Source organism: Streptococcus sp. KHUD_013 (genome assembly GCF_052588545.1).
This window is the reverse complement of sequence record NZ_CP186264.1, coordinates 1,491,981-1,722,666: the sequence shown is the minus strand read 5'-3', so window position 1 is coordinate 1,722,666 and position 230,686 is coordinate 1,491,981. Positions and strand designations below refer to the sequence as shown.

Sequence of the window (230,686 nt, the reverse complement as noted above, 5' to 3'; positions counted from 1 at the left end):
GGTGTTCTTGAAGAAGATGCTTATGATTACAGTGCAATTGGTTGTGTAGAAACAGCTGTTCCAGGTAAATGGGGATATCGCTGTACAGGTATGAGTTATATGAACTTCCCTAAAGTTTTGCTCATTACGATGAATGACGGAATCGATCCTGCTTCTGGCAAGCGCTTTGCACCAAGCTTTGGTCATTTTAAAGACATGAAGAGCTTCGATGAATTGCAAACTGCTTGGGACAAGACTTTGCGCCACTTAACCCGCATGAGTGTGATCGTAGAAAACTCTATCGACCTATCTCTTGAAAGAGAAGTGCCAGATATCCTCTGTTCAGCTTTGACAGATGACTGTATTGGACGTGGAAAACACCTAAAAGAAGGTGGAGCTGTCTACGATTATATTTCTGGTTTACAAGTGGGTATTGCAAACTTATCCGATTCACTTGCAGCAATCAAGAAACTGGTATTCGAAGAAGGACGCTTAACGCCACAAGAGCTATGGCATGCTCTGGAAACCGATTACGAGGGCGAACGTGGAAAAGAAATCCAAGAGATGCTTATCCATGATGCACCGAAGTATGGAAACGATGATGACTATGCGGACAGCTTAGTTCGAGAAGCATACGATATTTATGTGGATGAAATTGCTAAATATCCAAATACTCGATATGGACGTGGGCCAATCGGAGGAATTCGTTACTCAGGTACATCTTCTATTTCAGCCAATGTAGGACAAGGTCGTGGAACATTAGCCACTCCGGACGGTCGTAATGCCGGGACTCCACTTGCAGAAGGATGCTCTCCATCCCATAATATGGACCAACATGGCCCAACATCTGTTCTGAAATCTGTCTCTAAATTGCCAACAGATGAAATTGTTGGTGGTGTTTTACTGAACCAAAAAGTAAACCCACAAACTTTATCCAAAGAAGAAGATAAATTAAAACTTATTGCTTTACTCCGTACGTTCTTTAATCGTCTACATGGATACCATATTCAATACAATGTGGTTTCTAGAGAAACGTTGTTAGATGCTCAAAAACATCCGGAAAAACACCGTGACTTAATTGTACGTGTTGCTGGCTACTCAGCCTTCTTCAATGTACTATCAAGAGCAACACAAGATGATATTATTGGACGGACAGAGCATACTCTATAGTAAAGAGGTATGTATATGGAATTTATGCTTGATACTTTAAATTTAGATGAGATAAAAAAATGGGCACGAGTGTTACCCCTTGCTGGGGTAACTTCGAACCCAACAATTGCTAAAAAAGAAGGGAACATTGATTTTTTTGATCGTATCCATAAGGTGCGGGAAATCATCGGAGGATCTCCTTCCATCCATGTTCAAGTTGTCGCAAAAGATTATGAAGGAATTTTAAAAGATGCGGCCGAAATTCGAGAACAATGCGATGAAAATACCTATATTAAAGTTCCAGTAACACCTGAAGGACTTGCTGCAATTAAAGTGTTAAAAGCAGAGGGTTACAAAATTACTGCAACAGCAATCTATACTGTTTTTCAAGGACTGTTAGCTATTGAAGCAGGAGCCGACTATTTAGCACCTTATTACAATCGTATGGAAAACTTAAACATTGATTCAGCTCAGGTTATTTCTCAGTTAGCGAGTGCCATAGAGCGTAATCATTCATCAAGCAAAATTCTAGCAGCTTCCTTTAAAAATGTGGCTCAAGTTAATCGAGCATTTAAAGAAGGAACACAAGCAATTACGGCAGGGGCAGATGTCTTTGAAGCAGCTTTTGGAATGCCTTCTATTCCAAAAGCAGTAGATGACTTCGAGGCAGATTGGTCAGCTGTTCATCATAAGAATACAATTTGATAAAGGAGGAGTGTATGAGAAATTTTGCCAGCCCATCCCGTTACATTCAAGGTGAAAATGCTTTATTTGAAAATGCAAAACCTATTTTAGAACTGGGGAGTCATCCCGTTTTACTCTGTGATTCAGTAGTCTATGATATCGTAGGGGAACGTTTTGAAAAGTATCTCCTTCGGTATGGCTTTACAGTCTTGCCAGTGTTCTTCAACGGTGAAGCTTCTGATAATGAAATCAATCGTGTGGTCAGTCTGGCAGAAGAAAATGGCTGTGACTTAGTCATCGGACTTGGTGGAGGAAAGACCATCGACAGTGCAAAAGCCATTGCTGATCTTTTAAAATCACCAGTTGTCATTGCTCCGACTATTGCATCTACAGATGCTCCGGTTTCAGCCTTGTCTGTTATTTATACGGATGAAGGTGCCTTTGCTCGCTATATCTTCTATTCTAAAAACCCAGAATTGGTCTTGGTAGATAGTAAAGTCATCTCTCAAGCACCAAAACGTTTGCTTGCTTCTGGTATCGCAGATGGACTAGCTACTTGGGTCGAAGCGCGTGCGGTAATGCAAGCCAACGGAAAAACCATGCTAGGCAAACACCAAACTCTAGCTGGTGTGGCGATTGCGCAACGTTGTGAAGAAATCTTATTTGCTGATGGTCTCCAAGCCGTGGCTGCTTGTGAAGCTAAAGTGGTGACGCCTGCATTAGAAAACATCATCGAAGCCAATACCCTTCTCAGTGGGATTGGGTTTGAAAGTGGTGGCTTGGCAGCAGCTCATGCCATCCATAATGGCTTTACGGCCCTTACTGGGGATATCCACCATTTGACTCACGGTGAAAAAGTAGCCTATGGAACCTTGGTTCAATTGTTCTTGGAAAACCGTCCAAAAGAAGAATTGAACAAATACATTCATTTCTATCAACAAATTGGCATGCCAACGACTCTGAAAGAAATGCATCTTGAAAATGCAAGCTACGAAGATCTTCTCAAGGTTGGCCAACAAGCAACCATTGAAGGAGAAACCATTCACCAAATGCCATTCAAGGTACAAGCATCTGATATTGCTCAAGCGATTGTAGCAGTAGATGCTTATGTCAAGTCCTTAGGCTAATCAAAGAAATACAGAAACCATCGCCTGTTGGCGATGGTTTTTTTGATGGTTGTTCGTTTTCGTTTAATTTGGAGATGTATACTTCTGAATTAAGAGATTCTCCACCCACATAGCTGAAAAATGCAACCATATAGAAAAAAGAAAAGGCAAAGGCTCCAATCTTTGATAGACTCAGGAGGTAGCGTTACAAATACAAATTGGAGGAAATGAAATGACAGAATGTAGTCAAAAAGAATTGGCACAGATTGTAGGAGGAGGAGGTTCTCGCCCAAATGTGGTTCAAGGTCAGTCAGATAAGATTGAGATTGGACGTCCTGGATTTGTGAAGCGACCACCGCTCGCTCGTATTTAAGACATGATAGAGTTCTAGGATGAAGTGTTCTGAGAGTTAGATCTTAAGGCAGATTGGAACTCGGTAGAAAGGATTAAATGAAAGGGTAAATGCAATGAGTAAGACAGACAGATTGTTTCAACTAGCGACAATTGGAATTCTCTGCATCAATTTTGCGCTTTTTAACGTGGGACTCCCAACGGATTTAGTGGGCCACCTATCGGATGATTCTTATTATGGCTTGCTCCTCTTGTTGATAGGATTGATTGGGGGGGTAGCCGTTACACTCTTGGTAAAGAGTCGTCGCTGGGACTTGTACGGGAAATTCACCTTTAAAGCTTCCTATTTGGCGGTGTTTGTGCTTGTTTTTCTTGCTCACTTTTTATGGGATATGTTTTCTGCAGCGGTATTTCCGCCCACTAAGAATTCCATAGCCCTTGCAGAAATATCTAGTGATTTGTCAGGCTGGGCCTTGGTGTTGATACGCTATGTCTATGCCTGCTTGCTGGCTCCCATTGTGGAAGAGCTAGTTTTTCGTGATTTGGTCATGACGGCTTTGGCACCTTATCAGAAGTATAAGCTGGATATGCTTGTTTCGGCCTCCTTGTTCAGCCTCTCGCATGTCTGGCAGCATGGCTGGGATTTGCCAAGCTTTATCGTCTACTTGGTACCGGGCCTGCTATTTTGTGCGGTCTTGCGTTATACCAAATCGATTTACTGGGCTATCCTTCAGCATGCCTCTTGGAATAGCTTCCTTACCCTCGTATCCCTCCTGCTCAGTGGGATTTAAGCAAGGGGAGCTAGTGGCAGAGAGCTTTATCCATCATTAAAGAGAGAGTGGGACAGAAATCGGTCATTCGTTAGAATTCGATTTCGTCGTCCCACCTCCGCACAGTTGAGTAGGGCTGTTAAAGCTGATGAAATCAGCGTATTGGAGCCCACTCAACCACTGCGTCTTGCTCGACAATCCAAAGACAATTGAGAGACTAGGACTTTTGTCCCAGCCTTTTTTGCATGCAGTCAAAACAACTATTTTTTCTAACTTTTGAAATATTATACAGTTAAGCGTTTACATTTTTCCGTAAAGTGCTATAATTTAATATGAAGAATAACATTTTATACAGAGGTGATCCATATGAAAAAAGGGAAGCTACTCTTAGCCACCGGCGCTCTGCTTTTGTCTGTAAGCGCACTGGTATCCTGCTCACAAGGAGGGAAATCTTCAAGTTCGGACAACCAGGTCTTTAGTTATGTATATACGCAAGATCCGGATACTTTGGATTATTCACTCTCTAATAAACGGTCAACTTCAGAATTTACAGGTAATGCTGTGGATGGTTTGTTAGAAGTTGACAAATACGGCAACTTAATCCCATCTCTTGCTAAGGATTGGACTGTTTCAAAAGATGGTCTGACCTATACCTATAAACTTCGTAAAGGGGTTAAATGGGTGACCGCTGAAGGGGAAGAATTCGGAGAAGTTAAGGCCCAAGACTTTGTGACGGGGCTTCAGCACGCAGCGGACAAGAAATCTTCGGCCCTCTATCTCGTCCAACAATCTATCAAAGGGTTGGATGATTATGTCTCAGGGAAAACCAAAGACTTCTCAACAGTTGGTATCAAAGCTGTCGATGACTATACGGTTCAATACACCTTGAACCAACCAGAAAGTTTCTGGAATTCAAAAACCACCATGGGCATTTTGATGCCAGTCAATAAAGAATTCTTAGATTCTAAGGGAGATGACTACGGTCAAGGTACGAACCCTTCTAGTATTCTTTATTGTGGTCCTTATTTGATTAAAGCTATCACCTCTAAATCTGTTGTGACGCTTGAAAAGAACCCAACCTATTGGGATGCTGATAATGTAAAAATTTCTAAGGTTAAGCTGACCTATTATGATGGACAAGATTCAGAATCTTTGATCCGTGGATTTGATAACGGAGACTATACCTTTGCCCGTGTCTTCCCAAATGGCTCTAACTATAAGAGTGTAGAGAAGAAACACAAAGATGACATTGTCTTCAGTGACCAAGGATCCTCTACTTATAACTTGTCTTTCAACATTGACCGTCAAGCTTATGAGATTACGACTAAAACTACAGATGCTCAAAAGAGCTCAACCAAGAAAGCAATCTTGAATAAAGACTTCCGTCAAGCCATTATGTTTGCCTTCAACCGCAAGGCCTATGTAGCGCAAGCCAATGGGGAAGCATCTGCAGACAAGGTCATCCGCAACACCTTCACTCCTCCAAACTTTGTTCAAATTGATGGCAAAGATTTCGGTGAGTCTGTAGAGAAAAACTTAGAAGAATATGGTGATGAATGGAAAGGTGTTTCTGTCGAAGATGGAAAAGATACCCTTTACAATCCAACCAAGGCCAAGGAAGAGTTTGCCAAGGCCAAAGAAGCTCTTCAAGGCCAAGGGGTAGAGTTCCCGATTCATTTGGACCTCCCTGTTTCATCCACCTATACAGAAGGAGTCAAGCAAGCTCAATCCTTTAAACAGTCGATCGAATCTACCCTAGGAGCAGAAAATGTCGTCATCGACTTGAATATGGTATCTGAGGACGATCTTAATCGAGTGACCTACTTTGCTGAAAATGCTTCTCAACAAGACTGGGATTTGAACAACAACTTGGGTTGGGGTCCAGACTATACCGATCCATCTTCTTACCTAGATATCACAAACTCTAAGAATGGTGAAAATGCAAATTCTTACTTCGGATTTGATGCTGGTACTAATAACGCAGCTGCTAAAGAAGCTGGTTTTGATGAATACGATCAATTGATTGAAGATGCACATAATGAAACAAAAGATGTCAATGACCGCTATGAAAAATATGCTAAGGCTCAGGCTTGGTTGACTGATAGTGCCCTCTTAATCCCGATTCATTCAGATGGTGCCTCTCCAGGTGTTCGTAAGACAGTTCCATACACAGCTGCCTTTGCTTGGACAGGACACAAGGGTCAAACCTTCAACTACAAGTACTTGGAATTGCAAGACAAAGTTTTGACAACCAAGGAGTACGATGAAGCGCGTGAACAATGGAAGAAAGAAAAAGAAGAATCCAATAAGAAAGCTCAAAAAGAACTAGAAAGTCACGTAGAAGACTAGGAGTTTAAGAGCGATTGTATATTGAACAGGGAAGAGAGTGGGACAGAAATCGGTAATTCGTTAGAATTTGATTTCGTCGTCCCACCTCCGCAGACAATTGAGAGGCTAGGACTTTGTCCCAGCCTCTTTTTGGTGGATAGAACCTTTAAAAATCCCCTAAAAATGGTATAATAGGAGCATCACGAAAATTGGAGAGACAGCATGAGTTTTTACAATCATAAAGAAATCGAGCCTAAGTGGCAGAAACACTGGGCTGACCATCACACCTTTAAGACAGGAACAGACGCTTCAAAACCGAAGTTTTATGCATTGGACATGTTCCCTTACCCATCTGGAGCAGGTCTGCACGTAGGGCACCCAGAAGGCTATACAGCGACTGATATCCTCAGTCGTTTCAAACGTGCGCAAGGCTACAATGTCCTTCACCCAATGGGCTGGGATGCTTTTGGTTTGCCTGCGGAGCAATACGCTATGGATACAGGGAATGACCCAGCAGAATTCACAGCGGAAAACATTGCCAACTTCAAACGCCAAATCAATGCGCTTGGATTCTCTTACGACTGGGACCGTGAAGTCAATACTACAGATCCAAACTACTACAAGTGGACGCAATGGATCTTCACCAAACTTTATGAAAAAGGCTTGGCCTATGAAGCGGAAGTGCCAGTAAACTGGGTGGAAGAATTGGGGACAGCCATCGCCAACGAAGAAGTCCTTCCTGATGGAACATCTGAGCGTGGTGGCTATCCAGTTGTCCGAAAACCAATGCGCCAATGGATGCTTAAAATCACAGCTTATGCAGAACGCTTGCTCAATGACTTGGATGATTTGGACTGGCCAGAGTCTATCAAGGACATGCAACGCAACTGGATTGGGAAATCAACTGGTGCCAATATCACCTTCAAAGTGAAAGGGACTGACAAGGAATTCACCGTCTTTACGACACGTCCAGATACCCTTTTTGGTGCGACCTTCACTGTCTTAGCTCCTGAACATGACTTGGTAGATGCCATCACAAGTCCAGAACAAGCTGAGGCTGTAGCTGACTACAAACATCAAGCTAGCTTGAAATCTGATCTGGCTCGTACAGACCTTGCCAAGGAAAAAACAGGAGTTTGGACTGGTGCTTATGCTATCAACCCTGTAAACGGCAAAGAAATTCCAATCTGGATTGCTGACTATGTTCTTTCTAGTTACGGAACAGGTGCTGTTATGGCTGTGCCTGCCCATGACCAACGTGACTGGGAATTTGCCAAACAGTTTGGCCTTCCAATCGTAGAAGTGTTGGAAGGTGGAAATGTAGCTGAAGCTGCTCACACAGAAGATGGCCTTCACGTTAATTCAGACTTCCTAGATGGACTCAACAAAGAAGAAGCGATTGCCAAAATTGTGGCTTGGTTGGAAGAAAAAGGCTGTGGTCAAGAGAAAGTTACTTACCGTCTCCGCGACTGGCTCTTTAGCCGTCAACGTTACTGGGGTGAACCAATCCCAATCATTCATTGGGAAGATGGGACTTCAACAGCTGTTCCAGAAAGTGACTTACCGCTTGTCTTGCCAGTAACAAAGGACATCCGCCCTTCAGGTACTGGTGAAAGCCCATTGGCTAACTTGACCGACTGGCTGGAAGTGACTCGTGAAGATGGTGTCAAAGGTCGTCGTGAGACCAATACCATGCCACAATGGGCAGGTTCAAGTTGGTACTACCTCCGCTATATCGATCCACATAACACAGAAAAATTGGCTGATGAGGATCTCCTCAAACAATGGTTGCCAGTCGATATCTACGTGGGTGGTGCAGAGCATGCCGTGCTCCACTTGCTTTACGCTCGTTTCTGGCATAAATTCCTCTATGATATCGGTGTTGTTCCAACTAAAGAACCGTTCCAAAAACTCTTTAACCAAGGAATGATCCTGGGAACTAGCTACCGTGACCACCGTGGGGCTCTTGTAGCGACTGACAAGGTTGAAAAACGTGATGGTTCCTTCTTCCATGTGGAAACAGGAGAAGAATTGGAGCAAGCACCAGCTAAGATGTCTAAATCCCTCAAGAACGTGGTCAACCCAGACGATGTGGTGGAACAATACGGTGCTGATACCCTTCGTGTCTATGAAATGTTCATGGGACCACTCGATGCTTCGATTGCTTGGTCAGAAGAAGGTCTTGAAGGAAGCCGTAAGTTCCTTGACCGTGTTTACCGTTTGATTACAACGAAGGAAATCGTTACGGAAAATAATGGTGCTCTTGACAAGGTTTATAACGAAACCGTTAAGTCTGTCACAGAGCAAATCGAATCCATGAAATTCAACACAGCCATTGCCCAACTTATGGTCTTTGTCAATGCTGCTAACAAAGAAGACAAACTCTATGTGGACTACGCCAAAGGCTTTATCCAATTGATTGCCCCATTTGCCCCTCACTTGGCAGAAGAACTCTGGCAAACAGTGGCAGCAACAGGCGAGTCTATCTCTTATGTAGCTTGGCCAACATGGGACGAAAGCAAATTGGTTGAAGACGAAATCGAAATCGTCGTCCAAATCAAAGGAAAAGTCCGCGCCAAACTCATGGTTGCAAAAGACCTTTCTCGCGAAGAATTGCAAGAAGTTGCTCTGGCTGACGAAAAAGTCAAGGCAGAGATTGATGGTAAGGAAATCGTAAAAGTGATTAGTGTACCTAGCAAGCTTGTAAATATTGTTGTGAAATAAAAATGAATCCTTCAGAGTTCAGCTCTGGAGGATTTTTACATAAAAGAAAGATAAATTCTAGAAAACTTCTCCTTATTTGAAAAATCATGAAAAAAGTTGAAAGTCACCTTCGGAGTGTGATAAAATAAGGAACTATATTAGCTATGAAGAGATTGGAGAATGAGCGATGAAGAAACCAGTGATTGGGATTACGGGCAATCAACGCCCTTTCCGTGAAGAAGATGGAATGTACCTCAGTTATACACCGACAGGCTTTGTCCAGGGGGTTCAAGAAGCGGGGGGCATCCCCCTCATCCTTCCGATTGGAGACCCAGCAACAGCTGAGCACTATATTTCCTTGATTGATAAGTTGATTATCACAGGTGGTCAGCATGTTTCTCCTCAGTTTTATGGAGCAGAGAAGGAGATTGTTAGCGATGATTACTTGCTCGAGCGTGACCTTTTCGAGTTGGCCTTGATCAAGGAAGCAGTAGCTGCTAAGAAGCCCATCTTTACGGTTTGCCGAGGCATGCAGCTCTACAATGTAGCCATGGGCGGGACACTTTACCAAGATATCGACCATCACTGGCAGGAAAATCCTGCCAGCGAAACTAGTCATTCAATCGAAACAGTTGAAGGAAGCATTTTGCGGGACTTATTTGGAGAAGTTGGTCAGATCAATTCCTACCACCATCAAGCGATCAAGGATTTAGCCCCTCATCTAGAAGTAGTTGCTCTTAGCCCTGAAGATCAGATCATTGAAGCGGTGCAATCTTCCCACGGGACAGCCTTTCTCGGGGTGCAGTGGCATCCAGAACTGCGTTATCAGGTAAGTGAAGGAGACAAGGCTCTCTTTGACTATGTCGTCAATCAACTATAATAGAAACAAAACACGTTAGAAATCGGCTCTTCTGACTGCTAGCGTGTTTTTTCTATAATCTGCGTAAAAATGACTGAAAATAGTCTCTAGGAAGAGGGCTGAAAGGGAGTATAATAGAGAGGAAGACAATGAGAGAGGATAAACACATGATCAACTTTCCACAAGATTTTTTATGGGGGACTTCGACATCTGGTCCACAGACAGAAGGGCGCTTTGCCGGAGATGGTAAGGGGGACAACCTCTGGGACTACTGGTACCAGGTAGAGCCTCATCGCTTTCGCTTCAAAGAAGGACCCGGCTTAACTTCGACCTTTTATGAAAATTGGGAAGAAGACATTGAGCTTCTAGTCGAGACAGGGCATACTGCCTTTCGGACTTCTATCCAATGGTCTCGGATTTTCCCTAAAGGACGTGGAGAAGTCAATCCAGTAGGAGTGGCTTTTTACCGCCAAGTGTTTGAACGCATCAAGTCCAAAGGCATTCATTTGATGGTCAATCTTTATCACTTTGACCTTCCTTTTGCCTTGCAAGAACAAGGAGATGGCTGGGAAAATAAGGAGACGGTCTACGCCTATCGCGACTATGCTCGTTTCTGCTTTGAAACCTATGGGGACTTGGTTGATCAGTGGATCACCTTTAATGAACCCATTGTTCCTGTAGAGTTTGGTTACTTTTATGATGCCCATTACCCACATAAGGTAGATGCGGCTGCAGCGGTTAAAGTTGCCTACCATACTCAGTTGGCAAGTAGCCTTGCTGTTCAGGTCTGTCATGAGGTGGATCCAAACTATCGAATCGGAGTGGTCTTGAACTTGACGCCAGCCTATCCGCGGAGTCAGCATCCAGCAGATGTCAAGGCGGCACGAATCGCTGAGCTCTTCCAAGCCAAATCCTTCCTTGATCCGTCTGTTCTTGGGACTTACCCACCAGAGTTGGTAGAGATTTTGCGGGAGCGTGCTCTCTTGCCAGAGGTGGATCCAAGTGACTTGGAGCTGATCAAAGAACATACAGTTGACTTCCTAGGAGTCAACTATTACCAGCCAATGCGGGTCTCTGCGCCCCGTTATGCACCAAACCCAGAGTCTCCTATGTTGGTCGAGCAGTTCTACGAACCCTATGTCATGCCAGGAAGAAAGATCAACCCACATAGAGGTTGGGAAATCTATGAGCAGGGCTTGTACGATATTGCCCAAAATATCAAGGAAAATTACGGCAACATCGAATGGCTCCTAACAGAGAATGGGATGGGAGTTGAAGGGGAAGAAAAATTCCGTCAAAACGGGGAAATTCAAGATGACTATCGGATTGACTTCGTCAAAGACCACCTGCGTGAATTGCACCGAGCTATCCAAGATGGGGCCAACTGTAAGGGCTACCTTATGTGGACCTTTATCGACTGCTGGTCTTGGCTCAATGGCTATAAAAACCGCTATGGCCTTGTCGAATTAGACCTAGCCACTCAAGAAAGACGCCTAAAAAAATCTGGTCATTGGTTCCGTGAATTGAGCCAGCAGAATGGATTTGAAGAATAAGTTTTTGAGGATTCTGTTATCTAAGTACGATAGGCCGTTCATTTCAGTAAATGACTGACTAGTTTTATTTTCGGAAGTGTGGAACTCCATCAGATGCATATGTTTCTGACGGCATTCTTCATTTCCGATTTTTCATTTAGTGCCGGAAAAGGTTCAAAACCCTTCAATTTTAATATGTGCTATAATAAAACCAGAAGAAAAGGAGCTTGTATGATGGATTTTAAAACAGAATTAGGAAAAAAAGTACAAACTCTACGTGAAAGTAAGGGATTAAGTAGACAAGCAATCTGTGGTATTGAGGACCTATTAACGACGCGCCAACTCCAGCGAATTGAAAAGGGTCAGTCTTTGCCAACGATTGCAACAGCGAAGTATATTGCTGAGCAACTAGGTGTTTCCCTAGATACGTTAACGAATCAAACTAGTTTGGAATTGCCTGCAGAATATCTGAATTTGAAGTATCAACTACGGACGTTATATCATTATGGAGATCAAGATCGTCTTCATCGGCATGAAGAAATTATTGAGGATATTTACGAAAACTATTTTGATAACCTGCCAGAGGAAGAAAAACTGTCTGTCCAGGTCGCCCAAGCCACGGTTGATATGATTGGATCCAAAAATCCTTCTTTTGATCAAGGTTTATTAGATGAGTATCTAGAACAAGCCATGAAGAAAAAAGAGTTAAGTCTCAACGATGTGGAGATTATCAAATTGCGCTTGCTTTCTTTGGCTTTGGGAGCCTTTGATCAAGATGAATTTATACACTTAGTGGAGAAAATCCTACTTGCTATAGATTATTTCCCCTTATCAGAATTGGAAATGCTACAAAACACTCTTATCTCAGCTGCAGGTGTGTTAGCCCATTATGGGATATACGAGAGGTTGCCAGACATTGTTAAAGCTTTAAATGATATTATGACAAAGAGACATGATTTTCAGGATAATATTTTTGTTTATGCTTTAAATTGGAAAGTTGCTTTATTTATAGAAGATGATCTAGAAAAAGCAAAAAATGATTATCAAAAAGTATGCTTAATGGCTGACTTATTATCTGAGGATCTGGTGAAGAGAAACATGCAAGAAGAATGGAAAGAGGACCTTGCAAAAAAAGGTCTAAACTACACTGAGGTGTAGAGAAGTGTTCATCTTTTCATCAATTGTCCTCAAAAAATATAAAATAAACATTGAACACCTGTGAAGATTCACAGGTGTTTTTTGGTGAAAAAGATGCTTAGACTGGACATGAATGTCCTCACGTTAGAGGATAGAAATTGGATATACTGACAGTACAAGGAAAGAAGAAAGGATCTTGATGTCAGAAAATGGAAATTAGATTACACAATGTAAAGAAAAGCTATGGTTCCTTTGAGGCTTTGAAAGGAATTGATTTAGTTTTTGAGGAAGGTAAATTTTATGGACTTCTTGGTCCAAATGGTGCAGGGAAAACAACGCTTTTTAATTTGTTGATTCAGAATTTCAAGCCGAGCTCAGGAGAGATTTTTTGGGAAGTAGATGGAAAATCCTTGTCAACGAAAGATTTTTATCGACATATCGGTATTGTATTTCAAAGCAATCGTCTAGATGATCATTTAACGGTAGAGGAAAACCTGATTTCTCGAGGAGCCTTGTATGGATTATCAAAATCACAAGTACAAAAGCGTATTAAAGATCTGCAATCCTATTTGGATGTAGCTACTCTTAAAAAGAAAAACTATGGCAGTTTATCAGGAGGACAAAAACGAAAAGTAGATATTGCCCGAGCTTTATTGCCACAACCGTCTTTGCTGTTATTAGATGAGCCAACAACTGGTTTAGATCCACAATCTCGTCATGATTTATGGGAAGCGATTAATTATCTGAACAAAAAAGAAAATATGACAGTCGTTCTAATTACACACTATTTAGAAGAGATGGCTGCTTGTGATGTCTTAAATGTCTTAATTGAAGGGAACTTGTACTATTCAGGAGATATTGCTAATTTTATTAAACAGCATTCAACCACTAACCTGAATCTTACGTTAAAACCTGGTAAACCAGTCAATTCGTTATCGGTCTCTAAGTTTGCTAATAAGTGTCAGATCCTTTCGGAGGCAGAAGTCGTATGTAAGGATGTTTCCGTTGAAGAGATGATGGAAATTATTGCAGAAAATCAAGGAAAATCAATTATTGAAACATTTAATGTAGAATATTCAAATTTAGAAGCAGCTTATTTGAACTTACTAAGATCTAAAGGAGGAGAAGGGAATGCTTGAATTAATCTCTAGAAATCGGAAAGTCTATACAAGAGATCGCTTAGCTTTCTTTATGTCCTTCTTATCGGTCATCATCTTGATCTTGGTTTATCAAGTCTTTTTAGGACAAATTCAGATTGATGCCATCAAGGAAGCTTTGAATAGTGATACCGCCTCTACGGACACCATTCAGATGGTCAATTATTGGTTAATCTCAGGTTTAACGACCATTATCTCAATGACCAGTACTCTTGGTGCATTTGGAGTGATGGTTTCGGATAGAGAAAAGAAGTTGAGTGAGGACTTTAAAGTCAGTCCAGTTTCTAACTTTAAAATTGAACTATCGTATGCGATCTTTGCGATATTATTTGGGATTATTATGACTCTGTTCTCTTGTATCTTTGCAATTGGTATGTTTAATGGTTTTAGTGCTCTTCTTGACTATTCTATGATGGACTACTTATCTATTTTAGGAGTTGTCACAATGGGAACGATGTTGTCTGCAACTATTATTCTGCCAATCCTAGCTTTTATTCGAACCAGTTCAGCATTTACAACTTTGAGTACCATAGTTGGAACGTTTATCGGCTTCATTTCTGGTGTTTATCTTTCAATTGGATCCGTAGGAGAAACCTTGCAACAAGTCATGACCTGGTTCCCTCTTACACAGGTAAATGCGCTATTGAAACAGATTTTAATGAAAGATGCAATCAATAAAGTCTTTGATAAAGCGCCAACTTCAACAGTAACTAATTACAAAGAGTCTTATGGAGTCATCTTGAAGAATGCGAGTGGGGAACATTTATCGACTCAGTTCATGTTTGCCTATATTTCTATCATCATAGTTGTTTTACTAGGAGTTCATTTTATGATTAAGAAGGTAAAAAAATGAAGTGATGCTTATGAAATGATTGGATACGCATTTAGATCAGTTGGCATCAATGACAATCTTAAAATAAGCCAATCATCCCAACCTATCACTAAAAAAGTTGGTAGGTTTTTCTTAATCCTTTCTTAACTAGACCAATTTTTGATATTTTGAAGGTTGACAAACAGGAAAAAGCATTGTATACTGACTCCGCTGATGATTTTTCTATCGAATCAGACTAGACCAATTTTATAAATTGGCTAAGAAAATAAGGGAACTCAAGAATGGATACCTATTTTCTTTCATTTTTATAGAAGGAGAAAGCACAGCTTGTCTGTGTCGTATATACTATGTGTGGAATTGTTGGTGTTGTTGGAAATACAAATGCAACGGATATTTTGATTCAAGGGCTTGAAAAGCTCGAATACCGTGGTTATGATTCTGCGGGGATTTTTGTCCTAGGTGGTGCTGAGAACCATTTGGTGAAAGCGGTTGGTCGTATTGCGGAATTGTCTGCTAAAACTGCTGGTGTTGAGGGGACAACTGGTATTGGACATACGCGTTGGGCGACTCACGGGAAACCAACAGAAGATAATGCTCACCCACACCGCTCTGAGACAGGACGTTTTGTCTTGGTGCACAATGGGGTAATTGAAAACTATCTCGAAATCAAGGAAGAATACCTTGCAGGTCACCACTTCAAGGGACAAACGGATACTGAAATCGCAGTGCACTTGATTGGAAAATTTGCGGAAGAAGAGGGCTTGTCAGTACTTGAAGCCTTCAAAAAAGCCCTTCACATCATCCGTGGATCTTATGCCTTTGCCTTGATTGACTCTGAAAATCCAGATGTCATCTACGTGGCCAAGAACAAATCACCACTTTTGATTGGTCTTGGAGAAGGCTATAACATGGTCTGCTCAGATGCTATGGCCATGATTCGTGAAACCAACCAATATATGGAGATCCATGACCAAGAGTTGGTAATTGTGAAAGCTGATAGCGTTGAAGTGCAAGACTACGATGGCAACAGCCGTGAGCGTGCTAGCTATACTGCTGAGCTTGACTTGTCTGATATCGGAAAGGGAACCTATCCTTACTACATGCTCAAAGAAATTGATGAGCAACCAACAGTGATGCGTAAGTTGATCCAAGCCTACACAGATGAGGCTGGTAAAGTAGTGGTAGACCCAGCCATCATCAAGGCTGTTCAAGACGCTGATCGCATCTACATCCTTGCAGCTGGAACATCTTATCATGCAGGATTTGCTTCTAAGAAGATGTTGGAAGAATTGACAGATACACCAGTTGAACTTGGAATTTCATCTGAGTGGGGTTATGGGATGCCACTTCTAAGCCAGAAGCCACTTTTCATCTTTATCAGTCAATCTGGTGAAACAGCTGATAGCCGTCAGGTTTTGGTTAAGGCCAATGAAATGGGGATTCCAAGCTTGACAGTGACAAACGTGCCAGGATCAACCCTTTCACGTGAAGCCAACCATACTATGTTGCTTCATGCAGGTCCTGAAATTGCCGTAGCATCAACTAAGGCTTATACAGCCCAAATCGCAGCCCTTGCCTTCCTTGCAAAAGCAGTCGGTGAAGCAAATGGCAACGAAAAAGCCAAGGCTTTTGACTTGGTTCATGAATTGTCTATTGTGGCTCAGTCTATCGAATCAACTCTTTCAGAGAAAGAATTGATTGACGCTAAAGTTCGTGACCTTCTTGAAACAACACGAAACGCCTTTTATATCGGACGTGGTCAAGACTACTATGTGGCTATGGAAGCTAGTCTCAAACTCAAAGAGATTTCTTATATCCAATGTGAAGGTTTTGCGGCTGGAGAACTTAAGCATGGAACCATCGCCTTGATTGAGGATGGAACACCTGTTTTGGCTCTCTTGTCTGACCCAATTCTTGCCAACCACACTCGTGGAAATATCCAAGAAGTGGCAGCGCGTGGAGCTAAGGTCCTTACTATCGCAGAAGAAAATGTTGCTAAAGAGACAGACGATATCGTCCTTACAACGGTCCACCCTTACCTCTCACCAATCTCAATGGTGGTGCCAACCCAATTGATCGCTTACTTTGCAACCCTCCACCGTGGACTCGATGTGGACAAACCACGTAACCTTGCTAAATCCGTAACAGTAGAATAAAAATGAAAAGAAGATAGGATCCAGTCCTAGCTTCTTTTTCTTTTATTAGAGATCGGGTTAAAAAACAGTGAGTTAGAAAAGAAAAGAAAGGGTTAGAAAACCCATGAAAGCAGGAGCTCCATGGGCTATTTGTTTGATGGTGGTAAGACATACTCTTGGATTGCTTTTGCTACGCCGTGCTCTTGGTTGCTACTGGTGACAACTTGAGCTTCCTTTTGGACGGCTTCAGGAGCATTTCCCATGGCAACTCCAAGTCCAGCCAGACGAATCATAGGGAGGTCATTGAAGTGATCTCCGATGGTCATGACCTGTTCCAAAGGGACCTGGTAATAAGCAGCCAGTTCAAGGACAGCATCTCTTTTTGAGACGGACTTGGCGGTGACTTCTAGGTAGTTTTCCTTTGAAAGGTAAAAGGCAGTCTGCGGAAATTCTTGTGGATCTAGCTTTTGATAGAGTTCTTGAATGTTTTGAGTCTCGCCGATCAAGAGCAATTTGTGTAGATGGAGAGCATCGTCAGAGAGGGTCTGAGAAAGTGGCTGTATCTGTGGCGTCTCACCAGTAATCGAAGCCTCAACTTGGGTCCACTGATCCTCTCTGGAGTTAAACCAGATTGACCCACTATAACAATTAATCGAAATGTTGGGATCTAGTTCTTCCACACGATGGAGGAAGGTGCGGATCTCATCTTTGTTCAGGCTGTGTTCAAATAGAATCTCTTCTCCCTTGACGATGAGAGCTCCATTGTAGCAAGCAATCGGTGCCTGATGGACGCCCAATCTTCTTGCGATAGGAGCAATCCCGATAGGAGAACGAGCCGATGCCAAGATAAAAGGAATCTTTTTTTCTTGGAGCTGAGGGATGAGTTCGATGAGGTCGGGATCGACCTGATGCTGCGGATCCAGAATAGTTCCGTCAATATCACTGACAATTAAACGAATGGAAGACATAGGCACCTCCTTTTTCTTTAGTATACCATATTTTAGGAGAATGAAAAGGAGGGGTATAGTTGTTTCTTATAACGGGGTCAAGTAATTTTCAAAGTAGGTCCCTTTCTTCAAAAATAAAATAATAGATTAGAATGCGCGCAAGGCTTTATTTTCAAGGGCTTGCGCTTTTTTTGATACCTGCCTCAATAAAGAAATTTTAAGGCCTTGATAGGGAAAATATATTAGTCAGCTACTTTTCGAGGTGATATCATGGTTACAAATTTCAGAAGGGCAGCAATTAGTCTTCCTTTTGGAGAAGAGATTGAGGAGGTTTCACGGTATGAGTAAAAAAGAATTGGTTCTTCGTGCCATTCGAGGCGAAGCAGTAGAGCGAATTCCTGTAGGATTTTGGCTCCATTATGTGACCCAAGAAGAAAAAGAATTGGGTCTAGACAATCCGGCTGTACTTGAAAAAAGTATCAAAGGACACCAACACTATGTTGAAGAAATTTCCCCTGATTTTGTCAAGATTATGAGCGATGGCTTCTTCCGCTATCCGAGTGCTCTTTATTCGAGAGAGATCACATCAATCCAAGAATTAAAGGATATTCAGCCCATCGGAGAGCATCATCCTTGGATTGAAAAACAAATTGAAGTGGTCAAGGAAATTCGTTCTCATTTTCATGAGGAGATTGCTTCTTTCTACAACATCTTCTCGCCCATTTCTTATTTGAAACGCTGGTTCCGGACAGATCATTCTCGCGGGGATCAAGTGATTGCGGACTTTATCAAGGAAGATCCAGAAACCTTGGCCCATGTACTTGATGTCATTGCTGAAGATATCGCTATTCTTAGTCGCCGCTTGATCCAAGAAGCGGGAGTGGAAGGGATTTACTTCTCAACTCAGCAGATCCAAGATGAGCGCGTGACAGATGAAGAATACCGCAAGATTATTGAACCGAGCAGTATCGCTGTCCTAGAAGCGGCCAATGAAGCGGGTGGCATCAATATCCTTCATATCTGTGGCTTTGAAGGAGCTAGCAATGAAGTGGAACTCTTCAAGGATTATCCAGCTCAGGTTATCAACTGGGCGACCCATCATGAAGGGATCAGCTTAGCAGAGGGGCGCAAGCTCTTTGGCAATCGCGCCGTCTTGGGTGGCTTTGTCAATGGTAAGAAAGGCTTGCTCTACCAAGGGGAACGAGCAACTATCGAGCAAGAAACCCGTCGCTTGGTGGCAGAAGCTGGAAGTCGCGGTTTGATCCTTGGAGCAGACTGCACCGTGCCAGACGATTTCCAATTGGAACGTCTTGATTGGGTGCGCCAAGCAGCTGTCTTATAAAAGAGAAAGGAGAGGGAGATGAAAAAAATCAATATTTGGTGTCTGATGCTGGTAGCTTTATTCCTAGTCCTAGGACTCGCAAAAGTTGCTGCCGCTAGCAGTCAAGAGGAAAGCAAAACGGATCCGGATGTGGAAAGACTGGAGAAAATTCCAGCTCATAGTCTCTCCCTCATTCGCCCGTCTGATCTAGCAGGAGTCCTGCTCCTAGAAGATCAGTGATAAAAAAAGATGAAGGGCTTGATAAAAAATATATATTAGTCAAATAAAAGTCCAAGTGTTAAGATAACTAGCAAGAAAAGAATAGAACGAGGTAAGAACATGTCCACAAAAAGAGAATTAGTTTTAAAAGCTTTCAGAGGGGAAGCGGTTGACCGTGTGCCAGTTGGCTTTTGGCATCACTTTACAAGGGAAGAAGAATGGTTGAAAGGTTTTTCCAATCCTGAAATTATTGAAAAAAACCTCAATGGTCATAAAAACTTCCTACACAAGGTCAAACCAGACTTTGTCAAACTCATGAGTGATGGCTACTTTGCTTATCCAAACCCAGCTATTTACAAGGGCCTTGAAAACATCTCGGATTTAGCAGGGATTGAACCCCTTGGAGCAGATCATCCATGGATCACAGAGCAGGTAGAATTGGTCAAAAAAATTCGCGCTGGTTTTGAAGAGGACATTGTAGCAATCTACAACATCTTTGCTCCAGTGACCTACTTCAAATGGTTGGTCGGAGAAGTGTCAGGTGGAGATGACTTGATCGCCAACTTTATCGATCAAGATGCAGCCACTCTTAAAAAAGTATTGGATACCATTGGCCAAGATATTGCAAGTTTGAGCCAACGAATCATTAAAGAAGCTGGAGCAGACGGGATCTACCTCAGTGTTCAAAGCATCCAAGATGCGCGTGTCAGTCAGGAAGTTTACAAACAAGTCATCGCGCCTAGTGAACTCCATGTCTTAGAGACAGCTAAGGAAGCCGGTGGCGTAAATATTCTTCATATCTGTGGCTACGAAGGAGCTCGCAATGATATCCATCTCTTCACAGACTATCCAGCCCCAGTCATTAACTGGGCAGTCGGACCCGAAGGGATTAGCCTAGCAGAAGGACGCGAAATCTTCGGTGGACGCACGGTTCTCGGTGGTTTTGAAAATGGCAAAACTGGTCTTCTCTACACAGGAGACAAGGCTGCCATCCAAGCAGAAACCAAACGCATCATAGCAGAGACAGGAACCACAGGCTTGGTCATCGGTGCGGATTGTACTATCCCAAGTGACATTGATGAAGAACGAATCGAATGGGTTCGTGAAGCTGCAGCAGAATAAGGAAAATAGAAAGCGAGAAAAGAGAATATGAGTAAAAAAACATGGATTATCGGTGGGGTGGCTGTTCTTGCCCTTGCAGGTGCAACGATTATTGGTCGAAGCTTGAACCACGCAAACGACAGCAAAGAATCAACAGGATCTAATAAAGTAACAACCTTGAAAGTGGCCCACACGCAAAACTACGTGCCGTATGATTTCGTTGATGAAAAAGGGGAATCAGATGGCTATGAAGTAGCTGTGCTCAAAGCTATTGACGAAAAGCTACCAGACTACAAGTTTGAGTATACTGGAACGAGTGACGACGACCTCTTGATTGGTCTAGAATCTGGTAAATACGATATTGGAACCAAAGGAGCTTGGTATACCGAAGAACGCGCCAAGAAATTTATCATTCCAAAAGAACCAATCGGAGCCAGTATCATCGGATTTACCGTACGGAAAGAAGATGCGGATAAATACAAGAACATCGATGATTTTGCTAAAGAAAAAGGAAAATTGGTTCCAATTTCACCACAAAATGCCCAATGGAATGTCATCAAAGAATACAATGAAAAGCATAAGGACCAACCAATCGAATTAACAGCTGCAGAATCTTTCAAAGTCGCAGATGCCTATGCTTGGGTTCTGGAAGGACGTTACGACGGCTTCTTTGACATCAAACTTTCCTTTGAAAAAGCTGTCACAGATAAAGATGGTTCTTACCACCAATATGCAGACAAACTGAGCTGGTTTGCCTACAAAGGAATTCCAACTTACCCATTGATTCATAAGGATAAGAAAAACGAAAAATTTGCGGAAGCCTACAGCAAGGCCATCAAAGAATTGGAAGAAGATGGGACGCTTGCTAAACTATCCGAAAAATATTTCGGTGAAGATGTCTTCAGTTATGTAGATAAAGAAAAATAAGAAGAAACTGGGTGCGCATAGCCCCAGCTTCCTTATTTCTATACGGATACAGAAAGGAAAAGAAACATGGTCTCATACGACATTTCCAAGGTCTGGACTTTTCTCCCAACCTTGGTCCAAGCCCTACCAGCGACCCTAGCTTTGATGGTGTTAACGACGCTTCTAGGTTCGGCATTTGGCTTGGTTTTGACCTGGGCACAAGTATCAGAAGATAAGGTAGGAGCAGGTCTGGCCAAAGGCTATGTCTTTACCTTGCGTTGTACCCCTCCGATTGTCTTGCTCTTTTTGGTCTTTTATGGACTGCCCCAATTTTTGAACTGGTGGTTGGGCATTGACATTGACCACTGGTCCAAGTTTGTCTTTGTCCTGATTGCCATGTTTCTTCTCTTTGCGGCAATGATTTCTGAGGTCTTTAAGGCAGCCTATTTGGCCATTCCAAAAGGTCAGATGGAAGCGGGCTTGAGTATTGGTTTGACACCAGCTCAGACTATTTGGCGGATTGTCCTTCCACAAGCCTTTCGCGTGGCTCTTCCAAATATGACGACTGCCATCTTGAACCTCATGCGCGATGCGGCATTGGCTTATACCATTGGCTTTATCGATATCATGGGAGCAGGAAACAACTTGATCAGTCGCAATCTTGGAAATTATTCCCTCGAGACCTATACAGCCGTAGCAGTGATCTACTGGGCTATTGCCCTTGTGATTTCCTTCTCCGCTCAATTGCTTGAAAAACGACTCAGTGTAACAGAAAGGTAGCTTATGGATTTCAATTTTATTAGTAAAACGTTTCTAGCCACCTTGGGTGGCGTTCCAGTGACCCTTCTGATCATGGTCGTATCGATTCTCTTGAGTTTTTTTCCAGCCCTCTTTTTGGCACTCGGCCAGATCTATAAGGTCAAAGGGGTTCGCAGTTTCTCAGTGGTTTACTTAGCCTTTATCCGCGCGACACCTCCAATTCTCTTGATTCTCTTCTTTTATAGTCTCTTTCCCAGTCTCTTAAATAGCTTTTTTAAGAGCATAGGCAGTCACTTTAATGTCTTTGAGATCAATCCCATTTACTATGCCTTTATCATCTTTAGCTTGATGACGACAGGAAGTCTAGCTGAAATTTTACGGTCAGCCATTCTGACGGTGGATAAGGGCCAGCTAGAAGCAGCGCAAGCCATTGGCTTGACCAACCGCCAAGCCTATATCCGCATTGTTTTTCCACAAGCCTTGCGTGCGGCCCTGCCTAATCTGTGTAACCTGGTCATCAACTTGGTCAAAGGAACCTCCCTTGTCTTTGTCATGACCATCAAGGATATCACCGCCATTGCCAAGGTCGAAGCCTCTTATGGCTATCAATATTTTGAATCCTATTTAGTGATTTTTATTCTTTATATTGTCATTTGTGGGGTGATTCAGTGGGGATTCAACCTCTTAGAAAAACGCCTGACACTCGCATAGAAGAAGGAGAAATGAGAAGATGTTAGAAGTAGAACACGTATCGAAAAAATTTAAGGACCACCAAGTCTTGGTAGATGTTAATCTCAAGGTCAACCAAGGGGATGTCGTCGTTATTTTGGGTCCATCTGGATCAGGAAAAACAACCTTCCTTCGCTGCCTCAATCACTTGGAAAAGGCAGACACAGGCCGTTTGACTTTGGGTGGAAAAGAGTATGATCTCTCAAAGCTCAGCAAAAAAGAAATTCTAGAAATCCGCCAAAAGACAGCCTTTGTCTTCCAGCATTACAATCTCTTTGCTAATAAAACAGCGATTGAAAATATCTTAGAGGGCCTGATTGTGGCTCGGAAGATTCCAAAAGAAGAAGCCATCCAACGGGCAGAATCCGCCCTTGAAAAAGTCGGCCTCCTCGCTTATAAGGATTACTATCCTTCTCAATTGTCAGGTGGTCAGCAGCAACGGATCGGGATTGCGCGTGCCATCGCAGTGAAACCCGACGTGATCTTGCTGGATGAGCCAACTTCAGCGCTAGACCCAGAATTGGTCGGGGACGTCTTAGATGTCATGAAGCAATTGGCTCAAGAAGGCGTAACCATGGTTGTCGTAACCCATGAGATGGGCTTCGCGCGTGATGTGGCCAACCACGTCATCTTTATGGATGGCGGGCACATCATCGAAGAAAATGAACCGCATGAATTCTTCAACAGTCCAAAAGAAGAACGAACCAAACAATTCCTTTCACGGATTCTATCCGACGCCACCTACAGCGTCGAATACATGATTTGATAAGAGGCACACCCTGGTAAGGGTGTGTTTTTTTGCTTCGGAAAAATTTTTTTAAAAAATGTAAAAAATTATGTAAAAAAGTGTTGACAAAAAACCCAGTCTGCTTTATAATAATTTATGTAAACAAAAAGAGGTTGAGAAAATCTCAAAAGTTTACAGGATCAATAGTGGAAAGGAGATGGTGAAATGCTATTTCCAAAATATAGAAAACTAATTGATAAAAGAAGAAATACAAGATCCTAGCCCTCGAGGCTATTCATTTAAAAGTAAAATAAAATTATGTAAAAAACATAAAGTAGCCAAATCGGCTACTCATTTTCAAGAATAAATTAAAATTATGTAAAACGAGGTAATAACTATGAACAACAACTTTAACAATATGGATGATCTTTTCAATCAACTAATGGGAAACATGGGTGGTTTTCGTTCTGAAAGCCGTCGCTACATGATCAATGGTCGTGAAGTAACACCTGAAGAATTCGCCATTTACCGTCAAACTGGTCAACTTCCAACTGAAGGAAGTGAGCCCGTGCAACACCAACAAGGCAAAGGCATGAAACAAGATGGGATCCTTGCGAAGCTTGGTCGTAACTTGACCGAAGAAGCTCGTGAAGGTAAGCTAGATCCAGTTATTGGACGTAACAAAGAAATTCAAGAAACAGCTGAAATCTTGTCTCGTCGTACCAAGAACAATCCTGTCCTTGTCGGGGATGCAGGTGTTGGTAAGACGGCTGTTGTAGAAGGATTGGCTCAAGCTATCGTGAACGGTGATGTTCCAGCAGCTATCAAGAACAAAGAAATCATCTCGATTGATATTTCTGGTCTAGAAGCTGGTACGCAATACCGTGGTAGCTTCGAAGAAAATATCCAAAATATGATCCAAGAAGTCAAAGCAATGGGCAATGTCATCCTCTTCTTCGATGAAATCCACCAAATTCTTGGTGCAGGTAGCACAGGAGATGGACAAGGATCTAAAGGTCTTGCGGATATCTTGAAACCAGCTCTTTCTCGTGGTGAATTAACCGTGATTGGGGCAACTACTCAAGATGAATACCGTAACACCATCTTGAAAAATGCTGCCCTTGCTCGTCGTTTCAACGAAGTCAAGGTCAATGCTCCTTCTGCTGAAGATACCTTCAAGATTCTCCAAGGAATCCGTGATCTTTACGAAAAACACCACAATGTTGTCTTGCCAGATGAAGTCTTGAAAGCAGCAGTTGATTATTCTGTTCAATACATTCCACAACGGAGCTTGCCTGATAAGGCCATCGACTTGGTTGATGTGACAGCTGCTCACTTGGCAGCCCAACATCCAGTAACAGATGTGCACGCAGTGGAACATGAAATTGATGAAGAAAAAGCAAAACAAGAAGAAGCTGTAGCTAAAGAAGATTACGAAGCAGCTTTGAAAGCAAAAGTTCGCATCGAAGAACTGGAAAAGAAAATTGCTAACCATACGGAAGACCATAAAGTAACAGCAACAATCAACGATGTGGCTGAATCAGTAGAACGGATGACGGGTATTCCAGTTTCTCAAATGGGAGCAACCGATATCGAACGCTTGAAAGATATGGGACACCGTTTGCAAACGAAAGTTATCGGTCAAGACAAGGCCGTTGAAGCCGTTGCCAAAGCGATTCGTCGGAACCGTGCAGGATTTGACGAAGGCAACCGTCCAATCGGTAGCTTCCTCTTCGTAGGACCTACTGGTGTCGGTAAGACTGAGTTGGCTAAACAATTGGCCCTTGATATGTTTGGTACCAAAGATGCCATCATCCGTTTGGACATGTCAGAATACAGCGATCGTACAGCCGTATCTAAGTTGATTGGTACCACTGCCGGTTATGTTGGTTACGATGATAACAACAATACCTTGACAGAACGTGTACGTCGCAATCCTTACTCTATCGTCCTTCTTGATGAGATTGAAAAGGCGGATCCGCAAGTGATCACCCTGCTCCTTCAAGTCTTGGATGATGGTCGTTTGACAGATGGTCAAGGAAACACCGTTAACTTCAAGAATACGGTCATTATCGCTACTTCAAACGCTGGCTTTGGTTATGAGGCTAACTTGACAGAAGATGCTGACAAACCAGAACTCATGGATCGTTTGAAACCATTCTTCCGTCCAGAATTCCTAAACCGCTTCAATGCTGTCATCGAATTCTCACACTTGAGCAAGGAAGACCTTTCTAAGATTGTTGACTTGATGTTAGCAGAAGTGAATAAAACGCTTGCTAAGAAAGGCATTGATTTGACAGTTACCGATGCAGCTAAAGAATATATGACTGAAGAAGGATACGATGAAGTCATGGGTGTTCGTCCACTCCGTCGTGTGGTTGAACAACAAATCCGTGATAAGGTGACAGACTTCCACTTGGATAACCTTGACGCAAAACACTTGTTGGCTGATATGGAAGATGGAGAATTGGTTATTAAAGAGAATGGAACCTCAGAAGAATAACCGAGACATCTATCTCCATAAACAAGAGAAAATCAGTTTGAAAAAGAAGGCTAGGAAGAAATTCTTAGCCTTTTTAATGTCAACAAAAGAAAATATATGAGGTATAGTTTTATCGTTTTTTTTCCCAGAAAGTGAAAAATGATAAAAAATAGGTATGTTTTTTCATAAATTAGTGCAAAATACAGCATGAAAATGCCTTAGAAAGCGTCTGTAAGCAAGATTTTCTTATAAATGAACAAATAAATTATATAATATATAAAAGACTAAATTTAAGGGGATAGGATGATTTTATGAAAAATCCAATTGATATTTATTCGACAAAAGATTATAAGAAAGTTGAAGCTGTCGTTCAATTGATGGTGGATGGAAAGGTGACAAGTTATAGAGTAGCGACCGAGACAGATATTAGTAAGATGAGTCTAGCTACCTTGACAAAAGGAACCAGTAAAATTAAAAACATTACCTACCAAACAGCCATGTTGTTGATTGAATGGTATGATAAAAATCATGAAAAATATGGAATCACAATCGATTAGCAAAAACCTATTTTTTATGGTTTTTTCTTTTTCTAAAAAAAGAAACACTAGGAAAGCTGTCTGGATCGAATAGTGAGCAGACCATCTCCATCTACCGACTTATTTTTTGAAAATCAGGGGTTCGTATTGAAAATACCTATAAAATTTGCTATAGTAGAGCATATATGATTTAAAAAGGAGAAATGGTATGCAAAGTGGTACAACCTTGCTATTTATGCTTGCGCTAATGGTCGGAATGATGTTCTTCATGAGCCGTAGCCAAAAGAAACAATACCAAAAACGGATGGAAAGCTTGAACAAGCTTCAAAAAGGGTATGAAGTGATTACCATCGGTGGTTTGTATGGAACAGTTGATGAAGTAGATACTGAACGGAAAACCGTTGTCTTGGATGTGGATGGCGTATATCTCACATTTGAATTGACAGCTATTAAAACAGTTTTGCCAGTTTCAGAAGGAGTGACAGCTGGTGCAGTTGAAGGCGCTGGCGAATCAGATTCTATCATCGACGATGAATAATAAGAAGGAGCGATCAAAAGGTCGCTTTTTTCATTTTTAGCTAGATCCCCCTAGAAAAGGGACAAGACTGCCATTTTAAGCGGATTTATGATATAATGAAGCGATAAAAACAGTGAAATAGGTAGAAAAACATGTTTCGTTTTAAAAAGAAAGAAAAGTTAAGTGTTCCCCTAGAAGTGCCCAAGCATATTGGAATTATCATGGATGGGAATGGTCGTTGGGCCAAAAAACGGATGCAACCTCGTGTCTTTGGGCATAAAGCTGGTATGGAGGCTTTGCAAGAAGTAACCATTGCAGCCAAGGAGATGGGTGTGCAGGCCCTAACGGTCTATGCTTTCTCAACTGAAAACTGGACACGTCCTCAACAGGAAGTGAGCTTTATCATGAATCTTCCAGTTGAATTCTATGACCGCTTTGTTCCAGAGCTTCACAAAAATAATGTGAAGATCCAGATGATTGGCGAGGTTTCCCGTCTTCCGAAGGAAACCTTGGAGGCTCTGGAAAAGGCAGAGGCCTTAACACGCTCCAATACAGGCTTGATATTGAATTTCGCCTTGAACTATGGAGGACGGGCAGAACTGACCCAAGCAGTCAAACAAATTGCCCAGGAAGTCCTAGATGCGCGCTTGAATCCAGGCGATATTTCAGAAGAGATGATTGCCAATTATTTGTATACCAGTAGTCTACCCAAGGACTTACGAGATCCTGACCTGATTATTCGGACCAGTGGGGAGCTTCGCTTGAGTAACTTTTTGCCTTGGCAAGCGGCCTATAGTGAGCTTTACTTTACCGATGTGATGTGGCCGGATTTTGGAGAAAAGGCCTTGCATGATGCAATAGAAGAATACAGCCATCGTCATCGACGCTTTGGTGGTGTATAGGAGAGAAATATATGAGAAAAGATTTACAGAAGCGAGTGATTTTTGGAGGAATCGCCTTAGCTTTCTTTATTCCAGTCGTCCTTATTGGAGGAGTTGTTTTTCAGATTGTAGTGGGACTCATCGCTATGTTGGGTGTTCATGAATTGCTGAAAATGAAAGGCTTGCAGACCGAAACCATCGAAGGAGCCTTGGCTATGCTAGCAGCTCTTGTGTTGGCTCTGCCATTAGAGAGTTACCTCCCTTTCTTGCCAGCAGGTGGCAATTTCATCGCCTACGGCCTTTTGGTCTTATTATTGATGGGGACAACTGTCTTGGCGCAAGGCTATACCTATGACGAGGTTGTCTATCCGATTGCTTCCAGCTTTTATGTTGGTTTTGGCTTCCATGCCTTGATTCAAGCTCGCTTAGCAGGTGTGGATAAGATTCTTTTGGCCCTCTTTATTGTTTGGGCAACGGATTCAGGGGCCTATTTCATTGGGAGCCAGTTCGGTAAGAAAAAACTCTTGCCAAGAGTATCGCCCAATAAGACTGTTGAAGGAAGTCTAGGTGGGATAGCTTGTGCTGTCGTCGTGACACTGATCTTTATGATACTAGATCGTACTGTTGCAGGATCTTACGGTTGGGTGACCATGATTCTCTTTACTATTCTTTTCAGTATAGCAGCTCAGTTTGGTGACTTAGTTGAAAGTGCCATCAAGCGCCATTTTGGAGTGAAAGACTCTGGCCGTTTTATTCCTGGCCACGGTGGTGTCTTAGATCGATTTGATAGCTTGATTTTTGTCTTCCCACTGATGCTATTCTTCGGTCTGTTTTAAACAGAAATCATCCAATCATCAGATAAAACGAAGGAGCGTGTATGCAATTTATTGCCTTTATTATCATTTTTGGCGTCATTGTCCTAGTGCATGAGTTCGGTCATTTCTATTTTGCAAAAAAATCAGGCATCCTAGTCCGCGAGTTTGCGATTGGGATGGGGCCGAAGATTTTTGCCCATGTAGGCAAGGACGGAACAGCCTATACTATTCGAATCCTTCCATTGGGGGGCTATGTCCGAATGGCAGGCTGGGGCGAAGATACGACAGAGATTAAGACAGGAACGCCTGTCAGTCTAACTTTGAACCCTGAGGGAACAGTTGTTCGGATCAACCTTTCTGGGAAAAATATCGATCAGACAGCTATTCCTATGAATGTCACGGATTTTGATTTTGAGGATAAACTTGAAATCACAGGAATCGTCATCGAAGAGACTAAGACCTATCCCGTCCACCATGATGCCACCATCGTTGAGGAAGATGGGACAGAAGTACGGATTGCTCCTCTGGATGTGCAGTATCAAAATGCTAGTATCTGGGGACGTCTGATAACCAACTTTGCTGGTCCCATGAACAACTTTATCTTGAGCATTGTCGTCTACTCTCTCCTATCCTTTATGCGAGGAGGAGCAGTGGACTACTATAGTAACCATGTTCAGGTCGTTCCTCAAGGAGTGGTGGCTAAGGCTGGTTTGAAAGACAATGACCAGATCGTTCAGATTAATGACTATAAGGTTTCCAACTGGGATGAGTTGACAGATTCTGTCCAGAAGGCGACCCGTAACCAAGGAAAAAATCCAGAAGTAACGATTACCTATGAACGAGACGGGAAAACTCAAAAAGTGACGGTTCAACCAGAAGAAGATGGGGGACGGTATTATATCGGTGTGACCAATGCTGTCAAGACAGGCTTCCTAGATAAGCTTTTCTCAGGTGTGACAGATACCTGGTACACAGCAACTCGTATTTTGACGGCCTTGAAGGATATCATCTTCCACTTTAGTTTGAACAAGTTGGGTGGTCCGGTAGCGATCTACAAAGCTAGTTCGCAAGCTGCGGAGCTAGGACTTCCAGCTATCCTATCCTTGATGGCCATGCTGTCTATTAATATCGGAATCTTTAACTTGATTCCTATTCCGGCTTTGGATGGTGGGAAAATCTTGATCAATCTGATCGAGCTTGTTCGTAGAAAACCTCTTAAACAGGAGGTAGAAACCTACTTGACCCTTGCTGGAGTGGCGGTAATGGTTATCCTGATGATTGCCGTGACTTGGAACGATATCATGAAATTATTTTTGAAATAGAAAAGGAATGAATCTGAATGAAACAAAGTAAAATGCTTATTCCAACACTTCGCGAAATGCCAAGTGATGCCCAGGTCATCAGCCACGCTTTGATGCTCCGTGCTGGTTATGTTCGTCAAGTATCAGCAGGTGTTTACTCTTACCTACCACTTGCCAACCGTGTGATCGAAAAAGCTAAGAAGATCATGCGTCAGGAATTTGATAAGATTGGTGCCGTTGAGATGTTGGCTCCAGCCCTTCTCAGCGCTGACCTTTGGCGCGAATCTGGCCGTTATGAAACTTACGGGGAAGACTTGTACAAATTGAAAAATCGTGAGAAGTCAGACTTTATCTTGGGTCCAACTCACGAAGAAACTTTCACAGCTATTGTCCGTGATTCTGTTAAGTCTTACAAGCAATTACCACTGAATCTCTACCAAATCCAACCCAAGTACCGTGATGAAAAACGTCCACGGAATGGACTTCTTCGGACCCGTGAGTTCATCATGAAAGATGGTTATAGCTTCCACGCTAACTACGATAGCTTGGATGTGACCTATGATGAGTACAAGGCAGCCTATGAGCGTATCTTCACTCGTAGTGGCTTGGACTTCAAAGCGATCATCGGTGATGGTGGTGCCATGGGTGGTAAGGATAGCCAAGAGTTTATGGCCATCACACCTGCTCGTACAGACCTTGACCGTTGGGTGGTGTTAGACAAGTCAGTTGCATCATTTGACGAAATTCCTACAGAAGTGCAAGAAGAAATTAAGGCAGAATTGCTCAAATGGATGGTTTCTGGTGAAGATACGATTGCCTACTCAAGTGAGTCAAGCTATGCAGCTAACTTGGAAATGGCGACAAACGCCTACAAACCAAGCAACCGTGTTGTGACGGAAGAAGAAGTGGCTCGTGTGGAAACACCAGGTGTCAAATCAATTGATGAAGTAGCGGCCTTCTTGAATATCTCTGAAGACCAAACAATCAAGACCTTGGTTTATATCGCAGATCAAGAGCCAGTTGTAGCTCTACTGGTTGGCAACGACCAACTCAATGAAGTCAAGTTGAAAAACCACCTTGGAGCAGACTTCTTGGAACCTGCAACTGAGGCAGAGGTGAAAGAATTATTGGGAGCTGACTTTGGTTCTCTTGGTCCAGTCAATCTTCCAGAAACTGTCAAAATTATTGCAGATCGCAAAGTGCAAGATAGCCACAATGCTGTTGTGGGTGCTAACCAAGATGGCTACCACTTGACGGGTGTGAATCCAGGCCGTGACTTTACTGCCGAATATGTGGATATCCGTGAAGTGCGTGAGGGTGAAATCTCTCCAGATGGACAAGGTGTTCTCAACTTTGCGCGTGGGATCGAGATTGGTCACATCTTCAAACTCGGTACTCGCTACTCAGCAAGTATGGGTGCAGATGTCTTGGATGAAAATGGCCGTGCTGTGCCAATCATCATGGGCTGCTATGGTATCGGTGTGAGTCGTCTCCTTTCAGCAGTCATGGAACAACACGCTCGCCTCTTCGTTAACAAGACACCAAAAGGTGAATACCGTTACGCTTGGGGAATCAACTTCCCTAAAGAATTGGCGCCGTTTGATGTGCATTTGATTCCAGTAAATGTCAAAGACGAAGCCTCTCTTGAATTGACTAGCAAGATCGAAGACCAATTGGTCAAGGCTGGCTACGAAGTCTTGGTGGATGACCGTAACGAACGTGCAGGTGTTAAATTTAGCGATAGTGACTTGATTGGTTTGCCAATCCGCATCACTGTTGGGAAGAAAGCAGCTGACGGTATCGTAGAAGTGAAAATCAAAGCTTCAGGAGACACGATTGAAGTGCATGCAGACAACCTGCTTGAAACCCTTTCAATTTTAAATAAATAAGCAATAGTAGAAGGCTAGGATGCTCAACACCCTAGCCTTCTTTTTTGTAAGCTGAGCCAGCTAGACGAAAGGACCTTCTGACAGTCGAAAAGTTAGGCGAAATATGATAAAATAAAGGCTAGTAATTCGTCAGGGAGAAATCATGTCAACTAGCTTTGAAATCTTAATGAATCAGTTAGGGATGCCTTTGGAAATGCGTGAATCAGGCGCTTTTGAAGGGGCTGAAATCCAAGAGGTCATCGTCCATAAGCTCAGTCGTGTTTGGGAATTTCGTTTTGTTTTTGCCGAAATTCTTCCCATCACGATTTTTCAGGAGCTCAAAAATCGCTTGGTTGAGGAGTTTTCAAAGACAGGCAATCGAGCGGTGTTTGAGATTCAGGTAAAGAATCCAACTTTTAGTGAGGACCTCTTGCAAGCCTATTACCAGGAAGCTTTTGAAGATGGTCCCTGTGCGAGCCAGGGCTTTAAGAGCATGTATCAACACTTGCAGGTTCGTGCACAGGGAGAAGAGCTGATCATTAGTGGCCCTTCATCTGTGGATACGGAGCATCACCGGAAAAACCATCTGCCAAATCTTGCTAGTCAATTGACCAAGTTTGGTTTTCCCCATTTTCAGTGTCGGGTAGAAGCTGATGACCAGTTGACAGAAGAACTCCAACAGGCCTTCGAAGCTGAGAAGGATCAAATCTTCCAAGCAGCCAACGAAGAAACTTTGCGGGCTATGGAGTCCTTGTCTCAAATGGCTCCTCCACCAGCAGAGGAAAAACCAGCCTTTGATTTCAAAGCCAAAAAGGCTGCGGCCAAGCCTAAGCTGGATAAGGCAGAGATCACTCCTATGATTGATATCACGACAGAAGAGAACCGCATCGTTTTTGAAGGGGTAGTCTTTGATGTCGAGCAAAAGGTAACTCGGACAGGTCGAGTCTTGATCAATTTCAAGATGACCGACTATACCTCCAGTTTTTCGCTCCAGAAATGGGCTAAAAATGAAGAAGAAGCTCAGAAGTTTGATATGATCAAGAAAAACTCTTGGTTACGGGTTCGTGGGAATATCGAGGTCAATAACTTTACACGAGATTTGACCATGAATGTTCAAGATGTTCAAGAAGTGGTCCACTATGAGCGCAAGGATCTGATGCCAGAAGGCGAGCGTCGGGTCGAGTTCCATGCCCATACCAATATGTCGACCATGGATGCCCTACCTGAGGTAGAGGAGTTGGTCGCAAAAGCAGCCAAATGGGGGCACAAGGCAGTTGCTATTACCGATCATGGCAATGTGCAGTCTTTCCCTCATGGTTACAAGGCAGCTAAAAAAGCTGGTATCCAACTCATCTATGGGATGGAAGCCAATATCGTTGAAGACCGTGTACCGATTACCTACAATGAAGTCGATCTAGACCTTCATGAAGCGACCTATGTGGTTTTTGACGTGGAAACGACAGGACTCTCAGCCATTTACAATGATCTGATTCAGGTTGCCGCTTCTAAAATGCACAAGGGCAATATCATTGCTGAATTTGATGAGTTTATCAATCCAGGGCACCCCATTTCCGCCTTTACAACGGATCTGACAGGCATTACCGATGACCATGTTCGCAATGCCAAACCTTTGAAACAGGTCTTGGAGGAGTTCCAGGAATTTTGCAAGGATGCGGTTTTGGTTGCCCACAATGCCACTTTTGACGTGGGCTTCATGAATGCCAACTATGAGCGTCATGGCCTTCCCAAAATCACCCAGCCAGTAATTGATACGTTAGAGTTTGCTCGGAACCTTTATCCAGAGTACAAGCGTCATGGTTTGGGCCCCTTGACCAAGCGGTTTGGGGTTGCCTTGGAACATCACCATATGGCCAACTATGATGCGGAAGCGACGGGCCGCCTGCTCTTTATCTTTATCAAGGATGTAGCAGAAAAGCATGGCGTGACCAATCTTGCTAAGCTGAATTTGGATTTGATTAGTCCGGATTCCTACAAAAAGGCTCGGGTCAAACATGCAACCATCTATGTCAAGAACCAGACGGGCTTGAAAAACATGTTCAAATTGGTCTCCCTTTCCAATACTCAATATTTTGAGGGTGTTCCTCGGATTCCGAGAACGGTTTTAGATGCTCACCGGGAAGGCTTGATCCTGGGATCGGCTTGTTCTGAAGGAGAAGTCTTTGACGCGGTCGTCTCTCAGGGAGTTGATGCGGCAGTGGAAGTGGCCAAGTATTATGACTTTATCGAGGTCATGCCTCCAGCCATCTATGTGCCCCTCATTGCTAAAGAGCAGGTCAAAGACATGGACGAGCTCCAGACTATCATCAAGAGTTTGATTGAGGTGGGAGATCGCCTTGGCAAGCCAGTCCTCGCGACAGGAAATGTCCACTACCTTGAGCCCGAGGATGAGATTTATCGAGAAATCATTGTCCGCAGTCTTGGGCAAGGGGCCATGATTAACCGGACCATCGGTCATGGAGAAAACGCCCAACCTGCACCCCTACCAAAAGCCCATTTCCGTACAACCAATGAAATGCTGGATGAATTTGCTTTTCTAGGGGAAGACTTAGCACGAAAACTGGTCATTGAAAACACCAATGCTCTGGCAGAAATCTTTGAACCTGTCGAAGTGGTTAAGGGGGACCTCTATACCCCATTTATCGACAAGGCCGAAGAAACGGTTGCCGAATTGACCTATCAGAAGGCCTTTGAAATCTATGGCAATCCGCTACCTGATATTGTTGATTTACGGATTGAAAAAGAATTAACCTCTATCCTGGGGAATGGCTTCGCCGTGATCTATCTGGCTTCCCAACTCTTGGTGCACCGTTCCAATGAACGGGGCTACTTGGTTGGTTCCCGGGGATCTGTCGGCTCCAGTTTCGTTGCGACCATGATCGGGATTACCGAGGTTAATCCGCTCTCTCCTCACTATGTCTGCGGGGAGTGTAAATACAGTGAGTTTATCACGGATGGTTCTTATGGTTCAGGATTTGATATGCCCAATAAGGACTGTCCAAACTGTGGTCACCAACTCAGCAAAAACGGCCAAGACATTCCTTTCGAGACCTTTCTTGGTTTTGATGGGGACAAGGTACCCGATATCGATTTGAACTTCTCAGGGGAAGATCAGCCGAGTGCCCACTTGGATGTCCGTGATATTTTTGGAGAAGAATATGCCTTCCGGGCAGGAACAGTAGGTACAGTTGCAGCCAAGACCGCCTATGGGTTTGTTAAAGGCTATGAGCGGGACTACGGCAAGTATTACCGGGATGCAGAGGTGGAACGGCTAGCCCAGGGAGCAGCTGGGGTTAAACGGACGACCGGTCAGCACCCAGGGGGAATCGTTGTTATCCCTAACTATATGGATGTCTATGACTTCACCCCTGTGCAGTACCCAGCAGATGATGTGACAGCCGAATGGCAGACCACTCACTTTAACTTCCACGATATCGACGAGAACGTACTTAAACTCGATGTCCTGGGACACGATGATCCGACTATGATTCGCAAGCTCCAGGACTTATCAGGCATTGATCCAAACGATATTCCTATGGATGATCCAGGTGTCATGGCCCTCTTCTCAGGAACCGATATCTTAGGAGTCACACCGGAGCAAATCGGTACCTCGACTGGTATGCTGGGGATCCCAGAGTTTGGGACCAACTTTGTTCGGGGCATGGTCGATGAGACTCATCCGACCACCTTTGCCGAGTTGCTTCAGCTTTCTGGTCTGTCTCACGGTACCGACGTATGGTTGGGAAATGCCCAAGACTTGATCAAGGCGGGTATTGCTGACCTATCAACCGTTATCGGATGTCGAGATGACATCATGGTTTACCTCATGCACGCTGGCCTAGATCCAAAAATGGCCTTTACCATCATGGAGCGGGTGCGGAAAGGCATGTGGCTCAAGATTCCTGAAGAAGAGCGCAATGGCTATATCGAGGCCATGAAGGCTAACAATGTACCTGAATGGTACATCGAATCTTGTGGGAAAATCAAGTACATGTTCCCCAAAGCCCATGCGGCAGCCTACGTTATGATGGCCTTGCGGGTGGCTTACTTTAAGGTTCATCATCCTCTCTACTATTACTGTGCTTACTTCTCAATCCGTGCCAAGGCCTTTGATATCAAGACCATGGGCGCAGGACTAGAAGCCGTGAAAGCGCGGATGAAGGAGATTGCTGAAAAACGCAAGAACAACGAAGCTTCCAACGTAGAAATTGACCTTTACACGACGCTTGAAATTGTCAATGAGATGTGGGAGCGAGGTTTCAAGTTTGGCAAGCTAGATCTCTATCGTAGTGATGCGACGGAATTCATCATCGATGGAGATACCCTTATTCCACCATTTGTCGCCATGGATGGATTGGGAGAGAACGTAGCCAAGCAGATTGTGCGAGCTCGCAAAGAAGGAGAATTCCTCTCTAAAACAGAGTTACGCAAACGTGGTGGCGTCTCCTCAACCTTGGTAGAAAAGATGGACGAGATGGGAATCCTTGGCAATATGCCAGAAGACAACCAGCTCAGTCTCTTTGATGATTTGTTTTAATGGATTCAACGATCCTCGCTCGGTTTGAGGTTGGTTAATGATAGAAAAGAAAAAAAGAGCAACACCCTGGAAGTCAGGGAAAGTCATTTCCATTCGCCTACGAAATGGTGTTTATGTCTTAGCACAAATGGTGCGAGAGCCCTATCTGGTATTTTTTAACCATTTTAAGGAGGAAAATAGCTGGAAGGGAGTGACCTTGAAAGAGGAGAATATTCTCTTTTGTAAAGCAGTCACTCGTCAGTTTCTACGCTCTAGTCCTGTAACGATTGTCAAAGATCTTGAGCCTCTCTTAGATTATCGGCTGCCTAAAGAATGGATTTATAGCCATATGGGAGGGCATCCGATTACGGTTTCGGTGAAGGGACGGGAGCGCCAAGTAGCTGGTTTTGGTCATCGGCTTTCTTTGGTTGAGGCGGATAAGGAAAGTGGCCAACCAGAGGATAATCCTCTGATGGGACTCTTCCAAGCCTATATCCTACCAGATATCCAAGAGCAAGATTGGGAGCGGGTCAGTCAGGCTGAGCTCATGTCTCTAGAAGTCTTTCCGACGCTCAATGAACGTCTTTATCTCTGCTCTCTCTATGGGAAAAATGTGAATCCAGAGCTAGATATCTCTTTGGGAAAGCCCCTGCCCGATGCTTATGAAACCTATCTCGATATTCTTACCAACAGCCCAGAGGTACGACGCCTCTATCTAGGTGAGGAGGATGCTAAGAAAGGAATAGAATGATGAGAGTCAAAATTTTTGCAGAAGACAAACCTGCTCAAAAAACATTTAGCTATCAATTAGAGCTAGATACCGATACAATTTTAAAAGTCACTGGCCTGGTCTGCTCCACTGTCGTGGTAGCAAACCTCTTGTCACTCTTAAAGGATTAATATAGAAAAGGATTGAACATGGTTTTACCAAATTTTAAAGAAAACTTAGAAAAATACGCAAAATTGTTGGTTGCAAACGGCATCAATGTGCAACCTGGCCATACCTTGGCTTTGAACATCGATGTGGAGCAAAGAGAATTGGCCCACTTGATTGTGAAGGAAGCCTATGCCTTGGGGGCACACGAAGTGATTGTCCAATGGGCAGATGATTTTACTACCCGTGAAAAATTCCTCCATGCACCGATGGATCGCTTGGACAATGTACCTGATTACAAGATTGCAGAGATGAACTACCTCTTGGAACACAAGGCAAGTCGCTTGGGTGTGCGTTCATCCGATCCAGGTGCCTTAAACGGTGTCGAGGCAGAAAAGCTTTCGGCTTCTGCTAAGGCTTTGGGCATGGCTATGAAACCAATGCGCATCGCCACTCAATCCAACAAGGTCAGCTGGACCGTTGCTGCAGCAGCAGGTTTAGAATGGGCGAAAAAAGTCTTCCCAAATGCGGCGAGCGATGAAGAAGCAGTGGATCTCCTGTGGGATCAGATCTTCAAGACCTGTCGGGTATACGAAGAAGATCCAGTCAAAGCTTGGGAAGAGCATGCAGCTATTCTCAAGAGCAAGGCAGATACACTTAATAAGGAACAATTCTCAGCCCTTCATTACACAGCACCAGGAACTGATTTGACTCTTGGCTTGCCGAAGAACCACGTCTGGGAATCTGCGGGGGCTATCAATGCCCAGGGCGAAGGCTTCTTGCCAAACATGCCGACAGAAGAGGTCTTCACAGCTCCTGACTTCCGTCGTGCAGAAGGCTATGTAACGTCTACAAAACCGCTTAGCTACAATGGGAACATCATCGAAGGCATCAAAGTGACCTTTGAAAATGGAGAAATTGTGGATATCACAGCTGAAAAAGGCGATCAAGTCATGAAAGATTTGGTCTTCAAAAACAAGGGAGCGCGTGCCTTGGGTGAATGTGCCCTTGTCCCAGATCCAAGCCCAATTTCACAGTCAGGCATCACCTTCTTCAACACCCTCTTTGATGAAAATGCTTCTAACCACTTGGCCATCGGGGCAGCCTATGCAACCAGTGTAGAAGGTGGCGCAGAGTTCACAGAAGAAGAACTCGAAGCAGCCGGCCTCAACCGCTCAGACGTCCACGTCGACTTCATGATCGGCTCAAGCCAAATGGATATCGACGGCATCCGAGAAGACGGCACCCGCGTCCCAGTCTTCCGTAACGGAGATTGGGCAATATAGGGAGCAAAACAGAAATCAGTAACTCGAAGAGTTTGATTTCGTAGTTTTGCCCCCACACAGTTGATTAGACTGGACGAAGAACCGAAAGGTTCAAGTACCGTCAATCAACCACTGTGCTAAGAGACAGAAATCGGTAGACGTAGTCTCGATTTCGTAGTCCTGCCCCCACACAGTTGATTAGACTGGACGAAGAACCGAAAGGTTCAAGTACCGTCAATCAACCACTGCGCCGAGAGACAGAAATCAGTAACTCGAAGAGTTTGATTTCTACCTCGCTTTTTGGATTCAAGGCTCGGGCAAAAAAGGTCCACAGGACCTTTTTAGTACCCCCGCACAGTTGATTAGGAAGGGCCTTGCTCCGCAATCCCTATCTGCCACCTCAAAACAGTGTTTTGGGCTATCAACCACTGTGCTGAGAGACAGAAATGAGCTACTCAGAGCCTTTGTTTTTAGAATACATCAAAAAAGAGTTTGGTTTTAACAGCCAAGCTCTTTTTTTGTGTCAGCTAGTTTTAATAAAATATAGGGATAAAATTTTATAGCTTCTTCTCTTAATTAAAGAACCTTTCAAAGAAGCCTTGACGGGGGCCTGTTTTCTAGATAGACTGGAAGTAAGCGTTTACACACAACAAATTTTAGGAGGTCCTGATGAAATCACATCAACCACGTTATGCTATTCGCAAGTATGCTGTAGGAGTTGCTTCGGTACTGGTTGGCTTTTTTGCTAGCGGTCAAGTCGTAGCAGCAGATACGCCAAGCGTTACAGAAAGCCCTGCAACGACTCTTCCGACACAGCCAAGTGAAGGAGACTTGCCTCAGTCTGCTACGGAGGAAACTGCTCAGCCGGTAGTAGAAAAACCAACAGCTCCTGCTCCAATCGTCGATCAAAGTCAACCGACCCTACCTGATCGAGAATTGCGCGCATCCGATCTTGATCGCTTGATTCGTGAAGAAGCGATCTCTGTTACAGAAGCTGATGGGACAGCTCAACCGGTTCCAGTAACAGCAGCGACTGAAACACCCGCTAAAGATCCAGAGCAAGAAGAAAAATTGGCCAAGAAAAAGGTCATCTCTATTGATGCGGGACGCAAATACTTCTCGCCTGATCAAATCAAGGAAATCATTGATGAAGCTAGCAAGACGGGTTATACCGATTTGCATCTCTTGGTGGGAAATGACGGTTTACGCTTTGTCCTTGATGACATGTCCTTGCAAGTGGGAGATGCGTCCTACTCAAGTCAAGCGGTCAAAGAGGCTGTAGAAAAAGGAACCAAAGCCTACTATGACGATCCAAATGGAACAGCCTTGACTCAGGCTCAAATGGATGAGATTTTGGCTTATGCCAAATCCAAGAATATAGGCGTCATTCCAACGATTAATAGCCCAGGGCACATGGATGCAATTTTGACAGCTATGGAGCAATTGGGAATCGAAAACCCTCACTTTAATTACTTTGGTACGAAAAAGTCAGAACGGACTGTCGATTTAGACAACCAAAAAGCTCTAGATTTCACTAAAGCCTTGGTGGACAAGTATGCGGCTTATTTCAGTGGCAAGACAGAAATCTTTAACATCGGCTTGGACGAATATGCCAATGATGCAACAGATGCCCATGGTTGGCAGGTCCTTCAAGCTAGCAAGCATTGGCCAGATGAAGGCTATCCAGATAAAGGCTACGAAAAATTCATCCAATATGCCAATGATCTAGCGGCTATTGTGAAAAAACACAAGATGAAACCAATGGCCTTCAACGACGGTATCTACTACAATGGCGATACCTCCTACGGAACCTTTGATAAGGATATCATTGTATCCTACTGGACAGGTGGATGGAACGGCTATGATGTGGCTTCGTCAAAATTCCTATCTGAGCTAGGCCATCAAATTCTTAACACCAATGATGCTTGGTATTATGTCCTCGGCCGGGACAAGGCTGGATCTGGTTGGTATAATCTGGATCAAGGACTCGAAGGGATTTCCAAGTCAGCGATTGATGTTGTTCAAAAAAATGATGGGGCTAAGGTTCCATTTATCGGTGGGATGGTAGCTGCCTGGGCAGATACACCATCTGCAACCTACAAAAAAGAGCTACTCTTCAAGCTCATGCACGCTTTTGCGGATAAGAATGCGGACTACTTTGTAGCAGATCCTGAAGTCGTTGAAAAAGCTCTGGCGGAAGCTCCAACTGATTTGGACCACTACACACCGGAATCCCTAGTAGCCTTTACAGCAGCAAAAAAGGCGCTGGAAGGAGTAGGAGCAGAGACGACTCGAGCAGAAGCTAAGGAACTAATTGCTTCTCTCAAAGCCGCTCAAGAGTCCTTAGTCTATACAGAAAGCTATGCCAAAGAGTTGGCAGACAAGGAAGCTGCTGAAAAACTAGCTAAGAGCAAGGTGATTTCCATTGACGCAGGACGCAAATACTTCTCATTGGATCAGCTGAAACGAATCGTGGACAAGGCCAGTGAGCTAGGCTACTCTGACTTGCACCTCCTTGTCGGAAACGATGGCATGCGCTTCGTCCTCGATGATATGACGGTGGAAGCTAATGGCAAGACTTATGCCAGCGATGACGTGAAACAGGCCCTTCTCGAAGGAACCAAGGCCTACTATGACGATCCAAATGGTCAAGCCTTGACCCAAGCAGAAATGGACGAATTGTTGGCTTATGCGACTTCGAAAGGAATTGGCTTGATCCCAGCAGTCAATAGTCCAGGTCATATGGATGCTATCTTGGTAGCGATGGAAAAACTAGGTATCGAACATCCACAAGCGACCTTTGATACGGTTTCTAAGACAACCATGGATCTGACCAACGAAGAAGCGGTTAATTTCACCAAGGCCCTCATTGGCAAGTACATGGACTATTTCAAAGGTAAGTCTAAGATCTTTAACTACGGAACAGACGAATACGCCAATGATGCTACTAATGCCCAAGGCTGGTACTACCTCAAATGGTATGAGCTCTATGGTAAGTTTGCGGACTATTCTAATAGTCTCGCTGCTATGGCTCGTGAAAAAGGCTTGCAGCCAATGGCCTTTAACGATGGCTTCTACTATGGAGACGAAGATGATGTTACCTTTGACAAGGACGTCTTGATTTCTTACTGGTCTAAAGGATGGTGGGGCTATAACCTCGCATCACCACAGTACCTCGCAGACAAGGGCTATAAATTCCTCAATACCAACGGTGACTGGTACTATGTTATGGGCCATAGAGGAGATCAAAGCTATCCACTCGATAAAGCTCTTCAACATTCAGAAACCGTTCCATTTGAACAATTAGCTTCAACCAAATACCCTGATGTGAAATTACCAGTGTCCGGAAGTATGTTGGGAATCTGGGCAGATGAACCAGCCAATGAATACAAGGAAGAAGAAGTCTTCCAGGTCATGGAAGCATTTGCCAACCACAATAAGGATTACTTCAAAGCTGACTATACAGCCCTTCGTGCGGCTCTTGCCAATGTTCCAACAGATCTTTCCATCTACACTGAGGAATCTCGTTCAGCTCTTGCAACGGTGCTAGATCAGTTAAATTGGAAGATCAGTCGTGCTCACCAAGAAAAAGTGGCAGAGCAGGTTGAACAGGTAACTCAAGCTCTCAGTCAATTGAAACCAATCACCCAAGTGGGAAGCCAAGCAGAAGATGATGTCAGAGCCTTGGTAGCAGACAAACCAAGCTTGGAAGTCGTCGAAAAAGAACTGGATTTTGAAGTTGTTGAACGGACCAATCCAGATCTAGCCAAGGGTGAACGAAAAGTGGTTCAAGCAGGTGCCAAAGGCCAACATCGTGAATTTGTTGCAGTATCTGCCCTTGATCAGAGCCACCAAGTGATAGGGACAGAAGTTTCGAAAGAAGCTGTTTCTGAGATTGTGGAAGTGGGAACCAAGGAGGCAGAAGTGGTCACTCCGACTCCAGGTTCACAGGATAGTCCGAGTCCTCAAGCAGACCTACCTCAAGTCGATCAAGGAGGTCATCATCAAGTCAGACCAGTAGCTCCTGAAGTGAAGCCGCTTGTGAACCCTCAACCAGCTCCAGTCGCTTCAGATCAAAAACCAGTAGAAGAGACTAAGCCAGCAGCGGTGCAAGATCAAGCACCTTCTAGCCAACAGCTTCCTGAAACTGGCCAAGAGTCCATCTTAGGTTTAGCCTTACTTGGAGCCATCTTAGGAGCGACAGGTATGAGCCTCAAAGGAAGGGAAGAAGACTAATCAGCCCCCCGATGGAACTAAGTTTTTCTAGTTTTCCAGAGATGGAAAAGGAAAGACTTGGTTCTTTTTTTGTCCCAAAAACTGTACCCGGACAGTTGTCACTTTTCTGCCTTGTTCCGCTTGGATGAACTTGATAAAATAAAAACATGACACGATACAAAGCAACTATTTCTTACGATGGAACTCTATTTGCGGGTTTCCAACGACAACCGCATGCGCGTAGTGTGCAAGAAGAAATCGAGAAGACCTTGATGCGTCTGAATCAAGGAAATCCTGTGACCATTCACGGAGCGGGACGGACGGATGCAGGTGTCCATGCCCTTGGCCAGGTCGTCCATTTTGATCTCCCCCAGCCACGGGATGAGGAAAAACTCCGCTTTGCCCTCGATACTCAAACTCCAGAGGATATTGATTTCATCCGGGTGGAGCAAGTAGCAGATGACTTTCACTCACGTTACAAGAAGCACAGCAAGACTTACGAATTCATTGTGGATTATGGTCGCCCCAAGAACCCTATGATGCGCCACTATGCCACCCACTATCCCTACCCCTTGGATATGGCCAAGATGCAAGTAGCCATCCAAAAATTGGAGGGAACCCATGATTTCACTGGATTTACTGCTTCGGGTACCAGTGTGGAAGACAAGGTTCGAACGATTACAGAGGCCCGCTTGATCGAGGATGCGGCAAATCATCGCCTTCTCTTTATTTTTTCGGGCAATGGCTTTCTCTACAAACAGATCCGCAATATGGTGGGGACCTTGCTAAAGATTGGCAATGGACGAATGCCGGTGGAGCAAATTGACTTGATTTTAGAAAAAAAGGACCGCAATTTAGCAGGTCCTACAGCAGCGCCAAATGGCTTATACTTAAAGGAGATCCGTTATGAGTAATGAATTGATTCTAGCTATTTCAGGAAATGATATTTTTAGTGGGGGAGGCCTTCATGCGGACCTTGCGACCTATACAACCAACAAACAGCATGGTTTTGTAGCGGTGACTTGTTTGACAGCCATGACCGAGCATGGTTTTGAAGTCATTCCGGTGGATCCGACGACCTTTGCCCAACAGCTCAACTCTCTCAAGGATGTTCCTTTTTCTGCTATTAAGCTCGGCCTCTTGCCAAATGTTGAAGTAGCAGATCTGACCTTGGACTACGTCAAGGACCATGCGGATATCCCTGTCGTCTTAGACCCTGTCTTGGTCTGCAAGGAAACCCATGATGTGGAAGTATCAGCCCTTCGAGATGAATTAATCAGATTCTTCCCTTCTGTGACCATCATCACACCAAACTTACCAGAGGCTGAGATCTTGACCCAAAGCAAAATTCAATCGCTCGATGATATGAAGGAGGCTGCTCGTAAACTCCATGAATTAGGAGCAGCGACTGTCGTGGTCAAAGGGGGCAATCGCCTCAACAAGGAAAAAGCCATCGATGTCTTTTATGACGGCCAAGACTTTACGGTCTTCGAAGAAGACGTTTTAGAAAAGAATAATACAGGAGCTGGTTGTACTTTTGCCTCTAGCATAGCAAGCCAGTTAGTCCAAGGGAAGGCAACCTTAGAAGCTGTCAAAGCCTCTAAAGACTTTGTCTACCAAGCCATTCAAAAATCAGATCAATATGGAGTAGTTCAATATGACCAATAAACGGACCCAAGTAATCGCGCATTTAGCCATTTTAACCGCCTTGACAGTTGTACTAGGCTATTATACTAAGTTGCCAACTCCTACCGGGATGGTGACCTTGCTGGATCTAGGTGTCTACTTTACTGCCTTTTATCTGGGACGCAAAGAAGGAGCAGTGGTCGGTGGTCTTGGTGCCTTTCTCTTGGACCTCCTCTCTGGCTATCCTCAATGGATGTTCTTTAGTCTCTTGTTCCACGGAGCTCAAGGCTACTTTGCTGGTTTTAAAGGAAAAGCCCGTTACATCGGTCTGCTTCTAGGAACGGTTATCATGGTAGGTGGTTATGCCCTAGCTTCAGCACTCTTTTTAGGAAATACCTGGGTAGCGGCCATTGAAGAGGTTCCTCATAATCTGGTTCAAAACTTCGTTGGGATGGCTCTGGGATATGCTCTGTATCATTTCTTACCAAAGAAGGGAAATTAGAAGATGGAGTTAGAGCAATTAAAAAGAGAAACCCAGGAGATCTTGCTGGATCTATTATCCAAGGCCAATCTGCATCAGGGGCAAATCCTCGTATTAGGCTTGTCCACCAGTGAAGTCGCTGGTGCAAGTATCGGGAAGAACTCAAGCCTGGAGATTGGGCAAGCCATTGTGAAAACCATCTTGGATACCCTAACTCCAAAAGGGATTTACTTAGCTGTCCAAGGATGTGAGCATCTTAACCGCGCTCTGGTGGTAGAACGTGAACTAGCAGAGAAGAAAGACTTAGAAATCGTCAATGTACTACCGAGCCTCCATGCGGGGGGTGCCGGTCAGTTGGCAGCTTTCGGTTATATGAAAGACCCTGTCGAAGTGGAATACATCACAGCTCAGGCTGGTTTGGACATCGGGGATACTTCGATTGGGATGCATGTCAAGCATGTGCAAGTACCCGTTCGTCCTGTCTTGAAAGAACTGGGTGGCGCTCATGTGACGGCTCTAGCCAGTCGTCCAAAGTTGATCGGTGGGGCGCGTGCTACTTACCAGGAAGATCCGCTTCGGAAGTCCTAATAGGAAGGAAACTAGTTCAGGCACGGACTAGTTTTTTTATTCCGGGACAATTTTTGAGATAGAAAAGAGATTTTTAATCTTTTGGTCTTCATAAACCACTATAAAATTCCTCTAAAAAGAAGCAGTTTCCACAAAACCAAGATGCCCAAAAACTTGCATTTTCGAAGTTTTATGGTAAAATTATTAGGAATGACTATATTATTTTAAGGAGAGACAGAATGTCTGTATCATTTGAAAACAAAGAAACAAACCGCGGAGTATTGACTTTTACCATCAGTCAAGACCAAATTAAACCAGCTTTAGACCGCGTGTTTGAGTCTGTTAAGAAAAACTTGAACGTTCCAGGATTCCGTAAAGGTCACCTTCCACGTCCGATCTTCAACCAACGTTTTGGTGAAGAATCACTTTATCAAGATGCTTTGAACGATCTTCTTCCAGCAGCTTATGAAGCAGCAGTAAAAGAAGCAGGTCTTGAAGTGGTTGCTCAACCAACTTTTGACGTTGTATCAATGGAAAAAGGTCAAGATTGGACATTGACAGCAAATGTTGTTACAAAACCAGAAGTAAAATTGGGTGCTTACAAAGACCTTGAAGTATCTGTAGAAGTTTCTAAAGAAGTAACAGATGAAGATGTAGATGCACGTATCGAACGCGAACGCAACAACTTGGCTGAATTGGTAATCAAAGAAGGACCAGCAGCTGAAGGTGATACCGTTGTGATTGACTTTGTAGGTTCTGTTGACGGTGTTGAGTTTGACGGAGGAAAAGGAGATAACTTCTCACTTGGACTTGGTTCAGGTCAATTCATCCCAGGTTTCGAAGACCAATTGGTTGGACACTCAGCTGGTGAAACAGTTGATGTCATCGTAACTTTCCCAGAAAACTACCAAGCAACTGACCTTGCAGGTAAAGAAGCAAAATTCGTGACAACCATCCACGAAGTAAAAGCAAAAGAAGTACCAGCTCTTGACGATGAATTGGCAAAAGACATCGATGAAGAAGTTGAAACTCTTGCTGAATTGAAAGAAAAATACCGCAAAGAGTTGGCTGAAGCAAAAGAAGAAGCTTACAAAGATGCAGTTGAGTCAGCAGCAATTGACCTTGCAGTAGAAAATGCAGAAATCGTTGACCTTCCAGAAGAAATGATCCACGAAGAAGTACACCGTGCTGTCAATGAATTCCTTGGAAACATGCAACGTCAAGGAATCTCTCCAGACATGTACTTCCAAATCACTGGTACAACTCAAGAAGATCTTCACAAACAATATGAAGCAGATGCAGCAGCACGTACTAAGACAAACCTTGTCGTAGAAGCAGTTGCCAAAGCAGAAGGCTTCGAAGCAACTGACGAAGAAGTAACTGCAGAAATCGAACAATTGGCAGCAGACTACAACATGCCAGTTGAACAAGTTCGTAGCTTGCTTTCACCAGAAATGTTGAAACACGACATCGCTGTGAAGAAGGCTGTTGAAGTGATCACAAGCACTGCAAAAGTAAAATAAAAAAGACGATCTTCCATCTTGATGGAAACAAGTCATAAGAAGAAAAGCTGAGGCCATGTGTCCCGGCTTTTCTCTTCTTCTTGGCGCGGAATTTTCCTTTGACGAAAGGGGAAAATTATCGTACAATAGAGTGTAACGATAAATGATGTATTCTAGGGGTAACCTCTTTTTTAATGAAAAAGAGTGTTGCCTTGAGATAAAAATGAAGGAGATCTACCTTGGAATTAGAAGTATTTGCTGGACAAGAAAAAAGTGAACTTTCAATGATTGAAGTAGCCCGTGCGATCTTAGAGTCACGTGGCCGTGATCATGAAATGTATTTCAATGACCTGGTCAATGAAATTCAAAACTACCTCGAAAAATCAAACAGTGAAATTCGTGAAGCTCTTCCCTTATTCTATACGGAATTGAATGTGGATGGAAGCTTTATCCCACTAGGAGACAACAAATGGGGACTTCGCTCATGGTATGCGATCGATGAGGTAGATGAAGAAATCATCGCTCTTGAAGAAACAGATGAAGACGAAGAGCCTAAGAAACGTAAGAAAAAACGTGTCAACGCCTTTATGGACGGAGACGAAGACGCGATCGATTACAATGCGGATGATCCAGAAGACGAAGATGTCTACGAAGCAGATCCAGCGCTTACTTACGATGATGAAAACCCAGAAGATGAGAAGGATGAAGTAGAAGCCTATGACGCTGAAATCAATGAAATCTCACCAGACGAGTTGGATGAAGAAGTTGAGTTAAGTGACGAAGAAGACGAAGAAGAGTCTTACGAAGACGAAGAATAATCCAAAAAACAAGGAATTCGTTCCTTGTTTTTTCTTTGCTTGAAGGATGGTTCAAGGAGGAGTATAATAAGGGTGTAAGCCTGACGTAGTGCAGAAGGAGGAAGCGCATTTGGACTGGATACTTGATCAAAGTTTGGTGGACTTAGGGATTGAGATAGTTGTAATCGGAGTGGCCAAACAGGTGGATCCACATGCTCCCTTATCTGCAACTTTTCTAGCTAAAAAGAAGGAGAAGGAAGCCTGGGCCTTAAATTGTGATCTCAGCTCGGTGAAAGAGGAGGCAGTTGTACAAGGCTATATGGACTTGTTGAAGGAAGTGGGGCGTAGTGTCAAAAAGAACCCGCCAACTATTCTCGCTTTGATTAAGAATATCCAAAGTCGAGGTTTCCTACCGACGATCAATAGTGTGATTGATATCTATAATGTTGAATGTCTCCGTTCCTTTTTAGCCATTGGAGGGCATGATCTGGATAAAATCCAGGAACCAATCGAGTTTACGATTAGTCAAAGAGAGGATACCTTTTTGCCCATCTTATCAACAGAAAAGCATGTTAGTGAAACCGATCCGGTCTACCGAGATCAAGAGGGTATTATGGCCTGGCTAGATGTGAGAGATGGTGAGCGCTATAAGATGGAGGAGACTACCCGCAATGCCCTCTTTATCATCCAGGGAAACAGAGCGACCTCTGTAGAGATGCGCTTGGAAGCACTGGAGCGGATTAGAGAAGATTTGTCCTCTTGCATGCCCGATTTAGAATTTGAAAAATATCTGGTTACCCCCAGTGAGACAATTCCAGTCCCTTAAAGGAGCCCTTCTGTAATAGGGATGAATCCTCATTTGAACAGGAGAGACAAGTGAAGTAGCCGACACTCTTCTTGACCTGTGAGAATCTGCAAACTTTGAAAAAAGTTTGAAAAAAATCTTGACAAGAAAGTAGAAGATTGATATACTAGTAAGGTACTCAATCGCGGGGATGGCGGAATTGGCAGACGCGCAGGACTAAGGATCCTGTGACCGCTTTAGGTCGTGAGGGTTCAAGTCCCTCTCTCCGCATCGGATGATCAAGACAGCTTCGGCTGTCTTTTTTCTTGTTCATTTAGGAGAAAGATTGCTTGAAAGAGAAGAAAACGCTTTAAAGCTTCAGGAAAAGCTAGCATTTTCAATGAAAAAGTGATAAAATAAACAATGTAAGTGGTTTAACCACAAAAAATAAGAGGAGGCCTACAACTAATGGCAATCGTTTCAGCAGAAAAATTTGTCCAAGCAGCTCGTGACAATGGTTACGCAGTTGGTGGATTTAATACAAACAACCTTGAGTGGACTCAAGCTATCTTGCGTGCAGCAGAAGCTAAAAAAGCTCCAGTTTTGATTCAAACTTCTATGGGTGCTGCTAAATACATGGGTGGTTACAAAGTAGCTCGCAACATGATCGCTAACCTTGTTGAAGCAATGGGTATCACTGTACCAGTTGCAATCCACCTTGACCATGGTCACTACGAAGATGCTCTTGAGTGTATCGAAGTTGGTTACACTTCAATCATGTTCGACGGATCACACCTTCCAGTTGAAGAAAACCTTAAATTGGCGAAAGAAGTTGTAGAAAAAGCTCACGCTAAAGGTATCTCAGTTGAAGCTGAAGTTGGTACAATCGGTGGTGAAGAAGACGGTATCGTTGGTAAAGGTGAATTGGCACCAATCGAAGATGCTAAAGCAATGGTTGCTACAGGAATCGACTTCTTGGCAGCAGGTATTGGTAACATCCACGGTCCATACCCAGCAAACTGGGAAGGTCTTGACCTTGACCACTTGAAGAAATTGACAGAAGCTCTTCCAGGATTCCCAATCGTATTGCACGGTGGTTCAGGTATCCCTGATGATCAAATCCAAGCAGCTATCAAACTTGGTGTTGCGAAAGTTAACGTTAACACTGAGTGCCAAATCGCATTCGCTAACGCAACTCGTCAATTCGTACGTGAATACGATGCAAACGAAGCAGAATACGACAAGAAGAAACTCTTCGACCCACGTAAATTCTTGAAACCAGGATTCGAAGCAATCACAGCTTCAGTTGAAGAACGTATCGACGTATTTGGTAGCGAAAACAAAGCTTAATCTTGCTTGAAACGTTATTAACCAGAGGTTTATCCGTAAGGATAAGCCTTTTTTGATTCTCCTTTTTTTGAAAAATATTTATTTTAAACAAAACAATTTACTCATTTCTAGTAATAATTTTTTGTTTGAAGGGCCAATATAGTTTTTACATGATATAATTAAATTGTTGAGTTAATATTAGGAGATTATAATGGAGATTGATAATCGGAGTATTCGTCTAGGAGATGAATTAAAGAAATAAAGCCTGGAAGCAAGGTGAAGATTGCTGCTGCAACGTTTTCGATGTTTGCTCTTCAACAGTTAAAGGAAGAACTTGAAACGATCGAGGAGTTGAAATTTATCTTTACAAATCCAACCTTTGTGACTGATGAGACGAGAGTTGGATATCGTGAATATACGATCCCCAAAAAAGAGCGAGAGCAGTCTATTTTTGGAGGACGTTATGAGCTGAAGTTTAAGAGATTTATGATTGAAACAACGAAGGTAGTAGTTTTCAAAAAGTAATAACTATAAAATAAAAATACCTAAAAGGTAGTAGTAATACACAAAAATTTATTTTTAACCAAAATAGTGTAGGGATTTTATTATAAAGGAAAGATGAAAGGAAGATGTGATGAAAAGACTTTTTAATAGTGTTTTAATAAGTAAACCAATGAAATCGAATCTTATTATAACTATAATGCTAGATGTATTTGCCTTGTTGAGTTTTGTGATAATTGGTTTAAAAGCTCAGAAAGGTGAGGGACATGCAGGATTAATTGTAGCTTTATTAAAATATATAATATTATTTATTTTATTTATTTTATTAAATGCAAAAGAAGATTGGAAAACCAGATTGCCCATTAGAGAACAAATTAATGGTCGCTCTAATTTGAATATAGTAAAAATGATATCTAATATTATTATATGTTATGTGCATTATATTTATACATTAGTTTTTTTTGCTAACTTAGATTTTTTAAATGACTTTATAAAAATTGGACTTATAATTGTAATTGTTATTCTTTTATTGTCTCGTATAATTTACATAGCAGTAAAGCAGTCACCATTCATAGTTTTCTTTGGAGCTTTAATAGTATTCCTTGTATTTTCGCTGATTGGATTAGAGGATGCTGTGCTAAGTTGGACTTTCGTGACGATTATATTGAGTACACTTTTCATTCAATTTACAAATATAGATGTGAAATATTTACTATCGAAAGATTACAGGGATAAAATAATTAATGATGAAGAAGCAGAAGAAGATATAAAAGAAAAATTATTTAGAAAAAAATATGCAGTACTACTTTATATTCCATTTCTCTATATAACACTACTAATTTCTGAAGGAATAGTGAAAAGCATAAATTTTTTGCATTTTGTTAATCTTATTGCTCAAGTTCATTATGAACATCCACCAACTGATTTCTTTTCATATTTTAAAATTTATGAGGTATTTTTAAAAATCATAGTCTTTCTTTCAATTTGGCTGCTATATTATCAGTTTAAAGATATAGTATTGGATTTGTTAGCTAAAGCATTAATAAAAAAAACTGAGGGATCAGATCATTTATTAATGGACAATGGTAGATATTATAGAGCCCAAATTAGTGAATTCAAGTTTAAAGGATTTAAAAGAAAATGGGGAATAGATAAAAATAATTACCTGTCTATAGATGAAAATTATATTATTGAGTATCAGATAAATAAGAAAACAAATTGTGATTCACCTTTAATAAACATTAAGTGTTGGTCATCTGTTTCAAAAAATGCAAACATAAAATTTATCACTAATGATATACTTCAAATAGATTATAATTATTTTGTGAAAGATAAATCAGATGTTTTAAATAGACTTGACGGTGCAGATAAATATTATGGAAAGTTACTTTTGAGAAAGACCGATTTTTCAGGGATTTACTTGTTTTTTATTATTTTGATATTTTTTATTTTTGGATATTTTGGAACTGAGAATAGCATGAAAAATAAATATAGAGGTGTATATGATTTATCTGAAAGTAAAAATTTAACTGAGGATAAAAGAACGGAATTTATTGTTTTTTCAGGTAAAGAAATAAAAGTAATAAAAAGACGTAGTATACATTATAATGCTGATACGGTAAACAAATATACTTATTGTAGTGATAGTCTTCTGATTAAAGACAGTAACGGTAATATAGTGGGTGGTGTTGATCCAGCTACAGAATTAATTCTTATGTACTACGACAAATCAGGTCAACCTACAGAATATAAAATTAAAAAAGTAAAGTGAATATTTATAAATGAGTCATGTTGATGGTGTCAAGATACATTTAGTAAACTAATTCAAACAGTTATGATTAGTGTTTACACAAAATTATTGACAGTATCTTTGAAAAATATAGGTGGTATTTTGAAAATTAAATTTAAAAAAATAAAAGCGTTTCTAATTAAACTATTTTATAATATTTTCCGAATTTTAAAATGGTTTAAAAATAATTTTATCCAAGTATCTTTGGTTATATTATTGTCATTATCTATTTTCTTACCGTATATAATATATTACATTTCTGTCAATTATAAACAATTTAAATTTATGGGAACCAATATCGACGTATTGGGATACTACGGTAGTGTTCTTGGGGGCATGGTTACAATTATAGGTATTGTTCTAACTTTTAATTACGAAAGAAAAAAATCAAGTGAAGAATTAAGAAAAAATAATTTACCACTTCTAAGGTTTTCCTATAAGCCTGATAAATTTAAAAGTGATCCAAATAAAAAATATGATGTTGCAGTAATATCTGGCCTAACTAAAGAGATCAATGATTATAATGATAGTAAAAAAAATCTAAAACAAACTTTTTTTCTGCAACAGAGACTTTTTAATCAACAAGAACATTCTAATAAACAGATAGAATATTATTACTCTAGATTAAAAATTGTTGCGAATACCTACAAAAACAACTCAGAAGAGTACTTGAAAGAAAGTAATTACTTTCAAAAAGCTCAAGAGATTATTTTTAATGAGAGTCGTAGAATTAGTGAAGATATTGTCAATTTAGCTAATTCTATTAGTCAAGGTCCTAAAAAAATTAATATAGTTAACGAAGGTGTTTTAGATATTGAAAATATTGGTTTACAAACAGCAATTATAACATCTATCACCTTGAAAAAACATGATGGGACGCTTTCATTAGACACCGAAATTTTTAAAGTAGGGAGATTTGCGGTCCCAAAAAATCAAAAAATTCAATTAACTCTATTGATAGATGTCTATGACTATCATGAACTCGATTATTTATTAATAGAATTTATAGATCTTTACTATAATAAATATGAGTATTTGATACCTTTCGAACTTCAGGAAATTGAAGGAAAAAATTCATTAATAATAAATCCCAATAACATTCCTGTATTACCTAAACAACTTTCAAACTAGGGTTAAAAAAAGCTCGTATAGCGTCACAGTTTAATAAACGTTAAAACTTTTTTTGAAATTTATTGAAAGCATTCCGTATACAAAATAGGGGATGCTTTTTTGTATTATCTAATAGATCTTTCAGGAAAAGATACATTTTTCGGAAAGTTAGTCATAAGTATATTTGATCAGTTAAATAAAAATGATGCTAAGGTTTAATATTTTTTGAAATATTTTGATATGTAGAACATTTATAATTTGTTTAGATATTATTTGTGATATATGATTAATTCTCCAAATTTTAACAAATCTATTATTTGGGAAATTGTGGTCCCAAAAGCAATTCACTTCAAAGTTGAAATCGTATATAATTAAGATAGTACAAAGAGAGGAGTGAATATGATGACAGATGTAGTATTTAAGGAGGTTTCAAAGCCTACAGAAACCGAAATTTTAAAACACGATAAGAAGTTTAAAAAATATATCAAGGAAATATCAAGTGAAAAAGATTTCGGGGATAGATTAAAAACAAAAGATTTGGCTCAGAGAGTAGGAATTAGCTATGAGATGTTTCGAAAAATTCTCAATCAGAGAAAGCCGAATCAGACTAGAGATTGCATCATTGCAATCTGTGCAGCATTATTCTGTACAGAGGAAGAGACTAATAAAGCATTGTTCTATTATGATGATTTACCTGGACTAGATAAAAGAGAGGGGGGGAGAGATTATATTATTGCTCAAACTTTGGATATTAATAAAAAGAAAGAGTTTAAGCGAGATTATATTAATAAAGGCGTTGAACTTATTAATGAAGCGCTAAATGCTTCAGGATTTAAAAGACTTCGTATCTCCAAAAGAACAAATAATGAGAATTCTAGAAAGGAAACATCATCTAAAAGCCCTAATTTATTTAAAAACATAATTTCCGATCCACATTCTCATACGTATTCTAATAGAGAGTACTACAGAACATCTTTGTGTGAGTATTACCATCCACATCAGTATATGGTAGAAACATGGATAAAAATAATGAATTCTGAGAAAGAATGTCATATCAAAATAAGTAATATTGACAAAAGTAAGATAGAAGTTATACATCCTCAAGAGTTTAAAATAGAACTGCTTGATAAAGATACGGATTTATATAAAAACTATGTGTCAATTTTATATGATCTTAATTTTAAAGAACTAAAAAAAAATTATGAGATATTGTTTGACACTAGAAATTGGGGATCTAGGAGAAGTGCAAAATTAGATAAGGATACTATAGTGGTATTTGAGGAGAGGTTTAATTTTTCAATTCCAGAAAGAAGGGAATACTTTTATGGAGAGATAAGAGATAATGAATTTACTTTTTATATAATGAATCAGAGTAATTTTATGAATCAATATTTAAATAAAGAAGATTTTATAAATTTTTATGGAGATAAAAAGATAGTAGAGAGAAAGAAGATTTCATCTATTAAAGAAATAGAAGATTATTGTGTCATGAGAGATCAACAAGAGTTGTCTTATACTTATAAAGTAAATTATATAGAAATAAAAAGAAGTCTTGAGAATTTGATAGACAATTTAAAAAATGAAAAAGAATTTATTCGAGATTATGAACAATTAATGGATGATGCAGAAACAAGTGCCATTTACAATTATTATGATGTTAATAAAGAATTCGGATGTGTGGAACAGGAAGAAATTATTCCAATTTATAAAGAATATGATCCACTTGAAGAGAAATACAGGATGACAGATGGAGAAGCAATTGGTACACTTTTACATGAAGAAAAATATAGTTTCGTAGAAGCAACCAAGAAAGAGGCAATATTCGATTATAAAAATGAAAAAGTTATTTTAACAAAAGAAGATTTGATAACTGCATTTAAACTTGGAGTTGATAAAATAGAGGAAATAATAAAATTAAAATCAAAAATAACTGATTTAAAATTTTTATACAACAATTTATAAAACGGGACCATATGAGTCCCGTTTTTAGTTGTTTAAATAAAATGTGTAAAGTATAATCTATTTAATCTTTAATGGGAGGTCCTCTAATATGACAAATATGGAATATGTAGACAAATTGATTCTACTTAATGATCAAATATATATCGATACTTCATCACTTATGAATGTCCAAGATCTTAGGATGTTTTTAGATAACTACCAACAATATTTTATAAAGTATAATAAGAAAATAATTGTTACTAGGGAGGTTTGTTTAGAGATTGTTAAGCATCTAAGTTCAAAAATAGAATCTAAGGAATTTAAAGCGAAAGCTGTTATTGATTTATTTAAGAGATTTTGTAATTTATTTATTTTTGAAGATGAGAATTTAAATAATTTGGATGCTGAGAAGGCTTTTGCAGATTCAGAATTGTTATCACGTCTGACAATGGGAAAAACTGAATTTAGTCAATTATTGATTACCAACGATAAAAAGTTAAGTGTAGATGCATATAATTTGAACAATTTAAATTCTTGTTTTGGAGAAAAAATTTCCGTATGTTATATTTCCCAAAATGGATTGTTGCATAAAGGGCAAACAGAGTTTGAAAGTCGAGTTATTAGTGAAAAAGATAAAATAGAAGAAGTAAATTTATCTGAAGAACAAAAAGTTACCAGTATTGTTGAAGATAAAAGTTCAAAAATTTTATATGTCTTAACCGGATTTTGTCTAGGAGCAGTCGCCACTAAATATGCTCCAAAAATTTTAAAATTCATTTAATAAGCCATACACATGATATGGCCAACTTTTCAATTACAGGAGGGGATTATGATTTTTCAAACTTATTTAATTATTTTGTTAATTTTTCTTGTTGTATATTTATTATGGGAAAAATATATTATAAAAAACAAGTTTACACAATATATCATTAATAATGGTGGAAAAGAAATTGATTTTATAAAGAATAATGAGGGAAGCTTTTCTGATGTAGTAAAATTGATTAACAAGAGGTATAAGATAGGGATAGTTAATGCATATACTATTGTCAATTTAACCAAAGAAGAAAACAATGATAAATGATGAGGAGTTGATAAATTTATTAAATAATCTATGAAAAGAAGTAATTAATATTGAGGTGAGAAAATGGAAATGTCAATTGAAAAGCGAGAACAAATTGTTGACTTACTAAATGCTGAATATGTGATTCCTGAGGAAATGATTGAATGTGTTAAGGATGCTGTTAAGAAGTATTCTACCAAAAATTATACTGACGAAGTGATTGATAAAATTGTAAGGACACCTCAGAGTTTATCAAAAGGCTTAGTTTTGTTAAGGGAAAGGAATGGGAGTAATGATTTAAGTTTGTTTCGCGGCATATTAACTGAGTGGTTAGTTTGTGCAGAATACAACGCTCTAAAAAATAAAGGTGCAGTTGTGATGACAATTACTAATCCAGATCCATCTTCAAAAGCTGATCTTCTTCACATAATAAAGATTGGTAATGATTTCAAAGCAGTACCCGGTCCTGATGTAAAAAGTGGTAGTAGCACCTATGTTTTTAACCAATGGAAAAAGATAGTTCAAAATAGATATGAAATACCTATGGTTGATATAGATGGGGTTTTAACTACTGAAGAAGGATTGAGACAGCTAACAAAAAAACAAAGAGAACAGTTTGAGAAATTGAAAATGCAGTTTCCTAAAAAACAGGCAATAGCAACGACTTGGAATAAGGAAGATATTCTAAAGGTTATTTCTGACTATTTAAAGTTTATAGAATTTGAGATCTATCCAAGTACTGAGACTGATCTTGGCATCAAAGATATTAATGTAAATAATGTAAAAGCCAAATTATATAGTCAAAATATGTTTAATAATCAAACTTATGATTGGTCAGTATTTTCAAGTAAATCGACAAATTTATTTAAAATAAAATTTGAAGATAGCAGTATAGTAGATAATATTATTGAGTCACATATAACACAATCTAAAATTGATGATTTTAATAGCTCTGTAGATATAAATAGAAAGAACGACATTAAAAAATTATGGAATACAGCCAAAGTTGTAGGCAGTAATGGACTTAAGTTTGGTAAGAAAGCTGCGGGAGTTGCTATAAAATTTTTGGTAGAGCACCCTGAGACAGCAATTACTATAGGAGCCGCTATTATTAAAGCGATTTCTAATAATAGTTCGAATAGAGACGATTACTATAAAGAAAGTAATTTTGAATCTACATTTGAATTTGAATCAGATCAGAACGTAAATGATACGGAGCTATTTAAATCTTTAGATTCTCATCATGCTAGTAAGCATATTAGAAACTTACCTGAAGGATACAAGGCTTCTGCTGAAAAGATAGCAAGCGCTGAGGCCAATGGATTTAATTTAAAGGAAGGGCAGACATGGGTTGATGAATACTAAATTATAAGGAATTATAGTTGCCAATTGAATATTGCCCCTTCAGTAAAATTATAGGTAGTATTTTTATAAATCTAGACGTTTTTCAATCACTACCTATTTTCCTAAAACGGTAAAAAAAGTCGATTTAATAAGGTTTATAAAAGCTTTGTTGAGTATTTACAGAACTAAACTAAGTAGTGTACAATAAGATGTGTAAACACAAAAAGGAATACATAATCCAAAAAGAGAAGATATTTAAATTATTCTCTAAAAATGGAACTAAAATATAAATATTAGGAAAAAGACATGGGATTTAATCTAAACGAAATTGGAAATGTTTCTTTAAAATTAATCAGAGATACAATAGATAATACTGTTGAATTAGGTCAAAAGGGTATTAAAGGTATTGTAGATAATACCGTTGAATTAGGTCAAAAAGGCATTGAATTAGGTCAAGAGGGTATTAAAAGTATTGTAGACAATACTGTTGAATTAGGTCAAAAAGGCATTGAATTAGGTCAAGAGGGTATTAAAAGTATTGTAGACAATACCGTTGAATTAGGTCAAAAAGGTATTGAATTCATTGTCGATAATCGTGAAGAGATAATTAGGGAAACAGTAAAAATAGTATTGATAACTCTTCACAAGCGCCTAAACGAAGATGATTTAAGAGATGAGTCGTTTGATGGTAGTTATGGTTACGGTGAAAGTTATGAATCTAGTTCATATGAAATAGATTATCAGGATATAATTAATGGAGAGTACATTTGTACAGAATGTGGAAATGATTTTGATGAAGAGGATATTGATTGGAGTATTAGCGATGAAGAAAGTGGGTATTATTACTGTAGTTTTTGTAGTCATTCATTAGAACAGGATGGAATTGATGCAATGGATCCTGATGGGTTTGGGTATGACGAATATGGAAACTGGGATTCGGAACGATTAGGACGATAAATACCTTTGAAAAACTCCTAACACCTCTTCGTCCGTACCCTTGTTAGATATTTATAACAGTCTTAAAAAATCACATAAGAAAGTGTAAGAATGAAGTTAATACCGTACATTTTTATAAATAGAAATTTATTGTCTGTTACCGGCACAAAAAAAGAAGTGTTTTCTAAATGTCTCAAAATTGCAAGTAAATATGGAAAAGTGATAGGCAGTGATGAAATGTTTGGGGATATTTATCTTAAAACAAAACTAAATCTGCGCCAGTTACATTTTCCAAGAGAAATAAAAATATCGGTTGCTGCCACTGAGGTTCAAGATTTGACTATTATAAGGTTTGGTGATAGGTATGATTATACTAGTTCATTGCTTAAGGACGTTTTTGGGAAAGAATTCTTTAAAAAATGAAAACCTGTATATAGTTATAATGAAGAGCTTCAAAACCATACTGGAACTTCCCTAAATTATCAAGCTAATATCAATTTTTTGAAATTTTAGTTGCGTAAGGATGCCCTTAAATGCTGTTATGAAGCTATTTTTAAATCAATTGAAAATAATGCTTTCCAAACCAGGTCTTACGATAATATAGAGGTTTACAATATAATGGGAAGTACGGCAATTAATCAACTATATTCAGAAAACAAAGCTTAATCTTGCTTGAAACGTTATTAATTAGAGGTTTATCCGTAAGGATAAGCCTTTTTTGTTGGTGCTGGAGATGATTAGTTATCTCTTTTATTATTGCAACAAAAATATCTAAGTCATATTGCTAAAACTCTCTAAAACTTGTACAATAACGCTATGAAAAAATTTAAACAGTGGAGTTGGATCCTTTGTGGCTTTCTTATCCTCTTTTTAGGTGCTACTTTTATGTTTCATCAAGTCAGTTTGCAAAGAGAAAGGGAGATGCTCACACCCATAGGTAAGCAGGTTACGGTCAATGGCCATCAAATGAATGTCTCGATTACTGGAGAAGGGCCTGAAACAATCGTGTTACTTTCAGGTGCTGGCATCGCCTCCCCTATCCTGGACTTTAAGAATCTAACAGATTCCCTATCCAAAAAATACAAAGTAGTCGTCGTAGAGCGAGCAGGATATGGTTTTAGTGAAGATAGTGATCGTTCAAGAGATGTGATGGAGGTCCTTTCTGAGACCCGTCAAGCTTTGGCGCAAGCTCATGTTTCAGGTCCTTATGTGATTATTTCGCATTCTATGGCTAGTTTAGAGAGTCTTGCTTGGCAAGAGAAATATCCAAATGAAGTGAAGGCTTTGATTGGTCTGGATTGGGCCTTGCCAGCGAGTTATGAAGATTTAAAGGATAATCAGGCCTTGCTTACTGTGGCTTATTGGAGCAGTAAGATTGGCTTATTACGCTATTTCCCTGAGTCCTTTTATATAAAAAATCCAACTCTGACTGAAACTGAACGACAACAATATAAATTACTAGCATATAAGCAGTTGATGTCACAAGCCATGCTTCATGAATCCCGTTTGGCAAAGGAAAATGCCAAGAAAGTTCCATCTAGCATTAATCCGAAAATTCCAGCCTTACTCCTGGTTTCTAACGGTGAAGGCACGACCTTTAGCCAATCAGAGTGGCAACGTTATGCAGAGAGATTTGCAAGCGATCAGTCTAATGTTCAAGTCGTCTATATGGATGCGCCTCACGACCTCTATCATTATCAAAGCGATGCTATTGTTTCTCACATTAAAGAATTTTTGGAGAATAATTGAGGGCTTAAAAATCCATTGAGACTGATGATAATAATTAAATGCTGGAGGATTAACAGTAGAATCGTTAATTTTCTCGATTAAAAAAATTCTTTTTCTTAACAATAAACCTTCTCGTGAGGGTGGTTTTTTGGTGTCTTAAGGAAACTATTTAACAGAATTTTTGATTAAAAGTTTCATTTTAAGAGAGAAATCTCTAATTTCATAATCAATAAGCAAACGCTTGCAGTCCTATTTTTATTAGATTATAATAGGTTGGTATAAAGCCTTCTGTAATAATATTGAAAAAGTGTAGAAAGTAAGGATTTAGAATATTTGTAGTCAAAAATACAATGTTGCTTCTTACGATAGGGAGATAGATATGGCAATGATAGAAGTGGAACATCTTCAGAAAAATTTTGTGAAGACAGTAAAGGAGCCAGGTTTGAAGGGGGCTTTGCGTTCTTTTATTCATCCTGAAAAGCAGACCTTTGAAGCGGTCAAGGATTTAACTTTTGAAGTTCCAAAAGGGCAGATTTTAGGATTTATCGGGGCAAATGGTGCTGGAAAGTCGACAACCATCAAAATGCTGACAGGGATTTTGAAACCGACATCTGGTTTTTGTCGGATTAACGGCAAGATTCCCCAGGATAATCGCCAAGATTATGTCAAGGATATTGGAGTCGTTTTCGGACAACGTACCCAGCTATGGTGGGATTTGGCCCTGCAAGAGACCTACACGGTTTTGAAGGAGATTTACGATGTGCCAGACTCACTTTTCCATAAGCGTATGGACTTTTTGAATGAAGTTTTGGATTTGAAGGAATTTATCAAGGATCCTGTGCGGACTCTTTCACTAGGTCAACGGATGCGGGCGGATATTGCGGCTTCCTTGCTTCACAATCCCAAAGTTCTCTTTTTAGATGAGCCGACTATTGGTTTGGATGTGTCGGTCAAGGATAACATTCGACGTGCTATCACCCAGATTAATCAGGAGGAAGAGACAACTATTCTCTTGACCACTCACGACTTGAGCGATATTGAGCAACTCTGTGATCGGATTTTTATGATTGACAAGGGGCAGGAGATTTTTGATGGGACGGTGAGCCAGCTCAAGGAGACCTTTGGCAAGATGAAGACTCTCTCCTTCGATCTGACGCCAGGTCAAAGTCATCTCGTCTCTCATTATGAAGGCTTACCTGATATATCCATTGATAGACAAGGAAATAACCTGACTATTGAATTCAATAGTTCCCGCTACCAATCAGCTGATATTATCAAGCAAACCTTATCTGATTTTGAAGTCCGTGATTTGAAGATGGTAGATACAGATATTGAAGATATTATCCGTCGCTTCTATCGAAAGGAGCTCTAAGATGGTCAAATTGTGGAGACGTTATAAACCCTTTATCAATGCAGGGATTCAGGAGTTGATTAGCTATCGAGTCAACTTTATTCTTTATCGGATTGGCGATGTCATGGGTGCTTTTGTGGCTTTTTATCTCTGGAAGGCTGTCTTTGATTCCTCACAGGAGCCTTTGATTCAGGGCTTCAGTATGGCGGATATCACCCTCTACATCATCATGAGTTTTGTGACTAATCTTCTGACTAGGTCGGATTCTTCCTTTATGATTGGTGATGAGGTCAAGGATGGTTCCATTATCATGCGCTTGTTGCGACCAGTGCATTTTGCGGCTTCTTACCTCTTTACGGAGCTTGGTTCCAAGTGGTTGATTTTTATCTCTGTTGGACTGCCATTTTTAAGTGTCATTGTTTTGATGAAAATCTTATCTGGGCAAGGGATTGTAGAAGTGCTGGGACTAACTACCCTTTATCTTTTTAGCTTAACGCTGGCCTATCTGATTAACTTTTTCTTTAATATCTGCTTTGGATTTTCAGCCTTTGTATTTAAAAATCTTTGGGGTTCCAACCTACTTAAGACTTCCATAGTGGCCTTTATGTCTGGGAGTTTGATTCCCTTGGCTTTCTTTCCAAAGGTCATTTCAGATATTCTGTCCTTCTTACCTTTCTCATCCTTAATTTACACTCCGGTCATGATTATTGTTGGGAAATACGATGCTAGTCAGATTCTTCAAGCACTTTTGCTTCAGCTTTTCTGGCTTATAGTGATGGTGGGCTTGTCTCAGTTGATTTGGAAACGAGTCCAGTCATTTATCACCATTCAGGGAGGTTAGTATGAAAAAATATCAACGCATGCATCTGATTTTTATCAGACAGTACATCAAGCAAATCATGGAATACAAGGTCGATTTTGTGGTTGGTGTGGTAGGAGTTTTTCTGACCCAAGGCTTGAACCTCTTGTTTCTCAATGTCATCTTTCAACACATCCCCTCGCTAGAAGGCTGGACCTTTCAAGAGATAGCCTTTATCTATGGTTTTTCCTTGATTCCTAAGGGATTGGACCATCTCTTTTTTGACAATCTCTGGGCTTTAGGTCAACGACTAGTTCGAAAAGGTGAGTTTGACAAGTATCTGACTCGTCCTATCAATCCTCTCTTTCACATCCTCGTTGAGACCTTTCAGATTGATGCCTTGGGTGAACTTTTGGTCGGTGGAATTTTACTAGCAACAACGGCGACTAGCATTGCTTGGACTCTTCCAAAATTCCTGATTTTTCTAGTTTGTATTCCTTTTGCGACCTTGATTTATACTTCCTTGAAAATTGCTACAGCCAGCATCGCTTTTTGGACCAAGCAGTCAGGTGCCATGATTTACATTTTCTATATGTTTAATGATTTTGCCAAGTATCCTATTTCTATTTACAATTCGCTCCTTCGTTGGTTAATTAGCTTTATTGTACCTTTCGCCTTTACGGCCTACTATCCTGCCAGCTATTTCTTGCAGGACAAGGATGGACTCTTTAATATTGGTGGTTTGATTCTGATTTCACTTATCTTCTTTTGCATCTCTCTGAAACTCTGGGATAGGGGATTAGATGCATACGAAAGTGCAGGTTCGTAAGAGCTAAAGTAAGACTAAAATCAAGAAAGGAACTTATGATGCTTGTTATTAAAGAAGTTAAGGATGAAGAGCAAAAAATGGCAGTTGTCGCTGAGGTTTTAAAAAATTAGAGATTTTTCCTCAACTATGGGATCTTAAAAATCCTTGTCAGATTTTGATTAAAAAGATCAACTAAAAGTGCTTGACATCCGCTATCAGAGTGCTATACTGAGAAGGTAATCGCCGAATTAGCTCAGTTGGTAGAGCAACGCACTCGTAACGCGTAGGTCACAGGTTCGATCCCTGCATTCGGCATCAAATGATACAAGACAAAGCCCCTTGTGACGGGCTTTTTTTGATGTCGTATTACTTTTTGTATCAAAATTTGTACCAAATGATTCTAAAAGTTTTCAAACTCATCTTTGCTTTTCTCAATCGTCATGGACTGGAATGGTTTCATGAAGGAGGGGAACCATCCCCTAAATATGGATAGTTCATCTGGCTCATAGAGGTTCATGTAACCAGATAGTCCGATAATTTGACCGCTTATCCAAATTTCCTTGTCACCCTTGCTTCTGTTTGTTATAGTAGGATTATCAAAAGAAGCCAGTCTTCTGATAACATTACAAAAAGAGGTAGTATCATGAAAAAATTAATTGGTTTTGGATTTATCCTTGCAGCTCTCGCCGTCATCACCTTTAGTATCATTGGTTATCCGAAAATAGATGCCAATCTTTGGCCCTTGGTTCCAGTTGTCTTGTTTGCTTTCTTTACGCTTGAAAACGCACTCAAGAAAGACTACAAGTCCAGCTTGATTTGTGCCATCATTGGTTTCATCATCGCCAATGCTATCTATGATCTTCTTCCGATTTCAAATGGGGTCGTGATTACTGCGGGGGTCTTGGCTTGTCTTGGTCTCGGTTTTCTCTTTCCAGACGCACCAAAAGAAAAATAATGCTTCCAATTTTATTCGCTTCAGGGGCTTGGTATGAAGAGATTTCTTCAGACCAAGTCCTTTTTAGCTGTCTGAAAGAACCACTTAGGGGCTAAAAAGAACCACTTACTGAAAAGGTCTTGTAAGATTTCGAACAGCTGTTATAATGTTACTAACAAAGGTTAAGAAAGGAGTCCTATGAAAGTTCGTATCGAATTAGATCCGCAGATGGATGAGCCAGAAATGATCATTCGGGCTCCTCGATTGACGGAGGATGTCGCCCGCTTGCAACAGTTGATCTTGGAGCAAAAAATGACGCCCTTGACCTTTTACAAGGATCGAAGCGAGTACTTTGTAGATGTGTCAGAAATTCTCTTCTTTGAGACAGATGGTGAAAAAATCTATGGGCACACCAGAGAAGAGGCATATGAGGTCCGCCAAAAACTCTACGAGTTGGAAGAGATCTTGCCGATTGCTTTCTGTCGTATCTCCAAGTCGACCATCGTCAATACCAAGCAGATTTATTCCATCGAAAAATCTTTTTCGGGAACCAGTACAGTAAACTTTTATCAAACCCATAAGCAGGTACACGTGTCCCGACACTATTATCAACTCTTAAAAGAACGGTTAAAGGAAATGAGGTAACAAGATGAAAAATAAACTAATTGGGATTTTCTTAATCCTCCTAGCAGCCCTAGTGCTCTTACAAGGCTATTTTGTAAAATGGGAGATCAGTATCTGGACGCTGGCTTGGGTTGTCTTGCTCGCAGTCCTCTCCCTTTCTAGTTTCTTGAAGCGCCACTTTGGTTGGGGATTTCTATATGGGATTTTGGCCCTCTTCTCCCTTAACGGCCAATACCATTTTCTTCCAGTATCCAATTCGGTGGTCATCTTTTCTTCTATTTTAGCGGTGATCGGTCTCAATATTCTCTTCAAGCCTTCCAAAAAAGCAAAAGCGACTTGGAACTCCTACTCAGCAGGAGCCTCTTCTCAAACTGCTGGCAATGACATCGATGTCTCCTTCTCTACAGTGACCAAGTATTTGAATGACCAGAATTTTACGGGCGGAAGTGCGGATGTGAGCTTAGGAGAAGCTTCTATCTATTTTGACAATTGCCGGATCGAAGGACCCTCAGCCCAGTTTGCGGTGGATGTCTCCCTTGGAAGTTTGAGTCTCTATGTCCCGAGCGACTGGCGGGTTCATGTCAATGTAGAAAGTTCTCTGTCAGCTATCCAACACCAGGAAAATCCTAGCAATTTAACCAGCAAAGACTTTTACATCGTCGGAGAGGTCTCACTGGGGAATCTAGAAATCATCTATGTAGGTGAGAATAACTTTTCATAAGCCGATCTAAGAAAAACTTATTCAAAGGTCTTGCCAAGAGAAAGTTTTTTTGGTAATATAGTACGGTATGTGGTGCTAGCACATCCGTAATATTAGATCTAATAGGAGGCAAAACAGAATGGCTAAAGTATGTTATTTTACTGGTCGTAAGACTGTATCAGGAAACAACCGTTCACACGCGATGAACCAAACCAAACGTGCCGTAAAACCAAACCTTCAAAAAGTAACTGTCCTTATCGATGGTAAACCTAAAAAAGTTTGGGCTTCAGCTCGTGCATTGAAATCTGGTAAAGTAGAACGCGTTTAATAAAGAAAGAAGGCTGGGCATAAAGTGTCCAGCCTTCGCTTTTTGATAGGAATAGTAGTATGACGCAGTGGTTGATTGGAACTACTCATGTTTGAAACATTCGTACTTCCTAATCAACTGCGCGGGGGTGGGAATACGAACTCTTTTGAATGAATCGGAGTTCTTTCCCACTCCCTTTTCTTTTTCTTCATTTTTTCTCTTTTTGGACATTTGTATCAACCGATAGGAGAAAGGTGTATCCCTTTTACACGCGCCCTCTTTTATGGTAAAATAGAATATAAAATACTTTTGAGGTAGAAATTATGACAGTAAAAATCAATACAAAAGATGGTCAAATTGAATTGACCGATGATGTCATCGCAACTGTTGTAGGCGGTGCAGCCACTGAAATTTTTGGAGTGGTTGGAATGGCCAGCAAAAACGCGATTAAAGATAATTTCCAAGCTCTCTTAGGTAAGGAAAACTACTCTAAGGGTGTCGTTGTGAAAACAGCGGAAGCAGGAAGTATTGCGGTTGATGTTTACACTGTTTTGAGCTATGGTACAAAGATTAGCGAAGTCTCAAAAAATATTCAAGAGCGTGTCAAATTCAGTTTAGAAAATCAACTTGGAATCACAACGGATACAGTCAACGTCTATATCCAAAACATTAAAATTGTGGGAGAATAATCGTGTCTAAAATTACAACTAGTTTATTTCAAGAAATGGTCCAAGCAGGGGCTACTCGCTTAAATAAACAAGCCGAGTATGTCAATTCATTGAACGTTTTTCCTGTACCAGACGGTGATACTGGAACCAATATGGGAATGACTATTGAAAATGGTGCAAAAGAAGTAGCTGATCGCTCTGCTTCAACTGTTGGAGAAGCAGCAAATATCTTTGCGAAGGGGCTTTTGATGGGAGCGCGTGGAAACTCAGGAGTGATTACTTCTCAGTTGTTCCGCGGATTTTCTCAAAGCGTCAAAGACAAGGATGAATTGGATGGGGCAGCTCTTGCGGCAGCCTTCCAAGCAGGGGTTGAAGTAGCCTATAAAGCGGTTATGAAGCCTGTAGAAGGAACCATCTTGACCGTTTCTCGCGGTGCTGCCATCGGTGCTAAGAAAAAAGCAGAATCAACCAATGATGCAGTAGAAGTCATGCGTGCAGCCCTTGAAGGAGCTAAAACAGCTCTTGCCAAGACACCAGATATGCTTCCAGTATTGAAGGAAGTCGGTGTGGTGGACTCTGGTGGTCAAGGTTTGGTCTTCATCTATGAAGGGTTCCTATCAGCTTTGACAGGAGAATTCATCGCTTCTGAAGAATTTGTGGCGACTCCAGCAACCATGTCAGAAATGATCAACGCAGAGCACCACAAGTCCGTAGCGGGTCATGTGGCAACTGAAGATATCACTTTTGGTTACTGTACAGAGATTATGGTTGCTTTGAAACAAGGTCCAACCTATGTCAAAGACTTTGACTACGACGAATTCCGTAACTATTTGAACAATCTTGGGGATTCTCTATTAGTCGTCAACGATGATGAAATCGTCAAAGTCCACGTCCATACTGAAGATCCAGGTCTTGTTATGCAAGAAGGATTGAAATATGGTAGCTTGGTCAAAGTAAAAGTCGACAACATGCGCAACCAGCACGAAGCACAAGTTGAAAAAGAAGAGCGCCAAGCGAAGCCAGTTGAAGAAAAAGAATATGCCATCATTGCAGTCGTTGCGGGTGACGGATTAGCGGATATCTTCAAAGCGCAAGGAGTGGATTACATCATCTCTGGTGGTCAAACCATGAACCCATCAACAGAAGACTTTGTCAAAGCTGTTGAAGAGTTGAATGCTCGCAACATCATTATCTTGCCAAACAACAAGAACATCTTGATGGCGGCTCAATCTGCGGCAGAAGTCATTGAGCAACCAGCAGCAGTTGTAGAGACGAAGACCATCCCTCAAGGATTGACCAGTCTTCTTGCCTTTGATGAGAGCAAGTCGATCGAAGAAAACTACGAACGCATGAGCGCTTCATTGGAAGATGTTGTTTCAGGTAGTGTGACGACAGCTGTTCGTGATACCACTATTGATGGTCTTGAAATCCATGAAAACGACAATCTTGGAATGGTTGATGGTAAGATCGTCGTTTCCAATCCAGATATGATGGAAACCTTGACAGCAACCTTTGACAAGATGTTGGACGAAGATAGTGAAATTGTCACTATTTATATCGGTGAAGATGGTAAAGAAGAAGTAGCCAATGACTTGGCTCAAAACTTGATGGCTAAATATGAGGACGTCGAAGTCGAAATTCATCAAGGAAATCAACCAGTTTACCCATATTTGTTTAGCGTTGAATAATCAAAAAATTTCAAAAATAGCAGGAAAAAGAGCCAAAAAAATGATTTTTTGGCCCTTTTTTTGATAAAAAAAGCTTTATGAAAGCGATTAGATAGGTGTTTTTAGACAATTTTTATTTGATATGTTATACTTTAGAAAAATAGAAATAGGAGAAAAAAGCAAATGAAAAAGGTAATCTGCTTTTTAGGAGCTTTGCTTTTGGTGATGACGGGGTGTGCTACTAAGTCTCAGTCCACAGAAACATCAAAAAGCTCAACCACTACTTCGATAGAAAAAAGTGAAACTGTTACCAGTGAGGCAAAGGAAGAAACCAAGGTTCTCACTGCAGAAATCAATGGCAATCAACATCGCTACACCATCACGACAAAAGGTGATAAGGTTCAGAAATTAAAGTTAGATGTTTTATCGGCCCTACCAGAAAAAATTGCCACTAACTCAGCTAATCTAAGTCCTGAAGAAATGACAAAAATTATCAATGAAGGTTTGCAGTCAGATTCAGAATACAAGGCTCTGAAAGACACAGCTGGCTTCAGTATCGAATATAAGGTCACTCCAGAGAAAAAATTAGCCTCAACAGTCTCTGTTGATATGGAAACCATTGATTGGGACAAGGTTAAAGATTTGTCTTACTTTAAAGATCTTGGTATCGGTGACCTGAAAGACATCAAGGCATCGACCGTTTTCACAGGATTAAAACTCCATGGTTTCAAAGAAGAAACCCCAGCACCATAGGCTCGGACTCTTGTCCGGCCTTTTTTTATTTTCCATGACATTTGTCATGTGAGCCAGTGACAAAATCATCTAGTGGGCAGTTATTCCTTTCGCTATAATATAGTCAGAAAGTAAGAGGTAAGGAAAAATGAAACAATGGTTCTATAAAGTGTTTACGTTAACAGTGGTTGGGATGGTCGTCTATTTGATCTTTTCAAAGGATGATAGTCTCTATTACCATTTCCCTTGGGAATTATTTGCTGGGATTGGCATCATGAGCTGGGCGGTCCAAGAAGGATTGAAGATGATCAAGGCTGTTAAAAAGGAGATGGAGCAATGAAAAAGAAACTTGAAATTGGATTGGTAGCTGTTTTGTGTTTGCTCCTTTGGGTAACTGAGATGATGACGGGCTGGTTTTCTGCCCATTTTCCTAGCTGGTTTTTCCAAACGGTTTGGGGAGTGACCTTGGTCGTCTATGTCATCATTCCAGCTGGCCAGATTTGGTTGAAAGGAGAGTCTCATGAGTGTCATTAGAGTAGAGAACTTGAACAAAAGTATCAGAGGGAAGGTGATCCTAGAAGATCTTTCTTTCACAGTTGAGAGAGGGGACTGCCTGGCTTTGATTGGACCAAACGGAGCTGGGAAGACAACCTTGATGGATTGCCTCCTAGGAAATAGGAAGGTGACTTCTGGAATCATTAAAATAGAAGGAAAAGCTCCTGGTCATCCTCAGTTAAAGGATAGTGTCTCTTATCTCCCTCAAGAGAATGCCATCGTGCAAAAGCTAACCGTGCAGGAACTGATCAGTTTCTTTCGCTCCATTTATCCCAACCCTTTAACGGTCAATGCCATCGATGATTTATTGCGTTTTACTCCAGAACAAAAGAAGCAATTAGCCAGTAAGCTGTCTGGTGGGCAAAAGCGTCTTTTATCCTTTGTGTTGACCTTGATTGGTCGTCCCAGTCTCCTATTTTTGGATGAGCCAACGGCTGCCATGGATACGTCCACTCGCCAACGCTTTTGGGAGATCGTCGGGCATTTAAAGGACCAAGGTGTGACTATTGTCTATTCTTCCCATTACATCGAGGAAGTAGAACATACAGCTGATCGGATTTTGGTCTTGCATCAGGGACATTTGCTTCGGGATACGACACCTCTCGCTATGAGAAGCGAAGAGGTAGAAAAACATTTCACCCTGCCTTTGCGTTACAAAGCTCTGGTGGCCGAGATGGAAGGGATTGGTCAAGTGACGGTCAAACCCGATGCCCTTCAGGTTGTGACAGGTGATGCCAATCGTTTGTGGAGGCGATTGCAGGAAGAAGGTTGTTCGATCCAAGAGATCGAGGTGACCAATAGAAGTTTATTGGATTCTATTTTTGAAAATACAAAGGAAGTAGGTAGAGAAGATGAAACGCATGAAAGCTCTCGGCGTGGTTGAGTGGCATTTGACTAGACGCCAAGCCATTTATTACTTGTTATCAATTGGGATGCCAACGGCCTTTTATCTCTTCTTTTCAGGGATGTACCAGGAAACACCAGGAGCACCTGCTCACTTTATGAGGGATTATCTCCTTTCTATGACGGCATTTTCTATGATGTCTACGGCTATCTTTTCTTTTCCAACGGTTCTTGAAACCGATCGACTCAACAATTGGCAAAAAGTCTTGCGCCATACCCCGGTATCTATGGTAGAATATTATCTAATAAAGGTTGTGGGTCTCTTTGTCGATTTTCTCCTATCGATTGGAGTTGTCTTTACCGTGGGCCATGTGGTGCGCCACGTGAATATGTCCCTACAGGATTGGGTCTTGTCGGCCTTTATTCTCATCCTAGGAAGCCTAGCGTTTGTGGCTCTCGGTCTGGTATTGACCCTGCTTCCTTCTAGTCAATTGATGTCTGTTGTGGGCAATCTCCTATACATGGGGCTCGCTGTCATGGGTGGCCTTTGGATGCCCATTAGCCTCTTTCCAGAATGGATGCAAGCCATCGGCAAATGCCTACCAACCTATCAATTGATGGAGCTGATCAAGACCTTTTTAAACAAGGGGCAGATCAATGTTCTCGCTAGTGTCTATTTAACCTTGTTTACCCTGGTCTTGTTTACCCTTGTCATTGTTTATCGTCGTCATTCTGAGGTTCGTTCATGATTGAAAAACTCAAGCGTATCCATTATATGTTTTACGCTAGCCTAGTCTTTATGGGCTTTCCCTTTATCTCTATTTTATTAGGGGAGGTCCCCTACTGGCACTTCTTTTTAGCCCTCTTGTTTATTGCTTCCTATCTAGGAGTCTTGATTACTGAAAACAAAAAGCTGACCTGGATTTGTTGGCTATACCTCCTAGCCTATGTAGCAGGAAATACTCTTTTTATTAACGCCAACTATTTTTGGTTTTATTTCTTCATCAGCAACCTATTGGTCTATCACTTTGAGATTCGCAATTTTCGCTCTCCCTATCTTTGGACAGTTTTTCTATCGCAATTCCTGCTTTTTGGGGCCATCTTTTTCAAACAGAGTGCGATGGAGTATGAATGGGTATTTTTAATCATTATTTTCTTTTTTACCCATGCCATGACCTACGGCATGATTCGGATTCGGATGGTGGAAGAGTTGAAAGCTGACCATGCCAAGCAAAATGCCCAGATCAATCTCTTGTTGGCAGAAAACGAGCGCCATCGGATTGGCCGCGATCTGCATGACAGTCTAGGACACACCTTTGCCATGCTCAGTGTCAAGGCGGACCTAGCTGATCAATTCTTAGCATTGGGTCAGGTTGAGAAGGCGCAGGAGCAGGTGCAAGAGATTCAAGCTATCAGTCAAGAGTCCATGCACCAAGTCCGAGAGATTGTGGAGAACTTGAAGCAGCGAACCCTGACAAGAGAGCTAGAAACTGTCCAGCAAATGCTAGAAGTGGCGCAAGTCAAAGTGGAGATTCAGAATGAGCTCGATACAGCTAGCATCTCGCCGATCCTAGAGTCTGCTCTGGCCATGGTGTCTCTGGAATTAGCCACTAATATGATCAAACATGCCAAAGCGACGCAGGCCTTTCTCTCTTATTGCTCCACCGAGACAGGTGTAGAAATGGTTGCAGAAGACAATGGCATCGGCTTTAGTAAAGTTTCCGATAAGGATCTGCACTCGATCCGCGAACGGATTGCCTTATTGGGAGGAGAGTTAGAGATCAGTCGTCGTCACAAGCCAACCCGCATAGAAATACGGATCCCCTATCAAGAAAGGAAATAAGATGCGCTTATTAGTTGCTGAAGACCAAAGTATGTTACGCGATGCCCTCTGTCAGCTCTTGCTTTTGCAAGAGGATGTAGAAGAAGTCTTGCAGGCTGGAGACGGGCAAGAAGCTATTCGCTTACTCGAAACCCATCCAGTTGATATTGCTATCTTAGATATTGAGATGCCTATCAAAACAGGGCTAGAAGTGTTGGAATGGGCCAAAAGTCAACAACCCCAGCTCAAGGTTGTCATCGTTACCACCTTTAAGCGACCGGGTTACTTTGAGCGGGCCCTGAAGGCTGGAGTCGATGCCTATGTCTTAAAAGAACGCCGGATCACGGACTTGATGGGGACCCTTCATACCGTTTTAGCAGGTCAAAAAGAATATTCTCCTGAATTAATGGAGGGAATCTTGACCCATCCCAATCCTCTAAGTTCTCAGGAGCAAGCAGTCCTAAAAGAAGTCGCCAAAGGAGCTTCTAACCAAGAAATTGCTGATCGGTTATTTCTCTCTAACGGGACCATCCGCAATTATATGTCAGCCATTCTGACCAAGTTGGATGCAGAGAACCGGACCGAGGCAGCAAAGATTGCCCAAGAAAGGGGCTGGCTATAAGCAAGCAAAGTTTCTAGGATTCCTAGAGACTTTTTTGATTGGATTGTTCTTTTTTCAGGAGAAATCTCATTATTCGGATTTGGATAGAAAATTCAGAAAATTTGTGATTTTTTCTTGAATTATTTTCCAAAAATGGTATGATAGTAGCATGCTCATTTGATAATCAAAGAAACAGAAAGGAGAGACATGGAGAAAATTACCTTAGAAACTGCAAAGACAGGTTCAGAGCTTGTGCTAGAAACGCTTCGAGATCTTGGGATTGATACCATTTTTGGGTACCCAGGTGGAGCCGTTTTGCCCCTTTATGATGCTATTTATAGTTTTAAAGGGATCAAACACATTCTTGGCCGACATGAACAAGGCTGCTTGCATGAAGCTGAAGGCTACGCCAAATCAACTGGAAAGTTGGGTGTTGCAGTCGTCACTAGTGGACCTGGGGCAACCAATGCCATTACAGGTATTGCTGATGCCATGAGTGATAGTGTCCCTCTTCTTGTATTTACTGGACAGGTCAACCGTTCCGGTATCGGGAAGGATGCCTTCCAAGAGGCAGATATTGTTGGGATTACCATGCCGATCACCAAGTACAATTACCAAGTACGAGAGACAGCAGATATTCCACGGATTATTACTGAAGCGGTCCATATTGCGACAACTGGTCGTCCCGGCCCTGTCGTCATTGACCTTCCAAAAGATGTCTCTGCCTTAGAAACAGATTATATATTCAACCCAGCAGTCAACATTCCAAGTTACCAGCCTACCATTGAGCCAAATGAATTGCAGATTAAGAAAATCTTGAAACAATTGGGCAAGGCTAAGAAACCAGTCCTTTTGGCTGGGGGTGGCGTTAGCTATGCGGAAGCGGCAGAAGAATTGGTAGCCTTAGCAGAACGCTATCAGATCCCTGTAGTAACTAGCCTTTTAGGTCAGGGAACGATTGCGACAAACCATCCTCTCTTCCTTGGAATGGGCGGGATGCACGGTTCCTTTGCGGCCAACATTGCCATGACCGAAGCGGATTTCATGATCAGTATTGGCTGTCGTTTCGATGACCGTCTGACAGGAAATCCAAAGACCTTTGCGAAGAATGCCAAAGTCGCTCATATTGATATTGACCCAGCAGAGATTGGTAAAATCATTGCAGTCGATATTCCCGTCGTTGGCGATGCGAAGAAAGCTCTACAACAGTTGTTGGCAGAGCCAGTGGTTCACAACAATACGGAGAAATGGATCGAGAAGGTCACAAAAGATAAGAACCGGGTTCGTTCTTACGATAAGAAAGAACGCGTGGTCCAACCCCAAGCAGTTATTGAACGCGTGGGTGAGTTGACCAAGGGGGATGCTATCGTCGTGACAGACGTTGGCCAACACCAAATGTGGGCAGCTCAGTACTACCCATACCAAAACGAACGGCAATTAGTGACTTCTGGTGGTCTAGGGACTATGGGATTCGGTGTACCAGCTGCAATTGGTGCTAAGATTGCCAATCCAGACAAAGAAGTCGTGCTCTTTGTCGGAGATGGTGGCTTCCAGATGACCAACCAAGAATTGGCAATCTTGAATGTTTACAAGATTCCGATCAAGGTCATCATGCTCAACAACCATTCACTTGGGATGGTTCGGCAGTGGCAAGAAGCCTTCTATGATGGACGAACATCAGAGTCCGTCTTTGAAACCTTGCCAGACTTCCAATTGATGGCGCAAGCCTATGGGATTAAGAATTACAAATTTGATAATCCCGAAACCCTTGAGAAGGATTTGGAAGTCATTACCGAAGATGTACCAATGTTCATCGAGATTGACATTTCTCGGAAAGAACACGTTTTACCAATGGTACCAGCTGGTAAGAGCAATCATGAGATGTTGGGGGTGAAGTTTAATGCGTAGAATGTTAACAGCCAAACTTCAAAACCGGTCTGGGGTTCTCAATCGCTTTACCGGTGTCTTGTCTAGACGACAAGTCAACATTGAGAGCATCTCAGTGGGAGCGACAGAAAATCCGAATGTATCACGGATTACCATCATTATTGATGTTGCATCTCATGATGAAGTCGAACAAATCATCAAGCAACTCAATCGCCAGGTCGATGTAATTCGCGTCCGAGACATTACAGATAAACCTCACCTAGAGCGTGAAGTGATTCTGATCAAGGTCTCTGCACCAGCAGAGAAACGAGCAGAATTGCTGGCTATTATCCAGCCCTTCCGCGCGACTGTGGTTGACGTGGCTCCAAGCTCCATCACCGTGCAGATGACAGGAAATGCAGAGAAGAACGAAGCTCTCTTGCGTGTCATTCGTCCTTATGGGATTAAAAATGTCGCACGGACTGGTGCAACTGGCTTTACCCGCGATTAAAATCCAACCTAAACTTGTTAAAATAGCCTAAGAGGCAATAAAAATAGAAAAGAGAGAAAAAACTATGGCAGTTCAAATGGAATACGAAAAAGATGTAAAAGTAGCAGCACTTGACGGTAAAAAAATTGCCGTTATCGGTTATGGCTCACAAGGTCATGCCCACGCACAAAACTTGCGTGACTCAGGTCATGATGTGATTATCGGTGTACGTCCAGGTAAATCTTTTGACAAAGCAAAAGAAGATGGTTTTGATACTTACACAGTAGCAGAAGCAACTAAATTGGCTGACGTCATCATGATCTTGGCTCCAGACGAGATCCAACAAGAATTGTACGAAGCAGAAATTGCTCCAAACTTGGAAGCTGGTAATGCTGTTGGATTTGCACATGGTTTCAACATCCACTTCGAATTCATCAAAGTTCCTGCAGATGTAGATGTCTTCATGTGTGCGCCTAAAGGACCTGGTCACTTGGTACGTCGTACGTATGAAGAAGGATTTGGTGTTCCTGCACTTTACGCTGTCTACCAAGATGCTACAGGAAATGCTAAAGATATCGCCATGGACTGGTGTAAAGGTGTTGGTTCAGCACGCGTTGGTCTTTTGGAAACAACATACAAAGAAGAAACGGAAGAAGATTTGTTTGGTGAACAAGCTGTTCTTTGTGGTGGGTTGACTGCCCTTATCGAAGCAGGCTTTGAAGTCTTGACGGAAGCTGGATACGCTCCAGAATTGGCTTACTTTGAAGTTCTTCACGAAATGAAACTCATCGTTGACTTGATCTACGAAGGTGGATTCAAGAAAATGCGTCAATCAATTTCAAACACTGCTGAATACGGTGACTATGTGTCAGGTCCACGTGTCATCACTGAGCAAGTAAAAGAAAACATGAAGGCTGTCCTTGCTGATATCCAAAGCGGTAAATTTGCCAATGACTTTGTGAACGACTACAAAGCAGGTCGTCCGAAAATGACAGCTTACCGTGAACAAGCTGCTAACCTTGAAATCGAAAAAGTTGGTGCAGAATTGCGTAAAGCGATGCCATTCGTTGGAAAAAATGACGACGACGCCTTTAAAATCTATAACTAATGAGGTGATGGTGAAGTTGGGAGAAATCCCAACTTCTTTTTCATCAATAGCAGAGATGGATTGGAAGGTATTTTCAACCATTTAGCAGAGTCTGTATGAAGAGACGTGCCATATCGAACATTTTGGGTGATTTTTCTGAAAATTTGGAAAACACGCTGAAATTTTTGCAGTCTTTTGATATAATTAGATGAAATAAGGAGAAGAAGAGGAAGACCATGATAACATCGAAAGATATCATAAAAGCCCACAAGGTCTTAAAGGGTGTGGTTGTTGATACTCCCTTAGATTATGATCATTATTTATCCGAAAAGTATGGAGCAAAAATCTATTTAAAGAAGGAAAATGCGCAACGGGTTCGTTCCTTTAAGATTCGTGGAGCCTACTACGCGATTTCTCAGTTACATGCGAAAGAGAGAGAGCGAGGAGTAGTCTGTGCCTCGGCGGGCAATCATGCTCAAGGAGTTGCCTACACCTGCCGGGAAATGAAAATCCCAGCGACCATCTTTATGCCGATTACGACACCTCAGCAAAAGATTAGCCAAGTTCGTTTCTTTGGTGGAGAGTATGTGACCATTAAATTAGTAGGAGATACTTTTGATGCTTCTTCTAAGGCGGCGCAGGAATATACCGAGCTTAAAAACTGTACCTTCATTGATCCATTTGATGATGCCAATGTCCAAGCGGGTCAAGGAACTGTAGCCTACGAAATTCTAGAGGAAGCTAAGAAAGAGTCCATCGACTTCGATGCGGTGTTAGTACCAGTTGGTGGGGGAGGCCTCATCGCCGGAGTATCCACCTATATCAAGGAACAAGCGCCGGAAATCGAGGTTATTGGGATTGAAGCAGATGGGGCTCGGTCGATGAAGGCAGCCTTTGAAGCTGGAGGCCCGGTAAAACTCAAACAGATTGATAAATTTGCGGATGGGATTGCTGTTCAAAAGGTAGGCCAGTTGACTTATGAGGCAACGAAAAAAAATGTTGAGACCTTGATTGGCGTCAACGAGGGCTTGATCTCTGAGACCTTGATTGATCTTTATTCTAAGCAAGGCTTGGTTGCAGAACCAGCTGGAGCTGCCAGTGTTGCAGCCTTAGAAGTGTTGAGAGAGTATATCAAAGGGAAGACCATTTGCTGTGTGATTTCTGGGGGGAACAATGATATTAACCGGATGCCAGAGATGGAAGAGCGAGCTTTGATCTATGATGGTATTAAACACTACTTCATCGTCAACTTCCCGCAACGTCCAGGAGCTCTTCGAGAATTTGTAAATGATATCTTAGGACCAAATGACGATATCACGCGGTTTGAGTACATCAAACGAGCAAGTAAGGGGACTGGCCCAGTCTTGATTGGGGTTGCTTTGGCAGATAAGCATGACTATGCAGGTCTGATCAATCGGATTGAACAATTTGACCCTTCTTTCATTAACCTAAATGGAAATGAAACCCTCTATAACATGTTGGTATGATGGCTTCTTTAACAAAGAGTCACTTCAAAAAAAGTAATAAAATATAAAGGAGAATCAGGAAATGATTTGGATTTTTCTATTGGCTATTCTAGTAGTTGGAGCTACTGTATTCATTAGCTCCCTCTATGTGGTGAAACAACAATCTGTTGCGATTATTGAGCGTTTTGGACGCTACCAAAAGATCAGCAACAGTGGGATTCATGTCCGTGCACCATTTGGTATCGATAAAATTGCTGCACGTGTGCAATTGCGTCTCTTGCAAAGCGAGATTGTGGTCGAAACTAAGACACAAGATAACGTATTCGTTACCATGAATGTCGCAACACAATACCGTGTAAATGAAAACAATGTAACGGATGCTTACTACAAATTGATGCGCCCAGAAGCTCAGATCAAATCTTACATCGAAGATGCTCTGCGCTCATCTGTTCCAAAGTTGACCTTGGATGAATTGTTTGAGAAAAAGGATGAAATCGCCCTTGAGGTTCAAAAACAAGTAGCTGAAGAAATGTCAACCTACGGGTATATCATTGTAAAAACCTTGATTACCAAGGTTGAACCAGATGCGGAAGTCAAGCAGTCAATGAATGAGATCAACGCTGCTCAACGGAAACGTGTGGCTGCTCAAGAATTGGCTGAAGCGGACAAGATTAAAATTGTTACCGCAGCCGAAGCGGAGGCTGAAAAAGATCGCCTTCACGGGGTCGGGATTGCAGAGCAACGGAAGGCCATTGTAGATGGTTTGGCAGATTCTATCAAGGAATTGAAAGACACCAATGTGAATTTGACAGAAGAACAGATTATGTCGATTCTCTTGACCAACCAATATTTGGATACTTTGAATAATTTTGCAGAAAAACAAGGTACCAATACCCTCTTCTTACCAGCAAATCCGGATGGCGTAGAGAATATTCGCACCCAAATCCTCTCAGCTTTAAAAGCTAAATAACAAAATATCTGACTTTTTTAAAATTGTTCGTATTTTCAGCTATTATGGTTGACAAAATATGCAAAAAATTTTATATTAGTATTGGAAATAATAATATAGGAGAAGAATCATGGCTAAATCGAACTTCGAAAAAGTGGAATCAGTTGTTGGTTGGGTACGTGATAAAAAGATCACTGGCTATCGTATCAGTAAAGAAACGAACGCCCGTGAAATGTCTATCATTGCACTTGCGCAAGGTCGTGCAAAAGTGAAAAACATTTCGTTTGAAACTGCGCTTGGCTTGATCGATTTTTATGATAAGAATCATCAAAAATTCGAAAATTAAACTTAGATATAAAAAAGAAGGGAAAAAGCTTCCCTTCTTTTTATATAGTATAAATCAGGATATCGTAGGAAAGTATCACTAGATTTCTTCATATCTATCAAAGGATTTCAACAAGTTTATGTGTGGAATCGAGCTTTCAATTGATGGTATTTAAAAACTCCCTCATCGGAAGGATTTCCAGTGAGGGAGTTTGTTTTAGTTTAAGAAACGTTGTAAGAATTCTTTGGTCCGTTCTTCTTTTGGATTGGTAAAGATTTCTTTAGGATCACCTTGTTCAGCGATGACCCCCTTGTCCATAAAGATAACACGACTTGAGACGTCTCGTGCAAATTCCATTTCGTGGGTGACCACGATCATGGTTAAGCCTTCTTTGGCTAAGTCTTGCATAATTTTAAGCACTTCTCCGACCATTTCAGGGTCCAGAGCAGAGGTTGGTTCATCGAACAAAATGGCATCAGGATCCATAGAGAGAGCACGAGCGATAGCGACCCGTTGTTTTTGCCCTCCTGAAAGTTGTTTTGGACGAGCAGCCCAATAAGGTTCTCCCATACCAACTTTCTCTAAATTCGCTTTAGCAATCTTCTCTGCCGTTTCTCTGTCCCGTTTTAGGACAGTTGTTTGAGCGACAATGGTGTTTTCTAAGACATTTAAGTTTTCAAATAGGTTGAAGCTTTGGAACACCATGCCCAATTTTTCCCGATAGTGGGTGAGATCGTAATCAGGATCGAGAACGTTTTGCCCCCGGTAGAGGATTTCCCCATCAGTCGGTGTCTCTAAGAGATTGATGGAGCGAAGGAAGGTAGATTTCCCACTACCAGAGCTCCCAATGATAGAGATTACTTCACCCTTCTCAACTGAAAGAGAGATGTCCTTCAAAACTTCGTTTTGACCGTAGGATTTTTTTAAGTGTTTGATTTCAAGTATTTTTTCTGCCATTATTTCACCTCTTTGACTTGCATTTGATTGGCACCTGTAGTATAGGTATCAGAATCTAAGCGACGTTCGATATAACGAAGGATACGGGTGATAGTGAAAGTCAGGATAAAGTAAATAACCGCAATAATAGTAAAGGTTGGGAAGTATTGGTAGTTTTGAGTTGCGACCGTATTTCCTGTAAAGTAAAGTTCGACCACGGAGATAACATTCAAGACAGATGTATCCTTGATGTTAATGACAAATTCATTCCCTGTCGCTGGCAAGATATTGCGAATAACTTGAGGAAGGACGACCTTGCGCATGGTTTGTCCATGGGTCATTCCTAGAGCAGTTGCTGCTTCAAACTGACCAGTATCCACTGCTAAGATTCCTCCACGAACAATCTCGCTCATATAAGCCCCTGTATTGATCGAAACAATAAAGATGGCGGCCCAGGTACGATCCAAGGAAATGTTGAAGGCTTGGGCGGAACCGTAGAAAATAACCATGGATTGAACGATCATCGGAGTTCCACGGAAGATCTCAATGTAGACATTGAGGAACCAACCAAAGAATGATTGCAAGGCAGCGACGGCCTTGTTCTTAGACATAGGCGCAGTCCGGAAGACACCGATTAACAAACCGATAATCAAACCAGCAATGGTTCCCGTCATGGAGATGAGGAGGGTCATACCAGTTCCACGTAAGAACTGTGGGCCATTATCTTTCAAAATCTTTATCATTTGGCTGAAGAAAGTCTGCTCATCATCGCTAGCATCGCTGGAAGCTGGTTGCTTCTTGATCATATCATCCATGAGTTTGACTTGGTCTTCAGATGAGATTTTCGCTAGTGCTGCATTGACTTGGTCAAGTCTAGCGTCACCCTTCTTCATCCCGATAGCGATGGTCGCATCTTCTTCCCCAACTTCAAATCCTTTTTTGAATTGGATCATCTTAAATTTTGAATTAGCGGACTCAGCTGTCAAGGCTTCTGGACGCTCAGAAACATAGGCATCGATAACACCAGATTCTAAAGCTTGACGCATTTGAGCAAAGTCTCCCATCGCAGTTTCTTGTTTTGCACCCTTGAGTTGGGAGATGAGCGAGTAGAGGTAGACCCCTTGTTGAGAGGTGACCTTGGCATCCTTAAAGTCATCTAAACTAGTGGCATTCGCATAGTTTCCATCTTTGCGGACCAGCATGACTGGCTCACTAGTATAGTAGCTATTAGAAAAGGCAACCTCTTTTTTGCGCTCAGCAGTAGGACTCATCCCGGCGATGATCATATCGATTTTCCCAGAAGTGAGGGCTGGAATTAGTCCGTTCCAAGATGTTTTTACGATCAGAGGTTTTTTACCTAGTCCCTCAGCAACTTTTTTGGCGATTTGAACATCGTAACCATTGGCATATTGGTTGGTGCCATCAATCTTTACGGCTCCATTTGAATCATCTTCTTGAGTCCAGTTGAAAGGAGCATACGCAGCCTCCATTCCAATCCGGAGATACTCATCTGCTTGGACAATATGGCTCATTCCCAGACATAAAAGTAGTCCGGTAAAGAGAGCATAAATTGTTTTTTTCATGTAGTCTCCTCTTCCTTTATAAATAGTATCATCTTATTGTACAGGAAATTGGTCTACTTTTCAAACCTGATAACCTTTTCATGAAAAAATGCTATAATAAACCAAAGGAGTATAGGGGAAATGAAAAAAATTCTGTATGTTCTATTGGCAGTGATGGCCTGTCTATTTATAACAGGTTTTGTAAAAGCGGATGGTCCTTCCTATGAGGTTCAGTCTTATCGGGGGACTCTTACCTTGGAAACTTGGGACGATGCTACCTATGAGGAAGAATTGGTCTATCATTTTACAACTTCCTATAATGGTCAATATGTCAGCCTGGGAAGTGCTGGTAAAATGCCTCAAGGTTTTGAAATAGTAATTCCTCCTTTGGTGGAAGTGGAAGGTAGAACCTTGTCGCAAGAACCAGAAGTTCAAAATTTAGGCGATGGTTATCAGGTAAAGATTTATAACGGCGGAAGTGCAGGGGATACTGTCAAGATAAAGGTTACCTGGCGCTTAAAAAACCTGCTCTATGTTCACCAAGATATCCTATTATTGAACTGGAAACCAATCAGTGATGGGGATCAAGAGGTCAAAAAAGTAGAGTTACAGGTTATCCCGAAATTTGCTACAGCTGCCTCGAAATCGGAACTGAATATCCATACGGCTTATATGGGGGCTGAGGCAACTGTTCAGAAAGAAGAAGCAAACTATAAGGCTACTCTAGAGAATCTGAAACGAAAAGAAGGTGTTGAGATTTATGCTTACTGGCGGAAATCGGATGTAGCTTCCTTTGGGGAATCCTATCGCGATACAGGTTTGATGGAGGAGTCCAACTATCATCGGACGGAAGCAGGAATTGTTCAAAAACGGACCTGGATTCGCTTATTTATGAAGGTCCTACTCCCAATCCTTATTCTGTTCTTCCTTCTTCTTGCTATTTATTATCGTCATCGATTCATACAATCTGTGACTTCTACCAGAGTTTTCCCGAAAAATAGCCGCTTGTATGAGATTCCAAATGACGTTGCGCCTCTACTAATGGCCTCGATTGTATACTCTACAGAGCTAGATGAGATTTCTCCAACCAAAAAACATGCTCGGGGCGCCTTTAAATTTGATCAGTTGGTGCAAGCAACCTTACTTGATTTGATTGATCGAAAAAATATCATCTGTGAGCAATACGATACTCATACAGTTTTAACGATTCAAAATGAAGATACATTGGATGAATTTGAGCGCGAGTTTCTTAGACTTGCTTTCGGTTCTCAAAAATATTGTAGAACAGATGACTTGTTTTCAGATTATGAAATTTCGGATTCTCTCTATAAATATGCGTCTGAGAAAGAGCAAGATGCCATTCGCAAGAGAGGAAAACAAGCGCAAGATCGGATTGATGCAGCGATTTCTCGTGTCGCTCAGGCAGTTCAACAAAAGATCCAAACCTTTGCCCTTTCTCCTTACTACCGTCCTTTAGAGGTAGGGGAGGAACGTGCAGGTCGTATGTGTCTCTTCTTTGGATGGGCTGCATGGAGCATCGCTTTGGTAGCCGGTCTAATTGCTTATTTCATCTTGAATTGGCTCTCTATCTTTTGTGTGATCTATGTGTTGGTAATGTGGATTCTTCCGGCATCCTTCCAAGGGAAGTTCACCCTCTATCGACGGGATGGAGTCCCAACGGACCTCGGTGCAGAACAGCGCTATTACTGGGATAGCTTCCGTAATATGTTGCGGGATATCGCTCATTTGGAAGAAGCAGAAGTTCAATCGCTGGTTTTATGGAATCGCTTATTAGTCTATGCTACTCTGTTTGGTTTTGCAGATCAAGTAAGTAAAGTGATGAAACTTCGTCAAATCCACTTGGATAACCCAAGTATGGATGCCTATGTCTACACTCCATTTCGTAGTAATCTGATCCATTCCAGCCATCTCTTATCTACTTATGGAACGACCGCGACAACTGCTAGTCATTTTACAGTGTCTTCAAGTGGTAGTTCTGGTGGTGGCTTCTCTGGTGGCGGTGGTGGCGGTGGCTTCGGTGCTTTTTAGAGTCGCACAAGTGCTAGCTAGCTACAGTTGTAGTTACAATTTTAGAGAAGTGAGGTAGGATCTACCTCACTTCTTTTAGTCTATGCATCCTTGCAAGCGCATCTGGTTCTATGGCTAGAAATGTGTTATAATATAGCAAATGTAAGTTTAGGAGAAAAAGATGTTTATCATTGAACTGATAAAAGCGATTCTTTTTGGAATTGTTGAAGGAGTCACAGAGTGGCTTCCAATCTCAAGTACAGGTCATTTGATTTTGATTCAAGACTTTATCCAGTTTAAGGATCAAAACCCTGCCTTTATGGAGATGTTTAATGTCGTTATTCAGCTAGGTGCCATTATGGCTGTCGTTGTGATTTACTTCGACAAGCTTTATCCATTTAAGCCTGGAAAATCGAAAAAAGAGGTAAGACGAACTTGGCAATTGTGGGCCAAGGTTGCTGTGGCGACTCTACCGTTGCTCTTTGTCTTTAAATTGGATGATTGGTTTGAAGCTCATTTTCATAACTCTTTTTCTGTAGCCATCATGCTGATTACCTATGGTTGGGCCTTTATTTACCTTGAAAAACGGGAGCAAGTAGAGCCGGAAGTGACGGAATTACACAAGTTGCCTTATAAGACAGCTCTCTATATTGGATTGTTCCAAGTCTTGTCGCTTTTCCCAGGAACCAGTCGGTCAGGTGCAACAATTGTAGGTGGTTTGGTCAATGGAGTTAGTCGCTCAGTTGTGACAGAATTCACCTTTTATCTGGGGATTCCTGCCATGTTTGGGGCTAGTCTATTAAAGGTCGCTAAGTTTGTCTTGGGAGGAAATGCTTTAAGCTTCAGCCAGGGAACAATCCTTTTAGTTGCTATGGCGGTAGCCTTCGGTGTTAGTATGGTAGCGATTCGCTTCTTGACAGACTATGTCAAAACTCATGACTTCACAATCTTTGGGAAATATCGGATTGTTCTGGGAGCGATTTTGCTCGTCTACGCAGTGATTAAAATCTTTATCTAATAATGAAATTGGAGTGCTTCTTCCTTTTCTTCAAACTGCTATGTTTGCGGGGGAGGAAGTGCTCTTTTGTTTAAGTCTTGTTTCCTATCTAAGGAGGGGGTCATGTTTTGAAAAATATGTCCCTTTTTAGTATAATAGAAAGACTAATAGTATGAGGTGCAGTCATGAAGATGAAGCAAATCAGTGATTCAACCATTAAAATCACGATTCAATTAGAGGACTTAGAAGAACGGGGCATGGAAATGGCCGATTTTTTGGTGCCTCAAGAAAAAACAGAAGAATTTTTCTATACCATCTTAGATGAATTAGAAATGCCAGAAAGTTTCTTAGACAGTGGCATGTTAAGTTTTCGAGTGACCCCTAAGCCAGATAAACTCGATGTTTTTGTGACCAAATCAAAAATTGATCAGCATTTAAATTTTGAAGATTTTTCCGACTTGCCTGATATGGAAGAATTGTCGCAAATGTCTCCGGACGAATTTATCAAAACCTTGGAAAAAACCATCTCTGAAAAGAGTAAGGGAGACGGCGATGCAATCCGTCATTTAGAAGCTGAGGAATTGGCTGACGAAAATCAGCTTTCAGAAGAAGATACATCGAATCATCCAGTAGATACACGGTATATTTATTATATCCTCCAGTTTTCTCAGTTAGAAGAAGTGATTCGGTTTACAAAAACAGTTCATTATGCTGTTGAGACTTCTGAACTTTATAAAATGGACGGGATGTACTATTTAACCATCCTGATCGATTTGGAAGGGTGTCCGCAGGATTATCCAGGTTGGCTTTTGGCAACCATGCGTGAATATGCGGAAGATACAGATACTACTAGAGCTGTCCTCCAGGAACATGGTCATCTCTTGCTTGTCTCAGATGCTATTCACGAACTTCAAAAGGTTAATTTGGTATGATTACTTTTCCATTACAATTTATCCTGGTCCTGATTGCAACTTTTTTGATCAGTTTGATTCTAACCCCCTTTGTGAGGTTATTGGCGTTTAAAATAGATGCCGTAGACTATCCAAATGCGCGTCGGATCAATAAGAAACCCATGCCCAGCGCTGGTGGTTTAGCTATTATTCTTGCTTTTACCATAGCAACCGTCATTTTGTTGCCGATGATTACAAAGGGGCATGTAACTAAGACATCTTATCTGACCTATACCGTACCAGTTGTCGTTGGAGGATGGATTATTGGTCTGACTGGTTTAATCGATGATATAAAAGAATTGTCACCGCGGTTAAAGATGCTGGGGATTTTCCTAGGGGCCAGTGTGATCTGGTTCTTTACAGATTTTCGCTTAAATGATTTCAAGATCCCTTTTGGAGGGCCATTTCTTCATTTTGATCCCTGGTTGTCCTATATTTTAACAGTCATTTGGATCATTTCGATTACCAATGCAGTCAATTTGATTGATGGTTTGGATGGCCTGGTCAGTGGGGTTTCGATTATTTCCTTGGTGACGATGGGGATTGTTTCTCATTTCTTTCTCCCAGTGCCCAATCTCTTTCTGACTATGACGATTTTTGTCTTAGTCATGGCCATTGCTGGTTTCTTCCCCTTTAATTATCATCCAGCGATTCTTTATTTAGGGGATACAGGAGCCCTCTTCATTGGTTTTATGATCTCTGTTTTGTCCTTGCAAGGTCTTAAGAACGCGACGGCTGTTGCAGTTGTTACGCCGATGATTATTTTGGGAGTCCCCATTACGGATACCTTTTTAGCGATTGTTCGTCGGACTCTCTCTGGTCAGAAGTTCTATGCACCAGACCGGAATCACTTGCACCATCGCCTACTTTCTTTGGGCTTAACGCATCGTGGAACTGTCTTGGTCATCTATGGAATTTCGATGATTTTTGCTATGATTTCTCTTCTATTGAATATTTCGACTCGTATTGGTGGCGTTCTGCTTGTCATCGGTTTGGTATTAGGAGTTGAATTATTAGCAGAATTGATTGGAGTCCTAGGTCCTAACCATAGTCCGCTCCTAAATTGCTTACGCTATATAGGAAATTCTGCCTATCGAGAGGAAGTTCGACAAAATAGAAAAAACAAGACTAAATAAGAACGATTCTAAACACCAGAAAAGCCTTTTAGGCTTTTTTTTGTTATACTAGATAAGACAAAACTCTATAGCAGAAAGGAATACAAATGTCAGTATTAGAGATTAAAGATCTTCACGTAGAAATTGAAGGCAAGGAAATTTTAAAAGGTGTGAACTTGACCCTTAAAACGGGAGAAATCGCAGCCATCATGGGACCTAACGGGACAGGGAAATCAACCCTATCTGCAGCGATCATGGGAAATCCAAACTATGAAGTGACTAAGGGTGAAATTCTATTTGATGGAGTGAATATCCTTGAATTGGAAGTGGATGAACGTGCTCGCATGGGCCTTTTCTTGGCTATGCAATACCCATCAGAAATTCCAGGAATTACCAATGCTGAATTCCTTCGTGCAGCCATGAATGCTGGCAAAGAAGAGGATGAAAAAATTTCTGTTCGTGATTTTATCACAAAATTGGACCAGAAAATGGAACTCCTCAATATGAAGGAAGAAATGGCAGAACGCTATTTGAACGAAGGATTCTCAGGTGGTGAGAAGAAACGCAATGAAATTCTGCAATTGTTGATGTTGGAACCGAAGTTTGCCCTCCTTGATGAGATTGACTCTGGTTTGGATATCGATGCCCTTAAAGTGGTTTCAAAAGGGGTCAATGAAATGCGTGGCGAAGATTTTGGTGCCATGATCATTACCCACTACCAACGTCTTTTAAACTACATTACTCCTGATGTGGTTCACGTGATGATGGAAGGTCGTGTCGTCCTTTCAGGTGGTCCTGAGCTTGCTGTGCGTTTGGAGCGTGAAGGATACGCGAAATTAGCAGAAGAGTTAGGTTACGACTACAAAGAAGAACTCTAATCTTGTGTCCAAAACTGAACAGGATCTTTGAGGAGGAGTAAATGACCAAAGAAAATATCAAATTTTTTTCAGAAATGCATGCAGAGCCCCAATGGTTGCAGGACTTGCGTCAGAAGGCTTTTGATAAAATTGATGATTTAGAACTACCCGTGATTGAACGCGTGAAATTTCATCGTTGGAATCTTGGCGATGGAACAATCACAGAAAGTGAGCCACTCACTGCTGTGCCAGACTTCACTGCGATTGACAATCAATTAAAATTGGTTCAGCATGGAACTCACACAGTATTTGAACAGATTCCAGTTGACTTGGCCAACCAGGGAGTCATCTTTACAGACTTCCACTCAGCCTTGGAAGTAATTCCAGAGGTCGTAGAGGAATTTTTCATGTCATCCGTTAAATATGATGATGACAAGTTGGCAGCCTACCACACAGCTTATTTCAATAGTGGAGCTGTTCTCTATATTCCAGATCATGTAGAAATCGCGGAGCCAATCGAGGGTGTCTTCTACCAGGATAGTGATAGCGATGTGCCATTTAACAAGCACATCTTGATTATAGCTGGTAAGAACAGTAAGATTAGTTACCTTGAACGGTTAGAGTCACGTGGAGAAGGTAGTGCCAAGGCAACTGCTAATATCACAGTAGAAGTGATTGCCCGTTCAGGTGCGCAAGTGAAGTTTGCTGCGATTGATCGTCTTGGTGAGAATGTCACTGCCTATATTAGCCGCCGTGGGAAACTAGGCAAGGATGCTAGCATTGATTGGGCAATCGGTGTCATGAACGAAGGAAATGTCGTTGCTGACTTTGATAGTGACTTGATAGGAAACGGCAGCCATGCAGACCTTAAGGTCGTAGCCCTATCTAGTGGTCGTCAGGTACAAGGGATTGATACCCGCGTAACCAACTATGGTTGCAATTCGGTAGGGAACATTCTCCAACATGGTGTCATTCTTGAAAAGGCAACCTTGACCTTCAACGGGATTGGCCACATTATCAAGGGAGCAAAAGGGGCAGATGCCCAACAAGAAAGCCGTGTGTTAATGCTTTCTGATCAAGCTCGTTCCGATGCCAATCCAATTCTTTTGATCGATGAAAATGATGTGACTGCAGGCCATGCAGCTTCTATCGGTCAAGTGGATCCAGAAGACATGTACTACCTCATGAGCCGTGGCTTGGATCAGGCAACTGCAGAACGCCTAGTGGTTCGTGGTTTCCTTGGATCAGTGATCGTGGAGATTCCAGTCAAAGAAGTTCGTGAAGAAATGATCCAAACCATTGAAGATAAATTATTGAAGAGATAAAGATGATAGATGTCGAAAAGATTCGGAAAGATTTCCCGATTTTAGATCAAATTGTGAATGATGAGCCACTTGTCTATTTGGATAATGCAGCGACGACACAAAAACCAAAAGCTGTCTTAGAAGCTGTGAATCGATATTACCAAGAGGATAATGCTAATGTTCACCGCGGGGTCCATACCTTGGCCGAACGGGCGACTGCTTCCTACGAAGCAGCAAGAGAAACTGTCCGTCGCTTTATAAACGCTTCCTCAACCAAAGAGGTCTTGTTTACAAGAGGGACCACGACAGGTTTGAATTGGATTGGTCGGTTTGCAGAAGAAATCCTAGAAGAGGGGGATGAGGTTCTCATTTCCATTATGGAACACCATTCCAATATCCTTCCTTGGCAGGAAGCTTGTCGGAAGGCAGGAGCAAAACTGGTGTATGTCTATTTGAAAGACGGTGGTCTGGATCTAGAGGATTTCCGAATAAAATTGACAGATCGAACCAAGTTTGTTTCCATTGCCCATGCCTCTAACGTACTCGGGGTGATAAATCCTGTCCAAGAAATCGCTCAATTGGCCCATGAAAAAGGAGCCATTGTGGTAGTGGATGGGGCTCAATCAGTCCCTCATATGAAAATAGATGTTCAAAAACTAGATGCAGACTTCTTTGTCTTTTCGGGCCATAAAATGGCTGGACCTACAGGGATTGGAGTCTTGTATGGAAAAGAGCAATATCTCAACCAAATGTCACCTGTTGAATTTGGTGGAGAAATGATTGACTTTGTCTATGAACAATCAGCAACCTGGAAGGAACTTCCTTGGAAATTCGAAGCAGGGACTCCCAATATGGCTGGCGCCATTGGTTTAGCTGCGGCGATTGATTATTTGGAGGCTATTGGCATGGATGCGATTGAGCGTCACGAGCAAGACTTGATTGCCTATGTCTTTCCCAAACTTCAAGCGATTGAAGGCTTGAAAATTTATGGCTCCCAAGATTTAGCGAAACGTTCAGGGGTGATTTCCTTCAATTTAGGGGATTTGCATCCTCATGATCTTGCGACTGCCTTGGATTATGAAGGGGTTGCCGTTCGGGCAGGCCACCATTGTGCCCAACCTTTAATCCAGTATTTGGAGGTTCCGGCGACTGCTCGAGCTAGCTTTTATCTCTACAATACAAAAGAAGACTGCGATAAGCTTGTAGAAGCGCTGATAAAAACAAAGGAGTTTTTCAATGGCACTTTCTAAATTAGATAGCCTCTATATGGCTGTAGTAGCTGACCATTCAAAAAATCCCCATCACCATGGAAAGATTGAAGGGGTTGAACAAATCAACTTAAACAATCCAACCTGTGGCGATGTGATTAGTTTGTCTGTTCAGTTTGATGATGAAGGAGTAATCAAAGACATTGCCTTTGTCAACTCAGGTTGTACGATTTCGACGGCTTCTGCTAGTATGATGACGGACGTTGTCCTAGGAAAATCCAAAGAAGAAGTGCTAGAGTTGGCGACTATTTTTTCAGAAATGGTCCAAGGCAAAGAAGATGCCCGTCAAGACCAGTTGGGAGATGCAGCCTTTTTAGCTGGGGTTGCTAAATTTCCACAACGGATCAAGTGCTCGACCCTGGCTTGGAATGCTCTCAAAAAAGCAATCGATGCTCAAGCCTAATGATGAATAAAAGTGATAAAGATTCAAGTCTGTTTTTTTACCGAGCTTCTGGTGAGAAGTGATATCAGCATTCGTCTGCTGATGGTCCAGACTAGAAAAAGTAATCACATGTAAAGAGCGCTAAAAAGAAAATGAAAGGAAAGATATGACAGAAGAAAGAGTAGAACCAAAACCAATTGATCTTGGTGAATATAAATTTGGCTTTCACGATGATGTAGACCCAATCTTGTCAACAGGAAAAGGGTTGAATGAATCGGTTATTCACGAGTTGTCTGCTGCGAAAAATGAGCCAGAATGGATGCTGGAGTTCCGTTTGAAGTCTTATGAAGCATTTAAAAAAATGCCGATGCAAACTTGGGGAGCGGACTTGTCAGATATTGATTTTGATGATTTGATTTATTATCAAAAACCATCTGATAAACCTGCACGTAGCTGGGATGAAGTGCCTGAAAAAATTAAGGAAACATTTGAACGGATTGGTATTCCAGAAGCAGAGCGTGCTTACCTAGCCGGAGCAGCTGCTCAGTATGAGTCTGAAGTAGTTTACCATAACATGAAGGAAGAATTCCAAAAGCTCGGAATCATTTTTACCGATACAGATTCGGCTTTGAAGGAATACCCAGACTTGTTTAAGCAATACTTTGCTAAGTTGGTACCTCCAACGGATAATAAGTTGGCAGCCCTCAACTCAGCTGTTTGGTCAGGTGGAACCTTTATCTATGTACCGAAGGGTGTAAAGGTCGATGTTCCTTTGCAGACCTACTTCCGGATTAATAATGAAAATACAGGTCAGTTTGAGCGGACTTTGATTATTGTTGATGAAGGCGCTAGCGTCCACTATGTAGAAGGATGTACAGCACCTACTTATTCAAGCAATAGCTTGCATGCTGCTATTGTAGAAATCTTTGCTTTGGATGGAGCTTACATGCGTTATACGACTATCCAAAACTGGTCTGATAACGTCTATAACTTGGTTACAAAACGTGCTAAGGCTCAAAAAGATGCTACTGTTGAGTGGATTGATGGGAACTTGGGTGCCAAAACAACTATGAAATATCCATCTGTATACTTAGATGGAGAAGGAGCGCGTGGTACCATGCTTTCTATTGCCTTTGCTAATGCAGGGCAACACCAGGATACTGGTGCTAAGATGATCCACAATGCTCCACATACCAGCTCTTCAATCGTCTCAAAATCCATCGCGAAAGGTGGAGGAAAAGTTGACTACCGTGGACAAGTGACATTCAATAAAGATTCAGCGAAATCTGTCAGTCACATTGAGTGTGATACCATTATCATGGATGACTTGTCTGCATCTGACACCATCCCATTTAATGAAATTCATAATTCACAAGTTGCTTTGGAACATGAAGCCAAAGTATCTAAGATTTCAGAAGAGCAACTCTATTACCTCATGAGCCGTGGCTTGTCAGAATCAGAAGCGACTGAGATGATCGTCATGGGATTTGTAGAGCCCTTCACTAAAGAACTTCCAATGGAATATGCAGTTGAGCTCAACCGCTTGATTAGCTATGAAATGGAAGGATCTGTCGGTTAAGGGGATAAAAGGAGAAGCAAATGGGATTCTTAAAAAAATTATTTGGTAATGTTGAAAAAGCGAATAAGGGCGAAATTCCTGTTGAGGAAATTGTTCCACCCTTTACAATTGATCTAGCAGAAGAAGCAGATGATTATTGGAGACAGATGGAACAAAATCTCTTGATCAATGCTGTGAAGGCTGTTGGCGGTCCTGATAAAGCGGATCGTGCCTTTATACTAGTGAATTTTAAGCCGGGTCAAGAAACATTTGATTTGTATTATCAAATCGATGGGAAATTAATTTCTTGGCAAGAATTGGATCCAGAACTTGTAGAAAAAATCCGCCTTCAACTCTTGCCTCAAGCACCAGCAGTAGCACGTGCAGTCAATGAAAATTACGAAGCTGCCAATGTTCCTGTGATTAGTTATGCCATGCTTCAATTAGAAACGGCGACCATGGCTTGGTTTGGTCGGAAGCTAACAACAGCTACACCTGAAGCTAGCTTATCTTTTGGAGAATTGGTAGCAGGTTGGCGTGCGGTGATTGAACAAGAAATCCCGACTCATCCAATAGACAGCGATACTGCTTTTCCTTATTTCGAAGTTCGATAGGAGTTCTGTTGACGGAATTGAATAAACAAAAAAAGAGGGTGACCTCTTTTTTTGTTTATGAGCATTTATAGTTTTTCGTTGACGTAACGAACAAATTGATTCCACCACACCTTTAAGAAGAAACTTTTTTGGATATTTTCTCCGCTCACCATTTCCATACTAGGGGCTTTACCTTCGATATACCCTCGACCGATGGGTTCTGGATCAGTGTAGGTAAGGGTTCCGAGAGAAGTACCTTTCTTTATAGGAGCGCTAAATGAAGATTGGCTACTTTTAAAGGTGATTTTAGCTTCTGCTTGGCTTCCTTGTCGTTCGATCACGATGAAGTCATCCTTGGCAACAGCAGTGGCGTTTGTTTTCTTGCCATCGTGAACCGTTGATTTACTGTTGTTGTAAGCTTCGCCTTTGCTGACAATGAGGCTTGGAACGAAGTTTTGGCTCACATAATTCATCAGGTTGGCTGTTGCAACAAATCGTGCGTAAGGGTCACCATCGATTGCCTCAACACCAATGACAACGGTAATCATTCGAATCCTATTTTGATTAGTAGAAGCGACAAATGAGATCCCTCCTTTTTCGGAATTTCCAGTTTTTAGACCATCCACCCCAGCTCGATAGTTGGGCATGTTTTCCAGCATATAGTTGCTACTCTCCAATTGAATTCCAGCAAATTCTGCATGGGAGAGGGAGGTGATTTTTGTAACTTCAGGAAAGTCTTCTAGAAGATGTTTTGCGATGACTGCCACATCATAAGCGCTCAGCTTATTTTCGGTATTTTTCTTTTTATTTTCCTCATCCCCATCAATGATAGATTGGTTCAATCCACTAGCATTCACAATCGTCGCATCTGTAATTCCCCAATCTTTGAGCTTTGCTTTCATGAGGAGGACGAATTTTTCTTCGCTACCAGCTACTTTTTCAGCTAAGGCGATGGCGGCACTATTGGCGTTTGATACGAGGAGAGCAGTGAGCAAGTCCTTAACCTTGTATTTACGGGCTTCCATGGGAACGTTGCTGATTCCTTCAACAGCTGTCAGTTGATAGGCTTTATCAGAAATATCCGCATCATCAGTTAAAGAGATTTTTCCTTGCTGAATGGCTTCGTAAACGAGATAAGTGGTCAAAAGGTTGCTGATTCCGCCAACCTCTTTTTTCTCATCACTTTTTTTTTCGTAGAGTATTTTACCTGTTGTCCCATCGATCGCAATAGCATGCTGGGCTCCAAGGTCTAGGTCCTCCGCTTTTACAGGAGACGTACTGAGAAGCGCAAGCATTAGACAAAGAAGTAAGGTGATTATTTTTTTCACGTTTGAATCCTCGATTGTTTTTTGTCTCTACTATTGTATCATAAAAGAAGGCAACTGCTCTAATCCTATTTTGCTCTCTTAGGACTCGAAGGTCATAGGCAAATTTGAAAGATAGTTGGTAAAATGGAAGAAATAGTGTATAATGGTAGAAAACCTAACATAAGGAGATAGTGATGAAAGTAAATAAACGGTTCGTACTGGCCGGTGTTTCTCTAGCCAGCGCTCTTCTATTGACAGCCTGCGGTGGTGGAAGCAGCAATCAATCTACTTATTCTTATATTTATTCAACAGATCCAAATACATTGGACTACATTGCATCGACTCGTACAACGACGTCTGATATTACAAGTAACCTTGTTGATGGTTTGTTAGAAAATGATAAATATGGAAATTTAATCCCAAGTTTGGCAGAAGACTGGACAGTTTCAGAAGATGGCTTAGTCTATACCTATAAACTTCGAAAAGATGCTAAATGGTACACCAGTGAAGGGGAAGAGTATGGTGCTGTAACAGCTCACGATTTTGTGACAGGGATCAAACATGCTGTGGAATCAAAATCTGAAGGTCTCTTCTTAATCCAAAACTCCATTAAAGGTTTGGATGCCTATGCCAAGGGTGAAACAACAGATTTCAAGACAGTTGGCGTGAAAGCCCTAGATGATTACACCGTTCAATATACCTTGGAACGTCCAGAAAGCTTTTGGAATTCTAAGACGACATCAGGCGTCCTTTTCCCAGTTAACGAAGCTTTCTTAAAATCTCAAGGAAAAGACTTTGGTTCCTTGAAACCAAGTAGTATTCTCTATAACGGTCCCTATTATTTGAAGAATTTAACTTCAAAATCTCAAATTGAGCTTGTAAAAAATAAAGAATACTATGATGAAAAGAATGTTCATATTGATCATGTGAAGTTGACTTACAATGATGGATCAGATCCAGAATCTGTTATCAAGAAATTTGAGAATGGTCAATATTCATTTGCGACAGTAATGCCAAATAGCTCCACTTATAAGAATGTGAAAAAGAAATTTGGTGATAATATTGTTTATGGTGTTCAATATGGTACATCTTACTATCTAGGCTTCAACATCGATCGTCAGAAGTATAACCATACAGCCAAAACGACAGATGCTCAAAAATCGTCTACAAAACAAGCGATTTTAAATAAGGATTTCCGTCAAGCTGTCAACTTTGCCTTTGACCGTGAAGCCTATGCTGCTCAAACATCTGGCGCAGATGCAGCAACCAAGATTCTTCGAAACACCTTGGTTCCACCGACTTTTGTTCAAGTAAATGGCGAAGAGTTCGGTAAGGTTGTCGAGAAACAATTGGTGACCTATGGGGATGAGTGGAAAGACGTAAATCTAGATGATGCCCAAACCACCCTCTACAATCAAGAAAAAGCCAAGGCTGAATTTGCAAAAGCTAAAGAACAACTGCAAAAAGAAGGGGTACAATTCCCAATTCATTTGGATTACGTTGTCAGTCAGACAGATAACAGCCAGGTGCAACAAGCTAGCTCCTTCAAACAATCCGTAGAAGCTGTTCTTGGTGCAGACAATGTTGTCGTAGATATTCAGAAATTATCTGATGATGACTTTAACAATATTACCTACTTTACAGACACTGCTGCTGAGAAAGATTATGACCTTGCAGGCGGAGGATGGGTTCCAGACTACCAAGATCCATCTACTTATTTAGAGAGTTTAAGTCCTGTTAACGGTTCTGTTTTCTACTATCTAGGTGTGGATGCAGGTTCAAACAGCCCTGCTATTACAGCAGTTGACTTTGGGAAGTATGCAGAGCTCTTAAAAGATGCCAATGCAGAAGTGAGTGACCAAGCTGTACGGTATGAGAAATACGCAGCCGCTCAAGCATGGCTAACCGATAGTTCGTTGATCTTACCAACTGTTTCAAATGGTGGAACGCCAATGTTGCAACGGACTGTCCCATATAGTCGTGCTGCTTCATGGGTTGGAACAAAAGGTACAGGAACCAACTATAAATATCTTGAACTTTCAGAAGAAGTCATCAAGACAAAGGATTACGATGCAAGTAAAGAAAAATGGTTGAAAGAAAAGGCTGAATCCAATAAAAAAGCCCAAGAAGAATTAAAGAACCACATCGAATCGAAATAGCTGGGATAGTAAGAACGCATAAGTTTAAGTAGGGGAAGGAGCCACTAAAAAGGATTGATTTTTTAGACAGTCCTCCGCTTAGTGGCTCCTTTCACTTGCCAAATATTCAGAAAATTTAGTTTACTTTTTGTCTCACTTATGCTATAATTCTATCTAAATTCAATAAAATGGAGACTCAAAATGAAAAAAAGTAAAGTTTTTGCATTTGCCGGAGTAACATTGCTCGCAGCAACTTTCCTTGCAGCATGTTCTGGCTCAAAAGATAGCAAGTCTGCCTCAAAAAAAGATACAACATATGGCTATGTTTATAACGATGATCCAACAACTTTGGATTACACCGTATCTTCCAAAGCTTCCGTACACGATATTACAACAAATGGTGTAGATGGTTTGTTGGAAAACGACAAATACGGAAATCTTGTACCATCTATTGCTGAGGATTGGTCTGTTTCAAAAGACGGTTTGACCTATACCTACAAAATCCGTAAGGGTGTCAAATGGTATGATGCTGATGGTGAAGAGCATGGAGAGGTAACAGCTCATGACTTTGTCACTGGCTTGAAGCATGCGGCAGACAAAAAATCAGAAACTCTTCCGTTGGTTCAAGGTTCAGTAAAAGGATTGAAAGACTATGTAGATGGAAAAATCACTGATTTTTCTCAAGTTGGGGTAAAAGCAGTAGATGACTACACACTTGAGTATACCTTGAACCAACCAGAAACTTTCTGGAATTCTAAAACAACCAATGGTGTGCTCATGCCAATCAATGGTGAATTCTTGGAAAGCAAGGGTGACAATTTTGGTCAGCCAGGTGATGTAAAATCAATCTTATTCAATGGTCCATTCCTTTTGAAATCAATCACTTCTAAATCAGAAATTACTTTTGAGAAGAACGAAGACTATTGGGACAAAGATAACGTTCATATCGACAAGATTAAATTGTCTTATTATGACGGATCAGATCAAGATTCCTTGGCGCGTGGTTTTAGCGATGGATCGTACACAGTTTCTCGACTCTTCCCAGCAAGCTCAAACTTTGCTTCTGTAGAAAAGAAATACAAAGACAACATCTACAACACACAACCTGGAGCTGGTGTAGCAGTCTTTGGTTTCAATATTGACCGTCAAGCTTACAACCATACTTCTAAAACATCAGATGAGCAGAAATCTTCTACGAAGAAAGCTATCTTGAACAAGAATTTCCGTCAAGCGATCACCTTTGCCTTGAACCGCGAAAATTATTCAGCACAAGTCAATGGTAAAGAATATGCTAAGGCTGCTATTCGAAATATGTACACTGCACCTGCCTTTGTTCAAGTAAACGGTAAAGACTTCGGTGATGTTGTAGCTGATAAGTTGCAGACATATGGAGATCAATGGAGTGGTGTAAATCTTGCAGATAGCCAAGATGGACTTTACAACAAAGATAAAGCAAAAGCTCAGTTCGAAAAAGCAAAAGCAGAACTCCAAAAAGAAGGCGTTCAATTCCCAATCCACTTGGATGTTCCAGTTGTTCAAAGTTCAACAAACTTTGTAGCACGGATGCAATCCTTCAAACAATCAGTTGAAGATACACTTGGAACAGAAAATGTTGTGGTGGACCTTCAAATGATGGACCAAGATGCTATCTTGAATATCACTATTAACGTACCATCTGCAGCGGATGCTGACTGGGATCTTCAAGGGCTTGTAGGCTGGAATCCAGACTATGATGATCCATCTACTTACCTTGATACCTTGCAACCATCTTCTCCTGACCAAACCAAAACTTACCTTGGATTTTCTGGTGGTGTAGATAATGCCTCTGCTAAGGCTGTTGGCTTAGATGAATATGCGAAATTGCTTGATGATGCAGGAAAAGAAACCCAAGATGTGGTTGCACGTTATGAAAAATACGCAGCAGCGCAAGCTTGGTTAACGGATAGTTCGTTAGTAATTCCAACTATGACAAGCTCTGGAGCAGCTACAGTAGTTTCAAAAGTAGTTCCATTCTCTGGACCTTCATCACAAACAGGTAATAAAGGTTCAACTTATTTCAAATATGTTGAAGTTCAAGATGAACCTGTCACTAAAAAACAATATGATCAAGAACGTGAAAAATGGTTGAAAGAAAAAGCTGATTCAAATAAAAAAGCTCAGGAAGAACTAGAAAAACACGTCAAATAATCACCTTCATCAGAACTTTCTCTAATAGGGGAGAAAGTTCTTTTGAACATTAAAGGAACGGAATATGAAAAAATATATATTTATGCGTATTTTACGTTCGTTAGTGTCGATCTTTTTGGTTACGACATTGACGTATACAATTATTTATACGCTAACCCCAAGAAATTTAATTTTCAAAAACGACCCTAACTACAATAAGATTGCAAAGACAAAAGACTCAAAATTGAATTATGAATATACTGTTTACGATCGCATGGGGTACGTAGAATATCTTGATTCAAAAGCTTTAAAGGAAAAAGCAAGTAAAGAAGACTCATCCGTTACAGTTGATCCAACGGAAGCGAATGAGAAAATTTACAAAAAATATATTGCTAACTTAGGGAATGGTTGGAAATTAAATCGTTTCCCTGAGAGCAAGGGATTTTATGCGGTTCGTGAGGTTCCTGTTTTTGAACGTGTTATTGGATTCTACGGCAATCTGATTCAGATTGACCATCCAAATGTCATCAAAGATGCTTCAAATCCAAAACTTGAACGTTATATTCGTATTGAAAATGATCCAGCTATTGGTTGGTCAGTAGTTGGTTCGGGGACTAAACATAAATATCTTTTGTATTTCAATGGTCAATTCCCGTTCATTCATCAAAATTTTGTATCGTTAAACTTGGGTGAATCTTATCCAACTTATTCAAATACGCCAGTTCTTCAGGTTATTACACAAGGACAAGGTACGACTAAGAAGAGTGAAGTAAACTTCCCAACAGGGAAAAAAGAATCTTCCATCAATATCTACTCACGTACATACAAATCACCAAGCAAGGCAGATGCTCAAGATATCGCCCGCTTTGGTAAAGGAGATGCTTATACAGCAACGTTGAGCAACTATGAAAATCCATCCATGATTGTGAGCTCGTCTATTATCGGCTTGATTGGGATTGCAATTGCATACTTGATCGCGATTCCTTTAGGATCTTACATGGCCTTGTTGAAGAATACATGGTTTGATAGTGCCTCAACAGCTGTCTTGACATTGATGATGGCCCTTCCGACGATTGCCTTGGTATACATCGTCCGCTTGATTGGTTCAACAATCGGTCTCCCAGATTCCTTCCCAGTTTTAGGCGCTCAGGATTGGAGATCGTATGTTCTTCCTTCTGTGATCTTGGGACTTTTGAGCGCGCCTGGTTTGGCTATTTGGATTCGCCGTTATATGATTGACTTGCACTCACAAGACTTTGTCCGTTTTGCACGTGCTAAAGGACTTTCTGAAAAAGAAATTTCACGCAAGCATATCTTCAAGAATGCCATGGTTCCAATTGTTACCGGTATTCCTGTTCAATTGGTCTTGGTTATTTCAGGGGCAACCTTGACAGAAACCGTCTTTGCCTTCCCTGGTATGGGTAAAATGTTGATCGATTCCATTAAGGCTTCGAATAACACCATGGTAGTGGGTCTTGTCTTTATCTTTACTGTTCTTGCTGTATTTGGAGCAATGGCCGGTGATATTCTCATGGTTATGGTAGACCCTCGTATCAAATTGACAACTAAGAAAGGAGGCAAATAATGTCTACAATTGATAAAAAGAAATTCCAATTTGTTGAACGTGACGACTTTGCCTCTGAAACAATTGATGCGCCGTCGTACTCCTACTGGAAATCAGTATTTCGTCAATTTTTTAAAAAGAAATCAACTATTTTCATGTTAGCAGTTTTGGTTGGCATTCTCTTGATGAGTTTTGTCTATCCAATGTTTTCAAACTTTGATTACAATGATGTAAGTAAAGTAAATGACTTCACTGCCCGTTTGAATCCTCCAAGTGCCAAAGCCTTCTTCGGTACGGATAACAATGGTAAATCCTTGTTTGATGGAGTTTGGTTTGGTGCCCGCAATTCGATTATTATCTCCTTTATTGCTACCTTGATCAACGTTGTGATCGGAGTAGTGATCGGTGGGATTTGGGGTGTGTCAAAATCAATCGACCGCTTTATGATGGAAGTTTATAACGTTATTTCAAACGTTCCATTTATGTTGATTGTTATTGTCTTGACTTACTCAATTGGTGCTGGTTTCTGGAACTTGATTTTGGCGATGACAGTGACAGGATGGATTGGGATTGCTTACTCTATCCGTGTCCAAATTATGCGTTACCGCGATTTAGAATACAACTTGGCCAGTCGCACCTTGGGGACACCAACTCTTAAAATCGTAACAAAAAATATTTTGCCACAGTTGGTTTCTGTTATTGTGACGACAACTACACAGTTGTTGCCAGCCTTTATTTCGACTGAGGCTTTCCTTTCCTTCTTTGGATTGGGATTGCCGATTACAGTTCCAAGTTTAGGTCGTCTTATTTCAGACTACTCACAAAACGTAACAACCAATGCGTATCTTTTCTGGATTCCATTGACAGTCTTAGTCTTGGTATCCTTGTCATTCTATATCGTTGGACAAAACCTTGCAGACGCCAGCGATCCACGTACACATAGATAGGAGGAGTAGGTATGACAAATGATAAAAATGTAATATTATCTGCTCGCGATATCGTAGTAGAATTTGATGTTCGGGATCGTGTCTTAACAGCTATTCGCAATGTCTCTTTGGACCTTGTTGAAGGAGAGGTCATGGCGCTTGTTGGTGAATCAGGTTCTGGTAAATCTGTTTTGACAAAAACATTTACAGGGATGTTAGAAGAAAACGGACGAATTGCCAATGGTACCATTAATTATCGCGGGCAAGAATTAACAGAACTCAAGTCAAACAAAGATTGGGAAGATATCCGAGGTGCAAAAATTGCAACGATCTTCCAAGATCCAATGACCAGTTTGGACCCGATTAATACAATCGGATCACAAATTACGGAAGTCATTATTAAACACCAAGGTAAGAGTGCCAAAGAAGCCAGAGAAATGGCTATTGATTATATGGAAAAGGTTGGAATCCCGGAAGCAGAACGTCGCTTTGATGAATATCCTTTCCAATATTCAGGTGGGATGCGCCAACGGATTGTTATTGCTATTGCGCTTGCTTGTCGTCCTGATATCTTGATCTGTGATGAGCCTACAACAGCCCTCGACGTAACCATTCAAGCCCAAATCATTGACTTGTTGAAATCATTGCAAAAAGAATATAACTTTACAACAATCTTTATCACCCATGATTTAGGTGTGGTGGCAAGTATTGCAGATAAGGTTGCCGTAATGTATGCTGGTGAAATTGTAGAATTTGGTAAAGTAGAAGAAATCTTCTATGACCCAAGACATCCTTATACCTGGAGTCTTCTTTCAAGTTTGCCACAGTTGTCTACATCTAATGGTGATTTATATTCTATCCCAGGTACTCCTCCATCATTGTATTCACCAGTGAAGGGTGATGCCTTTGCATTGCGCTCAGACTATGCCATGCAAATTGATTTTGAGGAACACCCACCAGTTTTCAATGTTTCAGATACACATTGGGCTAAAACATGGCTCTTGCATGAAGATGCACCAAAAGTCAATAAACCAGAAATTATTGATAATCTGCATGAAAAGATTAGCGCGAAAATGGGATTCACTACAATCAAGGACTAGGAGAAGGAAATGACAGAAAAATTAATAGAAGTTAAAGATCTAGAAATTTCCTTCGGTGAAGGAAGTAAAAAATTTGTAGCTGTAAAGAATGCAAATTTCTTCATCAACAAAGGGGAAACATTTTCTCTTGTTGGTGAGTCTGGTAGTGGGAAGACGACAATTGGTCGTGCAATCATTGGTTTGAATGACACTAGTGCAGGTGATATCCTGTATGATGGCAAAAAGATCAATGGGAAGCAATCGCGCAAGGATGAAAATGAATTAATCCGTAAAATTCAAATGATCTTCCAAGACCCAGCGGCAAGTTTGAACGAGCGTGCAACAGTCGACTACATTATTTCAGAAGGTTTGTACAATTATCACCTATTCGAAAATGAAGAAGACCGAGTACGTAAAGTAAAAGAGATTATGCATGAAGTGGGGCTTCTAGCAGAGCATTTAACTCGTTATCCTCATGAATTCTCTGGTGGACAACGCCAGCGGATTGGGATTGCTCGTGCCTTGGTAATGGAGCCAGAATTTGTTATCGCAGACGAGCCTATTTCAGCCCTTGACGTATCCGTACGTGCGCAAGTTTTAAATCTCCTTAAGAAATTCCAAAAAGAGTTGGGCTTGACCTATCTCTTTATCGCGCACGATCTTTCAGTAGTTCGATTTATCTCTGATCGTATTGCGGTTATTTACAAAGGAGTTATTGTAGAAGTAGCTGAAACGGAAGAATTGTTTAATAATCCGATTCATCCTTATACACAATCTCTCCTGTCTGCTGTTCCGATTCCAGATCCAATTCTAGAACGCAAAAAAGTTCTGAAAGTTTATGATCCTGATCAGCATGATTATTCAACAGACAAACCAGAAATGGTTGAAATCAAGCCAGGACATTACGTTTGGGCAAATAAAGCAGAACAGAAAAAATATAAAGAACTTGTATAATCATAAGAAAACGAGAAAAATACGCTTCTCGTTTTCTATTTTTTGAAAAAAGAAAAACTTTTTTTAAAAAAATAGAAAAAGATATTGACAAGGTGAAGTGGACGTGATATACTAATATAGTTGTCGCGCGAGAGCGACAAAGACCTTTGAAAACTGAACAAGACGAACCAATGTGCAGGGCACTATAACTAAGGTTATAGTACTGAACAATGAAAAAACAATAAATCTGTCAGTGACAGAAATGAGTGAGAACTCAAACTTTTAATGAGAGTTTGATCCTGGCTCAGGATGAACGCTGGCGGCGTGCCTAATACATGCAAGTAGAACGCTGAAGCTTGGTGCTTGCACCGAGCGGATGAGTTGCGAACGGGTGAGTAACGCGTAGGTAACCTGCCTGGTAGCGGGGGATAACTATTGGAAACGATAGCTAATACCGCATAACAGTAGATGTTGCATGACATTTGCTTGAAAGGTGCAATTGCATCACTACCAGATGGACCTGCGTTGTATTAGCTAGTTGGTGAGGTAACGGCTCACCAAGGCGACGATACATAGCCGACCTGAGAGGGTGATCGGCCACACTGGGACTGAGACACGGCCCAGACTCCTACGGGAGGCAGCAGTAGGGAATCTTCGGCAATGGACGGAAGTCTGACCGAGCAACGCCGCGTGAGTGAAGAAGGTTTTCGGATCGTAAAGCTCTGTTGTAAGAGAAGAACGAGTGTGAGAGTGGAAAGTTCACACTGTGACGGTATCTTACCAGAAAGGGACGGCTAACTACGTGCCAGCAGCCGCGGTAATACGTAGGTCCCGAGCGTTATCCGGATTTATTGGGCGTAAAGCGAGCGCAGGCGGTTAGATAAGTCTGAAGTTAAAGGCTGTGGCTTAACCATAGTACGCTTTGGAAACTGTTTAACTTGAGTGCAAGAGGGGAGAGTGGAATTCCATGTGTAGCGGTGAAATGCGTAGATATATGGAGGAACACCGGTGGCGAAAGCGGCTCTCTGGCTTGTAACTGACGCTGAGGCTCGAAAGCGTGGGGAGCAAACAGGATTAGATACCCTGGTAGTCCACGCCGTAAACGATGAGTGCTAGGTGTTGGGTCCTTTCCGGGACTCAGTGCCGCAGCTAACGCATTAAGCACTCCGCCTGGGGAGTACGACCGCAAGGTTGAAACTCAAAGGAATTGACGGGGGCCCGCACAAGCGGTGGAGCATGTGGTTTAATTCGAAGCAACGCGAAGAACCTTACCAGGTCTTGACATCCCTCTGACCGCTCTAGAGATAGAGTTTTCCTTCGGGACAGAGGTGACAGGTGGTGCATGGTTGTCGTCAGCTCGTGTCGTGAGATGTTGGGTTAAGTCCCGCAACGAGCGCAACCCCTATTGTTAGTTGCCATCATTCAGTTGGGCACTCTAGCGAGACTGCCGGTAATAAACCGGAGGAAGGTGGGGATGACGTCAAATCATCATGCCCCTTATGACCTGGGCTACACACGTGCTACAATGGCTGGTACAACGAGTCGCAAGTCGGTGACGGCAAGCTAATCTCTTAAAGCCAGTCTCAGTTCGGATTGTAGGCTGCAACTCGCCTACATGAAGTCGGAATCGCTAGTAATCGCGGATCAGCACGCCGCGGTGAATACGTTCCCGGGCCTTGTACACACCGCCCGTCACACCACGAGAGTTTGTAACACCCGAAGTCGGTGAGGTAACCTTTTAGGAGCCAGCCGCCTAAGGTGGGATAGATGATTGGGGTGAAGTCGTAACAAGGTAGCCGTATCGGAAGGTGCGGCTGGATCACCTCCTTTCTAAGGATAAGGAAACCTGCACGTTCGTCTTGTTTAGTTTTGAGAGGTCTTGTGGGGCCTTAGCTCAGCTGGGAGAGCGCCTGCTTTGCACGCAGGAGGTCAGCGGTTCGATCCCGCTAGGCTCCATTGGTGAGAGATCACCAAGGATGAACATTGAAAATTGAATATCTATATCAAATAGTAACAAGAAAATAAACCGAAAACGCTGTGAATATTTAATGAGTTTTCTAATTTTTTAAGAAATTAGGTTAATAAGGTTAAGTTAATAAGGGCGCACGGTGGATGCCTTGGCACTAGGAGCCGATGAAGGACGTGACAAACGACGAAATGCCTCGGGGAGCTGTAAGTAAGCGCTGATCCGGGGATGTCCGAATGGGGGAACCCAGCAGGTACTACCTGTTACCCATATCTGTTAAGGATATGAGGAGGAAGACGCAGTGAACTGAAACATCTAAGTAGCTGCAGGAAGAGAAAGCAAAAGCGATTGCCTTAGTAGCGGCGAGCGAAACGGCAGGAGGGCAAACCGAAGAGTTTACTCTTCGGGGTTGTAGGACTGCAATGTGGACATAAAGATTATAGAAGAACTACCTGGGAAGGTAGGCCAAAGAGAGTAATAGCCTCGTATTTTAAATAGTCTTTATACCTAGCAGTATCCTGAGTACGGCGAGACACGTGGAATCTCGTCGGAATCTGGGAGGACCATCTCCCAACCCTAAATACTCCCTAGTGACCGATAGTGAACCAGTACCGTGAGGGAAAGGTGAAAAGCACCCCGGGAGGGGAGTGAAATAGAACCTGAAACTGTGTGCCTACAACAAGTTCGAGCCCGTTAATGGGTGAGAGCGTGCCTTTTGTAGAATGAACCGGCGAGTTACGATATGATGCGAGGTTAAGTTGAAGAGACGGATGTAGGGAAGGGATAAACGCTGAAAGCATCTAAGTGTGAAACCCACCTCAAGATGAGATTTCCCATAACTATATGTTAGTAAGAGCCCTGAGAGAAGATCAGGTAGATAGGTTAGGAGTGGAAGTTGTGTGAGCAATGGAGCTGTGGATACTTTAATGGTATGGTAGGAGAGCGTTCTATGTGTGAAGAAGGTATACCGTGAGGAGTGCTCGCATAGAAGTGAGAATGCCGGTATGAGTAGCGAAAGACAGGTGAGAATCCTGTCCACCGTAAGACTAAGGTTTCCAGGGGAAGGCTCGTCCGCCCTGGGTTAGTCGGGACCTAAGGAGAGACCGAAAGGTGTATTCGATGGACAACAGGTGATATTCCTGTACTAGAGTATGTAGTGATGGAGGGACGCAGTAGGCTAACTAAAGCGTGCGATTGGAAGTGCACGTCTAAGCAGTGAGGTGTGAATTGAGTTAAATGCTTAGTTCTATAACATTGAGCTGTGATGGGGAGCGAAGTTTAGTAGCGAAGTTAGTGATGTCACACTGCCAAGAAAAGCTTCTAGCGTTAAACATACTCTACCCGTACCGCAAACCGACACAGGTAGTCGAGGCGAGTAGCCTCAGGTGAGCGAGAGAACTCTCGTTAAGGAACTCGGCAAAATGACCCCGTAACTTCGGGAGAAGGGGTGCTGACTTAGGTCAGCCGCAGTGAATAGGCCCAAGCAACTGTTTATCAAAAACACAGCTCTCTGCTAAATCGTAAGATGATGTATAGGGGGTGACGCCTGCCCGGTGCTGGAAGGTTAAGAGGAGTGCTTAGGAGTAATCCGAAGGTATGAATTGAAGCCCCAGTAAACGGCGGCCGTAACTATAACGGTCCTAAGGTAGCGAAATTCCTTGTCGGGTAAGTTCCGACCCGCACGAAAGGCGTAATGATTTGGGCACTGTCTCAACGAGAGACTCGGTGAAATTTTAGTACCTGTGAAGATGCAGGTTACCCGCGACAGGACGGAAAGACCCCATGGAGCTTTACTGCAGTTTGATATTGAGTGTCTGTGCCACATGTACAGGATAGGTAGGAGCCATAGAGATCGGGACGCCAGTTTCGATGGAGGCGTTGTTGGGATACTACCCTTGTGTTATGGCCACTCTAACCCGGATAGGTGATCCCTATCGGAGACAGTGTCTGACGGGCAGTTTGACTGGGGCGGTCGCCTCCTAAAAGGTAACGGAGGCGCCCAAAGGTTCCCTCAGAATGGTTGGAAATCATTCGCAGAGTGTAAAGGTATAAGGGAGCTTGACTGCGAGAGCTACAACTCGAGCAGGGACGAAAGTCGGGCTTAGTGATCCGGTGGTTCCGTATGGAAGGGCCATCGCTCAACGGATAAAAGCTACCCTGGGGATAACAGGCTTATCTCCCCCAAGAGTTCACATCGACGGGGAGGTTTGGCACCTCGATGTCGGCTCGTCGCATCCTGGGGCTGTAGTCGGTCCCAAGGGTTGGGCTGTTCGCCCATTAAAGCGGCACGCGAGCTGGGTTCAGAACGTCGTGAGACAGTTCGGTCCCTATCCGTCGCGGGCGTAGGAAATTTGAGAGGATCTGCTCCTAGTACGAGAGGACCAGAGTGGACTTACCGCTGGTGTACCAGTTGTCTCGCCAGAGGCATCGCTGGGTAGCTATGTAGGGAAGGGATAAACGCTGAAAGCATCTAAGTGTGAAACCCACCTCAAGATGAGATTTCCCATAACTATATGTTAGTAAGAGCCCTGAGAGAAGATCAGGTAGATAGGTTAGGAGTGGAAGTTGTGTGAGCAATGGAGCGGACTAATACTAATAGCTCGAGGACTTATCCAAAAAGTAACTGAGGATATTTACAGCTGGTTAGATTTTTGTTAGAATATAGGTATTCAATTTTGAATGTTCATCATTCAGAGTTAAGTGACGATAGCCTAGGAGATACACCTGTACCCATGCCGAACACAGAAGTTAAGCCCTAGAACGCCGGAAGTAGTTGGGGGTTGCCCCCTGTGAGATATGGTAGTCGCTTAGCTTTTTTCCGCCATAGCTCAGTTGGTAGTAGCGCATGACTGTTAATCATGATGTCGTAGGTTCGAGTCCTACTGGCGGAGTCAGTACCCGAAAGGGTTTTTTTTATTTCTCTCTTTTATTAATAAATTAAAAAAGGTTCTTTCGAACCTTTTTTCTTATTTAAAGAAAACATCGTATAGAGCTTTAATAGCTTGTTTTTCTTGTTCTTGATTGACTACAAACATGATGGAAACTTCGCTGGATCCTTGCGAAATCATTTGGATATTAATGTTATTTTCTGATAAAGCCTTTGTGGCTGTAGCCGTTACACCAATTTGATTTTTCATATTCTCTCCGACAATCATAATAATGGAAAGATCATGTTCGATTTCGGCATAATCCACTTGTAAATCTTGGATTAGATGTTTTAAAATTTCTTGTTCTTTAATTGGAGTCAATTCTTTTGACCGAAGAATGACTGATAAGTCGTCAATACCTGTTGGCATATGATCCCAACTAATATTCAAATCTTCTAAAATTTGCAATAATTTTCTACCAAATCCGACTTCTCTATTCATTAGGTATTTGGTGGTATTAATGCTGACAAATCCAGAATCTCCTGCAATTCCAACAACTTTAACATTTTCATCGGTATGGTTCAGCACAATCTTCGTACCTGGATGTTTTGGATTGTTGGTGTTCTTGATCACCATTGGAATCTTTCCACGATAGGCTGGTACCAGTGCTTCATCATGGAGGACACTAAAGCCAGCATAGGCTAATTCCCGCATCTCCTTATAGGTTAACTCAGGAATAGAATGTGGCTGTTTGATAATGCCTGGGTGAGCTGCAAAAATACCATCGACGTCTGTAAAGTTCTCGTAGAGATCTGCTTTAACTCCCGCTGCGATAATTGATCCTGTAATATCAGAACCACCTCTTGAAAAAGTACAGACTTGGCCTTCTTTAGTAATTCCAAAGAATCCAGGGATCACTAAAATTTCATTATGGTTTCTCAGTTCTTCAATCTTATCGTAACTAGAAGGAAGAATGCGGGCATTGCAAGGTTCACTTGTTACAAAGATACCTGCATCTTTTGGATGGATATATTTTGCTTCTAACCCCTTTTTTACAAAGTAAGCTGCGATGAGTTTCGCATTGTTGTTTTCTCCAGCTGCTAAGAAGGTATCATATAAGAAAGTGTTGTCAGACTTGGGAAGTGTTGCAAGGGATTTGATATCTCTAGCAATCTCTTCGATAATTTCCTCGTCTAAGTCTAACTCCTCTGTAATAGATCGATAGCGATTGATAATCCATTCTTGACTTTGGTTCGTATCTTTTCCGTTGGTATATTCTTTAAAATACTTGATGAGGGCATCTGTGACTTTTGTGTCCTCCGCATTGCGTTTCCCTGGAGCAGAAACGACCACGTATTGACGGGCTTCATCTTCTTTAACGATATTGAATACTTTTTCTAACTGGGTAGCAGATGCTAATGAACTACCACCAAATTTAACTACTTTCATGTGGACTCCTTTACACAACTTTCTTTAAATTATACCAAAGATAGAGCTTGGTTACAATCTAAAACAGCACTGCTATCAAGCAAGTCTTTCGGCTGAGACACTTTGTTATGAAAATGTAATTTACTTCTCAAAGTAGTTGTGCTAAAATAATATAAAAATAAATAAGTTCAACTATCAAACAATTTGAACAGCTAATTAGTAAAGAGGTGGCTTATGGTGTTCGAAACGATTATATATTCTGTTGAAGAGGATCTCGCATCTATTATTTTAAATAGACCTGAGGTTTCAAATGGTTTTAACATTCCAATGTGTCAGGAAATCCTTGAAGCATTAGAATTAGCTGAGAAGAATCCAGATATTCGTTTTATTCTATTTAAAGCAGTCGGTAAGGTTTTTTCGGTTGGTGGTGATTTAGCAGAGATGAAGCGGGCTGTCGATGCCGATGATATCGATTCGTTAACGCAAATTGCGGAATTGGTTAATCAAATCTCTAAAAAAATGAAGCAACTTCCAAAACCTGTGATTATGGTAGCAGATGGTGCGGTTGCAGGAGCAACTGCTAATATGGCAGTAGCAGCAGATTTTTGTATTGCTTCTGATAAATCCAAGTTTATTCAAGCCTTTGTTGGAGTAGGTTTAGCTCCTGATGCTGGTGGTCTTTTCCTTTTAGGAAGAGCCATTGGTTTGAGTAGAGCAACTCAGTTAGCGATGACCGGTGAACCATTAGGTGCTGAAAAGGCTCTGGAATATGGCGTTGTGTATAAGGTTTCTGAAGTAGATAAATTAGACAAGACTGTTAACCAACTTCTCATGAAGTTAAGACGTAGCTCAGACAATTCTTTTGCTGCGATTAAAGAGTTGGCCTGGTCTAGCATGCTGACTGATTGGGATCGCTATGCTGAAATTGAGTTGAGATTGCAAAGAAATCTATCTTTAAAAGAAGACTTTAAAGAGGGAGTTATTGCCTATTCAGAGCGTCGACGTCCAAAATTTATAGGAAAATAAAAACGTAAAATTTTTATGTTTTTGTTGTTGAGACTTGCTATTTGCTTTGAATTTTGATAAAATTCGATTATCAAAGTAATGAATAGGGGGTGTGGTTTTTGAATTTTCAACTAGTCAATGATTACCTTACATCCATTTTTAACAACGTTTTAGTCATCGAAGAAACTAGTTTACGTAGCAGTCGATTTAATGATGTTTCTATTAAGGAAATGCACACAATAGATGTCATCGGCTCAACACCAAACGCAACTCCAAGTGATATTTCGCGTTCGTTAATGGTAACGTTAGGTACAGTCACAACCAGTTTAAATAACCTTGAACGAAAAGGTTATATTGAACGAACCAGATCTGAAGTTGATCGTCGGGTTGTCCATTTGAGTTTGACCAAAAGAGGAAAACTCTTGTATCGGCTTCACCAACAATTTCACAAGCGGATGGTTAATCAGATTATAGATGGGATGTCTCCAGATGAACGGAAAGTGATGCAAAAAGGGTTGCAGAACCTTTATCGTTTCTTGGAGGATTTGAAATAATGACTTTTGCAAAAATTAGTCAGGCAGCCCATTATGCGCCAATCCAAGTGATTTCCAATCAGGATCTTTCTGAACGGATGGATACCAGTGATGAGTGGATTGCTAGTCGGACAGGAATTCGGAAGCGTCATATTTCTCAATCAGAATCAACCAGCGATTTAGCTACGGAAGTGGCTCGTCGCTTGCTTGAAAAAAGTGGTTTACAAGCGGATCAGTTGGATTTTATCTTTGTTGCTACGATTTCACCGGATTCCATGATGCCATCTACAGCTGCTCGTGTTCAAGCTAAAATTGGTGCCTCTAAAGCCTTTGTTTTTGATTTGACCGCTGCTTGTAGTGGATTTGTATTTGCGCTTGCGACTGCTGAAAAGTATATTCGCTCTGGCCAGTACAAACGAGGAATCGTTATCGGAAGTGAAACCTTATCGAAAGTGATCGATTGGGAAGATCGGACAACAGCAGTCTTGTTTGGGGATGGTGCTGGCGGTGTTTTATTGGAAGCTTCCGAGCAACAAACTTTTTTAGCAGAAAGTCTGTTTTCAGACGGTTCCCGTGGAGAAGTTCTTCAATCATCATCTGTTGGTTTATCTTCACCATATTCTGATAAGGAAGAAGATAAAAAATATTTGTCAATGGATGGGAGAGCAGTCTTTGATTTTGCCATTCGGGATGTGGCTAAGAGTATTAAAAATACGTTAGCAGATGCTCCAGTGCCTGTTGAAGAGATTGATTTTTTTCTTCTGCACCAAGCAAATGACCGTATCTTAGATAAAATGGCTAAGAAAATCGGGGTTGATCGGGAAAAACTTCCTGCAAACATGATGGAATATGGTAACACGAGTGCCGCAAGTATTCCAATTTTATTATCGGAGTGTGTCGACCAAGGACTGATCAAATTGGATGGAAGTCAAACAATTCTTCTGTCTGGATTTGGTGGAGGTTTGACATGGGGCTCACTTCTTGTTACAATCTAGTTAAACATGTGGTAACACATTTTAAAAATTTTTTATTATTTTAAGGAGGCCAATCATGGCAGTATTTGAAAAAGTACAAGAAATTATCGTTGAAGAACTTGGTAAAGAACCATCAGAAGTAACACTTGAGTCTACTTTTGAAGATCTTGAAGCTGATTCATTGGATTTGTTCCAAGTGATTTCAGAAATTGAAGATGCATTCGACATTCAAATTGAAACTGAAGAAGGATTGTCTACTGTAGGTGACCTTGTTGCTTACGTAGAAGAAAAAACTAAATAATAATGGATGAGAGTATCGAAAGATATTCTCTCTTGTTTAGGTAATAGTTTGACGCTCAAAGCAAAGAACCGCTTTCAAACTATTACTTAAGCGAAAATGAGGAAGGTACTATGCAAACACGAATTACAGAATTATTAAACATTAAATATCCAATTTTCCAAGGTGGTATGGCTTGGGTAGCAGATGGAGATCTTGCTGGAGCTGTATCCAATGCAGGTGGTCTTGGGATCATCGGTGGAGGAAATGCACCTAAAGAAGTTGTCAAAGCGAATATTGATCGTGTCAAATCCATTACTGACAAACCTTTTGGAGTGAATATCATGCTCCTCTCTCCTTTTGCAGATGACATTGTTGACTTGGTTATCGAAGAAGGGGTTAAAGTTGTTACCACTGGTGCAGGGAATCCTGGGAAATATATGGATCGTTTCCACGAAGCTGGCATTACCGTTATTCCAGTTGTACCTTCAGTAGCTTTAGCAAAACGGATGGAAAAACTAGGTGCGGATGCTGTGATTGCTGAAGGAATGGAAGCAGGTGGGCATATTGGTAAATTGACTACCATGACCCTGGTTCGTCAAGTGGTCGAAGCTGTTTCTATTCCCGTTATTGGTGCTGGTGGTGTGGCTGATGGTGCTGGAGCAGCTGCAGTCTTCATGCTTGGAGCAGCTGCTGTTCAAGTGGGAACACGATTTGTCGTAGCTAAAGAATCAAATGCTCACCAAAACTTTAAGAATAAAATCTTGAAAGCTAAAGACATTGATACAGTAGTGTCTGCGTCAGTTGTTGGCCATCCAGTTCGTGCGATTAAGAATAAATTGGCTTCTGCCTATAACCAAGCGGAAAAAGATTTCTTGGCAGGTAAGAAGACTCAAGAAGAAATTGAAGAATTAGGAGCAGGTGCTCTTCGCAATGCTGTTGTGGACGGAGACGTTGATAACGGATCTGTGATGGCAGGACAAATTGCAGGTCTCGTAGGTAAAGAAGAAACCTGTGCTGAAATCTTGGAAGATATCTATTTTGGAGCTGCTAAAGTCATTCAGAAAGAAGCAGCTCGCTGGGCAGATGTCAAATTCTAACAAGTAAAGGAAAGGAAGAGGACAGTGACAAAACGTGCTTTCTTATTTGCTGGTCAAGGTGCCCAAAAATTGGGGATGGCTAGTGACTTGTATGCAACTTATCCGATTGTTAAGGAGACATTTGATACTGCAAGTCAGATTTTGGGCTATGATTTACGAGAATTGATTGATTCTGATGGAGACAAGCTCAATCAAACACGCTTTACCCAACCGGCTATTTTGACAACTTCAGTAGCTATTTATCGTCTATTAGCAGAAAAGGGCATGACACCGGATATTGTTGCCGGTCTTTCTCTAGGAGAATATTCTGCTTTGGTTGCTGCAGGTGCTCTTTCTTTTGAAGAAGCAGTCGCTTTGGTAGCCAAGCGGGGTGAATTTATGGAAACAGCTGCGCCTGCTGGAAGCGGGAAGATGGTAGCTGTCATGAATACTGATCCTGCCTTGATTGAAGAAATCTGTCAACAGGCTTCTGAAAAGGGAGTTGTAACACCAGCTAACTACAATACTCCTGCCCAAATTGTGATTGGTGGAGAGGTTGAAGCTGTGGATTATGCAGTTGAACTCTTACAAGAAGCAGGGGCAAAACGGTTGATTCCTCTAAATGTCTCTGGTCCTTTCCATACGGCCTTACTTGCTTCTGCTAGTGAAAAACTAGCGACTGAACTTGAAAAAGTTACTTTTAAGGACTTTAGCTTGCCTTTGGTTGGGAATACAGAAGCAAAGATCATGAAATCAGACGAAATCAAAGCTTTATTAGCTCGCCAGGTGATGGAGCCTGTTCGTTTCTATGATTCGATTGCAACGATTCAAGAGTTTGGAGTAGATGAAGTGATTGAAATTGGTCCAGGTAAGGTCTTGACTGGTTTCTTGAAAAAAATTGATAAAACTCTTCCAACGAAAAATGTTGAGGATCAAGCAAGCCTTGATGCCTTACTGAACGAATAAGATGAGGTGACTATGGAACTGAAGAATAAAAATGTATTTGTTACTGGCTCAAGTCGAGGCATTGGATTGGCTATTGCACATAAATTTGCGTCAAAAGGTGCCAACATTGTCTTAAATAGTCGTGGAGAGCTCCCTGCAGGTCTAGTGGATGAATTTGCCTCATACGGTGTGAAGGTAGTTGGCGTTACTGGGGATGTATCCCAAGCTACGGAAGCGAAACGAATGGTCGCGGAAGCGATTGAAGCACTTGGCTCAGTAGACATCCTTGTTAACAATGCTGGGATTACCAATGACAAGCTCATGTTAAAATTGACGGAAGAAGATTTTGAGCAAGTCTTGAAGGTGAATTTGACTGGTGCTTTTAATATGACACAATCAGTCTTAAAGCCGATGACCAAGGCGCGTGAAGGTGCTATCATTAACATGTCGAGTGTTGTCGGTCTAACCGGAAATGTTGGACAAGCTAACTATGCAGCCTCAAAAGCTGGTTTGATTGGTTTTTCTAAATCGGTAGCGCGTGAAGTAGCTGGTAGAAATGTCCGAGTCAATGTCATTGCGCCGGGCTTCATTGAGTCTGATATGACAGAAGGACTTCCGGAAAAAATTAAAGAAATGTCTCTCGCTCAAATTCCAATGAAACGATTTGGAAATACAGAAGAAGTAGCAGATGTTGCAGTCTTTCTTGCGACTCAAGAATATCTAACAGGGCAAGTCATCGCAATTGATGGTGGCTTAACCATGCAATAAAAAGAGGTAGGTTTTGAAATGAAATTAAATCGTGTTGTTGTAACAGGCTATGGCTTGACATCTCCAATCGGAAACACTCCAGAAGAATTTTGGAATAGCTTAAAAGAAGGAAAAATTGGAATTGGTCCGATTACAAAATTTGACCACAGTGACTTTGCTGTTCATAATGCAGCTGAAATCCAAGATTTCCCATTTGATAAATACTTTATCAAAAAAGATACAAACCGCTTTGACAACTACTCATTATATGCTTTGTATGCCGCTCAAGAAGCTGTGAATCATGCAGGTTTAGATGTAGAAGCTATTGATAAAGATCGTTTTGGTGTCATTGTTGCTTCTGGTATCGGTGGTATCAAAGAAATCGAAGATCAAGTGATTCGCTTGCATGAAAAAGGGCCAAAACGTGTCAAACCAATGACCCTTCCAAAAGCTCTGCCAAATATGGCATCTGGTAATGTTGCTATGCGTTTTGGAGCTAATGGAATTTGTAAATCGATCAATACTGCTTGTGCCTCTTCCAATGATGCGATTGGGGATGCTTTCCGTGCCATTAAATTTGGTTTCCAAGATTTGATGTTGGTAGGTGGTTCAGAAGCTTCTATTACGCCATTTGCAATTGCCGGTTTCCAAGCCCTAACAGCTCTTTCAACAACAGAAGATCCAACTCGTGCTTCTATTCCATTTGATAAAGATCGGAATGGATTTGTAATGGGTGAAGGATCAGGTATGTTGGTACTTGAAAGTTTGGAACACGCTGAAAAACGTGGTGCAACCATTCTTGCTGAAGTGGTGGGCTACGGTAATACCTGTGATGCTTACCATATGACTTCTCCACATCCAGAAGGTCAAGGTGCTATCAAGGCAATGAAGTTGGCTTTGGATGAGGCAGAAATTGAACCAGCTCAAGTTGATTATGTCAACGCCCATGGAACCTCTACTCCAGCAAATGAAAAAGGAGAAAGTGGTGCAATCGTTTCTGTATTTGGTACAGAAGTTCCAGTATCTTCTACAAAATCATTTACAGGTCACCTCTTGGGAGCAGCAGGGGCAGTTGAAGCTATTGCGACAATTGAAGCAATTCGCCATCAATATGTTCCAAAAACTGCTGGAACACAAGAGTTATCAGATTATATTGAAGCCAATGTCATCTTTGGTGAAGGGCAAGAACGTCCGATTTCCTATGCTATTTCCAATACATTTGGATTTGGAGGACACAATGCTGTCTTAGCCTTTAAACGTTGGGAGGGATAAAGTGAATATTCAAGAAATTAAAGACCTAATGAGTCAATTTGACCAATCCAGTCTTCGTGAATTTAGCTATCAAAATGCAACGGATGTGCTATCATTTAGTAAAAATACTGGCAGTGTAGCTAGCTCGCAACCTGCTACGCCAGCTCCTGTAGTTCAGGAAGTGGCGCCCGCTGTTGAAAGCCCTGTTGTTCTCGCAGAAGAACCAGCTGCTCCGTCAGCTCCAGAAGTTGCTCCAACAGTAGCAGCAGAAGGGGAAGTAGTTGAAAGTCCTCTTGTCGGTGTAGCTTATTTAGCTTCAGGTCCAGATAAACCAGCTTTTGTTCAGGTTGGAGATAGCGTTTCAAAAGGCCAAACTTTATTGATTATTGAAGCAATGAAAGTCATGAATGAAGTTCCTGCGCCAAGAGATGGAATCGTCACTGAAATCCTTGTTTCAAATGAAGAAATGGTCGAGTTTGGGAAAGGATTGGTACGGATTAAATGATCGATATTCAAGCTATTAAAGAGGCTCTTCCGCATCGCTATCCGATGTTGTTGGTGGATCGCGTCCTTGAAACAAGTGAGGATACGATTGTAGCCATTAAGAATGTGACGATCAATGAGCCCTTCTTTAATGGGCACTTTCCAAGCTACCCAGTAATGCCAGGTGTCCTCATTATGGAAGCCTTGGCACAAACTGCCGGTGTCTTAGAATTATCCAAACCAGAAAATAAAGGGAAATTAGTCTTTTACGCTGGAATGGATAAGGTTAAATTTAAAAAACAAGTCGTTCCGGGAGATCAGCTCGTGATGACGGCTACCTTTGTCAAGCGTCGTGGTTCGATTGCGGTCGTGGAAGCAAAAGCGGAAGTCGATGGGAAATTAGCTGCTAGCGGGACCCTAACATTTGCAATTGGTAACTAGGGAGGTTTCTATGTTCCGAAAAATTTTAATCGCGAATCGTGGTGAAATTGCGGTCCGGATTATTCGAGCTGCTCGTGAATTAGGAATTGAAACAGTCGCTGTCTATTCAACGGCTGATAAAGAAGCCTTGCATACCTTACTAGCGGATGAAGCAGTTTGTATTGGGCCTGCCAAGTCAACCGAGTCTTATTTGAACATGAATGCTGTTTTATCTGCAGCAGTTTTGACTGGATCAGAAGCGATTCACCCAGGATTTGGATTTTTGAGTGAAAATTCGAAGTTTGCAACCATGTGTGAAGAAGTCGGAATTAAGTTTATCGGACCATCAGGATCTGTCATGGATATGATGGGAGATAAAATTAATGCCCGGGCGCAAATGATTAAAGCAGGTGTGCCTGTTATTCCAGGATCAGATGGAGAAGTTCATTCTGCTGAAGAAGCCTTGAAGGTTGCAGATCGGATTGGTTATCCTGTCATGTTGAAGGCCTCAGCTGGAGGTGGAGGTAAAGGAATACGTAAAGTGGAACGGGCAGAAGACCTGGTTCCAGCCTTTGAATCTGCTTCAACAGAGGCTAAGGCAGCCTTTGGCAATGGTGCGATGTACCTAGAACGCGTCATCTATCCTGCTCGTCACATTGAGGTGCAAATTTTAGCTGACCAATTTGGACATGTGGTTCATTTGGGTGAGCGGGATTGCTCGCTTCAGAGAAACAATCAAAAGGTTCTTGAAGAATCCCCGTCCGTTGCAATTGGAAAGACGATTCGAGACCAAATAGGCTCTGCAGCCGTCCGAGCAGCCGAATCTGTTGGTTATGAAAATGCTGGGACGATTGAGTTTCTTTATGATGAAGGAAAAGGCGAATTTTACTTCATGGAGATGAATACTCGGGTTCAAGTTGAGCATCCCGTGACGGAATTTGTCACAGGAATGGATATCGTGAAAGAGCAAATTAAAATTGCTGCGGGCCAAGAATTGTCTGTCCGTCAAGAAGATATCCAAATTTCCGGTCATGCCATTGAATGCCGGATCAATGCGGAAAATCCCGCCTTCAACTTTGCACCAAGTCCAGGAAAGATTACCAATCTCTACCTTCCAAGTGGAGGGGTTGGCTTGCGCGTGGATTCTGCAGTCTATCCTGGCTATACGATTCCACCTTACTACGATAGTATGATTGCCAAAATCATTGTCCATGGAGAGAATCGTTTCGATGCCTTGATGAAGATGCAACGCGCCCTCTATGAGTTGGAAATTGACGGTGTAATGACCAACAGTGATTTCCAATTGGATTTGATTTCAGATTCGAATGTGATTGCTGGAGATTACGATACCGCCTTTCTGATGGAAAAATTTTTACCAAATTATCAGAAAAATCAATAAGCATTGAACTTTGTAAATGTGAGATTCATTTTCACAAGGAATGAACGCGCACAATTACAAAGTTCTTTTACCAAGTAAGGAGAAGTTGATGGCTTTATTTTCTAAAAAAGATAAGTACATTCGAATTAATCCCAATCGGTCGGCCATTGAAGCACCTCAGCCGAAACCAGAGGTTCCAGATGAGTTGTTTTCTCAGTGTCCGGGCTGTAAACATACCATTTACCAAAAGGATCTAGGAAGTGAACGTCTGTGTCCTAAGTGTGGTTATACCTTCCGCATCACTGCGGTTGAGCGACTTCAATTGACGATTGATCCAGGAAGCTTTATTGAATTGTTTACGGGTATTGAGACCAAGGACCCGCTTAAGTTTCCAAACTACAAGAAGAAATTGGCGGCTGTTCGTGAATTGACAGGACTTGATGAAGCTGTGCTAACAGGAACTGCAAAGATCGGTGGCCATCAAGTGGCTCTTGGTATTATGGATTCTAATTTCATCATGGCTTCTATGGGCTCTGTGGTCGGTGAAAAGATTACGCGTCTATTTGAATTGGCGACAGAAGAAAAGCTCCCAGTTGTGCTCTTTACCGCTTCTGGTGGCGCTCGGATGCAAGAAGGAATCGTCAGTTTGATGCAGATGGCTAAAATCTCTGCAGCTGTTCAAAGACACTCAAAAGCAGGCTTATTTTATCTGACAGTTCTAACAGACCCAACAACAGGTGGGGTAACGGCGTCATTTGCAATGGAAGGGGATATTATCATTGCAGAGAGCCAGGCCCTTGTGGGATTTGCAGGTCGTCGAGTGATCGAGTCAACCGTGCGGGAACAGTTGCCGGATAATTTCCAAAAGGCTGAATTTTTACAAGAGCATGGCTTTGTGGATGTGATTCTCCAGCGTAGTGAGATGCGTTCAACAATCGCAGACTTGTTAGCCTTTCATGGAGGGAAGCAATGACAAGAATAACACAAATTATTAAAGAAGCTCGTGACCAAGGACGTTTGACAGCTCTAGATTATGCTCATGGAATTTTTGAAAACTTTATCGAATTGCATGGAGATCGGAATTTCCGAGATGACGGTGCAGTGATTGGTGGAATTGGTTGGCTTGGAGATCAAGCGGTAACGGTTGTCGGGATTCAAAAAGGAAAGAATCTTCAGGATAACCTCAGTAGAAACTTTGGTCAACCCCATCCTGAAGGTTATCGAAAAGCTTTGCGTCTGATGAAACAGGCGGAGAAGTTTGGTCGTCCAGCAGTAACCTTCATCAATACCGCGGGTGCTTATCCGGGTGTTGGCGCTGAAGAACGGGGACAGGGTGAGGCTATCGCGCGTAACCTCATGGAAATGAGTGATTTAAAGGTTCCGATTATCGCAATTATCATCGGGGAAGGTGGCTCAGGTGGCGCCCTTGCTCTGGCTGTAGCGGACAAGGTCTGGATGTTGGAGAACTCTATCTATGCCGTCTTGAGTCCAGAAGGATTTGCTTCTATTCTATGGAAAGATGGAAGCCGTGCCATGGAAGCTGCTGAGTTGATGAAGATTACTTCGCATGAGTTGTTAAATATGGATATTGTAGACAAGGTGATTCCGGAGCATGGTTTCTCAAATGGAGAACTACTCGCTCAAGTGAAGAAGGAAATTCAAGCAGAATTGAAGGAACTACAAGCTTTGTCTCTCGAAGATCTGCTAGAGCAACGCTACCAGCGTTTTCGTAAATATTAAAAAAACTGAGCTTGCAGATGCAAGACTCAGTTTTTTTATCTTATCTTATTTTGGTGCAATAACTTCAGCTCCACCCATGTATGGACGAAGGACTTCTGGAATGGTTACAGAACCATCTGCGTTTTGATAGTTTTCAAGAATAGCAGCGACGGTACGTCCAACAGCCAATCCTGAACCATTCAAAGTGTGAAGAAGTTTGACTTTACCATCGGCTTCATCACGGTAGCGGATTTGCGCGCGTCGTGCTTGGAAATCTTCTGTGTTGGAACAGCTTGAGATTTCACGGTAGGTATTTTGTGCTGGGATCCAGACTTCCAAGTCGTAAGTCTTAGCGGCTGAGAAGCCCATGTCTCCTGTTGAGAGAGCTACGACACGGTATGGCAAGTTCAACTTTTGAAGGATATTTTCAGCGTTAGCTGTCATCTTTTCCAATTCTTCATATGATTCTTCCGGTTTGGCAAATTTAACCATTTCAACCTTGTGGAATTGGTGCAAACGAATCAAGCCACGTGTATCACGACCAGCAGAACCAGCTTCTGAACGGAAAGATGGGCTCATGGCAGTAAAGTAGATTGGCAAATCTTTGCCATCGATGATTTCATCACGGTAGTAGTTCGTTAGAGGCACTTCAGCAGTTGGGATCAAGACATAGTTAGTATCGCTGAGTTCAAAAGTATCTTCCTTAAATTTTGGATATTGCCCAGTACCAAACATAGAGTCATGGTTGACCATGTAAGGGGTGATGACTTCCGTATAGCCTTCCTTACCGTGCTCATCTAGCATAAAGTTGTAGATGGCACGTTCCAAACGAGCTCCCAGGCCTTTATAGAAAAGGAAGCGTGCACCAGTAACTTTCCCACCACGTTCCCAGTCAAGGATGTCTAAGTCCTCGCCAAGATCCCAGTGGGCTTTTGGTTCAAAGTCAAACTCACGAGGAGTTCCCCAACGGCGAACTTCTACGTTATCGTCCTCGTCTGCACCAATAGGAACACTATCAGCTGGGATGTTTGGAAGAGTAGTGGTAAATTCTGTCAATTTAGCATCGATTTCCGCTAATTCTGCATCTAGCGCTTTGACTTCTGCAGAAAGAGTTTGCATGGCAGCAATCTTATCATCTGCATTTTCTTTGTTGCGTTTGGCTTGGGCGATTTCAGCAGAAACGGTGTTACGCTCAGCCTTGAGGCCTTCTACTTTGACCAAGATGTCACGACGCTTGGCATCGATTTCTTTCATTTCGTTCAAGATGGCAGCATCTACACCGCGTGTCGCTAATTTTTCAGCAACTGCATCAAAGTCTGTACGAATCCGTTTAATATCTAACATAGCTTCTCCTTTAACAAAAAACACACCTGTCAGAGTGTTGGAGTGGCAGAGCCACGGTTCCATCCAACTTCACAGGTGTGCACTTGATTCGATATTGTATTTTAACTAAACGGTAGAATTCAATTAAGATTTCTATCTGCTCGCAGCAACCGCAGACTTTCTGAAAGATTTTCTTAATTTACTTATCCGTTTTCGTTTATTATACAAGAAAAGCAATTATTTTGCAAATAGATTTTTAATTTTAGCTACGATGGTTTGGATCAAGGTCGGTAGCTTGACAATTTTATCATTTCCTAAATGTTCTCGTGCAATTTTCAAGATTTTTCCCGAGTCTTTAGAAGCAAAGAGAAATTTTGATTCTTTGGTATAGATTTCAAAATGGCGGCTAATTTTACGTCCGGATACATTAGCTCCGATTTGTTCGATATCCTGCCAGGGAATTTGGATGTAGTCTTCAACATTTGCATCCGCATAAAATTCGAAAGCAGCATTCCCAACTAAAATTTTTCCAACCTTTCCTCCAACCCCTAGATAAGAGACACCAGTGGTATGGAATTCCACGGTTTTATTCTGTGATTGCGCCATGTGCTCCTCCTGTAACTATGTTCATTTCATTATATCATAATAAAAAGAAGGTCGAAACCTTCTTTTTTGTTGATCTTTGCTTACATCAAGCCCGCAACGTGTGCCAAGACACCGATGACAAAGAGGGCGATGATGATAGTGATAGGAGATACTTTCTTCTTAAGCAACCACATACAAGCAAAAGTAAGAAGTAAGCCCATCAAACCAGGAATCAATGAATCCAAGTTTTGTTGGAAAGTCGTAACTTTTTCCGGTGTTTGAGATAGGCCTGAACCAACTTGAGCGAAGGCTTCTTGGATTCCCTTGTATCCTTCAGGAAGTTTATCCCAGTGGATATAAGCTTTATCGTCTAGCTTAACTGATGAGACATTGAAGATAAATTTAATCGATACCCAACGTTCTACTAAGACAGCGAGGATAAACATCCCAAGGATAGAAGCTCCTTTAGTGATATCTTGCAAGATTCCACCAGACATATCTTTGGTAATTTCAGAACCGGCTTTGTATCCAAGTTCTTGGGTATACCACAAGAAGGACATACGAATTGCGTTCCATGCAAGGAAGAAGATGAGTGGACCAAGGATATTACCAGTCAAGGCAAGAGATGCACCAAGTGCTCCAAGGATCGGACGAACTGTAAACCAGAAGACTGGATCTCCGATACCAGCCAAAGGCCCCATCATACCAATTTTAACCCCTTGGATAGCAGCATCATCAATAGCAGCACCGTTTGCTTTTTCTTCTTCAAGGGCAAGAGTAACCCCGATGATTGGAGCAGCTACGTATGGGTGAGTGTTGAAGAACTCCATGTGACGCTCAAGAGCAGCCGCTTGGTCTTCTTTCTTGGTGTAGAGTTTTTTGATAGCTGGGATCAATGAGTAAGCCCAACCCAAGTTTTGCATCCGTTCGTAGTTCCAAGAACCTTGCAAGAAGGTTGAACGCCACCAAACTTTTTGACGATCTGATTTAGATAATTGTAATTTTTCAGTCATGATAGTGTCACACCTTTCTTAATAGTCTTCGAGAATATCGCCGATTGGGTCATTAGAAGTAGCGACTCCGCCACCTCCGTTGCCACCTTTCTTAGAAAGTGAAAGGTAAATCAAGGCAAGGGCAACACCAATCGCTCCAAGAGCAATCAAAGTTAATTCGCTGACGGCAGCAAGTGCAAAACCAATGGCAAAGAATGGCCAAACTTCACGGCTTGCCATCATGTTGATAACCATAGCATAACCAACGGCTACAACCATACCCCCACCGATTTGCATACCGTCTGACAACCAAGCAGGCATCGCTTCAAGCGCACCTTTAACAGTTTCAGCAGGGATCATCAACAAGAGGGCTGCAGGAATAGCGATACGAAGACCTTGAAGAAGAAGAGCTACAAAGTGAGCGCGTTCTACCCCTTTGATATCACCTTTTTTAGCAGCAGCATCGGCAGTGTGGACCAAACCAACAGAGAGAGTACGGACGATCATGGTCAAGAAAAGACCAGCGACTGCAAGTGGAATAGCCACACCTTGAGCCACAGCGATTCCTTTAGAACTAAAGTCACCACCAAGAACCAAGATAATCGCAGCAGCGACAGATGCAAGAGCAGCATCGGGTGCAACGGCAGCTCCAATGTTTGCCCAGCCAAGTGCAAGTAATTGAAGGGAACCACCAAGCATCACACCGGCAGTCAAGTTACCTGTTACCAAACCGATTAAGGTACAAGCAACAAGTGGTTGGTGGAATTGGAATTGGTCAAGGATACCTTCAAGACCTGCTAAGAAGGCAACAACGACCACTAATACCATAGAAATAATAGACATGTTTAAAATCCTTTCGTAAGTAATCGATTATTGAACGTTAGCTTTGTTAATTAAGTCAAACAAATCTTTCTTAGAGTCATTTGGCACTTTACGGACATCAAATTCTACTCCAAGATCACGCATTTTTTCAAATGTAGCCACATCTTCTTTATCCATTGACAACACATTGTTAACCATGGTTTTACCAGTTGAGTGGGCCATTGAACCAACGTTCAAGGTTTTAATCGGAACACCACCTTCGATGGCACGAAGAGCGTCTTGAGGTGTTTCAAATAAGATCAAAGCATGTGTTTCACCAAAGCGTGGATCTTTTGCGACGTCGATCAATTTTTGAATTGGGACTACGTTTGCTTTTACACCATTTGGTGCTGCTTGCTTGATCAACTCTTTACGGAGTTCATCTTTGGCAACTGAGTCTGAAGCAACGATAATGCGATCTGCTTTTGAATCAGGAGTCCAAGCAGTAGCGACTTGTCCATGAAGGAGACGAGTATCGAGACGAGCAAGGTTGATTTTGAGTTTGCCATCTCCAATCACTGTTCCCTCTGGAATAGCAGCTTGGGCAACAGGAGCAGCTGAAGCAGTGCTTGCTTCTTCGACAGGATTCAATTCTTCTGGAAGAGCTTTGATTCCATCTTTAGATTCTTTGATGATGTTTGCAGCGATTTGATCAACGCCTGCATTTGCATCCATCAAACGCTCTGTATAAGCTTGAATCAACATCGGAAGGTTTAATCCAGTGATGATCGCAAATTTACGATCTGGATTTTCCCCCATGACACGACTAGCTTGGTTAAATGGAGAACCACTCCAAAGGTCAGCCAAAACCAAGATTTCATCTTCTGCATCAAATGCGGCAACAGCAGCATTGAATTTAGCATAGAGATCATCTGGGCCTTCACTTGGCATGAACGTAACCACTTGAACTTTCTCTTGATCCCCAAAGATCATCGAGCCGGATTGGTGGATTCCAGCTGCAAATTCACCGTGGCTAGCAATAATGATACCAATACTCATTATTGACATTCCTCCTTATAAAATTTGTTTGACTTTCAGTTTAAGAAAACTTTAAGCTTATCTATTATAAAACGTTTTCATGATAAAGTCAATTTTTCAGTACTAAATTAAAGGAAAAAGAGAGGTTTTAATATATTGAATTATTAATATCCATATCTAGCCATTAAATTCGAAAATCCTTTGGAATTCCTTGACAAGAGGGGAATGAAGGGGAACCAAAGTTTCTAAAAAGAGTAGTAGTAGCTTCTAATAGGTAAAATAAAAATATAGCAACCCCTTGCAGGTCCTGTTTGTGAGAAACTAAAAAAGACCAGTCCATTTGGGCTGGTCTAATAGGTTGAGTTGATTAGTTGGTGAAGTCAAGTACCATACGTCCTTGAATGGTTCCGGCTTCCATTTCGTCAAAGACTTTGACAGCATCTTCTACTGGACGTTTTTGAACAACTGGAACGACCAAGCCTTCTGCACCAAATTGGAAGGCTTCTTCCAAGTCTTTACGAGTTCCTACTAGAGAACCGATGACTTGGATACCATCTAATACCGTTTTCACAATGCTGAGGTCCATCATTTCTGAAGGAAGTCCAACTGCGATAACGCGGCCACCTGCACGAACAGAATCTACTGCTTGGTTGAAAGCTACTTTAGAAACAGCTGTTACTACAGCAGAGTGAGCTCCACCATTTGTTTTTTCTTTGATCAATCCTGGGACATCTTCGACTTCGCGACCGTTGATGACAAAGTCTGCACCAACTTCTTTCGCCAATTCCAGTTTGTCGTTGTTGATATCGACAGCGATGACATGTGTATTGAAGACTTTCTTAGCATATTGAACAGCCAAGTTTCCTAGTCCACCAGCTCCGTAGATGACAATCCATTGTCCTGGTTCAGCTTTGGCTTCTTTGATGGCTTTGTAAGTTGTAACCCCGGCACAGGTAATAGAAGAAGCTTGTGCTGGATCTAATCCTTCTGGTACTTTCACTGCGTAATCTGCAGTAACGATACATTGTTCAGCCATTCCTCCATCAACAGAGTAACCAGCATTTTTTACAGTCCGGCAAAGAGTTTCACGACCAGTTGTACAGTATTCACAAGTTCCACATCCTTCGAAGAACCAAGCAACACTAACGCGGTCACCAACTTTTAAGCTTGTCACATCTGGAGCAAGTTCTTTAACAATTCCGATTCCTTCATGTCCAAGAACACGGCCTGGGACTTTACCGAAGTCTCCGTGAGCAACGTGCAAGTCCGTGTGGCAGACACCACAGTACTCAATTTGAACAAGTGCTTCCCCTGTTTCCAATGGACGCATATCCTTGTTTGCAACGATTTCAACACCAGTACCTTCTGGATTTACAACAACAGCTTTCATAGTTTTCCTCCTCAAGAGCTTAGTTGAATTAGAGACGGTAATAAAACGAGAAGTAACATCACTTGAATCATTATCGTATGAAACGAGCTAGGCTCCTTTTTTATTTTTGTTATGTTAATTTTATCACAAACTTTGTCAGTTAGCAAGCGCTTACACAGAAAATTTTCTGAAAATAAACTTAACTGGTTAAATTATTTTCAGAAAAGGTCCCTATAAGGTCCCGTATGTTTGAGAAAACAAAAAGCTTGAATCCTTTCTTGTAAAAGGTGATTCAAGCAATTCTCTTTATTTATAGGAGGAGTTTTTCTAATTGACGAGCAACGCCGTCCTGATCATTTGTATACTCGGTTTGTTTATTGGCATAGGGGAGGAGGACAGGATTGGCGTTTTTCATTGCATAACCAGTTCCTGCAAAAGCTAACATGTCTGTATCGTTTTGTTCGTCTCCAAAGGCAATCAGATCTTTCCGATCAAGTCCGTAAGTCTCAAGGAGATAGTTAAGGGCAAAGGCCTTATTGACCCCTTTTGGAGCGCACTCCAGAATGTTGAGGGGTCCACCCCAGCTATTGATTTCTAGCTCGTGATGGTAGTAATCACGCATTTCTTCGGCTAAAGCATACTTATCTTCAGCGCGTGTTTGAAAGAGGATAGCATTCGGATTTTCGGTAACTTTACGAGCTTCGAATTTTGTTTTGGAGGAGATTTTTGAAACTCCAAATAAGGCGGGATCAATAGTATGGTGGTAGGTATGGGTGACATAGAACTTATTGCGATACTCTCCTGCAATAAAGTCCGCTTGAATGTCATTTTCTCTCTCGACCATATCAAGGAGGTATTTTTTATCAAGGGTCATGGATAGTTCTTTCGACCATTTTTTATTTGGAATATGAGTGAGAGCGCCATTAAAGTTAATCATGGGACTTTCCAATCCCAATTCCTTATAGATATGATCTGCCATTCGATAGGGACGCCCAGTTGTAATAATGACCTGGTGGCCTTGTTCACTGACTTTTTGGATAGTTTCAATCGTATAGGATGATAATTTACTCTCAGAATTTAATAAGGTGCCATCTAAATCGACAGCGATTAGTTTCTTATTCATAGGAAGAATCCTTTCATTTGTATGGTTTTTCGAACTCTAAATAAGGAATGTTTTATAGAGTATAGAGCACCATATTTTAAGACGAATGCTACCATTATACCAGATAAACAGGAAAATTTCAGTCTTTCGAATAGAAGATGATATGACACGAAAGATTGTCCAGATGAATCTCTTGTAAAAGTGAATAATATTTGATAAAATATTGGTATTGTTCGTGATTGAATCGCGAGCAGATTTATTTTTTTTAAGGAGTTTATTGGAAAAATGGATAAGTTTTTCAAACTATCTGAACACGGAACGACGGTTCGTACAGAGGTATTAGCTGGTTTAACGACCTTCTTTGCCATGTCTTATATCTTGTTTGTAAACCCTCAAATGCTTTCCCAAACAGGAATGCCTGCTCAAGGAGTATTTCTAGCAACCATTATTGGTTCAGTCGTTGGGACTCTCATGATGGCTTTCTATGCGAATCTGCCTTATGCCCAAGCACCAGGGATGGGCTTGAACGCCTTCTTTACCTTTACAGTGGTATTTGGGATGGGCTATTCTTGGAAAGAAGCTTTGGGAATGGTCTTTATTTGCGGACTCATTTCATTGGTTATTACATTAACCAATGTTCGGAAAATGATTATTGAGTCAATTCCAAATGCTTTGCGTTCAGCTATCTCAGCTGGTATCGGAATCTTCTTGGCTTATGTCGGAATTAAAAATGCTGGCCTGTTGAAGTTTTCAATTGATCCACATACTTATACGGTGGCAGGAGAAGGGGCTGACAAGGCGAATGCGGCAATTACAGCAAATTCTGCAGCTGTCCCAGGACTCGTTAGTTTCAATAGTCCAACAGTCCTCCTTGCTTTGGCTGGCTTAGCTATCACTGTTTTCTTTGTCATCAAGGGCATTAAAGGTGGTATTATCCTTTCAATCCTTACGACAACAGTCCTTGCTATTGTGTTTGGCATTGTTGATCTTTCAACGATTGACTTTTCTAGCACCCATCTTGGAGCAGCTGTCAATGATCTTGGGAAAATTTTTGGTGCTGCACTTGGTTCAGAAGGATTAGGTTCTTTGATTACCAATACTTCTCGTCTTCCTGAAACCTTGATGGCCATCTTAGCATTCTCCTTGACAGATATCTTTGATACGATTGGTACCTTGATCGGTACAGGAGAAAAAGTCGGAATCGTTGCTACAAATGGTGAAAATCATCAATCCGCTAAATTGGATAAAGCCCTTTATTCAGACCTCGTAGCGACATCTGTTGGTGCTATTGCAGGTACTTCGAATGTGACGACTTATGTTGAGTCAGCTGCGGGAATTGGAGCTGGTGGACGGACTGGTTTGACAGCCCTTGTAGTAGCCATCTGTTTCGCAGTGTCAAGTATTTTTAGTCCCCTTCTTGCTATTGTACCGACAGCAGCCACAGCACCGATTTTGATCATCGTTGGGATCATGATGTTGAGTAGCCTGAAAAACATCCATTGGGATGATATGGCAGAAGCTGTACCAGCCTTCTTCACCTCTATCTTTATGGGATTCAGTTATTCCATCACAAATGGGATTGCAGCAGGTTTTATTACTTATACAGTAACTAAACTTGTCAAAGGTGAAGCCAAAGAGGTTCACAGTATGATTTGGATTCTAGATGCTTTGTTTATTCTGAACTTTATCAGTATGGCCTTGCACTAGAATGAACATAGAAGAAAGCTTGGACAAATCGTCCAAGCTTTTTTGATTGTCTCAGGTGAGGCCGAAGGTGATCGACTAAAAATAGTGGGCAAGAATCAATTATTTTTGGTATAATGGAGCAATGAAAAGTCAAAATGAACAAGAGTTGATTGCACTTGGAAAACAGTTGGGTCAACGGTTAGAAAAACAGGATGTCGTGATTCTGACAGGGGATCTTGGCGCTGGGAAAACAACTTTTACAAAAGGACTAGCGCAAGGGTTGGATATTCGTCAGATGATTAAAAGTCCCACTTATACCATTGTGAGAGAATATGAAGGTCGCTTGCCCTTGTATCACCTGGATGTCTATCGTATTGGAGACGATCCAGATTCGATTGATTTGGATGACTTTTTATTTGGTGAAGGGGTGACCGTTATTGAGTGGGGCGAACTGCTAGAGACCAGTCTTCCTGCTGGATATTTAAAGGTTGAACTGCTCAAGGACGGCGACGGACGTGAGATACGCTTGTCAGCTGTCGGTGAACGTGCAGAACAATTAAAGGACTCATTTCTAACTTCTGTAGGAGCTTGAAGATGGAACAGGTATTGGATCTCTTTTTGAAAGAGGCTGAGGCTTCGGATGCAGAGCGTTTACTTGACTTTTTTAAAGATGTGGCGACTGAATCTGACTTTATGACCTTGGCTCCAGAAGGGCTTGGGATGACCAAGCAAGAGTTAGAAATGTTTGCTGAAGAACAAGCACAAACAGACAACCAATTATGTCTTTTGTTATACTTGAGTGAGGATTTGGTAGGTGTCTTAAATATTGCGGCGGATCAAAATAGGGCCTTGCGTCATATTGGAGATCTCTTTATCGTTGTTCGAAAGGACTATTGGAATAAGGGCTTGGGTCGTATTCTCCTAGAAGAAGGAATCGCATGGGCAGAAGGTACCAACCTCCTTCGGAAATTAGACCTCAGTGTCCAAGTTCGAAATGAACGAGCCGTCCATCTCTACCAAACGCTAGGATTTGAAATTGAAGGTCTCCGCAAGAGGGGCGTATACAAGGAAGGGGAATATCTGGATGTTTACCTAATGGGCAAACTGATAGATGGACAGAATCTATGATTAAAAAAATTCTATTAATGTTTTTTAGTTTGTTGGCCGTAACGACAATCGGGCTTGGAGCCTATGGGCTGACCATCCTCAATCAGTCGACAAATTCGTTGAGTAAGACTTATAAAGGGATTGGCGATGAAAACAATGTCATCGCAGAAAACAAACCAATGACCATCTTGCTCATGGGGGTGGATACTGGATCAGGCTCAAGAGAGGATCAGTGGGTAGGGAATAGCGATACCATGATTCTCGTGACAGTGAATCCACAGACGCGTGAAACAACGATTATGAGTTTGGAACGGGATATCTTGACCAATATTACGCAAGATGGAGAAACGGTCCAAGCTAAGCTAAATTCGGCTTATGCTCAAGGTGGAGCAGAATTGGCCATTAAAACCATCCAAGATTTGATGAATATTCATATCGACCGTTATGCGATGATCAATATGAAAGGCTTGGTCCAACTGGTTGATAAGGTTGGTGGCATAACGGTGAACAATCCATTTGATTTTGATATTTCGATTGAAGAAAATGAACCGGAATACACAGCGAAAATTCCACCAGGTCGTCAAGAGATTGATGGTGAGCAAGCCTTGGTATACTCACGGATGCGTTACCAAGATCCAGAAGGAGACTATGGTCGTCAAAAACGCCAACGGGAAGTCATCGAAAAGATCATCAAGAAAGTATTGACTTTGGATGGTCTGAGCAACTATCAAGGAATTATTGAAGCGGTTAGTGATAATATGCAGACCAATATCTCCTTGGATACGAATAACTTGATGAACTTGATGGGCTATCGAGATGCCTTGAAGAACATCCGTATGGAACAGTTGAAAGGTGAAGATGCCACCCTAGCGGATGGCGGAAGTTACCAAATCGTTACTTCAGAGCACCTGTTGAAGATGCAGAATATCCTGCGTAAAAGTCTGGGCTTATCACCTGTAAGCAAGCTCAAAACAAGTGCCGTTCTATTGGATGGCGACGAAACTGGGGGAAGCGTTTCATCAGAAAGTGGTGAAACTCCAGTAGAGGCGAGCCAGGATACTGGTGGGGGATATTATGATCCTTCCTATGTTCCAGAAACTTCTGTCAGCTCAGAAGCAGTGCCACCATACCAACCGACAGTGCCACCTTCTACGGATACAACAGTAGCTGGTACCGGAGGAAACTAAGTCAAAAAATAAAAAGGTTTTGAGATAGCAATCTCAAAACCTTATTTAGTTAGTCATTCGTATTAGATTTCTCAGACCAAATAGTTTGGATTTGTTCTACAGAAGCATTGGCTTGCTGAGAGAAGATCCTTGCTTTATAGGAGAAGTCTTCCAGTAATTGATTTAAAAGGACTCTTTGCTCCTGAATGATTTCAATGTTTTTTTTAATTTTAGAAACGTTAGATTGGATTCCTTCGGTTAGTTGTTTGGTTTCATTGAATTCATTTTTCAGAGGTTCGCGATTTTTAACAAGTTGATAGCTGATGGTTGCACCAGTCGCGAACCAAAATAGATCTCTTAATTTCATAGTAAGCTCCTTTTTAATGGTTTGATATTTCCTTGGCTAATTGGGCAAGGTGGGCAAAATCAGGTTCGTGGGCAATGAAATCAATCTTTAGGTCGTCCTCTTGAGAGTAGCGTGGAAGAATATGGACGTGGGTGTGGAAGACAGACTGTCCAGCGATTTCTTCCATATTACTAATGATATTCATTCCTTGAGGCTGTGTAGCACTTTCCACTTTTTTGGTGACTCTTGAAACGATGTTAAAAAGCGCAGCTGTTTCATCTGGTGTCATTTCCAACAGATTACGGGCATGTTTTTTCGGAATCACAAGGGTATGGCCTGGAGTGACCTGAGAAATATCTAAAAAAGCAAGAAAATGGTCATCTTCGTAGACCTTAGAAGCGGGGATTTCTCCAGCAACAATCTTACAAAAAATACAATCCGAAACCATAAATACACCTCAATTTCGCTAGATTTTGTTATAATATAAGAACATTATACCAGAAAGCAAAGAAAATATGTTAGAAATAAAAAACCTGACAGGAGGCTATGTCAATATCCCTGTCTTAAAAGATGTTAGTTTTGAGGTTGGCGATGGCCAATTAATTGGATTGATTGGCTTGAATGGAGCCGGGAAATCAACGACCATTAATGAAATTATAGGCCTCTTGCGTCCCTATGCTGGTGAAATCCGTATTGATGGCTTGACTCTAGCAGCTTCTCCAAGTGCTTATCGCCAAAAAATTGGTTATATTCCTGAAACACCTAGTCTTTATGAAGAATTAACCTTGCGTGAGCATATTGAAACAGTAGCTATGGCCTATGATTTGGATCAAGAGGCTGTTTTTGCGCGTGTGACTCCTCTCTTGAAGCAATTTCGACTGGAGGAAAAATTGGATTGGTTTCCTGTCCATTTTTCTAAGGGGATGAAACAAAAGGTTATGATTATTTGTGCCTTTGCTGTTGACCCAAGTTTGTTTATTGTCGACGAGCCTTTCTTAGGTTTGGATCCAGTTGCTATCTCAGATTTAATTCAACTATTGAATGCAGAAAAAGAGAAAGGGAAATCAATCTTAATGAGTACCCATGTTCTGGATTCTGCTGAAAAAATGTGTGATGCCTTTGTCATCCTCCATAAGGGACAGGTCCGCGCTCAGGGGACTTTAGAGGATTTGCGGACAGAATTTGGAATGGCAGATGCAGATTTGAATGAGATTTACCTTGCACTAACAAAAGAGGCTGACCGATGATTGAAGTTTTACAAAAGAGGAAGACGACCTTTCGCAATCAGTGCTTAAAATATTCTCGCTATGTGTTTAATGATCACTTTGTCCTCTTTCTCCTGATTTTTCTAGGCTTTTTAGCGGTTCAGTACAGTCAATTTTTGCGCTCCCTACCAGAAGATAAGAGCCTTCTCCTCCTTGTACTTGCCCTTGCTCCTTTGCTCCTGCTTCCAATTGGTTCCATCGCAACCTATTTTGAGAAGCCAGACATGATTTTCCTTCTGGCAAAAGAAGAGCAATTGAAAGGCTATTTGAACCAACAGATCTTACGAGCGACTATTTTCTGGGGAATTGTACAAACCCTTGTGCTTGTTCTATTTGTCCCTTTGGCTTTGGCTTTAGGACTGTCTCTTACCATTGTAGTGGTTTATTTGGCTATTCTCTTCTTGTTGAAGGTTCTTGTTTTTCAAGGGAAGGGGAAAAGATTCTATAACCAGGCGGGTCTTGATTGGAAGCGAATCGTAGAGCTAGAAAACCAGAGAAAGCAAAGTATTCTAAGATTTTTCGCCCTTTTTACCACAGTAAAAGGAATGACGAATAGCGTGAAACGGCGGGCCTACTTAGACAGACTAACAAGCATGGTTCCGAAAGTCAGTTCCAAGACTTGGAACAACCTATATCTCCGTTCTTATCTCAGAAATGGAGATCTGTTTTCCATGAGCCTGCGTCTATTAGGACTAGCAATCGCTGTCTTTGTCTTCATCCCGCAAACGCTAGTAGCAGTAGCCGTCGCGGGCCTCTTGAATTATTTACTTGTTTTTCAATTGCTCGGACTCTACAAGGCCTTTGACTATCAGTATTTAACGCGACTCTTCCCCTTGGAAATCAGTGCTAAAACACGAGGGCTTCTTCAAACAGTTCAATCGGTGACTTTGTTTGTGGTTCTTGTCGAGGGAGGACTGGGATTACTGGTCTTTGAAGAGAAAATTCTCGTCCTGGCCTTGCTAGCTTTCACAGCCTTTTTAGCCTATGGTTATGCACCTTTCAAGGTGAGACGATTAGTTGACGAAACGCTTTAAAATTAGTAAAATAGATGGGAAACTTTTTACGGAGGAAGAGATGGACTCGAACGAAAAAGAGCTAACGTTAACCCCAATTGCTGGTAAAAGCGGAAAAGCCTTTATGGGGACTTATCCGGATGGGGGGAAAGTATTTGTCAAAATGAATACGACTCCAATATTAGCAGGGTTAGCTAAAGAACAAATTGCTCCACAACTCTTATGGAGCCGACGCTTACCTGACGGAAATGTGATGAGCGCACAAGAATGGTTAAATGGAGAAATTTTAACTCCAAATGGGATGGGAAAAAAGCAAGTGGTTCATATCCTGACTCGTTTGCACCGTTCACGCCCCTTGATGACGCAATTGAGAAAGTTGGGCTACACAGCTGAGTCGCCATTGGATTTATTGAATTCTTTGAGCAGTCAGTTGCCAATTGCTTTGCGTCAAAACAATTATTTGCAATCTGTATTAAAGAGTTTACGACAGACTGTTCCAGCTTTTCGAGAAGATTATGCAACCATTGTCCACGGAGATGTCCGTCACAGTAACTGGATTGAAACGGATAGTGGATTTATCTACTTGGTAGATTGGGATTCTGTCCGCTTAACAGATCGGATGATGGATGTGGCTCATGTTTTAAGTCACTACATTCCAGATTCCCAGTGGCAGGATTGGTTGGTCTATTACGGCTATAAGTACAATGAAACTGTATTTGGTAAATTGTACTGGTTTGGTCAATACTCTTTCCTTTGTCAGATTGTAAAATACTATGAAAACAATGATTTAGAGAATGTGAACCGGGAAATTTATGCCTTGCGTAATTTCCGGTCAAAATATGGGAAGGAAGCATGAGAGTTAGAAACCGTAAAGGTGCAACCGAATTATTAGAAGCCAATCCGCAATATGTCATTTTGAAGCCAGAAGAAGCCAAAGGGAAGTGGCATGAGATTTTTGGAAATGACCATCCTATTCATATTGAAGTGGGAAGTGGTAAAGGTGCCTTTATCACTGGAATGGCAAAACAAAATCCAGACATTAACTATATCGGGATTGATATTCAAAAATCAGTATTAAGTTATGCTTTGGATAAGGTGTTAGAAGCTAACGTTCCCAATATCAAGTTGCTTTGGGTAGACGGGGATAGCTTGACCAATTACTTTGAAGACGGTGAGATTGATCAATTGTATCTCAATTTTTCAGATCCTTGGCCGAAGAAACGCCATGAAAAACGTCGTCTAACCTACAAGAGTTTCTTAGATACCTTCAAACAGATTTTGCCAGAACATGGTGAGATTCATTTCAAGACGGACAATCGAGGACTCTTTGAATACAGTTTGGTGAGTTTTTCTCAGTATGGAATGACCTTGAAGGGTGTCTGGCTAGATCTTCATGCTAGTGATTTTGAGGGAAATGTCATGACCGAATATGAAAAGAAATTCTCAAGTAAGGGTCAGGTCATTTATCGGGTTGAAGCACAATTTTAAAGTCTAGTTAAGGATTGACGTCTCCTGAAAAGGAGGCGTTTTTCTTTTGGATAAAAGCTGGATGAATGAGGAAGGCGAAATTCTTGCATTTTGACGGAACTTGTGCTAGAATGTTTAAAACGAATAGAAAAGGAGAGGCGAAGACATATCTTCGCCTCTTGTCTGTGAGGAGGTGTTGTCCTATCGCAACAATTGTTGAATTAGTAACAGAAATTCTTCAACCAGCCATCCAAGCTCCATTTGAATTGGTGGATGTGGAATATGGAAAAATGGGAGGAGATTATGTTCTAAGTATCTTTGTTGATAAGCCAGGTGGTATTACCCTGAATGATACAGCAGATTTAACAGAAGTGATTAGTCCTCTGTTGGATCAGATTCAACCAGATCCATTCCCAGAACAGTACTTCCTAGAAGTGACGAGTCCTGGTTTGGAGCGTCCCTTAAAAACCAAAGATGCAGTGGAAAAAGCTCTGGGTCAATATATCCATGTCAGCTTGTACAAGGCAGTTGACAAACAAAAGGTCATTGAAGGAACACTCCTTAAGTTCGAAGATGACCAATTGACCATGGAATACATGGACAAAACCAGAAAGAAAACCATTGAAATCCCCTATAGTCTTGTCTCAAAAGCAAGACTAGCTGTCAAATTATAGCAGAAAAGAAAGGAAGGCTCTTAGTAGCCTAAGAGCAAGAAAAGAATGAGTAAAGAAATGCTAGATGCTTTTCGCATCTTGGAAGAAGACAAAGGAATCAAAAAAGAAGATATCATTGAAGCTGTCACAGAATCATTGCGTTCGGCTTATCGGAGACGGTATGGTCAAGCAGAAAGTGCGGCTATCGAATTTAATGAAAAGACTGGTGACTTCCGCGTTTATACTGTTCGTGAAGTAGTGGATGAAGTATTTGATAGCCGGTTAGAAATTAGTTTGAAAGATGCTCTTGCGATTAGCTCTGCCTATGAATTGGGAGACAAAATCAAATTTGAAGAAGCACCTGCTGAGTTTGGTCGTGTCGCAGCTCAATCTGCCAAACAAACCATCATGGAAAAAATGCGCAAGCAAACTCGTGCGATTACCTATAACACTTATAAAGAACATGAAAATGAAATTATGAGTGGAACGGTTGAGCGTTTTGATAATCGATTTATCTATGTGAATTTAGGGTCTATCGAAGCTCAATTGTCTAAACAAGACCAAATCCCGGGTGAAGTCTTCCAATCTCATGATCGCATCGAAGTCTTTGTCTACAAAGTAGAAGACAATCCTCGTGGGGTCAACGTTTTCGTAAGTCGTAGCCATCCAGAAATGATCAAACGTTTGATGGAACAAGAAATCCCTGAAGTCTATGATGGAACCGTTGAAATCATGAGCGTGGCACGTGAAGCTGGAGACCGGACTAAGGTTGCTGTTCGTAGCCATAATCCAAACGTAGATGCGATTGGAACCATCGTTGGTCGTGGTGGATCGAACATCAAAAAGATTACTAGCAAGTTCCACCCAGCTCGTTATGATCAGAAATTGGATCGTATGGTCCCAACAGAAGAAAATATTGATGTCATTGAGTGGGTACCAGATCCAGCAGAATTTATCTACAATGCCATCGCGCCTGCTGAGGTCGATCAAGTCATCTTTGACGAAGAAGACAGCAAGCATGCCCTTGTGGTAGTACCAGATAGCAAACTATCTCTTGCGATCGGTCGTCGTGGTCAAAACGTGCGCTTGGCGGCTCACTTAACTGGCTACCGGATTGATATCAAATCAGCTAGTGAGTACGAAGAAATGGAAGCAAGTCAAGAACCTGCTTTTGAAGAAGTAGAAAGTGATTTGAATTCTGTAGACGAATAGGGAGGGAATCATGGTAAAGACAAGAAAAATCCCTTTACGCAAGTCTGTCGTTTCAAATGAGGTTATCGATAAACGAGATCTCTTGCGAATCGTAAAAAATAAAGAAGGTCAAGTTTTTATCGATCCAACTGGGAAAGCAAATGGTCGTGGTGCTTATATTAAGCTCGATAACGAGGAAGCACTTCAAGCCAAGAAGAAGAAAGTCTTCAATCGCAGCTTTAGCATGGAAGTGGATGAAGCTTTCTACGACGAATTGATTGCTTATGTGGATCATAAGGTGAAAAGAAGAGAGTTAGGCCTTGAATAAGCAAAAAGTCAGTAATTTATTGGGATTGGCTCAGCGAGCAGGGAAAATCATCTCTGGAGAAGAGTTGGTCATCAAGTCTGTTCAAGAAGGAAAGGCTCGTTTGGTCTTTCTAGCAGATGATGCAGCTCCCAATCTTACCAAAAAAATCACAGATAAATGCCACTATTATGGCATTCCGGTATTAACCGTGTTTTCAACACTAGAATTAAGTACTGCCATTGGTCGCTCACGAAAGGTAGCGGCCGTGACAGATGCTGGATTTTCAAAGAAAATGAGGTCTCTTATGGAATAGAAGAGGAGGACAGCAATTGTCTAAGAAAAGATTGTATGAGATTGCCAAAGAACTAGGCAAGGAAAGTAAAGAAGTCGTCACACGGGCAAAAGAATTAGGGTTGGAGGTAAAGAGTCACGCTTCTAGTATCGAAGGTGAAGCGGTTGAGCGTTTGGTCAATAGTTTTGCATCAAAGGCGCCCCAAACTCCTAAAGTGACGGAAGAAAAACAAGTAAAAGCTGCACCGGTTGCAAAAGAACCTGTTGCAAACCAACCAGAAAAGAAAACGGAAACAGTGGCAACACCTGTTGTGAAGCCAAAGAGTCGTAATTTCAAGGCGGAACGCGAAGCCCGTGCGAAAGAGCAGGCGGAACGTCGTCAGCAACAAGGAAATCGACCTAAGAAACAACAAAACGACCGTCGGGATGGGGATCGTTTCCAAAATCGTAATGAGCGAAAAAATCAAGGAAATGACCGCCGGAACCAAGGGAATGATCGTCGCCGTGACCAAGCTGGCAACGGTCAAGGACGTCCAAATCCTGTAAATGGCGCACCGAAGATTGACTTCAAAGCCCGTGCAGCAGCATTAAAGGCAGAGCAAAATGCAGAATATGCACGTGGTAGTGAAGAACGCTACAAGCAAAACCAGGCAGCCAAGGTAGAGCAAGACCGTCAAAAACGTCGTAAGCGCGAAGAGGCAGTTACGACTGAAGTTGTTGCTCCACAACCAAAGGCAGAAGCAGTGAAGGCAACTCCGGTAGCGGCTCCAAGTCCTGCAGCAGTTGATACACGTCGGAAAAAGCAAGCTAGACCAGACAAAAAACGTGAAGATTTTGATCGCGAAGAAGATGGTCCAAGAAAACAACAAAAGAATCGAAGTAGTCAAAACCAAGTGAGAAATCAAAGAAATAGTAACTGGAACAACAACAAAAAGAATAAAAAAGGAAAGAATAACCGCAATGAAGCTCCAAAACCAGTAACAGAGCGTAAATTCCATGAGTTGCCAAGTGAACTTGAGTACACAGATGGAATGACGGTTGCGGAAATCGCAAAACGGATTAAGCGTGAGCCTGCGGAAATCGTTAAGAAACTCTTCATGATGGGAGTGATGGCGACACAAAACCAATCCTTAGATGGCGATACCATTGAACTGCTGTTAGTGGATTATGGAATTGAAGCCAAGAAAAAGGTTGAAGTGGACAATGCGGATATCGAACGTTTCTTCGTCGAAGATGGCTATTTGAATCCAGATGAATTGGTAGAGCGTCCACCAGTTGTCACCATCATGGGACACGTTGACCATGGTAAAACAACCCTTTTGGATACCCTTCGTAATTCACGTGTAGCAACAGGTGAAGCGGGAGGAATCACCCAGCATATCGGTGCTTACCAAATCGTGGAAAATGGCAAGAAGATTACCTTCTTGGATACACCTGGACACGCGGCCTTTACTTCTATGCGGGCGCGTGGTGCCTCTGTTACGGATATTACCATCTTGGTTGTAGCAGCAGATGACGGGGTGATGCCACAGACCATCGAAGCCATCAACCATTCAAAAGCAGCGAACGTTCCAATCATCGTAGCTATTAACAAGATTGATAAACCAGGTGCCACCCCAGAACGTGTGATCGGTGAATTGGCAGAGCATGGAGTTATGTCAACAGCTTGGGGTGGAGATTCTGAGTTTGTAGAAATTTCTGCCAAGTTCAACCAAAATATCGATGAACTTTTGGAAACGGTCCTTCTTGTGGCTGAAATCCAAGAACTCAAGGCAGATCCAACTGTTCGTGCCATCGGTACGGTTATCGAAGCGCGTTTGGATAAAGGTAAAGGTGCGGTTGCAACCCTTCTGGTTCAACAAGGTACCTTGAATGTCCAAGACCCAATCGTTGTTGGTAATACTTTCGGACGTGTCCGTGCCATGACCAATGACCTTGGCCGTCGTGTGAAAGCAGCTGGACCATCTACTCCAGTTTCTATCACTGGTTTGAATGAAGCACCAATGGCGGGTGACCATTTTGCGGTTTATGAAGATGAAAAATCTGCGCGTGCAGCCGGTGAAGAACGTGCGAAACGTGCGCTGATGAAACAACGTCAAGCAACCAACCGTGTCAGCCTTGAAAATCTCTTTGATACCTTGAAGGCTGGCGAAGTGAAATCCGTTAATGTCATCATCAAGGCCGATGTTCAAGGATCGGTTGAAGCCCTTGCTGCTTCCCTTCAAAAGATTGAGGTGGAAGGTGTGAAAGTGACCATCGTTCACTCAGCAGTTGGTGCCATCAACGAATCAGACGTCACCCTTGCAGAAGCTTCAAATGCCTTCATCATTGGATTTAACGTCCGCCCTACGCCTCAAGCACGTCAGCAAGCAGAAGCTGATGAGGTAGAAATCCGTCTTCACTCAATCATCTACAAAGTGATTGAAGAAATGGAAGATGCCATGAAGGGAATGTTGGATCCTGAATTCGAAGAGAAAGTCATCGGGGAAGCAGTTATCCGTGAAACCTTTAAGGTCTCTAAAGTGGGTACTATCGGTGGATTTATGGTCCTCAGTGGTAAGGTCACTCGTGACTCCAAAGTTCGTGTCATTCGTGACGGTGTCGTCATTTATGATGGAGCTCTTGCTAGCTTGAAACATTATAAAGATGATGTCAAAGAAGTGACCAACGGTCGCGAAGGTGGATTGATGATCGAAGGCTACAATGATATCAAGACTGATGATACCATCGAAGCTTACATCATGGAAGAAATTAAAAAATAAACTGTTAACTAGGAAGGAAGAGAGGAAATCTCCTATTTCCTAGTTTTTAAAGACAGATCAGAAAGGAGTTCCTATGGCAAGTCATTTTCGGACAGATCGAGTAGGGATGGAAATCAAGCGTGAAGTCAATGAGATTTTACAAAAGAAAGTCCGTGACCCGCGTGTTCAAGGCGTTACTATTACGGATGTTCAAATGCTAGGTGATTTGTCTATGGCCAAAGTGTATTATTCAATTATGAGTGATTTGGCTTCAGACAATCAAAAGGCTCAGACAGGCCTTGAAAAAGCAACAGGAACCATCAAGCGTGAATTAGGTCGGAATTTGAAACTGTACAAGATTCCGGATCTTACTTTTGTCAAAGACGAGTCTATCGAATACGGTAACAAGATCGATGAGATGTTACGCAATTTGAACAAAGACTAGAGAGGTTGGAAATTTTCCACGCCCAGATTGAAAGACAAAGTCTTCTTAGAAACTTTCCTTAGGTGAGTACGGACGTCAGCGAACTTCTTCGAAGTTCCATGACTAATTATTGAGCCTAAGGTCTCAATAATTCCGAGTACCTGAAACTATTAAGTTTCAGGTACTTTTCTCACGACGAAAAGTTTCAGTAGATGATTGAATCACTCTAACGAGTAACATTTCTTTTTATAGAATTTATTAGATTTATAAAAAAGAATAGTTTGTCTACAGTCTCGGGTTGGAAATTTTCCACCCTCTTTTTTTGGCTCTTAAAACGAGGAAAATAAAACAGAAGGAAAAACGGTTTCAAAAAATAATAGAAATTTACAGAAATCTCTTGTGTGATTGGAAATTATCCTTTACAATAGGAGAGGAGTTTTATTTCTGATCTCAAATTTGGAGGAATGAACATGTCGATTAACTGGCAGGAAATTGTATTTAACTTTTTGGGAGGCCTGGGGCTCTTTCTCTATAGTATTAAAACCATGGGAGAAGGCTTGCAACAGGCTGCAGGAGATCGACTTCGATACTATATTGATAAATATACGAGTAATCCCTTTCTAGGGGTTCTAGTAGGGATTGGGATGACTGCCTTGATTCAGTCGAGTTCAGGGGTTACAGTGATTACGGTCGGTCTGGTGAGTGCAGGACTTCTAACCCTCCGTCAAGCTATTGGTATTGTTATGGGGGCCAATATTGGAACGACTATTACCTCCTTTATCATTGGTTTTAAATTAGGAGACTACGCTCTTCCCATGCTCTTTATCGGAGCGGTTTGTCTCTTCTTTACCAAAAATCGTTTGGTTAATAATGTTGGACGAATCGTTTTTGGTGTCGGTGGTATCTTCTTTGCCCTCAACTTGATGAGTGGGGCTATGGAACCTCTTAAAGATTTGCAAGTCTTTCGTGACTATATGGTGCAGTTAAGTAAAAGTCCTATCTTGGGTGTCTTTGTTGGATCAGGCTTAACACTTTTGATTCAGGCCTCTTCTGCAACCATTGGTATCTTGCAAAATCTCTATGCTAGTCATTTGATTGACCTGAAAGGAGCCCTCCCAGTTCTCTTTGGTGATAATATCGGAACGACCATTACAGCTATCATTGCTTCCTTGGGAGCTAATATTGCGGCCAAACGTGTGGCAGGTGCCCATGTAGCCTTTAATGTTATCGGAACCATTATCTGTCTTGTCTTCCTTGTTCCGTTTACCTCTTTGATTCAATGGTTTGAAACGACTCTTCATTTATCCCCAGAAATGACCATAGCCTTTGCTCACGGAACCTTTAATATAACCAATACCATCATCCAGTTCCCATTCATTGGAGCTTTGGCATACTTTGTGACCAAGCTGATTCCTGGTGAGGATGAAGTGGTCAAATACGAACCACTTTACTTGGACGAAAATCTGATTACCCAAGCTCCTTCGATTGCCTTGGGAAATGCTAAAAAAGAACTCTTGCACTTAGGGACTTATGCTGAAAAGATTTTTGATTTATCTTATCGCTATATTTTGAATCAAGAAGAAAAGCTAGCTGAAAAAGGCCATAAAACAGAAGAAGCCATTAATACCATCGATGATCAGTTGACCAAATACTTGATCCGCTTGTCCAGTGAAGCTTTGAGTCCAAAAGAAAGCGAATCCTTGACCAATATTTTGGATTCTTCTCGAGATTTGGAGCGGATTGGAGATCACGCAGAAGCCTTGATCAACTTGACGGATTATCTCATTCGGAAGAAAGTTGTCTTTTCTGACAATGCCTTGGCTGAATTAGAAGATATCTACCAACAAACTGCGACGTTTGTTAAAGATGCCCTTCGAAGTGTAGAAGAGGATAACCAAGAGTTGGCCGCAGAGTTGGAACAACGCCATCAGGCGATTGAAAAGCTCGAAAAGAAATTGCGGAAGACACATATTTCTCGTCTGAACAAGGGAGAATGTACTCCTCAAGCAGGTGTGAACTTTATTGATATCATCTCTCACTATACGCGTGTCGCAGACCATGCCATGAATTTAGCAGAGAAGGTACAATTGGAGCAAATCTAGACAAAGTAAAAATCCAGTTCTTTAGGACTGGATTTTAGAATGTAGACAAACTTTTTTCATGAAATAGCTAGAAAATTTATTCAAAAAAATAATTTGTATTTTTAATTAATTAAGAAAATTTATAACTTTCCGCTGTGAGAAAAGTGGCTGAAACGCTAAAGTTTCAGCCACTCGGGAGTTTTGAAACTGTAGGTTCAAAACTAAGTCATGGAACTTCCTGGATTGCTGAAATCATCCACTGGATAATTTCACCTAACGTCCGTACTCACCTAAGGAAAGTTTTAAAGAAGACTTTATATTCAATCTAAAATCCAGCTCAAAAAAACTGGATTTTTTATCGTATTTATAGAAAATATTAATATATTTAAATAAAATAGGTCTAGACCATTTACAAATACAGTACAAAGGATTATAATGTGTATGAATATATCGGTAGAAAAAGAAAGGAAATCACCATGATAACTTATATACAAGCAGATCAATTCTTTTATCCCCATGGCATTCGTAAGGGAGGATATCTAGAAATTGTCGATGGCAAATTTGGGAAACATGTAGATCAGCTACCAGAGGGAGCTACTGTTTTGGACTATACAGGCTATAGTATTGCTCCTGGTTTGGTCGATACGCACATCCATGGATTTGGTGGAGTTGATGTTATGGACAACAACATCGAGGGAACCCTTCATACTATGAGTGAGGGGCTCTTGAGCACAGGGGTCACTAGCTTTTTGCCAACAACCTTGACCTCTTCTTATGAGCAATTATTGGCAGTAACTGAAAACATTGGAGCACGATACCAAGAAGCGTCTGGTGCTAAAATTCGTGGCATTTACTTTGAAGGGCCTTACTTTACAGAGAAGTACAAAGGGGCACAAAATCCAGCCTACATGAAAGATCCTCGAATGGATGAATTCCGTGCATGGCAAAAAGCAGCCAACGGCTTGCTCAATAAAATTGCCCTTGCTCCTGAACGAGATGGTGTAGAAGACTTTGTCCGCACAGTGACAGGAGAAGGGGTAACGGTTGCCCTTGGTCACTCCAATGCAACCTTTGACGAAGCTAAAAAAGCAGTGGATGCTGGGGCTAGTGTCTGGGTGCATGCCTATAACGGAATGCGCGGTTTGACGCACCGTGAGTTGGGAATGGTTGGGGCTATGTACCAACTTCCTCATACTTATGCAGAGTTAATCTGTGACGGCCATCACGTTGATCCAAAAGCCTGCGACATCCTTCTCAAACAAAAAGGAGTGGAAAATATTGCCTTAATCACCGACTGTATGACAGCTGGTGGCTTGGAAGATGGCGACTATATGTTGGGTGAATTCCCTGTTGTCGTAGAAAATGGAACAGCCCGTTTGAAATCGACAGGGAACCTGGCTGGTTCGATCTTGAAGCTTAAAGATGGATTGAAGAATGTTGTTGAGTGGGGCATTGCCAATCCTCATGAAGCGGTCATGATGGCGAGTCTCAACCCTGCTAAATCCGTCCATATTGATGATGTCTGTGGCCAAATCCGTGAGGGTTATGACGCTGACTTTATTGTATTGGATAAAGATTTAGAGTTGGTAGCAACCTTCTTGGATGGCCAAAAACGATTTGAAGCCTAATGGTGAAAAAGAGGTTCAACTACGAATCGCTTGCTATCGCCAGACTAAAAATTGAATTTCTTCTATAAGCTGGGATGATAGTCTCAGCTTATTTGGATTGGATTCCCTGATCTAGCCATTTGTCTCTTTGCTCTGATACATGGTATAATGAAAGTAATTGAATCGCGAGGTAGTTTTATGAATAAGATAAACGTACGTTTTTTATTGATGGGCTTGTTTTTCTTTATCTACGGTATGTTGCGCCGTAGTCCCGTCATCCTAGTGGCAGGTAGTGCCTTTTTACTCTATGCTTTCTTTAGCAAATCGATGGTGCAGCCGAAAGAAAATATCTTTAAGCCAAAGTTGCGCTTGAATGCGAAGACTTCTAAGTCTGGTGAAAAAACAAAGGAAAGTAACGGGAAATAAGATGAAGAGCTACAAACTAAATGACGGACACCACATTCCTGTACTTGGTTTTGGTACTTGGAAGGCGAAAGATGGCGAGGAAGCTTATCAAGCAGTAAAAGTAGCCTTAGAAGCGGGCTATCGCCATATTGATACGGCAGCCATCTATCAAAATGAAGAAAGCGTCGGAAAGGCTATCAAAGATAGTGGTATTCCAAGAGAAGAGCTTTTTGTAACGACCAAGTTGTGGAATAATCGTCTCACCTATGAGGATGCTGTCAAGGGCCTAGAAGAATCTTTGCACAAATTGGGACTAGATTATATCGATTTGTACCTCATCCACTGGCCAAATCCTGTGACTCATCGAGAAAATGAGGCCTGGAAAGAACGGAATCGTGAGGTTTGGAGAGCCATGGAAGATATGCAGGCAGAGGGAAAGATTCGCTCTATTGGTGTGAGTAACTTCCTGCCCCATCACCTGGATGCTTTGTTAGAGAGTGCCAAAGTTTTTCCGGCGGTCAATCAGATCCGCTTGGCCCCTGGAGTCTATCAAGAGGAAGTGGTCCGTTATTGTCGTGATAAAGGAATTATATTGGAGGCATGGGGACCATTTGGCCAAGGAGAGCTGTTCCAAAATGAGACAGTTCTTACACTGGCTAAACAGTATGACGTGACACCAGCCCAGCTTCTCTTAGCTTGGAGTCTAGCAGAAGGATTTTTACCTTTGCCCAAGTCAGTGACTCCTGAGCGCATTGCAAGTAACCTACAATGCTTTGCGATTGCATTATCCCCAGAAGACTGTGAGCTCCTTCGGAAGATCCCAGTAGAGGCGGGAGCACCAGACCCAGACACTAAAGACTTTTAAGATCGTTTATTTATAGACAGTGAGAGGTTACTCTCGCTGTTTTTTTTGTGCAATGAGATAAAAAAACGGATGATTGGTTTTAGTTTTCTAATTATTTGAATTATAAAATCACTAAAAACAAACAAAAAACACCTAATTAAAGATATCATGCGGAAATATTACAATTTGATAACAAAGTTAATGTTGAGTGAATTTTCTGAAAAATTAGGAGTATAATAAGAATAATTTAGTATATAGGGGGAATTTTATGAGTAAACAGCGTTTCTCATTGAGAAAATATAAATTTGGTGTTGCATCGGTGCTGTTAGGGTCGGTCCTTGTCTTTGGAGCAGGAAATGTAAGTGCGGATGAAACAAAACAACCAGAGACTGCAGTAATTGCATCTGCAGAAGCAAATCCAGCGTTGCCAAGTGAGTCTGCTTCTCCTGTAAGTGATCAGGCAAATGAGCAGACTAGAGACTCAGTAGTTGAAAATGGTAAAGTTGTTGACGAGCCAGCCTCTTCAGAAAAAGAGGCAACAAGTCCATCTGTCGAATCAGGTAGCCAAGTAGTTGCCCAGGAAGCAAAAACAGAGGATAAAGCTACTGAAAAGCAAGTAGAAGCTGTAACTAAAAATGAGGCTAAACCTGCAGAAAAAGCAAGTGAGGGACAGGAAAAAACAGAAGTTAAACCCTCTTCAACAGAGGAGAAGGCTGAGGCTAAACCTGCAACAGAAGCAAGAGCTGAAAAGAAAGCTGAAGACAAACCATTCAGTATCAGCAGCAATACGATTATTAATGTGCCTCAAACTTGGGAAAAAGGCTACAAGGGTGAAGGGACTGTTGTTGCAGTCATTGACTCTGGTTTAGATGTCTACCATGAAGTATTGCGGATTTCAGACCCGACAAAAGGGAAGTTCAAAAATCAAACAGAATTAGAAGCTGCAAAAAAAGCAGCGGGAATTGATTACGGAAAATGGTACAACGATAAGGTCGTCTTTGCTTATGATTATATGGATGGAGATGACAATATTAAAGAAAAAGACCATGATTCACATGGTATGCACGTAACAGGGATTGCGACTGGGAACCCTGACAAAAAAGCTGGGGATGGCAACTATGTATACGGAGTTGCTCCAGAAGCCCAAGTGATGTTTATGCGTGTTTTCTCTGATCGTAGTGGATCAACCAGTGATGTTGTCTATGTGAAAGCGATTGATGACGCAGTTGCATTGGGAGCGGACGTCATCAACATGAGTTTGGGATCTGTGACAGGTTCTACTGTGAATGCTAGTCCCGCTGTCCGGGAAGCTATCCAACGAGCACGCGCAAAAGGGGTTAGCGTCATTATCGCGGCAGGAAATAGCAATACCTATGGATACGGTTATGACAATCCAAGTGCTGAAAACCCTGATTACGGTGTCGTGGGGAGTCCTTCAACCGTAGAAGAGTCTATTTCAGTTGCATCCGTAAATGATTCGGTTGTAACAGAAGAAGTCTTTACAGTTCGAGGCTTGGAAGACAATGCCGACTTGGATAAAGGAAAATTCACCTATACAGCAGCTGAAACAGATGCCAATTTCGAAAATGGGAAAGAATATGATTATGTAGATGCTGGTTTGGGGCGTGAGAGTGATTTAGACAGTCTCGATTTGACTGGTAAAGTTGCCCTTATCAAACGTGGCGAAATCACCTTCTCAGATAAGGTCGCTAATGTCTATAAAAAAGGAGCGATTGGCGCCCTTATTTACAACAGTGTCGAAGGCGCGAATGTCAAAATGGGCCTCGAAGGGGATGCGAGAAAGATCCCTGCTGTTTTCATTTCTAAGCGCTATGGAGAAGCGATTAAAGGTAAAGACTACAAGCTTGTCTTTGATGGTAGCTTAGACAATCGTCCAAACCCTGATGCAGATAAGATGTCAGATTTCTCCAGTTGGGGAGTCTCAACAGATGGCCAATTAAAACCGGATGTCACAGCACCTGGTGGGTCGATCTTTTCATCTCTAAATGACAATAGCTATGGTAGTATGAGCGGAACCAGTATGGCCTCCCCTCATGTAGCTGGGGTATCGGCTTTGGTGAAGGAATACCTCCAAGCTCATCATCCAGAACTTTCGCCAGAGGAGCTATCTGCAACAGTCAAAGCCTTAATCATGTCAACCGCAAAACCGCACCTCAACAAAGAAACGGGTGCTTACACTTCGGTACGTCAACAAGGGGCGGGGATTGTGGATACTGCTGCAGCGGTTTCAACAGACCTATATGTAACGAATGAAGATGCTTACCCAAGCGTAACTCTTGGCAATGTCGAGGATCGGTTTAGTTTTGATGTGACCGTTCATAATATTTCTGATACTGACAGAGAGTTGAAGATGATTGTGAATACCACTACCGACGATGTAAAAGATGATCGCTTTACCTTGAAGCCTCGGAAATTAACAGAGACGGTATGGCCAAATGTAACTGTAAAAGCCCATAGTAGTCAGACAGTGACAGTGACTGTCGATGCGTCTAAGTTTGCAGAGGAATTGACTAAATTGATGCCGAACGGTTACTTCCTAGAAGGATTTGTTCGCTTTGTGGATCCAGCAGATGACGGCGATGTGGTTAGCATTCCATTTATGGGCTTCCGTGGTTCTTTCCAAAATATCCCTGCGGTTGAAAAACCAATCTACAATTTGGTAAGAGAAGGGAAATCAGGATTCTACTATGATGTTCCAGAAACCAAACATGTGACTTCAAAGACGAATGTAACATCCTTAGTCTCTAACGCTAACGACGTGCTCTATTCGACTGCTAAGAAGGAAACAGCAGAACGAAGCCCAATCGTTCTTGGGACAGTAGAAACTCCAGAAGGTTTGAATGTCCTCCATTTAGATGCGGATGGCAATGTACGTCTGGCTATTTCTCCAGATGGAGATGGAAACAAAGATTACGTGCAGTACCGTGCTGTAGTCTTGCGAAACCTAAAAAATATGAAAGCAGCTGTCTACAAGGCAGATGATCAAGCATTTGCTCAGCCAGTTTGGACAAGTACAGGAGCTTTCTCTGCTCGTAAGAATTATTTTGACGGACGTGGGAAACGATCTTATCTAGTCGACAACACGGCTTGGGAAGGAACTAATGCCAAGGGTGAAAAGGTGGCGGATGGTCACTATATCTATGAGGTTCGTTATACGCCAGCAGTTCCAGGAGCAGAGGAGCAAGTTGTTCGCTTTAACCTCCAAATTGATACCCAAAAACCAGTCTTGACTTCAGGTTACACGACCAAGAAGGATGGGGTAGAAACCTTCTATGCTCGTAAAACAAAAGATGTTGGCAATGGTGGAATCTTACGAGAGCAAGTCTTCTATGTCAAGACCTTTGATGAAGAGGGGACCCTAGTTAAGGAGGGGAAAGACGCCCTAGGGAAGACTAGCCGTTTTGAAAACCGTGTCTATTTAACGGCAAATGAAGATGGAGGCTATACTCTTCCAGAAGGAATCAGTAAAGACTTACTTTACTATGTGGTTGAAGATTACGCTGGAAACCGCGACTTTGCCTCTCTTGCTGATTTTGCTGCTACTGAGGATAGTGGCCGAATTAAGGTATCAGTCCTAGATGCCGATACACATCAAGAATTAGATACTGATTTTGTCTACCGTATCAAAGATGAACAAGGGCAGTATGTCAACTTAGATAAAGGGAAAGAAATCAATTTCCTTAAGTTTGGTAGCTATGTTGCAGAACTCTTTGCCTATGACAAATCAGATCTGAAACTCGTCAGCGAACGAACTCAGAAATTTGAAATCACTGCAGAGGATAGCTTTAAGACCATCGAATTCTTGGCGAAAGAGATTGTCACTGCTCCTTTGAGCCTGGTCTTTGATCAAGCAGTACCTAGAACAACACCAGTTGTCTTGAAGAATCAAGCTGGTGAAACCTTTGTTCTTCCAGTTCAACGCTATGGCAAGAATGCTTTTGGGAAAGATGTCCCAGTTGGAACTTATACGATTTCAGTCAGTCTACCAACAGGCTATGAGTTGTTTGAGGATGCACCGACTGTGACCGTTCTGGCGGATCAAAACAACCTCGCAAAACTTTCTGTTGTCATTAAGACCCAATTGTTGCAATTGCTGGCTCAACAAGCTAACTTGACCAGCACTCCTCAGTACTTTAATGCAACAAGTGAAAAACGTTTAGCTTATGATGCAGCATACCAAGAAGCTCAGAAAGCTCTTGCGACTAAGTTATCACAAGCAGAAGTTGACCAAATCTTTTCAAATCTTGGATTGGTAACCAGTCAATTAGATGGGAAAGAGTCTGATTTCACAGCGCTAAAATCAGCTATTGCTGCCTATGATGCGACTTCAAAAACAGGCCGTTATGCGAACGCTAAGGATTCTGCTCGACGTGCCTTTGATCAAAGCTTTAAGGAGTTGGCTCTCTTGCTCGTCCGCGAAGGTGTGACACAAGAGCAAATCAACCAAGCGCTTGCGAACTACCAGGCGGCTGATCAACAATTAACTGGCAAAACAACCGATTTCTCAAGTCTTAAGAAATTGATTGCAGCAGAACTCCAGTTCCAAGCTAAGAACGCTAAGTTTATCTATGCAGCAGATAAGGTGAAGGTGAATTACCTTCAAGCCTTTATCCGCGCTCAAGCAGTACTGGCTAATCCTGGTGCTAGTCAACAGGAAGTCAAGGCGGCCTTAGCAGAGGTTAAAGCTGCTAAGAAAAAATTAAATGGGAAAAAACCAAAGGTTGCAAAACGCCCATAACCTTACCCTTTCTTTGAAAGGAATTTCTACAAGTCTGAAACAACAGTTTCGGACTTGTTTTTTGTTTACACTCGAATAGAAATCTGCTATAATACTAGTCAAGAAAGAAAGGCTTATGGCGTTTTTTTAGCGAGCTTGGGACAGTGAAAGCCAAGTGGAACAAGATAGGCAAGTGGCGCTTTCTCTCAGTAGATAGCTGAGTACAGTAGAATAAAATGAAGTAATAAATTAGGGTGGAACCGCGTTTCTGACGCCCCTAGGTCACTTGACTTAGGGGGAAAGACACGGTTCTTTTTGTATTCTAGGTCGCAATAAATTATAGAAAATGGAGTAAATAATGTCTAAAAAACTAACCTTTCACTGCGTCAGTGGCAGAGACCTCCTTTCAGTCGGGCTGTCCCACGCTCAGCACTAGGGTGCCTGAGCTAGACGCAGTACTAACTCGTCTTGCCTCGTATGATCGACGAGGCAGACTCGTGTCGCAAGAAATTATAGAAAATGGAGTAAAACATGTCTAAAAAATTGACTTTTCAAGAGATTATTTTGACTTTGCAACAATACTGGAATGACCAGGGTTGTATGCTCATGCAGGCTTATGATAATGAAAAGGGTGCGGGTACGATGAGTCCTTACACCTTCCTTCGCGCCATTGGTCCGGAACCATGGAATGCGGCTTATGTAGAGCCATCTCGTCGTCCAGCAGACGGTCGTTACGGGGAAAATCCAAACCGTCTTTACCAACACCACCAATTCCAAGTGGTCATGAAACCATCACCATCAAACATTCAAGAACTTTACCTTGAGTCATTGGAAAAATTGGGTATCAATCCTTTAGAGCATGATATTCGCTTCGTAGAAGATAACTGGGAAAATCCATCAACTGGTTCAGCTGGTCTTGGTTGGGAAGTTTGGCTGGATGGTATGGAAATCACTCAGTTCACTTACTTCCAACAGGTCGGTGGCTTGGCAACAGGTCCTGTTACCGCTGAGGTCACTTATGGTTTGGAACGTTTGGCTTCTTACATCCAGGAAGTAGATTCTGTTTATGATATTGAGTGGGCTCCGGGTGTAAAATATGGAGAAATCTTCCTTCAACCAGAATATGAGCACTCAAAATACAGCTTTGAAGTTTCTGACCAAGATATGCTTCTTGAAAACTTCGAAAAATTTGAAAAAGAGGCCGGACGTGCTTTGGAATTGGGTCTCGTTCACCCAGCCTATGACTACGTTTTGAAATGTTCACATACCTTTAACTTACTTGATGCTCGTGGAGCGGTATCTGTTACAGAACGTGCCGGCTACATTGCCCGCATCCGTAACTTGGCCCGTGTCGTAGCTAAGACCTTCGTCGCAGAACGCAAGAAACTCGGTTACCCACTTCTCGACGAAGCCACACGCGCAAAACTCCTAGCAGAAGAGGAAGAATAAAGAGAGTGTATTAATAGAATTGGATTATAGAATAATCCTACAGAACCAGTTGCCGCAGTGATTGAGGTATCATTAGAGAAACTAATGATACCAGGCAAAATTGGAGACCTTAGGCTCCAATTTTAGCAATGAAACGACCTAGTCGGTTGCTTGCGTGCCAATCACATAAGGCAAACTGGAAAAAAGATATTTTCTGGAGAAAAAACATGACAAAAAACTTATTAGTAGAACTAGGACTTGAAGAGTTACCAGCCTACGTTGTCACACCAAGTGAAAAACAATTGGGTGAGAAAATGGCAGCCTTCTTGGATGATAACCGCCTTTCATATGAAAACATTCAAACCTTCTCAACTCCACGTCGTTTGGCCGTCCGTGTACTTGGTTTAGCGGATCAACAATCGGATTTGACTGAAGATTTTAAAGGACCTTCTAAGAAAATCGCCTTGGATGCTGATGGAAACTTCTCAAAAGCAGCGCAAGGCTTTGTCCGTGGAAAAGGCTTGACTGTAGATGACATCGAATTCCGTGAAGTTAAGGGAGAAGAATACGTTTACGTGACGAAACATGAAGCTGGAAAACCTGCCAAAGAAGTCTTGGCCGGCGTTCCAGAAGTACTTGCTTCATTGACTTTCCCTGTCAGCATGCACTGGGCTAACAACAGCTTTGAATACATTCGTCCAGTTCATACCTTGATTGTCCTTTTGGGTGATGAAGCGCTTGATCTCGACTTCTTGGATATCCATTCAGGTCGTGTGAGTCGCGGACACCGTTTCCTTGGACATGAAGTGGAAATTACCAATGCGGATTCGTACGAAGAAGACCTTCGTACCGTTTACGTCATTGCAGACAGCAAAGAACGTGAAAACATGATTCGTGAGCAAATCAAAGCTATTGAAGCAGAACAAGGTGTTCAAGTCCAAATCGAAGAAGGACTTTTGAATGAAGTCTTGAACTTGGTCGAATACCCAACTGCCTTTATGGGAAGTTTCGATACTAAGTATTTGGACGTTCCAGAAGAAGTCTTGGTGACCTCAATGGAAACGCACCAACGTTACTTTGTTGTACGTGACCTTGACGGTAAGCTTAAACCAAACTTCATCTCAGTCCGTAATGGGAATGCTGAGCACTTGGAAAATGTTATCCGAGGAAATGAAAAAGTCTTGGTGGCGCGTCTCGAAGATGGTGAATTCTTCTGGCGTGAAGACCAAAAACTCAAGATTGAAGACCTGGTTGCTAAATTGGCACACGTGACTTTCCATGAAAAAATCGGTTCTCTTTCAGAACACATGGCCCGTGCTGGTGTCATTGCGGCTTCCTTGGCTGAGCAAGCTGGCTTGACTGCTGAAGAAAAAGCAGCTGTAGCTCGTGCAGCAGAAATCTACAAATTTGACCTCTTGACTGGTATGGTTGGAGAGTTTGATGAATTGCAAGGAATCATGGGTGAAAAATACGCCCTCCTTGCTGGTGAAGATGCTGCAGTAGCGACAGCTATCCGTGAGCACTATCTTCCTGATTCAGCAGATGGAGCCCTTCCTGAAACCAAGGTTGGTGCCATCCTTGCTCTTGCGGATAAATTGGATACCCTTCTTTCCTTCTTCTCAGTCGGTTTGATTCCGTCTGGTTCCAATGACCCTTATGCGCTTCGCCGTGCAACACAAGGGATTGTTCGTATCTTGGATGCCTTTGGTTGGAACATCCCGATGGATGAGTTAATCGATAGTCTTTACGGACTTTCATTCGATAGTCTTTCGTATGCCAATCAAGCAGAAGTGCTCAACTTCATCAAGGCGCGTGTAGACAAGATGATGGGACGCACATCTAAAGACATCAAAGAAGCTGTACTTGCTGGTTCAAACTTCGTGGTAGCGGATATGCTTGAAGCGGCTGAAGCTCTTTCAGAAGCTGCTAAGACTGATGGTTATAAGGCAGCTGTTGAGTCACTCTCACGTGCTTTCAACTTGGCAGAAAAAGCAGATGCTTCAGTAGAGGTCGATGCTAGTCTCTTTGAAAATGATCAAGAAAAAGCTCTTGCTAAGGCGATTGAAGAATTAGAATTGACAGGTTCAGCTAGCGACAAATTGGCTCAACTCTTTGCTCTTAGCCCAGTCATCGATGCTTTCTTTGACAATACCATGGTTATGGCAGAAGATGAGGCTGTTAAAAAGAATCGTTTGGCCCTTCTTGCTAGTCTAGTAGCAAAAGCCAATAAAGTCGCAGCCTTTAACCAATTAAATACAAAATAATGACCTGATGACAGGTAGAAAGTAGGTTTTATTATGACACCTGAAAAAATTGCTCGAATCAATGAGCTTGCCAAAAAGAAAAAAGCAGAAGGCTTGACACCAGAAGAAGAGGTAGAACAAGCTAAACTTCGTGAAGAGTATATTGAAGGTTACAGACGCTCCGTCCGTCATCACATTGAAGGTATCAAAGTTGTTGACGAAGAAGGAAATGATGTGACACCAGAAAAACTACGTCAAGTCCAACGGGAAAAAGGCTTGCATGGCCGTAGCCTTGATGATCCCAATTCATAAATAGACAATAGAAAACTCGATCAGATGTTGAACTGATCGAGTTTTCTGGTTCTATATGGGCTACTCTGAATCCTTATTTCTATTTTTGTAGTATTTCCATTGATTTTTAAATATCCAAATGGAGACGGCAAGAACGAAGGTTGCTGTCCAAAAAATCCAAGGGACAGGAGTTCGTAGGAAAAAGTAAACTGCAATAAGATCGGCCACTAGCAGGCCAAGGAGAAGGTATTTCTTATCTTTCATAGAGTTATTGTATCACAATTTGCTTCTCTAGGTCTATTGGTTGATAGGATGAGGTTTTTAAAGAATAGGAACTCTTTATCCCGAAACGGTGCGTGGATAGAGGAAGGAATCTCAAGTGCATCCTGGTCAGATTTGTGGTAAAATAGATAGGATATGAGTAAAGAATTTCATCATGTAACGGTCTTGCTCCATGAAACGATTGATATGCTGGATGTAAAGCCAGATGGAATCTATGTGGATGCCACATTAGGTGGAGCCGGCCATAGCGAATATTTATTAAGTCAATTAAGTGAAAAAGGACATTTATATGCCTTTGACCAGGATCAGCATGCGATTGATAATGCGGAGAAACGATTAGCTCCTTACGTTGAAAAAGGCATGGTAACCTTCATCAAAGACAATTTCCGGAATCTTCAAGCCCGTCTCCAAGAATTGGGAGTCAGTGAAATTGATGGCATTTGTTATGACTTGGGAGTCTCTAGTCCTCAGTTAGATGAGCGGTCTCGTGGTTTTTCTTATAAAAAAGACGCTCCCTTGGACATGCGGATGAATCAAGACGCTTCTTTGACAGCTTATGAAGTAGTCAATACCTATGATTACCATGATTTGGTTCGCATCTTTTTCAAGTATGGGGAAGATAAATTCTCCAAACAAATTGCTAGAAAGATCGAACAAGCGCGTGCTGTCAAACCGATTGAAACGACGACAGAATTAGCAGAGATTATTAAGTCGGCAAAACCAGCCAAGGAACTCAAGAAAAAGGGGCATCCAGCCAAACAAATTTTTCAGGCTATTCGGATCGAAGTCAATGATGAATTGGGAGCGGCTGATGAATCAATCCAGCAGGCTATGGATTTGTTGGCAGTTGGTGGTCGTATTTCAGTCATTACCTTTCATTCCTTGGAAGATCGTTTGACCAAGCAATTGTTTAAAGAAGCTTCTACAGTAGATGTACCGAAGGGCTTGCCCTTCATCCCAGAGGACTTAAAACAAAAAATGGAATTAGTTTCTCGAAAACCGATTCTTCCAAGCCAAGAAGAGTTAGAAAATAACAACCGAGCCCATTCTGCAAAATTGCGGGTTGCTCGAAAAATTCATAAGTAAGAGGAAAAGAACATGGCAGATCAACAATTACGATTTCGTGGCAGTCAATTGCAAGATCGTATTCGTCGCTTTACCAGAGTAGAGAAAGCCTTTTATGGCTCGATTGTCCTAACAGGGATTATCCTTGCTGTCAGTATTATTTTTATGCAGACGCGGATTCTACAAGTGCAAAGTGATTTGACAAACCTCAATACGGAACTAAAAACAAAAGAGACTGAACTAGAAGATATCCGGCAAGAAGTCAATGAGTTGACTCGATATGAACGCTTGTCTAAGTTAGCTAGTTCTCAGGGGATGACCCTCCAAAAAGAAAATCGAAAAGTGGTGAGTTCAAGTAGCGATGAGTAAATTAAAAAAGAAAATCATTCGTTATTCCCTTAAAAAAAGGAAACTTCCAGACCAAAATCGTCGGCAAGTAGCTAAGAATTTAAGTTTGCTTTCCATTCTTGTTTTCTTCATTTTTCTTATTAATTTTGCAGTCATTATAGGCACAGATAGCAAATTTGGAAAAAATTTATCTGAGTTATCGCATCAGGTCCATCAGAAAACTGAGATTGTTCCAGCCAAACGAGGAACAATTTATGATCGAAATGGAGCTGTCATTGCTGAAGATGCGACGACTTATAATGTTTATGCTATCATCGACAAAACTTATAAATCAGCAAAAGGTGAAGTTTTATACGTTGAAGAAAGCCAATACAACCAAGTGGCGGACGTTTTTAATCGTTATTTGGGGATGGAAAAAGATTATGTCGTCCAACAACTGTCTCAAAAGAAGCTTAACCAAGTTTCTTTTGGTGCAGCGGGGAACGATATCAGCTATAGCAATATGGATGCTATTCGGAGTGAACTAGAAGCTGCCAACATAAAAGGTGTTGATTTTACGACGAGTCCAAATCGGAGTTATAAAAATGGGACCTTTGCCTCTCAATTTATCGGTCAAGCTCAATTGGTAGAAGATAAAGAAGGCAATAAAACCCTGCAGGGAACAACGGGAATAGAAAAATCCTTGGATCGTATCTTGGGTGGTCAGGATGGAGTTGTGACCTATGAAAAGGATCGTAACGGAAATATTGTGCCGGGATCAGACAAGGTTGCCGTGAAGACCGAAGATGGAAAGGATGTTTATACAACCCTTTCTGCAGAACTTCAAACCTATCTCGAAACCAGAATGGATGTATTCCAAGAAAAGGTAAAAGGCAAATTTGTCAGTGCGACCCTAGTGAGTGCCAAAACAGGGGAAATCCTTGCAACGACGCAACGGCCAACCTTTAATGCAGATACCAAAGATGGTTTGGATTATAAAAATCTGAGAACTTGGAACACGATTCTTTACCAGGATCAATACGAACCAGGTTCGACTATGAAAGTCATGACCTTGGCTGCGGCGATTGATCATGGGACTTTCCCAGCCTATAATGAGGTATATTACAATAACGAGCTGCAAGTAAAAGATGCGATCATCAAAGACTGGGAAATCAATATGGGCTTGTCAGAAGGTCGCTATATGAATATTGCCCAAGGTTTTGCGTATTCAAGTAACATTGGGATGACCAAGCTTGAACAGAAGATGGGCAATAATGTCTGGATGAATTACCTCACACTCTTTAAGTTCGGACTCCCTACTCGGTTTGGTATGGGAGATGAGAGTTTTGGAAGCCTGCCAGGTGATAACTATGTCACTCAAGCCATGTCTTCTTTTGGTCAGGGGATATCCGTTACTCAAACGCAGATGTTGCGAGCATTCTCTGCCATTGCCAATGATGGGGAAATGTTAGAGCCTAAATTTATCAGTGCGATCTACGACGGCAAGCATGAATCCGCTCGTAAATCACAAAGAGAGGTCGTCGGCAATCCAGTATCCGCTTCAGCTGCTCAGCAGACTCGTAATTACATGATCACGGTAGGGACCGATCCTCAATTTGGTACCCTCTATTCATCGGATGGTCCCATTATCCAAGTAGCTGGACAAAATGTCGCTGTCAAATCAGGGACGGCCCAAATTGCAACGGCTAATGGATATTTGGAAGGCGAAAATGACAATATCAACTCGATTGTTGTCATGACACCGGCTGAAGATCCAGATTTCATTATGTATGTGACGGTTCAACAGCCTGAAGTCAGCTTTAGTCCGACCAGTTGGCAAGAACTAGTCAATCCAGTCTTGGAAGATGCGGTTGCTTTGAAGGATGAGTTGAATCTAGTAACGGAAACCAAGGCCTTGGATGGGGTCACGAAAGAGGACACCTATAAGATGCCGTCGGCAGAATCCTTGTCGAAAGAATTGAACTTGAAGCAGACCATCAGCCCAGGTGGCTTCGCAGATGAACTGCGTCGCAATCTGATCCAGCCTGTTGTCCTAGGAACTGGAAAGAATATTAAAAAGATGTCTGTATCAGCAGGAACGAAATTAAAAGCAAATGAGCAAGTGTTATTATTAACAGATGACTTGGATTCAGTTCCGGATATGTATGGATGGACCAAGGAAAATGTTGATAAATTTGCGGAATGGACGGGCATTGAGATCACCTATAAAGGGGAAGGTTCTCGTGTGAGCAAACAAAACGTCAAAGTAGAAACTGCTTTAAAGAAGACGAAGAAAATAACAATTACATTAGGAGATTGATATGTTACTTGCTACCCTAGTAGTATCATTTATTCTAACGGTTATTGGCATTCCGGCCTTTATCCGTTTCTATCAACGGGCCCATATTTCGGGCCAACAAATGCACGAAGATGTGAAGCAACACAAAGCCAAAGCAGGCACTCCAACTATGGGGGGAGTGGTCTTCTTGATCACTTCAGTTTTTGTCACCCTTGTCTTTAGCTTCCTAACTGGGAACTTTACGCGTCCTGTTCAATTGATCCTCTTTATTTTGGTCTTGTATGGAATCGTCGGTTTCTTGGATGACTTCTTAAAGGTCTTTCGTAAGATCAATGAAGGGTTAAATCCCAAGCAAAAATTAGCCCTGCAATTGTTGGGAGGGATCATTTTCTATCTCTTCTCTGAACGTCATGGAGCTGGTAGTCTTCTCAATGTCTTTGGTTGGGATGTCTATTTGGGACATTTCTATATTATCTTTGCCTTGTTCTGGTTGGTTGGTTTTTCAAACGCAGTCAATTTAACGGACGGGATTGATGGCTTGGCAAGCATTTCGGTAACCATCAGCTTGATCGCTTATTCCATCATCGCTGTTTGGCAAAGACGAATCGATATCCTCTTTGTGACCATCAGTATGATTGGAGCTCTATTAGGTTTCTTCGTCTACAACCATAAGCCGGCCAAGATTTTCATGGGAGATGTTGGAAGCCTAGCCCTAGGTGGGATGCTTGCGACTCTATCCATGGCTCTCCATGCAGAGTGGACCTTGCTCTTGATTGGGATTGTCTACGTCTTTGAGACTAGCTCGGTCATGCTCCAAGTGTCCTATTTCAAATGGACTAAGAAACGGACAGGGGAAGGACGGCGTATCTTCCGCATGACGCCTTTCCATCACCATTTGGAATTGGGTGGTCTGTCTGGTAATGGACCTAAATGGTCTGAGTGGAAGGTCGATGCCTTTCTCTGGAGTATTGGTGCAGGAATGAGCGCCTTGACTCTCTTGATCTACTATTTGACCAATTCATAAGTCATGAATCATAAAAGGTTGGGATTGCTATCTCAGCCTTTTTGGCTGGGGAGGAATTGCTGTCCAAAAGAAGAGCGGGAAGAGGAGTTTTCTGATATAATAGTAGAGATGATGAAAGGATAAGAGAATGAAATTTACAGATTTTAAGTTTAAGGACTATATCCAAGAGGCCTTAAAAGAAATTAATTTTATTGAAGCAACAGAAGTTCAAGAAAAGCTGATTCCGATTGTTTTAGCAGGTCGTGATCTGGTCGGTGAATCTAAAACAGGATCAGGGAAGACCCATACTTTCCTCTTGCCAATTTTTCAAACCTTAAATGAGGATAGTAGCAATGTCGAAGTGGTCATTACTGCGCCTAGTCGGGAATTGGCCACACAGATTTACCAAGCGGCTCGTCAGATTGCTAGCCACTGTGAAAAAGAAATTCGGATTGCCAACTACGTTGGAGGAACTGATAAGGCTCGCCAGATCGATAAGCTCCAAGTAGCCCAACCCCATATTGTCATTGGGACACCTGGACGGATCTATGATTTGGTCGCTTCTGGAGACTTGGCTATTCATAAGGCTCACACCTTTGTGGTTGATGAGGCGGATATGACTCTCGATATGGGCTTTTTGACGACGGTAGACAAGATTGCATCCAGTCTTCCCAAGAAGCTTCAGTTTTTAGTCTTCTCTGCTACGATTCCGCAAAAGTTACAACCCTTCTTGAAGAAATATTTGTCTAACCCTGTCATGGAGCAGATCAAAACCAAAACGGTGATCTCGGACACCATTGATAACTGGTTGGTATCGACAAAAGGGCGAGATAAGAATGAGCAAGTCTATCAACTAACCCAGGCTCTTCAACCTTATTTGGCAATGATTTTTGTGAATACCAAGGACAGAGCGGACGATTTGCATGCTTTTCTAGTAGAGAAGGGGCTCAAAGTCGCTAAAATCCATGGGGGGGTTCCTCCACGGGAGCGCAAGCGAATCATGAACCAAGTCAAAAATCTGGATTTTGAATATATCGTGGCGACAGACTTGGCAGCGCGTGGGATTGATATTGAAGGGGTCAGTCATGTCATTAACGATGCCATTCCACAAGACTTATCCTTCTTTGTTCACCGCGTTGGCCGGACTGGTCGGAATGGCCTTCCTGGTACAGCCATCACCCTCTATCAACCGAGTGATGACTCAGACATTCGGGAGCTTGAAAAATTGGGGATCCAGTTTGTCCCTAAGGTCTTGAAGGCTGGAGCTATCGAAGATACTTATGACCGGGATCGCCGGGCTAATCGTGAAAAACGCCAAGAAAAACTTGACATTGAGATGATCGGCTTGGTCAAGAAGAAAAAGAAAAAAATCAAACCAGGTTACAAGAAAAAAATCAAATGGGCCGTGGACGAGAAACGTCGGAAAGCCAAGCGAGCTGAGAATCGTGCTCGTGGTCGGGCAGAAAGAAAGGCGAAACGTCAAACCTTTTAGTGATAAAGAAATTTAAAGATTTCCATAAAAATTAACTATTTGGTCGCTGATTTATTTTGTGATAGACTATCTATAGATAGTCTATTTTTTTGCTCTTAGGGGAGATGCTTGCCTGAGATCACATCAAACCTGAAGCATGATTTACGAACAATCAATAGCAAAACTCAGCATTTTAACTGTAAATATGATAGAATGATTCATTATCGAGGGAGGAAGTAACGAAGATGTTTACAACTACTTATCTGGCATCTGGCTGGTATGAAGAGTTTTTAAAATGGATACCAGAAGGAGAAATCTTTAACCTACGCGTCGTTTTTGAAGCAATTCCAGGAATTTTAAAAGAGCTTCCAAATACGATTTTGTTAACCTTGGCAGGAGCCTTTTTTGGTTTATTGCTAGCCCTATTGTTTGCCATTGTCAAAATCAATCGGGTAAAAATCCTTTACCCTATCCAAGCCTTGTTTGTGAGTTTTTTAAGAGGGACACCAATTTTGGTCCAGTTGATGCTGACCTACTATGGAATCCCGCTCCTATTGAAGGCTATTAACCAACAATATGGGACAGCCTTTAATATCAACGATGTGCCAGCCCATTTATTTGTCATTGTAGCCTTTGCCTTCAATGAGGCAGCCTATGCCAGTGAGACCATTCGGGCAGCGATTTTATCTGTTGATGCAGGTGAAATCGAAGCAGCGAAGAGTCTCGGCATGACCAATGCCCAAGTTTATCGTCGGATTATTATTCCAAATGCAGCCGTGGTTGCGACTCCAACCTTGATCAACTCTTTGATTGGTTTGACCAAGGGGACTTCTCTGGCCTTCTATGCTGGAGTTTTGGAAATCTTTGCTCAAGCCAAGATTATGTCGGGGAATGACAGTCGCTACTTCGAGCGCTTTATCTCTGTTTCATTGATCTACTGGGCCATTAATATTTTGATTGAACAATTGGGACGTTGGATCGAACAGGTACTCTCTATCAAAGATCCAAAAGTTGTTACCCAAACCTTGCAAGAGGAGGAACGAGCAGCATGATTCGGATTTCACAATTATCAAAATCTTTTTCCGGTCAAGTGGTCCTAGACCATCTCGATTTGGAAGTTCAAAAAGGGGAAGTCGTTGCTTTGATCGGTTCTTCTGGAGCTGGGAAATCAACCTTCTTGAGAAGCTTGAACTATTTGGAAGCACCAGATAGTGGCAGCATTGAGATCAATGGGGAAAAGGTAGACTTTGAAAACATCAGCAAGGACGAGATCCTGACCCTTCGAAGAAAGCTAGCTATGGTCTTTCAACAGTTTAATCTTTTCAGTCGCAAGACTGCTTTGGACAATGTCAAGGAAGGACTGATCGTCGTCAAAGGCTTATCCGACCAGGAGGCGACCAAGATTGCCAAAGAAGAACTCGCAAAAGTCGGTCTGTCGGACCGCGAAACCCATTACCCTCGTCATTTGTCAGGAGGGCAGAAACAGCGGGTGGCCTTGGCACGTGCCCTAGCCATGAAGCCAGAAGTCCTCTTATTGGATGAGCCAACTTCAGCCCTCGATCCGGAATTGGTCGGAGAGGTAGAAAAAGCCATCGCAGCAGCAGCTCAGGCAGGTCAAACCATGATTCTGGTTAGCCATGATATGAGCTTTGTTTCCCAAGTGGCAGACAAGGTCTTGTTCCTAGACAAGGGGAAAATTATTGAATCTGGGACTCCAGAAGAGATCATGAAAGCTCCTAAAGAAGAGCGGACAAAAGAATTCTTTGCTAGTTACAAACGAACATTTGTTTGATATAATATATAAGAGCTCGAGTCTGGAACGCGATGTTTCAGACTCGGATTTTTCTTTGAGTAGGTGCCTCAGGAAAAGATGAATAGTAGTAGTTCATTTTTCCGCGAAGATAGAAGTTTCAACTTGATCCAATAGTGAACGAAACGAATCGGCACCTCGTCCCCTCATTCCAATCTTGGATACTAAGGAGATCTTATGTTAAACCAATTGCTATCTCTCTATATCGAGAGCCTAATCATCACTTCAATTGGGGTGTTGGTTGCTTCAGCTATTTGGATAGGCTTGCGAGCGGCTCGTAAGACGGATAAAACAGCTAAGGAACGCCAGTTACACCTCTATGATATTTTATTGATTGATATTATGACAATTCCAGTTCTTACCTTTGCAGTCATTGGAGTTCTGTTTATTCTTCGAGCAAGATAATTGCAAAATGGTTCAATTGGAGTTAGAATCAAGATAGTTACAACAAAAGGAGAAGCTTATGTATGATACACTGATTATCGGCGCAGGACCTGCGGGAATGACTGCAGCCTTGTATGCAGCCCGCAGCAATCTAAAGGTTGCCTTGTTAGAAGCTGGAATTCCTGGCGGACAGATGAATAATACATCCGATATCGAGAATTACCCAGGCTATGCCAATATCAGTGGACCTGAATTGGCTGAAAAGATGTTTGAACCTCTAGAAGCCCTAGGTGTGGAACACTTGTTCGGTAGAGCTGAAAACATTGTGGATCAAGGAAGCTACAAGGAAATTACCACAGATGATGGCCTCTTGCAAGCCAAGACCGTTATTATTGCGACTGGTTCTAACCATCGCTTATTGGGAGTTCCGGGTGAAGAAGAATTAAATAGTCGAGGGGTTTCTTATTGCGCTGTCTGTGATGGTGCCTTCTTCCGTGATGAAGACCTCATGGTTGTTGGTGGAGGAGACTCTGCGGTTGAAGAGGCAATCTTCCTGACTCAGTTTGCTAAGTCTGTTACCATTGTTCATCGCCGCGATGCCCTACGTGCCCAAAAAGTTCTTCAAGACCGAGCTTTTGCCAATGAAAAGATTCACTTTTCTTGGAATACAGTGGTCGAAGAGATCAAAGGGGAAAACCGTGTGACCAGTCTGGTCTTAAAAGATGTTCAAACAGGTGAGGTTCGCGAGCAAGCAGCTGGTGGTGTCTTTATCTATGTGGGATTGGATCCTGTCAGTGACTTTGCCCAAGACCTCGGTATTCTAGACGATCAAGGTTGGGTGATCACTGATGATCACATGAAGACCTCCGTGCCGGGTGTCTTTGCGGTTGGGGATGTCCGCCAAAAAGATCTTCGTCAGGTCACCACAGCTGTTGGGGATGGCGCTGTCGCCGGTCAAGAAGCTTATAAATATATTACTGAACACGAAGAATAAGAGAGAAGAAAGGGATGTTCGTCTGATGGAAAGAGGCGAAGATCCCTTCTTTTTTACGATAAAAAATGAGGCTTAACCCGGATTAAACTCATGTGGTCCTGCTTAAAATGTGCTATAATGTGTTTAAAATTATTTTGGACTGTGCCAGTTGACAGAGCGTGACTGGTGCCATGACGTAAAAAAAGAAGAGGGATCAAACATGTACCCAGATGATAGTTTAACTCTCCATACTGATTTGTATCAAATCAATATGATGCAGGTTTACTTTGAGCAAGGCATCCACAATAAAAAGGCGGTCTTCGAAGCCTATTTCCGCCAGCAACCTTTTAAAAATGGCTATGCCGTCTTTGCAGGTCTTGAGCGCATTGTCAACTATTTGAAGAATCTACGTTTTTCAGAGTCGGATATTGCCTACTTAGAATCCTTGGGCTACGAAGGAGCCTTCCTGGATTACTTGAAAAATTTCAAAATGGAATTGACCGTTCGTTCTGCCAAAGAAGGGGACCTGGTCTTTGCCAATGAGCCGATTGTCCAAGTAGAAGGACCGCTTGCCCAGTGTCAGTTGGTTGAAACGGCCCTCCTCAATATTGTCAATTTCCAAACCTTGATTGCCACAAAAGCCGCTCGGATCAAGTCTGTGATCGAAGACGAACCTTTGATGGAGTTCGGAACTCGTAGAGCACAAGAAATGGATGCGGCTATTTGGGGAACCCGTGCAGCCGTTATTGGAGGCGCTAGCGGGACCAGTAACGTACGTGCAGGAAAACTCTTTGACATCCCTGTCCTTGGGACCCATGCCCATGCCTTGGTGCAGGTCTATGGCGATGATTATAAAGCATTCAAGGCCTATGCTGAGACCCATCGCAACTGTGTCTTCCTGGTGGATACCTATGATACGTTACGCATCGGAGTTCCAGCTGCGATTCAGGTGGCGCGTGAGATGGGCGATCGTATCAACTTCCTAGGAGTGCGGATTGACTCTGGAGATATTGCCTACATCTCGAAAAAGGTTCGCCAACAGTTGGATGAAGCTGGTTTCACAGAAGCGAAGATCTATGCTTCAAATGATTTGGATGAGAACACCATCCTCAACTTGAAGATGCAAAAGGCTAAGATTGATGTCTGGGGTGTCGGAACTAAGTTGATCACAGCCTATGACCAACCAGCTCTCGGAGCAGTCTATAAGATTGTTGCTATCGAAGACGAAAATGGTCAAATGCGAAATACCATCAAGCTGTCTAACAATGCTGAAAAAGTTTCAACGCCAGGGAAGAAGCAAGTTTGGCGGATTACCAGTCGGGAAAAAGGCAAATCTGAAGGGGATTACATCACTTACGATGGAGTGGATGTCAATGAACTGACAGAAATCAAAATGTTCCATCCGACCTATACCTATATCAAGAAGACGGTTCGTGATTTTGATGCCATCCCGCTCTTGGTCGATATTTTCAAAGATGGGAAACTAGTCTACGAATTGCCAGCTTTGATGGATATCCAAGCCTATGCTCGGAAGGAATTTGACAAGCTCTGGGACGAATACAAACGTGTCCTCAATCCACAACATTACCCAGTGGACTTGGCCAAGGACGTATGGCAAGATAAGATGGACCTCATCGATCAGATGCGTCAGAAAGCCTTGGGAGGTGAAGAAGAATGAGCCTACAAGAAGACATTATTGCCCAATTAGGGGTCAAGCCAGTCATTGATCCTCAAGAAGAGATTCGCCGGTCGATTGATTTTTTGAAGGACTACCTGCAAAAACATCCTTTTCTAAAGACCTTTGTCTTAGGAATTTCGGGAGGACAGGACTCGACCCTAGCGGGTCGCCTGGCTCAATTAGCCATGGAGGAAATGCGGGCAGAGACTGGAGATGCCAGTTATCAGTTTGTTGCAGTCCGCTTACCCTACGGTGTCCAAGCGGATGAAGCAGATGCCCAAAAGGCCATGGCCTTCATCCAGCCAGACGTCAGCCTGGTCGTGAACATCAAGGAATCGGTCGATGCCATGGAGCGTGCTGTCGAAGCGACAGGAACGGATGTCTCAGACTTTAACAAGGGCAATATCAAGGCACGGAGCCGGATGATTGCTCAGTATGCCTTGGCAGGTGCCTATAGTGGAGCCGTCATTGGGACAGACCATGCAGCCGAAAACATCACTGGATTCTTTACCAAGTTTGGAGATGGCGGAGCCGATATTCTGCCTCTCTACCGCCTTAACAAGCGCCAAGGCAAGCAGTTGCTTCAGGCACTGGGAGCTGATCCAGCCTTGTATGAGAAGGTACCGATTGCAGATTTGGAAGAGGAGAAGCCAGGTATCGCTGACGAAGTAGCTCTTGGGGTGACCTATGCAGAAATTGATGACTACCTAGAAGGGAAATCAGTTAGCCCAGAAGCTCAAGCAACTATTGAAAACTGGTGGCATAAAGGCCAACACAAACGTCATCTACCGATTACGGTATTTGATACCTTCTGGCGTTGATAGAAAAGAAAAGTCGGTTGAGCCGACTTTTTTAAACAGAATAGGAGGAAAGTAGATGAGAAAATTGGGTACTATTGAACTGGAAACCAAGCGTTTATTATTAAGACGCTTTGTTGTAGAGGATGCAAAGGCAATGTTTGAAAATTGGGCGTCTGATACAGATAATCTTAAATATGTTACTTGGGATCCCCATCCAAATCCTCAAGTGACTCAAGCTTCGATCGAAAGATGGCTCCTTCATTACCAAGAGGAAAACACCTACAAATGGGCGATTTGCAAGAAAGATGATCCCGCACAAGTGATAGGTGATATCAGTGTCGTTTCTCAGGATCCACAAAAAGAACTGTGTGAAGTCGGCTATATTCTAGGGAAGAACTTCTGGGGTCAAGGTCTGATGACAGAAGCCCTCCAGGCTGTTTTACACTTTTTGTTGGTAGAGGTGAAATTCAAGGAAGTTCAAGCCAAGTATGTCAGTTTGAACCCTGCTTCGGGAAGGGTTATGGAAAAAGCTGGGATGCAATATCTAGCTACTCTCCCAAATGCTGTTGCCAGAAAAGGCTATGTCGGAGATCAAATAATCTACACGATCCATTCTTCTGACCTTTAAAACAATTTTTACTTGAAGATTTTGGTCAATGGTCTATAATGGTAAGTAGCTTTACAAAGGAGAATCTTATGTCAGAATTAACACAAGAGTTTACAGATCAACTCTATGCGAATTACCAAGCAAATGTGAAATTTGCGGCTCTCGAAAATGCCATCACCCACAATGGGATTCATGCGGCTTTAGAGACACGCAAAAGTGCAGTAGAAAACACACCCGTCTTTTCTCTTGATTTGACCAAGGATAAGGTGACGGACCAGAAAGCTTCTGGTCGTTGCTGGATGTTTGCGGCTCTGAATACCTTCCGTCATAAAATGATTGCCAGCTTCCAATTAGAGGATTTTGAGTTGTCTCAAGCTCATACCTTCTTCTGGGACAAGTACGAAAAATCCAACTGGTTCTTGGAACAAGTCATTGCGACAGCGGACCAGGATTTGGCCAGCCGCAAGGTGGCCTTCCTCCTTCAAACCCCTCAACAAGATGGTGGTCAATGGGATATGGTCGTTTCCCTTTTTGAAAAATATGGGGTCGTACCCAAGTCTGTCTATCCAGAATCTATCTCATCTAGCAATAGCCGGGAGCTCAATACCTACTTAAACAAATTGTTGCGTCAAGATGCGCAGATCCTGCGCGAATTGCTTGCGACTGGAGCAGATCAAGCAACGGTTCAAAGCAAGAAAGAAGAGCTCCTCCAAGAAATCTTTAATTTCTTAGCTATGTCACTGGGCTTGCCCCCTCGTACATTTAGTTTCTCTTATCGCGATAAGGACAATAATTTCTACACAGAGTCTGGCTTGACACCTCAAAGCTTTTACAAAAAATATGTGGATCTTCAGTTGGAGGACTACGTTTCTGTTATCAATGCGCCTACGGCAGACAAGCCTTATGGCCAGTCTTACACAGTAGAGATGCTGGGGAATGTGGTCGGTAGCCGTGAAGTACGCTACCTCAACGTTCCGATGGAGCGCTTGAAAGAATTGGCCATTGCCCAAATGAAAGCTGGGGAAACTGTTTGGTTTGGATCGGATGTCGGCCAAGTCAGCAACCGCAAAGCTGGAATCCTGGCAACAGATGTCTATGACTTTGAAGCGGGAATGGATATCCAGCTGACTCAAGATAAGGCAGGGCGTTTGGATTATGCAGAAAGTCTCATGACCCATGCTATGGTCTTGACTGGTGTGGATCTGGATGAAGCTGGACTCCCTCTCAAATGGAAGGTTGAAAATTCTTGGGGAGACAAAGTTGGAACAGATGGCTACTTTGTAGCTTCTGACGCCTGGATGGACGAATACACCTACCAAATCGTTGTCCGCAAGGAACTGTTAACAGCGAAAGAATTGGCTGCTTATGAGGCAGAGCCAATCGTCTTGGCTCCATGGGATCCGATGGGTGCCTTGGCTTTTAAATAAGATACATAAAAAACACGATTGGTTAAGAACAATCGTGTTTTATTAATATAGTGTGGTCTAATTAGTGATTTTGCTCATTCTCTTTAGAAGATGATTCTGTGTGTTCAGAATTCTCTTCTGAGTTAGATGAACTAGAACTTGAACTATCTTCTGTTGCGTCAGTGCTTGGTTCGACACTTGGCTCATAATAGTAATTGTAGTTATTGTAGTTATTCTTACCATTATTGAGATATAGGTAAGAACCGCTACGGTATACACCACTTGGTTGGGTCCAATCAGTGCTACCTGATCCGTTTTGCTCATACAAATACAGCATCATTTGTTTGTAGACATCTGTTGCGACTTTGATTCCATCATCCAGTACGGGAGTCAAGCGATTGGTGTACCCTGTCCAAACAGCCATAGAATATTGCGTGGTGTAACCCACAAACGATTCATCAGGTGTCACAATGCTTGAGTAACTGTAGTCTTTGGTTAGTTTTTTTAATTCGTTGTCGGCATAGTTAGAGGTACCTGTTTTACCAGCGTGATAAAGACCAGAGATATTTGCATTGTATCCTAAACCAGCTGTGATAACTGATTTCAACATATCTGTCATCATGTAAGCTGTGGCTTCTTTCATCACTCGTGTTCCAGAGGTATCGAAGTTCTTCGTTGTACCATCGCTAAAGACAACCCGATTCACATATTGTGGCTTGTAATAGGTACCGCCATTTGCGAAGGTTGCATAAGCAGCGGCCATTTTCTCACTGCTAGCCCCGTATTTGTTGCTAGAGTCGCTGGTATTACTTGAGATGGCATTTGCATATACCATTTCTGGATAATCGATTCCGATGCTGCTCAAGAATTTCTGAGCCTTCTTCAAACCAACTTTTTCAAGGGCCCGGACCGCAGTAACGTTACGGGATTGTTGGAGAGCATAGACCATGCTGATATTGCCATAGTATTGTCTATCCCAGTTATAAATCTGCGTATTTGTACCAGGGAAGTTGTACGGTGTATCAGGAATGGTTACTCCAGTGGAGCTATATTCTTCATGTTCAATCGCGGGAGCATAGTCTGAGATAGGTTTCATTGTAGAACCCCAATCTCGGTTCGTTTCGACAGCTTGGTTGGTACCGAAGGATACATTAGATGATTGATGACGGGATCCCAACTGAGCAATGACTTTTCCGTTTGTCACGTCGATGATAGTAGAAGCAACTTGCAACTCATTATCTGGATAATTGACATATTCGTCAGAGTTGTAAATATCCCACAGACGTTTTTGAGCTGCGGTATCGACGTTGGTGTAGACATCCATACCAGTTGTCAAGACATTGTAGCCTGTCTCTTCTTCGACTTGTTGGATGACTTCTTTAAGGTAGTTATCCATATAAGCAGGATAGTTGCTTGAGCCTGTCAGACTTTGTAAGCCATCTGTAACAGGTGTATTGACGGCACTTTCGTACTGTTCGTTTGTAATGGACTTCATGTCCAACATTTCTTTAAGAACCAGATTACGGCGTTGGAGTGCAGCTTCCGGATTGGTATAAGGGTCGTATTGGTTGGGTGCCTGAGGCATTCCAGCCAATAGGGCCACTTGTGGCAGAGAAAGGTCCTTCAAGTCTTTTGCATAGTAGCTACGAGCAGCTGTTTGCATTCCGTAGTTTCCGTTAGACATGTAGACTTTGTTGATGTAGTAGGTTAAAATCTCTTGTTTGGTTGCTTTTTGTTCTAATTGAGTAGCAAGCCAAGCTTCTTGGATTTTCCGAGATAGGGTTTGGTCGGACGAAGAAGTAGAGAAGTAAGTGAGCTTGATCAATTGCTGTGTAAGAGTAGATCCCCCTTGGCGACCTCCTCGGAGGTTACTGAAGAAGGCTCCTCCAATACGAATAAAGTCGACCCCTCTGTGGTTGAAAAAGCGGTGGTCTTCAATCGCCACAATCGCATTGACCAAGTCGGTTGGGATTTCATTTGTTTTTACGTTGATTCGTTTTTCAGCACCCAAGTCGGCAATCAGATTGTTTTGATTGTCATAGATTTTACTGGAAGTCGTTGCGATGAGGTCTTTCTCAGAAAGAGTCGGTGCTTTTGAGGCATAGTATCCAAATACCAACCCACCCAGGATAAGTAAAAGGAAAAATAAGGAAATAGCCGCAATCGCTGCATATTTTAACCACTGGATAACTGTTTGTTTGTTCATTTAATTACCGCCTAGTAGATTCTGTTCGATAATATCGAGATAAGGAACGCTTGGAAGGCAATCTGTCTCGATACGATAACCATTTTCCTGTATATAGGTCAATGGCATAGATTTACTGCCGTGATCGATGTTGTAAAAGTCGATTAAGGAAGGAGCAGGCAGTAGATAGGTCTCATTGAGCTTTGCAAAATGCAAGAGCACAAAACAAATTCCTCCCTGTTGGACGACCGCAGCCATGTGATCAATCTGGTGCTGATGAAAGTTCTTCATCGGCATGGATTGTTTCTGCTGGGTCTCTTTTGCTTCAAAATCAATGTAGTGTCCTTTATAAACACCAGAATAGTCTGTGGTAGACGCCTGGCGAAAATAAGCTTCCACAATCTTTGCCCGACTGCGATGAGGATAGTCCACCTTTACAATCTGGATGGGTGTCGGCTTTTTATGAATCACCGCTAGCCCTCTAGAAAGGTAGTACTGATTGCTCTCATTTATCATTTTTTCAAATGTCATCCCCCGATTGGCAAAGTTTACACCTTGCTTCCTCTGTATGGGCGAAGAAGATTTCTTGCTAAGTTTGTGAGGATAGTTGACCATAATTCTCCTTATTGGTACAATTACATCACTCTATTATATCACAAAAAGAAGAAGGGAGGGGAAATAATGAATAGTTTACTGATTACAGGTTATAAGGCATTTGAATTGGGAATTCTGACAGCTAAGGATCCTAGACTACTAATTATTAAAGAGGCGATTCGCAGGGATTTAGTCCGTTTTTTGGAAGAGGGAGTAAAGTGGTTAATTTTCACGGGGAATCTAGGTTTTGAAGCTTGGGCCTTAGAAGTTGCTCAGGAATTAAAAAAAGAATACGAGATACAGTTGGCCACGATTTTTATGTTTGAAAACCAAGGAGAGAACTGGAATGAGGCCAATCAAGAACTCCTTAGTCGCTTTAAGCAGGTTGATTTTGTCAAGTATGCCTATCCCTCTTATAGCCAGCCAGGCCAATTTAAAGAATACAATACATTTTTGTTAGAAAATACAGATGGCGCTTATTTATTTTACGATCCAGAACACGAAACAAATCTCAAATATCTTTACAAAATGATGCTAGAAATGGATCAGTATCAGGTCAAAAGATTAAACTTTGATGACTTAAATGAAGTAGCAGAAAAAATTTACGAAAAATAAGTGATTTACCTTGATTTTTGCTCCTCATTTTTTATATAATGATTATGATTAACTAGAACGGAGAGAATGATGGCAAGTATTATTTTTACTGCGAAAGATATTTTTGATCAAGATTTCAAAAAAGAAGTTCGTGGATTTAGTAAAGTTGAGGTAAATGAGTTTTTGGATGATGTCATCAAAGACTATGAAACCTATGCTGCCTTAGTGAAGGAATTGAAAGAAGAAAATGCTCGGCTCCGTGAAGAATTAGCGAAGAAAACGAGCCAAGCAACTCCGAGTCCATCAGTTCCTGAATCTGCTCCAAAGCATGAGTTTCCTCAGGTCACTACTACGACAAACTTCGATATTTTGAAACGCTTAAATCGTCTTGAAAAAGAAGTCTTCGGGAAACAAGTCGTAGATCGTGATTTTTAAGACATAAAAGATGAATCGTGCAATTTTTGGATAATCGCGTGAGAGCTTTCTCTCATGAGGAAAGTCCATGCTAGCACAGGCTGTGATGCCTGTAGTGTTTGTGCTAGGTGAATCCATAAGCCTAGGGACTTGATCTTCAAGTTACGGCGAGCGAACGGGCTAAGTCTTAGGATAAGTTCTACTAGCTCTGAAAGTGCCACAGTGACGTAGTTTTTAGGGAAACCTAAAAAGTGGAACGCGGTAAACCCCTCAAGCTAGCAACCCAAACTTTGGTCGGGGCATGGGATGCATGGAAACGAACATAGCATTCTGACTGGAAACAGTAGACAGATGATTATCGAAGGAAATGGTACCTAGTCATTTCTGGAACAAAACATGGCTTATAGAAAATTGCATATAGGTGGTGAGGGGGAGAGAAATCTCAACCTCCTTTTTTAAACAATGAGGAACAAATGAAAAAACAATTTGAATTAATTGCGACAGCTGCTGCTGGATTAGAAGCAGTCGTTGGGCGTGAATTGCGAGAGCTCGGCTACGATTGCCAAGTGGAAAATGGACGAGTCCGTTTCAAAGGCGATGTTCGTGCAATCATCGAAACCAATCTTTGGTTGCGGGCTGCAGACCGAATCAAGATCGTCGTAGGATCCTTTCCTGCCCGTACCTTTGAAGAACTCTTTCAAGGGGTTTTTGCCTTGGATTGGGACCAATACCTCCCTTTAGGAGCACGTTTCCCCATCTCCAAAGCAAAATGTGTCAAATCCAAACTGCATAACGAACCGAGTGTACAAGCGATTTCAAAAAAGGCTGTTGTTAAAAAGTTGCAAAAACACTATGCCCGCCCGGAAGGCGTTCCATTGATTGAAAATGGACCAGAATTTAAAATTGAAGTTTCCATTTTGAAGGACCAAGCGACTATTCTAATTGATACCACTGGTAGCAGCCTTTTCAAACGTGGTTATCGGACGGAAAAAGGGGGCGCACCCATTAAGGAAAATATGGCGGCAGCCATTCTTCAACTTTCCAATTGGTATCCAGATAAGCCTTTGGTTGATCCGACTTGTGGATCAGGGACCTTCTGTATCGAAGCAGCGATGATGGCTCGCCAGATAGCGCCAGGCTTGAGACGGACCTTCTCATTTGAAGAGTGGAATTGGGTGGATAATCGACTGATTCAAGAAGTTCGCACAGAGGCTAGTAAAAAAATCAATCGGGACCTTGTCCTAGACATCATGGGAACCGATATCGATGTGCGGATGGTTGAGATTGCCAAAGAAAATGCTCAAAAAGCTGGAGTTGCGAGCGATATCACCTTTAAGCAAATGCGGGTGCAAGATTTGCGATCGGATAAGATCAATGGGGTCATTATCTCCAATCCACCGTATGGCGAACGCTTATCCGATGATGCAGGGGTTACAAAATTGTACGCTGAAATGGGAGAGGTCTTTGAGCCCTTGAAGACTTGGAGCAAATTTATCCTGACCAGCGATGAAAATTTTGAGAAGAAATTTGGGCGACAAGCAGATAAAAAACGAAAATTATATAACGGAACTTTAAAGGTTGACTTGTATCAGTTCTTTGGGGAACGGGTACGTCGACAAGCGACTAGTGAGAAAGGAAACATATGACAAAAGAAGATAAACAGCAGTTGGGCCAAGAGGCAGAGTCAGTTCTTGATTTTAAGGACGCCAAAGAGATGACGATTGGCCAAGCAAACCGCAAAGCTGAAGAAATCGAAGCAGGGGTCAAAGAAACAGACAATGTCCTCGATAAATACATCAAACAGCACCGTGAGGAAATCGAAGCTCAAAAGTTTGATACCATCGTCATGCAAAAGGAAATGTTGGCTGAGGCAGAGGCTACAACCACTGTGGAACAAGCGGAGGCAATTCCAAACGAAGAACCTGCAACAGAAGTAAGTTCAGCAGAAGCAGCTAAAAAAGAGGTTGCATCTGCTCGCATTCCAGATCCAATTCCTGGGGAACGCCCTGCAAAAATTAAGTTTGGTCCAGAGCCAACAGAACCATATGTGGATGAAGAAATTGAGATTCCTGAAGAACCGAAAAAAAGCCGGGTCAAACCAATTTTGTTTTCAGTTTTAGCTCTGACAGCAGTTGCTACGGCTAGTTGGTTGTCTTATCAATGGATCCGTAACCAGTCTAAAGGGGAAACGACAGTCGTCTCTTCTACTAGCTCATCTAGCAAGAAGTCCTCTAGTTCTTCTTCCTCAACGAGCGCAAATACAGAGGCTTTGCTGAAGGATTTTAACGATCAGTATGTAGCTTTCTTTACAGATGACACGCAGACGAAGTTGAAAAATGATTCTTTTGGTAATTTGGAAAAACTAAAAGCCAGTTTAGATAAATTGAAAGACACCAAGGAATACGATGCAGCCAAAAGTAAATACGATGAATTGGTGAAGCAGGTTTCTGCTATTCAAACAGTAAACTCTCAGTTTACCAGCCCAGTTATTAAGGATGGGGCCATCGATACCAAGGCGCAGGTAAAGAGTGATGCTGTCTTTTCAGATGCGTCAACAGCTAATACACAATTGAACCAATTATTGAAGGATGCAGCTTCTCAAGGACGCTCGCAACAAGTTGCGACTCCAGCACCCGTGACAGATGGTGGTGGCAGTGTTGCAGGTGGAAATGCAGTTTCTTCAGGAACGGTAACCAGTCCAGCTCCTACACCAGCCCCAGCTACTGAAGGCAACACGATAGGCGGAGTGAACCCAGGCTATTCTGGCTTTGGCCTTCAAAGTACTGGTGTGCCACTTCAACGAAACTTGAGCCGGGTGCCATACAACCAAGCAGCGCTTGACGATGTAAACAATCCTGCATGGACCTTTAACCCTGGTATTTTGGAGAAAGTTCTGAAGATTGCTCGGGAACGTGGGCATATCGTTGGAGATCAATACATCTTGGAACGCGTGAATATCATCAACGGCAATGGTTATTACAACCTCTTTAAGCCAGATGGAACTTATTTGTTTAGTATCAATGCTAAAACAGGCTACTTTGTCGGAAACGGAAAAGGCCATTCCGATGCATTGGATTATTAAGAATTAAAAAAACTTCTCTTTGAAAGAGAAGTCTTTTGTTTTTTATACGATATGGCGTGTGAATGGATCGTCAGAAATACCTTGTTCGAGAATCAATTTGCACCACTCTTTGGCAGAAAAGAGGCTGTGATCTTTATAGTTTCCACAAGATTCAATCGTCGTTCCTGGCACGTCTTCCCAGCTTGTCGCTTCAGCAATTTCCTCTAAAGAGGATTTAATGACTTGTGCAATGGTTTTTGGATCGTGCTGTCCCCACATAATCATATGAAATCCAGTACGACACCCAAATGGGGAACAATCGATCATGCCATCAATGCGTTTACGGATCAACATAGCTAATAGATGCTCAATTGTATGTAAACCAGCAGTCGGGATAGAGTCTTCATTTGGTTGAACCAAGCGGATATCGTAGTTTGAGATGACATCTCCTTTTGGTCCAGTTTCCTCTCCGATTAGGCGGACGTAAGGGGCTTTTACAGCAGTGTGGTCTAATTCAAAACTTTCCACAATAACTTCTTTCGTCATGTATCTTCCTCAATTTCTTTTTTCTTGATTATAGCACAATTGGCGCTGGAAGAAAACACAAGAGAAGAGAGAGGCAAGTAGCCGTTGAAATAGGATTCAGAAGCTTGTTTTAGGGTGTTTTCCCGTTAGAATCAAAGGAAAGAAGCATTAGAATAATAGCAGAAATAGATTAGTTTTCGCTAGAAAATTTGTTTGTTAATTTTGTAAAAATATGATAAAATAATAAAGAATTTTTTAATTCAACTATTCATTAGATTAGGGGTAAAAACATGGAATTTGGAATTGCAATTGTTTTTGCCGCAATCATTGGTTTAGTCATTGGATATGTAGGGATCTCAGTCAAGATGAAAGCATCGAAAGAGGCTGCAGAACTTACTCTTTTAAATGCTGAACAAGAAGCAACGAATTTACGTGGACAGGCAGAGCGCGAAGCTGATTTGATTTTGAAAGAAGCTAAGCACGAGTCTAGTTCACTTAAAAAAGAAGCACTTTTGGAGGCAAAGGAAGAAGCCAGAAAATATCGAGAAGAAGTCGATGCTGAGTTTAAATCAGAGCGTCAAGAATTAAAACAATTAGAAACCCGCTTAGCGGAACGTTCGAATAATCTTGATCGCAAAGATGACAATCTTACGAGCAAAGAGCAAGCTCTTGAACAAAAAGAGCAAAGTCTTTCAGATAGAACTAAACACATTGATGCGCGTGAAGAACAATTACATGAGCTAGAAAAGAAGAAAGAAGAAGAATTAGAAAAAATTGCTTCTCTGACTCAATCGGAAGCACGTGATATTATCTTAACGCAAACAGAAGAACGACTTTCCAAAGAGATTGCGACTCGAATTCGAGAAGCAGAAGTGGAAGTGAAAGAACGTTCAGATAAAGTTGCAAAAGATATCCTGGTTCAAGCCATGCAAAGGATGGCCGGGGATTTTGTGGCAGAACAGACCAACTCAACGGTTCATTTACCAGATGATGGAATGAAGGGCCGGATTATTGGTCGCGAAGGTCGAAATATCCGAACCTTCGAAAGCTTGACAGGTGTGGATGTGATTATTGATGACACTCCAGAAGTAGTCACCCTGTCTGGATTTGATCCGATTCGTCGGGAAATTGCACGGATGACGATGGAAAGTCTATTGAAAGATGGTCGAATCCATCCAGCCCGTATTGAGGAGTTGGTAGAGAAGAACCGTCAGGAAATTGACCAACGGATTCGGGAATATGGGGAAGCGGCGGCTTATGAAATTGGAGCGCCAAACCTACACCCTGACTTGATGAAGATTATGGGACGCTTGCAATTTAGAACCTCTTATGGTCAAAATGTTCTGCGTCACTCAATTGAGGTTGCTAAGTTATCTGGTATTATTGCTAGTGAACTTGGCGAAAATGCTACCTTGGCTCGTCGAGCTGGTTTCCTACATGATATTGGAAAAGCCATCGACCGTGAGGTAGAAGGTAGCCACGTAGAAATTGGAACAGAGTTGGCTCGTAAATACAAAGAGCATCCTGTTGTCGTTAATACCATTGCTAGCCACCATGGAGACGTTGAACCAGAAAGTGTCATTGCTGTTATTGTAGCAGCAGCGGATGCTTTAAGTGCGGCTCGTCCAGGTGCTCGTAGTGAGTCTCTCGAAAGCTATATCAAACGTCTTCAAGATCTTGAAGAAATTGCAAATAGCTTTAAGGGAGTCAAGACTAGCTTTGCCTTGCAAGCAGGTCGTGAAATCCGAATTATGGTAAGCCCTGAAGAAGTGAAGGATGATAAGTTGACCATCTTAGCTCATGACATTCGTGAGAAGATCGAGTCTAACTTGGAATATCCTGGTAATATCAAGGTGAACGTTATTCGTGAATTGCGTGCCGTTGATTATGCAAAATAAAGCTTGCTAAAATATGAAAAGATAGTCAGCAAAGACGACAAGGTCTTGGTTGACTATTTTTTATTTTGTTCCATGATGAAAAAAGAAAATCATTATTTCGTCTAGAAGGGGTTAGGAGCCTTGTCTCTAGGAAAAATCTGTTGAAAAATCTTTCTATTTTTGTTACACTAGATAGAAAGATAGCGAAGGAGACAAAATGGCGGATCGAGGATTATTAATCGTTTTCTCAGGGCCCTCAGGTGTTGGGAAGGGGACGGTTAGACGCGAGATTTTTGAAAGCTCAGACAATCAATTTCAATACTCAGTATCGATGACAACACGTGCACAACGCCCTGGTGAAGTGGACGGAGTAGACTATTTCTTCCGTACACGTGAAGAATTTGAGGAGTTGATTCGTCAAGGTCAAATGCTCGAATATGCTGAATATGTAGGTAATTATTATGGGACTCCCTTGACCTATGTGAACGAGACCCTCGATAAGGGGATCGATGTCTTCCTTGAAATCGAAGTGCAGGGTGCTTTGCAGGTGAAGAAAAAGGTACCAGATGCCGTCTTCATTTTCTTGACTCCTCCCGATTTGGATGAGTTGCAAGATCGTTTGGTTGGACGTGGCACGGATAGTGCGGAAGTGATTGCCCAACGGATCGAAAAGGCCAAAGAAGAAATTGCCTTGATGCGTGAGTATGACTATGCCATTGTTAATGACCAAGTGCCTCTGGCTGCGGAACGTGTCAAACGTGTGATTGAGGCGGAACATTTTCGTGTTGATCGGGTGATTGGTCACTACCAAGAAATGCTTCCCAAAGCCACTCAAGTGGTACGATAATTTAGAATAGGAATTAGGTAAAAAGATTATGATGTTAAAACCATCCATTGATACATTGTTGGATAAAGTACCGTCAAAATACTCATTGGTTATTCTTGAAGCCAAACGAGCTCATGAGTTAGAGAGTGGTGCAAGTCCCACTCAAGAATTTCAATCCGTAAAATCTACCTTGCGTGCCTTGGAAGAGATTGAATCAGGAAATGTGGTGATTCACCCAGATCCAGAAGCCAAGCGCGAAGCGGTTCGTCGTCGAATCGAAGCAGAACGCTTGCGTAAAGAAGAAGAAGAGCGTAAAATTAAAGAACAAATCGCAAAAGAAAAAGAAGATGGGGAAAAAATTTAAGGTTGGGTTCGCTCAATCTTATTTTTTGCTATTTAGCACTAGGGCAGGAAGGAGGTGGAGACATGCTTGCACAAGTCATCGTTGATGTTCCCTTGATGCAAACGGATAAACCCTATAGTTACCAAGTACCGGAAGAGTTTTCCCCATTCTTGGAAAAAGGAATGCGGGTGCATGTTCCGTTTGGAAAGGGAAATCGGCTCATTCAAGGAATTGTGGTTGGCTTAGAGGAAACCACTCTAGCAGCTCAAGACCAAGAATTAAAAAGTATTGTGGAAGTCTTAGACTACCAACCAGTTCTAGGCGAGGAGCAATTTTGGCTAGCAGATCAGTTGCGAAAGACGGTTTTTGCCTACAAGATCACCCTCTTGAAAGCCATGCTACCGAGTGTTTTAAATTCTTCCTATGACAAAATTCTCCATCCGACAGAACTGTTATCGTCAGAGGATCGAGAAGACATTTTTGGAACAGCGACCAGCTTGTCTTTTTCTTCTTTGGATATTGATGCACAAGCACGAATGATGCGACTGACTCGTAAGGGAGAGTTGGAAGTAGAATACCAAGCAGTGGATCGTAAACATATCAAAACAGAAAAATGGTATCAGGTAAATCATCCCCTACTTGAAAATTTGGAAATCGCCAAGAATGCCAAAAAGCGCTTGGCCCTGCGTGACTTTGTCCAAGGTCAGGAAGAAGAAGCACCTTTGAGTGATTTATTGGCGGAATTCTCTCGTCCAGTGGTGAACTATTTCATCGACCAGGGTGCCTTGCTTATTTTTGAGAAAGAAGTCAATCGTGCAGCAACCTACTTTAAAGACAAAGAGTCGACAGAGGCCTTGGTTCTAAATGTTGAACAAGAACGAGCCGTTCAAGCGGTAACCAGCAAAATCGGGCAACCTTCCAAACCTTTTTTGCTAGAAGGAGTGACAGGAAGTGGGAAGACGGAGGTTTATCTCCAAATCATCCAAGAGGTGCTAGAAAAGGGGAAAACAGCTATTATGTTGGTTCCCGAAATTTCCTTGACACCTCAAGTGACGGATCGCTTCATTTCTCGCTTTGGGGATCGGGTGGCCATCCTTCATTCAGGTCTATCCAACGGTGAAAAATACGATGAGTGGAGACGTGTTGAACGCGGAGAAGCTCAAGTGGTCGTAGGAGCGCGGTCTGCCATCTTTGCACCTCTGAAGAACCTAGGGGCCATTATTATCGATGAAGAACATGAGGCTACCTATAAACAAGATAGCAATCCTCGCTACCATGCGCGTGAAGTAGCTTTACTTCGGGCTCAGTATCACCAGGCTGTTTTGGTCTTGGGGTCGGCGACACCTAGTCTAGAAACACGAGCCCGTGCAGGAAAAGGAGTCTATGAATTTCTTCAATTGACCCAACGAGCCAATCCTCTTGCCCGTATTCCAGAGGTGGAAGTGATTGATTTCAGGGATTATATTGGCCAGCAAGAATCCGGAACCTATACACCTAAGTTGCTAGAAGCGATAGCAGAACGTCTGCAACGAAAAGAGCAAGTCGTCCTCATGCTCAATCGCCGGGGTTATTCCAGCTTTGTTATGTGTCGGGAGTGCGGTCATGTAGATACCTGTCCGAATTGTGATATCTCCTTGACCCTCCATATGGACACCAAGACCATGGATTGCCACTATTGCAACTACCGTAAGCCAATCCCAACAGTCTGTCCTAATTGCCAAAGTCGATCCATTCGCTATTATGGGACGGGGACCCAGAAGGCCTACGATGAGCTACAAGAAATTTTCCCTGAGGCTCGTATTCTGCGGATGGACGTTGATACTACTCGGAAAAAAGGGAGTCACGAGACCTTGTTGGACCAGTTTGGTAAAGGACAAGCCGACATTTTACTGGGGACCCAGATGATCGCCAAAGGTTTGGATTTCCCCAATGTTACTCTTGTCGGTGTCCTCAATGCGGATACAGCCCTAAATTTGCCTGATTTTCGCTCGTCAGAGCGGACCTTCCAACTCTTAACCCAGGTGGCAGGACGGGCTGGTCGTGCGGATAAAGAAGGACAGGTTCTGATCCAGACCTATAATCCTCATCATTATGCCATTGAATATGCGAAACGCCAAGATTACGAAGGTTTTTATGCCTATGAAATGAAGGTCCGCCACCAATTTGGCTATCCACCTTATTATTACACTGTAGGTTTGACCCTTTCTCACAAACAAGAAGAGGTCGTGGTTAAAAAAGCTTATCAGGTGATGGACCTGTTGAAAACAGGTCTATCAGACCAAGTCCAAATCTTGGGACCAACGCCAAAACCGATTGCTCGTACGCATAATTTATTCCATTATCAGATCCTGCTGAAGTACCGGTTTGAAGACCACTTACCACAGGTTTTAAATCAGATTTTGGACTATACTCAAGAGCGGGAAAATCAAGATCTTCGAGTCAGCATTGACAATGAACCGCAAAGTTTTATGTAGAAGGAGAAAAAATGACAAAAATACTATTTATGGGAACGCCTGATTTCTCAGCTACAGTCTTAAAAGGCTTGATTTCTGATGAACGCTATGAGATTCTAGCCGTTGTGACCCAACCAGATCGGGCAGTTGGTCGTAAAAAAGAAATCCGAATGACACCAGTAAAAGAAGCGGCTTTAGAAGCAGGCTTGCCAATCTATCAGCCGGAGAAACTGTCTGGAAGCCAAGAACTAGAAGACTTATTGGCTTTGGGAGCAGATGGGATTGTCACAGCAGCCTTTGGACAGTTTTTGCCGAGTCGTTTGTTAGAGGTGATGAAGTTTTCTGTCAACGTGCACGCTTCTCTTCTTCCAAAATACCGTGGTGGAGCGCCTATTCATTATGCTATCATGAATGGGGATAAAGAAGCTGGTGTGACCATCATGGAAATGGTCAAAGAGATGGATGCTGGAGATATGATTTCTTCTCGCGCCATCCCTATTTTAGAGGAAGACAATGTGGGAACCCTATTTGAAAAATTGGCTCTTGTTGGCCGGGATCTTCTTTTAGAAACTCTGCCAGCTTACCTTGCGGGAGAGCTTAAGCCACAACCGCAGGATCCCCAACAAGTCACCTTCTCTCCAAATATCAAGCCAGAAGAAGAACGCCTGGATTGGACACGGACCAACCGTGAACTCTTTAACCAAGTTCGAGGCATGTATCCTTGGCCAGTTGCCCATACCCTATGGAAGGGTGAACGCTTTAAGATATACCAAGCAAAACCGTGTGAAGGTCAAGGAGAACCAGGGGAAATTTTAGCTCTCCATAAAAATGAAATCGTTGTTGCGACGGGTGAGGGAGCCTTAGCCTTGACCCTTGTTCAGCCAGCCGGTAAACCCAAGATGGCTGTCGGAGATTTCTTAAATGGTTTAGGGCGACAACTGCAAGTAGGTGATCAATTTGGTAAATAAGATGCAGACTGCACGAGGGGTGGCCCTATCTATCCTAGGAGAGATTTTCCAGGACGGTGCTTTTTCAAATATCGCCCTCAAAAAATCCTTGGGCAAGGCGACCTTGTCAGATGTGGATAAAAGTCTAGTAACCGAAATTGTCTATGGGACGGTTTCGCGTAAACTAACCTTGGAATGGTATCTATCGCACTTTGTCGCTGATCGAGACCAGGTAGACCCATGGATTTATCATCTTTTATTGATGAGCCTTTATCAGTTCGTCTATCTTGAGAAGATTCCTCCCCATGCTGTTGTCCATGAAGCAGTAGAGCTTGCCAAGCAACGGAAGAAGGGGAGCGAAAAATATGTCAATGCTCTCTTACGGAAAATGCTACGAGAGGGGCTTCCGTCGATTGACCAGATTAAACGAGTCAACAAACGACTTTCGATCCGTTATTCACTACCGGTTTGGTTGGTGAAAAAGTTGCTTGATGAGTATGGGAAAAAGCGGGCAATCGCTATTTTTGAAAGTCTCTATGTTCGCAACAAGGCCAGTGTTCGAGTTGTTGACCTTGACCAAAAAGAAGACATCAAGGAACAGTTGCAGGCTTCGGATTCCTTATTGGCCTCAACAGCTCTTGTAAAGGAAAACGGCTATTTTGCGGGCTCTGATTACTTCAAACAAGGAAAGATAACCATCCAAGATGAGACCAGTCAATTGGTGGCACCTGCTTTGGAAATTCAACCTACGGATCAGGTGCTGGATGCCTGTGCAGCTCCTGGTGGCAAGACCACTCATCTAGCTTCTTATCTAGTCGATGGGAAGATTACAGCTTTGGACTTGTACGATCATAAGCTCCAATTAATTCAGGAAAACGCGGAGCGTCTTGGAGTAGCAGATAAAATCCAGACAAAAAAACTGGATGCCAGCAAGGTATTTGAAGCTTTTGGGGCGGATGCCTTCGATAAAATCTTGGTAGATGCCCCTTGCTCTGGGATTGGTTTGATCCGCCGAAAGCCAGACATCAAGTATAATAAAGATAATGCTGACTTTGCGTCTCTGCAGGCGATTCAATTGGAAATATTGGATGGAGTTTGTCAAAGTGTACGGAAAGATGGTATAATAGTCTACAGTACATGCACAATTATAGGAGAAGAGAATTTTGATGTGGTTCACCAGTTTTTAGAAACCCATCCAAATTTTGAACTCGTGCCATTAGATCATGAACGAAAAGATATTCTGAAAGATGGTTGTATGTTAATTACACCAGAATTGTATGGAAGCGATGGTTTCTTTATTAGTCGTTTTCGAAGAATATCGTAATCTCAGGAGGATACGGACAGTATGGAAATTTCTATCTTAACCGATGTAGGTCAAAGACGGACAAATAACCAAGACTATGCAAATCAATATAAAAACAAAGCGGGAAAATCCATGATTTTTCTAGCTGATGGGATGGGGGGACATCGTGCTGGCAATATTGCTAGCGAGATGGCTGTTACAGATCTTGGCGCTGCTTGGGTAGCGACTGAAATCAGCACCATTAACGAAGTAAGAGAGTGGTTTGCAGAGAATTTGGAAAAAGAAAACCAGCAGATCCATCGCATTGGTCAAGATGAAGAACATAAAGGAATGGGAACAACGCTGGAAGCTCTTGCCATTATCGATGACCAAGTCTTATTTGCGCATGTAGGAGATTCCCGAATTGGACTCGTGCGTAATGGGGAATACCATCAATTGACCAATGACCATTCTTTAGTAAATGCCTTGCTCAAAGCTGGACAAATTACGGAAGAAGAGGCAGCTCATCATCCACAACGCAATATCATCACCCAATCTATTGGACAAAAGGATGAATTACAACCGGACTTTGGTATGCTTACGGTTGAAGCGGGAGATTTCATTGTTATCAATAGTGATGGATTAACCAATATGATCTCTGGTGATGAAATCCGTGATATCCTTGTCAGCGATTTATCGGTTGAAGAAAAGGCAAAAACCTTGGTTCGCTTTGCGAATAATGCTGGTGGTTTGGACAATATTACAGTTGTACTGATTCACTTTGCTGAGGAGGATATGGCATGATTCAAATCGGCAAAATTTTTGCCGGACGATATAAGATAATCCGCCAAATCGGGCGTGGAGGGATGGCAGATGTCTATCTCGCTCGGGATTTAATCTTAGATGGTGAAGAAGTTGCAGTTAAAGTACTGAGGACCAATTACCAAACAGATCCAATTGCAGTTGCTCGCTTCCAACGAGAGGCTAAAGCGATGGCAGATTTGGATCATCCAAATATCGTTCGGATCACGGATATCGGTGAAGAGGAAGGCCAACAATACTTGGCGATGGAATATGTCGCTGGCTTAGACTTGAAACGTTATATCAAGGAAAATGCTCCTCTTTCAAATGAAGAAGCCGTTCGCTTGATGGGGCAAATCCTTCTTGCTATGCGCTTGGCGCACACGCAAGGGATTATTCACCGTGACTTAAAGCCTCAAAACGTTCTTTTAACACCAGATGGAAATGCCAAGGTCTCTGACTTTGGGATTGCGGTAGCCTTTGCAGAAACGAGTCTCACTCAGACAAACTCTATGTTGGGATCGGTTCATTATTTGTCTCCTGAACAAGCTAGAGGATCGAAAGCTTCTGTTCAAAGCGATATTTATGCAATGGGGATTATATTCTACGAAATGCTGACGGGACATATCCCTTATGATGGGGATAGTGCAGTGACGATCGCGCTACAACATTTCCAAAAACCACTTCCGTCCATCATCGAAGAGAATAAAAATGTTCCACAGGCCTTGGAAAATGTGGTTATTAAAGCAACAGCAAAGAAACTATCCGATCGCTATAAGTCGGTAGCTGAAATGTATGTTGACCTCTCTAGTTGCTTATCTTATGAGCGTCGTAACGAGAAAAAATTGGTCTTTGATGATGCTTCAAAAGCAGATACCAAAACCCTACCAAAGGTAAACGTGGTTCCAAAACCAACGCCACTTCCAACATCAGATGTTCGTCCGGTTGTTCATGAGGACCTACCAGGGGCTTCAGAGGATAGAACGGTTCCAGTTTCTCCAAAAAATAAGCCACGTCGTCGTTTGAGGACACGCTACAAAGTCTTGTTTGTTGCTTTAGCTTTGGTACTAGCTGCCTTTGCCTTTCTTCTTTATATGAGTCCAGCCAACAAAACAGTTCCGGATGTATCTGGAAAAACTGTTGCAGAAGCTCGTGCTATCATTGAAGATCAGAATCTTCAAGTTGGAGACGAAAAAGAAGAATACAGTGATTCTGTACTTGAAGGCTATGTGATTCGTACCAATCCAAATGCAGGAGCTCAGAAAAAAGAAAAAAGCAAGGTTGATTTGGTTGTCTCGAAAGGACCAAGCACCTTTGATATGCCAGACTATACTGGTATGTCTAGAGAAAATGCAGAAAATGATCTGAAAACCAACTATAAGCTTTCTAGCAAACTCATTTCGATTGAAGAAGTCGAGACCAATGAAGTAGAACCAGGAATCGTTATTGAGCAATCTCCTGTCGCTGGTCAAAAATATGATTTGACTTCTAATACGAAGGTTGTTCTGAAAGTATCTAAGGAAAGTAATTCTATCGATTTACCAAGTTATGTCGGTTCTGATTATGAGTTTGCTGTCTCTAATCTCGTTGAAATCTACGGGGTGAAGGAAGCAAATATTGAACGGAAGACCACATCGCATCTTCCAGCTGGAGTAGAAGTCTTACCAGGTCAAATTGTGAGTCAGACTCCGGAAGCTCAATCAAGCATCGATATTAAGAAGACTCGCATTGTCTTGACCGTGTACGAACCGAAGACGGAACCATCAAGTAGTACGAAAGCTTCAAGCAGTTCATCAGAAGGTTCAACCTCTACAACAGTGGAATCACATTCCAATACAGAATCCTCAGCTATCACTGAACCAGAACCTTAACGTGATGATCATATAAAACCAGACCAAATTGGTCTGGTTTTTTTAGTACAGAGAGAGTTGGGATGAATCCTTCTAGAGGCGGAAGCGAATTCCTTGGAATTTTGATAAAATAGAATGGAGAGGTTCAATTATGTGGAAGATTCAATTGTTTGTGTTTGTGGAAGCTTTGTTACTCACCATGGCTGCAATCACTATTTTAGCGGGAAATATATCTCGTATTGTCCTAATCGTTGTTCTTTGCTTACTTCTATTGTATTATTACATCGGAAAACAGCGGAGTAATTTTCTTTTAGTGGCATCCAGCATCCTGCTGTTTTTTATTGTCATGCTAAATCCCTATGTCATCGCTGCGCTTTTGTTTGCCGTAGTCTATGCCATGCTAGTGGCTTATCCTTATTTTTACCGTGAAAACAAAGAAGTGAAGATAGATTATGAGGAAGATGTAGAAATCCGACAAGAGAAAACGCCTTGGATTGGAGATCTGCATCATTTTTCAAAGGTAAACTGCCATTTTCGTGATTTAACGATTATACGTTTAGTCGGGAAGGATACGATTCACTTAGACGAAGTGATTGTGGTAAATCATGACAATGTCATAATCATGAGAAAGATGTTTGGCAATACTAAAATTATTTTGCCAGTGGATGTGGAGCTTAGCTTGCAGGTGAATACCTTATATGGAGAATTACGCCTCTTCTCTCAAAAACCTAGGAAATTGAGAAATGAGACAGTTAGCATGGAGACGCCAAATTATCGAAGTTCCCATCGGACAGTGAAGCTTGTTGTAGCAGGAATCGTTGGAGATGTGGAGGTGGTTAGAGGATGAAACGAACAGACTATCTTTTAATCTTCCTTTATACGGTCTTGATTCTAGCTGTTATTATCCATTCTATCTTTGGTCTCTTCGACTTTCAGTGGACTTATCTATTGGAAGATTTATCAAAGCTTCGTGCATTTCTGTTTATTGGCTTTGGATTGACGGTTGCTCTCACTATCTTGATGATTTTATTGATTAAATTGATTCAATTTACAATTATGAACACCGTCCAAAAAAACTTAAGAAGCTTGCTCGAAGGCAAGAAGCTAAAACTTGGAGAAAACAAAGAGATTAATGAAGAATTTCAGCGCTTGGATCGGAAGCTCAAACGCCTGACAGAAAATTTGCAACGAACAGAAAATCGAGTCATGCAAAATGAAGAAGAGATTGTGGAAAGAGAACGCAGGCGAATTGCGCGAGATCTCCATGATACGGTGAGCCAAGAATTATTTGCAGCCAACATGATCTTGTCCGGTGTAGCCAGCCAGGATCAAGTTCTTCAACTTCCTAAAGTAGGGCAACAGTTGAAGGGAGTTACAGAGATTCTAAATACCGCTCAAAATGATTTGCGAATTTTGCTACTGCATTTACGGCCGACAGAATTGGAAGGTCGGAACCTAGTAGAAGGTCTGCAGGTGATTTTTAGAGAACTACAAGAAAAGAGCAATTTAGAAGTTCATTTTGAACACGATGTTCAAAAATTACCTAAAGCCATTGAAGAGCATATTTTCCGGATTGTGCAAGAAGTGGTTAGCAATACATTGAAACATGCTCATGCCAAGCGATTAGATGTTTATCTTTTGCAAGCAGAACAATCCCTCCATCTCAAGATAGCAGATGACGGAGTAGGCTTTGATCCAGAATCGCTGGGTGAACTAAGTTACGGTATGAAAAATATTCAAGATCGAGTGGATGACATGGCAGGAAGAATTAAAATTTTGGCCAGTCCCAAAAAAGGAGTGGCCATTGATATCAAAGTGCCATTAGTAGAAGGAGAAAATGATGAAATTATTACTAGTAGATGATCATGAGATGGTCCGATTAGGATTAAAAAGTTATTTAAGTATGCAAGAGGGGATTGACCAAGTCCTAGAGGCTAGTGATGGTCAAGAGGGTGTCGAGTTAGCCTTACAAGAACGACCTGACGTCATTATTATGGATATTGTCATGCCCCATATGAGCGGGATTGAAGCGACGCTCGCCATCTTAAAGGAATGGCCAGATGCAAAAATATTAATCCTAACGTCCTATCTGGACAATGAAAAAATTTACCCTGTCTTGGATGCGGGAGCTAAAGGCTATATGCTCAAAACTTCCAGTGCAGAGGAAATTCTCCGTGCAATCTACAAGGTGGAGCAGGGAGAGTTGGCGATTGAGACAGAAGTCAGCCAAAAAGTAGAGTATCGAAAAAATCACGTGGAACTCCATGATGACCTGACCGCGCGTGAACGAGATATCTTGGCTTTACTAACCAAGGGGTACGAAAATCAACGGATAGCTGATGAATTATTCATTTCATTAAAAACAGTCAAGACCCATGTGTCGAATATATTGTCAAAATTAGAAGTGAGCGATCGTACCCAAGCAGTAGTTTATGCCTTCCAACATCACTTGGTCTCTCAGGAAGATTTTTAGTCAAAAACATGCTATAATAGACAGCATACTAAATGGAGACCAACATGGATGCAAAAACACGCTACAAAGCGAAAAAGATTAAAATAGTATTTTTTGATATTGACGATACCTTACGAAATGTTGAGACAGGCTATGTTCCAGCTTCGATCACCAGAGTATTCTCTCAATTACGAGAAAAAGGAATTTACACAGCTATTGCTAGTGGACGAGGGATTTTTGGAGTACCAGAAGAAATCAAGGCTCTCCAACCGGACTTCTATGTCACTTTGAATGGCTCCTACGTGATTGATCGCAAGGAAAATGTCATTTATGAAGAAAGGGTGCCAAATCCACTGGTTCAGGATTTTATTGCTTGGACCAAGCAAGTTGGAATTCATTATGGTTTAGTTGGGAGTCATCAAGCAGCCCTGTCTATTCGGACGGAAGAGATGAGCCAGGCTATTGATCCTATCTATCCAAATTTACCAGTGGATCCTGATTTTGCTACTAAGCATTCTATCTATCAAATGTGGACCTTCGAGACTGGTGAAGCATTCGATGCTCTCCCAGAGGATTTGGCACAAGAATTGCGTTTGGTTCGCTGGCATCCAATTTCATCTGATGTTGTCTTAAATCAGCAATCCAAAGCCCATGGTGTCTCAAAGGTAGTAGAAAAACTGGGGCTCAAACCAGAAAATGTCTTAACATTTGGGGATGGATTGAACGACATAGAATTATTTGACTATGCTGGTTTAGCGATTGCCATGGGAAATGCCCAGGAAGCATTAAAAGCTAAAGCAGATTATGTCACAAAAAATTTAGAAGAAGATGGCATTTTACATGCCTTAGAGGAGTTAAAAATGGTTGAAAAAGAATTGCATTTACCACAAACAAAAATGGATCAGGAAACAGGACCAATTGCGACGATTCATACCAACTATGGAGATCTGAAGATTCGTCTCTTCCCTGATCAAGCACCAAAAACCGTTGCAAACTTTATTGCGCTTGCGAAAGATGGCTATTACAACGGAGTGATTTTCCACCGCATCATTAAAGATTTTATGATCCAAGGTGGCGACCCAACTGGAACAGGAATGGGCGGAGAATCCATCTACGGAGAGTCTTTTGAAGATGAATTCTCTGAAGAATTGTACAATATCCGTGGTGCGCTATCTATGGCCAATGCTGGACCAAATACCAATGGCAGTCAATTCTTCATTGTTCAAAACCAACACCTTCCATATTCTAAAAAGGAAATCGCCCGTGGTGGGTGGCCTGAAGCTATTGCAGAAATTTATGCAGAAGAAGGAGGAACTCCTCATTTGGACCGTCGTCACACAGTATTCGGTCAGTTGATGGACGAAGCTTCTTATCAAGTATTGGATGCAATTGCTGCAGTCGAGACAGGTGCCATGGACAAACCCAAAGAAGATGTGGTGATGGAATCGATTGATATTGAGGGAGACGCATGAGAATCGGGGATAAACTGAAGGGTGTTGTGACAGGGTTGCAACCTTATGGAGCCTTTGTTGAACTAGAGACAGGGGTAACCGGTTTAATCCATATTTCTGAAATCCGCAGTGGGTATATTGACAACATTCATGATATTTTAAAAATTGGAGATGAAGTTACTACTCAGGTCATCGATATCGATGAATATTCGGGGAAGGCTAGTTTGTCCCTTCGAACCTTAGAAGCTGGGAATAGAAAGCATTTTCGTCATCATCGTTTTTCAAATGATCGTCATAAGATCGGTTTTACTCCTTTAGCCAAGCAATTACCAATTTGGATTAAAGAAAGTAAGGAATTTTTGAGTGACACCAGTCAGGGAAAATAAGAATTTGTTTCTACAGATATAAGAAAAAGAGGCTACATTGTAGCCTCTTTCAGTTTAAAGACAAAGTAATTTTAGAAACTTTCCTTAGGTGAGTACGGACGTTAGCGAACCTCGTAGAAGTTCCATGACTAATTATTGAGCCTAAGGTCTCAATAATTCCGAGTACCTGAAACAACTGTGTTTCAGGCACTTTTCTCACAGCGGAAAGTTTTTCATCTTCTTAAATGACTAAAAAATAAAAGTCATTTTTTGAAAATCATCCAGCTGTTTTATGTAAAACAATAGTTTATCTACATTCAAAAAGAGGCTACGATGTAGCCTCTTTCTTATTCTTGATCAAAATCGTAAAGGGTAGTTGAAAGGTAACGTTCTCCATTATCCGGTGCCAAAGCCAAGACTTTTTTACCAGCTCCAAGCTCTTTAGCGACTTCAATTGCTGCATAGATAGCGGCAGCAGATGAAATTCCAACTAAGAATCCTTCTTTTCCACCAATGTAGCGACCTAATTCTAAAGCTTGTTCAGAAGTGACGCGGATTACGCCATCATAAGAATTGGTATCCAGCGTTTCTGGAATGAAACCTGCTGACAATCCTTGGATTTTGTGAGGTCCTGGTTTTTCGCCAGAAAGAATCGCTGATTCATCTGCTTCAACGGCATAGACTTGGACAGCTGGGTTGACTTTTTTCAAGGCATGAGAAACACCTGAAATAGTTCCACCAGTTCCAACACCACTGACGTAAGCATCCAATCCATTTGGCCCAAAAGCTTCTAAAATTTCTTGTCCTGTTGTTGCTTCATGGACTTCTGGGTTGGCGCTATTGTTAAATTGGAGGGGAAGGAAACCGTTTCGTTCTGCAGCGATTTCTTCTGCTTTAGCGATAGCTCCTTTCATTCCTTCGCTACCTGGAGTTAAGACAAGTTCTGCTCCATAAGCTTGAATGATTTTCCGACGTTCAACACTCATGGTTTCAGGCATGACGATGACGACTTTATACCCTTTGGCAGCTCCGACCCATGACAAACCAATTCCTGTATTTCCGCTGGTTGCTTCAACGATAGTAGAACCAGGTTGAAGCAGACCATCTCGTTCTGCTTTTTCAATCATGCTAAGAGCAATCCGGTCTTTGACAGATGAACCAGGGTTGAAGGCTTCTAGTTTAACATAGACATCAGCAGCCCCTTCAGGTACCAAGTGGTTCAATTTTACAATAGGTGTTTTTCCGATTAATTCTGTAATATTTTCATAGATTGGCATACGATATACACTCCTTTGTTAGTGTATCCAGTATACCGCCAGTAATCCGGTTTGTAAAATATAAAAAAGCTATCAATGTGATAGCCTTTTTTTATAACTGGATAGGAACTTCCACTTCCTTTAGCCCCTGATCACTAATCTCAACTTTTCCATGGTAAAAATCAATCAGGTCTGCAATCACATCTTCTTTTTGCTCTTTATCTACATAAATCAGACTAAAGACAGCATCGGTGAAGTCTGTCTGAAATTCTGCTAATTGGTGAGCGGATAGAAAGTTCACAAACTCTTGGTATTGGGGATAAGTCAAGGTAATCCCTAACCCAACTTGCTCCTTGATTTCAACGAGACCGATTTCTTTCACAGCCTGAGCGACGCTACCGGCATAAGCACGGATCAGACCGCCTGCGCCGAGCTTGATCCCACCAAAATAACGAGTGACAACGCAGCAGACATTGGTCAACTCATGATTTTCTAGCACACCTAGCATGGGAACGCCGGCAGTACCACTCGGTTCTCCGTCGTCGCTGGTCCGTTTGATCTCAAACTGTTGGCCTATGACAAATGCGGAGCAATTGTGAGTTGCTTTGTAATGTTCTTTCTTGACAGCAGCTATAAAGTCGCGAGCTTCCTCTTCAGTATAGACCCGTTTAACATGGCAAAGAAAGCGAGATTTTTTAATTTCTTCTTGGACGAGGCCGTCCTCTTTAAATGTCTTGTATTCCATACACTTATTTTACAAAAAAACTCGCAAAACTGCGAGTTTTTACGAATATATAAGTATGAAAGTTGAAGATTGTTATGGAAGGTTGTTCGCCCAAGAACAACTAGAGGTGGAACTGCTTGGACAAGCCCAAGAACTGCCAGCTATGGTAGAGGAAAAGACGGGCTTGTTTTGTAATCGGTGTGGGACTAAGATTGATAAAAGCAAATGGAAACTACAGATAGGAAGCTACTATTGTAGAGCCTGCATTCAATTAGGAAGAGTTAGGAGCGACCAAGTACTCTATTACTTTCTCCAGCAAGCCTTTCCGCAGGAAGAAGTCCTAAGATGGCAGGGGAGCTTGACGCCATTTCAAAGTCGGGTTTCTCAAGAGTTGGTTCAATCCTTAACAGATAGAAAGCCTATGATGGTACACGCAGTTACAGGAGCAGGTAAAACGGAAATGATGTACCAAGTGGTGGCGGAAGTGATAAAAAAGGGGAGATGTGTTTGCATTGCTACACCAAGGATTGACGTGTGTATTGAATTATATAAGCGAATGACAAAGGACTTTTCCTGCCCCATCTCGTTGTTGCACGGTGATTCAGAAGCTTATTTCCGAACGCCTCTAGTCATATCCACAACACATCAACTACTAAAATTTTATCAAGCTTTTGACCTCCTCATCATCGATGAAGTCGATGCCTTTCCTTTTGTTGATAACCCTGTTCTCTACCATGCCGTTTCAAATGCCGTAACCAAGAATGGAAAGCTCATCTATTTGACAGCTACCTCAACAAAAGAGTTAGATAAAAAGGTCAAAAAACAGGAAATAAACCGCGTTAGCCTACCCAGACGCTTTCACGGAAACCCTCTAGTAATTCCTAGAAAAGTATGGCTAAAAGATCTACGAAAGAAAGTAGAAAAGAAGCAAGTACCAGGGAAGTTACTCAGACTAATAAAGGAGCAACGAAAAACAAGCTTTCCACTGATCTTATTTGTATCAGAGATTGAATTAGGAGAAAAGCTCCTTAACCTCTTAAGACAGAACTTCAAGGATGAAATCATCGAACTGGTGACCTCTAAAACAGAAAATAGGTTAGAACTGGTAGAAAAATTTCGCAACCAAGAAATTACCATTCTTGTTTCAACGACAATTCTGGAAAGGGGAGTCACCTTCCCTAAAGTAGATGTGCTTGTGATTGAGGCCAATCATCGGCTGTTCACTAAGAGCGCCTTGGTTCAAATCGCTGGTCGTGTAGGAAGAAGTATGGAAAGACCCACAGGCGAATTGCTTTTCCTAGCAGAAGGAACCAGCCAAGAAATGACAAAAGCTATTAAAGAAATAAAAGAAATGAATCGGGAGGCAGGATTTTGAGTCACTGTCTGTTATGTGATCAAGAGCTATCCAAACAAGAATCATTAAGGGATCTCATCCTAATGAAAAAAGAGAATCTCACAATGTGTGACAACTGTAAAAATAAGTTCGAACCAGTTAGTGAAGCTAGTTGCAAGACTTGTTGCAAAAAAAGTTCAGAGACTTCTTGTGAAGATTGCCAAGAGTGGGAACGAAAAGGGAAAAGCGTAAACCATAAAGCACTCTACTACTATAATGAAGAAATGAAGGAATACTTTCAGAAATACAAATTCCAGGGGGACCAACTGTTAGCTAGTCTCTTTGCTGAAGAAGTAAAGGCAACGCTAAAAAAGTATAAAGGGTATACCATTGTTCCAATACCTTTAAGCGATAAGAGAAATGAGAAGAGAGGATTTAATCAGGTAACAGCAATCTTAGAAGCAGCAGGAATCCCTTATCAAGACCTATTAATAAAAAAGGATACAAAAGCCCAATCACAGAGAAATAAAAAAGAAAGATTAAAAGCAGAGCAAGCCTTTGAACGAAAAGAGCTTAAAAACAAAAGCTGGCCGGAGAAAATAATGATAATGGATGATATCTACACAACAGGAGCAACAATCGAAAGAGCTAAAGAAATGTTACATGTAAACGGGGTGAAAGAAATAAGATCTTTTTCATTGGCAAGATAGAATAATCAAAAATATATTTGCAAAAATAAAATGAAAGCGTTATAATATAGGTATAAAAAGAAAAACGTTTAGAAAGAAGGTACTTATATGATTAAATATAGTATCCGTGGTGAAAACCTAGAAGTAACAGAAGCCATTCACGACTATGTCGTTTCTAAACTCGAAAAAATTGAAAAATATTTTCAAGCAGAGCAAGAATTGGATGCACGTGTAAACCTAAAAGTTTATCGTGAAAAAACTGCAAAAGTTGAAGTCACGATTCCGCTTGGTTCTATTACACTTCGTGCAGAAGATGTTTCTCAAGATATGTATGGATCTATTGACTTGGTAGTTGACAAGATTGAACGTCAAATTCGTAAGAATAAAACAAAGATTGAAAAGAAAAATCGTAGTAAATCTGCAACTAGCAAAATCTTTACAGAAGCTTTAGTAGAAGAAAGTGTTGCATTGGAAAAAGTTGTCCGTACAAAAACGATTGACATTGAACCAATGGAATTAGATGAAGCGATTCTTCAAATGGAACTATTGGGACATGACTTCTTCATCTACAAGGATGTGGAAGACAATACAACTAACGTTATTTACCGTCGCGAAGATGGAGATATTGGACTTCTTGAAGTTAAAGACAAATAAGTTAACACAGTCAGAAAGCTCCTGTAGAATATACAGGAGCTTTCTATATATAGGAAATAAATAGTCGCAAATCAAAAAAATAACAAAAAAAATAAAAAAATAGAAAAAAGATATTGACAAGGAGAAGAGGTCGTGATATACTAATATAGTTGTCGCGCGAGAGCGACAAAGACCTTTGAAAACTGAACAAGACGAACCAATGTGCAGGGCGCTATAACGGAAGTTATAGTAACTGAACAATAAAAAAACAATAAATCTGTCAGTGACAGAATGAGTTTAAGACAAACAATTATTTTAATGAGAGTTTGATCCTGGCTCAGGATGAACGCTGGCGGCGTGCCTAATACATGCAAGTAGAACGCTGAAGCTTGGTGCTTGCACCGAGCGGATGAGTTGCGAACGGGTGAGTAACGCGTAGGTAACCTGCCTGGTAGCGGGGGATAACTATTGGAAACGATAGCTAATACCGCATAACAGTAGATATTGCATGATATCTGCTTGAAAGGTGCAATTGCATCACTACCAGATGGACCTGCGTTGTATTAGCTAGTTGGTGAGGTAACGGCTCACCAAGGCGACGATACATAGCCGACCTGAGAGGGTGATCGGCCACACTGGGACTGAGACACGGCCCAGACTCCTACGGGAGGCAGCAGTAGGGAATCTTCGGCAATGGGGGGAACCCTGACCGAGCAACGCCGCGTGAGTGAAGAAGGTTTTCGGATCGTAAAGCTCTGTTGTAAGAGAAGAACGAGTGTGAGAGTGGAAAGTTCACACTGTGACGGTATCTTACCAGAAAGGGACGGCTAACTACGTGCCAGCAGCCGCGGTAATACGTAGGTCCCGAGCGTTATCCGGATTTATTGGGCGTAAAGCGAGCGCAGGCGGTTAGATAAGTCTGAAGTTAAAGGCTGTGGCTTAACCATAGTACGCTTTGGAAACTGTTTAACTTGAGTGCAAGAGGGGAGAGTGGAATTCCATGTGTAGCGGTGAAATGCGTAGATATATGGAGGAACACCGGTGGCGAAAGCGGCTCTCTGGCTTGTAACTGACGCTGAGGCTCGAAAGCGTGGGGAGCAAACAGGATTAGATACCCTGGTAGTCCACGCCGTAAACGATGAGTGCTAGGTGTTGGGTCCTTTCCGGGACTCAGTGCCGCAGCTAACGCATTAAGCACTCCGCCTGGGGAGTACGACCGCAAGGTTGAAACTCAAAGGAATTGACGGGGGCCCGCACAAGCGGTGGAGCATGTGGTTTAATTCGAAGCAACGCGAAGAACCTTACCAGGTCTTGACATCCCTCTGACCGCTCTAGAGATAGAGTTTTCCTTCGGGACAGAGGTGACAGGTGGTGCATGGTTGTCGTCAGCTCGTGTCGTGAGATGTTGGGTTAAGTCCCGCAACGAGCGCAACCCCTATTGTTAGTTGCCATCATTCAGTTGGGCACTCTAGCGAGACTGCCGGTAATAAACCGGAGGAAGGTGGGGATGACGTCAAATCATCATGCCCCTTATGACCTGGGCTACACACGTGCTACAATGGCTGGTACAACGAGTCGCAAGTCGGTGACGGCAAGCTAATCTCTTAAAGCCAGTCTCAGTTCGGATTGTAGGCTGCAACTCGCCTACATGAAGTCGGAATCGCTAGTAATCGCGGATCAGCACGCCGCGGTGAATACGTTCCCGGGCCTTGTACACACCGCCCGTCACACCACGAGAGTTTGTAACACCCGAAGTCGGTGAGGTAACCTTTTAGGAGCCAGCCGCCTAAGGTGGGATAGATGATTGGGGTGAAGTCGTAACAAGGTAGCCGTATCGGAAGGTGCGGCTGGATCACCTCCTTTCTAAGGATAAGGAAACCTGCACGTTGGTCTTGTTTAGTTTTGAGAGGTCTTGTGGGGCCTTAGCTCAGCTGGGAGAGCGCCTGCTTTGCACGCAGGAGGTCAGCGGTTCGATCCCGCTAGGCTCCATTGGTGAGAGATCACCAAGGATGAACATTGAAAATTGAATATCTATATCAAATAGTAACAAGAAAATAAACCGAAAACGCTGTGAATATTTAATGAGTTTTCTAATTTTTTAAGAAATTAGGTTAATAAGGTTAAGTTAATAAGGGCGCACGGTGGATGCCTTGGCACTAGGAGCCGAAGAAGGACGTGACAAACGACGAAATGCCTCGGGGAGCTGTAAGTAAGCTTAGATCCGGGGATGTCCGAATGGGGGAACCCAGCAGGTGATACCTGTTACCCATATCTGTTAAGGATATGAGGAGGAAGACGCAGTGAACTGAAACATCTAAGTAGCTGCAGGAAGAGAAAGCAAAAGCGATTGCCTTAGTAGCGGCGAGCGAAACGGCAGGAGGGCAAACCGAAGAGTTTACTCTTCGGGGTTGTAGGACTGCAATGTGGACTTAAAGATTATAGAAGAACTACCTGGGAAGGTAGGCCAAAGAGAGTAATAGCCTCGTATTTTAAATAGTCTTTATACCTAGCAGTATCCTGAGTACGGCGAGACACGTGGAATCTCGTCGGAATCTGGGAGGACCATCTCCCAACCCTAAATACTCCCTAGTGACCGATAGTGAACCAGTACCGTGAGGGAAAGGTGAAAAGCACCCCGGGAGGGGAGTGAAATAGAACCTGAAACTGTGTGCCTACAACAAGTTCGAGCCCGTTAATGGGTGAGAGCGTGCCTTTTGTAGAATGAACCGGCGAGTTACGATATGATGCGAGGTTAAGTTGAAGAGACGGAGCCGTAGGGAAACCGAGTCTGAATAGGGCGCTTTAGTATTATGTCGTAGACCCGAAACCATGTGACCTACCCATGAGCAGGTTGAAGGTGCGGTAAAACGCACTGGAGGACCGAACCAGGGCACGTTGAAAAGTGCTTGGATGACTTGTGGGTAGCGGAGAAATTCCAAACGAACTTGGAGATAGCTGGTTCTCTCCGAAATAGCTTTAGGGCTAGCGTCGACATAAAGATTCTTGGAGGTAGAGCACTGTTTGGGTGAGGGGTCCATCCCGGATTACCAATCTCAGATAAACTCCGAATGCCAATGAATTATGGTCGGCAGTCAGACTGCGAGTGCTAAGATCCGTAGTCGAAAGGGAAACAGCCCAGACCACCAGCTAAGGTCCCAAAATAATTGTTAAGTGGAAAAGGATGTGGGGTTGCACAGACAACTAGGATGTTAGCTTAGAAGCAGCTATTCATTCAAAGAGTGCGTAATAGCTCACTAGTCGAGTGACCCTGCGCCGAAAATGTACCGGGGCTAAAACAATTTACCGAAGCTGTGGATACCTTTAATGGTATGGTAGGAGAGCGTTCTATGTGTGAAGAAGGTATACCGTGAGGAGTGCTGGAACGCATAGAAGTGAGAATGCCGGTATGAGTAGCGAAAGACAGGTGAGAATCCTGTCCACCGTAAGACTAAGGTTTCCAGGGGAAGGCTCGTCCGCCCTGGGTTAGTCGGGACCTAAGGAGAGACCGAAAGGTGTATTCGATGGACAACAGGTTGATATTCCTGTACTAGAGTATGTAGTGATGGAGGGACGCAGTAGGCTAACTAAAGCGTGCGATTGGAAGTGCACGTCTAAGCAGTGAGGTGTGAATTGAGTTAAATGCTTAGTTCTATAACATTGAGCTGTGATGGGGAGCGAAGTTTAGTAGCGAAGTTAGTGATGTCACACTGCCAAGAAAAGCTTCTAGCGTTAAACATACTCTACCCGTACCGCAAACCGACACAGGTAGTCGAGGCGAGTAGCCTCAGGTGAGCGAGAGAACTCTCGTTAAGGAACTCGGCAAAATGACCCCGTAACTTCGGGAGAAGGGGTGCTGACTTAGGTCAGCCGCAGTGAATAGGCCCAAGCAACTGTTTATCAAAAACACAGCTCTCTGCTAAATCGTAAGATGATGTATAGGGGGTGACGCCTGCCCGGTGCTGGAAGGTTAAGAGGAGTGCTTAGGAGTAATCCGAAGGTATGAATTGAAGCCCCAGTAAACGGCGGCCGTAACTATAACGGTCCTAAGGTAGCGAAATTCCTTGTCGGGTAAGTTCCGACCCGCACGAAAGGCGTAATGATTTGGGCACTGTCTCAACGAGAGACTCGGTGAAATTTTAGTACCTGTGAAGATGCAGGTTACCCGCGACAGGACGGAAAGACCCCATGGAGCTTTACTGCAGTTTGATATTGAGTGTCTGTGCCACATGTACAGGATAGGTAGGAGCCATAGAGATCGGGACGCCAGTTTCGATGGAGGCGTTGTTGGGATACTACCCTTGTGTTATGGCCACTCTAACCCGGATAGGTGATCCCTATCGGAGACAGTGTCTGACGGGCAGTTTGACTGGGGCGGTCGCCTCCTAAAAGGTAACGGAGGCGCCCAAAGGTTCCCTCAGAATGGTTGGAAATCATTCGCAGAGTGTAAAGGTATAAGGGAGCTTGACTGCGAGAGCTACAACTCGAGCAGGGACGAAAGTCGGGCTTAGTGATCCGGTGGTTCCGTATGGAAGGGCCATCGCTCAACGGATAAAAGCTACCCTGGGGATAACAGGCTTATCTCCCCCAAGAGTTCACATCGACGGGGAGGTTTGGCACCTCGATGTCGGCTCGTCGCATCCTGGGGCTGTAGTCGGTCCCAAGGGTTGGGCTGTTCGCCCATTAAAGCGGCACGCGAGCTGGGTTCAGAACGTCGTGAGACAGTTCGGTCCCTATCCGTCGCGGGCGTAGGAAATTTGAGAGGATCTGCTCCTAGTACGAGAGGACCAGAGTGGACTTACCGCTGGTGTACCAGTTGTCTCGCCAGAGGCATCGCTGGGTAGCTATGTAGGGAAGGGATAAACGCTGAAAGCATCTAAGTGTGAAACCCACCTCAAGATGAGATTTCCCATAACTATATGTTAGTAAGAGCCCTGAGAGAAGATCAGGTAGATAGGTTAGGAGTGGAAGTTGTGTGAGCAATGGAGCGGACTAATACTAATAGCTCGAGGACTTATCCAAAAAGTAACTGAGGATATTTACAGCTGGTTAGATTTTTGTTAGAATATAGGTATTCAATTTTGAATGTTCATCATTCAGAGTTAAGTGACGATAGCCTAGGAGATACACCTGTACCCATGCCGAACACAGAAGTTAAGCCCTAGAACGCCGGAAGTAGTTGGGGGTTGCCCCTGTGAGATATGGTAGTCGCTTAGCAAGATAGGAAGTTAGATGCTTCCTTTTTTGGGAGTTTAGCTCAGCTAAGGAGAACGAAAGTTCGACTTTGTCGAAACTGACGCAAGTCAGTGCACGACAGGGAACCAGTGAGCTAGACGACCATTTGGGAGTTTAGCTCAGCTGGGAGAGCATCTGCCTTACAAGCAGAGGGTCAGCGGTTCGATCCCGTTAACTCCCATAGGTCCCGTAGTGTAGCGGTTATCACGTCGCCCTGTCACGGCGAAGATCGCGGGTTCGATTCCCGTCGGGACCGTAGGAACATAGTTTCTAGAAGATAATGATACGACTCGTTAGCTCAGTTGGTAGAGCAATTGACTTTTAATCAATGGGTCACTGGTTCGAGCCCAGTACGGGTCATTATAGCGGGTTTGGCGGAATTGGCAGACGCACCAGATTTAGGATCTGGCGCTTTACGGCGTGGGGGTTCAAGTCCCTTAACCCGCATAAAGGAATAATAATGAGCCGGCTTAGCTCAGTTGGTAGAGCATCTGATTTGTAATCAGAGGGTCGCGTGTTCAAGTCATGTAGCCGGCATTTTTTTATATAAAGAAACAGATGCGAACGTAGTTCAGTGGTAGAACACCACCTTGCCAAGGTGGGGGTCGCGGGTTCGAATCCCGTCGTTCGCTTGAGGAGGCCGGGGTGGCGGAACTGGCAGACGCACAGGACTTAAAATCCTGCGATTGGTAACGATCGTACCGGTTCGATTCCGGTCCTCGGCATAAGATTTAGGTTGGAGAAGAAGCACCCTTAGCTCAACTGGATAGAGTACCTGACTACGAATCAGGCGGTTAGAGGTTCGACTCCTCTAGGGTGCATGGTCGCAAGGCTATGTAATAATTGAATAGGAACGAGCACCCTTAGCTCAACTGGATAGAGTACCTGACTACGAATCAGGCGGTTAGAGGTTCGACTCCTCTAGGGTGCATGGTCGCAAGGCTATGTAATAATTGAATAGGAACGAGCACCCTTAGCTCAACTGGATAGAGTACCTGACTACGAATCAGGCGGTTAGAGGTTCGACTCCTCTAGGGTGCATAAAGCGTAAGCTTTAGTTCGGGAAGTAGCTCAGCTTGGTAGAGTACTTGGTTTGGGACCAAGGTGTCGCAGGTTCGAATCCTGTCTTCCCGATACTATTGAAAGGTCATATGACCTTTTTTGTTTTGTAAAAAAAAAGGCCATTAGGCCTTTTATTTTATAAGAGTTGGTATTCATCAATCAGCATGATTGTTTCTCTTCCCTTGTTATCAACAATTCGTACTTGTCTTGGATAATAGGGGTCGAAAGGAATCAGGAAATCAACTGCGATTTCTAAAGGAAAGTCTTTTTGACTGAAGCGCAGGGTTGTTTTTCCTTTCCGATTGATGAGTTCAAATTTTAAAACGGGGTTCAAGGGATAGACATGTTTGAGGTAGTTGTCAATGACAAACCAGAAACTATCGATGATATCATCCGGTAAGCTGGTTACGACCCCAAAACTTGCATAGCGGCCTCTTGTATTTGTAAACGCCATAGTGTCTCCCTTCCTGTTTTTATTAAGTACATAGTACTTGTTTTACTTGGATATTGCAAGTATTAAGTTCGAAAAAAAGAGCTTTCGCTCTTTTCAACTTTATTTATTTCGCAGTTCAACATAACGGTTGTACCAAATTTTAATGTATTCCTCAGAGAACGGACCTAACTGGTTGTTAATCCAGTCTACAAGGATTTTGACATTTTCTTTTAGGATAAAGTCAATGTCATCTGAATAGTTCATTTTGCGTTTGTGCTGTTCGTATTCTTCTACGTCCAGCAGTTTTTTATCACCATCCGGAAAGACTTTGACATCAAGATCATAATCAATATACTTTAGTGCCTCTTGGTCCATATAATAAGGACTGGCAAGATTACAATAATAGGATACTTCATTATCTCGGATCATAGCAATGATATTAAACCAGTACTTCTTATGAAAGTAGACGATTGCTGGCTCTCGTGTAATCCATCTTCTACCATCGCTCTCTGTAACGAGAGTATGATCATTGACGCCGATAAGTGCGTTTTCCGTAGTTTTTAGTACCATGGTGTCCCGCCAGGTTCGGTGGAGACTTCCATCATGTTTATAACTTTGAATTGTAATAAAGTCGCCTTCTTTAGGTAGTTTCATAACTTACCAACTTTCTACAATCTAAGTACATCCTCTATATTGTATCATATTTTCATGAAAATAAGGGATTTTCATGTGATTTTTTATTTAAAGGAATTCGCGAAGTGCTGTAGAAATGTCTGAGTAGTCGTATCCCTTGCGCGCAAGGGCTTGAGTGAGGCGTTGTTTAAGCTCGTAGCCCTCGTATTTTCGGGAGTATTTCTGGTGCTGTTTTTCTAGTTCCTTCATAATCAGGTCAAGAGTTTGTTCCTCGTTTGGTTCGATATCTAATTGGTGATAGGCTTGCTTGACAACTTCATAACTAAAGCCTTTATTGATAAGAGTTTGTGTGATTTTATCTTTTAAGGCTCTTGGTGGAAGTTTCTTAACGTATTGCTTAGCCAGTTTCTGAGCAGTTCGTTGAGCCACTTCGGAGAAATCAAATTCTGAGGTGATTTTGTCGATATAGTGGGAAGAGACACCTTTTTGAATGAGCTTTTGCTTGAGGAGATAGGGGCCCTTGTCTCCTGAGAGGTGATTGGATTGAAAGATAGCCCGAGTATAGGCCAAGTCATCGATCCATTTGTCTTCTTTTAGGGTGTTCATGACGGTTTCGATGGTAGATTCGTCGATTTCGTGCTTGATTAAGTAGTCTCTAACCTCGCGAGCTGTTCGTGCCTTAAAGGAAAGGTGATAGAGGGCCAAGTTTTTAGCATGGGAAAGCTGGGCATAGGTTTGAATTTCCTTGAGTTCTTCCTGGCTAATCTCTTTGTCTCGTGAGAGCATGAAGCGGACGATGGTGTCTTCTGTAATGTAGAGGGATTCGGCTTGATCCAGCTCTAGAAGGTAGAGACGTTTTTTCTTTTCTAATTTGGTAATTTTCATAGGTTTCCTGTTTCGTTTGTGTTTTATTGCGGTAAATGATCAGTCTTTCTCTTTATATTATTCGTAGTCCTTTTGAGAAATGGTCCCTGATTCCTTGTTTTTCTTCTCAATTCTATCATATTCTAAACGAATGAGAAACTACATGGTATAATAGACATATGAATCTAAAAGTTAAACAAAGAATTCCCTTGAAAATCAAGCGAATGGGAATTAATGGTGAAGGGATTGGCTTTTACAAGAAGACCTTGGTCTTTGTGCCTGGGGCTTTAAAGGGTGAAGATGTCTTTTGCCAAATTACGGCGATTCGGAAGAATTTTGCAGAAGCCAAGCTCTTGTCCGTCAACAAGGCTTCCAAGTATCGGGTAACGCCAACCTGTGATATTTATGAGACCTGTGGGGGCTGCCAAATCATGCATCTGAAGTACAGCAAGCAGTTGGAGTTCAAAACAGACTTATTGCAGCAGGCCTTGAAAAAATATGCTCCTAAAGGCTATGAAAATTATTTGATTCATTCGACGCTTGGGATGAAAAAACCTCAGTATTATCGGGCTAAGCTCCAATTTCAGACGCGTAAATTTAAGGGGCAGGTAAAGGCTGGTTTATACGCTCAAAATTCCCATTATTTGGTGGAATTAAGGGACTGTCTGGTCCAGGATCCGGTCATTCAGGAAATTGCTAATCACGTAGCTGAGCTATTGACCTACTACCAGATTCCGATTTCAGATGATCGGAAGCAATTGGGAGTTCGAACCATCATGGTGCGTCGGGCTCGTAAGACTGGACAGGTCCAAATGATCGTGGTGACGAGTCGACAAATTAATTTAACAGACTTGGTCGCAGACCTAGTAGAAAAATATCCTGAAATTGTAACGGTGGCAGTCAATCTGAACACTTCTAAATCAAGCGAGATTTATGGGGAGAAGACGCAGATTATTTGGGGACAGGAGACCATTCGTGAAGGGGTCTTGGATTATGAATTTTCCTTGTCTCCTCGGGCCTTTTACCAGTTAAATCCTGAGCAAACTGAAGTCCTCTATAGTGAGGCTGTCAAGGCCTTAGATGTATCACCAGAGGATCATTTGATTGATGCATACTGCGGGGTTGGAACTATTGGTTTTGCCTTTGCGGACAAGGTCAAGAGTGTACGGGGGATGGACATTATCCCTGAAGCGATTGAGGATGCTAAATACAATGCTAAGCAGATGGGATTTGATAACACCCACTACGAAGCTGGGACGGCTGAGGAAATTATTCCTCGTTGGTACAAGGAAGGCTATCGGGCAGATGCAGTCATTGTGGATCCACCACGGACTGGACTGGGGGTGCAATTGATTGACACCTTGTTGCGCTATGCCCCTCAAAAGATGGTCTATGTTTCTTGTAATGTTTCTACCCTGGCGCGGGATCTCGTGGACTTGACCAAGGTGTATGATGTCGTCTACATCCAATCAGTGGATATGTTTCCCCATACAGCACGGACAGAGGCTGTGGTGAAGTTAGTCAAGAAAGCTTAATCGAATAGGGATCAACAATGGATATTTGGCAAATCATGTATGAAAAGGCCGATCAGAGGGCTGAGGAGCTTTCCCAGGAAGAGCGTTAGATTTCTAGGAGCTTAGATGAGAGAAGAATGTGAGAGTGAAAGATGGATAATAAAATTGATGTATCGATTCCAGTTGCTCAAGTCATTGATCAACATCCGGAAGTATTGGACTTGTTGGTGGAATTGGGCTTTAAACCCTTAGCCAATCCAATCATGCGCAATACAGTTGGGCGTAAGGTTTCCTTGAAGCAAGGATCAAAATTAGAAGGCACTCCTATGGAGAAGATTGTACGAACACTAGAGGCCAATGGCTATGAAGTAGTGGGGCTAGACTAATGAGTGATGAACGAATTCATGTCTTAAGAGATATCTTATTAGACCTTCATCATGGAGCTTCTCCTGAGTCGGTCCAAGAGCGCTTTGATGCGACCTTTAGCGGGGTGTCTGCGATTGAGATTTCCCTCATGGAGCATGAACTGATGAACTCCGATGCAGGTATCACCTTTGAGGATGTCATGGAGCTATGCGATGTCCACGCCAATCTCTTTAAGAACGCTGTACAAGGGGTCGAAGTGGCAGATACAGACCATCCAGGTCACCCAGTTCAGATTTTTAAACAGGAGAATCTAGCCCTTCGGGCCGCTATGATGCGGGTCCGTCGCTTGCTGGATAATTATGAGACGACGGAGGATCCTGAGATGATCCAGGAGATTCACAAAGGCCTCTTGCGTCAGCTAGGCCTGGTGGGTCAATTTGATCGGCATTACCGTCGCAAGGAAGAATTGATGTTCCCCATTATGGAACGCTATGGGCATGATTCCCCCCCTAAAGTCATGTGGGGAGTGGATGACCAGATTCGAGAACTCTTTGCGAAAGCGATGGATGCGGCCAAGAAACTACCGGATTCTGGTATTTCTGAAGTCAAAGAGCGCTTTGAAGCCTTTGCGCAAGAGTTTGAGGCTATGATCTTCAAGGAAGAATCGATCCTCTTGATGATTTTGCTGGAGGCCTTTACTCAAGATGATTGGCTCTCCATCGCGGAAGAAAGTGATGCCTATGGTTATGCTATTATCATTCCAAGTGAGAAATGGGTGCCAAAACGCGTGGACTTCAAGGAAGAAGGAGCAAGAGAGTCAGAAGGTTCAGGTGAGGTCCTTCCTTCTTCAGAAGAAGGCGAGGAGCACCGTCAGGTCATTGAGACTCCTGAGGGACAATTGACCATTACCTTTACGCCTAAGAAAAAAGAAGAGAGCTTCGACCGCCAGCAACCACAAGCTTTTGGCCATGGATTTTTATCGGTTGAGCAAGCGAATTTGATCTTGAACCATCTACCGATGGAGATCACCTTTGTTAATAAAGATGATATCTTCCAGTATTACAATGATGTAGCGCCTTTTGAGGAGATGATCTTCAAACGGACGCCGTCGCAGGTAGGACGCAATGTTGAGCTGTGTCACCCGCCAAAATATTTGGAGAAGGTCAAAGCCATCATGCAAGGGCTTCGAGAAGGGAAAAAAGACAAGTACGAAATGTGGTTCAAATCCGAATCACGTGGGAAATTTGTCCATGTTACCTATGCGGCAGTGCGTGATGAAGCAGGAGATTTTCAAGGTGTCTTGGAATATGTCCAGGATATCCAACCCTATCGGGAAATCGATAGTGGATTTTATAGAGGATTGGAGTAAGAATGAGCTACGAAAAAGAATTTATGAAAGAATTTGAGGCCTGGATCAAGACCCAGGTCATGATCAATGAGATGGCCCTGACAGAAAGCAAGAAGGTTTATGAAGAGGATCAGGACGAGCGGGCCAAGGAAGCTATGATCCGCTACGAGAGTCGCTTGGATGCCTATCAATTCCTTCAAGGGAAGTTTGCTAACTACCACGAGGGGAAAGGATTCCACGATCTTCCAGATGGCTTGTTTGGAGAGAGAACCTATTAAAAGCTCTTTGTGAAGACCTTTTACTGGCTGGATTTGGCTGAAAATAGTGCAATGACTTGATTTTTCGAGGGATTGTGTTACAATAAAAAAGTTGAACAGACATCAACGAATTATCGAAAGTAATATTGGTGATGAAACCTTGTTGCCTTAGGGATTGATCACTGGATACGTAGGAGGAAAAATGGCAAAGAAGAACGTTAACCGTGCGAAACAATACAAACATCAAAATAGACATCTTTTGAAAAAAGCTGTCGCAACTGTAGGAGCAGCTGTTAAAGAAGCACCTAAGAAGGTTGAGAAAGCAGCGAAAGAAGTGAAACAAGCAGCTTCTTCAGTAGAAGAATTCGCTGCAAGCTTGGAAGGTGTAGCACTAGATCGTGCGCAAACATTCTATGATGAAGGTATTCGCTCTGTTGCGGACTTCGCAAACTGGACAGAAAAAGAGTTGTTGGCCCTTAAAGGAATTGGCCCAGCTACTATAAAAAAATTGCAAGAACTTGGTGTCAAGTTTAAATAATCGCTTTTGTGATTTCTTGCTATTTCCAGGAAAACTTGATAAAATGAAGCTGTTAGAGGTGTTTTGAGTCCCACATTTTACAGAAAGTGGCGGTGCTGAGAAGTCCACAAATGTGTCAAAACTAGTTGCTAATGGATGAAAAATTGAAATAAAAATGTCTTTTTGTTTAAAAGACGAGAGATGCGGGCGTTGCCCGAAATTGGGTGGTACCGCGGATAAACATATTCGTCCCTGTCAGATTGATGACAGGGGCGATTTTTTTGTAGAAAGCGAGGTAGAAGGATGACAAGAGCAGAGTTACCAGAACGAATCGAAACCGAGCGTCTAGTCTTGCGAGTCCGTACAGTGGCGGATGCTGAGGTTATCTTTGACTATGCTAGTCGTCCAGAGGTTTCTTACCCAGCAGGCTTCCCACCCGTCAAAACCTTGGAAGATGAGATTTATTATCTAGAGCATATCCTTCCTGAGCGCAATGAAAAGGACAATCTCCCAGCTGGCTATGGAATTATGGTCAAAGGGACGGATAAAGTCATTGGCTCAGTTGACTTCAACCATCGCCACGAAGACGATGTGCTGGAGATTGGCTATACCTTGCACCCAGACTATTGGGGGCGAGGCTATGTGCCTGAAGCAGCGCGTGCTTTGATTGATTTAGCTTTTAAAGAACTTAACCTTCACAAGATAGAATTGTCTTGCTTTGGTTACAACCTTCAAAGTCAACGAGTCGCGGAAAAACTTGGCTTTACCCTTGAAGCTCGCATAAGAGATCGCAAAGATGCCCAAGGCAACCGCTGTGATGATTTGAGATATGGCTTGCTGAAGAGTGAGTGGGAGGTGGATTGATGCATGTTTTCATCATTGGAGCTCCAGCTGCAGGGAAAATGACCATTGGTCAGGAACTTTCGAAACTCACCGGTGCGACTCTCTTTTTCAACCATCAACCAATTGATTTCGCACTCGAAATCTATCAGGATTTTACGGAAGAAATGTGGGAATTTGTTCGTAGCGTTAACTTTTCTTTTCTTGGAACAAGCGCCAGGCATCATCGGTCGGTAATTTTAACAGGTGTAACTGATTTTTCAAATCAATATCATCTGATGTATTTGAAGAATATTCAAGATTTATTAAATGAGTATCATCAAGAGATTCTCTTTGTTGAATTAGAAACGTCTCTTGAGGAGCGCTTACGTCGCAATCGGACGGAGAATCGGTTGAAATACAAACCCTTGAAAAGGAATTTTGAGGTATCTGAAAGAGAAATTTTAGAGACTGATAAAACAGATCAACTTAATTCTCAAAAGCAACCGAGTGGTCTTCACCACTACCTGAAAATTGATAATACGAATCTGTCTGCAGAAGAAGTCGCAAAGCAGATTCAAGAAAAAATGAAAACAATAGAGAAAGGACACACACATGTCTAAAGAACTTTCACCTAAATACAATCCAGCCGAGGTTGAGGCTGGTCGTTACCAAAAATGGCTTGACGAAGATGTTTTCAAGCCTTCAGGCGATAAAAAGGCTAAGCCATACTCTATCGTGATTCCACCACCAAACGTAACTGGTAAACTTCACCTTGGTCACGCTTGGGATACAACTTTGCAAGATATCATTATCCGTCAAAAACGTATGCAAGGCTTTGATACGCTTTGGCTTCCAGGGATGGACCACGCTGGGATTGCTACTCAGGCTAAGGTTGAGGAGCGCTTGCGTGGCGAGGGCATTAGTCGTTATGACCTCGGTCGTGAAAAATTCCTTGAGAAAGTCTGGGAATGGAAAGACGAATATGCCACTACTATCAAAGAACAATGGGGCAAGATGGGGCTCTCTGTAGACTACTCTCGTGAGCGTTTCACACTTGATGAAGGTTTGTCAAAAGCGGTTCGTAAGGTCTTTGTGGACCTATACAAAAAAGGCTGGATCTACCGTGGTGAATTTATCATCAACTGGGACCCAGCAGCTCGTACAGCCCTTTCTGATATCGAGGTGATCCATAAGGATGTCGAAGGCGCCTTTTACCACTTGAACTACATGCTAGAAGATGGTTCACGCGCCCTTGAAGTTGCGACTACTCGTCCTGAGACCATGTTTGGGGACGTAGCCGTTGCGGTCAATCCAGATGACCCACGCTACAAGGATTTGATTGGTAAAAATGTTATCCTTCCAATCGCTAATAAACTCATCCCAATCGTTGGAGACGAACACGCAGATCCTGAATTTGGTACTGGTGTCGTGAAAATCACACCTGCCCACGATCCAAACGACTTCTTGGTTGGTCAACGCCATAACTTGCCACAAGTCAATGTCATGAACGATGACGGAACTATGAATGACTTGGCCTTTGAATTTGCAGGCATGGACCGTTTTGAAGCTCGTAAGGCAGTCGTTGCTAAGTTGGAAGAAATCGGTGCCCTCGTTAAAATCGAAAAACGTGTTCACAGTGTTGGTCACTCAGAGCGTACAGGTGTCGTGGTTGAGCCACGCTTGTCGACGCAATGGTTTGTCAAGATGGACCAATTGGCTAAAAATGCCATTGCTAACCAAGATACAGAGGACAAGGTAGAATTCTACCCACCTCGTTTCAACGATACCTTCCTCCAATGGATGGAAAATGTCCATGACTGGGTCATCTCTCGTCAGCTCTGGTGGGGTCACCAAATCCCTGCTTGGTACAATGCTGAGGGTGAAATATATGTCGGCGAAGAAGCTCCAGAAGGTGACGGTTGGACTCAGGACGAAGACGTCTTGGATACGTGGTTCAGTTCGGCTCTTTGGCCATTCTCTACCATGGGCTGGCCGGATGTGGACTCAGAAGACTTTAAACGTTATTATCCAACATCAACTTTGGTGACTGGTTATGATATTATTCCGTTCTGGGTGTCTCGGATGATTTTCCAAGGTTTGGAATTTACTGGCAAGTCGCCATTCAAAAATGCCTTGATTCATGGTCTCATTCGTGATGAGCAAGGACGCAAGATGTCGAAATCTCTCGGTAACGGGATTGATCCAATGGATGTTATTGATAAGTACGGAACAGATAGCCTTCGTTGGTTCCTTTCAAATGGTTCTGCACCAGGGCAAGATGTGCGCTTCTCTTACGAGAAAATGGATGCTTCATGGAACTTCATTAACAAGATTTGGAACATCTCTCGCTACATCCTCATGAACAATGAAGGATTGACTCTTGAGCAAGCAACTGCCAATGTGGAAAAAGTTGCCAACAAGGAAGCTGGCAATGTTACAGACCGTTGGATTCTCCATAACCTTAATGAAACTATCGGAAAAGTCACTGAAAACTTTGACAAGTTTGAGTTTGGTGTGGCTGGACACATCCTCTACAACTTTATCTGGGATGAGTTTGCGGACTGGTACGTTGAGTTGACCAAGGAAGTCCTTTATAGCGACAACGAAGAAGAGAAAGTCATCACACGTTCTGTTCTCCTTTACACTTTGGACAAGATCCTTCGTCTCCTTCACCCAATCATGCCATTCGTGACAGAGGAAATCTTTGGTCAAATCTCAGAAGGCTCTATTGTTACAGCAGCATACCCAACTGTCAACCCAGCCTTTGAAGACTTGGCAGCTCACACAGGTGTGGAAAGCCTCAAAGACTTGATCCGTGCTGTTCGGAATGCGCGTGCGGAAGTAAACGTAGCACCAAGTAAGCCTATCACCATCCTTGTTAAGACAAGCGATAGCGACTTGGAAGCCTTCTTTAACAGCAATGTCAACTACATCAAACGCTTCACAAATCCAGAACACTTGGAAATCGCATCAAACATTCCTGCACCTGAACTCGCTATGTCAAGTGTCATCACAGGAGCAGAAATCTACTTGCCTCTCGCAGACCTCCTCAATGTCGAAGAAGAACTGGCTCGCCTCGACAAGGAACTCGCTAAATGGCAAAAAGAGCTGGATATGGTTGGTAAGAAGCTCTCTAACGAACGCTTCGTAGCCAATGCCAAACCAGAAGTCGTCCAAAAGGAACGCGACAAACAAGCCGACTACCAAGCGAAGTACGATGCGACGGTTGCACGTATTGATGAGATGAAGAAGTTGGTTAAATAAATCAACATCAGGCAGATTCTGTTAAATAGGCTTATATCAGAATCTGCTTTTTTTGTATTATTTTGATATAATCTATATGTTATATATTAAATAGCGTCATAAATGGAGTATAAAAATGGAAAATAAATTTCAATCAAAAGTCGTTCAGATTAATGACATTATTGAATGGTATACAAAAGGTGAACTTAATTATTCACCTAAATATCAAAGAAATAGTGTTTGGACTCAGAATGCAAAATCATATCTAATCGATACAATTCTAAGAGGATTTCCTATTCCACCTATTTTTTTACGTCAAAAAATAGATGTAAATACTAGAAAAACAACTAGAGAAGTCATTGATGGGCAACAGAGACTTCGTGCGATTATTGATTATGTTTACGAGGAAGAGTTTCCTGTCATGGTGAAGCATAACTCTGAATATGGAAATATGATTTACTCTAACTTGGACGATGAAACAAAATCAGATATTTTAAATTTCCAGATCATTGCTCAAATCGTAACAGAAGATGACGACTCTTCAATCTATGATATGTTCGCTAGATTAAATTCAAATAACGTAGCCCTTAATAAACAGGAATTAAGAAATTCAGTATATTGGGGAGATTTTAAGGTTTTCATATATCAACTCACATCAGATTATCGATATTTCTTTGAAAAGTATAATTTTTTTAAAGATAAAGAATATGCAAGAATGAACGATTATGAGTTCATGAATTCATTAATAATTTTGATTAATGAAGGCGTTGTTAGCGAAACTCCATCGATGATTGATAAATACTATGGAGAACATAATGAATCTTTTTCAGGTGCAGATTTTAGTAAAGAAACTTTTAAAGAATTAACAAATAGGTTAGATGATGTATTTGAGAAACTTGGTGGAATTTATTTGTTTAATAACAAAAACTATTTTTATTCTTTATTTGCTATTTTATTATCAACTTTATGCAGAGAAAAGTGGAGTGGTATTAGGGATTTTAATTTCACACAGCTACCAGATAATTTTGAAGAGAAACTTACTAAGTTTATAAGTAATTATAATCAATCAAGAGAAAAGGATTCCATTTTAAACGATGAGTTGCAAAATAAATATGAAAGATTAATTGGACTACATAGCAAAAGAACTACAAACCGACCAGAACGTTTAGAACGGATTAAATTGTTAGCAGAACTATTAGGTGTACAATGAATGTTGATGAAATCAAACAAAAAATACAAGAATTAAATGCTTGGGCTAGAGACACTGACTGCTATGATATTGCCCTATTTCGAATTTGGCTGATTTTTGAAAAATATTTAATTGAAAAGTTTATTCAATACTCAATTGGTGAAACTGGAGATGCCCAATCTATTACTTATAAAATCAGATTTTTAGATAGAGAACACCTAAGTTATTTTTTAAAAGGTGATAGGACCTTCGTTGAGTATCTTGGTAAGATTGAGAAATTATCTAAACATATTTTTGAAAACAATCCCTTTACTATTATTATTGATGATGCAACTCATTCGAAAGTCTATAATGACTTGAAAATAATAAGAAACCAGGTTGCTCATGATAGTGATGAATCAAGAACAAAATTTTTTAAAGATTGTTTGTTTTCAAGACAATCTGACGAGAATTTAGGAGTAAATGAATACTTAAAAAGAAATACCAGTCGAACAATTACTCAATCGAATTATTCTAGATTAATAGAAGGGATAATTGATATTATCACTTTTATAGATAATCCTTTTTTTACCTAGTTTGCTTTTGATAAACTGTAGTATAAATGAGGCAGATAAAAGAACGCGACAAAAAAGACGACTACCAAGCTAAATATGATGCGACCGTCGCACGTATTGATGAGATGAAGAAACTCGTGAAATAAACACAGAAACACGGCGTTATGCCGTGTTTTTTTGGTATAATGAAATCAATATCTATTGATGGAGAAAATTATGTCTAAACACCCTTACTATGAATTGTTAAACTTGATTGGCTATGGTCTTGCTAAGTTTGATGATACTTTTATAAAGGAATTTCAATGCTCTAGTAAATCCGAGTTTTATCGTTACATAGTTTCTCTAGGTGTTGCAGAAACAACTGGTGTAGTCAAAAATAGAATGGATTTATTCGACCCCTATTTTGATAACAATCGAAAAGGTTGGTGGCAAAAAGCTGAAGTCTACCGTTTTAGAAAAGATTTAATTGACATGATGTTTGGGAGCGAGGATGTTCACAGTTTCGCAGAAATAGTCAAAATGTTGCTTGCAAGTGAAGGGAAGAAAACAGGCAAAACCATCATTGAAAAACCAATTGTTCGGACGAAATTCAAACGCCTACAAGAAACTGGAATGGAAGCAGAGAACTATTTCATTTACCATTTTGATAAGGAAGAAAAATTTAAAGATGGCCAATTGACTGATGCCCGTCTTTACGGTGATGGATATGATTTCCAAGTAGATGTTCAAGAACATTCATACCTTGCTGAAGTAAAAGGTATTCGAAAACCTAAAGGACATATTCGTTTGACCGCCAAAGAATTTGAGAAAGCTAAGGAATATCAATCAGATTTTATATTATCATTGGTCACCAATCTAGATGAGATTCCAAAGTTAGTATTAATCGATAATCCTTTGAATCATTTTGAATTCAAAAAGAGCATAGTAAAAAATGAAGTTGTAGAATATAGAAGTTTAGAGGACTTATATTAGTAATCTAATATTTATAAGGAATAGAAATACGGCTGGTTATAGTAGTTTTGGTATAATTAGTATAAACATAATCTAGTTAGAGAGATAGGAATTAATTTAATCAATATGCAAGAATTAAACCGTTTAACTGTAGTAGACTTTTTTTGTGGAGCAGGTGGTTTTTCAGAAGGTTTCCGAAGAGCAGGATATGATGTAATAATGGGGATTGATGTCTGGCAGCCTGCAATTATAACACATAATTTTAATCACGGACTAAATGATAATGTAAAAAGTGTACTTGATTTTGAGGATATAGAAGAAATAAATAAGTTACCTGACACAGATGTTATTATTGGTAGTCCACCATGTCAATTGTTTTCTCTTTCTAATCAAGGAGGAAACGCTAATAAAGATTCAGGTATTAATTTGATAAAAACTTTTTATAAAGTAATTGCAGTAAAAAAGTTTCAAAAGAATTCTAAGTTAAAAGCATGGTTAATGGAGAATGTTCCTAATTCACAGAACTATGTTCAAGAAGAATATACCTTTGAAGAATTAGGGTTATCTAATTGGGCAATATCACAAAATTTAAATCCAAAATCTGTTGCTATTAAATCTAAATATAATGGCGGTATATTACATGCAGATGATTATGGTGCTGCTCAGTCAAGACGACGTTTTGTTAGTGGGGAAATTATAGATACTGGAGAATTCCCATTTCCTGATAAACTTAATCAGGAAAAAATAACTCTAAATAAATTATTTAAAGATTTTCCTAAACCTCTTGACCAGTCATCGCGTAATTTTGTGGTTGATCCTAATTATCCAATGGAAAAAGTTAGAATTGAGAACTTTAAAGATCATTTTTATGATACAGGTGTCTATCAAGTGCAGTGGCAAAAGGCTAGAGATTTAAAACAGAGACATCCTTATATGGGAAAGATGTCGTTTCCAGAAAACATGGACAAGCCAAGTCGTACTATCATGGCAACACAATCAGCTAGCACTAGAGAAGCTATACTGTATAAATCTAGTAACAGTCGAGTAGGAGATGGCGAGTACCGTTTGCCGACTGTTAGAGAGGCTGCTTGCATTATGGGCTACCCTTTAGATTACCAATTTTTTGGTGATGAGTCTACAAAGTGGAGACAGGTAGGAAATGCAGTATGTGTTCAACTTTCTTTTGCTCTAGCTATAAAAATTCTGGAACTAATAAAATTTCCAAAATTACCAGCTAAGATTATTGATAAAGATATTAACCAATTTAAATATTTAGATAGCAAAAAATTAAAGGAATTTGATAATCCTCCAACGCGAAGTGAAAAAGCATTGTTTAGACAATTTCCTATTAAATCAGGAAACATGACCGTTGATTTAACTAATAAAGTTAATGGAGAAAGTGGAAATTGGGGTGTTGTTGCACATGCGGGTACAGGGAAAGGATTTAAAAAAATTATTGTTTCGCGATTTAATCAAATGGAAGCTAAATCCCTTCTTAAAAATTTAGTACCAAACTTAATCATTGAATTAGAAAATGACAGAGTTATTAAGCGATACTCCATAGATCAATTAAATCAAGAAAACAAAAGGTATGGATTTCATAAGGATGATGTTTCACATCCATATTATGTTATTAATTATATTAGACAGCTGATCGAAAAGTATCTTATTAGTTATGGGGGAGATTCAGAAATAGATGTTTGTCATACGAATCTTTCACAGCTTAAGGATAAAATACCTTTAAGTCAGATAATGTCACTTTACTTAGTACCCGTAATAATTTATGGGAAATAGACTGATGGAGAATGAATATGAATCAAGATTTGAATGAATTAATAAAAAATGGAGATATTGAAAAGACAACTTTAAAAAAACGTTTGACTATTGGGGGAGAAACAAAAGACTATCCAGTATACAAATTCCCGTTAGAATATTTATACTATAATGATCAAAATGGTCGTATTAATACAGTTTACCATCAGTACATATCAAATCATGGTAAATTAACACCAGAAATTGGAGATTCAAAATATAATGAAATATTTGAAAGATTTATTTATGAATCTAAGAAGCAGGCTTTAAAGAACACTCAATTTTCTATTTCTGAGAAAGGACAACAAGAACCTGGTGTAATTCTTTCCGATGGAAGAGTTATTGATGGAAATCGTAGATTTACAGCTCTCCGTAGAATACAAAAAGAAACAAATATCCAACAATACTTCGAAGCTGTAATACTTTCATTTGATATCAATAATAAAATTGATGAAAAGAAAATAAAAGAGTTAGAATTAGATTTGCAGCTTGGACGAGAAGAAAGAGTTAGTTATGATCCAATTGATCGTATTTTTGATGTATACAACACAATTGAAGTTCAGAAACTAATGACTCCGGAAGAATACAAAAAAGCCAGTGGTGCTGGTAATACTAAGGGAATTAACAAAGACTTACGTCTTGCTAAATTGATTATCAAGTTCTTATCTATAGTCGCTCCCAACGAAAATCCTATTGATAAATTTTATCTTGCTAGAGAATTGAAGTTAGATGGACCTCTGGAAGATATTGAAAGAACAATTAACAAATTAAAAAAAGATAAAGAGATGATAACTCAAAATGTACTAACTATTTTAGCAGTCCAGATTGCAAAGTCTGAAGTTGGTGATAGAGATATTACTAGAAAAATCCGAGATGTCAAATATAATATTTTAGAAAATCCTGAAATGAAAGAACATTTCATAAGTGCTACTGATGAGCATGTAGATAATATTATTGACTTTTTTGAGTCTAATCCAATAGATAAGGCAAGTGATTTAAAAAATAATCTAAATAACAATCTTGAGATAGCAGAAGTATCAAGTAAATTATTACAAACAACTAACAGATTATCAAACAAAGGCCAAATAACAGCAAATCGCAGACAATCTTTGGTAAAATTGCAGGAAATCAGAGATACATTAGAAGATTTATCTTCTGAAGATTTAAAAGAACTGCATGAAGAAGAATTTTTTGAGGCAAAAGAAATTCTTCAAGAAATTAGAGATTTAGCATTTAAATTATCCAAATAGAGAAAAGGGGAAAAGGAATGGCATTTTCTCTAAAACTTAAAAACCTAATACAACCTACATATCAAAGTGAAAATTTAGTTAAAGAATTCTATGAACCGGTATTATCTGAAGCTACTATTTATAGAAGAGTTTCAGCCTATTTTTCTAGTGAGGGACTGGGATTATATTCGAAGGGATTGGATAAATTATTTGGAAATAATGGATTTGCTCAATTTATCATTTCTACTGATATCTCTGAAGAAGATTTTAAAAAAATTCAAGAAGGATATGCTCTTAAAAATAGTTTAGTAGATTTGCCTGCTCAGTTAAGGAAAACTATTCTAAATGATCAAACAAAAGAATCGTTAGGTAATCTGGCATTCATGATTGCAAGTAACCATGCAGAGGTAAAGTTTGCAGTTATTCCAAGTGGACGAGGGATTTTTCATGATAAATTTGGTCTTATTGATTCAGATGATGAAACTGTCTTTTTTAATGGATCTGTTAATGAAACTAGAAATGGTTTAGAATATAATTATGAAAGTATTTCCGTAGATGTTTCTTGGGATTCAAGTAAGAATGTTCAAACGCGAATATTAGCTAACAAGAATAGATTTGACCGATTATGGAAAAATGAAGAGAAAGATATTCTGACAATCGATGCTACAAAAATTGTTTATGATGAAATAAAAAAATACCAGCAATATTCCACAATAAATAAAGTTAAAGAAAATCAGTCAGATAATAATATCTATTTTTATTTAAAAAGTGGAAATATAATTGTACGTCAAGATAACTCTTCTATACAAATTACTAACTCAGATAGAAAGCTAAAGCCTGGATCAGATTTGTCCAATAAATATTTTGAAGATGATAACTCAACTATCAAGTCAGAATTTTCTTATATGGATATAAACTACATTATTAAAGAAACAAGGAAGAGATGTGATAGAAAAAATATTATAGTTGAAGTCTCAGAGGAAGTACAAGACTACCTAAAGTCAAATCAATACTCTATTGAACAATATAGTAAATTAGGAATCTATTTAAAATTACCTGAACAATATACAATTCATGGGGAGCAAGAAAAGTTTGAAGAGTTTGTTTCTGTCGTTAGTTCAGAAGTTGTACGGCCGTTTAAAAAATTGCAACTTGAGGCAGCATACTACGAATACAGGATGGCTAGAGCTGCGAACTTTTCTGTGCCAGGTTCTGGTAAAACGGCTATGATTTTGGCTGTTTTTGCATTTTTGAATTCCAAGAAAGTTGAAAGTGAGCACGTAGATAATTTATTGGTTATTTGTCCTATTAATGCTTTCAACAGTTGGAAAGAAGAATTTAAACAAGTTTTTGGAAATAAGAAACGGTTAGAAGTAATTGATTGTCAAAGTTCCAAAAATTTTGATTTTGATTTATCTTTGAACTGGAAAACATCAAATCTTATATTAGTGAATTATGAATCGTTGACAAAACACAAAGACAAGTTGCAGGAATTGCTGTCAATTAAGACAATGATTGTCTTTGATGAAGTTCATAGAATAAAAAATCCTTTCGGAATTCGTGCTCAAGCTGCTTTGGAGCTAGTTAAGGATTCAAGATTTAAGTTTGTTTTAACCGGCACACCTATACCTAATTCTTATCAAGATATCTATAACTTTCTTCATTTGCTTTATGCAAATGAGTACAATTCATTTTTTAGATGGAGTTTAGATGAATTAAAAAATCCTAGTGTTAGGAAAATTGAAGAGATTAATAAAGCTTTAATTCCATTCTTCTGGCGCTTAAACAAAGATGACTTAGGAGTACCTAAACCAGATCCAGATAAATTTTTGGATGTAGAACCTAGCGAAGAGCAGAAACAATTAGCACAGTCCATATACTATAATGAATCGTCGAGTTTAGCCAGATTGATTCGATTGATACAAGCGTCTACAAATCCTGAATTACTTAACAAAAAGATTGAATATAAAGATATGTGGTTTGCAGGTGATAATGATCAAGATGATACCGTTGAAATATCTGAAGAAATATTTAATAATCGACTACAGATTACTTCAGACTCGGTAATTAGAGAAGCCAAAGGATATGATGAGTATGATTTTTCAAGTATGATTTCTCCTAAATTTGAAAAAGGTATTGAAAAAATTCAAGAGCTCATATCCGAAGGGAAAAAAGTCATAGTCTGGGCAATATTTGTTGATACCATGAAAAAAATACAAAATAGGTTAGATCAAATTGGAGTGAGAGCTAATTTAGTGTATGGTGGTACGGACGTTTCTGATAGACAGAATCTCATTGATGATTTTCGATTTGGTAATACTATGGTTATGATTTCTAATCCTCAAACTCTAGGTGAATCGGTATCTTTGCATAAAGAAGTTCATGATGCTTTGTATTTTGAATACAATTTTAATCTAACTTTTATGCTTCAATCTCGAGATAGAATCCATAGATTAGGGTTAGAAGATAATCAATATACAAGATATTATTATCTACAAACCAGATGTGAACCAGATGATAGTGGTGATCCAGGTTATATCGATCAGCAAATTTATAAGAAACTGGAAGCTAAGGCTAACATAATGTACAAAGCTATTGATAATAATATTCTATCACCAGAATTTTCTCAGAATGAAATTGATGAAGCAATCAGTATTATTGATGAGGAAAGAAAACGTATTTTACATAACAAAAAATAGAATATATGTGTAAATACATACTTTTAGCATGAGTTTTGATAGTTCGTGTACTAATTAGATTGCCACTAATGGATAGATTTGTAGTGTAATTTAATTTTTTCGTAGAAATTTCTTATAAAAAGCTTAGAACCAACATTGTAATTGTATGGCTCTAAGCTTTTTAAAATCTAATTAAATTTGCTTATTCTTTATAAAAAGTATAGATAGTTTTCTAGGAGGTTGTTTTGTATTCTGTGGTGAGGCTGTGGCCTAGGTAGGTATAAATCCGTGTCAGTGGGGATTGGGGATGGGTGGATACGCGAAAGTGAAAGTAGTGGTCACGGTGGTCGCGGCTCTGGGTATGGTGGAGTCTGAAATAGTTGCGCTGGCCTGTCGACATGGATCTCAGCAGGTCATCTTCTAAAAAGACCAAGGGGGTCGCAGTCGTTGCCAATCGGTAAAAATCGTGCTCGAACTGCTGGTAATTGTTTGAAAAATAATCGAATTGGAGTTCGTGTTTATTCAGGGCTGGTTTCATAGCTAGAATCTCCTGGTTCAATAGAAAAAATAGTCGAAAGAAGGAGAGAGTGGTAGTGCTGGCTATTTTTTATGAGGACTTCGGAAGGGCTTAAGGTATAGACCTGGCCGTAGTAGACGGCGATTCGATTGTCCTGGAGGGTAGAGAGGGAGAGGGGAGTCTCTTGTTGATAAGCCTGCTCGAGGAGGTGACGGATTTCTTGCTTTGAGAGGAGGCGAAGCTCTTCGAGAGAGAGCTGGTTTGTTTGTAAGGCCGTCGAATGCTCAGAGAGGAAGAAGCCGGCCCACTTGGCCATGCCCCGGTCTTGGAAGTCGCGTGCCGACTGATAGGGGAGATAAGAACGATCAATCATGCTAAGCCATCTAAACCTCCTGCAGAGTGGCCTCCGGTCAGTTTGCTTCGAGCCAGAGCGCGCGAATTTTCTAATAGGGCAGAGCCCTTCTGTAGAGAAGCAAAGCCAAATCGGTCACGGATGTGGTCAATGGTCTCTTGGAGGGCTTCTTCTCTTTGGGTTTGCTCAGGGTCATCAAATAGGGAGATCAGCTGGAAGCTCTCCTCTACGAGCTTCCCATAAAAGACTCCGATCTGCCGGATGGCTCCTCCCTGGTAGTGGGAACGAAAGAGCTGGATGACTTCCTTAGCTAATTGAGCGGTAGAGTTGGTTGGCTCAATCTTTCGCTGGCAGTGGATGGAAGGGAGCTGTTCCTGTTTGGAGTAACTGGCGTGGATGGAGACCAGTTGTGTCTTTTTCTTTTCCCGACGCAAGCGGATAGCAACTTGCTCAGCCATCTCTCGAAAGACTAGTTCAATATCGCTTTGGCGGTGGTAGTCACGGGGAAGGATTTGCGAATTTCCTAGACCGTGAGACTTTGGCCGATAGGGACGATGGACATTGCTTTCATCGATTCCATGGGCGTGAAACCAGAGTTGGACGCCCATGACGCCAAATTCTTTTTTGAGTTGGTCTGGATTGGCCTGGGCTAGTTCATAGATGGAGTGAATGCCTAGTTTGTTCAGGCGTTTTTCTGTTCGATGGCCGATCCCCCAAAAATCGGTCAGTTTTTTTATCTGCCAGACTCGATTGGGGACGTCTTCATAAGACCAGTTAGCCCGCATGGTTTTCTGGTGCTTGGCTTCGTTGTCCAGGGCCAGTTTGGCTAGGAGTGGATTGGCATTGCTCATCCCGACAGTAGCATAGATCCCAGTTTGCTGCCAAATACGCTTTTGGATCCGAGCAGAAAGAAGATCCAGCTTAGAGCGTCGGTCTAGCTGAGGATTGGGAATAAAGTAGTTGAGAGAGCTGGTCAAATCGATAAATCCCTCATCAATGGAATAGGGGTAGATGTCATCTGGAGCAGCAAATTCTTGAAAGACTTGCTGGATTTCCATGTTGACCTGAATATAGGCATTCATGCGAGGGGGCACGATAAAGGTGCGCTTGGCCCAACTTTCGATATAGTGGACAAAGGCTGGGTCCGTAGGCAGGCCTTGCTTACGGGCTAGGTAGTAATTGAATTTCCTCGTCTTGAGATCAAAGGGTAGATCATAGCTCCGCCCGACATTTTTCTTCCCAAAGACCTGCTTAAAAACGGGGGAACTGGCTAAGATGAGGCCAGCAGAATTGTCGCTCCGACTCATGACACAAAGAGAAGTAGTCAAGGGATTGAGGCCGAGGCGGACGCATTCACAACTGGCATAGAAACTTTTCATATCCACAAAAGCAATATCAGACCTGGGCTCACGTGAATAATCAAAGAGCATGTCTAAACCTCCAGAGGGAGGAAGTGGCCAACCACGATACCGACGATTTTTGGTTCATCTTCGTAGGGAGCAAAGAGGTCATCATAGGCTGGGTTGATAGACTCTAGGCGAAGGCCCTCCTCTTCTCGATAGACTTTTTTGATATAGGTCTTCCCATTCCACATGAGGGCGTAGACTGCTCCATCATAGTCAAATCCGGTCTGTTTCATCAAGGCGACGGAACCGTTTGGATAGCTTGGTTCCATAGAATCTCCGGACACCCAAGAGGCAAAGTCGTGTTGGATCTCTTGGTCGAAATAAACGGTCTCGTAGTCAGTTTCATTGTCATAAAAGGTATGACCAAGTCCAGCTGCCAAGTCGATAGATAGGACACGGTAAGGGATCAAAGAGACCACCTTTTCTTGCTCTGCTAAGAGTTGGCTGGCAAAGAGATCGACCTTTCTCTGATGGGGTGGGGTTAGTAAAGGGTAGGTGAAAAGCGCTGAGCTCTTGTCGACAAAGTAGTCCTCTTTAACGGAGAGGCGCTTGGCCAACCTCCTGAGATTTTTATCGTGTGGCTCTGCTAAGCCATTCTCCCAACTAGAGTAGGTCTTGCGACTAATCTCTAAGGATTCGTAGACCTGAGCTTGGGTCAGCCCCAGCTCAAGTCGCCGGTCTTTTAATTTTTTTGCATCAAACATCTGCATTCTCCTATGTAACGTTTTAAAAGTTACGTATAGTATAGCAAAAAAAAATTCGGACTTCAAGAGAAAAGTGAGAGGATTTTTCTTTAGCAGCGAAAGGGATTTAACTTCAGCGGATCTCAGATGGGAGAGGTGGGTGTTTTTGTATCTTTTATCCAAATTTTGATATAATAATCTCTATGAAGATTGTATCAGGTACCTATGGAGGGCGTCCTCTTAAGACGCTCGAAGGAAAGACAACAAGGCCCACTTCAGATAAGGTGAGAGGGGCTATGTTTAATATGATCGGTCCTTATTTTGATGGGGGTCGGGTCTTGGATTTATATGCTGGCTCAGGCGGTCTGTCCATCGAGGCGGTGTCTCGGGGGATGGAGCAGGCTGTCTTGGTCGAGAAAGATCGCAGAGCCCAAGGGATTATTGCTAGCAATATCCAAATGACCAAGGAAAGCCACAAGTTTCAATTGCTGAAGATGGAGGCTCACCAAGCTCTCAATCAATTGCAGGGGACCTTTGATCTTATTTTCCTGGATCCTCCCTATGCAAAAGAGCAGATCGTAGCCGATATTGAGGCCCTGGCTGAACGTGGTTTACTTGGAGAAGAGGTCATGGTCGTCTGTGAGACAGACAAGGCAGTGGACTTGCCTGAGGAAGTTACTTGTCTAGGAATCTGGAAAGAAAAAATCTACGGAATTAGTAAGGTGACGGTTTATGTCAGATAAAATCGGATTATTTACAGGTTCATTTGACCCAATGACCTTGGGACACTTGGATTTGATAGAGCGGGCTAGTCGTTTGTTTGATCGCTTGTATGTCGGTATCTTCTTTAATCATGAGAAGAAGGGTTATTTTACCATTGAGCAAAGGGAAACCATGGTGACAGAAGCAGTGGCTCATTTGCCCAATGTAAGAGTCATCACCGCAGAGGCAGAGTTGGCAGTAGAGGTAGCTAGACGGTATGGGGTGACGAGTTTGGTCCGAGGGTTGCGCAATAGTCAGGACTTCCTCTATGAAAGCAATATGGACTACTTCAATCACCAGCTGGCTCCAGAGCTTGAGACCATCTATCTCTGTGCCCAGCCCCAGTACCAGGCCTTGAGCTCGACGAGAATCCGCGAGTTGCTGACCTTCCAGCAGGATGTCAGTGCCTATGTCCCAGAGAGTGTTATAAAGGAGATGAAATAAAAGGAATGAAAGAATTTGAGAAACCAAGGGCTCAGCTACCAGAAAGCCCATTTGAACCTGTGCGCAAAAAAGATAGTGTGTGGAGAACCTATCGTTGGCCGATGATTGGGACCCTGCTTCTGATTTTGGCCTTGCTAGCTTTCTTTGTTCCCCTGCCCTATTATCTGGAAATGCCAGGAAGTTCCGAGGATATTCGCCAAGTGATGCGCGTCAACCATAAAAATGATGAAGCATCCGGTTCGTATGATTTTGTCACTGTTGCCGTCAAGCAAGCGACCTTCTCGGATATAGTCTATGCCTGGGTGACTCCTTTTACAGATATCTACTCTGAAAAAGAAATGACAGGTGGCAGTTCCAGTGAGGAATTTTTCCGAATCAATCAATTTTATATGGAAACCTCTCAAAATACTGCCAAATACCAAGGACTAAAAACGGCTGGAAAAGATACAGAGATGGAATTCCTCGGTGTTTATGTCATGCAAGTAGCAGAAGACTCTACCTTCAAAGGCGTTTTAAATATTGCGGACACAGTTACGGCTGTCAATGACAAGACCTTCAAGAGCTCAAAAGAGCTCATCGAGTATGTTGGTTCCCAAAAAATTGGGGACAAGGTCTCAGTGACCTACACAGAAGATGGCCAGACCAAGACTGCTGAAGGAAAGATTATTAAGTTGGTCAATGGCAAGAATGGGATTGGAATTAGCTTGATTGACCGGACAGAAGTGAAGAGTGATGTACCGATTGAGTTTGCGACAGCTGGCATCGGTGGTCCAAGTGCCGGGATGATGTTTAGTTTGTCCATCTATACCCAAGTAGCGGATCCAGACCTTCGTCAGGGACGCCATATCGCGGGGACAGGGACCATTAACCATGATGGGACTGTCGGAGATATCGGTGGAGTGGATAAAAAAGTCGTAGCAGCAGATCGCGCTGGTGCTGAAATCTTCTTTGCCCCTGATAATCCGGTGACAGAGGAAGTTAAAAAGAACAATCCGAATGCCAAGAGCAACTACGACGAAGCGGTAGAAACAGCTAAGAAAATTAAAACCAAGATGAAAATTGTTCCTGTCAAAACCTTGCAGGATGCCATTGACTATTTGAAAAAGAACTAAAGTAGCCTGTTTGACGAATTTCGTACTTGCACGTATGACATCGTGTTAGCAGAGGGGAACATTCACCTTCTAATTAAATTCAAGTTTTTGCTTATCAATCTCTCTATTTTTAGAGGGATTTTTTCTTTATACTGGTGTCAGAAAGAAAGGGAGGTAGTGAAATGATTCAAACCAGTTTGTTTTCCATTTCAGTATTCTTAGCGGGAGTTCTATCCTTTTTCTCCCCGTGTATTTTGCCACTGATGCCAGTCTATGTAGGGATTCTATTGGATTCTGAGCATGAAAAAACGGTGCGTATTTTTGGAAGAGACATTTCTTGGTATGGCCTGGTGAAGACTCTTTGTTTTATCGCAGGTCTATCAACTGTTTTCCTGATTCTAGGATACGGTGCAGGGGCCCTTGGCCAGGTGCTTTATGCTCCCTGGTTCCGTTACCTACTAGGAGGGATTGTCATCTTATTGGGAATCCATCAGATGGGCCTCATCAATCTTCAGCAACTCCAAAAACAAAAGAGTATCCAACTGAAGAAGGATGAAAAACGCAATGAATTCTTCAATGCTTTTCTGATAGGGGTCACCTTCAGTTTTGGTTGGACCCCTTGTGTCGGACCAGTTTTGAGCTCTGTTTTAGCCATTGCAGCTTCTGGAGGAGATGGTGCATTGCAAGGCGCTCTCCTGATGCTGGTATATACATTAGGCTTGGCTCTGCCTTTCTTGCTTTTGGCCTTGGCTTCTAGCTGGGTTCTACAACATTTTGCTAAACTCAAGCCCCATATGGGAACCTTGAAAAAAATTGGTGGTGCCCTCATCATCTTGATGGGCATCTTGCTGATGCTAGGAAATCTTAATAGCCTCGCATCCCTGTTTCACTAATCTTGAATGATTAAAGGAGAAAAATCATGAAAAAAATTCTTGCACTTTCTATTGCTACACTTAGCATCGTCACTTTAGCAGCTTGTTCTGGACAGAAATCAGATTCAGACATGAAAAAAACGGACGATAGTAGTATGATGAAGAAGGACGATATGAAGAAGGAAGATATGAAGAAGGATGACATGAAGGATTCATCCATGTCCGATGATAAAATGAAAAAAGAAGACATGAAAGATTCATCTATGATGTCTGACAGCAGTTCTGAAATGAAGGACGATATGAAAAAAGATGAGATGAAATCTAGCGATTCAGAAATGAAAGATGAAAAGAGTGAATCATCTGATATGAAATCAGACAACTAATGAAAGAAGGGAGAGGTCATCTGAGGATGACTTTCTCCTTGTTTAAAGAGGTAATAATGATGAAGAAATTAGCTTTAGTAGCTGCAGGATTCTTGTGTACTGGACTTTTGGGGGCTTGCTCTAACCAAGGAATGGAATCATCCAACAAAAGTGAGACTAAACAGACATCCACAACGGGATCTTCAGAGCAAGCTGGAAAGAAGGTTCAAGAGTTTAACCTGCAAGGAGTAGACGGTAAGACCTACCGCTTATCTGATTACAAAGGGAAGAAAGTTTACCTCAAATTTTGGGCTTCCTGGTGCTCTATTTGCCTATCGACATTAGAGGATACCAATGAGTTGGCAAAAGAAGAGGCGGGTAAGGATTATGTGGTCTTATCCGTTGTAGCTCCAACTTTTAATGGTGAAAAATCAGAAGCAGATTTCAAAAACTGGTACCAGTCTTTGGATTACAAGGATTTCCCAGTCTTGCTAGATAGTAAAGGGGAACTGCTAAAAGAGTATGGGATTCGTTCTTATCCATCGGCACTCTTTATTGCAAGCGATGGAACTCTCGCTAAGACCCATATCGGTTATATGAGTAAGGAAGACATCGTCCAGGCTCTAAAAGAAATGAAGTAAGGAGGACATAAAATGGAAACAAAATGGAAACTCATTTCCATTCTTTTAGTGGGGCTATTTTGTTTTGGAATCTTTTTCCTTGTCAAAGGATCCATGGCCTTGGATACATCAGATGCGACGACTGAGCAGATCAAAAAAGCGTCCATGAGTCAGACACCAGTAGCAAACAAAAAGCAGGAAGAAAAAGTCAATCCAGAAGACCAACGAGAAATCTATCTAGCTGGTGGTTGCTTCTGGGGTGTGGAAGAGTATTTTTCCCGTGTTCCGGGTGTCATTGATGCCGAATCAGGTTATGCCAATGGAAAAGGGGATACCACCAAGTATGAATTAGTCCCTCAAACAGGCCATGCTGAAACAGTTCATATCACTTACAATGTCAAGCAGGTATCTCTGAAAGAATTGCTCCTGCATTATTTCCGGATTATCGACCCAACGTCGAAGAATCGTCAAGGAAATGATCAAGGAACTCAATACCGAACAGGTGTCTATTATGTCTCTCAAGAAGACCTTCCAACTATTAACCAAGTCTTTGAAGAGGTAGCAAAAAAATACGACAAACCGTTAGCAGTGGAAAAAGAGGAACTGAGCAATTTCATCAAGGCTGAGGACTACCACCAGGATTATCTAAAGAAACATCCGAATGGGTACTGCCATATCGATGTCAATCAGGCTTCTTATCCTGTTATTGATGCTAGCCGCTACTCCAAGCCAAGCGATGAGGAAATCAAAAAGAAGTTATCTCCTGAAGAGTATGCGGTGACACAAAAAAATGATACCGAACGAGCCTTCTCCAATCGTTACTGGGATCAGTTTGATGCCGGTATTTATGTGGATGTTGTAACAGGAGAGCCTCTCTTCTCCTCAAAAGATAAATTTGATTCTGGTTGTGGTTGGCCAAGTTTCAGTCGGCCTATTAGTCCTGATGTGGCAATCTATAAGGAGGATAAGAGTTTCAATATGACTCGAACAGAAGTTCGGAGCCGTGTGGGAAATTCCCATCTGGGCCATGTTTTTACCGATGGTCCCAAGGAAAAAGGCGGCCTTCGTTACTGCATCAATAGCTTGTCAATCAAATTCATCCCTAAAGCAGAAATGAAAGAAAAGGGCTACGGTTATTTATTGGACTATGTCTGAGACATTTGGAACCACAATTTGCTATAATAAGCATAGCAAAGACAAGTAGGTGAAAGACATGTATGCGATCATGATTGTGGAAGATGAAGAGCTTATCCGGCAGGGACTGACTTCCTTAGTGGATTATGAACAGTTTGGAATGACCGTCATCAACCAGGCAGAAAATGGCCGTGAGGCCTGGGAGAAGTTTCAAGATCAACCAGCTGATATCCTTCTAACCGATATCAATATGCCACAAATGAATGGCTTGGATCTGGCCCATCTCGTCAAAGAGCAGTCTCCGTCTTGTCATATCATTTTTTTGACAGGTTATGATGACTTTGAGTTTGCAAGGAAAGCCATCAAGTTAGGTGCAGATGATTATTTGCTGAAGCCTTTTTCAAAAGATGATATTGAAGAGATGTTAGCAAAGGTGAAAGGAAAACTCGATCAAGAGCGAAAAAAGGCACAAGTCGAAGATTTGGTCAGTCATGGTTATTCGACAGACTTGGAAGAAGCTATTCATGCTCGTTTAGCAGATTCCCAGTTAACCCTGAAGGATTTGGCCTATCAACTTGGTTTCAATCCCTCTTATCTAAGTGTATTGATCAAGAAAAAATTGGGACTTCCTTTTCAAGAATACCTTATCCAGGAGCGAATGAAGAAGGCTCGGCTCTTGCTTCTCACGACAGATTTAAAGATTTATGAGATCGCCGATCAGGTTGGTTTTGAAGATATGAACTATTTTTCTCAACGTTTTAAGCAGGTTGTTGGGGTGACGCCAAGGCAGTACAAAAAAGGAGAGCATGAATGAAACGATATCCTTTGCTGATCCAGCTGGTCCTCTACTTTTTTCTCTTCATTCTCTTACTTTTTGGTCTCATCGGTAGCCTTTACTATCAAACGAGTTCAGGGGCGATCCGCCAGCTAACGGAGCGGACGACAAGAAATAGTATCGACCAAAGTAGTCAGTTTATCACGTCTTATCTAAAAAAATTAAAGCAGACCACAACAGTGCTTAGTAAGGAACAGGCTGTTCGCCAATTTGCCCAAGATAGGAGTGCGGATCAAGAAACGGTTCAGCACTTGATGCGAACGATGATTGAAACGGATCCGGACCTGGTCTCAGCAGTCCTGGTGACTAAGGACGGACGTCTGGTAGCGACAGATACCAAAATCAGCATGCAGACTTCTTCAGATATGATGAATGAAAGTTGGTATCAAGAGGCGATTAAGGAAAGAGCCATGCCGGTCTTGACGCCAGCTCGAAAGGAATCCTTGACCTCGGAAAAAGAAAAATGGGTGGTTTCTATTACCCAAGAAGTGGTCGATCAGACTGGTCAAAATCTCGGAGTAGTACGCTTGGATATTGGCTACGATAGCCTTCAGGCTTACTTGGATCACCTTCAACTAGGGAAACAAGGCTTTAGTTTTATCATTAATCAAAAGCATGAGTTTGTCTACCATCCTAAAAAGGCGGTCTATTCCTCTAGCCAAGAAATGCAAGCCATGCAGCCCTATATTGCTGTGAAGGATGGCTATGCAAAAGGAGGGCAGAATTTTATCTATCAGGTTCCGATTCCAAATAGTGATTGGACCTTGATTGGAGTGGCTTCGCTTGAAGGGCTTCAGATGCTTCAGTCGCAGCTCCTGTACTCTTTCATTGGCCTAGGATTGCTAGCTTTGATTATGTGTTTAATAGGGATTGGCTTTGTTCTGCGTTTGTGGATCAAACCCTTACGAGACCTTCAGACTATCATTTTGAGGATTGGAGCAGGAGATGCTCACGTGAGAGCTGTAGCAAAAGGATCTCCAGAATTGGTGGATTTCGCTCAAGCTTTTAATGCCATGCTGGACCAAATCGATAACCTCATGCAACAGGTCAAGGAAGAGGAGCAGAACGCACGGCGTTACGAGTTGCGGGCACTTTCGGCTCAGATTAATCCGCATTTCCTCTACAATACCTTGGATACGATTGTCTGGATGGCGGAGTTTAACGATAGTCGGCGCGTGGTCAACATCACTAAGTCTCTGGCTCAATATTTTCGACTAGCTCTCAACCAAGGCCAGGAACAAATCCTACTGAGAGATGAAATTGACCATGTCCGCCAGTATCTTTTCATTCAGAAGCAACGTTATGGTGAAAAGCTCAATTATGAAATTCTAGAAGATGAACGGTTGGGCGACTATCAGCTCCCCAAATTAGTGCTTCAACCCTTAGTGGAAAATGCGATTTACCATGGCATTAAAGAGATCGATCGGCCCGGTCTCATTCGAGTGACGACTGAAGTCAGTGGAGACTCCGCCTGCGTATCGATTTTTGACAATGGACGAGGGTTTGACCGATCAGAGTCAACAGACCAAACCCTTCTTCGTTTAGGAGGTGTTGGCTTGAACAATGTGGACCAACGATTGCATCTCCAATTTGGCGAAGCCTATCATATGGAGATTGATTCTAAGGCCAATAGCTATACGAAAATTACTCTTTTTTTGCCCCTTTCATCATCTGATGAACATGTATAGAGACAAAGATTGCCTTCTTTGTTTTAGATTGAAGACGAAGTCATCTAAAAAACTTTCCGCCGTGAGAAAAGTGCCTGAAACAATTGCGTTTCAGGCACACGGAATTATTGAGAGTAAAACAGTTCGGGGAACTGTTTTAGCCTGAGCCCAGAAATTAAAGAGCGAAGAGGCTCAATAATTAGTCATGGAACTTCTACGAAGTTCGCTGACGTCCGTACTCACCTAAGGAAAGTTTTTCAGAAAACTTTATTTTCCATCTGAGCAGGCTTTTTTCAAAGCCTGCTTTTTATAATGTGACAGGAAGAAGAAGTAAATTAAATCGTCAGACTTTTTACAGATTATCTCTTTTCCGTTGAAATTCTATCTAAAGATAGGGATTTATGATAAAATAAAGTGTTACAACTAAAGG

At 41.8% G+C, this 230,686-nt stretch carries 205 protein-coding genes, 16 tRNA genes, 6 rRNA genes, 1 other RNA gene and 1 pseudogene (1 of these 229 running past the window's edge); 203 read left to right on the top strand and 26 right to left on the bottom strand.

Going from position 1 to position 230,686, the window contains the following annotated elements:
- The 13 genes from ACOXXR_RS08245 to glmS form a co-directional block, all read left to right on the top strand.
- Positions 1–1,149: the final stretch of a glycyl radical protein gene (locus ACOXXR_RS08245; RefSeq protein ID WP_006596971.1), read on the top strand. 1,290 nt of this gene lie to the left of the window's left edge; only the last 1,149 of its 2,439 coding nucleotides appear in the window; its start codon lies off the left edge, out of view; its stop codon occupies positions 1,147–1,149.
- Positions 1,150–1,164: 15 nt separating this feature from the next.
- A complete protein-coding gene (locus tag ACOXXR_RS08240) occupies positions 1,165–1,833 on the top strand; it encodes a fructose-6-phosphate aldolase (RefSeq protein WP_006595058.1) in 669 nt (222 codons plus the stop codon).
- Positions 1,834–1,847: 14 nt separating this feature from the next.
- Complete coding sequence (locus ACOXXR_RS08235; RefSeq protein ID WP_006596970.1) at positions 1,848–2,939, top strand: glycerol dehydrogenase; 1,092 nt, start codon at positions 1,848–1,850, stop codon at positions 2,937–2,939.
- 211 nt (positions 2,940–3,150) lie between these two features.
- A complete protein-coding gene (locus ACOXXR_RS08230) occupies positions 3,151–3,291 on the top strand; it encodes a bacteriocin (RefSeq protein ID WP_006595056.1) in 141 nt (46 codons plus the stop codon).
- A 94-nt stretch (positions 3,292–3,385) separates the two neighbouring features.
- Positions 3,386–4,060: a lysostaphin resistance A-like protein gene (locus ACOXXR_RS08225; RefSeq protein ID WP_445278409.1), complete on the top strand. Its 675-nt coding sequence runs from the start codon at positions 3,386–3,388 to the stop codon at positions 4,058–4,060.
- Between the two features lie 345 nt (positions 4,061–4,405).
- On the top strand, positions 4,406–6,388 hold the full coding sequence (locus tag ACOXXR_RS08220; RefSeq protein WP_445278408.1) for a peptide ABC transporter substrate-binding protein: 1,983 nt from the start codon (positions 4,406–4,408) through the stop codon (positions 6,386–6,388).
- 201 nt (positions 6,389–6,589) lie between these two features.
- Complete coding sequence (gene leuS / locus ACOXXR_RS08215) at positions 6,590–9,091, top strand: leucine--tRNA ligase (RefSeq protein WP_445278407.1); 2,502 nt, start codon at positions 6,590–6,592, stop codon at positions 9,089–9,091.
- A gap of 166 nt (positions 9,092–9,257) precedes the next feature.
- A complete protein-coding gene (locus ACOXXR_RS08210; protein ID WP_445278406.1) occupies positions 9,258–9,950 on the top strand; it encodes a gamma-glutamyl-gamma-aminobutyrate hydrolase family protein in 693 nt (230 codons plus the stop codon).
- A 146-nt stretch (positions 9,951–10,096) separates the two neighbouring features.
- Entirely contained in the window at positions 10,097–11,482 is a 1,386-nt protein-coding gene (locus ACOXXR_RS08205; RefSeq protein WP_445278405.1) for a glycoside hydrolase family 1 protein, read from the top strand.
- 210 nt (positions 11,483–11,692) lie between these two features.
- Positions 11,693–12,619: a helix-turn-helix domain-containing protein gene (locus tag ACOXXR_RS08200; RefSeq protein WP_414293582.1), complete on the top strand. Its 927-nt coding sequence runs from the start codon at positions 11,693–11,695 to the stop codon at positions 12,617–12,619.
- A gap of 188 nt (positions 12,620–12,807) precedes the next feature.
- Positions 12,808–13,737, top strand: coding sequence for an ABC transporter ATP-binding protein (locus ACOXXR_RS08195; protein WP_314368221.1), 930 nt, complete (start codon positions 12,808–12,810; stop codon positions 13,735–13,737).
- Complete coding sequence (locus tag ACOXXR_RS08190; RefSeq protein ID WP_445278404.1) at positions 13,730–14,608, top strand: ABC transporter permease; 879 nt, start codon at positions 13,730–13,732, stop codon at positions 14,606–14,608. The genes ACOXXR_RS08195 and ACOXXR_RS08190 overlap by 8 nt, the downstream gene beginning before the upstream one ends.
- A gap of 326 nt (positions 14,609–14,934) precedes the next feature.
- On the top strand, positions 14,935–16,743 hold the full coding sequence (gene glmS, locus ACOXXR_RS08185; RefSeq protein WP_445278403.1) for a glutamine--fructose-6-phosphate transaminase (isomerizing): 1,809 nt from the start codon (positions 14,935–14,937) through the stop codon (positions 16,741–16,743).
- A 125-nt stretch (positions 16,744–16,868) separates the two neighbouring features.
- On the opposite strand, the gene ACOXXR_RS08180 is transcribed toward glmS, so the two are convergent.
- Positions 16,869–17,690 (bottom strand): Cof-type HAD-IIB family hydrolase, encoded by an 822-nt coding sequence (locus tag ACOXXR_RS08180; RefSeq protein WP_445278402.1) that lies wholly within the window; start codon positions 17,688–17,690, stop codon positions 16,869–16,871.
- Positions 17,691–18,009: 319 nt separating this feature from the next.
- Here ACOXXR_RS08180 and ACOXXR_RS08175 point away from each other — a divergent pair, with 319 nt between their 5' ends.
- The 62 genes and pseudogenes from ACOXXR_RS08175 (at position 18,010) to ACOXXR_RS07870 (ending at position 78,829) form a co-directional block, all read left to right on the top strand.
- On the top strand, positions 18,010–19,011 hold the full coding sequence (locus tag ACOXXR_RS08175) for a uroporphyrinogen decarboxylase family protein (RefSeq protein WP_006596959.1): 1,002 nt from the start codon (positions 18,010–18,012) through the stop codon (positions 19,009–19,011).
- A gap of 18 nt (positions 19,012–19,029) precedes the next feature.
- Complete coding sequence (locus ACOXXR_RS08170) at positions 19,030–19,230, top strand: hypothetical protein (RefSeq protein ID WP_006595041.1); 201 nt, start codon at positions 19,030–19,032, stop codon at positions 19,228–19,230.
- Positions 19,231–19,329: 99 nt separating this feature from the next.
- Complete coding sequence (locus ACOXXR_RS08165) at positions 19,330–20,331, top strand: uroporphyrinogen decarboxylase family protein (protein WP_006595040.1); 1,002 nt, start codon at positions 19,330–19,332, stop codon at positions 20,329–20,331.
- Between the two features lie 27 nt (positions 20,332–20,358).
- Positions 20,359–21,237 (top strand): transporter substrate-binding domain-containing protein, encoded by an 879-nt coding sequence (locus tag ACOXXR_RS08160; RefSeq protein ID WP_006595039.1) that lies wholly within the window; start codon positions 20,359–20,361, stop codon positions 21,235–21,237.
- 66 nt (positions 21,238–21,303) lie between these two features.
- Complete coding sequence (locus ACOXXR_RS08155; RefSeq protein WP_006595038.1) at positions 21,304–21,996, top strand: amino acid ABC transporter permease; 693 nt, start codon at positions 21,304–21,306, stop codon at positions 21,994–21,996.
- A gap of 3 nt (positions 21,997–21,999) precedes the next feature.
- Entirely contained in the window at positions 22,000–22,686 is a 687-nt protein-coding gene (locus tag ACOXXR_RS08150; RefSeq protein WP_006595037.1) for an amino acid ABC transporter permease, read from the top strand.
- A 19-nt stretch (positions 22,687–22,705) separates the two neighbouring features.
- Entirely contained in the window at positions 22,706–23,470 is a 765-nt protein-coding gene (locus ACOXXR_RS08145) for an amino acid ABC transporter ATP-binding protein (RefSeq protein ID WP_006595036.1), read from the top strand.
- Between the two features lie 358 nt (positions 23,471–23,828).
- Entirely contained in the window at positions 23,829–25,934 is a 2,106-nt protein-coding gene (locus tag ACOXXR_RS08140) for an ATP-dependent Clp protease ATP-binding subunit (RefSeq protein WP_445278401.1), read from the top strand.
- Between the two features lie 290 nt (positions 25,935–26,224).
- Positions 26,225–26,470 carry a hypothetical protein gene (locus ACOXXR_RS08135; RefSeq protein ID WP_023022151.1) on the top strand — a complete coding sequence of 82 codons (246 nt, stop codon included), beginning with the start codon at positions 26,225–26,227 and terminating at the stop codon, positions 26,468–26,470.
- Between the two features lie 187 nt (positions 26,471–26,657).
- Positions 26,658–26,987, top strand: coding sequence for a preprotein translocase subunit YajC (yajC, locus tag ACOXXR_RS08130; protein ID WP_445278400.1), 330 nt, complete (start codon positions 26,658–26,660; stop codon positions 26,985–26,987).
- Between the two features lie 131 nt (positions 26,988–27,118).
- On the top strand, positions 27,119–27,868 hold the full coding sequence (locus ACOXXR_RS08125) for an isoprenyl transferase (protein WP_023022153.1): 750 nt from the start codon (positions 27,119–27,121) through the stop codon (positions 27,866–27,868).
- 11 nt (positions 27,869–27,879) lie between these two features.
- Positions 27,880–28,683, top strand: coding sequence for a phosphatidate cytidylyltransferase (locus ACOXXR_RS08120; RefSeq protein WP_023022154.1), 804 nt, complete (start codon positions 27,880–27,882; stop codon positions 28,681–28,683).
- A 41-nt stretch (positions 28,684–28,724) separates the two neighbouring features.
- Positions 28,725–29,984 carry an RIP metalloprotease RseP gene (rseP, locus tag ACOXXR_RS08115; protein WP_195610825.1) on the top strand — a complete coding sequence of 420 codons (1,260 nt, stop codon included), beginning with the start codon at positions 28,725–28,727 and terminating at the stop codon, positions 29,982–29,984.
- 17 nt (positions 29,985–30,001) lie between these two features.
- Positions 30,002–31,852 (top strand): proline--tRNA ligase, encoded by a 1,851-nt coding sequence (locus tag ACOXXR_RS08110; RefSeq protein ID WP_195610826.1) that lies wholly within the window; start codon positions 30,002–30,004, stop codon positions 31,850–31,852.
- A 142-nt stretch (positions 31,853–31,994) separates the two neighbouring features.
- A complete protein-coding gene (locus ACOXXR_RS08105) occupies positions 31,995–36,386 on the top strand; it encodes a PolC-type DNA polymerase III (RefSeq protein WP_445278399.1) in 4,392 nt (1,463 codons plus the stop codon).
- Positions 36,387–36,423: 37 nt separating this feature from the next.
- Positions 36,424–37,116, top strand: a complete 693-nt coding sequence (locus ACOXXR_RS08100) for a hypothetical protein (RefSeq protein WP_445278398.1) — start codon at positions 36,424–36,426, stop codon at positions 37,114–37,116.
- Positions 37,116–37,265, top strand: coding sequence for a hypothetical protein (locus ACOXXR_RS08095; protein WP_023022162.1), 150 nt, complete (start codon positions 37,116–37,118; stop codon positions 37,263–37,265). Before ACOXXR_RS08100 ends, ACOXXR_RS08095 begins: the two co-directional genes overlap by 1 nt.
- Before the next feature lie 18 nt (positions 37,266–37,283).
- Positions 37,284–38,525 (top strand): aminopeptidase, encoded by a 1,242-nt coding sequence (locus ACOXXR_RS08090; protein ID WP_445278397.1) that lies wholly within the window; start codon positions 37,284–37,286, stop codon positions 38,523–38,525.
- A 648-nt stretch (positions 38,526–39,173) separates the two neighbouring features.
- Positions 39,174–42,740, top strand: coding sequence for a family 20 glycosylhydrolase (locus ACOXXR_RS08085; protein ID WP_445278396.1), 3,567 nt, complete (start codon positions 39,174–39,176; stop codon positions 42,738–42,740).
- Positions 42,741–42,886: 146 nt separating this feature from the next.
- Positions 42,887–43,633 carry a tRNA pseudouridine(38-40) synthase TruA gene (gene truA, locus ACOXXR_RS08080; protein ID WP_445278395.1) on the top strand — a complete coding sequence of 249 codons (747 nt, stop codon included), beginning with the start codon at positions 42,887–42,889 and terminating at the stop codon, positions 43,631–43,633.
- The gene (locus ACOXXR_RS08075) at positions 43,626–44,387 is read left to right on the top strand and encodes a bifunctional hydroxymethylpyrimidine kinase/phosphomethylpyrimidine kinase (RefSeq protein WP_445278394.1); all 762 of its coding nucleotides are present in this window, start codon (positions 43,626–43,628) and stop codon (positions 44,385–44,387) included. Before truA ends, ACOXXR_RS08075 begins: the two co-directional genes overlap by 8 nt.
- The gene (locus ACOXXR_RS08070; RefSeq protein WP_048789871.1) at positions 44,377–44,847 is read left to right on the top strand and encodes an ECF transporter S component; all 471 of its coding nucleotides are present in this window, start codon (positions 44,377–44,379) and stop codon (positions 44,845–44,847) included. The genes ACOXXR_RS08075 and ACOXXR_RS08070 overlap by 11 nt, the downstream gene beginning before the upstream one ends.
- Positions 44,848–44,850: 3 nt before the next feature.
- Positions 44,851–45,414, top strand: coding sequence for a TIGR01440 family protein (locus tag ACOXXR_RS08065; protein ID WP_006595013.1), 564 nt, complete (start codon positions 44,851–44,853; stop codon positions 45,412–45,414).
- A gap of 218 nt (positions 45,415–45,632) precedes the next feature.
- On the top strand, positions 45,633–46,916 hold the full coding sequence (gene tig, locus ACOXXR_RS08060) for a trigger factor (RefSeq protein WP_048717652.1): 1,284 nt from the start codon (positions 45,633–45,635) through the stop codon (positions 46,914–46,916).
- Positions 46,917–47,134: 218 nt separating this feature from the next.
- Entirely contained in the window at positions 47,135–47,713 is a 579-nt protein-coding gene (rpoE, locus tag ACOXXR_RS08055; RefSeq protein WP_048789869.1) for a DNA-directed RNA polymerase subunit delta, read from the top strand.
- Positions 47,714–47,822: 109 nt separating this feature from the next.
- Complete coding sequence (locus ACOXXR_RS08050) at positions 47,823–48,518, top strand: B3/B4 domain-containing protein (protein ID WP_445278393.1); 696 nt, start codon at positions 47,823–47,825, stop codon at positions 48,516–48,518.
- Between the two features lie 163 nt (positions 48,519–48,681).
- A tRNA-Leu gene (locus tag ACOXXR_RS08045) sits at positions 48,682–48,767 on the top strand.
- Positions 48,768–48,944: 177 nt separating this feature from the next.
- Positions 48,945–49,826, top strand: a complete 882-nt coding sequence (locus tag ACOXXR_RS08040; RefSeq protein ID WP_154853823.1) for a class II fructose-bisphosphate aldolase — start codon at positions 48,945–48,947, stop codon at positions 49,824–49,826.
- Between the two features lie 255 nt (positions 49,827–50,081).
- Complete coding sequence (locus ACOXXR_RS08035) at positions 50,082–50,330, top strand: hypothetical protein (RefSeq protein WP_445278392.1); 249 nt, start codon at positions 50,082–50,084, stop codon at positions 50,328–50,330.
- 109 nt (positions 50,331–50,439) lie between these two features.
- A complete protein-coding gene (locus tag ACOXXR_RS08030) occupies positions 50,440–52,077 on the top strand; it encodes a hypothetical protein (RefSeq protein ID WP_445278391.1) in 1,638 nt (545 codons plus the stop codon).
- 120 nt (positions 52,078–52,197) lie between these two features.
- Positions 52,198–53,226 carry a hypothetical protein gene (locus tag ACOXXR_RS08025; protein ID WP_445278390.1) on the top strand — a complete coding sequence of 343 codons (1,029 nt, stop codon included), beginning with the start codon at positions 52,198–52,200 and terminating at the stop codon, positions 53,224–53,226.
- A 381-nt stretch (positions 53,227–53,607) separates the two neighbouring features.
- A complete protein-coding gene (locus tag ACOXXR_RS08020) occupies positions 53,608–55,167 on the top strand; it encodes a helix-turn-helix domain-containing protein (RefSeq protein ID WP_445278389.1) in 1,560 nt (519 codons plus the stop codon).
- Between the two features lie 88 nt (positions 55,168–55,255).
- Positions 55,256–55,927 carry a hypothetical protein gene (locus ACOXXR_RS08015; protein ID WP_445278388.1) on the top strand — a complete coding sequence of 224 codons (672 nt, stop codon included), beginning with the start codon at positions 55,256–55,258 and terminating at the stop codon, positions 55,925–55,927.
- 48 nt (positions 55,928–55,975) lie between these two features.
- Positions 55,976–56,227, top strand: coding sequence for a hypothetical protein (locus ACOXXR_RS08010; protein ID WP_445278387.1), 252 nt, complete (start codon positions 55,976–55,978; stop codon positions 56,225–56,227).
- 63 nt (positions 56,228–56,290) lie between these two features.
- Positions 56,291–57,571, top strand: a complete 1,281-nt coding sequence (locus ACOXXR_RS08005; protein ID WP_445278386.1) for a hypothetical protein — start codon at positions 56,291–56,293, stop codon at positions 57,569–57,571.
- A 285-nt stretch (positions 57,572–57,856) separates the two neighbouring features.
- Entirely contained in the window at positions 57,857–58,507 is a 651-nt protein-coding gene (locus ACOXXR_RS08000; protein WP_445278385.1) for a hypothetical protein, read from the top strand.
- 90 nt (positions 58,508–58,597) lie between these two features.
- Positions 58,598–58,909 (top strand): hypothetical protein, encoded by a 312-nt coding sequence (locus ACOXXR_RS07995; RefSeq protein ID WP_445278384.1) that lies wholly within the window; start codon positions 58,598–58,600, stop codon positions 58,907–58,909.
- A 393-nt stretch (positions 58,910–59,302) separates the two neighbouring features.
- Positions 59,303–60,235: an alpha/beta fold hydrolase gene (locus ACOXXR_RS07990; RefSeq protein WP_445278383.1), complete on the top strand. Its 933-nt coding sequence runs from the start codon at positions 59,303–59,305 to the stop codon at positions 60,233–60,235.
- 358 nt (positions 60,236–60,593) lie between these two features.
- Complete coding sequence (locus ACOXXR_RS07985; RefSeq protein ID WP_445278382.1) at positions 60,594–61,586, top strand: ABC transporter ATP-binding protein; 993 nt, start codon at positions 60,594–60,596, stop codon at positions 61,584–61,586.
- Between the two features lies 1 nt (position 61,587).
- Entirely contained in the window at positions 61,588–62,406 is an 819-nt protein-coding gene (locus tag ACOXXR_RS07980) for an ABC transporter permease (protein WP_003017344.1), read from the top strand.
- A gap of 1 nt (position 62,407) precedes the next feature.
- Positions 62,408–63,193, top strand: a complete 786-nt coding sequence (locus tag ACOXXR_RS07975) for an ABC transporter permease (RefSeq protein ID WP_445278381.1) — start codon at positions 62,408–62,410, stop codon at positions 63,191–63,193.
- 94 nt (positions 63,194–63,287) lie between these two features.
- Positions 63,288–63,368: pseudogene (locus ACOXXR_RS07970) on the top strand (GNAT family N-acetyltransferase); the annotation flags it as partial.
- A gap of 46 nt (positions 63,369–63,414) precedes the next feature.
- Positions 63,415–63,487: transfer RNA gene (locus ACOXXR_RS07965), tRNA-Thr, on the top strand.
- Between the two features lie 328 nt (positions 63,488–63,815).
- Positions 63,816–64,127, top strand: a complete 312-nt coding sequence (locus ACOXXR_RS07960) for a hypothetical protein (RefSeq protein WP_154854532.1) — start codon at positions 63,816–63,818, stop codon at positions 64,125–64,127.
- A gap of 177 nt (positions 64,128–64,304) precedes the next feature.
- Positions 64,305–64,751 carry a LytTR family DNA-binding domain-containing protein gene (locus ACOXXR_RS07955; RefSeq protein WP_048788766.1) on the top strand — a complete coding sequence of 149 codons (447 nt, stop codon included), beginning with the start codon at positions 64,305–64,307 and terminating at the stop codon, positions 64,749–64,751.
- A gap of 4 nt (positions 64,752–64,755) precedes the next feature.
- Complete coding sequence (locus ACOXXR_RS07950; protein WP_445278380.1) at positions 64,756–65,451, top strand: LiaF transmembrane domain-containing protein; 696 nt, start codon at positions 64,756–64,758, stop codon at positions 65,449–65,451.
- 118 nt (positions 65,452–65,569) lie between these two features.
- Positions 65,570–65,758 carry a 50S ribosomal protein L28 gene (gene rpmB, locus ACOXXR_RS07945; RefSeq protein ID WP_001140948.1) on the top strand — a complete coding sequence of 63 codons (189 nt, stop codon included), beginning with the start codon at positions 65,570–65,572 and terminating at the stop codon, positions 65,756–65,758.
- Between the two features lie 302 nt (positions 65,759–66,060).
- Positions 66,061–66,426, top strand: coding sequence for an Asp23/Gls24 family envelope stress response protein (locus tag ACOXXR_RS07940; protein ID WP_006594986.1), 366 nt, complete (start codon positions 66,061–66,063; stop codon positions 66,424–66,426).
- Positions 66,427–66,428: 2 nt separating this feature from the next.
- On the top strand, positions 66,429–68,093 hold the full coding sequence (locus ACOXXR_RS07935) for a DAK2 domain-containing protein (protein ID WP_445278379.1): 1,665 nt from the start codon (positions 66,429–66,431) through the stop codon (positions 68,091–68,093).
- A 162-nt stretch (positions 68,094–68,255) separates the two neighbouring features.
- Complete coding sequence (locus ACOXXR_RS07930; RefSeq protein WP_048691478.1) at positions 68,256–68,825, top strand: SP0191 family lipoprotein; 570 nt, start codon at positions 68,256–68,258, stop codon at positions 68,823–68,825.
- 127 nt (positions 68,826–68,952) lie between these two features.
- The gene (locus ACOXXR_RS07925) at positions 68,953–69,144 is read left to right on the top strand and encodes a hypothetical protein (RefSeq protein WP_014712940.1); all 192 of its coding nucleotides are present in this window, start codon (positions 68,953–68,955) and stop codon (positions 69,142–69,144) included.
- Entirely contained in the window at positions 69,141–69,338 is a 198-nt protein-coding gene (locus ACOXXR_RS07920) for a hypothetical protein (RefSeq protein WP_048714779.1), read from the top strand. The genes ACOXXR_RS07925 and ACOXXR_RS07920 overlap by 4 nt, the downstream gene beginning before the upstream one ends.
- A complete protein-coding gene (locus tag ACOXXR_RS07915; RefSeq protein WP_129270460.1) occupies positions 69,325–70,242 on the top strand; it encodes an ABC transporter ATP-binding protein in 918 nt (305 codons plus the stop codon). Before ACOXXR_RS07920 ends, ACOXXR_RS07915 begins: the two co-directional genes overlap by 14 nt.
- Positions 70,211–70,951 (top strand): ABC transporter permease, encoded by a 741-nt coding sequence (locus ACOXXR_RS07910; RefSeq protein ID WP_129270462.1) that lies wholly within the window; start codon positions 70,211–70,213, stop codon positions 70,949–70,951. The genes ACOXXR_RS07915 and ACOXXR_RS07910 overlap by 32 nt, the downstream gene beginning before the upstream one ends.
- Entirely contained in the window at positions 70,948–72,045 is a 1,098-nt protein-coding gene (locus tag ACOXXR_RS07905; protein ID WP_048714776.1) for a sensor histidine kinase, read from the top strand. Before ACOXXR_RS07910 ends, ACOXXR_RS07905 begins: the two co-directional genes overlap by 4 nt.
- Before the next feature lies 1 nt (position 72,046).
- The gene (locus ACOXXR_RS07900; RefSeq protein ID WP_126403787.1) at positions 72,047–72,646 is read left to right on the top strand and encodes a response regulator transcription factor; all 600 of its coding nucleotides are present in this window, start codon (positions 72,047–72,049) and stop codon (positions 72,644–72,646) included.
- 186 nt (positions 72,647–72,832) lie between these two features.
- Positions 72,833–74,533 (top strand): acetolactate synthase large subunit, encoded by a 1,701-nt coding sequence (locus tag ACOXXR_RS07895; protein WP_123159963.1) that lies wholly within the window; start codon positions 72,833–72,835, stop codon positions 74,531–74,533.
- Positions 74,526–75,002, top strand: a complete 477-nt coding sequence (gene ilvN / locus ACOXXR_RS07890) for an acetolactate synthase small subunit (RefSeq protein ID WP_006594976.1) — start codon at positions 74,526–74,528, stop codon at positions 75,000–75,002. Before ACOXXR_RS07895 ends, ilvN begins: the two co-directional genes overlap by 8 nt.
- A gap of 64 nt (positions 75,003–75,066) precedes the next feature.
- Entirely contained in the window at positions 75,067–76,089 is a 1,023-nt protein-coding gene (gene ilvC, locus ACOXXR_RS07885; protein ID WP_061564734.1) for a ketol-acid reductoisomerase, read from the top strand.
- 215 nt (positions 76,090–76,304) lie between these two features.
- The gene (gene ilvA / locus ACOXXR_RS07880) at positions 76,305–77,555 is read left to right on the top strand and encodes a threonine ammonia-lyase IlvA (protein ID WP_445278378.1); all 1,251 of its coding nucleotides are present in this window, start codon (positions 76,305–76,307) and stop codon (positions 77,553–77,555) included.
- Positions 77,556–77,616: 61 nt separating this feature from the next.
- On the top strand, positions 77,617–78,504 hold the full coding sequence (locus ACOXXR_RS07875) for an SPFH domain-containing protein (protein ID WP_023022202.1): 888 nt from the start codon (positions 77,617–77,619) through the stop codon (positions 78,502–78,504).
- Between the two features lie 109 nt (positions 78,505–78,613).
- Positions 78,614–78,829 carry a capsule biosynthesis transcriptional regulator gene (locus tag ACOXXR_RS07870; protein WP_006594972.1) on the top strand — a complete coding sequence of 72 codons (216 nt, stop codon included), beginning with the start codon at positions 78,614–78,616 and terminating at the stop codon, positions 78,827–78,829.
- A 195-nt stretch (positions 78,830–79,024) separates the two neighbouring features.
- On the opposite strand, the gene ACOXXR_RS07865 is transcribed toward ACOXXR_RS07870, so the two are convergent.
- The gene (locus ACOXXR_RS07865) at positions 79,025–79,765 is read right to left on the bottom strand and encodes an amino acid ABC transporter ATP-binding protein (RefSeq protein WP_009732258.1); all 741 of its coding nucleotides are present in this window, start codon (positions 79,763–79,765) and stop codon (positions 79,025–79,027) included.
- Positions 79,765–81,327: an ABC transporter substrate-binding protein/permease gene (locus ACOXXR_RS07860; protein WP_129270470.1), complete on the bottom strand. Its 1,563-nt coding sequence runs from the start codon at positions 81,325–81,327 to the stop codon at positions 79,765–79,767. Before ACOXXR_RS07860 ends, ACOXXR_RS07865 begins: the two co-directional genes overlap by 1 nt.
- A gap of 120 nt (positions 81,328–81,447) precedes the next feature.
- On the opposite strand from ACOXXR_RS07860, the gene ACOXXR_RS07855 reads away from it, so the two are divergent.
- From ACOXXR_RS07855 to ACOXXR_RS07810, 10 genes are all read left to right on the top strand, one after another.
- The gene (locus tag ACOXXR_RS07855; RefSeq protein WP_195348243.1) at positions 81,448–83,355 is read left to right on the top strand and encodes a DUF2207 domain-containing protein; all 1,908 of its coding nucleotides are present in this window, start codon (positions 81,448–81,450) and stop codon (positions 83,353–83,355) included.
- A 160-nt stretch (positions 83,356–83,515) separates the two neighbouring features.
- Entirely contained in the window at positions 83,516–84,352 is an 837-nt protein-coding gene (locus tag ACOXXR_RS07850; protein ID WP_219074975.1) for an undecaprenyl-diphosphate phosphatase, read from the top strand.
- 164 nt (positions 84,353–84,516) lie between these two features.
- Positions 84,517–85,263 (top strand): adaptor protein MecA, encoded by a 747-nt coding sequence (gene mecA / locus ACOXXR_RS07845; protein WP_120701239.1) that lies wholly within the window; start codon positions 84,517–84,519, stop codon positions 85,261–85,263.
- Complete coding sequence (locus tag ACOXXR_RS07840) at positions 85,260–86,417, top strand: glycosyltransferase family 4 protein (protein WP_195214289.1); 1,158 nt, start codon at positions 85,260–85,262, stop codon at positions 86,415–86,417. Before mecA ends, ACOXXR_RS07840 begins: the two co-directional genes overlap by 4 nt.
- An 86-nt stretch (positions 86,418–86,503) precedes the next feature.
- Positions 86,504–87,274: a Fe-S cluster assembly ATPase SufC gene (gene sufC, locus ACOXXR_RS07835; protein WP_006594965.1), complete on the top strand. Its 771-nt coding sequence runs from the start codon at positions 86,504–86,506 to the stop codon at positions 87,272–87,274.
- Positions 87,275–87,315: 41 nt separating this feature from the next.
- The gene (sufD, locus tag ACOXXR_RS07830; RefSeq protein WP_445278377.1) at positions 87,316–88,578 is read left to right on the top strand and encodes a Fe-S cluster assembly protein SufD; all 1,263 of its coding nucleotides are present in this window, start codon (positions 87,316–87,318) and stop codon (positions 88,576–88,578) included.
- Positions 88,579–88,580: 2 nt separating this feature from the next.
- Positions 88,581–89,807, top strand: a complete 1,227-nt coding sequence (locus ACOXXR_RS07825; protein WP_270309141.1) for a cysteine desulfurase — start codon at positions 88,581–88,583, stop codon at positions 89,805–89,807.
- A complete protein-coding gene (gene sufU, locus ACOXXR_RS07820; protein ID WP_048714758.1) occupies positions 89,794–90,228 on the top strand; it encodes a Fe-S cluster assembly sulfur transfer protein SufU in 435 nt (144 codons plus the stop codon). Before ACOXXR_RS07825 ends, sufU begins: the two co-directional genes overlap by 14 nt.
- 145 nt (positions 90,229–90,373) lie before the next feature.
- A complete protein-coding gene (gene sufB / locus ACOXXR_RS07815; RefSeq protein ID WP_129270476.1) occupies positions 90,374–91,786 on the top strand; it encodes a Fe-S cluster assembly protein SufB in 1,413 nt (470 codons plus the stop codon).
- 20 nt (positions 91,787–91,806) lie between these two features.
- Complete coding sequence (locus tag ACOXXR_RS07810) at positions 91,807–92,379, top strand: hypothetical protein (protein WP_445278376.1); 573 nt, start codon at positions 91,807–91,809, stop codon at positions 92,377–92,379.
- A gap of 65 nt (positions 92,380–92,444) precedes the next feature.
- Here the strand turns inward: ACOXXR_RS07810 and pbp3 are convergent, their stop codons facing one another.
- Positions 92,445–93,686 carry a D-alanyl-D-alanine carboxypeptidase PBP3 gene (gene pbp3, locus ACOXXR_RS07805; protein WP_445278375.1) on the bottom strand — a complete coding sequence of 414 codons (1,242 nt, stop codon included), beginning with the start codon at positions 93,684–93,686 and terminating at the stop codon, positions 92,445–92,447.
- A 173-nt stretch (positions 93,687–93,859) separates the two neighbouring features.
- Here pbp3 and ACOXXR_RS07800 point away from each other — a divergent pair, with 173 nt between their 5' ends.
- The 11 genes from ACOXXR_RS07800 (at position 93,860) to ACOXXR_RS07750 (ending at position 107,328) form a co-directional block, all read left to right on the top strand.
- On the top strand, positions 93,860–95,824 hold the full coding sequence (locus ACOXXR_RS07800) for a peptide ABC transporter substrate-binding protein (RefSeq protein WP_445278374.1): 1,965 nt from the start codon (positions 93,860–93,862) through the stop codon (positions 95,822–95,824).
- Positions 95,825–96,004: 180 nt separating this feature from the next.
- On the top strand, positions 96,005–97,990 hold the full coding sequence (locus ACOXXR_RS07795) for a peptide ABC transporter substrate-binding protein (RefSeq protein ID WP_445278373.1): 1,986 nt from the start codon (positions 96,005–96,007) through the stop codon (positions 97,988–97,990).
- 64 nt (positions 97,991–98,054) lie between these two features.
- Positions 98,055–99,554, top strand: coding sequence for an ABC transporter permease (locus ACOXXR_RS07790; protein ID WP_445278372.1), 1,500 nt, complete (start codon positions 98,055–98,057; stop codon positions 99,552–99,554).
- Entirely contained in the window at positions 99,554–100,480 is a 927-nt protein-coding gene (gene oppC, locus ACOXXR_RS07785) for an oligopeptide ABC transporter permease OppC (protein WP_048692005.1), read from the top strand. The genes ACOXXR_RS07790 and oppC overlap by 1 nt, the downstream gene beginning before the upstream one ends.
- Positions 100,481–100,491: 11 nt before the next feature.
- Positions 100,492–101,559 (top strand): ABC transporter ATP-binding protein, encoded by a 1,068-nt coding sequence (locus tag ACOXXR_RS07780; protein ID WP_140814659.1) that lies wholly within the window; start codon positions 100,492–100,494, stop codon positions 101,557–101,559.
- A 9-nt stretch (positions 101,560–101,568) separates the two neighbouring features.
- Positions 101,569–102,492: an ATP-binding cassette domain-containing protein gene (locus ACOXXR_RS07775; protein ID WP_048714745.1), complete on the top strand. Its 924-nt coding sequence runs from the start codon at positions 101,569–101,571 to the stop codon at positions 102,490–102,492.
- A gap of 260 nt (positions 102,493–102,752) precedes the next feature.
- Positions 102,753–104,301 (top strand): 16S ribosomal RNA (locus tag ACOXXR_RS07770).
- A gap of 53 nt (positions 104,302–104,354) precedes the next feature.
- Positions 104,355–104,427: transfer RNA gene (locus tag ACOXXR_RS07765), tRNA-Ala, on the top strand.
- 129 nt (positions 104,428–104,556) lie between these two features.
- Positions 104,557–107,053: ribosomal RNA gene (locus ACOXXR_RS07760) — 23S ribosomal RNA — on the top strand.
- Positions 107,054–107,133: 80 nt separating this feature from the next.
- Positions 107,134–107,249 (top strand): 5S ribosomal RNA (gene rrf / locus ACOXXR_RS07755).
- Together the 16S, 23S and 5S rRNA genes with 2 tRNA genes alongside form the textbook arrangement of a ribosomal RNA operon.
- 5 nt (positions 107,250–107,254) lie before the next feature.
- Positions 107,255–107,328: transfer RNA gene (locus tag ACOXXR_RS07750), tRNA-Asn, on the top strand.
- Between the two features lie 75 nt (positions 107,329–107,403).
- Here ACOXXR_RS07750 and ACOXXR_RS07745 read toward each other — a convergent pair.
- Positions 107,404–108,753 (bottom strand): aspartate kinase, encoded by a 1,350-nt coding sequence (locus tag ACOXXR_RS07745; RefSeq protein WP_129822879.1) that lies wholly within the window; start codon positions 108,751–108,753, stop codon positions 107,404–107,406.
- A 213-nt stretch (positions 108,754–108,966) separates the two neighbouring features.
- Between ACOXXR_RS07745 and ACOXXR_RS07740 the strand changes: the two genes are divergently transcribed.
- From ACOXXR_RS07740 to ACOXXR_RS07680, 13 genes are all read left to right on the top strand, one after another.
- On the top strand, positions 108,967–109,758 hold the full coding sequence (locus tag ACOXXR_RS07740) for an enoyl-CoA hydratase (protein ID WP_129822877.1): 792 nt from the start codon (positions 108,967–108,969) through the stop codon (positions 109,756–109,758).
- A gap of 98 nt (positions 109,759–109,856) precedes the next feature.
- Positions 109,857–110,291, top strand: a complete 435-nt coding sequence (gene fabT / locus ACOXXR_RS07735) for a fatty acid biosynthesis transcriptional regulator FabT (RefSeq protein WP_042507432.1) — start codon at positions 109,857–109,859, stop codon at positions 110,289–110,291.
- Complete coding sequence (locus ACOXXR_RS07730) at positions 110,291–111,265, top strand: beta-ketoacyl-ACP synthase III (protein ID WP_123160937.1); 975 nt, start codon at positions 110,291–110,293, stop codon at positions 111,263–111,265. Before fabT ends, ACOXXR_RS07730 begins: the two co-directional genes overlap by 1 nt.
- A gap of 55 nt (positions 111,266–111,320) precedes the next feature.
- A complete protein-coding gene (locus tag ACOXXR_RS07725; RefSeq protein ID WP_003003892.1) occupies positions 111,321–111,545 on the top strand; it encodes an acyl carrier protein in 225 nt (74 codons plus the stop codon).
- A 110-nt stretch (positions 111,546–111,655) separates the two neighbouring features.
- Positions 111,656–112,621: an enoyl-[acyl-carrier-protein] reductase FabK gene (gene fabK / locus ACOXXR_RS07720; RefSeq protein ID WP_023027704.1), complete on the top strand. Its 966-nt coding sequence runs from the start codon at positions 111,656–111,658 to the stop codon at positions 112,619–112,621.
- A 24-nt stretch (positions 112,622–112,645) separates the two neighbouring features.
- On the top strand, positions 112,646–113,566 hold the full coding sequence (gene fabD, locus ACOXXR_RS07715) for an ACP S-malonyltransferase (RefSeq protein WP_445278371.1): 921 nt from the start codon (positions 112,646–112,648) through the stop codon (positions 113,564–113,566).
- Between the two features lie 12 nt (positions 113,567–113,578).
- Positions 113,579–114,313: a 3-oxoacyl-[acyl-carrier-protein] reductase gene (gene fabG, locus ACOXXR_RS07710; RefSeq protein ID WP_006596905.1), complete on the top strand. Its 735-nt coding sequence runs from the start codon at positions 113,579–113,581 to the stop codon at positions 114,311–114,313.
- Between the two features lie 18 nt (positions 114,314–114,331).
- Entirely contained in the window at positions 114,332–115,564 is a 1,233-nt protein-coding gene (gene fabF / locus ACOXXR_RS07705; RefSeq protein ID WP_023022242.1) for a beta-ketoacyl-ACP synthase II, read from the top strand.
- Position 115,565: 1 nt separating this feature from the next.
- Positions 115,566–116,048 carry an acetyl-CoA carboxylase biotin carboxyl carrier protein gene (accB, locus tag ACOXXR_RS07700; protein ID WP_023027706.1) on the top strand — a complete coding sequence of 161 codons (483 nt, stop codon included), beginning with the start codon at positions 115,566–115,568 and terminating at the stop codon, positions 116,046–116,048.
- Positions 116,045–116,467, top strand: a complete 423-nt coding sequence (fabZ, locus tag ACOXXR_RS07695) for a 3-hydroxyacyl-ACP dehydratase FabZ (protein WP_006596902.1) — start codon at positions 116,045–116,047, stop codon at positions 116,465–116,467. The genes accB and fabZ overlap by 4 nt, the downstream gene beginning before the upstream one ends.
- A 10-nt stretch (positions 116,468–116,477) precedes the next feature.
- On the top strand, positions 116,478–117,845 hold the full coding sequence (locus ACOXXR_RS07690; protein WP_342992184.1) for an acetyl-CoA carboxylase biotin carboxylase subunit: 1,368 nt from the start codon (positions 116,478–116,480) through the stop codon (positions 117,843–117,845).
- 88 nt (positions 117,846–117,933) lie between these two features.
- Positions 117,934–118,797, top strand: a complete 864-nt coding sequence (gene accD / locus ACOXXR_RS07685) for an acetyl-CoA carboxylase, carboxyltransferase subunit beta (protein WP_445278370.1) — start codon at positions 117,934–117,936, stop codon at positions 118,795–118,797.
- On the top strand, positions 118,794–119,564 hold the full coding sequence (locus tag ACOXXR_RS07680; protein ID WP_445278369.1) for an acetyl-CoA carboxylase carboxyl transferase subunit alpha: 771 nt from the start codon (positions 118,794–118,796) through the stop codon (positions 119,562–119,564). Before accD ends, ACOXXR_RS07680 begins: the two co-directional genes overlap by 4 nt.
- A 45-nt stretch (positions 119,565–119,609) precedes the next feature.
- On the opposite strand, the gene serS is transcribed toward ACOXXR_RS07680, so the two are convergent.
- The 7 genes from serS to ACOXXR_RS07645 all read right to left on the bottom strand — a co-directional run bounded on the left by serS (position 119,610) and on the right by ACOXXR_RS07645 (position 126,774).
- Complete coding sequence (serS, locus tag ACOXXR_RS07675; protein WP_123160935.1) at positions 119,610–120,887, bottom strand: serine--tRNA ligase; 1,278 nt, start codon at positions 120,885–120,887, stop codon at positions 119,610–119,612.
- A 216-nt stretch (positions 120,888–121,103) separates the two neighbouring features.
- Positions 121,104–121,472 (bottom strand): DUF956 family protein, encoded by a 369-nt coding sequence (locus tag ACOXXR_RS07670; protein WP_123160934.1) that lies wholly within the window; start codon positions 121,470–121,472, stop codon positions 121,104–121,106.
- Between the two features lie 80 nt (positions 121,473–121,552).
- Positions 121,553–122,464 (bottom strand): PTS system mannose/fructose/sorbose family transporter subunit IID, encoded by a 912-nt coding sequence (locus ACOXXR_RS07665; RefSeq protein ID WP_023022256.1) that lies wholly within the window; start codon positions 122,462–122,464, stop codon positions 121,553–121,555.
- 18 nt (positions 122,465–122,482) lie between these two features.
- Positions 122,483–123,286, bottom strand: coding sequence for a PTS mannose/fructose/sorbose transporter subunit IIC (locus ACOXXR_RS07660; RefSeq protein ID WP_023022258.1), 804 nt, complete (start codon positions 123,284–123,286; stop codon positions 122,483–122,485).
- A 27-nt stretch (positions 123,287–123,313) separates the two neighbouring features.
- Positions 123,314–124,303, bottom strand: coding sequence for a PTS sugar transporter subunit IIB (locus ACOXXR_RS07655; RefSeq protein ID WP_120701222.1), 990 nt, complete (start codon positions 124,301–124,303; stop codon positions 123,314–123,316).
- Positions 124,304–124,649: 346 nt separating this feature from the next.
- The gene (gene adhP, locus ACOXXR_RS07650) at positions 124,650–125,672 is read right to left on the bottom strand and encodes an alcohol dehydrogenase AdhP (RefSeq protein ID WP_223355618.1); all 1,023 of its coding nucleotides are present in this window, start codon (positions 125,670–125,672) and stop codon (positions 124,650–124,652) included.
- Between the two features lie 289 nt (positions 125,673–125,961).
- Positions 125,962–126,774 (bottom strand): Cof-type HAD-IIB family hydrolase, encoded by an 813-nt coding sequence (locus tag ACOXXR_RS07645; RefSeq protein ID WP_314369459.1) that lies wholly within the window; start codon positions 126,772–126,774, stop codon positions 125,962–125,964.
- Positions 126,775–127,038: 264 nt separating this feature from the next.
- Between ACOXXR_RS07645 and ACOXXR_RS07640 the strand changes: the two genes are divergently transcribed.
- The 4 genes from ACOXXR_RS07640 to lytR all read left to right on the top strand — a co-directional run bounded on the left by ACOXXR_RS07640 (position 127,039) and on the right by lytR (position 130,733).
- A complete protein-coding gene (locus ACOXXR_RS07640) occupies positions 127,039–128,460 on the top strand; it encodes an NCS2 family permease (RefSeq protein WP_126403814.1) in 1,422 nt (473 codons plus the stop codon).
- A gap of 121 nt (positions 128,461–128,581) precedes the next feature.
- Entirely contained in the window at positions 128,582–129,031 is a 450-nt protein-coding gene (tsaE, locus tag ACOXXR_RS07635) for a tRNA (adenosine(37)-N6)-threonylcarbamoyltransferase complex ATPase subunit type 1 TsaE (protein ID WP_223363599.1), read from the top strand.
- Positions 129,032–129,033: 2 nt separating this feature from the next.
- Positions 129,034–129,567: a GNAT family N-acetyltransferase gene (locus ACOXXR_RS07630; RefSeq protein ID WP_414281798.1), complete on the top strand. Its 534-nt coding sequence runs from the start codon at positions 129,034–129,036 to the stop codon at positions 129,565–129,567.
- Positions 129,564–130,733 (top strand): glycopolymer--peptidoglycan transferase LytR, encoded by a 1,170-nt coding sequence (lytR, locus tag ACOXXR_RS07625; protein ID WP_314369456.1) that lies wholly within the window; start codon positions 129,564–129,566, stop codon positions 130,731–130,733. The genes ACOXXR_RS07630 and lytR overlap by 4 nt, the downstream gene beginning before the upstream one ends.
- Before the next feature lie 49 nt (positions 130,734–130,782).
- Here lytR and ACOXXR_RS07620 read toward each other — a convergent pair whose 3' ends face one another.
- Both ACOXXR_RS07620 and ACOXXR_RS07615 read right to left on the bottom strand, forming a co-directional pair.
- A complete protein-coding gene (locus ACOXXR_RS07620) occupies positions 130,783–131,079 on the bottom strand; it encodes a hypothetical protein (protein WP_156677085.1) in 297 nt (98 codons plus the stop codon).
- A gap of 13 nt (positions 131,080–131,092) precedes the next feature.
- Positions 131,093–131,506, bottom strand: coding sequence for an HIT family protein (locus ACOXXR_RS07615; protein WP_156677084.1), 414 nt, complete (start codon positions 131,504–131,506; stop codon positions 131,093–131,095).
- 67 nt (positions 131,507–131,573) lie between these two features.
- Between ACOXXR_RS07615 and ACOXXR_RS07610 the strand changes: the two genes are divergently transcribed.
- From ACOXXR_RS07610 to pepC, 31 genes are all read left to right on the top strand, one after another.
- Complete coding sequence (locus ACOXXR_RS07610; protein WP_445278368.1) at positions 131,574–132,305, top strand: ABC transporter ATP-binding protein; 732 nt, start codon at positions 131,574–131,576, stop codon at positions 132,303–132,305.
- Positions 132,302–133,357 (top strand): ABC transporter permease, encoded by a 1,056-nt coding sequence (locus ACOXXR_RS07605; protein WP_123160927.1) that lies wholly within the window; start codon positions 132,302–132,304, stop codon positions 133,355–133,357. Before ACOXXR_RS07610 ends, ACOXXR_RS07605 begins: the two co-directional genes overlap by 4 nt.
- A gap of 40 nt (positions 133,358–133,397) precedes the next feature.
- On the top strand, positions 133,398–134,192 hold the full coding sequence (ccrZ, locus tag ACOXXR_RS07600; RefSeq protein ID WP_023022280.1) for a cell cycle regulator CcrZ: 795 nt from the start codon (positions 133,398–133,400) through the stop codon (positions 134,190–134,192).
- Positions 134,189–134,824 (top strand): tRNA (guanosine(46)-N7)-methyltransferase TrmB, encoded by a 636-nt coding sequence (trmB, locus tag ACOXXR_RS07595; protein ID WP_061564771.1) that lies wholly within the window; start codon positions 134,189–134,191, stop codon positions 134,822–134,824. The genes ccrZ and trmB overlap by 4 nt, the downstream gene beginning before the upstream one ends.
- Before the next feature lie 164 nt (positions 134,825–134,988).
- The gene (gene rimP / locus ACOXXR_RS07590) at positions 134,989–135,477 is read left to right on the top strand and encodes a ribosome maturation factor RimP (protein ID WP_193389713.1); all 489 of its coding nucleotides are present in this window, start codon (positions 134,989–134,991) and stop codon (positions 135,475–135,477) included.
- A gap of 45 nt (positions 135,478–135,522) precedes the next feature.
- Positions 135,523–136,668, top strand: a complete 1,146-nt coding sequence (gene nusA / locus ACOXXR_RS07585) for a transcription termination factor NusA (RefSeq protein ID WP_006596880.1) — start codon at positions 135,523–135,525, stop codon at positions 136,666–136,668.
- A 10-nt stretch (positions 136,669–136,678) separates the two neighbouring features.
- The gene (rnpM, locus tag ACOXXR_RS07580; protein ID WP_006596879.1) at positions 136,679–136,975 is read left to right on the top strand and encodes an RNase P modulator RnpM; all 297 of its coding nucleotides are present in this window, start codon (positions 136,679–136,681) and stop codon (positions 136,973–136,975) included.
- Positions 136,968–137,267, top strand: coding sequence for a YlxQ-related RNA-binding protein (locus tag ACOXXR_RS07575; RefSeq protein ID WP_048715247.1), 300 nt, complete (start codon positions 136,968–136,970; stop codon positions 137,265–137,267). The genes rnpM and ACOXXR_RS07575 overlap by 8 nt, the downstream gene beginning before the upstream one ends.
- A 16-nt stretch (positions 137,268–137,283) precedes the next feature.
- Positions 137,284–140,007, top strand: a complete 2,724-nt coding sequence (gene infB / locus ACOXXR_RS07570) for a translation initiation factor IF-2 (RefSeq protein ID WP_445278367.1) — start codon at positions 137,284–137,286, stop codon at positions 140,005–140,007.
- A gap of 73 nt (positions 140,008–140,080) precedes the next feature.
- Complete coding sequence (rbfA, locus tag ACOXXR_RS07565; RefSeq protein ID WP_003003976.1) at positions 140,081–140,431, top strand: 30S ribosome-binding factor RbfA; 351 nt, start codon at positions 140,081–140,083, stop codon at positions 140,429–140,431.
- 449 nt (positions 140,432–140,880) lie between these two features.
- Complete coding sequence (locus ACOXXR_RS07560; RefSeq protein ID WP_414279920.1) at positions 140,881–142,512, top strand: Na/Pi cotransporter family protein; 1,632 nt, start codon at positions 140,881–140,883, stop codon at positions 142,510–142,512.
- A gap of 455 nt (positions 142,513–142,967) precedes the next feature.
- Complete coding sequence (gene nagA / locus ACOXXR_RS07555) at positions 142,968–144,119, top strand: N-acetylglucosamine-6-phosphate deacetylase (protein ID WP_414279906.1); 1,152 nt, start codon at positions 142,968–142,970, stop codon at positions 144,117–144,119.
- Between the two features lie 177 nt (positions 144,120–144,296).
- On the top strand, positions 144,297–144,524 hold the full coding sequence (locus ACOXXR_RS07550) for a hypothetical protein (protein WP_048715249.1): 228 nt from the start codon (positions 144,297–144,299) through the stop codon (positions 144,522–144,524).
- A 1-nt stretch (position 144,525) separates the two neighbouring features.
- Positions 144,526–145,368, top strand: a complete 843-nt coding sequence (locus tag ACOXXR_RS07545; RefSeq protein ID WP_425931925.1) for an aldo/keto reductase — start codon at positions 144,526–144,528, stop codon at positions 145,366–145,368.
- A 247-nt stretch (positions 145,369–145,615) separates the two neighbouring features.
- Positions 145,616–150,106 carry a S8 family serine peptidase gene (locus ACOXXR_RS07540; RefSeq protein WP_129270643.1) on the top strand — a complete coding sequence of 1,497 codons (4,491 nt, stop codon included), beginning with the start codon at positions 145,616–145,618 and terminating at the stop codon, positions 150,104–150,106.
- 510 nt (positions 150,107–150,616) lie between these two features.
- Complete coding sequence (glyQ, locus tag ACOXXR_RS07535; protein WP_000038760.1) at positions 150,617–151,534, top strand: glycine--tRNA ligase subunit alpha; 918 nt, start codon at positions 150,617–150,619, stop codon at positions 151,532–151,534.
- A gap of 206 nt (positions 151,535–151,740) precedes the next feature.
- On the top strand, positions 151,741–153,777 hold the full coding sequence (gene glyS, locus ACOXXR_RS07530; RefSeq protein WP_195214378.1) for a glycine--tRNA ligase subunit beta: 2,037 nt from the start codon (positions 151,741–151,743) through the stop codon (positions 153,775–153,777).
- Between the two features lie 33 nt (positions 153,778–153,810).
- Positions 153,811–154,068, top strand: coding sequence for a DUF896 family protein (locus ACOXXR_RS07525; RefSeq protein ID WP_023022306.1), 258 nt, complete (start codon positions 153,811–153,813; stop codon positions 154,066–154,068).
- A 396-nt stretch (positions 154,069–154,464) separates the two neighbouring features.
- A complete protein-coding gene (gene rsmH, locus ACOXXR_RS07520; RefSeq protein ID WP_445278366.1) occupies positions 154,465–155,415 on the top strand; it encodes a 16S rRNA (cytosine(1402)-N(4))-methyltransferase RsmH in 951 nt (316 codons plus the stop codon).
- Positions 155,416–155,427: 12 nt separating this feature from the next.
- Positions 155,428–155,763, top strand: a complete 336-nt coding sequence (gene ftsL / locus ACOXXR_RS07515; protein ID WP_445278365.1) for a cell division protein FtsL — start codon at positions 155,428–155,430, stop codon at positions 155,761–155,763.
- Entirely contained in the window at positions 155,756–158,041 is a 2,286-nt protein-coding gene (pbp2x, locus tag ACOXXR_RS07510; protein WP_445278364.1) for a penicillin-binding protein PBP2X, read from the top strand. The genes ftsL and pbp2x overlap by 8 nt, the downstream gene beginning before the upstream one ends.
- Position 158,042: 1 nt before the next feature.
- A complete protein-coding gene (gene mraY / locus ACOXXR_RS07505) occupies positions 158,043–159,044 on the top strand; it encodes a phospho-N-acetylmuramoyl-pentapeptide-transferase (protein WP_445278363.1) in 1,002 nt (333 codons plus the stop codon).
- Positions 159,045–159,171: 127 nt separating this feature from the next.
- A complete protein-coding gene (locus ACOXXR_RS07500) occupies positions 159,172–160,515 on the top strand; it encodes a DEAD/DEAH box helicase (protein WP_117745188.1) in 1,344 nt (447 codons plus the stop codon).
- A 224-nt stretch (positions 160,516–160,739) separates the two neighbouring features.
- A complete protein-coding gene (locus ACOXXR_RS07495; protein WP_129822843.1) occupies positions 160,740–161,546 on the top strand; it encodes an amino acid ABC transporter permease in 807 nt (268 codons plus the stop codon).
- The gene (locus tag ACOXXR_RS07490) at positions 161,543–162,286 is read left to right on the top strand and encodes an amino acid ABC transporter ATP-binding protein (RefSeq protein ID WP_048691970.1); all 744 of its coding nucleotides are present in this window, start codon (positions 161,543–161,545) and stop codon (positions 162,284–162,286) included. The genes ACOXXR_RS07495 and ACOXXR_RS07490 overlap by 4 nt, the downstream gene beginning before the upstream one ends.
- Before the next feature lie 195 nt (positions 162,287–162,481).
- Positions 162,482–162,709 (top strand): DUF4059 family protein, encoded by a 228-nt coding sequence (locus tag ACOXXR_RS07485; RefSeq protein WP_006596860.1) that lies wholly within the window; start codon positions 162,482–162,484, stop codon positions 162,707–162,709.
- 58 nt (positions 162,710–162,767) lie between these two features.
- On the top strand, positions 162,768–163,682 hold the full coding sequence (gene trxB / locus ACOXXR_RS07480) for a thioredoxin-disulfide reductase (protein WP_445278362.1): 915 nt from the start codon (positions 162,768–162,770) through the stop codon (positions 163,680–163,682).
- A 199-nt stretch (positions 163,683–163,881) separates the two neighbouring features.
- On the top strand, positions 163,882–165,339 hold the full coding sequence (locus tag ACOXXR_RS07475) for a nicotinate phosphoribosyltransferase (RefSeq protein ID WP_445278361.1): 1,458 nt from the start codon (positions 163,882–163,884) through the stop codon (positions 165,337–165,339).
- The gene (nadE, locus tag ACOXXR_RS07470) at positions 165,336–166,160 is read left to right on the top strand and encodes an ammonia-dependent NAD(+) synthetase (RefSeq protein ID WP_445278360.1); all 825 of its coding nucleotides are present in this window, start codon (positions 165,336–165,338) and stop codon (positions 166,158–166,160) included. The genes ACOXXR_RS07475 and nadE overlap by 4 nt, the downstream gene beginning before the upstream one ends.
- Positions 166,161–166,215: 55 nt before the next feature.
- Positions 166,216–166,767 carry a GNAT family N-acetyltransferase gene (locus tag ACOXXR_RS07465; RefSeq protein WP_445278359.1) on the top strand — a complete coding sequence of 184 codons (552 nt, stop codon included), beginning with the start codon at positions 166,216–166,218 and terminating at the stop codon, positions 166,765–166,767.
- Positions 166,768–166,835: 68 nt separating this feature from the next.
- Complete coding sequence (pepC, locus tag ACOXXR_RS07460; RefSeq protein ID WP_445278358.1) at positions 166,836–168,173, top strand: aminopeptidase C; 1,338 nt, start codon at positions 166,836–166,838, stop codon at positions 168,171–168,173.
- A gap of 61 nt (positions 168,174–168,234) precedes the next feature.
- Here pepC and pbp1a read toward each other — a convergent pair whose 3' ends face one another.
- Positions 168,235–170,358, bottom strand: a complete 2,124-nt coding sequence (gene pbp1a / locus ACOXXR_RS07455; RefSeq protein ID WP_445278357.1) for a penicillin-binding protein PBP1A — start codon at positions 170,356–170,358, stop codon at positions 168,235–168,237.
- Complete coding sequence (gene recU, locus ACOXXR_RS07450; RefSeq protein WP_445278356.1) at positions 170,359–170,952, bottom strand: Holliday junction resolvase RecU; 594 nt, start codon at positions 170,950–170,952, stop codon at positions 170,359–170,361. It lies immediately after the preceding gene.
- 66 nt (positions 170,953–171,018) lie between these two features.
- On the opposite strand from recU, the gene ACOXXR_RS07445 reads away from it, so the two are divergent.
- The 5 genes from ACOXXR_RS07445 (at position 171,019) to ACOXXR_RS07425 (ending at position 175,021) form a co-directional block, all read left to right on the top strand.
- On the top strand, positions 171,019–171,546 hold the full coding sequence (locus tag ACOXXR_RS07445; RefSeq protein ID WP_445278355.1) for a DUF1273 domain-containing protein: 528 nt from the start codon (positions 171,019–171,021) through the stop codon (positions 171,544–171,546).
- A 69-nt stretch (positions 171,547–171,615) separates the two neighbouring features.
- Positions 171,616–171,960, top strand: a complete 345-nt coding sequence (gene gpsB, locus ACOXXR_RS07440; protein WP_006597079.1) for a cell division regulator GpsB — start codon at positions 171,616–171,618, stop codon at positions 171,958–171,960.
- A 22-nt stretch (positions 171,961–171,982) separates the two neighbouring features.
- An RNA gene (gene rnpB / locus ACOXXR_RS07435) (RNase P RNA component class B) lies at positions 171,983–172,348 on the top strand.
- A 64-nt stretch (positions 172,349–172,412) separates the two neighbouring features.
- Positions 172,413–173,585 carry a THUMP domain-containing class I SAM-dependent RNA methyltransferase gene (locus tag ACOXXR_RS07430; protein ID WP_129270665.1) on the top strand — a complete coding sequence of 391 codons (1,173 nt, stop codon included), beginning with the start codon at positions 172,413–172,415 and terminating at the stop codon, positions 173,583–173,585.
- Positions 173,582–175,021: a cell division site-positioning protein MapZ family protein gene (locus ACOXXR_RS07425; RefSeq protein WP_129270667.1), complete on the top strand. Its 1,440-nt coding sequence runs from the start codon at positions 173,582–173,584 to the stop codon at positions 175,019–175,021. The genes ACOXXR_RS07430 and ACOXXR_RS07425 overlap by 4 nt, the downstream gene beginning before the upstream one ends.
- A gap of 42 nt (positions 175,022–175,063) precedes the next feature.
- Here the strand turns inward: ACOXXR_RS07425 and ACOXXR_RS07420 are convergent, their stop codons facing one another.
- Positions 175,064–175,546 (bottom strand): S-ribosylhomocysteine lyase, encoded by a 483-nt coding sequence (locus tag ACOXXR_RS07420; RefSeq protein ID WP_006596848.1) that lies wholly within the window; start codon positions 175,544–175,546, stop codon positions 175,064–175,066.
- A 269-nt stretch (positions 175,547–175,815) separates the two neighbouring features.
- On the opposite strand from ACOXXR_RS07420, the gene ACOXXR_RS07415 reads away from it, so the two are divergent.
- From ACOXXR_RS07415 to ACOXXR_RS07355, 13 genes are all read left to right on the top strand, one after another.
- Positions 175,816–177,423: a ribonuclease Y gene (locus ACOXXR_RS07415; protein WP_445278354.1), complete on the top strand. Its 1,608-nt coding sequence runs from the start codon at positions 175,816–175,818 to the stop codon at positions 177,421–177,423.
- Positions 177,424–177,619: 196 nt separating this feature from the next.
- Positions 177,620–178,249, top strand: a complete 630-nt coding sequence (gene gmk / locus ACOXXR_RS07410) for a guanylate kinase (RefSeq protein ID WP_006596846.1) — start codon at positions 177,620–177,622, stop codon at positions 178,247–178,249.
- A gap of 28 nt (positions 178,250–178,277) precedes the next feature.
- Positions 178,278–178,592, top strand: a complete 315-nt coding sequence (rpoZ, locus tag ACOXXR_RS07405; RefSeq protein WP_042361373.1) for a DNA-directed RNA polymerase subunit omega — start codon at positions 178,278–178,280, stop codon at positions 178,590–178,592.
- A gap of 62 nt (positions 178,593–178,654) precedes the next feature.
- A complete protein-coding gene (locus tag ACOXXR_RS07400) occupies positions 178,655–181,045 on the top strand; it encodes a primosomal protein N' (RefSeq protein WP_445278353.1) in 2,391 nt (796 codons plus the stop codon).
- A gap of 11 nt (positions 181,046–181,056) precedes the next feature.
- The gene (fmt, locus tag ACOXXR_RS07395) at positions 181,057–181,992 is read left to right on the top strand and encodes a methionyl-tRNA formyltransferase (protein ID WP_445278352.1); all 936 of its coding nucleotides are present in this window, start codon (positions 181,057–181,059) and stop codon (positions 181,990–181,992) included.
- A complete protein-coding gene (gene rsmB / locus ACOXXR_RS07390; protein ID WP_445278351.1) occupies positions 181,982–183,295 on the top strand; it encodes a 16S rRNA (cytosine(967)-C(5))-methyltransferase RsmB in 1,314 nt (437 codons plus the stop codon). The genes fmt and rsmB overlap by 11 nt, the downstream gene beginning before the upstream one ends.
- 21 nt (positions 183,296–183,316) lie before the next feature.
- On the top strand, positions 183,317–184,057 hold the full coding sequence (locus ACOXXR_RS07385) for a Stp1/IreP family PP2C-type Ser/Thr phosphatase (RefSeq protein ID WP_023022352.1): 741 nt from the start codon (positions 183,317–183,319) through the stop codon (positions 184,055–184,057).
- Positions 184,054–185,925, top strand: a complete 1,872-nt coding sequence (pknB, locus tag ACOXXR_RS07380; RefSeq protein WP_023022354.1) for a Stk1 family PASTA domain-containing Ser/Thr kinase — start codon at positions 184,054–184,056, stop codon at positions 185,923–185,925. Before ACOXXR_RS07385 ends, pknB begins: the two co-directional genes overlap by 4 nt.
- Before the next feature lie 130 nt (positions 185,926–186,055).
- Entirely contained in the window at positions 186,056–186,751 is a 696-nt protein-coding gene (gene liaF, locus ACOXXR_RS07375) for a cell wall-active antibiotics response protein LiaF (RefSeq protein WP_023022357.1), read from the top strand.
- On the top strand, positions 186,748–187,767 hold the full coding sequence (locus ACOXXR_RS07370) for a sensor histidine kinase (RefSeq protein WP_023022359.1): 1,020 nt from the start codon (positions 186,748–186,750) through the stop codon (positions 187,765–187,767). Before liaF ends, ACOXXR_RS07370 begins: the two co-directional genes overlap by 4 nt.
- Positions 187,745–188,377, top strand: coding sequence for a response regulator transcription factor (locus ACOXXR_RS07365; protein ID WP_023022361.1), 633 nt, complete (start codon positions 187,745–187,747; stop codon positions 188,375–188,377). Before ACOXXR_RS07370 ends, ACOXXR_RS07365 begins: the two co-directional genes overlap by 23 nt.
- Before the next feature lie 44 nt (positions 188,378–188,421).
- Positions 188,422–189,828: a bifunctional Cof-type HAD-IIB family hydrolase/peptidylprolyl isomerase gene (locus ACOXXR_RS07360; RefSeq protein WP_445278350.1), complete on the top strand. Its 1,407-nt coding sequence runs from the start codon at positions 188,422–188,424 to the stop codon at positions 189,826–189,828.
- Positions 189,825–190,193: a S1 RNA-binding domain-containing protein gene (locus tag ACOXXR_RS07355; RefSeq protein WP_270297478.1), complete on the top strand. Its 369-nt coding sequence runs from the start codon at positions 189,825–189,827 to the stop codon at positions 190,191–190,193. Before ACOXXR_RS07360 ends, ACOXXR_RS07355 begins: the two co-directional genes overlap by 4 nt.
- A 326-nt stretch (positions 190,194–190,519) precedes the next feature.
- Here the strand turns inward: ACOXXR_RS07355 and cysK are convergent, their stop codons facing one another.
- Positions 190,520–191,449, bottom strand: a complete 930-nt coding sequence (gene cysK, locus ACOXXR_RS07350) for a cysteine synthase A (protein ID WP_123160906.1) — start codon at positions 191,447–191,449, stop codon at positions 190,520–190,522.
- A 91-nt stretch (positions 191,450–191,540) separates the two neighbouring features.
- Complete coding sequence (locus ACOXXR_RS07345) at positions 191,541–192,173, bottom strand: YigZ family protein (protein ID WP_023027744.1); 633 nt, start codon at positions 192,171–192,173, stop codon at positions 191,541–191,543.
- Positions 192,174–192,228: 55 nt separating this feature from the next.
- Between ACOXXR_RS07345 and ACOXXR_RS07340 the strand changes: the two genes are divergently transcribed.
- The 18 genes from ACOXXR_RS07340 to ACOXXR_RS07255 all read left to right on the top strand — a co-directional run bounded on the left by ACOXXR_RS07340 (position 192,229) and on the right by ACOXXR_RS07255 (position 201,173).
- Entirely contained in the window at positions 192,229–193,527 is a 1,299-nt protein-coding gene (locus ACOXXR_RS07340) for a DEAD/DEAH box helicase (RefSeq protein WP_445278349.1), read from the top strand.
- 62 nt (positions 193,528–193,589) lie between these two features.
- Positions 193,590–194,195 (top strand): ComF family protein, encoded by a 606-nt coding sequence (locus ACOXXR_RS07335; protein WP_229039031.1) that lies wholly within the window; start codon positions 193,590–193,592, stop codon positions 194,193–194,195.
- Between the two features lie 87 nt (positions 194,196–194,282).
- The gene (hpf, locus tag ACOXXR_RS07330; protein ID WP_023022375.1) at positions 194,283–194,828 is read left to right on the top strand and encodes a ribosome hibernation-promoting factor, HPF/YfiA family; all 546 of its coding nucleotides are present in this window, start codon (positions 194,283–194,285) and stop codon (positions 194,826–194,828) included.
- 293 nt (positions 194,829–195,121) lie between these two features.
- A 16S ribosomal RNA gene (locus tag ACOXXR_RS07325) occupies positions 195,122–196,670 on the top strand.
- Between the two features lie 53 nt (positions 196,671–196,723).
- Positions 196,724–196,796 (top strand) — tRNA-Ala (locus tag ACOXXR_RS07320).
- A 129-nt stretch (positions 196,797–196,925) separates the two neighbouring features.
- A 23S ribosomal RNA gene (locus tag ACOXXR_RS07315) occupies positions 196,926–199,826 on the top strand.
- Positions 199,827–199,906: 80 nt separating this feature from the next.
- A 5S ribosomal RNA gene (gene rrf, locus ACOXXR_RS07310) occupies positions 199,907–200,021 on the top strand.
- Positions 200,022–200,147: 126 nt separating this feature from the next.
- A tRNA-Val gene (locus tag ACOXXR_RS07305) sits at positions 200,148–200,220 on the top strand.
- 2 nt (positions 200,221–200,222) lie between these two features.
- Positions 200,223–200,295 (top strand) — tRNA-Asp (locus tag ACOXXR_RS07300).
- Positions 200,296–200,326: 31 nt separating this feature from the next.
- Positions 200,327–200,399: transfer RNA gene (locus ACOXXR_RS07295), tRNA-Lys, on the top strand.
- A gap of 5 nt (positions 200,400–200,404) precedes the next feature.
- A tRNA-Leu gene (locus ACOXXR_RS07290) sits at positions 200,405–200,486 on the top strand.
- A gap of 17 nt (positions 200,487–200,503) precedes the next feature.
- Positions 200,504–200,576: transfer RNA gene (locus tag ACOXXR_RS07285), tRNA-Thr, on the top strand.
- Positions 200,577–200,599: 23 nt separating this feature from the next.
- Positions 200,600–200,671 (top strand) — tRNA-Gly (locus ACOXXR_RS07280).
- A gap of 7 nt (positions 200,672–200,678) precedes the next feature.
- Positions 200,679–200,764, top strand: a tRNA-Leu gene (locus tag ACOXXR_RS07275).
- A gap of 22 nt (positions 200,765–200,786) precedes the next feature.
- Positions 200,787–200,860: transfer RNA gene (locus ACOXXR_RS07270), tRNA-Arg, on the top strand.
- Between the two features lie 36 nt (positions 200,861–200,896).
- A tRNA-Arg gene (locus tag ACOXXR_RS07265) sits at positions 200,897–200,970 on the top strand.
- A 36-nt stretch (positions 200,971–201,006) separates the two neighbouring features.
- A tRNA-Arg gene (locus tag ACOXXR_RS07260) sits at positions 201,007–201,080 on the top strand.
- 19 nt (positions 201,081–201,099) lie between these two features.
- Positions 201,100–201,173 (top strand) — tRNA-Pro (locus ACOXXR_RS07255).
- Between the two features lie 64 nt (positions 201,174–201,237).
- Here ACOXXR_RS07255 and ACOXXR_RS07250 read toward each other — a convergent pair.
- The 3 genes from ACOXXR_RS07250 to recX form a co-directional block, all read right to left on the bottom strand.
- The gene (locus tag ACOXXR_RS07250; protein ID WP_023022377.1) at positions 201,238–201,555 is read right to left on the bottom strand and encodes a DUF960 domain-containing protein; all 318 of its coding nucleotides are present in this window, start codon (positions 201,553–201,555) and stop codon (positions 201,238–201,240) included.
- Positions 201,556–201,654: 99 nt separating this feature from the next.
- A complete protein-coding gene (gene ntdP, locus ACOXXR_RS07245; protein WP_006596828.1) occupies positions 201,655–202,188 on the bottom strand; it encodes a nucleoside tri-diphosphate phosphatase in 534 nt (177 codons plus the stop codon).
- A gap of 87 nt (positions 202,189–202,275) precedes the next feature.
- Entirely contained in the window at positions 202,276–203,052 is a 777-nt protein-coding gene (recX, locus tag ACOXXR_RS07240; protein WP_023022379.1) for a recombination regulator RecX, read from the bottom strand.
- A 158-nt stretch (positions 203,053–203,210) separates the two neighbouring features.
- Between recX and rlmD the strand changes: the two genes are divergently transcribed.
- The 14 genes from rlmD (at position 203,211) to ACOXXR_RS07170 (ending at position 219,532) form a co-directional block, all read left to right on the top strand.
- Entirely contained in the window at positions 203,211–204,566 is a 1,356-nt protein-coding gene (rlmD, locus tag ACOXXR_RS07235; RefSeq protein WP_445278348.1) for a 23S rRNA (uracil(1939)-C(5))-methyltransferase RlmD, read from the top strand.
- 131 nt (positions 204,567–204,697) lie between these two features.
- The gene (locus ACOXXR_RS07230) at positions 204,698–204,931 is read left to right on the top strand and encodes a DUF1858 domain-containing protein (protein WP_006596822.1); all 234 of its coding nucleotides are present in this window, start codon (positions 204,698–204,700) and stop codon (positions 204,929–204,931) included.
- On the top strand, positions 204,931–206,280 hold the full coding sequence (locus ACOXXR_RS07225; protein ID WP_195550082.1) for a DUF438 domain-containing protein: 1,350 nt from the start codon (positions 204,931–204,933) through the stop codon (positions 206,278–206,280). The genes ACOXXR_RS07230 and ACOXXR_RS07225 overlap by 1 nt, the downstream gene beginning before the upstream one ends.
- Before the next feature lie 2 nt (positions 206,281–206,282).
- Positions 206,283–206,537 (top strand): DUF1912 family protein, encoded by a 255-nt coding sequence (locus ACOXXR_RS07220; protein ID WP_006596820.1) that lies wholly within the window; start codon positions 206,283–206,285, stop codon positions 206,535–206,537.
- Positions 206,538–206,718: 181 nt separating this feature from the next.
- Positions 206,719–207,054, top strand: coding sequence for a helix-hairpin-helix domain-containing protein (locus ACOXXR_RS07215; protein ID WP_445278347.1), 336 nt, complete (start codon positions 206,719–206,721; stop codon positions 207,052–207,054).
- A gap of 282 nt (positions 207,055–207,336) precedes the next feature.
- On the top strand, positions 207,337–207,897 hold the full coding sequence (locus ACOXXR_RS07210) for a GNAT family N-acetyltransferase (protein ID WP_445278346.1): 561 nt from the start codon (positions 207,337–207,339) through the stop codon (positions 207,895–207,897).
- The gene (locus ACOXXR_RS07205) at positions 207,897–208,475 is read left to right on the top strand and encodes an AAA family ATPase (protein WP_129268574.1); all 579 of its coding nucleotides are present in this window, start codon (positions 207,897–207,899) and stop codon (positions 208,473–208,475) included. Before ACOXXR_RS07210 ends, ACOXXR_RS07205 begins: the two co-directional genes overlap by 1 nt.
- The gene (locus tag ACOXXR_RS07200) at positions 208,468–211,119 is read left to right on the top strand and encodes a valine--tRNA ligase (RefSeq protein WP_445278345.1); all 2,652 of its coding nucleotides are present in this window, start codon (positions 208,468–208,470) and stop codon (positions 211,117–211,119) included. Before ACOXXR_RS07205 ends, ACOXXR_RS07200 begins: the two co-directional genes overlap by 8 nt.
- Positions 211,120–211,234: 115 nt before the next feature.
- A complete protein-coding gene (locus tag ACOXXR_RS07195; protein WP_414287717.1) occupies positions 211,235–212,308 on the top strand; it encodes a DUF262 domain-containing protein in 1,074 nt (357 codons plus the stop codon).
- Positions 212,305–212,862, top strand: a complete 558-nt coding sequence (locus tag ACOXXR_RS07190; protein WP_414287719.1) for a hypothetical protein — start codon at positions 212,305–212,307, stop codon at positions 212,860–212,862. Before ACOXXR_RS07195 ends, ACOXXR_RS07190 begins: the two co-directional genes overlap by 4 nt.
- A 195-nt stretch (positions 212,863–213,057) precedes the next feature.
- Positions 213,058–213,813 (top strand): DUF3883 domain-containing protein, encoded by a 756-nt coding sequence (locus ACOXXR_RS07185; RefSeq protein ID WP_414287721.1) that lies wholly within the window; start codon positions 213,058–213,060, stop codon positions 213,811–213,813.
- Positions 213,814–213,918: 105 nt separating this feature from the next.
- Positions 213,919–215,586: a DNA cytosine methyltransferase gene (locus ACOXXR_RS07180; RefSeq protein ID WP_445278344.1), complete on the top strand. Its 1,668-nt coding sequence runs from the start codon at positions 213,919–213,921 to the stop codon at positions 215,584–215,586.
- Between the two features lie 17 nt (positions 215,587–215,603).
- The gene (locus ACOXXR_RS07175; protein WP_414287725.1) at positions 215,604–216,854 is read left to right on the top strand and encodes a chromosome partitioning protein ParB; all 1,251 of its coding nucleotides are present in this window, start codon (positions 215,604–215,606) and stop codon (positions 216,852–216,854) included.
- 17 nt (positions 216,855–216,871) lie between these two features.
- On the top strand, positions 216,872–219,532 hold the full coding sequence (locus tag ACOXXR_RS07170) for an SNF2-related protein (RefSeq protein WP_414287727.1): 2,661 nt from the start codon (positions 216,872–216,874) through the stop codon (positions 219,530–219,532).
- A 211-nt stretch (positions 219,533–219,743) separates the two neighbouring features.
- Here the strand turns inward: ACOXXR_RS07170 and ACOXXR_RS07165 are convergent, their stop codons facing one another.
- Genes ACOXXR_RS07165 through ACOXXR_RS07150 form a run of 4 tightly spaced genes read right to left on the bottom strand, consistent with a single transcriptional unit; the run spans position 219,744 to position 222,490 of the window.
- The gene (locus ACOXXR_RS07165) at positions 219,744–220,049 is read right to left on the bottom strand and encodes a DUF5960 family protein (RefSeq protein ID WP_445278343.1); all 306 of its coding nucleotides are present in this window, start codon (positions 220,047–220,049) and stop codon (positions 219,744–219,746) included.
- The gene (locus ACOXXR_RS07160) at positions 220,030–220,401 is read right to left on the bottom strand and encodes a hypothetical protein (protein ID WP_445278342.1); all 372 of its coding nucleotides are present in this window, start codon (positions 220,399–220,401) and stop codon (positions 220,030–220,032) included. The genes ACOXXR_RS07165 and ACOXXR_RS07160 overlap by 20 nt, the downstream gene beginning before the upstream one ends.
- On the bottom strand, positions 220,398–221,810 hold the full coding sequence (locus ACOXXR_RS07155; RefSeq protein ID WP_445278341.1) for a Y-family DNA polymerase: 1,413 nt from the start codon (positions 221,808–221,810) through the stop codon (positions 220,398–220,400). The genes ACOXXR_RS07160 and ACOXXR_RS07155 overlap by 4 nt, the downstream gene beginning before the upstream one ends.
- 2 nt (positions 221,811–221,812) lie before the next feature.
- Positions 221,813–222,490 (bottom strand): helix-turn-helix domain-containing protein, encoded by a 678-nt coding sequence (locus ACOXXR_RS07150; protein ID WP_445278340.1) that lies wholly within the window; start codon positions 222,488–222,490, stop codon positions 221,813–221,815.
- Positions 222,491–222,672: 182 nt separating this feature from the next.
- Between ACOXXR_RS07150 and rsmD the strand changes: the two genes are divergently transcribed.
- From rsmD to ACOXXR_RS07105, 9 genes are all read left to right on the top strand, one after another.
- Complete coding sequence (gene rsmD, locus ACOXXR_RS07145; RefSeq protein WP_445278339.1) at positions 222,673–223,212, top strand: 16S rRNA (guanine(966)-N(2))-methyltransferase RsmD; 540 nt, start codon at positions 222,673–222,675, stop codon at positions 223,210–223,212.
- Positions 223,202–223,675, top strand: a complete 474-nt coding sequence (coaD, locus tag ACOXXR_RS07140) for a pantetheine-phosphate adenylyltransferase (protein WP_411400685.1) — start codon at positions 223,202–223,204, stop codon at positions 223,673–223,675. Before rsmD ends, coaD begins: the two co-directional genes overlap by 11 nt.
- Positions 223,676–223,776: 101 nt before the next feature.
- Positions 223,777–224,787, top strand: a complete 1,011-nt coding sequence (locus ACOXXR_RS07135) for a SepM family pheromone-processing serine protease (RefSeq protein WP_430466253.1) — start codon at positions 223,777–223,779, stop codon at positions 224,785–224,787.
- A 161-nt stretch (positions 224,788–224,948) separates the two neighbouring features.
- Entirely contained in the window at positions 224,949–225,659 is a 711-nt protein-coding gene (gene ccdA2 / locus ACOXXR_RS07130; protein ID WP_070589647.1) for a thiol-disulfide oxidoreductase-associated membrane protein CcdA2, read from the top strand.
- Positions 225,660–225,685: 26 nt separating this feature from the next.
- The gene (locus ACOXXR_RS07125; protein ID WP_048715812.1) at positions 225,686–226,021 is read left to right on the top strand and encodes a hypothetical protein; all 336 of its coding nucleotides are present in this window, start codon (positions 225,686–225,688) and stop codon (positions 226,019–226,021) included.
- A 59-nt stretch (positions 226,022–226,080) separates the two neighbouring features.
- On the top strand, positions 226,081–226,641 hold the full coding sequence (locus tag ACOXXR_RS07120) for a redoxin family protein (RefSeq protein WP_445278874.1): 561 nt from the start codon (positions 226,081–226,083) through the stop codon (positions 226,639–226,641).
- Positions 226,642–226,653: 12 nt separating this feature from the next.
- Entirely contained in the window at positions 226,654–227,775 is a 1,122-nt protein-coding gene (gene msrB, locus ACOXXR_RS07115) for a peptide-methionine (R)-S-oxide reductase MsrB (RefSeq protein WP_343094184.1), read from the top strand.
- A 58-nt stretch (positions 227,776–227,833) separates the two neighbouring features.
- Entirely contained in the window at positions 227,834–228,568 is a 735-nt protein-coding gene (locus ACOXXR_RS07110; RefSeq protein WP_343094183.1) for a response regulator transcription factor, read from the top strand.
- Positions 228,565–230,277: a cache domain-containing sensor histidine kinase gene (locus ACOXXR_RS07105; RefSeq protein WP_445278338.1), complete on the top strand. Its 1,713-nt coding sequence runs from the start codon at positions 228,565–228,567 to the stop codon at positions 230,275–230,277. Before ACOXXR_RS07110 ends, ACOXXR_RS07105 begins: the two co-directional genes overlap by 4 nt.
- The last annotated feature ends 409 nt before the right edge of the window (positions 230,278–230,686 follow it).

Coding starts and splice junctions, on each gene's coding strand:
- ACOXXR_RS07370 (WP_023022359.1), top strand. CDS start 186,748: ATGAAACGAACAGACTATCTTTTAATCTTCCTTTATACGGTCTTGATT.
- ACOXXR_RS07150 (WP_445278340.1), bottom strand. CDS start 222,490: ATGTTTGATGCAAAAAAATTAAAAGACCGGCGACTTGAGCTGGGGCTG.
- ACOXXR_RS07640 (WP_126403814.1), top strand. CDS start 127,039: ATGGATAAGTTTTTCAAACTATCTGAACACGGAACGACGGTTCGTACA.
- rsmH (WP_445278366.1), top strand. CDS start 154,465: ATGAGTAAAGAATTTCATCATGTAACGGTCTTGCTCCATGAAACGATT.
- lytR (WP_314369456.1), top strand. CDS start 129,564: ATGATTAAAAAAATTCTATTAATGTTTTTTAGTTTGTTGGCCGTAACG.
- ilvN (WP_006594976.1), top strand. CDS start 74,526: ATGCGTAGAATGTTAACAGCCAAACTTCAAAACCGGTCTGGGGTTCTC.
- ACOXXR_RS07160 (WP_445278342.1), bottom strand. CDS start 220,401: ATGATTGATCGTTCTTATCTCCCCTATCAGTCGGCACGCGACTTCCAA.
- ACOXXR_RS08220 (WP_445278408.1), top strand. CDS start 4,406: ATGAAAAAAGGGAAGCTACTCTTAGCCACCGGCGCTCTGCTTTTGTCT.
- ACOXXR_RS07155 (WP_445278341.1), bottom strand. CDS start 221,810: ATGCTCTTTGATTATTCACGTGAGCCCAGGTCTGATATTGCTTTTGTG.
- ACOXXR_RS08075 (WP_445278394.1), top strand. CDS start 43,626: ATGAGTAATGAATTGATTCTAGCTATTTCAGGAAATGATATTTTTAGT.
- ACOXXR_RS07955 (WP_048788766.1), top strand. CDS start 64,305: ATGAAAGTTCGTATCGAATTAGATCCGCAGATGGATGAGCCAGAAATG.
- ACOXXR_RS07165 (WP_445278343.1), bottom strand. CDS start 220,049: ATGAAACCAGCCCTGAATAAACACGAACTCCAATTCGATTATTTTTCA.
- ACOXXR_RS07175 (WP_414287725.1), top strand. CDS start 215,604: ATGAATCAAGATTTGAATGAATTAATAAAAAATGGAGATATTGAAAAG.
- ACOXXR_RS08160 (WP_006595039.1), top strand. CDS start 20,359: ATGAGTAAAAAAACATGGATTATCGGTGGGGTGGCTGTTCTTGCCCTT.
- ccdA2 (WP_070589647.1), top strand. CDS start 224,949: ATGATTCAAACCAGTTTGTTTTCCATTTCAGTATTCTTAGCGGGAGTT.
- pknB (WP_023022354.1), top strand. CDS start 184,054: ATGATTCAAATCGGCAAAATTTTTGCCGGACGATATAAGATAATCCGC.
- ACOXXR_RS08190 (WP_445278404.1), top strand. CDS start 13,730: ATGCTTGAATTAATCTCTAGAAATCGGAAAGTCTATACAAGAGATCGC.
- nagA (WP_414279906.1), top strand. CDS start 142,968: ATGATAACTTATATACAAGCAGATCAATTCTTTTATCCCCATGGCATT.
- tig (WP_048717652.1), top strand. CDS start 45,633: ATGTCTGTATCATTTGAAAACAAAGAAACAAACCGCGGAGTATTGACT.
- fabZ (WP_006596902.1), top strand. CDS start 116,045: ATGATCGATATTCAAGCTATTAAAGAGGCTCTTCCGCATCGCTATCCG.
- ACOXXR_RS07210 (WP_445278346.1), top strand. CDS start 207,337: ATGACAAGAGCAGAGTTACCAGAACGAATCGAAACCGAGCGTCTAGTC.
- ACOXXR_RS08135 (WP_023022151.1), top strand. CDS start 26,225: ATGAAAAATCCAATTGATATTTATTCGACAAAAGATTATAAGAAAGTT.
- ACOXXR_RS07135 (WP_430466253.1), top strand. CDS start 223,777: ATGATTGGGACCCTGCTTCTGATTTTGGCCTTGCTAGCTTTCTTTGTT.
- ACOXXR_RS08140 (WP_445278401.1), top strand. CDS start 23,829: ATGAACAACAACTTTAACAATATGGATGATCTTTTCAATCAACTAATG.
- ACOXXR_RS07865 (WP_009732258.1), bottom strand. CDS start 79,765: ATGGCAGAAAAAATACTTGAAATCAAACACTTAAAAAAATCCTACGGT.
- ACOXXR_RS07475 (WP_445278361.1), top strand. CDS start 163,882: ATGTACCCAGATGATAGTTTAACTCTCCATACTGATTTGTATCAAATC.
- hpf (WP_023022375.1), top strand. CDS start 194,283: ATGATTAAATATAGTATCCGTGGTGAAAACCTAGAAGTAACAGAAGCC.
- ACOXXR_RS07920 (WP_048714779.1), top strand. CDS start 69,141: ATGAAAAAGAAACTTGAAATTGGATTGGTAGCTGTTTTGTGTTTGCTC.
- ACOXXR_RS07355 (WP_270297478.1), top strand. CDS start 189,825: ATGAGAATCGGGGATAAACTGAAGGGTGTTGTGACAGGGTTGCAACCT.
- recU (WP_445278356.1), bottom strand. CDS start 170,952: ATGGTCAACTATCCTCACAAACTTAGCAAGAAATCTTCTTCGCCCATA.
- ACOXXR_RS07195 (WP_414287717.1), top strand. CDS start 211,235: ATGGAAAATAAATTTCAATCAAAAGTCGTTCAGATTAATGACATTATT.
- gpsB (WP_006597079.1), top strand. CDS start 171,616: ATGGCAAGTATTATTTTTACTGCGAAAGATATTTTTGATCAAGATTTC.
- ACOXXR_RS07870 (WP_006594972.1), top strand. CDS start 78,614: ATGGCTAAATCGAACTTCGAAAAAGTGGAATCAGTTGTTGGTTGGGTA.
- ACOXXR_RS07745 (WP_129822879.1), bottom strand. CDS start 108,753: ATGAAAGTAGTTAAATTTGGTGGTAGTTCATTAGCATCTGCTACCCAG.
- ACOXXR_RS08205 (WP_445278405.1), top strand. CDS start 10,097: ATGATCAACTTTCCACAAGATTTTTTATGGGGGACTTCGACATCTGGT.
- ACOXXR_RS07780 (WP_140814659.1), top strand. CDS start 100,492: ATGACAAATGATAAAAATGTAATATTATCTGCTCGCGATATCGTAGTA.
- ACOXXR_RS08175 (WP_006596959.1), top strand. CDS start 18,010: ATGAGTAAAAAAGAATTGGTTCTTCGTGCCATTCGAGGCGAAGCAGTA.
- ACOXXR_RS07680 (WP_445278369.1), top strand. CDS start 118,794: ATGACAAGAATAACACAAATTATTAAAGAAGCTCGTGACCAAGGACGT.
- ACOXXR_RS08225 (WP_445278409.1), top strand. CDS start 3,386: ATGAGTAAGACAGACAGATTGTTTCAACTAGCGACAATTGGAATTCTC.
- nadE (WP_445278360.1), top strand. CDS start 165,336: ATGAGCCTACAAGAAGACATTATTGCCCAATTAGGGGTCAAGCCAGTC.
- ACOXXR_RS07800 (WP_445278374.1), top strand. CDS start 93,860: ATGAAAGTAAATAAACGGTTCGTACTGGCCGGTGTTTCTCTAGCCAGC.
- ACOXXR_RS08195 (WP_314368221.1), top strand. CDS start 12,808: ATGGAAATTAGATTACACAATGTAAAGAAAAGCTATGGTTCCTTTGAG.
- fabF (WP_023022242.1), top strand. CDS start 114,332: ATGAAATTAAATCGTGTTGTTGTAACAGGCTATGGCTTGACATCTCCA.
- ilvA (WP_445278378.1), top strand. CDS start 76,305: ATGATAACATCGAAAGATATCATAAAAGCCCACAAGGTCTTAAAGGGT.
- ACOXXR_RS08095 (WP_023022162.1), top strand. CDS start 37,116: ATGAGAGTCAAAATTTTTGCAGAAGACAAACCTGCTCAAAAAACATTT.
- ACOXXR_RS08085 (WP_445278396.1), top strand. CDS start 39,174: ATGAAATCACATCAACCACGTTATGCTATTCGCAAGTATGCTGTAGGA.
- ACOXXR_RS07915 (WP_129270460.1), top strand. CDS start 69,325: ATGAGTGTCATTAGAGTAGAGAACTTGAACAAAAGTATCAGAGGGAAG.
- ACOXXR_RS07790 (WP_445278372.1), top strand. CDS start 98,055: ATGAAAAAATATATATTTATGCGTATTTTACGTTCGTTAGTGTCGATC.
- ACOXXR_RS07975 (WP_445278381.1), top strand. CDS start 62,408: ATGAAAAAATATCAACGCATGCATCTGATTTTTATCAGACAGTACATC.
- ACOXXR_RS08240 (WP_006595058.1), top strand. CDS start 1,165: ATGGAATTTATGCTTGATACTTTAAATTTAGATGAGATAAAAAAATGG.
- mecA (WP_120701239.1), top strand. CDS start 84,517: ATGAAGATGAAGCAAATCAGTGATTCAACCATTAAAATCACGATTCAA.
- ACOXXR_RS07985 (WP_445278382.1), top strand. CDS start 60,594: ATGGCAATGATAGAAGTGGAACATCTTCAGAAAAATTTTGTGAAGACA.
- ACOXXR_RS07430 (WP_129270665.1), top strand. CDS start 172,413: ATGAAAAAACAATTTGAATTAATTGCGACAGCTGCTGCTGGATTAGAA.
- ACOXXR_RS07415 (WP_445278354.1), top strand. CDS start 175,816: ATGGAATTTGGAATTGCAATTGTTTTTGCCGCAATCATTGGTTTAGTC.
- leuS (WP_445278407.1), top strand. CDS start 6,590: ATGAGTTTTTACAATCATAAAGAAATCGAGCCTAAGTGGCAGAAACAC.
- ACOXXR_RS07905 (WP_048714776.1), top strand. CDS start 70,948: ATGATTGAAAAACTCAAGCGTATCCATTATATGTTTTACGCTAGCCTA.
- ACOXXR_RS07910 (WP_129270462.1), top strand. CDS start 70,211: ATGAAACGCATGAAAGCTCTCGGCGTGGTTGAGTGGCATTTGACTAGA.
- ACOXXR_RS07930 (WP_048691478.1), top strand. CDS start 68,256: ATGAAAAAGGTAATCTGCTTTTTAGGAGCTTTGCTTTTGGTGATGACG.
- ACOXXR_RS07610 (WP_445278368.1), top strand. CDS start 131,574: ATGTTAGAAATAAAAAACCTGACAGGAGGCTATGTCAATATCCCTGTC.
- ACOXXR_RS08010 (WP_445278387.1), top strand. CDS start 55,976: ATGATTTTTCAAACTTATTTAATTATTTTGTTAATTTTTCTTGTTGTA.
- ACOXXR_RS07105 (WP_445278338.1), top strand. CDS start 228,565: ATGAAACGATATCCTTTGCTGATCCAGCTGGTCCTCTACTTTTTTCTC.
- ACOXXR_RS07875 (WP_023022202.1), top strand. CDS start 77,617: ATGATTTGGATTTTTCTATTGGCTATTCTAGTAGTTGGAGCTACTGTA.
- ACOXXR_RS07190 (WP_414287719.1), top strand. CDS start 212,305: ATGAATGTTGATGAAATCAAACAAAAAATACAAGAATTAAATGCTTGG.
- ACOXXR_RS07775 (WP_048714745.1), top strand. CDS start 101,569: ATGACAGAAAAATTAATAGAAGTTAAAGATCTAGAAATTTCCTTCGGT.
- ACOXXR_RS08145 (WP_006595036.1), top strand. CDS start 22,706: ATGTTAGAAGTAGAACACGTATCGAAAAAATTTAAGGACCACCAAGTC.
- ACOXXR_RS07860 (WP_129270470.1), bottom strand. CDS start 81,327: ATGAAAAAAACAATTTATGCTCTCTTTACCGGACTACTTTTATGTCTG.
- ACOXXR_RS07645 (WP_314369459.1), bottom strand. CDS start 126,774: ATGAATAAGAAACTAATCGCTGTCGATTTAGATGGCACCTTATTAAAT.
- ACOXXR_RS08200 (WP_414293582.1), top strand. CDS start 11,693: ATGATGGATTTTAAAACAGAATTAGGAAAAAAAGTACAAACTCTACGT.
- ACOXXR_RS08020 (WP_445278389.1), top strand. CDS start 53,608: ATGACAGATGTAGTATTTAAGGAGGTTTCAAAGCCTACAGAAACCGAA.
- ACOXXR_RS08155 (WP_006595038.1), top strand. CDS start 21,304: ATGGTCTCATACGACATTTCCAAGGTCTGGACTTTTCTCCCAACCTTG.
- ACOXXR_RS07385 (WP_023022352.1), top strand. CDS start 183,317: ATGGAAATTTCTATCTTAACCGATGTAGGTCAAAGACGGACAAATAAC.
- ACOXXR_RS07900 (WP_126403787.1), top strand. CDS start 72,047: ATGCGCTTATTAGTTGCTGAAGACCAAAGTATGTTACGCGATGCCCTC.
- ACOXXR_RS08170 (WP_006595041.1), top strand. CDS start 19,030: ATGAAAAAAATCAATATTTGGTGTCTGATGCTGGTAGCTTTATTCCTA.
- rlmD (WP_445278348.1), top strand. CDS start 203,211: ATGAATCTAAAAGTTAAACAAAGAATTCCCTTGAAAATCAAGCGAATG.
- adhP (WP_223355618.1), bottom strand. CDS start 125,672: ATGAAAGCTGTTGTTGTAAATCCAGAAGGTACTGGTGTTGAAATCGTT.
- pbp2x (WP_445278364.1), top strand. CDS start 155,756: ATGAGTAAATTAAAAAAGAAAATCATTCGTTATTCCCTTAAAAAAAGG.
- ACOXXR_RS07525 (WP_023022306.1), top strand. CDS start 153,811: ATGACACCTGAAAAAATTGCTCGAATCAATGAGCTTGCCAAAAAGAAA.
- ACOXXR_RS07500 (WP_117745188.1), top strand. CDS start 159,172: ATGAAATTTACAGATTTTAAGTTTAAGGACTATATCCAAGAGGCCTTA.
- ACOXXR_RS08110 (WP_195610826.1), top strand. CDS start 30,002: ATGAAACAAAGTAAAATGCTTATTCCAACACTTCGCGAAATGCCAAGT.
- ACOXXR_RS07340 (WP_445278349.1), top strand. CDS start 192,229: ATGAAAGTTGAAGATTGTTATGGAAGGTTGTTCGCCCAAGAACAACTA.
- recX (WP_023022379.1), bottom strand. CDS start 203,052: ATGAAAATTACCAAATTAGAAAAGAAAAAACGTCTCTACCTTCTAGAG.
- ACOXXR_RS08030 (WP_445278391.1), top strand. CDS start 50,440: ATGAAAAGACTTTTTAATAGTGTTTTAATAAGTAAACCAATGAAATCG.
- ACOXXR_RS07670 (WP_123160934.1), bottom strand. CDS start 121,472: ATGGCGCAATCACAGAATAAAACCGTGGAATTCCATACCACTGGTGTC.
- ACOXXR_RS07215 (WP_445278347.1), top strand. CDS start 206,719: ATGGCAAAGAAGAACGTTAACCGTGCGAAACAATACAAACATCAAAAT.
- ACOXXR_RS07425 (WP_129270667.1), top strand. CDS start 173,582: ATGACAAAAGAAGATAAACAGCAGTTGGGCCAAGAGGCAGAGTCAGTT.
- ACOXXR_RS08040 (WP_154853823.1), top strand. CDS start 48,945: ATGGCAATCGTTTCAGCAGAAAAATTTGTCCAAGCAGCTCGTGACAAT.
- ACOXXR_RS07365 (WP_023022361.1), top strand. CDS start 187,745: ATGAAATTATTACTAGTAGATGATCATGAGATGGTCCGATTAGGATTA.
- ACOXXR_RS07990 (WP_445278383.1), top strand. CDS start 59,303: ATGAAAAAATTTAAACAGTGGAGTTGGATCCTTTGTGGCTTTCTTATC.
- ACOXXR_RS07730 (WP_123160937.1), top strand. CDS start 110,291: ATGACTTTTGCAAAAATTAGTCAGGCAGCCCATTATGCGCCAATCCAA.
- rsmD (WP_445278339.1), top strand. CDS start 222,673: ATGAAGATTGTATCAGGTACCTATGGAGGGCGTCCTCTTAAGACGCTC.
- cysK (WP_123160906.1), bottom strand. CDS start 191,449: ATGCCAATCTATGAAAATATTACAGAATTAATCGGAAAAACACCTATT.
- ACOXXR_RS08235 (WP_006596970.1), top strand. CDS start 1,848: ATGAGAAATTTTGCCAGCCCATCCCGTTACATTCAAGGTGAAAATGCT.
- glmS (WP_445278403.1), top strand. CDS start 14,935: ATGTGTGGAATTGTTGGTGTTGTTGGAAATACAAATGCAACGGATATT.
- ACOXXR_RS07205 (WP_129268574.1), top strand. CDS start 207,897: ATGCATGTTTTCATCATTGGAGCTCCAGCTGCAGGGAAAATGACCATT.
- ACOXXR_RS07630 (WP_414281798.1), top strand. CDS start 129,034: ATGGAACAGGTATTGGATCTCTTTTTGAAAGAGGCTGAGGCTTCGGAT.
- ftsL (WP_445278365.1), top strand. CDS start 155,428: ATGGCAGATCAACAATTACGATTTCGTGGCAGTCAATTGCAAGATCGT.
- sufB (WP_129270476.1), top strand. CDS start 90,374: ATGACAGAAGAAAGAGTAGAACCAAAACCAATTGATCTTGGTGAATAT.
- fabG (WP_006596905.1), top strand. CDS start 113,579: ATGGAACTGAAGAATAAAAATGTATTTGTTACTGGCTCAAGTCGAGGC.
- ntdP (WP_006596828.1), bottom strand. CDS start 202,188: ATGAAACTACCTAAAGAAGGCGACTTTATTACAATTCAAAGTTATAAA.
- ACOXXR_RS07690 (WP_342992184.1), top strand. CDS start 116,478: ATGTTCCGAAAAATTTTAATCGCGAATCGTGGTGAAATTGCGGTCCGG.
- ACOXXR_RS07950 (WP_445278380.1), top strand. CDS start 64,756: ATGAAAAATAAACTAATTGGGATTTTCTTAATCCTCCTAGCAGCCCTA.
- ACOXXR_RS07250 (WP_023022377.1), bottom strand. CDS start 201,555: ATGGCGTTTACAAATACAAGAGGCCGCTATGCAAGTTTTGGGGTCGTA.
- ACOXXR_RS07110 (WP_343094183.1), top strand. CDS start 227,834: ATGTATGCGATCATGATTGTGGAAGATGAAGAGCTTATCCGGCAGGGA.
- ACOXXR_RS07840 (WP_195214289.1), top strand. CDS start 85,260: ATGATTACTTTTCCATTACAATTTATCCTGGTCCTGATTGCAACTTTT.
- ACOXXR_RS07335 (WP_229039031.1), top strand. CDS start 193,590: ATGAAAAAAGAGAATCTCACAATGTGTGACAACTGTAAAAATAAGTTC.
- ACOXXR_RS07230 (WP_006596822.1), top strand. CDS start 204,698: ATGGATAATAAAATTGATGTATCGATTCCAGTTGCTCAAGTCATTGAT.
- rpmB (WP_001140948.1), top strand. CDS start 65,570: ATGGCTAAAGTATGTTATTTTACTGGTCGTAAGACTGTATCAGGAAAC.
- nusA (WP_006596880.1), top strand. CDS start 135,523: ATGAGTAAAGAAATGCTAGATGCTTTTCGCATCTTGGAAGAAGACAAA.
- mraY (WP_445278363.1), top strand. CDS start 158,043: ATGTTACTTGCTACCCTAGTAGTATCATTTATTCTAACGGTTATTGGC.
- rbfA (WP_003003976.1), top strand. CDS start 140,081: ATGGCAAGTCATTTTCGGACAGATCGAGTAGGGATGGAAATCAAGCGT.
- ACOXXR_RS07465 (WP_445278359.1), top strand. CDS start 166,216: ATGAGAAAATTGGGTACTATTGAACTGGAAACCAAGCGTTTATTATTA.
- pbp1a (WP_445278357.1), bottom strand. CDS start 170,358: ATGAACAAACAAACAGTTATCCAGTGGTTAAAATATGCAGCGATTGCG.
- ACOXXR_RS07980 (WP_003017344.1), top strand. CDS start 61,588: ATGGTCAAATTGTGGAGACGTTATAAACCCTTTATCAATGCAGGGATT.
- ACOXXR_RS07180 (WP_445278344.1), top strand. CDS start 213,919: ATGCAAGAATTAAACCGTTTAACTGTAGTAGACTTTTTTTGTGGAGCA.
- ACOXXR_RS08165 (WP_006595040.1), top strand. CDS start 19,330: ATGTCCACAAAAAGAGAATTAGTTTTAAAAGCTTTCAGAGGGGAAGCG.
- ACOXXR_RS07360 (WP_445278350.1), top strand. CDS start 188,422: ATGGATGCAAAAACACGCTACAAAGCGAAAAAGATTAAAATAGTATTT.
- ACOXXR_RS08090 (WP_445278397.1), top strand. CDS start 37,284: ATGGTTTTACCAAATTTTAAAGAAAACTTAGAAAAATACGCAAAATTG.
- truA (WP_445278395.1), top strand. CDS start 42,887: ATGACACGATACAAAGCAACTATTTCTTACGATGGAACTCTATTTGCG.
- oppC (WP_048692005.1), top strand. CDS start 99,554: ATGTCTACAATTGATAAAAAGAAATTCCAATTTGTTGAACGTGACGAC.
- ilvC (WP_061564734.1), top strand. CDS start 75,067: ATGGCAGTTCAAATGGAATACGAAAAAGATGTAAAAGTAGCAGCACTT.
- ACOXXR_RS07810 (WP_445278376.1), top strand. CDS start 91,807: ATGGGATTCTTAAAAAAATTATTTGGTAATGTTGAAAAAGCGAATAAG.
- serS (WP_123160935.1), bottom strand. CDS start 120,887: ATGTTAGATATTAAACGGATTCGTACAGACTTTGATGCAGTTGCTGAA.
- ACOXXR_RS07725 (WP_003003892.1), top strand. CDS start 111,321: ATGGCAGTATTTGAAAAAGTACAAGAAATTATCGTTGAAGAACTTGGT.
- rseP (WP_195610825.1), top strand. CDS start 28,725: ATGCAATTTATTGCCTTTATTATCATTTTTGGCGTCATTGTCCTAGTG.
- ACOXXR_RS08180 (WP_445278402.1), bottom strand. CDS start 17,690: ATGTCTTCCATTCGTTTAATTGTCAGTGATATTGACGGAACTATTCTG.
- ACOXXR_RS07420 (WP_006596848.1), bottom strand. CDS start 175,546: ATGACGAAAGAAGTTATTGTGGAAAGTTTTGAATTAGACCACACTGCT.
- ACOXXR_RS07850 (WP_219074975.1), top strand. CDS start 83,516: ATGTTTATCATTGAACTGATAAAAGCGATTCTTTTTGGAATTGTTGAA.
- ACOXXR_RS08070 (WP_048789871.1), top strand. CDS start 44,377: ATGACCAATAAACGGACCCAAGTAATCGCGCATTTAGCCATTTTAACC.
- ACOXXR_RS07120 (WP_445278874.1), top strand. CDS start 226,081: ATGAAGAAATTAGCTTTAGTAGCTGCAGGATTCTTGTGTACTGGACTT.
- fabK (WP_023027704.1), top strand. CDS start 111,656: ATGCAAACACGAATTACAGAATTATTAAACATTAAATATCCAATTTTC.
- ACOXXR_RS08065 (WP_006595013.1), top strand. CDS start 44,851: ATGGAGTTAGAGCAATTAAAAAGAGAAACCCAGGAGATCTTGCTGGAT.
- ACOXXR_RS07225 (WP_195550082.1), top strand. CDS start 204,931: ATGAGTGATGAACGAATTCATGTCTTAAGAGATATCTTATTAGACCTT.
- ACOXXR_RS07855 (WP_195348243.1), top strand. CDS start 81,448: ATGAAAAAAATTCTGTATGTTCTATTGGCAGTGATGGCCTGTCTATTT.
- tsaE (WP_223363599.1), top strand. CDS start 128,582: ATGAAAAGTCAAAATGAACAAGAGTTGATTGCACTTGGAAAACAGTTG.
- ACOXXR_RS07545 (WP_425931925.1), top strand. CDS start 144,526: ATGAAGAGCTACAAACTAAATGACGGACACCACATTCCTGTACTTGGT.
- ACOXXR_RS07620 (WP_156677085.1), bottom strand. CDS start 131,079: ATGAAATTAAGAGATCTATTTTGGTTCGCGACTGGTGCAACCATCAGC.
- ACOXXR_RS07660 (WP_023022258.1), bottom strand. CDS start 123,286: ATGTCTATTATTTCTATGGTATTAGTGGTCGTTGTTGCCTTCTTAGCA.
- coaD (WP_411400685.1), top strand. CDS start 223,202: ATGTCAGATAAAATCGGATTATTTACAGGTTCATTTGACCCAATGACC.
- sufU (WP_048714758.1), top strand. CDS start 89,794: ATGGCACTTTCTAAATTAGATAGCCTCTATATGGCTGTAGTAGCTGAC.
- ACOXXR_RS07400 (WP_445278353.1), top strand. CDS start 178,655: ATGCTTGCACAAGTCATCGTTGATGTTCCCTTGATGCAAACGGATAAA.
- ACOXXR_RS07495 (WP_129822843.1), top strand. CDS start 160,740: ATGTTTACAACTACTTATCTGGCATCTGGCTGGTATGAAGAGTTTTTA.
- ACOXXR_RS07665 (WP_023022256.1), bottom strand. CDS start 122,464: ATGACTGAAAAATTACAATTATCTAAATCAGATCGTCAAAAAGTTTGG.
- ACOXXR_RS08105 (WP_445278399.1), top strand. CDS start 31,995: ATGTCAACTAGCTTTGAAATCTTAATGAATCAGTTAGGGATGCCTTTG.
- ACOXXR_RS08005 (WP_445278386.1), top strand. CDS start 56,291: ATGGAAATGTCAATTGAAAAGCGAGAACAAATTGTTGACTTACTAAAT.
- ACOXXR_RS07895 (WP_123159963.1), top strand. CDS start 72,833: ATGGAGAAAATTACCTTAGAAACTGCAAAGACAGGTTCAGAGCTTGTG.
- ACOXXR_RS08100 (WP_445278398.1), top strand. CDS start 36,424: ATGATAGAAAAGAAAAAAAGAGCAACACCCTGGAAGTCAGGGAAAGTC.
- glyS (WP_195214378.1), top strand. CDS start 151,741: ATGACAAAAAACTTATTAGTAGAACTAGGACTTGAAGAGTTACCAGCC.
- ACOXXR_RS07655 (WP_120701222.1), bottom strand. CDS start 124,303: ATGAGTATTGGTATCATTATTGCTAGCCACGGTGAATTTGCAGCTGGA.
- ACOXXR_RS08150 (WP_006595037.1), top strand. CDS start 22,000: ATGGATTTCAATTTTATTAGTAAAACGTTTCTAGCCACCTTGGGTGGC.
- ACOXXR_RS07200 (WP_445278345.1), top strand. CDS start 208,468: ATGTCTAAAGAACTTTCACCTAAATACAATCCAGCCGAGGTTGAGGCT.
- ACOXXR_RS07125 (WP_048715812.1), top strand. CDS start 225,686: ATGAAAAAAATTCTTGCACTTTCTATTGCTACACTTAGCATCGTCACT.
- liaF (WP_023022357.1), top strand. CDS start 186,056: ATGTGGAAGATTCAATTGTTTGTGTTTGTGGAAGCTTTGTTACTCACC.
- rpoZ (WP_042361373.1), top strand. CDS start 178,278: ATGATGTTAAAACCATCCATTGATACATTGTTGGATAAAGTACCGTCA.
- accD (WP_445278370.1), top strand. CDS start 117,934: ATGGCTTTATTTTCTAAAAAAGATAAGTACATTCGAATTAATCCCAAT.
- ACOXXR_RS07940 (WP_006594986.1), top strand. CDS start 66,061: ATGACAGTAAAAATCAATACAAAAGATGGTCAAATTGAATTGACCGAT.
- ACOXXR_RS07445 (WP_445278355.1), top strand. CDS start 171,019: ATGAATAGTTTACTGATTACAGGTTATAAGGCATTTGAATTGGGAATT.
- yajC (WP_445278400.1), top strand. CDS start 26,658: ATGCAAAGTGGTACAACCTTGCTATTTATGCTTGCGCTAATGGTCGGA.
- ACOXXR_RS07995 (WP_445278384.1), top strand. CDS start 58,598: ATGAAGTTAATACCGTACATTTTTATAAATAGAAATTTATTGTCTGTT.
- ACOXXR_RS07825 (WP_270309141.1), top strand. CDS start 88,581: ATGATAGATGTCGAAAAGATTCGGAAAGATTTCCCGATTTTAGATCAA.
- gmk (WP_006596846.1), top strand. CDS start 177,620: ATGGCGGATCGAGGATTATTAATCGTTTTCTCAGGGCCCTCAGGTGTT.
- trxB (WP_445278362.1), top strand. CDS start 162,768: ATGTATGATACACTGATTATCGGCGCAGGACCTGCGGGAATGACTGCA.
- ACOXXR_RS08125 (WP_023022153.1), top strand. CDS start 27,119: ATGTTTCGTTTTAAAAAGAAAGAAAAGTTAAGTGTTCCCCTAGAAGTG.
- ACOXXR_RS07170 (WP_414287727.1), top strand. CDS start 216,872: ATGGCATTTTCTCTAAAACTTAAAAACCTAATACAACCTACATATCAA.
- ACOXXR_RS07615 (WP_156677084.1), bottom strand. CDS start 131,506: ATGGTTTCGGATTGTATTTTTTGTAAGATTGTTGCTGGAGAAATCCCC.
- pepC (WP_445278358.1), top strand. CDS start 166,836: ATGTCAGAATTAACACAAGAGTTTACAGATCAACTCTATGCGAATTAC.
- ACOXXR_RS07185 (WP_414287721.1), top strand. CDS start 213,058: ATGTCTAAACACCCTTACTATGAATTGTTAAACTTGATTGGCTATGGT.
- sufD (WP_445278377.1), top strand. CDS start 87,316: ATGACCAAAGAAAATATCAAATTTTTTTCAGAAATGCATGCAGAGCCC.
- ACOXXR_RS07925 (WP_014712940.1), top strand. CDS start 68,953: ATGAAACAATGGTTCTATAAAGTGTTTACGTTAACAGTGGTTGGGATG.
- trmB (WP_061564771.1), top strand. CDS start 134,189: ATGAGAGTTAGAAACCGTAAAGGTGCAACCGAATTATTAGAAGCCAAT.
- ACOXXR_RS07560 (WP_414279920.1), top strand. CDS start 140,881: ATGTCGATTAACTGGCAGGAAATTGTATTTAACTTTTTGGGAGGCCTG.
- ACOXXR_RS07490 (WP_048691970.1), top strand. CDS start 161,543: ATGATTCGGATTTCACAATTATCAAAATCTTTTTCCGGTCAAGTGGTC.
- ACOXXR_RS08210 (WP_445278406.1), top strand. CDS start 9,258: ATGAAGAAACCAGTGATTGGGATTACGGGCAATCAACGCCCTTTCCGT.
- fmt (WP_445278352.1), top strand. CDS start 181,057: ATGACAAAAATACTATTTATGGGAACGCCTGATTTCTCAGCTACAGTC.
- glyQ (WP_000038760.1), top strand. CDS start 150,617: ATGTCTAAAAAATTGACTTTTCAAGAGATTATTTTGACTTTGCAACAA.
- rnpM (WP_006596879.1), top strand. CDS start 136,679: ATGGTAAAGACAAGAAAAATCCCTTTACGCAAGTCTGTCGTTTCAAAT.
- ACOXXR_RS07550 (WP_048715249.1), top strand. CDS start 144,297: ATGAATAAGATAAACGTACGTTTTTTATTGATGGGCTTGTTTTTCTTT.
- msrB (WP_343094184.1), top strand. CDS start 226,654: ATGGAAACAAAATGGAAACTCATTTCCATTCTTTTAGTGGGGCTATTT.
- ACOXXR_RS08230 (WP_006595056.1), top strand. CDS start 3,151: ATGACAGAATGTAGTCAAAAAGAATTGGCACAGATTGTAGGAGGAGGA.
- ACOXXR_RS07540 (WP_129270643.1), top strand. CDS start 145,616: ATGAGTAAACAGCGTTTCTCATTGAGAAAATATAAATTTGGTGTTGCA.
- ACOXXR_RS07345 (WP_023027744.1), bottom strand. CDS start 192,173: ATGGAATACAAGACATTTAAAGAGGACGGCCTCGTCCAAGAAGAAATT.
- ACOXXR_RS08015 (WP_445278388.1), top strand. CDS start 55,256: ATGACAAATATGGAATATGTAGACAAATTGATTCTACTTAATGATCAA.
- ACOXXR_RS08000 (WP_445278385.1), top strand. CDS start 57,857: ATGGGATTTAATCTAAACGAAATTGGAAATGTTTCTTTAAAATTAATC.
- ACOXXR_RS07485 (WP_006596860.1), top strand. CDS start 162,482: ATGTTAAACCAATTGCTATCTCTCTATATCGAGAGCCTAATCATCACT.
- ACOXXR_RS08120 (WP_023022154.1), top strand. CDS start 27,880: ATGAGAAAAGATTTACAGAAGCGAGTGATTTTTGGAGGAATCGCCTTA.
- ACOXXR_RS07740 (WP_129822877.1), top strand. CDS start 108,967: ATGGTGTTCGAAACGATTATATATTCTGTTGAAGAGGATCTCGCATCT.
- ACOXXR_RS07220 (WP_006596820.1), top strand. CDS start 206,283: ATGAGCTACGAAAAAGAATTTATGAAAGAATTTGAGGCCTGGATCAAG.
- ACOXXR_RS07795 (WP_445278373.1), top strand. CDS start 96,005: ATGAAAAAAAGTAAAGTTTTTGCATTTGCCGGAGTAACATTGCTCGCA.
- ACOXXR_RS07960 (WP_154854532.1), top strand. CDS start 63,816: ATGAAAAAATTAATTGGTTTTGGATTTATCCTTGCAGCTCTCGCCGTC.
- ccrZ (WP_023022280.1), top strand. CDS start 133,398: ATGGACTCGAACGAAAAAGAGCTAACGTTAACCCCAATTGCTGGTAAA.
- ACOXXR_RS07605 (WP_123160927.1), top strand. CDS start 132,302: ATGATTGAAGTTTTACAAAAGAGGAAGACGACCTTTCGCAATCAGTGC.
- sufC (WP_006594965.1), top strand. CDS start 86,504: ATGTCAGTATTAGAGATTAAAGATCTTCACGTAGAAATTGAAGGCAAG.